At 63.6% G+C, this 163129-nt stretch carries 122 protein-coding genes, 2 tRNA genes, 1 other RNA gene and 1 pseudogene; 50 read left to right on the top strand and 76 right to left on the bottom strand.

The window, feature by feature from the left end:
- Positions 1–157: 157 nt before the first annotated feature.
- Positions 158–1783, bottom strand: coding sequence for a M28 family peptidase (locus GTP44_RS09780; RefSeq protein WP_161019283.1), 1626 nt, complete (start codon positions 1781–1783; stop codon positions 158–160).
- 121 nt (positions 1784–1904) lie between these two features.
- Between GTP44_RS09780 and gluQRS the strand changes: the two genes are divergently transcribed.
- Entirely contained in the window at positions 1905–2816 is a 912-nt protein-coding gene (gene gluQRS, locus GTP44_RS09775; protein WP_161019282.1) for a tRNA glutamyl-Q(34) synthetase GluQRS, read from the top strand.
- 42 nt (positions 2817–2858) lie between these two features.
- Positions 2859–4355: a CYTH and CHAD domain-containing protein gene (locus tag GTP44_RS09770; protein ID WP_161019281.1), complete on the top strand. Its 1497-nt coding sequence runs from the start codon at positions 2859–2861 to the stop codon at positions 4353–4355.
- Here the strand turns inward: GTP44_RS09770 and GTP44_RS09765 are convergent.
- The 3 genes from GTP44_RS09765 to GTP44_RS09755 all read right to left on the bottom strand — a co-directional run bounded on the left by GTP44_RS09765 (position 4352) and on the right by GTP44_RS09755 (position 6395).
- Positions 4352–4738 (bottom strand): hypothetical protein, encoded by a 387-nt coding sequence (locus GTP44_RS09765; RefSeq protein ID WP_161019280.1) that lies wholly within the window; start codon positions 4736–4738, stop codon positions 4352–4354. The genes GTP44_RS09770 and GTP44_RS09765 overlap by 4 nt on opposite strands.
- Positions 4739–4773: 35 nt before the next feature.
- On the bottom strand, positions 4774–5370 hold the full coding sequence (locus tag GTP44_RS09760) for a LysE family translocator (protein ID WP_161019279.1): 597 nt from the start codon (positions 5368–5370) through the stop codon (positions 4774–4776).
- A 101-nt stretch (positions 5371–5471) separates the two neighbouring features.
- Complete coding sequence (locus GTP44_RS09755) at positions 5472–6395, bottom strand: LysR family transcriptional regulator (RefSeq protein ID WP_161019278.1); 924 nt, start codon at positions 6393–6395, stop codon at positions 5472–5474.
- Between the two features lie 96 nt (positions 6396–6491).
- Between GTP44_RS09755 and GTP44_RS09750 the strand changes: the two genes are divergently transcribed.
- Genes GTP44_RS09750 through GTP44_RS09735 form a run of 4 tightly spaced genes read left to right on the top strand, consistent with a single transcriptional unit; the run spans position 6492 to position 11125 of the window.
- Positions 6492–7202: an HAD family hydrolase gene (locus GTP44_RS09750; protein WP_161019277.1), complete on the top strand. Its 711-nt coding sequence runs from the start codon at positions 6492–6494 to the stop codon at positions 7200–7202.
- A 25-nt stretch (positions 7203–7227) separates the two neighbouring features.
- Positions 7228–8766, top strand: a complete 1539-nt coding sequence (locus GTP44_RS09745) for a hypothetical protein (protein ID WP_161019276.1) — start codon at positions 7228–7230, stop codon at positions 8764–8766.
- Positions 8767–8772: 6 nt separating this feature from the next.
- Complete coding sequence (locus GTP44_RS09740) at positions 8773–9768, top strand: 2-hydroxyacid dehydrogenase (RefSeq protein WP_161019275.1); 996 nt, start codon at positions 8773–8775, stop codon at positions 9766–9768.
- A gap of 16 nt (positions 9769–9784) precedes the next feature.
- The gene (locus tag GTP44_RS09735; RefSeq protein ID WP_160991015.1) at positions 9785–11125 is read left to right on the top strand and encodes a DUF3422 family protein; all 1341 of its coding nucleotides are present in this window, start codon (positions 9785–9787) and stop codon (positions 11123–11125) included.
- On the opposite strand, the gene GTP44_RS09730 is transcribed toward GTP44_RS09735, so the two are convergent.
- A complete protein-coding gene (locus GTP44_RS09730; RefSeq protein WP_161019274.1) occupies positions 11115–11951 on the bottom strand; it encodes an alpha/beta hydrolase in 837 nt (278 codons plus the stop codon). The two genes, GTP44_RS09735 and GTP44_RS09730, sit on opposite strands and share 11 nt — an antisense overlap.
- A gap of 101 nt (positions 11952–12052) precedes the next feature.
- On the opposite strand from GTP44_RS09730, the gene GTP44_RS09725 reads away from it, so the two are divergent.
- A complete protein-coding gene (locus GTP44_RS09725; RefSeq protein ID WP_267875228.1) occupies positions 12053–12886 on the top strand; it encodes an alpha/beta fold hydrolase in 834 nt (277 codons plus the stop codon).
- On the opposite strand, the gene GTP44_RS09720 is transcribed toward GTP44_RS09725, so the two are convergent.
- The 5 genes from GTP44_RS09720 to GTP44_RS09700 form a co-directional block, all read right to left on the bottom strand.
- The gene (locus GTP44_RS09720; protein ID WP_161019272.1) at positions 12867–14423 is read right to left on the bottom strand and encodes a GH39 family glycosyl hydrolase; all 1557 of its coding nucleotides are present in this window, start codon (positions 14421–14423) and stop codon (positions 12867–12869) included. The genes GTP44_RS09725 and GTP44_RS09720 overlap by 20 nt on opposite strands.
- Positions 14424–14426: 3 nt before the next feature.
- The gene (locus GTP44_RS09715; protein ID WP_161019271.1) at positions 14427–17300 is read right to left on the bottom strand and encodes a glycoside hydrolase family 31 protein; all 2874 of its coding nucleotides are present in this window, start codon (positions 17298–17300) and stop codon (positions 14427–14429) included.
- A 21-nt stretch (positions 17301–17321) separates the two neighbouring features.
- Positions 17322–18968: a GH35 family beta-galactosidase gene (locus GTP44_RS09710; protein ID WP_161019270.1), complete on the bottom strand. Its 1647-nt coding sequence runs from the start codon at positions 18966–18968 to the stop codon at positions 17322–17324.
- Between the two features lie 68 nt (positions 18969–19036).
- Entirely contained in the window at positions 19037–20230 is a 1194-nt protein-coding gene (locus GTP44_RS09705; protein WP_160991009.1) for a XylR family transcriptional regulator, read from the bottom strand.
- A gap of 265 nt (positions 20231–20495) precedes the next feature.
- Positions 20496–21791, bottom strand: coding sequence for a GDSL-type esterase/lipase family protein (locus tag GTP44_RS09700; protein ID WP_161019269.1), 1296 nt, complete (start codon positions 21789–21791; stop codon positions 20496–20498).
- Positions 21792–22099: 308 nt separating this feature from the next.
- Here GTP44_RS09700 and GTP44_RS09695 point away from each other — a divergent pair, with 308 nt between their 5' ends.
- A complete protein-coding gene (locus tag GTP44_RS09695) occupies positions 22100–23824 on the top strand; it encodes a methyl-accepting chemotaxis protein (RefSeq protein WP_161019268.1) in 1725 nt (574 codons plus the stop codon).
- Here the strand turns inward: GTP44_RS09695 and GTP44_RS09690 are convergent.
- Both GTP44_RS09690 and GTP44_RS09685 read right to left on the bottom strand, forming a co-directional pair.
- Positions 23821–25449 (bottom strand): glycoside hydrolase family 43 protein, encoded by a 1629-nt coding sequence (locus GTP44_RS09690; protein WP_161019267.1) that lies wholly within the window; start codon positions 25447–25449, stop codon positions 23821–23823. The genes GTP44_RS09695 and GTP44_RS09690 overlap by 4 nt on opposite strands.
- A complete protein-coding gene (locus GTP44_RS09685; protein WP_161019266.1) occupies positions 25446–26696 on the bottom strand; it encodes an MFS transporter in 1251 nt (416 codons plus the stop codon). The genes GTP44_RS09690 and GTP44_RS09685 overlap by 4 nt, the downstream gene beginning before the upstream one ends.
- A gap of 173 nt (positions 26697–26869) precedes the next feature.
- Between GTP44_RS09685 and GTP44_RS09680 the strand changes: the two genes are divergently transcribed.
- Entirely contained in the window at positions 26870–27292 is a 423-nt protein-coding gene (locus tag GTP44_RS09680) for a CBS domain-containing protein (protein ID WP_161019265.1), read from the top strand.
- A 44-nt stretch (positions 27293–27336) separates the two neighbouring features.
- Here GTP44_RS09680 and GTP44_RS09675 read toward each other — a convergent pair whose 3' ends face one another.
- Positions 27337–27990 (bottom strand): hydrolase, encoded by a 654-nt coding sequence (locus GTP44_RS09675; RefSeq protein WP_161019264.1) that lies wholly within the window; start codon positions 27988–27990, stop codon positions 27337–27339.
- Between the two features lie 204 nt (positions 27991–28194).
- On the opposite strand from GTP44_RS09675, the gene udk reads away from it, so the two are divergent.
- Positions 28195–28836, top strand: a complete 642-nt coding sequence (gene udk, locus GTP44_RS09670; protein ID WP_160991002.1) for a uridine kinase — start codon at positions 28195–28197, stop codon at positions 28834–28836.
- A gap of 263 nt (positions 28837–29099) precedes the next feature.
- Here the strand turns inward: udk and GTP44_RS09665 are convergent, their stop codons facing one another.
- The 3 genes from GTP44_RS09665 to acs all read right to left on the bottom strand — a co-directional run bounded on the left by GTP44_RS09665 (position 29100) and on the right by acs (position 33578).
- The gene (locus GTP44_RS09665) at positions 29100–30827 is read right to left on the bottom strand and encodes a methyl-accepting chemotaxis protein (protein ID WP_161019263.1); all 1728 of its coding nucleotides are present in this window, start codon (positions 30825–30827) and stop codon (positions 29100–29102) included.
- Positions 30828–31357: 530 nt separating this feature from the next.
- A tRNA-Ser gene (locus tag GTP44_RS09660) sits at positions 31358–31447 on the bottom strand.
- Positions 31448–31592: 145 nt separating this feature from the next.
- Positions 31593–33578, bottom strand: coding sequence for an acetate--CoA ligase (acs, locus tag GTP44_RS09655; protein ID WP_161019262.1), 1986 nt, complete (start codon positions 33576–33578; stop codon positions 31593–31595).
- A gap of 205 nt (positions 33579–33783) precedes the next feature.
- Between acs and GTP44_RS09650 the strand changes: the two genes are divergently transcribed.
- The 5 genes from GTP44_RS09650 to GTP44_RS09630 all read left to right on the top strand — a co-directional run bounded on the left by GTP44_RS09650 (position 33784) and on the right by GTP44_RS09630 (position 37600).
- Entirely contained in the window at positions 33784–34380 is a 597-nt protein-coding gene (locus tag GTP44_RS09650; RefSeq protein ID WP_161019261.1) for a TIGR00645 family protein, read from the top strand.
- 23 nt (positions 34381–34403) lie between these two features.
- Complete coding sequence (locus tag GTP44_RS09645) at positions 34404–35933, top strand: fumarate hydratase (RefSeq protein ID WP_160990998.1); 1530 nt, start codon at positions 34404–34406, stop codon at positions 35931–35933.
- Positions 35933–36763, top strand: coding sequence for a glutamate racemase (murI, locus tag GTP44_RS09640; protein ID WP_161019260.1), 831 nt, complete (start codon positions 35933–35935; stop codon positions 36761–36763). The genes GTP44_RS09645 and murI overlap by 1 nt, the downstream gene beginning before the upstream one ends.
- A gap of 108 nt (positions 36764–36871) precedes the next feature.
- A tRNA-His gene (locus GTP44_RS09635) sits at positions 36872–36947 on the top strand.
- A 206-nt stretch (positions 36948–37153) separates the two neighbouring features.
- Positions 37154–37600 carry a hypothetical protein gene (locus GTP44_RS09630; RefSeq protein WP_161019259.1) on the top strand — a complete coding sequence of 149 codons (447 nt, stop codon included), beginning with the start codon at positions 37154–37156 and terminating at the stop codon, positions 37598–37600.
- Here GTP44_RS09630 and GTP44_RS09625 read toward each other — a convergent pair.
- On the bottom strand, positions 37597–38004 hold the full coding sequence (locus GTP44_RS09625) for a response regulator (protein WP_160990996.1): 408 nt from the start codon (positions 38002–38004) through the stop codon (positions 37597–37599). The genes GTP44_RS09630 and GTP44_RS09625 overlap by 4 nt on opposite strands.
- Before the next feature lie 199 nt (positions 38005–38203).
- Here GTP44_RS09625 and GTP44_RS09620 point away from each other — a divergent pair, with 199 nt between their 5' ends.
- Positions 38204–38653 (top strand): hypothetical protein, encoded by a 450-nt coding sequence (locus GTP44_RS09620; RefSeq protein ID WP_160990995.1) that lies wholly within the window; start codon positions 38204–38206, stop codon positions 38651–38653.
- Positions 38654–38996: 343 nt separating this feature from the next.
- Here GTP44_RS09620 and GTP44_RS09615 read toward each other — a convergent pair whose 3' ends face one another.
- The 5 genes from GTP44_RS09615 to dusA form a co-directional block, all read right to left on the bottom strand.
- Entirely contained in the window at positions 38997–39407 is a 411-nt protein-coding gene (locus GTP44_RS09615; RefSeq protein WP_161019258.1) for a hypothetical protein, read from the bottom strand.
- Between the two features lie 159 nt (positions 39408–39566).
- Positions 39567–39914 (bottom strand): energy transducer TonB, encoded by a 348-nt coding sequence (locus GTP44_RS09610; RefSeq protein ID WP_160990993.1) that lies wholly within the window; start codon positions 39912–39914, stop codon positions 39567–39569.
- A gap of 68 nt (positions 39915–39982) precedes the next feature.
- On the bottom strand, positions 39983–40312 hold the full coding sequence (locus GTP44_RS09605; protein ID WP_160990992.1) for an energy transducer TonB: 330 nt from the start codon (positions 40310–40312) through the stop codon (positions 39983–39985).
- Between the two features lie 100 nt (positions 40313–40412).
- On the bottom strand, positions 40413–42185 hold the full coding sequence (locus GTP44_RS09600) for a methyl-accepting chemotaxis protein (RefSeq protein ID WP_229256517.1): 1773 nt from the start codon (positions 42183–42185) through the stop codon (positions 40413–40415).
- A 338-nt stretch (positions 42186–42523) separates the two neighbouring features.
- On the bottom strand, positions 42524–43549 hold the full coding sequence (gene dusA / locus GTP44_RS09595) for a tRNA dihydrouridine(20/20a) synthase DusA (protein WP_161019257.1): 1026 nt from the start codon (positions 43547–43549) through the stop codon (positions 42524–42526).
- A 91-nt stretch (positions 43550–43640) separates the two neighbouring features.
- Here dusA and GTP44_RS09590 point away from each other — a divergent pair, with 91 nt between their 5' ends.
- Both GTP44_RS09590 and GTP44_RS09585 read left to right on the top strand, forming a co-directional pair.
- A complete protein-coding gene (locus GTP44_RS09590) occupies positions 43641–44102 on the top strand; it encodes a GNAT family N-acetyltransferase (protein WP_161019256.1) in 462 nt (153 codons plus the stop codon).
- 60 nt (positions 44103–44162) lie between these two features.
- Positions 44163–45287, top strand: a complete 1125-nt coding sequence (locus GTP44_RS09585; protein WP_161019255.1) for an alpha-hydroxy acid oxidase — start codon at positions 44163–44165, stop codon at positions 45285–45287.
- Positions 45288–45295: 8 nt separating this feature from the next.
- Here the strand turns inward: GTP44_RS09585 and GTP44_RS09580 are convergent, their stop codons facing one another.
- From GTP44_RS09580 to GTP44_RS09530, 11 genes are all read right to left on the bottom strand, one after another.
- On the bottom strand, positions 45296–47536 hold the full coding sequence (locus GTP44_RS09580) for a DUF3141 domain-containing protein (protein WP_161019254.1): 2241 nt from the start codon (positions 47534–47536) through the stop codon (positions 45296–45298).
- Positions 47537–47650: 114 nt separating this feature from the next.
- Entirely contained in the window at positions 47651–49480 is a 1830-nt protein-coding gene (gene typA / locus GTP44_RS09575; RefSeq protein WP_160990987.1) for a translational GTPase TypA, read from the bottom strand.
- An 89-nt stretch (positions 49481–49569) separates the two neighbouring features.
- Positions 49570–50496 (bottom strand): tRNA pseudouridine(55) synthase TruB, encoded by a 927-nt coding sequence (gene truB / locus GTP44_RS09570; protein WP_161019253.1) that lies wholly within the window; start codon positions 50494–50496, stop codon positions 49570–49572.
- Entirely contained in the window at positions 50496–50897 is a 402-nt protein-coding gene (gene rbfA / locus GTP44_RS09565; RefSeq protein ID WP_160990985.1) for a 30S ribosome-binding factor RbfA, read from the bottom strand. Before rbfA ends, truB begins: the two co-directional genes overlap by 1 nt.
- Positions 50898–50969: 72 nt before the next feature.
- A complete protein-coding gene (infB, locus tag GTP44_RS09560; RefSeq protein WP_161019252.1) occupies positions 50970–53852 on the bottom strand; it encodes a translation initiation factor IF-2 in 2883 nt (960 codons plus the stop codon).
- Between the two features lie 46 nt (positions 53853–53898).
- Positions 53899–55464, bottom strand: a complete 1566-nt coding sequence (gene nusA / locus GTP44_RS09555) for a transcription termination factor NusA (RefSeq protein WP_161019251.1) — start codon at positions 55462–55464, stop codon at positions 53899–53901.
- Complete coding sequence (gene rimP / locus GTP44_RS09550) at positions 55461–55949, bottom strand: ribosome maturation factor RimP (RefSeq protein ID WP_160991125.1); 489 nt, start codon at positions 55947–55949, stop codon at positions 55461–55463. Before rimP ends, nusA begins: the two co-directional genes overlap by 4 nt.
- A gap of 238 nt (positions 55950–56187) precedes the next feature.
- Positions 56188–58344 (bottom strand): 23S rRNA pseudouridine(2605) synthase RluB, encoded by a 2157-nt coding sequence (gene rluB, locus GTP44_RS09545; protein ID WP_161019250.1) that lies wholly within the window; start codon positions 58342–58344, stop codon positions 56188–56190.
- Entirely contained in the window at positions 58331–59047 is a 717-nt protein-coding gene (gene scpB / locus GTP44_RS09540) for an SMC-Scp complex subunit ScpB (RefSeq protein ID WP_160990982.1), read from the bottom strand. Before scpB ends, rluB begins: the two co-directional genes overlap by 14 nt.
- Before the next feature lie 243 nt (positions 59048–59290).
- Positions 59291–60316 (bottom strand): glucokinase, encoded by a 1026-nt coding sequence (locus GTP44_RS09535; protein WP_161019249.1) that lies wholly within the window; start codon positions 60314–60316, stop codon positions 59291–59293.
- Between the two features lie 213 nt (positions 60317–60529).
- The gene (locus tag GTP44_RS09530) at positions 60530–61480 is read right to left on the bottom strand and encodes a VTT domain-containing protein (RefSeq protein WP_160990980.1); all 951 of its coding nucleotides are present in this window, start codon (positions 61478–61480) and stop codon (positions 60530–60532) included.
- Positions 61481–61981: 501 nt separating this feature from the next.
- On the opposite strand from GTP44_RS09530, the gene GTP44_RS09525 reads away from it, so the two are divergent.
- The 3 genes from GTP44_RS09525 (at position 61982) to GTP44_RS09520 (ending at position 68053) form a co-directional block, all read left to right on the top strand.
- Positions 61982–64849, top strand: coding sequence for a TonB-dependent receptor domain-containing protein (locus GTP44_RS09525; protein ID WP_229256858.1), 2868 nt, complete (start codon positions 61982–61984; stop codon positions 64847–64849).
- A 191-nt stretch (positions 64850–65040) separates the two neighbouring features.
- A complete protein-coding gene (locus tag GTP44_RS27830; protein WP_267875227.1) occupies positions 65041–65172 on the top strand; it encodes a hypothetical protein in 132 nt (43 codons plus the stop codon).
- A gap of 214 nt (positions 65173–65386) precedes the next feature.
- Positions 65387–68053: a TonB-dependent receptor gene (locus tag GTP44_RS09520; protein WP_371867191.1), complete on the top strand. Its 2667-nt coding sequence runs from the start codon at positions 65387–65389 to the stop codon at positions 68051–68053.
- A gap of 41 nt (positions 68054–68094) precedes the next feature.
- Here the strand turns inward: GTP44_RS09520 and GTP44_RS09515 are convergent, their stop codons facing one another.
- Positions 68095–70989, bottom strand: coding sequence for a TonB-dependent receptor domain-containing protein (locus tag GTP44_RS09515; RefSeq protein WP_161019247.1), 2895 nt, complete (start codon positions 70987–70989; stop codon positions 68095–68097).
- A 242-nt stretch (positions 70990–71231) separates the two neighbouring features.
- The gene (gene aroG, locus GTP44_RS09510; RefSeq protein ID WP_161019246.1) at positions 71232–72311 is read right to left on the bottom strand and encodes a 3-deoxy-7-phosphoheptulonate synthase AroG; all 1080 of its coding nucleotides are present in this window, start codon (positions 72309–72311) and stop codon (positions 71232–71234) included.
- Positions 72312–72653: 342 nt separating this feature from the next.
- On the opposite strand from aroG, the gene GTP44_RS09505 reads away from it, so the two are divergent.
- Together GTP44_RS09505 and GTP44_RS09500 are read left to right on the top strand one after the other, a co-directional pair.
- Positions 72654–75308: a TonB-dependent receptor gene (locus GTP44_RS09505; RefSeq protein ID WP_229256857.1), complete on the top strand. Its 2655-nt coding sequence runs from the start codon at positions 72654–72656 to the stop codon at positions 75306–75308.
- A 265-nt stretch (positions 75309–75573) separates the two neighbouring features.
- On the top strand, positions 75574–78210 hold the full coding sequence (locus tag GTP44_RS09500; RefSeq protein ID WP_229256856.1) for a TonB-dependent receptor: 2637 nt from the start codon (positions 75574–75576) through the stop codon (positions 78208–78210).
- A 41-nt stretch (positions 78211–78251) separates the two neighbouring features.
- Here GTP44_RS09500 and tldD read toward each other — a convergent pair whose 3' ends face one another.
- The 3 genes from tldD to GTP44_RS09485 are packed head-to-tail and all read right to left on the bottom strand — an operon-like array spanning position 78252 to position 84739.
- Positions 78252–79712, bottom strand: a complete 1461-nt coding sequence (gene tldD / locus GTP44_RS09495) for a metalloprotease TldD (protein ID WP_161019245.1) — start codon at positions 79710–79712, stop codon at positions 78252–78254.
- Between the two features lie 42 nt (positions 79713–79754).
- A complete protein-coding gene (locus GTP44_RS09490; RefSeq protein WP_160990975.1) occupies positions 79755–80555 on the bottom strand; it encodes a carbon-nitrogen hydrolase family protein in 801 nt (266 codons plus the stop codon).
- Positions 80552–84739: a YhdP family protein gene (locus GTP44_RS09485; protein ID WP_161019244.1), complete on the bottom strand. Its 4188-nt coding sequence runs from the start codon at positions 84737–84739 to the stop codon at positions 80552–80554. The genes GTP44_RS09490 and GTP44_RS09485 overlap by 4 nt, the downstream gene beginning before the upstream one ends.
- Positions 84740–84817: 78 nt before the next feature.
- Here GTP44_RS09485 and glnE point away from each other — a divergent pair, with 78 nt between their 5' ends.
- The 3 genes from glnE (at position 84818) to GTP44_RS09470 (ending at position 91296) form a co-directional block, all read left to right on the top strand.
- Positions 84818–87559 carry a bifunctional [glutamate--ammonia ligase]-adenylyl-L-tyrosine phosphorylase/[glutamate--ammonia-ligase] adenylyltransferase gene (glnE, locus tag GTP44_RS09480; RefSeq protein WP_161019243.1) on the top strand — a complete coding sequence of 914 codons (2742 nt, stop codon included), beginning with the start codon at positions 84818–84820 and terminating at the stop codon, positions 87557–87559.
- 94 nt (positions 87560–87653) lie between these two features.
- Positions 87654–88109 (top strand): cache domain-containing protein, encoded by a 456-nt coding sequence (locus tag GTP44_RS09475; protein WP_161019242.1) that lies wholly within the window; start codon positions 87654–87656, stop codon positions 88107–88109.
- A gap of 289 nt (positions 88110–88398) precedes the next feature.
- Positions 88399–91296 (top strand): TonB-dependent receptor domain-containing protein, encoded by a 2898-nt coding sequence (locus GTP44_RS09470; RefSeq protein WP_161019241.1) that lies wholly within the window; start codon positions 88399–88401, stop codon positions 91294–91296.
- A gap of 70 nt (positions 91297–91366) precedes the next feature.
- On the opposite strand, the gene gap is transcribed toward GTP44_RS09470, so the two are convergent.
- Together gap and tkt are read right to left on the bottom strand one after the other, a co-directional pair.
- Complete coding sequence (gene gap / locus GTP44_RS09465; protein ID WP_160990970.1) at positions 91367–92377, bottom strand: type I glyceraldehyde-3-phosphate dehydrogenase; 1011 nt, start codon at positions 92375–92377, stop codon at positions 91367–91369.
- 48 nt (positions 92378–92425) lie between these two features.
- Positions 92426–94420, bottom strand: a complete 1995-nt coding sequence (gene tkt / locus GTP44_RS09460) for a transketolase (RefSeq protein ID WP_161019240.1) — start codon at positions 94418–94420, stop codon at positions 92426–92428.
- A gap of 130 nt (positions 94421–94550) precedes the next feature.
- On the opposite strand from tkt, the gene GTP44_RS09455 reads away from it, so the two are divergent.
- On the top strand, positions 94551–95276 hold the full coding sequence (locus tag GTP44_RS09455; RefSeq protein WP_161019239.1) for a 16S rRNA (uracil(1498)-N(3))-methyltransferase: 726 nt from the start codon (positions 94551–94553) through the stop codon (positions 95274–95276).
- Positions 95277–95441: 165 nt separating this feature from the next.
- Positions 95442–96737: an aspartyl/asparaginyl beta-hydroxylase domain-containing protein gene (locus GTP44_RS09450; RefSeq protein WP_161019238.1), complete on the top strand. Its 1296-nt coding sequence runs from the start codon at positions 95442–95444 to the stop codon at positions 96735–96737.
- A gap of 105 nt (positions 96738–96842) precedes the next feature.
- Here the strand turns inward: GTP44_RS09450 and GTP44_RS09445 are convergent, their stop codons facing one another.
- Both GTP44_RS09445 and GTP44_RS09440 read right to left on the bottom strand, forming a co-directional pair.
- Positions 96843–99779 (bottom strand): TonB-dependent receptor domain-containing protein, encoded by a 2937-nt coding sequence (locus GTP44_RS09445; protein WP_161019237.1) that lies wholly within the window; start codon positions 99777–99779, stop codon positions 96843–96845.
- Between the two features lie 419 nt (positions 99780–100198).
- Entirely contained in the window at positions 100199–100495 is a 297-nt protein-coding gene (locus GTP44_RS09440; protein WP_161019236.1) for a hypothetical protein, read from the bottom strand.
- Between the two features lie 421 nt (positions 100496–100916).
- Here GTP44_RS09440 and GTP44_RS09435 point away from each other — a divergent pair, with 421 nt between their 5' ends.
- Positions 100917–102554 carry an NAD(P)/FAD-dependent oxidoreductase gene (locus tag GTP44_RS09435; RefSeq protein ID WP_161019235.1) on the top strand — a complete coding sequence of 546 codons (1638 nt, stop codon included), beginning with the start codon at positions 100917–100919 and terminating at the stop codon, positions 102552–102554.
- An 87-nt stretch (positions 102555–102641) separates the two neighbouring features.
- Here the strand turns inward: GTP44_RS09435 and GTP44_RS09430 are convergent, their stop codons facing one another.
- The 7 genes from GTP44_RS09430 to GTP44_RS09400 form a co-directional block, all read right to left on the bottom strand.
- Positions 102642–103352 carry a BON domain-containing protein gene (locus GTP44_RS09430; RefSeq protein ID WP_160990964.1) on the bottom strand — a complete coding sequence of 237 codons (711 nt, stop codon included), beginning with the start codon at positions 103350–103352 and terminating at the stop codon, positions 102642–102644.
- An 86-nt stretch (positions 103353–103438) separates the two neighbouring features.
- Entirely contained in the window at positions 103439–104107 is a 669-nt protein-coding gene (locus GTP44_RS09425; protein ID WP_160990963.1) for a hypothetical protein, read from the bottom strand.
- Positions 104108–104187: 80 nt separating this feature from the next.
- Positions 104188–105900, bottom strand: coding sequence for a DUF8614 domain-containing protein (locus GTP44_RS09420; protein WP_161019234.1), 1713 nt, complete (start codon positions 105898–105900; stop codon positions 104188–104190).
- 43 nt (positions 105901–105943) lie between these two features.
- Complete coding sequence (locus GTP44_RS09415) at positions 105944–106444, bottom strand: hypothetical protein (RefSeq protein WP_161019233.1); 501 nt, start codon at positions 106442–106444, stop codon at positions 105944–105946.
- Between the two features lie 179 nt (positions 106445–106623).
- Positions 106624–108084, bottom strand: a complete 1461-nt coding sequence (locus GTP44_RS09410) for an efflux transporter outer membrane subunit (protein WP_161019232.1) — start codon at positions 108082–108084, stop codon at positions 106624–106626.
- 65 nt (positions 108085–108149) lie between these two features.
- Positions 108150–109760 carry a DHA2 family efflux MFS transporter permease subunit gene (locus GTP44_RS09405; protein ID WP_161019231.1) on the bottom strand — a complete coding sequence of 537 codons (1611 nt, stop codon included), beginning with the start codon at positions 109758–109760 and terminating at the stop codon, positions 108150–108152.
- A 10-nt stretch (positions 109761–109770) separates the two neighbouring features.
- Positions 109771–110898 carry an HlyD family secretion protein gene (locus GTP44_RS09400; RefSeq protein ID WP_161019230.1) on the bottom strand — a complete coding sequence of 376 codons (1128 nt, stop codon included), beginning with the start codon at positions 110896–110898 and terminating at the stop codon, positions 109771–109773.
- Between the two features lie 130 nt (positions 110899–111028).
- Between GTP44_RS09400 and GTP44_RS09395 the strand changes: the two genes are divergently transcribed.
- The 3 genes from GTP44_RS09395 (at position 111029) to GTP44_RS09390 (ending at position 112540) form a co-directional block, all read left to right on the top strand.
- On the top strand, positions 111029–111742 hold the full coding sequence (locus tag GTP44_RS09395) for a TetR/AcrR family transcriptional regulator (protein ID WP_161019229.1): 714 nt from the start codon (positions 111029–111031) through the stop codon (positions 111740–111742).
- Positions 111743–111828: 86 nt separating this feature from the next.
- Entirely contained in the window at positions 111829–112011 is a 183-nt protein-coding gene (locus GTP44_RS27190) for a hypothetical protein (protein ID WP_202412834.1), read from the top strand.
- Positions 112012–112027: 16 nt separating this feature from the next.
- On the top strand, positions 112028–112540 hold the full coding sequence (locus tag GTP44_RS09390) for a GNAT family N-acetyltransferase (protein WP_161019228.1): 513 nt from the start codon (positions 112028–112030) through the stop codon (positions 112538–112540).
- 1 nt (position 112541) lies between these two features.
- Here GTP44_RS09390 and GTP44_RS09385 read toward each other — a convergent pair whose 3' ends face one another.
- Both GTP44_RS09385 and GTP44_RS09380 read right to left on the bottom strand, forming a co-directional pair.
- The gene (locus GTP44_RS09385) at positions 112542–113207 is read right to left on the bottom strand and encodes a thiol:disulfide interchange protein DsbA/DsbL (protein WP_161019227.1); all 666 of its coding nucleotides are present in this window, start codon (positions 113205–113207) and stop codon (positions 112542–112544) included.
- A gap of 36 nt (positions 113208–113243) precedes the next feature.
- Entirely contained in the window at positions 113244–114155 is a 912-nt protein-coding gene (locus GTP44_RS09380; RefSeq protein ID WP_161019226.1) for a LysR family transcriptional regulator, read from the bottom strand.
- An 87-nt stretch (positions 114156–114242) separates the two neighbouring features.
- On the opposite strand from GTP44_RS09380, the gene GTP44_RS09375 reads away from it, so the two are divergent.
- From GTP44_RS09375 to GTP44_RS09365, 3 genes are all read left to right on the top strand, one after another.
- A complete protein-coding gene (locus tag GTP44_RS09375) occupies positions 114243–114671 on the top strand; it encodes a PACE efflux transporter (RefSeq protein WP_161019225.1) in 429 nt (142 codons plus the stop codon).
- 36 nt (positions 114672–114707) lie between these two features.
- Positions 114708–116006, top strand: coding sequence for a M20/M25/M40 family metallo-hydrolase (locus GTP44_RS09370; protein ID WP_161019224.1), 1299 nt, complete (start codon positions 114708–114710; stop codon positions 116004–116006).
- A 68-nt stretch (positions 116007–116074) separates the two neighbouring features.
- Positions 116075–116266 carry a PIN domain-containing protein gene (locus GTP44_RS09365; RefSeq protein WP_161019223.1) on the top strand — a complete coding sequence of 64 codons (192 nt, stop codon included), beginning with the start codon at positions 116075–116077 and terminating at the stop codon, positions 116264–116266.
- A 51-nt stretch (positions 116267–116317) separates the two neighbouring features.
- Here the strand turns inward: GTP44_RS09365 and lpdA are convergent, their stop codons facing one another.
- From lpdA to aceE, 3 genes are read right to left on the bottom strand one after another with little or no spacing between them, the layout of a single operon-like run.
- Complete coding sequence (gene lpdA / locus GTP44_RS09360; RefSeq protein ID WP_161019222.1) at positions 116318–118093, bottom strand: dihydrolipoyl dehydrogenase; 1776 nt, start codon at positions 118091–118093, stop codon at positions 116318–116320.
- Between the two features lie 9 nt (positions 118094–118102).
- Positions 118103–119746: a dihydrolipoyllysine-residue acetyltransferase gene (gene aceF, locus GTP44_RS09355; protein WP_161019221.1), complete on the bottom strand. Its 1644-nt coding sequence runs from the start codon at positions 119744–119746 to the stop codon at positions 118103–118105.
- 31 nt (positions 119747–119777) lie between these two features.
- Complete coding sequence (gene aceE, locus GTP44_RS09350) at positions 119778–122468, bottom strand: pyruvate dehydrogenase (acetyl-transferring), homodimeric type (protein ID WP_161019220.1); 2691 nt, start codon at positions 122466–122468, stop codon at positions 119778–119780.
- Between the two features lie 264 nt (positions 122469–122732).
- On the opposite strand from aceE, the gene folD reads away from it, so the two are divergent.
- From folD to GTP44_RS09325, 5 genes are all read left to right on the top strand, one after another.
- Positions 122733–123578, top strand: a complete 846-nt coding sequence (gene folD, locus GTP44_RS09345; protein ID WP_161019219.1) for a bifunctional methylenetetrahydrofolate dehydrogenase/methenyltetrahydrofolate cyclohydrolase FolD — start codon at positions 122733–122735, stop codon at positions 123576–123578.
- 92 nt (positions 123579–123670) lie between these two features.
- A complete protein-coding gene (locus GTP44_RS09340; RefSeq protein ID WP_160989355.1) occupies positions 123671–125758 on the top strand; it encodes a M3 family metallopeptidase in 2088 nt (695 codons plus the stop codon).
- A 90-nt stretch (positions 125759–125848) separates the two neighbouring features.
- Complete coding sequence (locus GTP44_RS09335) at positions 125849–126280, top strand: DNA polymerase III subunit chi (RefSeq protein WP_161019218.1); 432 nt, start codon at positions 125849–125851, stop codon at positions 126278–126280.
- Positions 126277–126651 carry a DUF2486 family protein gene (locus GTP44_RS09330; RefSeq protein ID WP_161019217.1) on the top strand — a complete coding sequence of 125 codons (375 nt, stop codon included), beginning with the start codon at positions 126277–126279 and terminating at the stop codon, positions 126649–126651. The genes GTP44_RS09335 and GTP44_RS09330 overlap by 4 nt, the downstream gene beginning before the upstream one ends.
- Positions 126652–126827: 176 nt before the next feature.
- Positions 126828–127964: a branched-chain amino acid ABC transporter substrate-binding protein gene (locus GTP44_RS09325; protein ID WP_371867190.1), complete on the top strand. Its 1137-nt coding sequence runs from the start codon at positions 126828–126830 to the stop codon at positions 127962–127964.
- Positions 127965–128043: 79 nt separating this feature from the next.
- Here the strand turns inward: GTP44_RS09325 and GTP44_RS09320 are convergent, their stop codons facing one another.
- Positions 128044–128364 carry a c-type cytochrome gene (locus tag GTP44_RS09320; protein ID WP_160989674.1) on the bottom strand — a complete coding sequence of 107 codons (321 nt, stop codon included), beginning with the start codon at positions 128362–128364 and terminating at the stop codon, positions 128044–128046.
- Positions 128365–128500: 136 nt separating this feature from the next.
- Between GTP44_RS09320 and GTP44_RS09315 the strand changes: the two genes are divergently transcribed.
- Positions 128501–128716 (top strand): TIGR04438 family Trp-rich protein, encoded by a 216-nt coding sequence (locus GTP44_RS09315; protein ID WP_308494329.1) that lies wholly within the window; start codon positions 128501–128503, stop codon positions 128714–128716.
- Positions 128717–128750: 34 nt separating this feature from the next.
- Here the strand turns inward: GTP44_RS09315 and ilvD are convergent, their stop codons facing one another.
- Positions 128751–130613, bottom strand: coding sequence for a dihydroxy-acid dehydratase (gene ilvD / locus GTP44_RS09310; RefSeq protein WP_161019215.1), 1863 nt, complete (start codon positions 130611–130613; stop codon positions 128751–128753).
- 147 nt (positions 130614–130760) lie between these two features.
- Between ilvD and GTP44_RS09305 the strand changes: the two genes are divergently transcribed.
- The gene (locus tag GTP44_RS09305) at positions 130761–131657 is read left to right on the top strand and encodes a LysR family transcriptional regulator (protein WP_161019214.1); all 897 of its coding nucleotides are present in this window, start codon (positions 130761–130763) and stop codon (positions 131655–131657) included.
- Complete coding sequence (gene lgt, locus GTP44_RS09300; RefSeq protein WP_161019213.1) at positions 131651–132511, top strand: prolipoprotein diacylglyceryl transferase; 861 nt, start codon at positions 131651–131653, stop codon at positions 132509–132511. The genes GTP44_RS09305 and lgt overlap by 7 nt, the downstream gene beginning before the upstream one ends.
- On the opposite strand, the gene GTP44_RS09295 is transcribed toward lgt, so the two are convergent.
- The 8 genes from GTP44_RS09295 to GTP44_RS09260 form a co-directional block, all read right to left on the bottom strand.
- The gene (locus GTP44_RS09295; RefSeq protein ID WP_161019212.1) at positions 132492–132953 is read right to left on the bottom strand and encodes an EVE domain-containing protein; all 462 of its coding nucleotides are present in this window, start codon (positions 132951–132953) and stop codon (positions 132492–132494) included. The genes lgt and GTP44_RS09295 overlap by 20 nt on opposite strands.
- Positions 132954–133016: 63 nt before the next feature.
- Positions 133017–133196: non-coding RNA, 6S RNA (gene ssrS, locus GTP44_RS09290), on the bottom strand.
- 55 nt (positions 133197–133251) lie between these two features.
- Positions 133252–133563 carry a cell division protein ZapA gene (locus tag GTP44_RS09285; RefSeq protein ID WP_161019211.1) on the bottom strand — a complete coding sequence of 104 codons (312 nt, stop codon included), beginning with the start codon at positions 133561–133563 and terminating at the stop codon, positions 133252–133254.
- Positions 133560–133814, bottom strand: a complete 255-nt coding sequence (locus GTP44_RS09280; RefSeq protein WP_161019210.1) for a hypothetical protein — start codon at positions 133812–133814, stop codon at positions 133560–133562. Before GTP44_RS09280 ends, GTP44_RS09285 begins: the two co-directional genes overlap by 4 nt.
- A gap of 116 nt (positions 133815–133930) precedes the next feature.
- Complete coding sequence (galA, locus tag GTP44_RS09275; RefSeq protein WP_229256855.1) at positions 133931–136738, bottom strand: beta-galactosidase GalA; 2808 nt, start codon at positions 136736–136738, stop codon at positions 133931–133933.
- A 79-nt stretch (positions 136739–136817) separates the two neighbouring features.
- Positions 136818–139442, bottom strand: coding sequence for a TonB-dependent receptor (locus GTP44_RS09270; protein ID WP_161019209.1), 2625 nt, complete (start codon positions 139440–139442; stop codon positions 136818–136820).
- 128 nt (positions 139443–139570) lie between these two features.
- A complete protein-coding gene (locus GTP44_RS09265; RefSeq protein WP_160989367.1) occupies positions 139571–140551 on the bottom strand; it encodes a LysR substrate-binding domain-containing protein in 981 nt (326 codons plus the stop codon).
- A gap of 48 nt (positions 140552–140599) precedes the next feature.
- The gene (locus GTP44_RS09260; RefSeq protein WP_161019208.1) at positions 140600–141529 is read right to left on the bottom strand and encodes an SMP-30/gluconolactonase/LRE family protein; all 930 of its coding nucleotides are present in this window, start codon (positions 141527–141529) and stop codon (positions 140600–140602) included.
- 219 nt (positions 141530–141748) lie between these two features.
- Between GTP44_RS09260 and dgoD the strand changes: the two genes are divergently transcribed.
- Together dgoD and GTP44_RS09250 are read left to right on the top strand one after the other, a co-directional pair.
- On the top strand, positions 141749–142897 hold the full coding sequence (dgoD, locus tag GTP44_RS09255) for a galactonate dehydratase (RefSeq protein ID WP_161019207.1): 1149 nt from the start codon (positions 141749–141751) through the stop codon (positions 142895–142897).
- A complete protein-coding gene (locus GTP44_RS09250) occupies positions 142897–145395 on the top strand; it encodes a beta-galactosidase (protein WP_161019206.1) in 2499 nt (832 codons plus the stop codon). Before dgoD ends, GTP44_RS09250 begins: the two co-directional genes overlap by 1 nt.
- Here the strand turns inward: GTP44_RS09250 and GTP44_RS09245 are convergent.
- Positions 145391–146560 (bottom strand): annotated as a pseudogene (locus GTP44_RS09245) (FAD-dependent monooxygenase); the annotation flags it as partial. The gene GTP44_RS09250 and the pseudogene GTP44_RS09245 sit on opposite strands and share 5 nt — an antisense overlap.
- Positions 146561–146612: 52 nt before the next feature.
- Positions 146613–147377 carry a helix-turn-helix domain-containing protein gene (locus tag GTP44_RS09240; RefSeq protein WP_161019204.1) on the bottom strand — a complete coding sequence of 255 codons (765 nt, stop codon included), beginning with the start codon at positions 147375–147377 and terminating at the stop codon, positions 146613–146615.
- Positions 147378–147564: 187 nt separating this feature from the next.
- Between GTP44_RS09240 and groES the strand changes: the two genes are divergently transcribed.
- The 3 genes from groES (at position 147565) to GTP44_RS09225 (ending at position 150792) form a co-directional block, all read left to right on the top strand.
- On the top strand, positions 147565–147855 hold the full coding sequence (gene groES, locus GTP44_RS09235; RefSeq protein WP_008451606.1) for a co-chaperone GroES: 291 nt from the start codon (positions 147565–147567) through the stop codon (positions 147853–147855).
- Between the two features lie 46 nt (positions 147856–147901).
- Entirely contained in the window at positions 147902–149551 is a 1650-nt protein-coding gene (gene groL / locus GTP44_RS09230; protein WP_160989373.1) for a chaperonin GroEL, read from the top strand.
- 83 nt (positions 149552–149634) lie between these two features.
- A complete protein-coding gene (locus tag GTP44_RS09225) occupies positions 149635–150792 on the top strand; it encodes an MFS transporter (RefSeq protein WP_161019203.1) in 1158 nt (385 codons plus the stop codon).
- Positions 150793–150851: 59 nt separating this feature from the next.
- On the opposite strand, the gene GTP44_RS09220 is transcribed toward GTP44_RS09225, so the two are convergent.
- The 7 genes from GTP44_RS09220 to GTP44_RS09190 form a co-directional block, all read right to left on the bottom strand.
- The gene (locus GTP44_RS09220) at positions 150852–151118 is read right to left on the bottom strand and encodes a PAAR domain-containing protein (RefSeq protein ID WP_160989375.1); all 267 of its coding nucleotides are present in this window, start codon (positions 151116–151118) and stop codon (positions 150852–150854) included.
- Between the two features lie 52 nt (positions 151119–151170).
- On the bottom strand, positions 151171–152112 hold the full coding sequence (locus GTP44_RS09215; protein WP_161019202.1) for a T6SS immunity protein Tli4 family protein: 942 nt from the start codon (positions 152110–152112) through the stop codon (positions 151171–151173).
- 139 nt (positions 152113–152251) lie between these two features.
- Complete coding sequence (locus tag GTP44_RS09210) at positions 152252–154192, bottom strand: type VI secretion system Vgr family protein (protein WP_371867189.1); 1941 nt, start codon at positions 154190–154192, stop codon at positions 152252–152254.
- 359 nt (positions 154193–154551) lie between these two features.
- Complete coding sequence (locus GTP44_RS09205; RefSeq protein ID WP_161019201.1) at positions 154552–154974, bottom strand: DUF7684 family protein; 423 nt, start codon at positions 154972–154974, stop codon at positions 154552–154554.
- 29 nt (positions 154975–155003) lie between these two features.
- On the bottom strand, positions 155004–155885 hold the full coding sequence (locus tag GTP44_RS09200) for an SMP-30/gluconolactonase/LRE family protein (protein WP_161019200.1): 882 nt from the start codon (positions 155883–155885) through the stop codon (positions 155004–155006).
- 31 nt (positions 155886–155916) lie between these two features.
- Positions 155917–156540: a 2-dehydro-3-deoxy-6-phosphogalactonate aldolase gene (locus GTP44_RS09195; RefSeq protein WP_160989379.1), complete on the bottom strand. Its 624-nt coding sequence runs from the start codon at positions 156538–156540 to the stop codon at positions 155917–155919.
- On the bottom strand, positions 156537–157436 hold the full coding sequence (locus GTP44_RS09190; protein WP_161019199.1) for a 2-dehydro-3-deoxygalactonokinase: 900 nt from the start codon (positions 157434–157436) through the stop codon (positions 156537–156539). Before GTP44_RS09190 ends, GTP44_RS09195 begins: the two co-directional genes overlap by 4 nt.
- A 215-nt stretch (positions 157437–157651) precedes the next feature.
- On the opposite strand from GTP44_RS09190, the gene GTP44_RS27470 reads away from it, so the two are divergent.
- On the top strand, positions 157652–158230 hold the full coding sequence (locus GTP44_RS27470; protein ID WP_229256853.1) for a hypothetical protein: 579 nt from the start codon (positions 157652–157654) through the stop codon (positions 158228–158230).
- Here the strand turns inward: GTP44_RS27470 and GTP44_RS09180 are convergent.
- The gene (locus GTP44_RS09180) at positions 158227–159465 is read right to left on the bottom strand and encodes an MFS transporter (RefSeq protein ID WP_161019198.1); all 1239 of its coding nucleotides are present in this window, start codon (positions 159463–159465) and stop codon (positions 158227–158229) included. The genes GTP44_RS27470 and GTP44_RS09180 overlap by 4 nt on opposite strands.
- Complete coding sequence (locus GTP44_RS09175) at positions 159462–159989, bottom strand: PadR family transcriptional regulator (protein WP_161019197.1); 528 nt, start codon at positions 159987–159989, stop codon at positions 159462–159464. The genes GTP44_RS09180 and GTP44_RS09175 overlap by 4 nt, the downstream gene beginning before the upstream one ends.
- A 155-nt stretch (positions 159990–160144) precedes the next feature.
- Here GTP44_RS09175 and GTP44_RS09170 point away from each other — a divergent pair, with 155 nt between their 5' ends.
- A complete protein-coding gene (locus tag GTP44_RS09170) occupies positions 160145–162268 on the top strand; it encodes a TonB-dependent receptor (protein ID WP_371867188.1) in 2124 nt (707 codons plus the stop codon).
- Between the two features lie 14 nt (positions 162269–162282).
- On the opposite strand, the gene GTP44_RS09165 is transcribed toward GTP44_RS09170, so the two are convergent.
- The coding region (locus GTP44_RS09165) for an IS110 family RNA-guided transposase (RefSeq protein ID WP_229256852.1) at positions 162283–163129 on the bottom strand (847 nt) is incomplete at its 5' end.

Raw genomic sequence — 163129 nt, 5'->3', positions numbered from 1 at the left:
TTCGGACTAATAAAATGAAACAGACAAGGGCGCCTATCTGACACACGGGTTCAACTACCCAAAGTCTGGTCGGCGTCACCCTGCCTGACCGTTGCCACCTCCACATTATCCGGCGATGGCGCGGTAGGTTCAATATACGAGGTCTGACACCAGTTTTTCAGTTACGCGGGACGGCGAAGGCGTCGCCTGCTTTCCATTCGGGCAGCTTGGCGCCGTTGGCGATCAGGCGGCCCAGGTTGAGCGTGTATTGCGCGGTCTGCACCATGCCCGACAAGTCCCAGCTCGGGTCGTATTCGTCGCTGACCTGGTGGTAGCGCTTGCCGTAGGCGGCGGCTTTGGCCTGCGCACCCTCGGGGTCTTTGACGTAGTCACGGCCCGACGTGATCGAGAACGCCGGCACGCCGTTCTTGGCAAAGCTGAAGTGGTCGCTGCGGAAGTAGCCGCCCGCCAGATCGGGCTTGGCCGCCGCGATTCGCAGCCCCATCTGTTTGGCCGCCACGTCGGCCAGCTTGCCCAGCTCGGTGCGCTCGCTGCCTTGCGCGCCGATGTCGCGCGTGACGCCGATGAAGTTCAGACTGTCCAGGTTGAGGTTGGCGGCGGTCTTTTTCAACGGCCACAGCGGTGAGGCGGCGTAGGCGCTGCTGCCCAGCAGGCCCTGCTCTTCGGCGGCGACCCACAGGAACATCTGGCTGCGCTTGGCCGGCGCGCGCTTGGCTTCGGCCGCCATCGCCAGCAGGGCGGCGCTGCCGGAGGCGTTGTCGACCGCGCCGTTGTAGATCACGTCGGCCTGGGCGTCGCCGCCATTCGACTGTATGCCCAGATGGTCCCAGTGGGCGCTGTAGATGACCACTTCATCTTTCAATTTGGGATCGGTGCCCGGCACCACCGCCGCCACGTTGGACTGCTCAATCTTGCGCACGGCCGCCCGCATCTCACCGTTCAGCTTGGCGGTCAGCGCCACCGGCTGGAAGTCTTGCTTCTCGGCCGCCGCGCGCAGCGTGTCCAGATCCTGGCCTGCCGCCGTGAACAGCGCGCGCGCCGTGTCGTCGGTGAGCCAGCCCTGCAACGGCGTGCCCAGCGTGCCGGCCGCCAGCTGGAACCGTTCGACGCCCGACCAGCTGTTCTGGATCACGCTCCAGCCATACGAGGCCGACGCCGTGGTGTGGATCAGCAGCACGCCGGCCGCGCCCTGGCGCTGCGCCTCTTCATACTTGTAGGTCCAGCGGCCGTAGTAGGTCAGGCCCTTGCCGTTGAACCGGTTCGGCTGCTCGGCCGTCGGCTGCGGATCGTTGACCAGCATGATCAGAATCTTGCCCTTCAGGTCGACACCCTTGTAGTCGTTCCACTGCTCATCCGGCGCGTTGATGCCGTAGCCGACAAACACCAGGCCGGCGTTGAAGCTGTGCGCGGCGGTGGCGTCGCCCGGCGAATACACCCAGTCCTTGCCAAAGGCAATGTCCAGCGGCTTGCCACCGGCTTCCAGCTTGAGCGTGCTGTCGGCCGGCAGCGTCTTCACGCCGGCGATGCGCACCGGTTGACGGTAGCTGTCGCCATTGCCCGGCTTCAGCCCCAGCGCCAGCGCCTGCGATTCCAGATAGGCCACCGTCAAGTCGCCGCCACGCTGACCGGTGCCGCGGCCTTCCAGCAGGTCGCTGGACAGAAACTGAAGGTGGGCGCGCAACGGCGCTTCTTGTACCACGGCGGTCTTGCCGGCGTCGGCGTGGGCCGGGAGTGCCAGCGCCAGGCTCATGGCCAGCGCCGATGCTGCGAAGGATGTCTTCATTGTTGTGATGTCCCTGAGACGTTCATAAGTGGTTGGGCGCGGTTTTGCCGCGCGCACATTGTAAGTGCGATTTGCCGACGCCGCCAGCAAGCCGCCGGCCCGTCGCGTTAAAATGCTGCGCATGACTGCACGCACTCCCTACATCGGCCGCTTCGCGCCCTCGCCTACCGGTCCTCTGCACTTCGGTTCGCTGGTGGCCGCCATGGCCAGTTATCTCGACGCCAGGGCCCACCACGGCCAGTGGCTGGTGCGCATCGAGGATGTCGATGGCGCCCGCAACGTGGCCGGCGCCGATCAGCACATCCTGGCCTCGCTGCAACGCTGCGGCATGCAGTGGGATGGCGGGGTCACCTGGCAAACCCAGCGTTATGCGCTGTACGAGCAGGCGCTGGCGCAACTGGGCGAGCTGATCTATCCCTGCGGCTGCACGCGGCGCGAGATCGCCGATTCGCAAGTCCAGCTGAGCGGCCGTCAGTTGCTCAATCTGGTCTATCCCGGCACCTGCCGCCACGGCCTGGCGCCGGGCAAGGTGGAACGCGCGCTGCGCCTCAAGGTGCCGCAGCAGCCGCACTGCGTGCTGTCGTTTGAGGACCGCTGGGCCGGCCACTACCGCCAGGACCTGACCGACGAGGTCGGCGACTTCATCATCCGCCGCGCCGACGGCTACTGGGCCTACCAGCTGGCCGTGGTGGTCGACGATGGCGCGCAGCACATCACCGACATCGTGCGCGGCGCCGACCTGCTCGATTCCACGCCGCGCCAGCTGTATCTGCAACAGGTGCTCGGCCTGCCGCGGCCGAGCTATCTGCATGTGCCGGTGGTGGTCAACGATGCCGGCGACAAGATGTCCAAGCAAACCGGCGCGCAAGCCTTCGACACCGGCGCCGATCCGCAAGTGCTGCTGCGCCAGGCCATGTTGCCGGCCGCCCGCTTCCTCGGCCTCGATATCCAGGCCGAAACGATCGACGCCTTCTGGCACGCCGCCACGCCTGCCTGGGCGCAACTTCTGCACACGCTGCCGCGCCGCGCGTAAAGCCGTGCGACGCCGGCCACCACTTTTCCCTACACTGAGCCCATGGAAGTCGAACTCAAACTGCTGCTGGCACCCGAACACAACGAGCAACTGCTGCATCATCCGCTGCTCGGCGCGCCGGCGCGGGTGCAGCAACTGGCCGCCCGTTACTTCGATACGCCGGACCTGCATCTGCTGCGTCACGGCGCCGGTCTGCGCGTGCGCAAGGTCGACGGCGTGTGGATACAAACGATGAAAGCCGGCGGCAGCGTGCAAAGCGGCCTGCACAGCCGCAACGAATGGGAAGGCCCGGTCGACCGCGCATGGCCGCGTCTCGGCAAGCTGCGCAAGCTGATCGGCGACGACGCGCAATGGCTGTCGGTGCTGGACACGCCCAACCTCAAGGACCGGCTGGAGCCGCTGTTCCTGGTGGATGTGCAGCGCCATCTGTGGGAGCTGGAATCCGAGGGCAACCGCATCGAGGTGGCGCTGGATGTTGGCCACATCGAGCGCAAGGGCCAGCAGGTGCCGGTCAATGAAATCGAACTGGAACTGAAGGACGACGATCCCGCCGGCCTGTACACCTTCGCGCTGCAACTGCTGGAAGATATTCCTGTGCGCATCAGCAACATCAACAAGGCGCAGCGCGGCTACATGCTGGTGCGCGAGACCGGCTACGCGCCGTTCTGCGCGCAGCCGCTGGCACTGGATGCCGATATCAGCCTCCGCGAGGCATTGCCTGCGGTGCTGGGCAACTGCCTGGAGCACATCCAGCGCAACGAAACCGCCGTGGTGGACGGCAACGATCCGGAAACGCTGCACCAGATGCGCGTCGGCGTGCGCCGCTTGCGCTCTGCGCTCAAGCTGTTCGACGCGGTGGCGCCCTGCCCGCCTGAGCTGCTGGAGGACGTGCGCTGGCTGGGCGAACAGTTGGGTGCGGCGCGCGACTGGGATGTGCTGCTGGCCTCGACGCTGTCGCGCATCGGCACGCAACCCGACGGCGGCAACGGCATGATGGCGGTGCAAGCGCTGCCGCTGGACACCGCGCAAGCCAAACGGCGCGAGGCGGCGCAAGCCGTGCTGTCGCCGCGCTACACCAAGCTGATGCTGACCATGGGCGCGTGGATGCTGCAAACCGCGCCGCTGCTGGACGGCACGGCCGCCGATTTTTCACGCCAGACCTTGCAGCAGTTGCACAAGTCCCTGCTCAAGCGCGCCCGGCGCATGCGCGAGGACGATCCGGCCAGCGCCCACCACACGCGCATCGCCGCCAAGCGTGACCGCTACGCGCTGGAGTTTTTCCATGGACTGCATCGCGCCAGAAGTGTGCGCGCGTATCTGAAAACGCTGGCCGAGGTGCAGGAAGAACTGGGCCAGCACAATGATCTGGCGGTGGCCGGCCATCTGCTACAGACGCTGGCGGAGCGGCATCCGGAATCGGCCGGCGCCATCCAGTTCGCACGCGGCTATCTGATGGCGCAGCAGGCCACCCAGTCCGCCGATCTGGACGACATCCGCGACCGCCTGCGGGCGTTGCGGCTGCCGCCCTCAAAACATTAGGGCCGCGCCGCCTTGGCGAAGACAGTCCAGCTCAAGGTGCCCGAGCACTTAGCCTGCTGCAACGCGGCCAGTGTGTCGTCCGCCTCGGTGCTGGCCTGCGCATAGGCCTTGTGGCCGACAATCTTGAAGTGCAGCGACGGCGCGGCGGTGGTGGCGGTCTTGGACAGCGTCGGCGCGAAGCCGCGCTCGGCGAGGATCTTGCGGCACGGTTCCATGCCATTCAATTCGTCCCCGGTCAGCTCGATGTTGAACACCCAGCTCTCCACGTAGCCGCGCGCGGCGCGCGCCGGTTCCGGCAGCATCAGGTTGGACGGCAAGGTGGCGGCACTGGCGACACAGGCCAGCAGCGAGGCGCTCAGCGCCAGCGCGATACGACGTAACATGGGCATTCCCTCAAATCCGGTAAAGCGCTATGGTATCAGGCCAGCAGCGGATACAGGGTGGCCACCAGTGCCAGCGCCATCACCACGTTGAAGATGCGCACCGAGCGCGGGTTCTGCAACACGCTGCGCATGGCCACACCGAACACCGCCCACGAGCCCACGCAGAAAATGCCGACCATCCCGAACAGTCCCGCCATCAACAGCACCTCGCTCACCGCGAAGCCCTGCGGCAGATAGGTCGTCAGCGCGCCCAGCGCCATCACCCACGCCTTCGGATTAATCCACTGGAAGGCCGCCGCGCCCCAAAAGCCCATCGGCTTGGACAACTCGGTCTGTCCGCTACTCATCGGCGCCGCGTGCGCCAGCTTCCATGCCAGCCACAGCAGGTAGATGGCGCCGGCGTATTTGAGGATGGTCTGCAGCATCGGCACCTGTTCGAACACGACGTGCAATCCCAGTCCGGTCGCAAAAATCAGGAAGGCAAAGCCGCAGCAGATACCCAGCAGATGCGGCACCGAGCGCTTGAGGCCGTAATTCAGACCGGACACCATCATCATGGTGTTGTTCGGCCCCGGCGTGATGGAACTGACGACGGCAAAGCCCAGCAGTGGCAGCAACAGTTCTGGTGACATGGCGATATCCGTTGGTGAGGTGTGCTTGTATTGTAAGGTAAAGTGTACTGGCTCAAACCAATACACTTACACAATCACCCGCCACCACTGTATAGGCAGTTTTACCGGTACGAGCTTTCCAGTTCGCGCCGCACCAGGTCCTGCCCGTTCTCGATGACGAAGTCCTGGAACGAGGCGGCCACCTTGGGAATCGGCTGATCGGTCAGGTGCATGATCTGCCAGTCCGCTTCCACCTTGTGCTTCAGCGGCAGTATGGCCAGCAGGCCGGCCTTAAACTCCAGCGCGCAGGCGTGCTCCGACAGGAAGCCCACGCCCAGCCCCGCCGACACCATGCGCTTGATCGCCTCATTGCTCGACACTTCGGAGCCGAATTCCGCCGCGTGTCCCTCATCGCGCAGCAGCTTCTCCACCGCCGTGCGCGTGCCCGAGCCGCGCTCGCGTACCAGCAGGTTGGCCGCCATGATGTCGTTGAGCGTGATCTTTTTCCTCTTCATCAGCGGATGCCGGGGGCTGGCCACAAACGCCATCGGGTGACGCGCGAAGCGGGCCGCGTTGGTGCGCAGCTCGCGCGGCGGCGTGCCCATGATGGCCAGCTCGATCTCGTGCCGCGCCAGCATGTTGATGACCTCCGTGCGGTTGCCCACCTGGAGCTTGAGGCGCACGTCCGGCCGTTTCAGCGTGAACGGCACCAGCAGCGGCGGCAGCAAGTGCTCCGCCGTGGTCACCGCGCCGATGCGCAAGGTACCGGAGGTAACGCCCTGCAGCGCCGCCAGTTCGTCGGTGGCCTGCTCCCACAGGCGCAGGATGCGCTCGGAGAATTCGGCCATCACCTCGCCCGCCGCCGTCAGCTGGATATTGCGGCCGGCCTTGCGCGTGAGGGCGATGCCGGTGATTTCCTCCAGCGTGCGGATTTGCAGCGAGACCGCCGGCTGCGTCAGGTGCATGGCGTCCGCCGCGCGCGAAATGCTCTCGTGCCGCGCGACCAGCACCAGCGACTGCAATTGGCGAAAACTGGCGTGATACATAAGGATTCCTTATCAATTATCCATAATCTTTAATTTTTCTTTTAGGCATTCTACCTCTATATTGATACCTATCTGACATCGTTGAGCGAGAATGACATGAGCATAGACGTGATCTTCCTGGGCCTGGACGGCGTACTTTTCGATACCGAGGCGCTGCATCTGGCAGCCTGCAACGCGGCGTTCGCCAACGCCGAACTGTCGATCCGCTGGACGCTGCCGGCGCTGCGCGCGGCCGCCGCCACCCACGGTTACGCCCGCGCCATCGGCTCCGCTGTCGCCGTGCCGCCGCTGTCGCGCGACAAGCGCCGCGTGGCCGAACTGTTCGAGGACAAGAACCGTCAGTTCCATCAAGCCATCCTGGCGCGCCCACCGCAGGCGCAAGCCGCCGCGCTGGCGCTGATTGAAGACGCCACCGCCGCCGGCTGCAAGATCTGCATTCTGACCGACCTGCCGGCGCCCGCCACCGGCGCCCTGCTGGAGCGCCATTTCGGCGCGGACGTCAACAGCATATTCGCGGTGGTGGCTGGCGGCGTCGGTTTCGACGCTCCCGCCGGCACCGGCCCTTACGCGCACGCGCTGCACGCCATGGGTGTGGCGCCGTCGGACGCGATCGCCATCGACACCGACGTGCCGGCCCTGCGCGCCGCCGCCGATGCCGGCCTGTGGACGGTTTCAGTCGCCGCTTACGGCAAGGACGTGGTGCGTCCACGCCAGTTCATCACCTTCGACGCCCTGCACGACCTGCACGCCAGCCCTTACACGCCGGACCAGCAACGCCCGGCGCCGAGGCAGCACCGTGTCGCATAAATCTTAACCGGCCTATAATGGGGTCATGACACCCATCACATCCCTGAACCGGACTACCCCATCCACCACCCCAGTGGGCGGCGGCCGTTACGCGCCCACATCGGGCACCGCCAGCGCTGCGGGCGCCGGCTCGTCCACCGTCGTCTCGCTGGGCGCGGGCGCGAACAACACCGGCGCCAAGGCGCTGGTGTGGGAAAACCGCACCCGCAGCACCGCCGCCAACATCATGGCGCAGAACTTCAGCGGCCAGCCCGTCGCCGGCCGTCTGAACGGTTTGGGCGCGGAGCTGCTGAAGCAGGTGGCTTACGATGGTGAGGACTTTTCGCAAACCGTGCAGCAGGCGCCCGGCGGCGTGCAAGCAGACACCTACGATATGCTGGTCATGCCGTCGCAGGTATCGCAGCACGGCATGGGCGACAACCAGATCGGCCTGACCATCACCACCCGCGGTGGCGTGAAGGTGGAGCTGAAGCTGGACGCCGGCGAAAACAGCATTGCCGTCGAAGCGCATGCCGATGGCGATTTGAGCGAGGTGGAACGCAAGGCGCTGGGCAAATTGGCCGAGGCCTTTCAACAGTCGATCGACGGCCTGACCGAAGACCCGCCGCGCATCGACCTCGGGGGTCTGACGCAGTTCGACAGCAACGTGCTGTCGTCGGTGGACCTGAAGGGCGAGATCAAGCTCAATCCCAAGGAAACGCAGCGGCTGGAATTCCACGCCGACAGTAAGCAGCGCACGGTGAGCTTCGCCGGCCCCGCAGGCAACGCCAAGATCGGCGTGGACCTGAGCCAGCCCGCCAGCTGGGGCAGCAAGGACCAGCAAGCCAAGGCCCTCAACAACTACCTGCGGGAAGTGGACGACGCCGGCCTGCGCGGCCAGGGCAACGCCACCATGATCAAGATGTTCAAGGACGCCTTCACCGGCATGAACGAGGACTACGGCGCACCGCCGCCAGTATCCCCAAGCGCCATTTCGCTGACCAAGCAGGATCGCGCGCTGACCACCGGCCTGGCCGACTTCAAGGCGTCGTTCTCGCAGACCGAGGTCGCGTCCAATCCCGCGCGGCTGACGGAGAAGGATACCTTCTCCTACGAGGTGTCGCAGAAGACCACCATCACCGGCACCTCGCAGCTGGACCGCGGCATCTCGCAACAGCAGCAATCGCGCCTGAAGGCCAACTATCACACCCCGGCCAAGGCGGGTTCGGTGCTGGCGCTGGACCTGTCGCCCAACTCGCAGAACTACCGTTACGTGACCATCGACGATTCGGCCAGCAGCACAACCAGCATCGGCTACGACAAGGGCGCGCTGGTCAAGGCATCGCTGGAGATGCAGGCCAACCAGTCCTCGCGCGTGCTCAAATACACACTGGCCAAGCTGCAAGAAGACCGCACCACACCGCACGGCAAGGCGATGTCGCGCGACCTGCTCTCCACGCTGGAACCAGAGCGCAACGGCGGCGACACACTGTCCGACGCCGAACGCGATCAAATGCTGGCCAAACTGAATGACCAGATCTTCCTGAAATCGAACCCGGACGCATTGCCGAATGAGCGCGATTGAGCATCTATGAAAATCGCCGTCTACAGCGCACAACCCTATGACCGCCGCTTCCTCGACGAAGCGCGCACCGCCATGCCCGGCGTGGACGCCACCTATTTCTCCGATCGGCTGGAACTGGATACGGTGCCGCTGGCGCAAGGCTGCACCGCCGTCTGCGTGTTCGTCAACGACATCCTCGACGCGCCGGTGCTGGAAGCCTTGCACGCGCTGGGCGTGCGCGCCGTGCTGCTGCGCTGCGCCGGCTTTAACAACGTCGACCTGCAGGCCGGCGTGCGCCTCGGCCTGTTCATGGCGCGCGTGCCAGCCTACGCGCCGGAAGCCGTGGCCGAACACGCGCTGGCGCTGGTGATGACGCTCAACCGCCGCACCCACCGCGCCTATGTGCGCGTCCGCGAAGGCAATTTCGCGCTGGACGGCCTGCTGGGCATGACGCTGCACGGCAAAACGGTGGGCATCGTCGGCGCCGGCCAGATCGGCGCGTGCGCCGCGCGCATCTTCCACGGCATGGGCTGCAAAGTGCTGGTCAGCGACCCGGCGCCCACACCGCAACTGGATGGCGTGGCCGAACGCGCCAGCCTGGACGCGCTGCTGGCGCGGTCGGACGTGGTCTCGCTGCATTGCCCGCTGCTGGACGCCACCCGCCACATGATCAACAGCGCCAGCGTGGCGCGCATGAAGCACGGCGCCATGCTGGTCAACACCTCGCGCGGCGGCTTGATCGACACCGCCGCCGTCATCGATGCGCTCAAGAGCGGCCAGCTGGGCGCGCTCGCCATCGATGTCTATGAACAGGAAAGCACCCTCTTTTTCCAGGACCACTCCAGCGACATCATCGCCGACGACGTGTTCCAGCGCCTGATGACCTTCCCGAATGTACTGGTGACCGGGCACCAGGGCTTCTTCACAATAGAAGCGATGCGCGAAATCGCCGCCGTCACCTTCGCCAATCTCGCCTGCCACATGCAGGGCTCCCCATGCGCCAACGCGCTACCACACACATAGTTTTTTAAGGAAGTTCATGTCGCTCGCCTATCGCGCCAACGCCGATTTCGCCAAGCTGAATCACCCGCTGCGGGTTCCGCTCTCCGCGGAGATCCATTCACGCCCGTTCCTGCAATTGCAGGCGCCGGAAAGCCTGACCCATTTCGCGCTGTACCTGCAACAGGATCAGCCCTCGCGCCAGAACCACCGCAGCAGCCAGCACCAGATCCTGGCGCAGCTGTGCATGCACTACGGCGTGGCCACGCCGCATCCACAGGCGCGCTACTTTTTCCATGACTTCGGCCGCTTCCGTCTGAAGTGGGAATGCCACACCGAATTCGCCACCTACACCTTCGTCGAACGCGGCGAACCAGGCCTGGATTGCGCCGCCTCCTTCGACCGCATGCCGCTGCAGCACGTGCCGCAGGAATGGCTGGCGGGCCTGAACGGCAAGATCATCGTCGCCGCCCACGTCCTGCTGTGCAAAGCCGATGCGGACGAAGCGTCATTCGCGCAAGGCATCCGCGATCTGTTCCAGGGCAAATCGCTGGTGGGCAGCAGCGCCGGCGGCAACGCCGAGGTGTGGACCGACTTCCTGATACAGCCGGATGGCTTCAGCCGTTTCGTGGTGCGCGACCAGCGCCTGCGCGAGTTCCAGTCCGGCCGCCTGGTCGGCCGCCTGCTGGAAATCGAAACCTACCGCATGATGGCGCTGCTAGGCCTGCCGCAAGCGGAAGCCACGCAGCCGGACCTGAACAGCATCGAGAGCGAACTGGCGACGCTGACCGCGAAGCTGGTCAAAGAGGATGGCAATGCGGATCAGGACCTGCTGAACCAGATCACCGCGCTGGCCGCGCGCGTGGAAAAAATCTCGGTCAGTAACAGCTACCGTTTCGCCGCCTCGCAGGCTTACTTCAATCTGGTGCAGTCACGCATTCAAGAACTGCGCGAAGTGCGTATCGAAGGCACGCCGACACTGGCCGAATTCATGGGCCGCCGCCTGGCGCCGGCGATGAACACCTGCGTGTCGGTGGCGCGGCGACAGGAAACGCTGGCCCAGCGTATCGGCCGCAGCAACGACTTGCTGCGCACGCGGGTCGGCATCGAACAGGAAAAGCAGAATCGCCTCATCCTGCAATCGCTGGACGCGCGGGCGGCGCAGCAACTGCGGCTGCAGCAGGCGGTGGAAGGCCTGTCGGTCGCAGCCATCTCCTACTACACCTTGGGATTGGTGGGCTACGTCGGCAAGGCGATGAAGGCCGGCAGCGTGCCGGTCAACCCTGACCTGATGACCGGCCTCGCCGTGCCGGTGGTGATCGGCGGCGTGTGGCTAGGCTTGCGCCGCCTGCACCACCAACTGGCCGGCGCTAAGCACTAAAGCGGCTGGACAGGAAATTGGCGATGCGCTCCTGCGTCGATTCCAGATAGGGGATATTGATATGGTCCGAGTCCGGAATGATTTCGTCCGCATGCAGTGTCCCCAGTTTTTCCACCAGCAGATCGGTGTGCGAGTGCGGCACGATGTCGTCCATCGCCGCGCGCAGCACGTAGGTGGGCGCCTTGATCTGGCCGACGTACTTCACCGATTCAAATTTGTGCTTCAGCACATACTCCACCGGAATCGCCTTGAACTTGCGTTTGGCGATGGCGAGAATGGAATCGTATGGGGTGATCAGCACAATGGAATTGGCATCGCGTTCCATCGCCACCTGCACCGCCACGCCGGAACCCAGGCTGCGGCCGACGACCGCGATGCGTTTCGGATCGACGTGATGGCGTTCGCTCAGCCAGTCGAACAGCATGCGGCCATCTTCGACAAAGTGTTCTTCCGCCGGATCGCCATGTGAATCGCCGTAGCCGCGGTAGTTCACCGCCAGCACCGCCATGCCAGGAAATAGCTTGCCGGCGTCGCGCGCCACCCAGGACACTTCCTCCGAGCGGCCGCCGAAATAGACCACGCCGGGATGCGTGCCCGCCATGCGTGGCGTCATCAGCCAGCCGGAAAGGCGCGTGCCGTCCTTGGACCGGATCACGACAGGACGCGTGCGATGGCCCGTGCTGTATGGTTTAAGCACTTCGCGCTTGCTTCCCAATGGATTGAACAGCAGCCGTTTCTGATTGGCCGCCACCGCCGCGGTGAGTCCCATCCACAGCACACTGACGATGCCCGCCAGGCCCGCGACTTTTTTCGAATGGTTGTTCATAGCTCCTACTCTACTCTTTTCCCGCCAGTGCCGCCTCCTGAAAAATGAAGACAGCGTGGTATGTAGCACACATGGGAACGATTACCTGTTTCTCAAGGCGGATGGCGCAACCCGGTATAATCTGCGCTTCGTTTTTTCATGATTTGCCGACAATGAAACCTGCCGTCGTCCTGCTGCACAGTTCCATGAGTTCCAAGTCCCAGTGGTCGTCCCTGAAAGCGCAGTTGGGCGATGCTTACCGCTGTATCCCGGTCGACCTGCAAGGCTATGGCGCTTCGCCCTTCCCCGCGGACGCCGGCGACGACTACACGCACACGCTGGCGCACGAGGTGGATGCGGTGGTGGCGTCCATCGCCGCGGAACTGGAGCCCGGTGAGGCGTTTCACCTGATCGGCCATTCCTTCGGCGGCGCGTGCGCGCTGCACATGGCGCGCCGCATGCCGCAACGTGTACTGTCGTTGACGCTGTTCGAGCCGGTGGCGTTTCACCTGCTGCCGGATGGGCATCCGGCCAAGGTGGAAATTGTCGACGTGGTGGGCGGCATCACGACCTGCGCCAGCGACCGTGACGCCACCCGCATCTTCATCGACTACTGGAACCGGGGCGGCGCCTTCGACGTGGCGACGGCCAGCGCGCAGGACAAGATGGTCTCGCAGATCGCCAAGGTCAAGCTGGACTTCCAGGCCCTGCTGGACGAACCGGCAACGCTGGATGATTTATCCATGCTGACCATGCCGACGCTGGTGATGGCCGGCGAACGCAGCCCCGCTTCCACCCGCCTGCTGGTGGAGCAATTGGGTGAATCGCTGCCCAACGCCACCCTGCTGAAGTTGCGCACCGCGCACATGGGGCCGATCACGCACGGCGCCATCGTCAATCCGGCCATCACCGGTTTCCTCAGCGGTCTTGAAGTCGTCACTGCGGGTGCAGCTTGATCAACACCACATCGTTGACGCGCATCCTCACTTTCACGCTGGCCGCGCCGGACGCCGGCACCTTCAAGGTGCTGGTCTGCGGAAGATCCGTCGTCAGCGCCAGCAAGCGCTCCAGTTGACGCGGCGACAACACCTTCGGCGAACCCAGTTTCAGATAAGCCGTCTGCGCGTCGTTCGCCTCGAATCCGGTGCGGTACATCTGCACTGAATACGTCCCCGGCTTCAATCCCTTGAGATCAATGCTCAGCGGCGTACCGTCGCGCGTGGGCTGCACCGTGGTGAAGAAACCGCGATTGCTGCGTCCCTGCTTCGGCGTTTGAAAATCCCACGCCAGCACCTGCACGCCACGGCCATCCTTCGCCGCATAACTCTGCGCATCGGCGGTTTTCAACGCCGTGTCGCCCAACTGATTCAGGTACTTGTAGGCGAACCACGCCGGCTTGCGCACACCCTGCGGATTCATCAAACCGAAGCCGCCCTCGAACGGCGCGGTCGGCGGTCCCGGTTCCTCAAACAGATCGCTGTAGGTCCAGTAGCTCATGCCCTGCACCAGACCTTCGGTGGCTTTCAGCTTGCTCAGGATATACGGCGCGCTGATATACGAATCGTGCACCGGATCGCGCGGCGTATAGCTGGTGCTCCACTCGGTGAAGTACAGCGGCATGTCCGGGTGGCCGGCGTCCACCATCTCCTTGCGCACCTTGCGCACATCGCCCACGATCGCATCCGGCGAAGGCGACAACTTGGTGTCGTCCTTGCCATTCTCGTCGAGGAAGCCGCCGTCCACGCCATAGGTATGCGTGCTTACGAAGTCCACCACCGAACCCGATTGCCTGGCATGCGCCAGGAACTCCGGCACCCACGCCGCGCCGGCCGTCGAGGGCCCGCCGACACGCAGCGCCGGATCAACCGCCTTGATGGTGCGCGAGGTGATGTCGAACAGATCGAAGTACGCCTTCTGGTCGGCCTTCTCCCAGAAGCCGTCCAGATTAGGCTCGTTCCACACCTCGAAGAACCAGCTGCGCACCTCCTCCTGACCGTAACGCTGCTGCATATGGCGCACAAACGCGTCCACCAGTCCGGCCCACTTCTTCGGGTCCGGATGCGAGGTGTTGCCCTTCCAGTAAAAGATGCTCTGGTCCGAGCTGCGCATCGCCAGCGGTGTAAAGCCCAGTTCAACGAAAGGCTTGATGCCCATCTTCAGCAAGCGGTCGTACAGGTAATCGATGCGGCTCCAATCGTAGACCGGCTTGCCGTCCACCTCCTTGTAGGTGCCCAATACGTCGTGGAAGATGGCGTGGAAGCGGATGTAGCGGAATCCCAGTTCATCCTTCGCCAGCTTGAGCTGCGCCAGGCTGTCGTCGCGTATCAGCGTGCCCGGATAGTCCGAGCCCACCGACAGATCGGCGAAGCGGTCGCGCGGCGTGCCGGCGGACGCCGCATCGACCGCGATATGGCGCTCAGCCGCCGACGCAGCCGCAGCCGCTGCGGCGGTGGCACTCAAGGCAAAACAAACGGCAACGGTCAGAGTCTTCATCGTTCAGCGCTTAACGGTAACAGTCTTGCCCTCGTAGCTGACCACCTTGTCCGCCACGTCGAAGTGATCGGTGCTCGAAACGCCAGGTTGGATGAAGCGCACCTTGAACTGGCGTTTTGCCACCATGCCCTTGTACTGGCCGGCGCGGTTGCCGATGGTAACCACGCCGGTCTTGTCATTGTAGCTGAACGGGATGCGGCTGGCCTGCCCGCGCAGATAGGCGTTGCTGACGCCATCGTCCTCATACAGGCTGGCCTTGCCGTCGGCGCCGGTGTAGACGTACAGCGTGATCGGCGCGTCCGGCTGTTCATCCACGTACTGCGTCACCGGGCCAACCGGCAGGATGGCGCCTGCCTTCACCAGCACCGGCATGCGGGTCTCCGGCGCCTGAATGGTGGCGGTGCTGCCGCCTTTATGCAGTTCGCCGGTATAGAAGTCATACCAGTCCGCGCCCTTCGGCATGTAGACGCTGCGTTCGCGCGCTCCGTACACATATACCGGCGCCACCAGCATGTCGCGGCCGAACAGGTACTGGTCCTTGATGTTCTTGACCGCGTCGTCATGCGGGAAGTCCATCACCAGGCCGCGCATGATGGTGCCCGAGTTGTAATGTGTCTCGGCGGCGGCGGTGTAAATGTAAGGCATCAGGCGGTAGCGCAGCTTGTCGTACCAGACCATCGATTCGCGCATCGGCGAACCGGCCGGCGAAATCTCGTTGATCTCGCGCTTCACCACTTCGCCGTGGGAACGGAACAGCGGCGAGAAGGCGCCGAACTGGAACCAGCGCAGATTGAGCTCGCGCCACTCCTTGAGGTCTTCCGGATTGCCCTGCTTGATGCCAGTGCTGCGGTTCTCCTGCGCCGAACCGACTTCGCCCACCTGGAAGCGGGTCTCCTGCGCGTAGCCGCCGATATCGTGCGTCCAGTTGGGAATGCCGGACATCGACAGGCTCACGCCGGCGGAAATCTGGTCATACAGATTGTTCCAGCGGCTGGCGGTGTCGCCGCTCCACAGCGCGGTGGCGTTACGCTGAATGCCGGCAAAGCCGGAGCGCGACAGAATGAACTGGCGCTTCTCCGGCTGGTCCTTCCTCAGGTGACCGTAGAAGCCTTCCGTATGCACCAGGCTGTACGGATTGAAGGTGATCTCGCCGCCACCATACACGGTGGGACCGATCAGTTTCTTGAAGTCGGCCGGGCGGGTGTTGGACAGCACGTCCGGTTCGGTGTTGTCCATCCACCAGGCGTCGAAGCCCAGGTCCACCAGCTTGCTCTTCATCTGACGATAGTAGATGTCGCGCGCTTCCGGGGCGTATGGATCGTAGTGGCTGTTCTTGTAGCCAGGGCCAACCCAATCCAGATCGCCGTTCTCGACGTTCTTGGTCCACATATGGCCCTTCGCCGCCAGCTCCTTGTAATTGTCGGTGTTGGCGTAGAACTTGCCCCAGATCGAAATCATGATACGGGCCTTGGCCTTGTGGACCTCATCCACCATCGCCTTGGCGTTCGGGAAGCGCGCCTTGTCGAAGTCGTGCGAGCCCCAGCCATTTTCCGGCCAGTAGAACCAGTCCTGCACGATGTTATCGACCGGCCAGCCCTGCTTGCGGTACTCGCGCAGTACGCCCAGCAGCTGCTCCTGCGTCTCGTAGCGCTGGCGCGATTGCCAGAAACCGTAGGCCCACTTCGGCATCATCGGCGCCTGGCCGGTCAGATGACGGTAGCCGGCGATGACGTTGTCGATATTCTCGCCGCTTACCACGTAGTAGTTGATGCTCTGCGCGACTTCCGACGAGAAGGTCAGCGAATGACGCTCGTCCTGCGGCAGCGGATCGTTGTGGGTGATGGCGACCATGCCGCCGCTCGGCTTCCACTCCAGCAGCAGCTTGACCGGCTTGTTGGCCTCGAACTTGACCTCGAAATTGTGATACCACGGATTCCAGCCCTGCCGCCATACGTCCATCACTTCCTTGCCGTCGATTGACAGCCTGGCGTAATCCGACGAATACAGCTGCATCTTGTGCACGCCCGGTTTGGCGGACGCCATCGTGCCCTCCCACACCACCTTCAGGTTGGGCGCCTTCGGATCGCCGGCTTCCTTCGGCCAGTTCTCCGCCACGTCCTTCAGGTACTGGTAGGCGATGTCTTTTTCCTGGCGCGTGAACACCAGCTTGTCGCCGACATAGTAGCGCGCCGTCAGGCCGCCTTCCTTGCCGTCGGCGTCGGTCAGTTTCAGGTCGCGGCTCAGCCACGCATACGGCTTGCTGTCGCCGAAGCGCGAGATCGCGTTGTTATCCCACAGGACGCCGTAGTTCTTGTCCGAGACCACGAACGGCACGGCGATCGCCATATTGTGCTGCATCAGCAGCACGTCTTCGCCGTTCAGGTTCATTTGATGGTTCTGGTGCTGGCCCAGGCCATAGAAGGCGTCTTTGGTGCCATAGTTGAAGCCCTGCTTCACCGCCAGGAACGGCTTGCCGTCGACATCGACCGGCGCCATGCTTTCGGCATTCTGCGTCAGGAAGGCTTTGCCGGCGGCGTTGAAGAACTGCACCTGGCCGGTGGCCAGCGATACCGCCACCGAAATCTTCTTCGCCTTCAGCGTGACCTGGTCCTTGCCCGCCGCCGCGACGCTGAAGTTACCGCTAACAGGAGCGGCCACGGTCATCAGCGAAGGATTCAGCGGCTTGCCCGCCTGGTCCAGCTTCACCACATGGATGATGTTATCGGCCATGACTTCCAGCCGCACCTCTTTGGCGGCGCCGCCATCCGGCTTGACCACCACACCGGTGGCGGTCTTTTCAAACGTGCCGGCCACGGACTGGCCGGCGGCAATCACGGCAAGGCAGGACGCCGCGTGAGCGATTGTTTTTATGCGCATAATGTCTCCGTATTCTCTTATTTAGTAAGTGCCAACCTTCACCTTCAACACGACCGGGTTGCCGGTCAGGTTGAGGCCATAATCTGTCTGGTCGCCATTCCAGTTGCGCTCCATGATCCATTTGCCGGCGGCGTCATAGCGGCCCTCTTCCACCCGCGCCCACATGGTCGGCTTGCCTTCGGCCTGATCGATTTTTACCCGCGCACGCTGGCCGATGATGATGAACTCATTGTCGCTGATCTGCGCGATGGCCACGCCACCGTTCGGCATCTCGGTCCCCGCCGGCAGGTCCTTGACGTTCTTGAAGTACTCTCGCTCGCCGAACTGCCACTCGCGGAACGAGATGGTGGCCTTCCAGCCCTTCATGTCCAGCGTCTGCGGCTGACGGTCATCACCCTCGGCAACGCCGTAGGTGCGGCCCTCAAAGGCCCACTTGGCCCACTGGCGTTCCATCGGACGGAAGGCGGCGTAGATTTTGCCGAACGGCTCCACCATGGTTTTGTCGGTGGCCTTGTGACCGAGCGGGAAATTGCTGTAGTCCGCATAGTCGATGCCGAACGGCGCGAAGCCGATGGCGCCCTTGCCCAGCACCAGATAGGTGTAGCGCACGTATTCGGCGGCGTTGCTCATCTCCGGCACCATCAGCGGATTGTCCGCGCGCTGGAAATGCTTGAGCGAGGCGTTGAACTTTTTCCAATCCGGGCCATAGATATCAGGGCCGGCGAAATCGATATGCGGCGCGGCGGCGCGGTAAATGTCGATCACGTCGTAGGTCGGGCCGCCGCTGGCGAAGTTGTCCCGCCACGGCTTGATCGGATCTTCGGTCGAATCGCGCTGCGAGTTATTCACGTACATCGGCAGGTTGTAGACCGCGCGGCCGGCCTTGGCGATTTCCTCGATATAGCTGGCGATGGAATACGCGTGGAAGTACTCATCGGCGTAGTCGCCGTAGACCTGCTTCCAGGTGCCGGTCTTCGCCAGCGGGACCGGCGACTTTTTATAGTCCAGCACCGCCTGCGGCACCGGCTGATTGAACTGCGCCTCGGCTTTCGGCGCGAAGTCGCGCACAAAGCCGTAGGTGCCGACTTCGTTCTCGACCTGCATCATGATCACGGTGCGCTGCGCCTCGTCGATCTTTTTGATGTGGCCCATCAGCGCCACAAACGCCTTCTTGTCGGCCTTCAGCGTCTCCTCGCCTTGCGGCGACAGGCAATAGGTGATCTTGCCGGCCTTGTCCACCATGCGCGGGAAGCGCGCGTTGTTGAACTTGACCCACTCCGGCGTGTAGCTTGGGCCAGTGTTCTTCCAGGTGCCGAACCACAGCAGCACCAGCTTGACCTTGTTCTTGCGGGCTTCCGCCACCAGCGTATCGACGTAGCTGAAATCGAACTTGCCTTCCACCGGCTCGATCTGCTCCCACGCAACCGGGATTTCAAGCGTGTTGGCATGCATGTCCTTGATCGCGGCCCATACTTTATCCAGCGCCTTGGGATAGTTGCTGGAATTTTGCGCCTGCCCGCCGAGAATGACAAAAGGCGCGCCGTCCACCATCAAGGCGAAACGGCCATCCTTCTTGACGATCTGCGGAATGTCCGTGGCGGCGGCCGCGCCAGTGGCGGCCATCATTAAACCGAGGGAGAAAACAAGCTGGCGGGCGGTTTGCTTCATCTGTTAAAACCTTTCATCAAGTTAGAAATCGTAACCCAGTTTTGCCACCGTGCGCGCGTCAACATCGCTTACGCCGCCAGCCCGTCGTTAATCAGTCCCGTCGCCGCGCGGTCCTGATAGGTGCGCGGCGTGCATCCGAGCTCGCGCTTGAAGACCGCGTGCATGTACTGCACCGAGGTGAAGCCGCAGCACAGCGCCACCTCGGCGATGCTGCGTTCCCCGCGCACCAGCATCGACGTCGCGGCATCGAGCTTGAAGCGCAGGATCACGTCATGCACGCTGCAATCGAGCTCCTGGCGGAAATACGATTCCAGCGACGAGCGCGAAATGCCCACATACTCCGCCACCTGGTGCGTCTTGATGCCCTGGCAGGCGTACTGTCGGATGAAGTGGCGCGCGCGCATCACATGCGGATGCTTGGGCGCTTCATGCTGGGTCGACGCCAGCACATTGATGCCGACCGGCGGCACCAGCACACGCGTGCCGCTCATGCGCACGCCGTTCAGCATCTGGTCCAGCAGATGGGCGGCGGTGCGGCCCATCTGCTGCGCGCCCTGAATCACCGAACTCAATGGAATCCGCGTCAACATGCGCGCCAACGGATCGTTGTCGATGCCGATCAGCGCCACCTGCTCCGGCACCGCGATGCCGGCCATGATACAAGCCTGCATCAGCTGCCGCGCGCGCGCGTCGGTGACGGCGATGATGCCGACCGGCTTCGGCAAACCATGCAGCCACTTGATCTGCTGGTCCACCGCCGCGTCCCAGGACGGCGCGCTGGTGCCAACGCCGCGATAGATGTCCGGCGCCATCTTGTCCTGCTCCATCAGCGTGCGGAACGCGTGTTCGCGCTCCTGCGCCCAGCGGTTCTCCTGCGCCGCCGGCAGCGAGAACATGGCGAAGTGGCGCAGGCCGGCCTCGATCAAATGATCGCGGGCCATCTTGATCAACTTGAAGTTGTCGGTGGCGACGTAAGGCACCTCGGCCGGATAGGCGGCCAGGTCTTCATACGAACCGCCCACCGCCACCACCGGCGTGCCGCTGTGCGCCAAGGCGGCGGCCACCGCCGGGTCGTCGAAGTCGGCGATGATGCCGTCGCCCTGCCAACGCTCGATGCCGGCCAGGCGCAGGCGGAAATCCTCTTCCAGGAACAAATCCCAGGCCGCGCGCGTGGAACTCAGATAGGCGGCGACGCCGGCAATCACTTCCCGGTCAAAGATCTTGTTTGCGTTGAATAGCAATGCGATCCGGTGTGACTTCATCTGCATTTCTACTGCTCCAATTCCAGACAAACGTGGCCTTCTTGATATTCTTACACGCTTGCCGGATGCGGCTGATATAACAAATTTCGTATTTTCCATAACGAAATTCACTAAATCAGCCTAAGAAAGTTGCGTTTTTCGACATTCTAGCCATGAAAACGTTGTCAAAGCGGTTCGCCGGCTGGCATGCCGCCTGGAGCGCCGGCTAACCGTGGAAATGTGGTTTATTCACAACGCGGCGACGCCGGACCACGGCCCCAGCCGGCTAGCGGTCCGCTGCCGACAGCAACTTCTTCAGCGCCGGCGCCATGGCCTCGGCCCAGATCTCGTAGCCGCGTTCGTTCGGATGCAGCAGGTCCGGCATAATGTCGGTCGACAGCGTGCCGTCCGCCTGCAGGAAGGCCTGATTGATGTTGGCGAAGAATACCGTGCGCTCATCGGCAAAGCCGGCGATGATGGCGTTGACCTGCTCGTTAATCCGGCGCAGCTTGTCATCCGGCTTCTCGCCGCGCGGGAAGATGGCCAGCAGCAGAATCCGGGTATGCGGCAGGCGCTTGCGCAGCTCGTCGATATTGCGCTGGATGCCGGCCGCCGTGGTCCGCGGATCTTCCTGGCGATGGCCGGTGTTGTTGGTGCCGAACATCAGCACCGCCACTTTCGGATCGAGGCCGTCGACCTCGCCGTGCAGCAGGCGCCACAGCACGTTCTCGGTGCGGTCGCCGCTGAAGCCCTGGTCCAGCGCGCCCAGCGGCTGGTAGACGCGCCGCCATACCGGCAGGCCCTCTTTTTCCCAAGCGTGGGTGATCGAGTCGCCGATGAAGACGATCTGCGCGTTCTTGCCCAGTTGTCTGGCTTCGGCCAGCTTGTCCTCATGGCGCTTGGTCCACCAGTTGATCGACCACGATTCGTTCAGCTTGTCCGGCGTGACGGCGACGGTTTTATAGTCGGGGCAGCTGGCGTTCGGCGCGCCGCGCATCTGGTACGTCACATTTGCGATCGACACCTGGCCGCTGCCGCTGCCGTCCACGGCAAACGGCCGCGTCACGGCGCTGAAGTCATCACCATCGCGGTAGAAGCAGCGCAGCGAAAACACCAGATGCCGCCAGCCTTTGCCGGCGAGCTCGCGGCCCGGCACCAGATACGGCACGCTGCGTTCGCAGTCATCGCCGCAACGCAGCTTGAACGCGATGCCGCCGGCGGACAGCGCCTGCACATTGACGTCGAACGCCAGCACGCCCTCGGCCAAGTACGGCCGCAGATCGACCGGCTGGCCGCTCTGCACGCTCAGCGTGGCTTGCCGGGCCTGGCGGAAGCGCAGCGTCAACGCGTCGTCGCCGCGCGACTTGCCCGACTTGCTGAGCGTGACCACGCTGTCCGGCGCCTTGGCTTGGCCCGCGATCTCGACCACGTCGCCGTCCAGTGTTTTGGGCGCCTCGACATCGGACACCTGAATGCGCCCGGCCGCCGGCGGCTTGCCGTCGTACACATGCAGTGCTTGCGGCGCGGCCGCGAAGGCAACGGAGGACCAGACGGCCAGGATGGCGGCAAGGCGGATAGGCATAGGGATGTCTCGCGTCTATTTTTATGCGCACCATTGTGCTGGCGCGCGCCGCGCACGGCAATTACGAAATTCACCAACCGGCGGAATGATATTCATAGCATCGGGCCAAAATATGCTGTGTGGAAACAACGGCGGTGAATCATTGATTGCTTTTCACGACAAAAATTGCATAAAATACACTCCCATAAAACGATTCCCAAATAATGGCGCCCCGCTCCCGCGCCACCCCTGGCCATACACCGCCATCCCCCCGCCCCTGGGATTAATCGTCATCGTGTCTTGGCCTGGCTTTTTCAAAGCGAGTAGAGATGAACATTTCCAACCTCAAGATCGGCACGCGCCTTGGCGCGGGCTTCGCCGTGGTGCTGGTGCTGATGGCGCTGATCGCCGTGACCGCCATTTCCCGCATTAACCGCATCAATGATGCGACCGCCAACATCATGGAAGACCGCTACGTCAAGGTCCGCCTGACCAAGGAGATCTACGACGAAGTCAACGTGCAGGCGCGCCTGCTGCGCAACGCCGTTATCGGCGCCAAGGACCCGGCCGAAGTGACATCGTCGCTGGGCAGGATGGAGGATTCTGTACAGAAGAACAGGGAGCGGCTGGACAAATTCAAAAGCCTGATCAGCACCTCTAAGGGGCAGGAAGTGTTCGCCAAGCTGATGGAGGCGCGCGCCGCCTACGCGGCGGCACGCGACAAGGCGGCGCAAATGCTGCGCGATGGCCGGGCCGAAGCCGCAGGCTCGTTTGTGTTGAAAGAATTGCGTCCACCGCAGAACGCCTTCCTGGCCGCACTGGCGGACATGATCAAGTTCCAGGAAAGCCTGATGCAGGAATCCGGCGCTCAGGCCGCCAGTGATGGCAAGACCGCGATTCTGTTCACCTTGGTGCTGTCGATGGTGGCGCTGATCGCGTCGGTGGTCATCGGCTGGCTGCTCACCCGCTCGATCACGCGGCCGGTCAACCAGGCCCTGCAACTGGCGCAGACCGTCGCCGCCGGCGACCTGACAGCCCAGGTGCCGACCGCCGCCAAAGACGAGATCGGGCAACTGCTGACCGCGCTCGCCGCGATGAACGACAGCCTCAAACAAATCGTCGGCGAGGTGCGGACCGGCACCAATGAAATCGCCACCGCCACCACCGAGGTGGCCAACGGCAATATGGACCTGTCAGCGCGCACCGAACAGCAAGCCAGCGCGCTGGAGGAAACCGCCTCGTCCATGGAGGAACTGACCTCCACCGTCCGCCAGAACGGCGACAACGCGCGCCAGGCCAACCAGCTGGCGCAGTCGGCCGCCGAGGTCGCGCTGAAGGGTGGCGACGTGGTGTCGCAGGTGGTGGTCACCATGGACTCGATCAACACCTCGGCCAGCAAGATCGTCGACATCATTTCCGTCATCGACGGCATCGCCTTCCAGACCAACATCCTGGCGCTGAACGCCGCCGTCGAAGCGGCCCGCGCCGGCGAACAGGGCCGCGGCTTCGCGGTGGTGGCCTCGGAAGTGCGCAACCTGGCACAGCGCTCGGCCAGCGCCGCCAAGGAAATCAAGGAGCTGATCAGCGACTCGGTCAACAAGGTCGAGGCCGGCAACGAGCTGGTCGGCAGCGCCGGCACCACCATGGGCGAGGTGGTCGACAGCGTGCAGCGCCTGGCCAGCCTGATCGGCGAGATCACGGCCGCCAGCCGCGAGCAGGAAGTCGGCATCGAACAGATCAACGAAGCGGTCACCTCGATGGACACCGTCACGCAGCAGAACGCCGCGCTGGTCGAAGAGGCGGCGGCGGCCACCGGCGCGCTGCAGGATCAGGCGGCGCGCCTGGCGCAGGTGGTCAGCGTGTTCAAGCTGGACAATGTGAGCGCGCCGGCGCCACGGCCGGTGTCCAAGCCAGCCGCAAGGCCGGTGCCGGCGGCCAAGGCCAAGCCGGCCGCAACCACGCCACGGCTGGCGCAGGACAGCGGCCGCCCTGCCGCGACGCCGGCGCGCGCCAGCGTCAAGCCAAAGGACGAAATGGAGTGGGAAGAGTTCTAACGCGGATCGGGGCGGTAGGCGCGCTCGCGGTAGTCGAAATAATCAAAGTCCGCGTGTAGCGCCGTGCCCGCCATGTCCTGGCAGGCCACACCCACAAACGCCCCGGTAAAGTTGGGTTGCCCCGGGGCGTTGGCCTCGTCCGACAGGATGCTGGCGTCGAACTGCTGCGGCAGCCACTGCCAGACGCCGCCGGCGACGCGATAGCCAAAGTACAAGCGTTCCTCGTCGACCTCCACGCGTAACTCCACCGGGCCGGACGGCAGCGCCACCGGGGCGGTGAAGGTGTCCGTCTGCACATGGTTCGGCAAACTGGTCATCACCCGCAGATGCTTGCCGAGCGCTTCATCGTGACTGATGTACAGATAGTGGAACTTCGACGCGTTGTAGTAGCACACCAGTCCGGCCTGCTGCTGATAATGCTCCGGTTCAAACTCCACCAGCGTCGACGCGCTGTAGCAATGCGCTTGCTGACGCCGCGCCACCAGCGACTGGCGGTAGCTGCTGCCCAGGCTCTCGCGGCCATACAGGCGCAGATAGCCCGGCCGGTCGGTCAGACTGAACAACGCCTCCGGCCACGGCGTGCGCAGCCACTGAAATGCGATCGGCAGCGTCGGCGTGTCGAACTCCTCGCGCTCCGGCGCGGGATCGAAGCGATGTTCCGGCAAGCCTGGCGCCGGCGCCTGCAGCGTCGGCGTGCCCTGCCCGTCCAGCGTGCGCAGCCAACCATCGGCGCCCCACACCACTGGCTGCAGCGCGGTCTCCCGTCCCAGCGTGCACACGCCGCGATTGCGCAGCGGCCGGCCGCACAGATAGGCCATATACGTCTGCCCATCCGGCGTCTCGACAATGTCCGCGTGGCCGGCGCGCTGCAACGCGGCGTCCGGTCGGTGGCGGGCGCTGAGCATCGTCTGCTCCGGGTGCAACTCATACGGGCCGTGCAGATCGCGCGCGCGCGCCATCGTCACGCCATGGTTCCATCCAGTGCCGCCCTCGGCGGTGAGCAGATAGTAATAGCCATTGCGCTGATACAGATGCGGCGCCTCGGTCAGGCCATGCGCCGTGCCCTTGAAGAGGTTGGTGCGCTTGCCGATCAGCTTTCCTTCGGCGACCGAATACTCCTGCGCCACGATGCCGTTGAAGCGGTTGCCGCCGGGACGGTGGTCCCACAGCTGATTGAGCAAATACTTGCGGCCGTCGGCGTCGTGGAACAGCGAGGGATCGAAGCCGCTGCTGTTGAGGTAGACCGGGTCCGACCATGGCCCCTCGATCGTCGGGCTGGTGACCAGATAATTATGGAAATCGCGCAAGGACGCGCTGCCGCTCGCGCCGCCGGTGGAGGTCCGGCCATAGCGCTTGACGTCGGTATAAATCAGCCAGAACAAGCCGTCCGCGTAGGTCAGGCAAGGCGCCCACACGCCGCAGGAATCCGGCGCGCCCAGCATATTGAGCTGGCTGGCGCGCGTCAGCGGACGCGTCAGCAGGCGCCAGTGGACCAGGTCGCGCGAATGGTGGATCTGCACGCCGGGGAACCACTCGAAGGTCGAGGTGGCGATGTAGTAATCCTCGCCCACGCGCACGATGGACGGGTCGGGATTGAATCCCTTCAGGATGGGGTTTTGAATCATGACGTTTTCTCTCGCACCAAAGTCCACAGCAGCAGCGCCGCCACCAAATCCAGCACCGCCAGGCTGATGAAGAACGGGGTATAGCCAACGCTCGCCATCAGGCCGCCGATCAGCAGCGAGAACAGCAGCAGGCCGAAATTGCCGAACGTGCCGCACATGCCGGCCACCGTCGCCACCTCGTTGCGGCGGAACAGGTCGGACGACATCGTGATGACCGTGACCGACAGCGTCTGGTGCGCGAAGCCTGCCAGGCTCAGCAAGGCGATCGCCGCATACGGGCTATCGACATAACCGACAAAAGCCACGCCCATCATCATGGTCGCGCCCAGCGTGAAGGCGCCGCGCCGGGCGTTGATCAGACGGACGCCGCGTTTCTGCAGCGCCAGCACCACCATCGGGCCGAACAGGCAGCCGAGGTCGGCGGCAAGGAACGGCAGCCAGGCGAACATGGCGATCTGCGCCAGATCGAAGTGGCGCACCGTGGTCAGGTACAGCGGCACCCAGAACGACAGCGTGCCCCAGGCGGGGTCGGCCAGGAAGCGCGGCAGCGCGATGCCCCAGAAATTGCGCATCTTCAGGATGCTGATGATCGATGGCCGCTTGCCGTCGCCTTCCAGATGCTGTTCCTGGCCGGCGGCGATATGCGCCTTCTCCTGCTGCGACAGCAGGCGATGGCGGGACGGCGCGTCATACAGCAGCAACCACATCGCCACCCAGATCAGGCCCAGCGCGCCGGTGATGACAAACGCCGACTGCCAGTTGTAATGCAGGATGGCCCACACCACCAGCGGCGGCGCCAGCATCGAACCGAACGAGGCGCCGATATTGAAAATGCCGCCCGCCATGCCGCGTTCCTTGGCCGGGAACCATTCGGACACGGCCTTCATGCCGGCCGGGTTGGCCGAGCCCTCGGCCAGGCCCAACAGCCCGCGCAGCACGGCCAGCGTCTGCCAGTTGGTGGCCATGCCGTGCAGCATGCAGATGATCGACCAGGCGGTCGCGAACATGGCGAAGCCGAACTTCAGGCCGATCACATCGAGCACATAGCCGGCCAGCGGCTGCAGCATGATGGCGCCCTGGAAGGCGGCGGTGATATAGGAGTATTCCTTGGTGGTGATGCTGAGTTCGGTCATCAGCGTGGCGGCCGCCACCGACAGCGTGCTGCGGGTCAGGTAGTTGAGCACCGCCCCCAACATGATCAGGCTGATCATCCACCAGCGAAGTCCCCGGATTTTTTTAGTGAGCATGGTTGCGCAAACATTTTTTAATGGCTGCCACCATAACACATTATCCGGGCAAAATGATTGCGCAAACCTTCAGTTTCCGTTGCGCGCTGCAGCATCGGCTGCCGCCGCGCAGGCTGGTATTGTCGACGGAATCCGTCTAGGATGCAGTCTTCGGAGACCACACACAAAACACTATGCTGGTTAAACACATTATGAGCCGCAACGTGGTGACGGTCGGGCTCGACGACACGCTGGCGCTGGTCAAGGAAATCTTTGATCACAGCAAGTTCCATCACCTGCTGGCGATGGAGCAAGGTGAATTGCTGGGCGTGGTGTCGGACCGCGACCTGTTCAAGGCACTCAGTCCGAACATCGGCACCAGCACCGAAACCTACAAGGACACGGCCACGCTGAACAAGCGGGTGCACCAGATCATGTCGCGCAAGCCAAAGTACCTGCGCGAGGACGCGACGGTGGATGCGGCGATCGCCATGTTCACCGAACACCCGATCTCCTGCATCCCCATCCTCAGCGACGACGACCGCCTGGTGGGCATCCTCAGCTGGCGCGACATCCTGCGCAGCCTGCACAGCCGCCACTCCGACGAAGAATCCTGAACTCCCCAGCCGGGCCGAGTTCAACGGCCCGGCCCTTGGTCGCCTTAATGACCTTCCGAAGCATTAAACATCGACTTCGCGTAGATCAAGCCCAGCCCATAGCCGCCGCCGTTGACAATCGCGGTCGCGACGGTTTCATCATACGTCTCGCCACGCGCCCAGTCGCGCTGCAGTTCCAGCAGATATTGCAGCGAGGTCATTGGACGAGCGCCAGCCTGCACCATGCGTTCAACGGCGCGCTCATGCGCCTCATCCGAGACATCGCCGCTGGCATCGGTGATGACGTAGACTTCAAACCCCTGGTCCAGGGCCGACAGCGCCGGGCCGACGATGCATACCGAGGTCCACAGGCCGGCCAGCACGATCTTGTCCTTGCCGATGGCGTTGACGCGCTCGGCGATACGCGGGTCTTCCCAGGTGTTCATGGTGGTGCGGTCGATCGCCGTTTCGTTCGGGAACACTTCCTTGATCTCGTTGAAGATCGGACCGGAGAACGATTTTTCCGCCACCGTGGTCAGGATGGTCGGCACCTTGAATTCTTTCGCCGCCTTCGATACCAGCGCGACGTTGTTACGCAGCTGGACCGGGTCGATGGACTTGGTGGCAAACGCCATCTGCGACTGGTGATCGATCATGATCAGGGTGTGGTTGCTTGGGTTCAGCAGCGTTTGACCTGGTTTAGCGATTGCGGTTGGCATACTATGTTCTCCTAAGATATTCAAAAATTTCGATTTTGTGTTTAGCGCAGTGTTTCGCGCTGATGGAGTCATTATGCTTGGGGCGTGGCGAAACAAAAAGCGGAAAAATTTATGGCTTATTATCGAAATTTTCGAATATCCGGTTTGGCGCTGAGAACGCCCCCGCTATCTGTCGGTTAGGGCGCGGTTCCGGTATCATTCGGCATGAACAAGATTTCCTCTCAACCGTTTATCATTGGTGTCGCAGGCGGTAGCGGCAGTGGCAAGTCCACCGTATCCCAACAAGTACTGGCCGCGTTTGGCGCGGACATGGTCTCTGTCGTCATGCAGGACGACTACTACTGCGACCAAACCCACCTCAGCCCGGAAGTACGCGCCCAGCAGAATTACGACCACCCGCAGGCATTCGAATGGCCGCTGCTGGTGCAGCACGTGCAGGCCTTGCGCAATGGCGAGGCGATCGAGATGCCCGAGTACGACTTCACGGTCCACAACCGCTCCAACCGCACTATTCCGGTCAAGCCCGCCCCGGTGATCGTGATCGAGGGCCTGTTTGCCTTGTATGACGAGGATTTGCGCGACATGATGTCGCTGAAGATTTTTGTCGATACCGCTTCCGACATCCGCTTCATCCGCCGCATGCAACGCGACATCACCGAACGCGGCCGCTCGGTCGAAAGCGTCGTCAGCCAGTATCTGGAAACCGTGCGCCCGATGCATAAGCAATTCATCGAACCGACCAAGCGCAACGCCGACGTCATCATTCCGCACGGCGCCAACGGCCCGGCGGTCGATATGATTACCACCAAGGTGGCGAGCGTGATCGGCCAGGTGAAGCGGTCCTGACTTTAGCCGTGAGGACTGGGCATGGGCATCACTACCCAGCCCTCGCGGCGGCAGTCAGACGACTCGAAGCGACCAGCCCGAACCTCACATCGTCATTCCCGCGAAGGCGGGAATCCATAGAACGCTTGCAGAGCAAATTAATCAGCGCATCGACTCGGACTTGATCCGCCCCGAATCGCCGAAAATCACTGCCCAGGCCCGCCCTCATGCCTCCCCATCAGTAGCGGCAAAATTCCGGCCGCGCTGATCTGTCATTGCTGGCGTTAAAACTGCTCCCACTCCTCCGCTTCCGCCTGCGCCACCTGTTTCACCGGGGTGGCAGCCACAGGTTTAGCCTTGGCGCTGCTGGCGATACGCCGTGCGGCCGGCTGCGTCACGGTCGGGCGGGCGGCGGGACGCGGTGCTGGCCGGCTGGCCGCCGCCTGCTGCCCCACCTTGAACACGCTGACGACCTCGGACAGCATGGCAGCCTGCTCCTGCATCGAATTGGCGGCAGCCGCCGCCTGTTCGACCAGCGCCGCGTTCTGCTGCGTCACCTCGTCCATTTGCGCGATGGCCGAATTGACTTGCTCGATGCCCATGGTTTGTTCCGCGCTGGCCGAGGAGATCTCGCTCATGATGTCGGTCACGCGGGTGATCGACTGCACGATGTCGGCCATGGTCACGCCGGCGTTATCGACCAGCTTGCTACCTGCGGCCACCTGACTCACGGAGTCTTCGATGAGCACCTTGATTTCCTTGGCCGCCGCCGCCGAGCGTTGCGCCAGGTTGCGCACTTCGGTGGCCACCACGGCAAAGCCCCGCCCTTGCTCGCCGGCACGCGCCGCTTCCACGGCGGCGTTGAGCGCCAGGATATTGGTCTGGAAGGCAATACCATCGATGACGCCGATGATGTCGACGATTTTCTGGGACGACTGGTTGATCGATGCCATCGTATCGACCACCTCGTTCACCACCGCGCCGCCCTTGACCGCCACTTCCGACGCCGACACGGCCAGCTGGTTGGCCTGGCGCGCATTGTCGGCGTTCTGCTTGACCGTGCTGGTCAGCTCTTCCATCGAGGAAGCCGTCTGTTCGAGGGAACTGGCCTGCTCCTCGGTCCGCGCGGACAGATCGAGGTTGCCCGCCGCGATTTGCGAGGAAGCCGTGGCGATGGTATCGGTCCCTCCCCGGACGCGCCCGACGATTTCGGCAAGCTGGTCGCGCATCTGTTTCATCGAGAAAATCAGGCTGCCGCGGTCGCCGGGGCGCAGCACGACGTCCGCCTCCAGGTCGCCATTGGCGATATTTTGCGCCACGGTCATGGCATAAACGGGCTCGCCGCCCAGCTGACCGAGGATGCTGCGGGTAATCAAGAAGCCGGCGACGATGGACGCCAGCACCCCCGCCAGCGAGACGGCGATAATCAACGCCCTGCTGCGCTCATAGCTTTCGTGCGCTTCCCGCGCGGTATCGTCGCTGATTTTGATTTCGTAATCGCGGAATTCGATCAGCGCGTTAATCCATTTATCGAGTGCGGGTCCAGTCTCTTCCATGAGCACATCGGGGCCTTGGGGGTCATTGGCAAACCCCAGCGCGGCTGCTTTTTTCACCAGCGGCAACGCCACCACCTTCAGTTGTGCGATCCGGACCAGGTGGTCGCGTTCCTCCTTGCTGGTGTCCGTATCCTTGTTAAACAGCACTTCAAGGTCGGCAATCGCCTTGTCGTAGGCCACCACGCTCTTGTCGAAGATGTCTTTCTGTACCGTCATCCGGGGCATGTCGCTCAGCACGATCAGGTTACGCATGGCGGATGACGACTTCTGGGCTTCGCCGATCGCCTTCGAAATCTGGTTCGACTCCTGGCCGTTGAAATCGACCGTCGCAATCAGCGAGTCGTTCAGCGAGGACAGCTTGGTGATGCCCATAGCCGCGATCACGACCGAGATGGTCAGCGCGATGCCGAAACCGAGCGCCAACCGGGTTCCGACCTTTAGTGTATGAAACGACATGATTTTCCCTGATTTGAGTAGGACAACAAAATTAATGATGATTTTTATTGACCATATGAAAATTAAAATGCATCGAGGAAATTATACTATTGGTGATAAAACCTGCAACGCCATCTTGTCGATCTGTTTTTACATTGCAACATTTCCACATGACAGTTTCTGATTGGGAACATTTGGCCATGCAGTGGCATGGTGTCACCCGCCCCGTTACTGCCCCGTTATATACAGGCCTTGATCCTTAAGGTTTTGGCCAGCCAAGTTCGGCATCATTGCTGCCCGGCGCAGCGGGCGGACAGTTAAGTGTTTGCGCGCATTAAAAACTGACACGATGGTGGGGAGAAATGGTGCTTTTGGGAATGTTTGCGGGCGCTGCGCGCTGCGCCTCCGGCGCGCCACCGCACTGCGGTGGCAGTTGGACGATTCGGAGCGGCTCGCCCCGGCAGGGGCGATGCCTTCGAATCCCCCTCTCTCCGCCAGGAACACAAATGCAAACAGGCCACCCGAGGGTGGCCTGTTTGCATTTGTGTTCCTGGCGGAGAGAGGGGGATTCGAACCCCCGATAGGTTTGACCCTATACACGCTTTCCAGGCGTGCGACTTCAACCACTCATCCACCTCTCCTGATGTTCCCAAACCTCGGGAAGCGCCGAATTATAGCAAAGATTCCGGACTGCACCAACATTATTTGCCCGTCCATCATCACCTCTGCACGGATTCCGGCTTGCGCCGGAATGACGGGCGGTTAAGACGCTGCCCGACGCGCGGGTTACGACGTCTCTTTCAACTGCTCCAGAATCGCCGGATTCTCCAGCGTCGATACGTCCTGCGTAATGCTTTCGCCTTTGGCCAGCACGCGCAGCAGACGACGCATGATCTTGCCCGAACGCGTCTTCGGCAAATTGTCACCGAAACGGATCTCTTTCGGCTTGGCGATCGGTCCGATCTCCTTTGCCACCCAGTTCCTTAACTCCAGCGCCAGCTTCTTGGCCTCGTCGCCAGTCGGCCGCGCTTGCTTGAGCACGACGAACGCGCAGATCGATTCGCCCGTCGTGTCGTCCGGCTTGCCTACCACCGCCGCCTCCGCCACCAGCGGATTTGCCACCAGCGCCGATTCGATTTCCATCGTGCCCATGCGGTGACCCGATACGTTCAGCACGTCGTCGATCCGGCCGGTGATGGTGAAATAACCCGTGTCCTTGTTGCGGATCGCGCCGTCGCCGGCCAGATACATCTTGCCGCCCAGCTCTTCGGGGAAGTAGGACGTCTTGAAGCGCTCCGGGTTGTTCCAGATGGTGCGGATCATCGATGGCCATGGCCGCTTGACCACCAGGATGCCGCCCTGCCCGTTCGGCACGTCCTGCCCCGACTCGTCCACAATCGCGGTCATGATGCCCGGCAGCGGCAAGGTGCATGAACCCGGTACCATCGGCGTCGCGCCCGGCAGCGGCGTGATCATGTGGCCGCCGGTTTCGGTCTGCCAGAAGGTGTCGACGATCGGGCATTTTTCGCCGCCCACTTGCGTGTAGTACCACATCCACGCTTCCGGATTGATCGGCTCGCCCACGCTGCCCAACAGGCGCAGCGACGACAGGTCGAAGTTCTTCGGGTGGACTTTCGGGTCCACATCGGAGGCCTTGATCAGCGAACGAATCGCCGTCGGCGCGGTGTAGAAGATGCTGACCTTGTGCTTGGCGACGGTTTCCCAGAAGCGCCCGGCGTGCGGGTAGGTCGGGATGCCTTCAAACACCACTTGCGTCGCGCCCACCGCGGTCGGGCCGTAGGCGATGTAGCTGTGACCGGTCACCCAGCCGATGTCGGCGGTGCACCAGTAGACGTCACTCGGCTTGATGTCGAACGACCATTTCATCGTCAGCGCCGCCCACAGCAGGTAGCCGCCGCTGGCGTGCTGCACGCCTTTCGGCGTGCCGGTCGAGCCGCTGGTGTAGAGGATGAACAGCGGGTGTTCCGCTTCCACCCACTCCGGCTCGCAGTCGGCCGACTGGCCGTCGACCAGCTCGTGCAGCCACAGGTCGCGGCCGGCCTTGAAGGCGATGTCGCCGCCGGTGCGCCGGTAGACGATGACGTCCTTGACCGAGTCGCAGCCGCCCAGGCCCAGCGCTTCGTCGACAATGGCTTTCAGCGGCAGGCGTTTGCCGCCGCGTAGTTGTTCGTCGGCGGTGATCACGGCCACGGCGCCGGCGTCGATGATGCGCTCTTGCAGCGATTTGGCCGAGAAGCCGCCAAACACCACCGAGTGGGTGGCGCCGATGCGCGCGCAGGCCTGCATCGCGGCCACGCCTTCCACCGACATCGACATGTAGATGATGACGCGGTCGCCCTTCTTGATGCCGCGCGCTTTCAGGCCGTTGGCGAATTTGCAGACTTTTTCGTGCAGTTGCCGGTAGCTGACATGGGTGGCCGTGCCGTCGTCCGCTTCAAAGATGATGGCGGTCTTGTCGGCGTTGCCGTTCTGTAGGTTGCGGTCGAGGCAGTTGTACGAGACGTTCAGCTTGCCGTCCTCGAACCATTGGTAGAACGGGGCGTTGTCTTCGTTGAGGGTGCGGGTGAAGGGCGTTTGCCAGTCCAGGTGTTCCTTGGCCAGGCGCGCCCAGAAGCCTTCGTAGTCGGCTGCCGCTTCGGCGCACAGCGCGTTGTAGGCGTCCATACCGGCCACCGCCGCCTGTGCCGCGAACGCCGCCGATGGCGCGAAGATACGGGTTTCCTGTGGTCCTTGGGTAGTTGTGCCGCTCATGTTGTCTCCAATGTAGTAATCGTTTGCCATCAACATAAACCTGATCGCTTACTGCGCCCTTACAGCCGGCCTATCCCGGCGGAGGATGGCCTGCCAATTGATTTTACCAATATTTCAATGCAGCCCACCGATGCGGTCGCCCGGCGGCGCGTGTAAAATGTCGGCAGTTTTCTAGTCTGCCTTATTTCCTGGAGTTTTGCCGATAATGACCGAGCCTAAACCTAAGCTGCGCCCTTTGCCCGCTTTTATCTTTATGACCCGCTGGCTGCAGTTGCCGCTGTATCTCGGCTTGATTCTGGCGCAATGCGTGTATGTATTCCATTTCTGGGTCGAGCTGAAAGACCTGATCGGCGCCGCCTTCGGCAACGACGCCGCGCTGCAGCACATCATCCAGGCCGTCGCCGTGCCAAACTCGCCGTTGCCGGAGAAACTCAACGAAACCACCATCATGCTGGTGGTGCTCGGCCTGATCGACGTGGTGATGATTTCCAACCTGCTGGTGATGGTCATCATCGGCGGCTATGAAACCTTCGTCTCGCGCATGAACCTCGACACCCATCCGGACCAACCGGAGTGGCTGTCGCACGTCAACGCCTCGGTGCTCAAGACCAAGCTGGCGATGGCGATCATCGGCATTTCGTCGATCCATCTGCTGAAGACCTTCATCAACGCCGCCTCGTACCCGTCGGAAGTCATCATCGCGCAGACCGCCATTCACGTGGTGTTCCTGCTGTCGGCCATGGCCATCGCCTATACCGACCGCCTGACGACCATCACGCACCACGATTCGAAACACCATTAAGCCCCCCCTCACGCGAGAACATCATGACCATCATAAAGCAAGAAGACCTGATTGAATCCGTTGCCGCCGCACTGCAGTACATCAGCTACTACCACCCGGCTGACTATATCGAGCACCTGGCCCGCGCCTACGAGCACGAGCAAAGCCCGGCGGCGAAAGACGCCATCGCGCAGATCCTGACCAACTCGCGCATGTGCGCCGAGGGCAAGCGTCCGATCTGCCAGGACACCGGCATCGTCAACGTCTTCCTGAAGATCGGCATGGGCGTGCGCTTCGAGGGCTTCACCGGCACCGTCACCGACGCCGTCAACGAGGGCGTGCGCCGCGCCTACAACTACGATGACAACAAGCTGCGCGCCTCGATCGTCGCCGACCCGCATTTCGACCGCAAGAACACCAAGGACAACACGCCGGCCGTGGTCCACATGGAGCTGGTCGAGGGCAACACGGTCGACGTCAAAGTGGCGGCCAAGGGCGGCGGCTCGGAAAACAAGTCGAAGATGATCATGATGAATCCGTCCGATTCGCTGATCGACTGGGTGCTGAAAACCGTGCCGACCATGGGCGCCGGCTGGTGCCCGCCGGGCATGCTGGGCATCGGCATCGGCGGCACCGCCGAGAAGGCCATGCTGATGGCCAAGGAAGTGCTGATGGAAGACATCGACATGTACGAGCTCAAACAGCGCGGTCCGCAGAACAAGCTGGAAGAACTGCGTATCGAACTGTGCGACAAGATCAATGCGCTGGGCATCGGCGCGCAGGGCCTGGGCGGCCTGACCACGGTGCTGGACGTCAAGATCATGATGCACCCGACCCATGCCGCCTCGAAGCCGGTCGCCATGATCCCGAACTGCGCCGCCACCCGCCACGGCCACTTCGTGCTGGACGGCTCGGGCCCGGCCTACATGACGCCGCCACCGCTGTCGACCTGGCCGGACGTGTCGTGGGCGCCGGACACCGAGAAGTCGCAACGCGTCAACCTGGACACGCTGACCAAGGAGGAAGTCGCCTCGTGGAAGCCTGGCCAGACGCTGCTGTTGAACGGCAAGATGCTGACCGGCCGCGACGCCGCGCACAAGCGCATTCAGGACATGCTGGCGCGCGGCGAAGAGCTGCCGGTGGACTTCAAGAACCGCGTCATCTACTACGTCGGCCCGGTCGATCCGGTGCGCGATGAAGTGGTCGGCCCGGCCGGTCCCACCACCGCCACCCGCATGGACAAGTTCACCGACATGATGCTGGAGAAAACCGGTCTGATCGCGATGATCGGCAAGGCCGAGCGCGGCCCGGCGGCGATCGAGTCGATCAAGAAGCACCAGTCGGCTTACCTGATGGCGGTGGGCGGCTCGGCCTACTTGGTGTCGAAAGCCATCAAGGAATCGAAAGTGCTGGGCTTTGCCGACATGGGCATGGAAGCGATCTACGAGTTCAACGTGGTCGATATGCCGGTGACGGTGGCGGTCGATTCGCAGGGCACCTCGGTGCACAACACCGGTCCGGCAGAATGGAAGACGCGCATCGAGCAACTGAACGTGCCTGTCGTGACCGCCTGATGCTCAACGTCCGCCCGCCCGCCGCCCCCATCGGCGTCTTCGATTCCGGCGTGGGCGGACTGTCGGTGCTGCGCCATATCCGCGCGCAGTACCCGAACGAGCATCTGATCTATGTGGCCGACTCCGGCCACGCGCCGTATGGCGACAAGACCGAGGAGTACGTCGTCGAGCGCGCGCTGGCGGTGACCGATTTTTTGCTGTCGCACGGCGCCAAGGCGCTGGTGGTGGCGTGCAATACCGCCACCGTCGCCGCCATCAAGGCGGTGCGCATGCGGTACACCGATCTGCCGGTGGTGGGCGTCGAGCCTGGCCTGAAGCCGGCGGCGGCGGCCTCGCGCAACGGCAAGGTCGGCGTGCTGGCGACGGCGCGCACGCTCAAGGGCGAAAAGTTCCTGCAACTGCGCACGCAGATCAGCGAGGCGACGCGGGCCGAGTTCCTGCTGCAGCCGGCGGTCGGTCTGGTCGATGAAATCGAAAAAGGCGACCTGCGGGCGCCGGCCATAGACGCCATGCTGGAAAAGTATGTAGCGCCGCTGCTGGACCAGGGCGCCGATACGCTGGTGCTCGGCTGCACCCACTACCCTTTCGTCACAGCCGGCATCGAACGCGTGCTGCACACGCACGGGCGCGACGCGGTGACGCTGATCGATACCGGCGACGCCGTGGCGCGCCAGCTGGGCCGCTTGCTGGAGGCGGCCGGCCTGTTGCGGCCGGAGCTGAAACCGGACGCCACGCTGCACGGCTACACCAGCGGCGACCCGGCGGCGTTGCGCCAAGCCTTCAACGATTTGCTCGGTTTGCAGCCCGCCGTGGAAAAGATGGCGGTTTAAGCCAGTGCTCGGGCATCGAAAAGATGCTGAAATTAAATTTGCAGGAATCGGAACAGGCTTGTATAATTCTGGCTCGTTGTTCAGCACTAGCTGGATAACAAAACAGCGGTGGCTGTAGCTCAGTTGGTAGAGTCCAGGATTGTGATTCCTGTTGTCGTGGGTTCGAGCCCCATCAGCCACCCCAAGAATTAAGTGAAAAGCCCAGTCTCCGGACTGGGCTTTTTGCGTTTCAGCCACCTTGTTGATGCACCTCCATCCAACCTGGCGCGACAGCCGTTACGCTGTCTCGATCATAATGAGGAGACCGCCATGCCACATAGGAGCTTGCTTGACAACGAATCAAAGCGGCCAGATGATGACCCAGTTCCGTCAAGAATAGAGGCTGTGACCATGAACCAGCTCATCACAGCGGTTGAGATCATCAAATCCAACTACGCCACCAAGGAAGATCTCGCCGGCATCAAGGAAGACCAGGCCGTGATCAAGAGTAATTACGCCACCAAGGAAGATCTCTCCAGCGTCAAGGAAGATCTGGCCGTGATCAAGAATAATTACACCACAAAAGAAGAACTCGCTACCGTCAAGGCAGACCTGGATATAATCAAGAGCAATTACGCTACGAAAGAAGAACTCGCCACCCTGAGTGGCAAGGTCGACGTCCTCGCCAGCAATCAGCAAGCCTTGCAAGCCAACTTGCTGGCCTTCCAGGCCCACGCCGTGGAGAACTTCGTCACCAAGGCAGAACTTTCCGACGCCGTGTACCAGCTCACGTGGCGCATGGCGGGCTTCGCTGTCGCCAGCGTCAGCGCCACTGCGGCATTTGTGCGTTATCTCTAAATCCTGGCGGCGGCACGCTGGGCTTTGACTTGGGCGCCGATTTTATTCAGCGCGTCCATCACGGTACCGGGATTGAAGGGTTTGACGATGTAGCCTTTGGCGCCGTTGCGCAGCGCGTGCTCCACGGTGCGGCGATCGGTGCTGGCCGTCACCATCAGTACCGACGTCTTCGGATACTTTTCGCTGATCCAGTTCAACAGTTCCAGGCCATCGCCACCGGGCATCACCACATCCAGACAGACGATGTCGACCTGCAGCGAACGTAGCCGGGTGCGCGCCGCCTCGGCGGTGCCGGCGTCGCCCACCACATCGTATGCATCGCCCTGAATGATCGCCCGCAACAGACCGCGAGTCATTTCATTGTCGTCGATGATGAAGACGCTCAATCCCTGATGCAATGACATACCCTCCTCCGCTAACTATCATCCTGGCAACTATACCGCAGTCTCCTTACAGTTATGTAAGTATGCAACATTTCGTCTACATTAATTGCCCATCGGAACTACATTACCGCTACAATAGAACGCTCGTTTGCATTCCAATGCAAAGCGTTCCAATGCAAAGCGTTCCAGCCCAGCTTATCCCCTAACCCCGCATAAGTCCATGTCACAAGAAAAACCGATTATTGAAGTCACCACGTATAGCAAAGATACGCCCATCGGCCGCCCGGACATCGATGGCCGTGCCGGCGTGTTCGTTCCCTCGGAGACGTTTGACGCCGGCGGCAACGCCACCATCCGCATGGGGGCGGGGATTGTCGGCTACGGCAACCCGGATGGCACGCTGACCATCTACTTTGAAAGCAACCGCTTCGATGAAAGCAGTCTGCACAAGTGGGAAAACAAGGCCCGCAAGGCCTATGACCGCATGGTGATGGGCGCGCCCACCGTGTCCAAAGCCAAGATGAACGCCAGCATGCTGGAGCAGGTCGGCATCATCGACGGCATGGGCATCCACCTGAAACAGCCGGATCGTTTGCAGCAATGGCTGGAACGCTCCAACGCGCTGGACACCGCGCCGGCCAACCCGGTCACGCTGTGGAAAACCAAGTAAAAGTTGGCGAAAAGATAGAGATGAGCTGTTGTCCTACATATCGGCGGACAGTTGGCTGATGCCGCAGGCACCGGGCCTGCATTATTCTGGACGCATCACATCTCTTTTCAGGAGGCCGTCATGGCACGCTATATCAACGTCGCAGTAGGCGCTTTGCTGATTATGCTGGCTGGCGCCTCGACCTATGAACTGTGTTCGGAGAACGTACTGAGCAAGGCTTCAATCTACACGCTGCGCTAACCTGCCGCAACGTCGTCCCGGCGCAGGCCGGGCCCCATACTGAAGTTGAGCGGCATGCGCTCTATGGATTCCCGCCTGCGCGGGAATGACGAAGTTTTCAGCCTTAACGGTGACGATAGCCGCCGCGTCCACCCCAACGGCCGCCGCCGCAGCACCAGCGGCTATAGGAAAATCCCAGGCTTAAAGACACCGGCGGGTAGTAATACGGCGAGTAATACACGGGCGCAGGCTGGTAGTAGACCGGAGCCGGCTGGTAATACACGGGCGCGCTGACGTAGGTGGTGGTCGAGGTGCTGTAAACCGGCTCGGTGCTATACACCACACGCGACTGCGACTGTGGCGGCAACTCCTCGGTCCAGGTACCGGACTGCACGGTCGATCCCGCCGGCAGCACCTCGACGGTATGCCATTGATAAGGGTCGTGCGCGCGTGGGGCGGCGGTGTAGTACGGCCGCTGCGTGGCGCAGCCGGTGAGTGCCGCCAGCGCGGCAATGGCGACAACGATAGTTTTCATGACGGTTCTCCTCATACGAGATCGTACTATATAAGGAAGCGCGGCGCCGTTCGCGCGCCATTACAGTTTATTACACTCGCAATACCCGCGAAAAATACACGCGAAAAAAAAGGAACCGCGACACGGTTCCTTTTTTTGTTCCGGCACGCGCGGACCAGATCAGTCCAGCTTCCAGGCGTAGTCCACTTTGGTCCAGGTTTCGGCCGGCGCGCCATCCTTGGTGCCCGGCTTGAATTTGCAGGCGCTCAGCGCCTTGATGGCGGCCTTGTCCAGATTCTTGAAGCCGCTGCTTTTATCGACTTTCGAATCGGCCACGCTGCCATCGACCTTCACCAGGAAGGACATCGAGACCGTGCCCTGCTCTTCATTCATCAGGGACGCTTTCGGATATTCGGCCTTGCAGGTTTTCGCATCAAACGCCGCTGGCACCTCGGCGGCAAACGCTACCGGCGCAGCCGACACCAACACCGCCGCCATCACACTCAACCAACGCTTATTTTTAGACATCTGATTTCCCCAAAGTGGTATGCATCACGCGTGCAGGCCATGCCCATGCATGGCCCGTTTGAGACGAATTACAGCTTCCAGCTATAGTCGACCTTGGTCCAGGTCTGGGCCACGGCGCCGTCCTTGGAGCCGGGCTTGAACTTGCAGGCGCTCAGCGCTTTCAGGGCTGCCTTGTCCAGGTTTTTGTAGCCACTCGATTTTTCCACTTTGGAGTCCACCACGCTGCCGTCGGTGCCGACCAGGAAGGCCATGGTCACGTCGCCTTGCTCTTCGTTCATCAGCGAGGCTTTCGGATATTCCGCCTTGCAGTTCTTGTCGTTCAGCGAGGCAGGCACTTCAGCGGCGAACGCCGAGGTGGCGGCGGACAGCAGGACAGCGGCGATTACAGATTTGTTCATTATGCGATTTCCCAACAATTTGTTTTTAGGTACTGGTTAAACGAACTCCACAGCGGGCCATGGGTCCACAAGGGCGGACGGCAGACTGCGGCAAAGATTTTTAGAACTCTTCCCACTCGTCGCTGGCGGCGGTGCTGGCTGCTGCCGTGGCGACTTTCTTCGGTTTGGCTGCGGGTGCGGGTGCTGGCGTGGCTTTCACCGCCAGTTTCTTCACCGGAGCGCGGGCGGCGGCGATCGGTTTGATCGGTTTGACCACTGCCACCTTGGCGGCTGGCGCCGGCGCGGCCACTACCGCGGCGCGCTCCTCACCTTCCACCAGCTTGAAGATGCTGACCACGCGAGCCAACTCGCCAGCCTGATCTTGCAAGCTTTGTGCTGCGGCGGCGGCTTCTTCCACCAGCGCGGCATTCTGTTGGGTCATGCTGTCCATCTCGATGATGGACTGGTTGACCTGGGCAATACCAGCGCTCTGTTCCTGGCTGGCGTTGGCGATTTCACTCATGATGTCGGTCACGCGGCGCACCGAGGTGACCACCTCGTCCATCGTCACACCGGCCTGGCCGACCAGCTTGGTGCCGGCGCCGACCTTCTCGACCGAGTCATCGATCAGGACCTTGATTTCCTTGGCCGCCGCGGCGCTGCGCTGCGCCAGGTTGCGCACTTCCGACGCCACCACCGCGAAACCGCGGCCTTGCTCACCGGCGCGGGCCGCTTCCACGGCGGCGTTCAGCGCCAGGATGTTGGTCTGGAAGGCGATCCCATCGATAACGCCGATGATGTCGACAATCTTCTTGGCCGACGCGTCGATCGAGCTCATGGTGTCGACCACTTCCGACACCACCTGGCCGCCCTTGACCGCCACATCCGATGCGACCGAGGCCAGCTGGTTGGCTTCACGGGCGTTGTCGGCGTTCTGTTTCACTGTCGAGGTCAGTTCGTCCATGGCCGACGCGGTTTTCTCCAGCGACGACGCCTGCATTTCGGTACGCGACGACAGATCGACGTTGCCGGCGGCGATTTCACGCGAGGCGGTGCCGATGGTCTCGGTGCCGGTGCGCACCTGGCTGACGATGTCACGCAGGCTGTTGCGCATCTCACGCATCTCGACCACCAGGCTGTTCTTGTCGGCGCCGGTGGTGTTGATCGAGATCGACAGGTCGCCGCCGGCGATCGCACCAGCGATCGAGGCGGTGTAGTCCGGTTCGCCGCCCAGCTGTTTCTGCAGGCTGCGGGTGATCACCAGGGCCGCGGCCACCGAAATAGCGACCGCCAGCAGCCCCATGGCAATCATGAAGGTGCGCGCGCTGGCGAAGCCGCTGGCGGCATCCACCTGCATCTGCGCGTTCATCTTGTCTTCCAGCTCGCCCAGTTGCTCCAGCGCGGCCATCCATTTTTTCTGCGCCGGGCGGATTTCCTTCACCAGCACGCGGGTGGCCTCTTCCGGCTTGGCCGCCAGCCACAGCTCCGATGCCTTGGCGATGGCCGGCATCGCCTGCGCCTCGCCTTCCTTGACGGCGGCCAGCAGCGTCTTCTCTTCGGGCGTGGCTTCGACCGCGAACTGCGCGCTCAACTTGTCCTGGAATTCAGCGTACTTGGTGGCCAGCTCCTTGTTGCGCTTCATGTCCGTTTCCATGTCGGCCGGATCGGCGATCAGGGTCAGCACGCGCAGCGAGTTGACGCGCTCGGAAACGTTGTTGCGCATGTCCACCACCAGGCGGGACACGACGTTGTTCACGCTGATCACGTGATCCAGACGATCCTGAATCTGCGCCATGCGCACGATGCCGACCGCGGTGACGGCAATCAGGAATAACAGCACCAGGGCGAATCCGAGGCCCAGACGCGTACCGACCTTCATTTTTGCTAAATTCATTTCGTCTTCTTCTTAAGTAACACCGTTAATAGAAGTTGCCTTGGACCGCGTCATTTTTTAGGATGCCGCCCAAACAAAACCCTTGCTGCAAAGTAATAAGTCATGACAGTAGCAAACAATGACTGCGAATGCAAAAGATGTCGCTCCACCGGCAACTTGCATGTAGCTTTTTTGACTCGCAATACACCACGAAAGTCGGTGGATATGTGTGTATATTCAGGAATTATAGATGTAAATTTTGCCTCAGAGCAAGCAATTACTGCCCGGAAAATACGCAAACGAACTTTCTGTGTGGAAATGCCACCACAGCCAATGAAAGTTAGCTAAGATAGGTATTTCTACGTAGTAACACGCAGTCGGGCGGCGGCTTCGAGAAGCAGCAAAGCGTCGCCGTTGGCGAGCTTTTTGGAGTCGGACAGGGTCTGGCGGAAGGCGCGCGCGCCGGGCAGGCCGGTCATGATGCCGAGCATATGGCGGGTGATGGAATTGAGCTTCAGGCCGAGCGGGCCGTACTGGGCCAGTTGGGCCTGGATGTAGGGCACCATGGCTTCCAGCACCTGTTCGCGGGTCTTCGGCGCGCGGCTGTCGCCGTAATAGCGCTGGTCGAAGGTGGCCATGACGAACGGATTGTGATAGGCCTCGCGGCCGAGCATCACACCGTCCAGGTGCCGCAGGTGTTCATCGATCTCGGCCTCGGTCTTGATGCCGCCGTTGATGATGATTTCGAAGTCAGGGAAGTCGCGCTTGAGCTGGTAAGCGTAGTCATACTTGAGCGGCGGGATCTCGCGGTTTTCCTTCGGCGACAGGCCCTTGAGGATGGCGTTGCGGGCGTGGACGATGAAGGTCTTGCAGCCGGCCTCGGCCACTTTGCCGACGAAGTCGCGGACGAAGTCATAGCTTTGCACATCATCGATGCCGATGCGGTGCTTGACGGTAACGTCGATCGACACCGCGTCGCGCATCGCTTTCACGCAGTCGGCCACCAGTTGCGGCTCGGCCATCAGACAGGCGCCGAAAGCGCCCTTCTGCACCCGCTCGGACGGGCAACCGCAGTTGAGGTTGATCTCGTCGTAGCCCCACTTCTCGCCCAGCTTGGCGCTGGTGGCCAGGTCGGCCGGATCGCTGCCGCCCAGTTGCAGCGCGACCGGGTGCTCCTCCTCGTTGAAGCGCAGATGACGCTCGACGTCGCCATAGACCAGCGCGCCGGTGGTCACCATCTCGGTGTACAGCCAGGTGTGCTTGCTGATGTGGCGGTGGAACACGCGGCAGTGGCGGTCGGTCCAATCCATCATCGGCGCGACGGACAGGCGGCGGCTCGGCACGACAGGTGCCTGGTCGGCGGTCGGCTGGTCGGTGATGGTCATGGGGGCCACTACGGGAATCGGAAAAGGGTCGACATTATAGCGCAAAAGCCGGCCTGGCCCGACTGGCCGGGCCAGGCCTATAATGCCTGCCATGATGATCACTTTTGAAACGCCAGACCAGCCCGACGTGCACACGCTGATCGCCGAGCTGGACGACTATCTGTACGCCCTCTACCCGGCCGAGTCGGTCTACGCGCTGGACATCCATTCGCTGCTGGCGCCCAACGTCCGCTTTGCCGTGGCGCGCGATGGCGACGGCGCCGCCATCGGCTGCGCCGCCGTGCTGCTGACGCCGGAGTATGGCGAGATTAAGCGCATGTACGTACGCCCCGCCGCGCGCGGCACCGGCGCCGCCGGCCGGCTGCTCCAGTTGCTGGAACAGGCCGCCGCCAGCGCCGGCTGCGCGGACATGGTGCTGGAGGCGGGGCCATCGCAGCCGGAAGCGCTGGCCTTTTACGCCCGCATCGGCTTCCGGCAATGCGGTCCTTACGGCGCTTATCCGGACGATCCGTACAGCGTGTTCATGCGCAAGCCGCTGGGGAAAATCGCTTAACGATGGAAAAACGGGGCGGCGGGCTATACTCAAAATCCCGCAGCCTTCCATTGATCGACTATGTCCGCCCCCACCCTCTCGCCGCCACTCAATGCCATCCCCGCCGACATCCGCAACGCCCAGGACTACGCCGCGCTGGCGCCGCATTTCCTGCCGCCATCGCACCTCGCCTACATCAGTGGCGGCAGCGGTTACGGACACAGCGTGGCGGCCAACGCGACGGCGTTCGGGCAGTGGGCCATCACCCCGCGCCTGCTGCGCGATGTCGGCCACGGCCACACGCGCATCACGCTGGCCGGCGAGGCGTATGCCCATCCGCTGTTCCTGGCGCCGGTCGGCTTTCACAAGCTGGCCCACGCCAACGGCGAGCTCGACTCCGCGTGCGCCGCCGACGCCACCGACACCTGCATGATCGCCAGCACCCAATCGACCTTCCCGCTGGAAGAAGCCGTCGCGCAACAACGCTGGTTCCAACTCTACCTGCTGCCGCGCCGCGACGACACGCTGCATCTGCTGCGCCGCGCCGAAGCGGCCGGCTACCGCGCCATCGTGCTGACGCTCGACGCGCCGATCCAGGTGGTCAACCGCCGCGCCCAGGCGGCGCAGTTCCAGATGCCGGCCGGCTGTGTCAACGTCAACCTGCGCGGCTACGACACCACACCGCGCTTCGCCGGCAACGGTCCCGGCGAAAGCCGCTTCTTCCAGGGCGCGATGCGCGGCGCGCCCAGCTGGGATGATATCCGCTGGATCATGCGCGAAACCAAACTGCCGGTGTGGGTCAAAGGCGTGCTGCACCCGGATGACGCGGTGGCGCTGCGCGACGCGGGTGTGAGCGGCATCGCCGTCTCCAACCACGGCGGCCGCAGCCTCGACGGCGCGCCTTCGGGACTGGATGTGCTGCCCGCCGTGCGCGCCGCCGTGGGCGCGGATTTTCCGCTGATGTATGACGGTGGCATCCTCTCCGGCAGCGATGCCTTCAAGGCGCTGGCCCTGGGCGCCAACGCGGTGGCAATCGGCCGCCTGCAACTGTATGCGCTGAGCGTGGCCGGCGCGCTGGGCGTGGCGCACATGCTCAAGCTGCTGCGCGAGGAACTGGAAATCTGCATGGCGATGGCCGGCTGCGCCACCGTCGGCGAGATCAACGGCGGCGCGCTGCTCCGGCAGACGCGCCGCGACGCCGCTTAAGCGTCTTCTTATGCGTCCTTCTTCTTGCGCACCACCGCCAGCTTCGGCGCCGGCGGTGCGAAGATGGCCGCCACGCGCTCCAGCCGCGTCGCCGCCTCGCCGCTCAGCGTGCCGGCGGCGCCCGCCACCTGGCGCACGATGCCCAGCGCGGCGGCGCGGCTTTCCGGCTCGTCCGGCAGCAGCAGCGGCAGATCGCTCAGCGCCGCCGCCTCGTTCACCTGCAGAATCAGATACTGCTCGCGCAGAATCTTCTTCAGCAGCGTCACGCTCATCTCCTGATCGTCCGAGGTGCGCAGACGCAGCTGACGCATCGCCGCGAAGGCGCGCTCATCGGCCGCGCTCATCTCCGGGCTGCGGAAGATGTACAGCAGCGCACGGATAATCCCCTCCGTCACGCCGCCCTCCTTGGTGCGCAGCGCCGCCGCCGCGCGGTTGGCGCTGGTCGCCGCCTCACGCGCGATATCGCGGCCGATGCGGCGCGGCTTGCCACCGTCCGTGCTCAAGCCCACCAGGGCCTGCAGCAACGGCGAACCGTACACGCCGAGGAAGAAATTCTCGGTGGCCTGGTCGCGCATGTCGCGATAGCGGTCGAGACCGTCAACGATCTGCTTGGCCCAGGCCTCCTGCATTTGCAGGAAGAGGTTGTCCTTGGCGACCGGCTTGCGCTGCGCGCGCACCTTCTCGGCCAGTGCAGGAATGCCGTTCAACAGCGGATTTTTGCTGGAGAACGCGGTGTACCGCAGGCGCAGCGGATGCGCCTCGCGCAGCTTCTCGGCGGTGGCGTCGGTCACCAGCGATTTGACCAGCGGGCTGGCGAAGGTCTGGTACAGGCCCTTGTTGATTTCCGACACCCGCGCCACCGTGGCGAAGCGGCGCTCGTCGGCGACATCGTTGCCGCCCAGCGCGCGCAGCGCGTCCAGGTTGCGACGCTCGAAGCGCATCACGTAGTCGCCGGCGGCGAGGTCGCCGGAAGCGATCTCGGCTTGCAGCATTTCCTCGTCCTTGTCGAGGAACACCGCTTCGTACAGGCCCGGCGGCATGATGTCGATCATGTCCATCGCCGCCGTGAATTCCTCGTGCTCCTTGTTGGCCACCGAGGCCGAGACAAAGATGCCCAGGTGGCCGATGCTCTGGTGCATGGAATAGATGATGGTCTGGCCGCCAGCCACCAGCGCCGCGTCGTCCTCGTACAGGTCGAGCACCCAGCCCAGCGCCTGCTGTGGCGGCGTGATGTCGTCGCCCCACGAGCAGAACACCACGATCGGCGACTTCACATTGCGCAGGTCGATGCGGTGGCCGTCGCTGTCGAGCAGCGCCGCGTCGCTCAGGCGGTTGCCGACGAACAGCGAATCGGCGATGTACTGCATCTCGCCGGCGTTCAGCAGCACCGGATTGCCCCACCATTTTTCAAAGTCGAGGAAGCGCTGCGCTTCGGTATCGATCTTCGAATAGACGTTGTAGTTCTTGGTGAACAGCGTATTCGACGGATTCATCTTTTCGAAATTTTCGACCAGCGAGGCGCCGTCGAAAATACCGTTGCCGAGGTCGCCCGCCAGCGCGGTCATCCAGGTGCCACCCAGCACGCCGCCGAGGTAGCGTAGCGGATTCTTGCCGCGCACGCCGGCCCAGTAAGACAACGGCGCGCCGGCCAGCACCAGCGGCCCCACCAGGTCCGGATTGAGCGCGCTGGTCATCATGATCTGCCAGCCGGCCTGGCAATTGCCAATCAGCGCCGGCTTGCCGTCGGCCTGCGGATGCAACTCGGCCACCTTGGCGATGAACCTGGCTTCGGCGCGGCACACGTCCTCGATGGTCTGGCCGGGTATCGGATGCGGCGTGAAGCCGACGAAATAACAGGGGTGGCCGGCCTTGAGCACCACGCCGATCTCGCTGTCGTGCTTCATGCCGCCGATGCCGGGCCCATGACCGGCGCGCGGATCGAACACGATGAACGGTCGCTTGGTCGGGTCCGGCTGTATGCCGTCCGGCTGCAGGATGTGCAGCAGGCCGTAGTTGACGGGACGGTCGAGGTGACGGCCATCCATCACCACCTCGAATTCAAACGTCAGCACGTGCGGCGCGGTCTGCTCAGCGCGATGGTTGCGCTCGTCGCCACGTTGGCGCAGCACGTCCATGAACAGGACGCTGCGCTGGACCGCATCGACCCAGTAATCGGTCGCCTGCTGGGCCAGGTTAAGGGGATGGCCGGGCCAGGTGTTCAGCCAGGAATGGTGCTTGTCGTCGCTCAAGGTCTGCCTCCATGCGGTTTTGCTGCCTCGCACCAAAGTAACCCACCAGCAGCGAAAACGCAAATGAAAAAAGCCGCCCGAAGGCGGCTTCTTGATCTGACGATCCGGCGTGAATTACGCTTCGCGCGAAGCTTTCTTACGCTCGTGCTCTTTCAGGTGACGCTTGCGCAGACGGATCGATTTCGGGGTGATTTCCACCAGTTCGTCGTCGTCGATGAATTCCACGGCGTATTCCAGCGACATCTGGATCGGCGGCACCAGGCGCACCGCTTCGTCGGTACCCGACGAACGCACGTTGGTCAGCTGCTTGCCCTTGATCGGGTTGACCACCAGATCGTTGTCGCGCGAGTGGATACCAATGATCATGCCTTCGTACACCGGGTCGTTGTGGACCACGAACATACGGCCGCGATCCTGCAGTTTCCAGATCGCGTAGGCCACGGCGGCGCCGTCGTCCTGCGAGATCAGCACGCCGTTGCGACGGCCGCCCAGTTCGCCTTTGGTGTTGTCGACTGGCGCGTAAGCGTCGAACACGTGCGACATCAGGCCGGTGCCGCGGGTCAGGGTCATGAATTCGCCCTGGAAGCCGATCAGGCCACGCGCAGGAATACGGTATTCCAGCCGCACACGGCCTTTGCCGTCCGACTCCATGTTTTGCAGGTCGCCACGACGACGGCCCAGCTCTTCCATGACGCCGCCCTGGTTGGCTTCTTCCACGTCGACCGACAGTTGCTCGAACGGCTCATGGCGTACGCCATCGACCATCTTGAACACCACGCGCGGACGCGACACGGCCAGCTCGAAACCTTCGCGACGCATGTTTTCGATCAGAATGGTCAGGTGCAGCTCGCCGCGACCCGATACTTCGAAGGTGGTGTCGTCGTCGGTGGCGGCAACGCGCAGCGCGACGTTGGCCTTCAGTTCTTTGTCCAGACGGTCGCGCAGCTGACGCGAGGTGACGAACTTGCCTTCGCGGCCAGCCAGCGGCGAGTTGTTGACCATGAAGTTCATGGTCAGGGTTGGCTCGTCGACGGTCAGCATCGGCAGCGGGTCCGGGGTGTCGGTCGCGCACAGCGTCGAGCCGATACCGATTTCATCGATACCGTTGATCAGGCAGATGTCGCCGGCAACCGCTTCGTCGACCAGTACGCGCTCCAGGCCCTTGAAGTTCAGCACCTGATTGATGCGGCCTTTGATCGGGGTGGCGCCTGGACCATTGATGACCAGAACGTCCTGGCCGACCTTGATGGTGCCGCGGTTGACGCGGCCAATGCCGATCTTGCCCACGTAGGACGAGTAGTCCAGCGAGGTGATTTGCATCTGCAGCGGGCCTTCCGGATTGTCGTCACGGACCGGCACGTGTTCCAGGATGGCGTCGAACAGCGGCTTCATATCGCCCGAGCGCACGTCTTCGGTCAGACCGGCGTAGCCGTTCAGGCCCGAGGCGTAGACGATCGGGAAGTCCAGCTGCTCATCGGTGGCGCCCAGTTTGTCGAACAGTTCGAAGGTCTGGTTGATGGCCCAGTCAGCGCGCGCGCCCGGACGGTCAACTTTGTTCACGACAACGATAGGCTTCAGGCCCAGGGCCAGTGCTTTACGGGTCACGAAACGGGTCTGTGGCATTGGGCCTTCTTGCGCGTCCACCAGCAGCAGCACCGAGTCCACCATCGACAGCACGCGCTCGACTTCGCCGCCGAAGTCGGCGTGGCCTGGGGTGTCGACGATGTTGATGTGGGTGCCTTCGTACTCAACCGCGCAATTCTTCGACAAAATCGTAATGCCGCGCTCTTTTTCGAGGTCGTTCGAGTCCATCACGCGGGTATCGACCGCCTGGTTTTCGCGGAAGGTGCCGGACTGGCGCAGCAGTTGGTCAACCAGCGTGGTTTTGCCGTGGTCAACGTGGGCGATGATTGCAATATTGCGAATTGCGCGTTTAGTAGTCATGGTAGTTATCTTGGGGAAAAACTGCGAGATGCGCACAAATCATGCGCTAAGCCCTCTAGTATAGCATGTTGCGATGCAACTCCATCGCTTTATTGCGGAGTAAATGCGATTAATCGCTCCGGCGCCAGGATGCTGTAGTCGCCGAGGATGGCGGTGCCCAGCAGTTTGTCGTCCAGATAGACGCGTACCCTGCCCTGCGTCGGCGGCACCACAATCGACGGCTCCTTGCCCAGCGGCAGGCGCTGGCCGTTGAGGAAGCGCTTGGCCAGTTCGGCATTCAACTGCACCGCCGGGAAGCTGGACAGCAAGGCGTCCACCGGCGACAACAAGCTCAGCGGCGCGGCGTGCGCGTTCAACGCTTCCAGCGTGATCATGTGCTCGGTGCTCAGTTCGCCGACCTGCGTGCGGCGCAGCGCGTTCAAATGCGCGCCGCAGCCCAGCGCCTTGCCGATGTCCTCGCCCAGCACGCGGATGTAGGTGCCCTTGCTGCAGGTGACCGACAGCTTGAGGAACGGCGCCTCGTAGCCGATCAGTTCCAGCTGGTGGATCACCACGTCACGCGCCTCGCGCTCCAGTGTGATGCCTTCGCGGGCGTACTCGTACAGCGGCTTGCCGTCGCGTTTCAGCGCCGAATACATTGGCGGCACTTGCTTGATCGGGCCGCGAAAGCCCACCAGCACGGCGCGGATCTGCTCCAGCGTGACGTTGACGTCGCGCGTTTCCAGCACCTGGCCTTCGGTGTCGCCGGTGTCGGTGGTCAGCCCCAGGTGGACGGTGGTGTCGTAGCTTTTATCGGCTTCCAGCAAGTCCTGCGAGAACTTGGTGGCCTCGCCGAAGCACAGCGGCAACAGGCCGGTGGCGAACGGGTCGAGGGTGCCGGTGTGGCCGGCCTTCTTGGCGTTGAGCACGCGCTTGGCCTTGATCAGCGCGTCGTTGCTGGACAGGCCGACAGGTTTGTCGAGCAGCAGCACGCCGTCCACCAGATCGCGGACGCGTTTGGTACGAGCTTGATTCATTACGCTTCGCCGTCTTCCTTGCCGTCATCGAGCGAGCGGGTGCTGTTGGCCTGATCGATCAGCGCCGACATCGCCATGCCACGCGCGGCCGAGGTGTCGTGCACGAAGTGCAGCTGCGGCAGCGTATGAATGTGCAGACGCTTGCCCAGCTGATTGCGCAGGAAGCCCGACGCGGCGTGCAGGCCGGCCAGCGTGTTCTTGACCGACTCGGCATCGTCCTTCAGCATGGTGAAGTAGATTTTCGCGTGCGCGTAGTCCGGCGTCAGCTGCACCTCGGCCAGCGTGATCATGCCGATCCGCGGGTCTTTCAATTCAAAGACGATCAGTTCGGACAGGTCTTTCTGGATCTGATCGGCCACGCGCAAGCCGCGCTGTGGAATGTTTTTGCTATGTTTTGCCATGATGATTCCCTAAACGGCAAGTGGACGGGAAGGCCCGTCCACTTTACCAGATACTGCTGTGCTACCCGTAAATTACAGGGTACGCGCGATTTCCTGCACTTCGAACACTTCCAGCGAGTCACCCACCTGGATGTCGTTGTAGTTCTTCAGCGACAGGCCGCACTCCAGACCGGCGCGCACTTCCTTGGCGTCGTCCTTGAAGCGTTTGAGCGAGTCGATTTCGCCAGTCCACACCACGATATTGTTGCGCAGCAGACGGACCGACGACGAACGCTTGACCACGCCATCGGTGACCAGGCAGCCGGCGATCGCGCCGACTTTGGACACCAGGATGACCTGACGCACTTCCAGCTGACCGGTGACGGTTTCGCGTTTCTCCGGCGCCAGCATGCCCGACAGCGCAGCTTTGACCTCTTCGATCGCATCGTAGATGATGTTGTAGTAACGAATATCCACGCCGTTCGATTCGGCCAGCTTGCGCGCCTGCGCATCGGCACGGGCGTTGAAGCCGATGATGACCGCTTTCGACGCGACCGCCAGATTGACGTCCGATTCGGTGATGCCGCCAACCGCCGCGTGCACCACCTGCACCCGTACTTCCGAGGTCGACAGTTTCTGCAGCGAGGCCACCAGCGCTTCTTGCGAACCCTGCACGTCGGTCTTGATGATCAGCGGCAGGTTCTTCACCTCGCCCTCGGCCATCTGGTCGAACATGTTTTCCAGTTTCGCGGCTTGCTGTTTCGCCAGTTTCACGTCGCGGAACTTACCTTGACGGAACAGACCAATTTCACGCGCCTTGCGCTCGTCGGCCATGACCATGACTTCTTCACCGGCTTGCGGCACTTCGGTCAGACCCTGGATTTCGACCGGGATCGATGGGCCGGCTTCGGAGATCGGCTTGCCGTTTTCGTCCAGCATCGCGCGCACGCGGCCGAAGGACGAACCAGCCAGAATCACGTCGCCGCGCTTCAGCGTACCGGACTGCACCAGCACGGTGGCCACAGGACCCTTGCCTTTATCCAGACGACCCTCGACCACCAGGCCGCGCGCTGGCGATTCCACCGGCGCTTTCAGTTCCAGCACCTCGGCTTGCAGCAGCACTTGCTCCAGCAGGGTGTCGATGCCGACGCCGGTTTTCGCCGACACTGGCACGAATGGCGAATCGCCACCGTATTCTTCCGGCACCACGCTCTCGGCCACCAGCTCCTGCGTCACACGGTCAACGTTGCCACCCGGTTTGTCGATCTTGTTGATCGCGACAACCAGAGGCACGCCGGCCGCTTTCGCGTGGGCGATCGCTTCCTTCGTTTGCGGCATCACGCCGTCGTCGGCCGCCACCACCAGAATCACGATGTCGGTGGCTTTCGCACCGCGGGCACGCATCGCCGTAAAGGCTTCGTGACCCGGCGTGTCCAGGAAGGTGATCATGCCGCGCGGGGTGTCCACGTGGTAGGCACCGATGTGCTGGGTAATGCCACCGGCTTCGCCCGAAGCCACTTTGGCGCGGCGGATGTAGTCCAGCAGCGAGGTTTTACCGTGGTCGACGTGACCCATGACGGTGACCACCGGCGCGCGCGGCGTCGCTTCGAAGTGCGCGTGCTCGCCCTGGTCGGCCAGGATCGCTTCCGGATCGTCCATCTCGGCGGCGTGGGCTTTATGGCCCATTTCCTCGACCACGATCATCGCGGTTTCCTGATCCAGCACCTGGTTGATGGTGCACATCTGGCCCAGCTTCATCAGCTGTTTAATGACTTCGGACGCCTTGACCGACATCTTGTGCGCCAGTTCGGCGACGGTGATGGTTTCCGGCACGTGCACGTCTTTGACGACGGCTTCGGTTGGGGCCTGGAAGTTGGTCTCGCGATCATCCGACTGGTGATGACGGCGACCGCCGCCCTTGCCACCGCGCCAGCTGTCGCGACCGTTACCGGCCGGCGCGCCACGACCTTTGTTGGCACCGCCTGGTGCGCCACGTTTCTTGGCGTCGTCCGACCAGGTCGACGACACATTGGCCGACTTGATCGATTTCTTGTCGGCGCCAACCGCCGGCTTTTTATCGCCCGGCTTGTCACCTGGCTTGGCGGTCGCGGCGGTCGCAGGCTTGTGCAGCGTGCCTTCCGCGACTTTCGGTTTGACCGGCGCCGGCGCGGGCTCAGGTGCCTTGATGGCGCGACGTGGCGCGTTCATCATGGCCTTGATCTGGGCCACTTCGTCGGCGACGGCCTGGCGTGCGCGCTCGGTGGCGGCGGCTTGTTCAGCGGCTTCCTTGGCGACAGCCGCAGCCTTCTTCTTGGCTTCTTCGGCGGCGGCTTTTTTCTTCGCCTCCTCGGCGGCGTTGTCGGCCGCGGGGGCGGCGACAGCGGCAGCGGCGGCAGGTGCGGCGGCGGCGGCCTTGGCGGCGGCGGCTTTCTTCGCCTCTTCCTTGGCTTCGGCTTCGGCTTCCTTCTTGGCGGCGGCTTCGGCTTCGGCGTTGGCTTTGTCCTGGGCGGCTTTATCCGCTTCCAGCTTGGCCAAACGCTCTTGCTTCTCGCGCAGATCGGCTTCCTGACGGGCGATCAGTTCCGCCTGTTTCTTGGCCTCTTCTTCGCGGCGCGCGACTTCCGCCGCGTCGATCACCGGCGCTGGCGCGGGGGCCGGCGTGGTGGTCAGCGGTTCGTCGCGCTGCACGAAGGTGCGCGTTTTCTTGACGGCGACCTGGATCGTGCGGGCCTTGCCATTGGCGTCGGCCTGCTTGATCTCGGTGGTTTCCTTGCGCGTCAGCGTGATTTTCTTCTTCTCTTCGGCACCGGCGCCGTGGGTACGACGCAGGTGATCGAGCAGCTTATCCTTATCATCTTTCGACAATGGATCTGACGTCGAACTTTTTTCGACGCCGGCAGAACGCAGCTGCGTCAGCAGCAGGTCTGCAGGCATCTTCAGTTCGGTGGCAAATTGGGCTACGTTGTTACTCGCCATTCAGTCCTCTTTTCTATGTGTCGCGGAGATGATAAAAATAATCAAATTAAGCCTTTGCAGATTCAGTCAGACTCCAGGCCTTGGCTTGCAGCGCCTTGGCACGGTCGTCGTACTTCGCATCAACCAACTTCATCTCATCGTCGGTCACATCTTCAAATTCACTCGTAATCAGTGCGCGTGCACGGTCAGACGACAGGGCCAGAATGGCGCCGAACTCGTCATAAGCCAGGCCGGCAAACGCTTCTACCGTTTTGATACCAGCCAGGCCCAGCTTGCCGGCGGTGATGCGGTCCATGCCTTCCAGACCGACCAGCGCCTCGTCCATGCCTTCCAGGCCTTCTTCCGAAGCGATGGCTTCGGTGACCAGGGCGTCACGGGCGCGGGTGCGCAGTTCGTTGACCGTATCTTCGTCAAACGATTCAATCTCCAGCATTTCCGAGATTGGCACGTAAGCGATTTCTTCCAGGCTGGCAAAGCCTTCTTCCACCAGAATGTCGGCCACTTCCTGGTCGACATCCAATTTTTCCATGAACAGCGCGCGGATCGCGGCGGTTTCCTGGGCTGCCTTGTCGGCCGATTCCTCGGCCGTCATGATATTGATCTTCCAGCCGGTCAGATCGGACGCCAGGCGCACGTTCTGGCCCGAGCGGCCGATGGCGATGGCCAGGTTTTCCTCGTCCACCACCACGTCCATCGCGTGCTTCTCTTCGTCCACGACGATCGACGACACATTGGCCGGCGCCAGCGCGCCGATGACGAACTGCGCCGGATCTTCCGACCACAGCACGATGTCGACGCGCTCGCCGCCCAGCTCGCCGGTCACGGCCTGCACGCGCGAACCGCGCATGCCGACGCAGGTGCCGATCGGGTCGATGCGCTTGTCGGCGGTGTAGACGGCGATCTTGGCGCGCACACCGGCGTCACGGGCGGCCGATTTAATTTCCAGCATGCCTTGTTCGATTTCCGGCACTTCCAGCTCGAACAGTTTGGCGATGAATTCCGGCGCGGTGCGCGACAGGATCACTTGCGGGCCGCGCATATTGCGGTCGACGCGCAGGATGTAGGCACGCACGCGGTCGCCGATCCGCAGATTCTCTTTCGGGATCATCTGGTCGCGTGGCAGGCGGGCTTCGATCTTGCCCGATTCAACGATGGCGTCGCCGCGCTCCATGCGCTTGATGGTGCCGGTGACCAGCGAGTCGCCGCGTTCCAGGAAGTCGGCCAGGATCTGTTCGCGCTCGGCGTCACGCACGCGCTGCAGCACCACTTGTTTGGTGTCTTGCGCGAAGCGGCGGCCGAATTCGACCGACTCGATCGGCTCTTCGATGTGGTCGTCCACCTCGATGTCGGCGATCTGCTCCTTGGCTTCGAAGTGCAGGATTTCCTGGTCCGGCAGTTGCAGGCCCGCTTCATCAGGCACCACGTGCCAGCGACGGAAGGATTCGAACTCACCCGACTCGCGGTCGATCGAAACGCGGATATCGACTTCACCCTCATAGCGTTTCTTCGTGGCTTGCGCCAACGCGAATTCCAGCGCGCCAAACACCACGTCCTTGTCGACGTTCTTTTCACGCGCCAGCGCGTCCACCAATAACAAAACTTCGCGACTCATGCTTTGCGTCCCTTAAAATCCACCTGCGGCACCAAGCGTGCCTTATCCACATCGGCGAGTGTGAAATCCAACTGCGCCGGACCTTCATTACTTTCAAATTCCAACGACAAATTCTCGCCCTCGGGTTCCAGCAGGACCCCCGTGAACGATTTCCGGTTGTTCGTACCCGGCATGGCCGCGCGCAGCTTGATGACCACCTCGCAGCCTGCGAAACGCGTGAAATCCGCGAGCTTGCGCAGCGGACGGTCCAGCCCCGGCGACGAAATTTCGAGACGTTCGTAAGGAATATTCTCGACCGTCAGCACGTGCGACAGCTGATGGCTGACCGTGGCGCAATCCTCCACGGTGATCGGACCTTTTTCTTCGGCGTCTTCGGCGCTGAAATCGATAAACACGCGCAGCAGTCCGCGCTCGGCCCGTTCGACATCAACCAGCTCGTAGCCCAGACCGGTAACGGTCGTTTCAATTAAATCCGCACGCTGCAAGAAATTCTCCAGTTCAAGACCTGTTAATTTGGTGCACAACAGGCCGTTCAAAACGGTTCAACAAAAAAAAAATGGGCATCTGCCCATCTTTCTAAAACACCTAGCCAGATGAAGAGTTCCGGAGCGGACTGCGCAATCTGGAACTTCTACTAGGCTGGATATTATAACCTTATATGAAGTCCGCTGCAATGCCGCACGGGCGGCATGGCAGACTTACAACAAGGCGAAAGCTGCCTGATCAGCCCTTGCGGCGACGCGGCATACCATGATCGGCGGCGCCGCCACGCGGCGGCTGACCACGCCGCGGCGCACCGCTGGCGGCGCCGAAACCGAACGTGGTTTGCAGCGGGTCCGGCTGACGCGGGCCACGACCCGGGCCTTTGGACTGCTGACCACGGGCTTGCCCCTGGCCTTGTCCTTGCCCCTGGCCTTGCCCACGACCACCCTGGCCCTGCGCGCGCGGCGCCGGCCCCTCACCCAGCGGACGGCCACCGGCATACGCGCCGATACCTTGCGGACGACCACCCGGACGGCTCGACGTCTGACCGCCACCCTGACCTTGGCCCTGACGGCCTTTGCCGCCACGGTTACCAGTACCGCCGCCGTTGCCACCAAAACCACCGCCCTGACCACGGCCGCCATTGCGTGGAACCTTGGCGAACGGCAGTGCGTTGGCGTTGCTCAGGTCGGCGCGATTGAAGTTCGGCTCATTATCGTCGTCTTCGTCGTCGTCATCGAAATCACGCTCGTCGCGACGCTCGGCGCGCTCAGCGTGCTGATCACGGTTGCCATTCGGATTACCATTGCGGCCACGTTTTTCCGGACCTTTGTTCTGCGCCGGCTTGGCTTGCTGCTGCGCTTTGGCGGCCGGCTGCGCGGGCGCAGCCTTCTTCTCGACGCTGTACGCCGCCATCAGGCCGCGCACCGCGTTCTCTTCCATCTCCTCCCAACGACCGCGCTTCAGGCTACTCGGCAGCGTCATGGCGCCGTAACGGGTACGGATCAGGCGCGAGACGGTCAGGCCGATCGCCTCGAACATGCGGCGCACCTCGCGGTTACGACCTTCGCCAATGATCACGCGATACCACTTGTTGATGCCCTCGCCACCGCCATCGGCGATTTTCGAGAACTGCGCCACGCCGTCTTCCAGCTCCACGCCGGCCAACAGCTTCTGGCGCATGCCTTCTTCCAGCACGCCCAGCGTGCGCACCGCGTATTCACGGTCGATACCGTAGCGCGGGTGCATCAGGCGGTTGGCCAGATCACCGGAGGTGGTGAACAGCAGCAGACCTTCGGTGTTGAAGTCCAGGCGACCAACGGCCAGCCACTTGCCGGCCTTCATGGTCGGCAGGCGGTCGAATACCGATGGGCGGCCTTCCGGATCGTCCATCGAGACGATTTCGCCGGCCGGCTTGTGGTAAATCAGCACGCGCGGCGGCTTTTTGCTCACGCGGCGCTGGATCAGCTTGCCGTTGATGCGCACCGCATCGGTCGGCAGAATGCGCTGGCCGATGTGGGCCGGCTCGCCGTTGACCGATACGCGGCCGGAAACGATCAATTCTTCCATGTCGCGGCGCGAACCCAGGCCGGCCTCGGCCAGCACTTTGTGCAGCTTCGGCGCGTCGTCGTCCGAGGTCAGGTCGCGGCGCACCGCCTTGGCTGGCTGGCGGCCTTTACCCTCGTCCGCGTCGAACGCGTCCGATGTGACGTAGGAAAAGGCGGCGTCGGCATCATTACCCTTGGCGACGCCGGCCTGCTGACCACCGCGCTGCTTGCCATTCTTGCCCTTGTTGTTCTTGCCAGTACGCTGACCGTTGCGCTGTTCATGGCGCGGCTTGGCTTCGCGTGCGGCAGCGGCCGGGCTCACGCCCTCTTCCGCCGAAATCACCGCTGGCGCCGCCTCGGCCACGACCACTGGCTCAGGGCGGGTTGCTTCACGCAGCGCGCGCTGTTCGCGCATCTGGCGCGGACCACGTGGACGCGGCTGACGTTCCACACCACCCTCTGCCACCACGGCGGCCGGGGCCGGTGCGGCCGCCGTCAGCGGCGCCTCGACCACCGCCGCTTCAGCGACCGGCGCAACCTTCCTGGCGCGCGGCTTGACCGGCTTGGCGGCTGGCGCCTCACCCTCCACGGCTGGGGCGGCTGACGCAGCTTCGGCATCGGCCTTCTTGGCGCGCGTTTTCTTCACTGGCGCCAGCGTGTTGGCGGCGACCGCCTCGCTGGTTTCAGCCTTGGCCTTCAGCTTGGCTTTGGGCTTGGCCACAGGCGCTTCGCCGGCGGCGGCAACAGCGGCATGATCAGCCTCAATCTGGGCTTTGGTACGGCGCTTAGGCTTGGCGACCACGTCGGCCGCGGCTGCGTCGTTCGTCTCAGGGGTATCAGGTTTGTTCATTATTCGTTTCTTGGTTGTGCTCTGCGTCAACCGTTAAATCTGGCGCGGGGCCTTGTTCTTGCACTATTTCTTCTTGCTCGCTAGCGCCGTCCTGCTGCGCAGCCTTCTCAAAGTTCTCTTGCAGAGCCGCTTCCAGGGTTTCCATAGCGTTCTGACCATCACTGATTTGCTGCAACGGCGGCAACTGGGACAGCGAATTCAAGCCCAAATCATCCAAAAACTGCTTGGTGGTGCCCAGCAAGGCCGGGCGCCCGACAACGTCTCGATGACCGATGGCATCCACCCAACCACGGTCTTCCAGCATCTTGATCGTCTGCGAATTAACGGCAACGCCGCGTATTTCCTCAATGTCGCCCCGGGTGACCGGCTGGCGGTAGGCGATGATCGCCAGTGTTTCCAGCGTCGCCCGCGAATATTTCGGCGGTTTTTCCGGGCTCAGCCGATCCAGGTACAGCTTCATCTCCGGACGGCTCTGGAAACGCCAGCCACTCGACAGGCTGACCACTTCCACCCCCTTGCCGGCCCAGTCCAGCCGCAGTTCTTCCAGCAATTCCTTGATCGTGTCGCTGCTGACACCGGGTCCGAGCGGCCGGTCCTGGTCATCCAGTTCGACAAACAGCTTCTTCAGACTGTGGATCGATAACGGCTCACGAGCGCATAGCAAGGCGGTTTCGAGGACTTTTTTAGCCTCAAGATTATCCATAAGCAAAATCGAAAGAAATCAATCACACTCAGTGAGGCTGGCGGGAGTACTCGCTGAAGCTGCTTTTCCGACGCCAAGGCCTATGCGCACCCGGCGGGAGAGAGGGACATGCCGGCAACGGCCAAGACCGTTGCTTTCTACGTGAAAAGTGGGCAGGAAGCCAGACGTTTCATCCAACACCGCGAATTGTACCTGATAAAACCACAAAACGCGCATTTCAACGTCATCGAAATGTAATTGAGCTTACGCGGAGGCAAGTCTCTCCGATAAAATCGCCGAAACACCAACAAACGCCGGATATTCCGCCGTGATCACCCAGGTCGGCACGGCGGACAAATAGTGCTGGAAGCGGCCCTTGGCCTCGAAGCGGGCGCGAAAACCGGAGCGGTCGAAGCGCTGCCCCAGCTTGGGCACGATGCCGCCGCCAATATAAACGCCACCCTGCGCGCCGAGCGTCACGGCGATATTGCCGGCGATGGTACCCAGCATGCAGCAGAATGCTTCCACCACGTCGTCGCACAACGCGCATTCGCCGGTCAGCGCGCGGCGCGAGATTTCCGCCGCGCTCAGCTTTTCGGCCGGCGCGCCGCTGAAATCGGCCAGGGCGCGATAGATCAGTTCAATGCCGGCGCCGGACATCAGCCGCTCGGCCGACACATGGTCGAATTCTTTCCAGGCAAATTGCAGGATCGCCACTTCGGTTGGATTGGCCGGCGAGAACGTCACATGACCGCCCTCACTCAGCAACGCGGTCCAGCCCTCCTTGCCCGGAATCAGGCCGGATACGCCGAGACCGGTGCCGGCGCCGATCAGGCCCAGTGGCGTGCCCGGCACGCCAACGCCGCCGCCCACCTGATGTTTCTGCGCCGCCGACAGTTGCGGCAACGAGCTGGCCAGCGCAGTGAAATCGTTGACCACCACCAGGGTGTCGAAGTTGACCTCGCGGCGCAGCGCCTCGATCGAGAATTCCCAGTGGTGATTGGTCATGCGCACCATGTCACCGGTGACCGGATTGGCAATGGCGATGGCGCCGTTGCGGATGCCGGTCACGCCCGTCTGGGCGACGATGGGTGAGGCCAGATACGCCACCAGGGCGGCGGCCAGGGTCGGGTAGTCGGCGCAGGCCAGCACGTCGATCGCGTCAATCTTGCCGGGCGCGGTTTCCAGCGCAAAGCGCGCGTTGGTGCCGCCCACATCCGCCAGCAGACGCGGGCCGCCAGGGAAAACGGTACTCAGGGAGGGAGGCGTTTGTACGGAGTGAGCAGTCATGATGGATCGAGAATAGTTGAGGCTTAAGCTTAAGGTATTTTTGCCATCACTAGCAAGCGGAAGTTTGTAGTTTTAGTACAGATTCACAGGAAAATTAGCGAATCAGGAGTTTTCTTACGTAGTATGACTACCAAACAGATAAAGCTCCAGGGCACACCAGCACGTCATTCCCGCGCAAGCGGGAATCCATGCTGAGCGGGAATGATGCAGGTTTCAGGCGGAGGCGGTGTTGTTTTCGCTCTGGCTCTCGCGGCGGAAGGCGGCGTTCCACGCCTCCAGCCCGCCATGCAGCGGACGAGCCAGATGGTAGCCCTGCCCGATCAGGCTCTTGGCCACATGTGCGGCGGTCACGTCGTTCGGGCAGCTGCAGTAGACGATGATGTGCCGCCCCTTGTCCAGTCCGACGATCTGGGCATTCAAGTCGCCGCCGTTGAACAGCACGGCGCCCGGCACGGCCGGGTCCAGCATCTGCGCGGTGGCGCTGCGGGCATCAACCAAAATCGGCTCATGGCCCTGCTCCATCATCTGCTTGAAATCGTCGATGGTGATCCGTTCGACATCCACCGACTGGCGGAACCGCTTGCGCTCGACATATTTAAAGGCGACGAACAGCGACAGCAGCACGGCCAGCACGATCAGCGCGGTGGTGCCCATGGTGCTCAGAATATCCAGCAACTGGTCGACACTGGTATGGAAGAAGGCGCCGATGCCGATGCCGGTGCCGGCCCACAGGGTCGAACCCATCACGCTGAAGCACAGGAAGGTGCCCGGCCGCGTGCCCATGGCGCCGGCCAGCGGCGGCGCGATCACGTTAAAACCAGGAATGAACTTGGCGACGATCATCGCCTTCGGGCCCCAGCGCTTGAAATTGTCCTCGGTCTGGCTGACGCAGTAATCGGGCGACAGCGAAATCTTGCACAGTAGCTTGAGGATGCGCTTGCCGTAGAAACGCCCGGCGCGATACCAGAAGGTGTCACTGATCAGGCAGGCCAGCATGGCCACCGCCAGCACGGCGCTCCAGTGCGTGTCGCCGTCGACCGACATGGCGCCGGCCACGATCAACAGCGGAAACGCGGGAATGGGCATGCCGAGTTGTTCGATCAGCACGATGCCGAACACGATCAGCACGCCATATTCTTGAAGCAGAAGGATTAAATTCGCCATCCGGATATCTTAACTTAAAAACCGATTAACCGTGGACCGGTGTCACTGAGCATCCACCCATTCATCCCCCACGCTAAGTCGGATTAAATTTGAACTCGGCGCATCCAAGTCGGGCACCACTTTCGGCCAGGCCGGGTCGTTTGTGGCATCAATGCAACGCGGTGTCTCAGTATGGCAGTAGATTCATTATCGTTATCAATCACCACATTGGTGCGTTGCAATAACTTGCTGCCATACTTTTGCCTCATTTTTACCCTCCGGACAATCTTTCCATCGTTCCCAAGAGAATACGCACCAAATTAGAGCGCTTGCTTGGGCAAAATTAGCGCAACATTTCAAAAAAACAATTCTTTGCCTCTGGGGCAGTCCCGTAAGGGTTTCCACATTGACAGCTATTCGCCGCAAATGATTTGATGAAAAGGCAGCAGCATCCACGCTCTGTAAAAAATATAAAGCCACACACGCGTTGTTCGTCGCTTCATTTTGGGAGAAGAAATAATGATGGTTGAAACAGTTATGGCCCGTTCGGTGCGCCTGGTTTGTGCTGGCGGCCTGCTGCTCGGCATGCACGCTGCGGCGCTGGCCCAGCAAGCGGAGGCGGACGTCGTCGCCCGCGTGGAAATTACCGGCTCGTCGATCAAGCGGATCGCCAAGGAAGGCTCGCTGCCGGTGCAGACGCTGAGCCGCGCCGACATCGAACAGAGCGGCGCGCAGAACGTGGCCGACCTGGTGGCCCAACTGCCGTCGATGCAGGGCTTCATCACCTCGTCGGCCTCGGTCAACGGCAACGGCGGCGGCGTGCAGACCGCGTCGATCCACGCCATCGGCACCGCGTACACGCTGGTGCTGCTGAACGGCCGCCGCATGGCGCCCTACGGCACCGGCAGCGCGGTCAACCTGGCCAGCATTCCGCTGGCGGCGGTCGAGCGTGTCGAGATCCTGACCGACGGCGCCTCGACGCTGTACGGCTCCGACGCGATCGCCGGCGTGATCAACTTCATCCTGAAGAAAAACCAGACCGCGCTGGTGGTCGAAGGCACCTACAACTCGCCGCAGAAATCCGGCGGCAAGAGCAGCAACTTCGCGATCAGCAAAGGCTGGGGCAACCTGGAGGACGACGGCTTCAACGTGCAACTGTCGTACAGCCACGACGAGCAGAAAGAGCTGAATGCCGCCGATCGCGACTTCGCCAAGTCCGGCGTGCACAAGTTCAGTCAAAACGGCAAACCATACGCCACCTGGCAGACCAGCATCAACTCCACCCCGGCCAACGTCGAGGTGCTGACCGCCAAGGACGACGTGGTGCTGAACACCGACCTGCTGACCAAGAACGGCTGCACCCAGGCCAACACCTTCTCGCGCGGCGGCGCCTGCCGCTTCGACTACGCCGCCACCGTGCAACTGCTGCCAGAACTCAAGCGCGACAGTGTGTTCGCCAACGGCAGCCTGAAACTGGGCAAGGACACCACCGCCTACAGCGAACTGGTGCTGTCGAAATTCACCAACACCGCGCGCTACGCGCCGGCCGCGCAACCGCTGACCGTGTTCAGCACCGACCCGGTCAGCAAAATCAAGACCGTCAACAACAGCTACATCGGCGCCTACAACAGTTCGGTCGCGCCGCTGCTGGCCAGCCAAGGCATCAACGCCGCCGACGTCACCGACGCCCTGCTGTACTACCGCGGCGCCGACGCCGGCGGCCGTACCGACGAATACCGCACCGACGCCGTCCACTTCGTGCTGGGCGTGGACAGCAACTACGCCGGCTGGGACCTCGGCGGCGCCTTCACCCACTCGCAGAACAAGCAGACCGACAAGGCGCTGGCCGGCTACATGAGCGGCGACAAGTTCGAAGAACTGGTCCGCACCGGCAAGTACAACCCGTTCGTGTCGAGCGCCGGCGCGGCTGCGGTGCTCGCCCCGGCGGTGCTGCATCAGGACCTGAGCCACACCAAATCGACGCTCGACATCGTCAGCGCGCACGCTTCGCGCGAAGCGTTCGCACTGCCCGGCGGCGCCGCCGCACTGGGGGTGGGCGCCGACTTCACCAAGCAGAAGTACGAAGACAATCCGTCGCGCATCGCCATGGGCCCCGGCCCCGGCAACCCGGGCTGGACCGACACCGAAATCGGCGGCGGCACCGGCTCGCAGGCGCTGGACGCCAGCCGCAACAACTGGGGCGCGTTTGCCGAATTGCTGATGCCGGTCACCAAGGAACTGGAAGCCACCACGGCGGTGCGCTACGACAGCTACGACGCGGTCGAGAAGCACAACACCAGCTACGACTCGTCCGGCAAGGCCGCGCAAGGCGGCAAACTGGGCGAAGACGTGGCCAAGGCCACCTATAAACTGGCGCTGCGCTACACGCCGACCCAGGCGCTGCTGCTGCGCGGCTCGTATGGCACCGGCTTCAAGGCGCCGACGCTGAACAACATCGCCGACCCGCTGAAGAACGCCGGCTCGTCCAACGCCTTCGCCTGCCCGGTCAAGTCGCCGGACCCGCGTGCGGTTTACTGCCGTCCCGGCTCGTCGGAGTATGGCCTGCTGGACAGCGGCAATCCGGCCACCGGCGACAAGGCGCTGAAAGCCGAGACTTCCAAGCAAGCCACGCTGGGATTCCGCCTGGAACCGACCACCGCGCTGTCGGTCGGCCTGGACTGGTGGGACGTCAAGCTGAAGAACCAGATCCGCACCTTCTCGCAAGATCAGCTGTTCGGCAATCCGACGCTGGCCAACCAGTGGATCGCCGTCTACGCCGATCCTATCCAGAAGAGCAACGTGCTGGTGGCGGTGCGCTCGCCGCTGAATCTGGCCGCCTCGCACTTCCAGGGCATCGACTGGGATACCACCTTCCGCACCGCGACCCCGGTCGGCAAGGCCAGCCTCAACTGGACCGGTACTTATATGACCAAGGCTGAGCAGGATACCCCGGGCGTCGGCACCGAGAAATCGATCGGCCGCTTCAACTCCTACGATGACGTGGTGTTCCGCGTGGTCAGCCGCATGATCTTCACGCTGAAGACCTCGGACAAGCTGAGCAACTCGCTGACCGTCAACTACCGTTCGGGCTATCACGACAAGCCGCTGACCGCGGACGACGCCGCAGTGCGCGTGGTCAACGCCGATGGCAGCATCGGCGGCGTGACCGACATGACGCGCGACGTCAGCTCGTACACCACGCTCGACTGGCAGACCAAGCTGAACTATGTCAACAACCTGACCGTGACCGCCGGCATCCGCAACCTGCTGGACCGCGATCCGCCGTTCTCTGTGCGTAACTCGGGCGGCGGCAACCAGGTCGGCTACGACGGCCGCTATGCCGATCCACTGGGCCGCACCTTCTATATCACCGCCCAGTACCGCTTCTAACCAGATCGGCTGATTGCTCCCCACGAGGGCCGGCCAATGCCGGCCCTCGGTTATTCACGCGACGCATTTCCCATATCCAGCCATCATGCGATTTACGTATGGCACATATCGAAACATGTGATTGTATTTATATCTCAGACTCCTGTAATCTCCCTACATCGACATTCACCGCAGTTCACAGGAGAACTTCCATGACCACCATCACCGCCCCACTGACCGCAAAACCAGTTCAGCCAGCCACCCGCCGCTCGTGGAAACAGCTCATCCGCCGCGCGTTCGAAACGCTGGGCAAGCACTACGCGCACGGCCCGTACATGCTGTAAACACGATGTTGCTGCACAACAAAAAAAGGACCATGTGGTCCTTTTTTTTTGCCGTTGTTTTTTATGAACAGACAACCTTTCTGAATTGACAGCTCCACGCTCTGTAATGAATTATCAAGCCTCCTGAACTCGCTCACCGAAGCTCAGGAGCAATGTCAACTTTACCAAAAGTTGGTTTATAAAAAAATTCAGATCGTTTTGGGAGTAGTGAGCAATGATGAAAGAAACCGTTTTGTCCCGTTCCGTGCGCCATATCTGCGCCGGCGGCCTGCTGGGCCTGGGGCTGATCGCGCCGCTGGCGCAAGCACAAACCGACGCGCCGATGCAGCGGGTGGAAGTGACCGGCTCGTCGATCAAGCGCCTGGTGTCGGAAACCGCCAATCCGCTGACCGTGATCAAGGCCGATGACTTCGTCAAGCAAGGCTTGACCACCGCGCAGGAAGTGCTGGACCGCATTCCTTCGAACAGCTCCAGCTTCAGCTCGGGCAACGTGGTCGGCGGCAATAGCTCCGGCCTGCCGACCGGCGGCCAGACCAGCGCCGACCTGCGCGGCCTCGGCGGCGACAAGACGCTGGTGCTGCTGAACGGCCGCCGCATCGCCAACCACCCCTACGACGGCGCCAGCGTCGACCTGAACATCATTCCGGTGTCGGCACTGGAACGCATCGAGGTGCTGCGCGACGGCGCCTCGGCCATCTACGGCACCGACGCCATCGGCGGCGTGATCAACTTCATCACCAAGCGCTCGGTGCAGACCACCACCATCACCGCCGAAGCGATCCTGCCACGCAAGGACGGCGCCGACGAAAAACGCGTCAACCTGTCGAGCGGCTTCGGCAACCTCGACCAGGACGGCTACAACGTCTTCGGCGTGTTCGACTATCACAAGCTCGACATCCTGACCTCGCAGCAGCGCGACTTCTCCAAGACCGGCGTGATTCCCAGCAAAGGCCTGAACCTGACCTCGGGCACCACCTTCCCCGGCAACTACTTCGACCCGACCTCGGGCGCCACCGGCAACCCGGGCTTCGCCGCCGGTTGCGACGCGCCGCTGTCGGTGCCGCGCGCCAGCAACGGCACCTGCCGCCAGGATTACACGCGCCAGATCGACGACCTGCCGGAACAAAAGCAGACCTCGTTCTTCGGCAAGGCCACCTTCAAGCTCAACGGCGACCACCTGGCGTCGATCGAATACCTGCACTCGGAAAACGATGTGGTGTCGCACACCGCGCCGCCGCCGCAGACCGGCCTGCTGCTGCCGAAGAGCAGCAAATACTATCCAGGCAATGCCGGCGGCGTGCCGGCCATGCCGGGCCTGTCGGGCGATCCGCTGTCGGTCAACTGGCGTCCAACCGAGGCCGGCCAGCGCGAGATCAACTCCAAGGGCGCGGCTGACCGCCTGGTGATCGCCGCCGAAGGCCTGTTCAAACAGTGGGACTACAAGGCCGGCTTCACGCTGTCGGAAAGCCGCTCGGCGGAATACTTCACCGGCGGCTACGTCAACGACGCCAAATTCGCCGCCGGCGTGGCCAACGGCATCCTCAATCCGTTCGGCAAGCAGGACGCCGCCGGCAAGACCTACCTGGACAGCACCGCGCTGCGCGGCCAGGTACAGAAAGGCAAGACCCGCAACACCGGCATCGACGCCAAAGCCAGCCGCGAGCTGATGGACCTGGCCGGCGGCAAGCTGGCGGTCGCCATCGGCGGCGAACTGCGCCGTGAAGAAGCCGACTTCTACGTCAACCGCGACATCGCCGGCCAGGCCGCCTCGTCCGGCCTGTCGGGTTCGCAGTCGACCGACGGCGCGCGCACCATCAAGGCGGTGTTCGGCGAGGTCAACCTGCCACTGCTGCAAGACCTGGAAGTCAATCTGGCGGCCCGCTACGATGATTACAGCGACGTCGGCAGCACCACCAATCCGAAGGCGTCGTTCCGCTACCAGCCAGCCAAGCAAGTGCTGTTCCGCGGTTCGGCCTCGACCGGTTTCCGCGCGCCGACGCTGTTCGAGAAGAACGCGCCGCAGTCGAAGAACGACACCAACAACTCGTACAACGACCCGGTCCTGTGCCCGGGCGGCGTGCTGTCGTCCAACCCGATCGCCAACCCGCTGCGCGACTGCGATCTGCAACAGTACAAGCTGCAAGGCGGCAATCAGAACCTGAGCCCGGAAAAATCGAAGACCTTCTCGGTCGGCGTGGTGCTGGAGCCGATTCCGCAAGCGACGCTGGCGATCGACTACTGGAACATCAAGCTGAAGGACAAGATCAACGCGCTGCCGGAAGAAGCCATCTACGGCGACTACGCGAAGTACAAGGCGCGCTTCCTGCGCAATCCTGACGGCTCGCCCTACGCCATCCTGGATCTGAAGGAAAACCTGGGCAAGGTCAACACCGACGGCCTCGACGTCGCGCTGACGCTGCGTTCGGGCACCACCCAGGCCGGCAACTTCACGCTGACCCTGGACGGCACCTATGTCCACAAGTATGAATACCAGGACGAGCGCGATGGACCGTACACCCAGAACGTCGGTCGCTACGCCGCCAACAATCCGGTATTCCGCTGGAAGCACAACCTGGCCCTGAACTGGCGCCTGGCCGACTGGAACGCCACGCTGGCGCAGTCGTTCAAGACCGGTTACACCGACCAGAACCTGGACATCGCGCCGCAGTACCTGAACCAGGTGCCGTCGTATCAGCTGTGGAACTTCTCGACCAGCTACACCGGCTTCAAGGGCGTAACCCTGACCGCCGGCGTCAAAAACCTGCTGGACAAGGAACCACCGTTCTCCAACCAGGGCACGCTGTTCCAGAAGGGCTACGATCCACGCTACACCGATCCGGTCGGCCGCTCGCTGTACCTGCGCGGCAGCTACAGCTTCTAAATGTCAGAACTCCCGGCTTGCCGGGAGTTTTTTTTTGCGGCTTAGAACTTGTAATTGCCGGTGATGTAGAACGAGCGTCCGGCCGGATCGGCATAGCGGCCGTCATAGCCGAGCTGGTTGCCGCCGCCGGCGTTCTGCAGCGTGAACGGCGGATCGCGGTCAAACAGGTTCTTGACACCGGCCGTCAGCGCGAACTGGCCGAAGTCGTACTTGGCCTGCCAGTCGAAGGTGGTGTACGACGGCACCTTCAAGCCGGCGAACGCCACCGAGTCGCCGACGCTGCCATCCGGATTGACCTCGAACACCGCCGTGTCGACCGGATAGGACTGATCGTGGTAGCCGGACTTATAGTGCGCGGTCAGCGTGTTGGTCAGCTTGCCGTTGGTCAGGCTCAGGCTCAGATTGCTCTGCACGCGGAACACCACGGCATTGTCCGGGCCGAAACGGCCGAGGTCGGATTGCACCTCACCGCCGGCGCTGGTGGTGTAGTCCTGCTTGATCATATACGTGCCGTTCCATGCCGCGCGCAGGTCGCCGATGGCGGTCTTGTTGCGGTAGCTGAAGTCCCAGTCGACGCCGCGATAATGCGCCACGCCGCCGTTGATCGGCGCCAGCAGATAGGCGATCGTCGTGAAGCCGGCCGGATCAGGATACGGATTGACGAACAGGCCGCTGTACTGCTGCGGATTGGCAAAGCCCTGCTGCTCCGGCACGCCGGCCGACAGCACCTGGTCGCGGATCGTGACATTCCACAGATCCAGCCCCAGCGACAGGCCGCGCAGCGGCTCGATCCGCCCGCCCAGCGTCCACTGCTTGGACTTCTCCGGCTGCAGGCCCTGGGCGCCGCTCTGCGCGTTTGGTCCGCTCAACAAGTCGTACTGCGCCAGCCCCACCTGGCAACCCGGCGAGCCGGGGAACGGGCAGGCATAGCTGCCGGCGGTGCTGCCGTTGAAGGTGTTGGCGCCGGCGATGTCGCTCAGGTTGGGCGCCTTGAAGCCGGTGCCGTAGGAGCCGCGCAGCAGCAGCGTGTCGAGCGGCGTCCATTTGAGGCTCAGCTTGTAGGTGCCGGCGTTCGAGCTGTTGCCGATGTCGCCGCTCGGCAGACGCGGAATCAGGCCGCTCGCATCGGGCACGCTGCCGAAGATGTAGTTGCTGTGCACCTTGTCGTAGCTGTCGTAGCGGCCGGACACGGTCGCTTCGAGGGTCTTGTGCATCGGCAGCAGCACCTCGGTGAACAAGCCCCAGTTGTCGCGGCGCGCGTCGAACGGCACCACGCCATAGCTGCCGCCGACCGGATAGTTGGCCGACGCCGGCTGCGTGGCGAAGCCGGAGTTGGCCAGGATCAGCGGATCGTAGTCGACCTGGTAGCGCGTCTTCGAATAGTCGCCGCCGATCGAAATGATCGAGGTGCCGCCCGGCAGTTCGAACAGGTCGTGCTGGGCGCCGGCGTGCACCGTGTTGAGTGTCGATTTGCCGCGCGAGAACACGGTGCCGTTCAGCAGCGCGCCCTTCAGCTGATCGGCGCCCTGGCCGGTGACCGGATCGTACTGGCCGGCCGCCACCAGGCTTTCCAGCTTATTGAAGTCCGAGTAGCCGCCGGCCGCCGTGTCTTTCAGCTTGCTCTGCGACAGGATCAGCGAGGCGTTGTAGGTCCAGCCCAGCGCGCTGCCGTCGATACCGCTGGCGAAGTGGGTCGCGGTGGTCTGGTACTCGTCGGCGCGGCCGCCGACCAGCACCGAGCGGTAATTCAGCGTGGCGTTGCCGCTCGGGTTTTCCAGGCCGTTGGCGTCCAGATACGGCTGCACGTATTTGGCGTACAGCGCCGGGAAGCGCGTGGTGGCGTTGACGCCCATCGGCTGCGCCGACGGCGCGTACTGCGCGGTCATCGCGTATTGCGACAGCACCAGTTCGGCCCAGGCGGTGGTGTCGTCATTGATTTTCAGCGTGCCTTTCAGCAGGCCGCTGTCGCGCCGGCTGCCCGGCACGTCCTCCACCGTGGAGGCGTAGTTGAAGCGGCACTGCGAACCCAGCGGCCCGGCCAGCGGGCTACCGCAACCGCCGTTGGCGGCCAGGTAGGGATTGATCGCGTAGCCGGTGGTATCGACATTGGCGGCCGAGCCGCGCGGGCGGGCGTTGAAGCTCAGGTTGGCCGGCTCGGTGTTGCCGGTGCGCTGATCGAAGTAATATTGCTTGCCGTTGGCGCCGAATTTGAAGAAGGCGCCGGGCGCCGAGAAGTCGCGCTGCAGCGCGGTGATGCGCTCCTGTTCCTCGTGGCTGTACGAGGCCAGGAGGTTCCAGCCGTTCTGCTGCAGGTCGCCCCAGCCCTTGGTGATGCCGGCGCTGCTCCAGCTGCCGCCGTTCTTTCTCGGCTGGCCGTAGGTGGCGTAGGCTTCGCCGGTGGTCAGATTCTTTTTCAGGATGAAGTTGACCACGCCGGCGATCGCGTCCGAACCGTACAGCGCCGAGGCGCCGTCGGTGAGGATCTCGACCCGCTCCACCGCCTCCAGCGGAATGCTGGACAGATTGACCGCGTAACCGCCGCCCTGGCCGGAACCGACCGCGCTCGGCGCCACGCGCTGGCCGTCGAGCAGCACCAGCGTGTACTTCGACGGCAGCGAGTGCAGCGACGCGGTGGTGACGCCGGCGCCGCCGCCGTTGACCGAGCTGGACGACGGCACGAAGCCCTGCATCGACGGCAGCATCTGGATCAGGTCGGTCGCCGAGGCGGCGCCGGTCTGCTTGATCTCGGCGGCGGTCAGCACCTGCACCGGCAAGGCGCCCTCTTTCTGGATGCGCTTGATCGACGAGCCGGTGATCTCGACGCGCTGGATCGGCTGCTCGGTCAGCGTCTCCTGCGCGAAGGCTGGCAGCGCCAGCAACACGCCGCCGGAAAACATCAGACGCAGGGAACGGGACAGCACTTTCTCTTGAAACATGACTAACCTCCTGAGGTATTTTTAGGGATGCAACGGTCCAACGCCCACGGCCGGAGCGACCGCGGGACGGCGAACAATGACGCACAGGTGTATTTCTCAGGAAGGTGTTCTATGACACCCGGCCTTGCTTTATATCAAAGCATGGCAGGAGATTAAATGTCAATCACGCCAACTCGGCGTTTGGTGCGCTTACAACAGGCGCGCCAAGGCGGCCCCCGCGACGGCGCGGGGGCCGGCGGGGCTTACTTGGCGGCGGCTTCGCGCGCCTGGGTGGCCAGGCGGCGCTGGCGCACGGCGGCGGCCAGGCCCTGCAGCACCTGCACGCTGCTGTCCCAGTCGATGCAGCCGTCGGTGACCGACTGGCCGTAGGTCAGCTCCTTGCCCGGCACCAGATCCTGGCGACCGGCCACCAGGTGCGACTCCACCATCACGCCGACGATGCGGCCATCGCCGCCGGCCACCTGGGCGGCGATGTCGGCGCACACCGGCACCTGGTTCTCCGGCTTCTTGGCGCTGTTGGCGTGCGAGGCGTCGATCATCAGGCGCGCCGCCAGGCCTTGGGCGGCGATCGCCTTGCAGGCATCGTCGACGCTGGCGGCGTCGTAGTTCGGCGCCTTGCCGCCGCGCAGGATGATGTGGCAATCCTCGTTGCCGTTGGTCGAGACGATGGCCGAGTGGCCGCCCTTGGTCACCGACAGGAAATGGTGCGGCTGCGAGGCGGCCTTGATGGCGTCGACGGCGATGCGCACATTGCCGTCGGTGCCGTTCTTGAAGCCGACCGGGCACGACAGGCCGGAGGCCAGCTCGCGGTGCACCTGCGACTCGGTGGTGCGGGCGCCGATCGCGCCCCACGAGATCAGGTCGGCGATGTACTGCGGCGAAATGACGTCGAGGAACTCGGTGCCGGCCGGCAGGCCCAGTTCGTTGATGTCGCGCAGCAGCTCGCGCGCCATGCGCAGGCCGTCGTTGATGCGGAAGCTGTTGTCCATGTACGGATCATTGATCAGGCCCTTCCAGCCGACCGTGGTGCGCGGCTTCTCGAAGTAGACGCGCATGACGATCTCCAGGTCGCCGGCCAGCTCCTTGCGCAGCGGCGCCAGGCGGCGCGCGTAGTCCATCGCCGCCTTGGTGTCGTGGATCGAGCACGGGCCGATCACCACCATCAGGCGGTCGTCCTGGCCGTGCAGGATGCGGTGCAGCGCCACCCGGGCATTGGCCGCGGTCTGCTCCGCCGCCTCGGTGCACGCAAACTCACGGATCAGGTGGGACGGTGGCGTCAATTCCTTCATCTCGCGGATGCGCAGATCATCGGTACGGGGCATGCTGTTCTCCAGTGGGTTTTGATTGAAATCAAGGGTAAAAAAAAACCGCCTCGGCAGGAGGCGGTTTTTCGGGAATTCGTGGGACTCGGTTTGCTTCTACGTGTGCACCGGCCGCTACTCCACCGCCTGAGGGGTTGGGAAGCTAAAGTAAAACCAGCCGGTAAAGAAGAAGTGGGTCATATAAGTCCGTAAGTGTCGGAAGACTATAACAACACTTTGCGCCATTTGGCAAGCACTTTGTCGCGCACCTCTGATGCAGATCAGGCGTGCCGCACTTGAACGCCGCAAGACTGGGTTGCCGCGCATGCAACCGCACCGCGCCCATTTCAAGGGAGAAACACGATGACAAAACGCCTCCTCATGCCCATGGCCGCCGCGTTGCTGGCGGCGCACGCCGCCGACGCTTTTGCCCAGGCTCAGGCCCAAGCGCCGGCGCCGGACCAGGAACCGCTGCAACGGGTGGAAATCACCGGCAGCTCGATCCGCCGCCTGGCGGCCGCGACCGCGCTGCCGCTGACCTCGATCCGCGCGGAGGATTTCGCGCGCCAGGGCCTGACCACCGCCCAGCAGGTGCTCAACAGCATTCCGATGAACCAGACCTCGGTGTCGAGCGCGCAGTCGGTCGGCGCCGGCACCGGCGGCCAGTCGCAGGCCGACCTGTGCGGGCTGGGCGGCCAGCGCACGCTGGTGCTGCTCAACGGCCGCCGCATTTCGGCCCACCCGATCATCGGCGACAGCGTCGACCTGAACGTGATTCCGCTGTCGGCGCTGGACCGGGTCGAGGTGCTGCGCGACGGCGCCTCGGCGGTGTACGGCAGCGACGCCATCGGCGGCGTGGTCAACTTCATCACACGGCGCCAGGTCCAGGGCGGCGCCGTCACGGTCGAGGCCTACCAGCCGCAGACGGCCGGCGGCGGCGCCGAGCGGCGGCTCAATCTGAGCGGCGGCTTTGGCGACCTGGCCACCGAACGCTTCAACGTTTTCGGCGTGCTCGACCTGCACCGGCAACTGCCCTTGGCGGCCACCGCGCGGCCGTTCTCGGCCACCGGCGTGATCCCCAGCCGCGGCGTCAGCCAGACCAGCGGCACGCCCTTCCCCGCCAACTTCTTTTCCGACCACGGCATCAGCGGCAATCCCAGCTTTGCCAGCGGCTGCCTGCCGCCGGCCTCGGTGCCCAATGTCGGCGGCTCGGCGACCTGCCGCTACGATTTCACGCGCGAGGTCGACGACATCCCGCGCACCAAACAGGAATCGTATCTGGGCCGCTTCACCTATCGCCTCGGCCAGGACCACACGCTGGCCGCCGAGGCGCTGCACGCGCGCAGCACCAACGAGGCGCGCGTGGCGCCGCCGCCGCTGGCCGGCATCGGCATGCTGCTGCACAGCACCAGCCCCTACTATCCGGGCGGCAGCGCCGGCGTGCCGGCGGTGGCCGGCCTCAGCGGCGAAGACCTCGACATCAGCTGGCGGCCGCTGGTGACCGGGCGCCGCGTCGACTATTCGACCAGCACCGCCGACCGGCTGGTGCTCAGCGCCGAGGGCGTGCTGTACGGCTGGGACTACAGCAGCGGCCTGAGTCACTCCGTCAGCAAGGCCGCCAGCGCCTTCGCCGGCGGCTATGTGATCGATCAGCGCATCGTCGACGGCGTCGGCAGCGGCCTGCTCAATCCCTTCGGCGAGCAGAGCGCCGAAGGGCTGGCTTACCTGAACAGCTCGCTGCTGCTGGGCGAATACCTGAACGCGCGCACGCGCGCCACCGCATTCGACGCGCGCGCCAGCCGCGAGCTCCACCAGTTGCCGGGCGGCCCGCTGGGCTTCGCGCTGGGCGGCGAGGCACGCAAGGAAAAGGCGGTCTACAAGATCAACCGCGCGCTGGCGTCGCAAGCGTCCAGCTCGGGCTTTGCCGACGCCCAGGACCAGACCGGCGAGCGCCGCATCTACGCCGTGTTCGCCGAACTGAACGCGCCGGTGATCAAGGATCTGGAACTGAACGCCGCCGCCCGCTACGACCACTACAGCGACGTCGGCCACAGCTTCACGCCGAAGCTCAGCGCCCGCTATCAGCCGGTGGCGCCGGTGCTGCTGCGCGCCTCGTGGAACCGCGGCTTCCGCGCGCCGACGCTGTTCGATATCCACGGCCCGCGGACGGTGACCAACTCGTCCGATCCATGGAACGATCCGCTGCTGTGTCCCGGCGGCGTGCCGGCGCCGGGCGCCAATCCCAACCTGTCGTGCGACCAGCAGCAGAACATTCGCCAGGGCGGCAATCCGGACGTGCGGGCGGAACGCTCCAAGACCTACAGCGCCGGCGTGGTGTTCGAGCCGACACGGGCGCTGACGCTGTCGCTGGACTACTGGAACATCGGCCTGCGCGACCAGATCAGCGCGCTGGCCGAGCAGACCGTGTTCAACGACTACGCCCGCTACCAGAACCTGTTCAGCTACAACGCCGCCGGCACGCGCCTCGATTACGTCTCGCTGATCACCAACAACCTGGGCGAGGTCAAGACCAGCGGCGTCGACGCCAGCGTGCTGTGGCGCGCGCCGCGCGGCCGCTACGGCACGCTGGCGTTGCAGATCGACGGCACCTGGGTGCGCAACTACGACTACCAGAACGAGCGCGGCGGCGCCTTCACCGAGAACCTCGGCCGCTACGCCGACGCCTCGCCGGTGTTCCGCTGGCGCCACAACGCCAGCCTGAATTGGAATCTCGGCCCGTGGGGCGCGACGCTGAGCAACCGCTATATGTCCGGCTATACCGACCAGAACGCCGTCGAGCCGCAGTTCTTCAACCAGGTCAAGGCGTACTCGACCTGGTCACTGTCGGGCAACTACAGCGGCGGGCACGGATTGGACCTGACACTGGGGGTGCGTAATCTGCTGGACGAGGACCCGCCGTACACCAACCAGAGCACCACCTTCCAGCAGGGTTACGACCCGCGCTACACCGATCCGCTGGGCCGCACCTGGTACGCGCGCGTGACCTACAAGTTTTGAACAAAAATTTACACTCCGCGGCCTGGCGTTAACTTCTTAGCGCCTGTATCCGGATGTAAGCGGCGCGACCCCGCGGCGGGCCGCACCGCCCCGGCCGCGCGGCGGCCGCGGACAGAAAACCGTCTTAACAGCTGTGATGGTTTGCATGCTGTCGCATTGTTGCACACTTAATCATGCGTCATTGTTTGATGGTCCCCGCGAATGGTCTGATCGCTGTTGCCCACAAGGCAAACACCCATTCCCATACCATGCAGGAGTTAAAACAATGATGATTGAAAGAGCCATGTCGCGCAGCTTGCGCGCGCTGTTCGCCGGCGGCCTTGCCGTCGGCATGCACGCCGCCAGCGCGCAAACCGACGACGCCCCGATCCAGCGGGTGGAAGTGACCGGGTCCAGCATCAAGCGTCTGGCCAGCGAGACGGCGCTGCCGATCACCAGCATCAAGGCGGCCGACTTTGAAAAGCAGGGCCTGACCACCGCCGCTGAAGTGATGAACACGCTGTCGATGAACCAGAGCGTGACCGGCAGCAGCCAGTCGGTCGGCTCCGGCACCGGTGGCATCGCCACCGCCGATCTGCGCGGCCTGGGCAGCAACAAGACGCTGGTACTGCTGAACGGCCGCCGTCTGGCCAACCACCCGTTCAACGGCTCCTCGGTCGACCTGAACATCATCCCGCTGTCGGCGCTGGAGCGGGTGGAAGTGCTGCGCGACGGCGCCTCGGCCATTTACGGCACCGACGCCATCGGCGGCGTGATCAACTTCATCACCAAGCGTTCGGTCACCGGCGTCACCGTCAGCGCCGAACGCTTCCAGCCGCAGGCCAGCGGCGCCGGCGCCGAATCGCGGCTCAACCTGTCGGGCGGCTATGGCGACCTGGACAAGGACGGCTGGAACGTCTTCGGCGTGATCGACCTGCACCAGCAGACCGCGCTGGACGCCGCCGCCCGCGATTTCTCCAGCACCAGCGTGCGCCCGGACCGCGGCGTCAACGGCAGCAGCGGCACCTCGCAGCCGGCCAACTTCTATTCGGCCAACGGCGTCACCGGCAATCCGTACTACAGCGGCGGCTGTGTCGGCAAAGGCCTGATCCAGAGCAGCACCGGCACCTGCCGCACCGACACCAGCACCTACATCCAGGCGATCCCGAAAACCAAACAGGAATCCTTCCTCGGCAAGGCCACGTTCAAGCTGAACCAGGACGACATCGCCACCATCGAATACCTGCACAGCCGCTCGACCAACAGCAGCGCCATCGCGCCGTCGCCGCTGACCGGCATCACCATGACCTCGGCCAGCCCCTACTATCCGGGCGGCAGCGCCGGGGTGCCGGCCGTGGCCGGTCTCAACGGTGAAGACCTGACGCTGAACTGGCGCACCGTCGCCGCCGGCAAGCGCGAGGGCTATGACACCTCGATCTCCGACCGCCTAGTCGTGGCCTCGGAAGGCCTGGTGGCCGGCTGGGATTACAACGTCGGCCTGACTTACGCGGTCAACCAGGCCAGCAGCGCCTTTGCCGGCGGCTACACCAACGACTCGCTGATGAAGGCGGGCGTGCTGAACGGCATCCTCAATCCGTTCGGCGAACAATCGGCGGCAGGCGCGGCCTACATCGACGCCGCCCAGTTGCGCGGCGAATACCTGGCGGCAAAAATGACCAGCGTCGGCATCGACGGCAAAGTCAGCCGCGAGCTGTTCCAGCTGCCGGCCGGCGCCGTCGGCTTCGCGGTGGGCAGCGAGTTTCGTCACGACAAGGCCACCTACAGCGTCAACCGCGAGCTGGCGTCGCAGGCGTCCAGCTCCGGCTACGCCGACGCCCAGGACCAGGCCGGCCAGCGCAATATCGCGGCCCTGTATTCGGAACTGAGCGTGCCGCTGGCCAAGCCGCTGGAACTGTCGATCGCGGCCCGCTATGACCACTACAACGACGTCGGCGGCAGCTTCAATCCGAAGGTCGGCCTGCGCTGGGAAGCCAGCAAGCAGGTGCTGTTCCGCACCTCGTACAACACCGGCTTCCGCGCGCCGACGCTGTACGACCTGCATGGCCCGGCCACGTCGACCTTCACCAGCAACGCCTATAATGATCCGGTGCTGTGCCCTGGCGGCACGGTGGCGGCCGGTGCCAATCCGAACGTCGCCTGCAACCAGCAGCAAACCATCCGCAGCGGCGGCAACGCCAACCTGAAGCCGGAGAAATCCAAGACCTTCGCGCTGGGCGTGGTGTTCGAGCCGTTGAACGCGGTCAGCGTGTCGTTCGACTACTTCAACATCAAGATCAAGGATTCGATCGGCACCGTGGCCGAGTCGACCATCTTCGACAACTATGAGAAGTACAAGGACTACTTCGTCTACTCGGCCGACGGCAAGACGCTGCAATACGTCAACGCCGTGTTGGACAATCTGGGAGAGGTGAAGACCTCGGGCATCGACACCAGCCTGCGCTGGAAGCTGCCGCGCACCGCAGCCGGCGATTTCGTGTTCCAGTTCGACGGCACCTGGGTGCACAGCTACCAGTACCAGAACGAAACCGGCGGCGAGTTTGTGGAGAATGTCGGCGTCTACGGCGACAATGCGCCGGTGTTCCGCTGGAAGCACAACGCCAGCATCAGCTGGAAGCGAGGTCCGTGGAGCGCGACGTTCGCCAACAAGTACCTGAGCGGTTACGAGGATCAGAACAATGTGGCGGCGCAGTACGAACACCGGGTGAAGGCGTACTCGACGTATTCGCTGTCGACCAGCTACAGCGGCATCCGCAACACCGATCTGACCGTGGGCATCAAGAACCTGCTGGATACGGCGCCGCCGTACACCAACCAGGGCACCACGTTCCAGAGCGGCTACGATCCCCGCTTCACCGATCCGCTGGGCCGTACCTTCTACGTGAAGGCCACGTACAAGTTCTAAGCACCTTCAGCGTCACTCCCGCGCAAGCGGGAGTGCGCTTATCAGGCGGTGCCGCCGACGGTGACACCGTCGATGCGCAGCGTCGGCTGGCCGACGCCGACCGGCACGCTCTGGCCGTCCTTGCCGCACACGCCCACGCCCGGGTCCAGCTTCATGTCGTTGCCGATCATGGAGACGCGGTTCAGCACTTCCGGACCATTGCCGATCAGCGTCGCGCCTTTGACCGGATAGCTGAGCTTGCCATTCTCGATCATGTAGGCCTCGCTGGCCGAGAACACGAACTTGCCGTTGGTGATGTCGACCTGGCCGCCGCCGAAGTTGACCGCGTAAAGGCCGTTCTTCACCGACGCCAGAATCTCGCCCGGGTCCTTGTCGCCACCCAGCATATAGGTGTTGGTCATGCGCGGCATCGGCAGGTGCGCGAACGATTCGCGGCGGGCGTTGCCGGTCACCGGCATCTTCATCAGGCGCGCGTTCATGGTGTCCTGGATGTAGCCTTTGAGGATGCCGTCCTCGATCAGCGTGGTGCACTGGGTCGGATTGCCCTCGTCGTCGATGTTGAGCGAGCCGCGACGGTCCGCCAGCGTGCCGTCATCGACCACGGTGACGCCCTTGGCCGCCACGCGGTCGCCAATGCGGCCGGCGAAGGTCGACGAGCCCTTGCGGTTGAAGTCGCCCTCCAGGCCGTGGCCGATCGCCTCGTGCAGCAGAATGCCCGGCCAGCCAGGCCCCAGCACCACGGTCATCGGACCGGCCGGCGCCGGCCGCGCGTCCAGATTGACGACCGCCGACTTCACGGCCTCATCCGCGTACTGCTCCAGCAGCGCGTCGCTGAAGTAGCCGTAATCGTAGCGGCCACCGCCGCCCGACGAGCCGACTTCGCGGCGGCCATTCTGCTCGACGATGACGGTCAGCGACACACGCACCAGCGGCCGGATGTCGGCCGCCAGCACGCCATCGCTGCGCACCACCAGCACCACGTCATATTCACCGGCCAGGCTGGCCATCACCTGCACCACGCGCGGGTCCTTGGCGCGCGCCATCTTTTCGATGCGCTCCAGCAGTTGCACCTTGGCGGTCGCGTCCAGCGACACCAGCGGGTCGTGCGGCAGATACAGCGCGCGGCCGCCGACGTGGTTCATCGCGCCGGCCACCTTGACCTTGCCGCTGCCGGCGCGGGCGATGGTGCGGGTGGCGGCGGCCGCGTCCAGCAGCGCCGCCTCGGAGATTTCGTCCGAGTACGAAAACGCGGTCTTGTCGCCCGACACGGCACGCACGCCGACGCCCTGGTCGATCGAGAAACTGCCGGTCTTGACGATGCCCTCTTCCAGGCTCCAGCCCTCGTTTTTGGTGAATTGGAAATACAAGTCGGCATAGTCGACTTTGTGGGTGAACATCGTGCCCAGCGTCTTGAGCAGCTTGGCCTCGTCCAGCCCGAACGGTGTCAGCAGGATATCGCGCGCCACGGCCAACGTGGACAGATTCGGTTCAAATGGCTTCATGGTGATGCTTTCTGTTAGGGATTACCGGCATTGTAGTGGATATCACATGGTCCGGTGTTTCAGGGCCGGCAAGCTGTCGCGCACGCCTTCCATATAGGTCAGATCGATGTCGCCGTGCACCACGCCCTCCCCCTCGGCCAGCACCGACTTCACCGTGCCCCATGGATCGATCAGCATGCTGTGGCCCCAGGTGCGGCGGCCGTTCGGATGGATGCCGCCTTGCGCCGCCGCCAGCACATAGCACTGGTTTTCGATGGCGCGCGCGCGCAGCAGGATTTCCCAATGCGCCATGCCGGTGGTGTAGGTGAAGGCGGCCGGCACCACGATCAGCGACACCGGCCCCATCGCGCGGAACAGTTCCGGGAAACGCAGGTCGTAGCACACCGACATGCCGACCTTGCCGAATGGCGCCTCGAACACGCCGACCTGCTTGCCCGGCACAATGGTCTTCGATTCGTTGTACGACTCAGCGCCCTTGGTGAAACCAAACAGGTGGATTTTGTCGTAGCGGCTGGCGTGCTCGCCGTCCGGGGTGTACACCAGCGTGGTGTTGATGACTTTATCGGCGTCATCGGAGGCCAGCGGCAAGGTGCCGCCGATCAGCCAGATCTTCAGCGTGCGCGCCAGGCCGGCCATGAAGTCCTGGATCGGTCCCTGCCCCAGCGGCTCGGCCACGGCCACCTTGTCGCTGTCGGTCAGGCCCATGATGGCCCAGTATTCCGGCAGCAGCACCAGCTTGGCGCCGTCGTGCGCGGCCTGTGTCACCAGGCGGCGCGCGGTGGCGATGTTGTCCGCCACCGAGGGCGAAGAGATCATTTGAATGGCGGCAACGGTATGGTTCATGGCGCTCCCTTGGTGGATTCTGGTTTCGTCGGATCGAGCTTGGTCACGACCGGCGCCTTCCACGGGCCGGACACCTGCATATGATAAGTCAGTGCCTTCATCACCGGCGCACTGAGGAACAGCTGCGCCAGGAAACTGCCGAGGCCGATGACCGGATTGACCGCCAGCGCATACACCAGCGGCGCCGTGCCCAGATTAACCTCGGGAATCACCACCACGCGCAGGTTGGTGGTTTCGTTGGCGATATCGGCGCTGCCTTCCATCAGCACAGTGGCGGCGACGCCGTGCATTTTCAAGTTGTCGGTGCGGACGATACCGCGCTCGATGGTGGCGTTGGCGGTGATGCCGTCAAACGCCAGTCCTTCCGAGAAGACGTCGTGGAAATCCAGCTTGAGCAGGCGCGGCAGCGCTTGCAGGCTCAGCACGCCCAGCAGCTTGGCCGCGCCCGGGTCCTGCTTGAGGAACTGGCCTTTTTCGACATTCAGCGCGATCTGCCCGGACAGGCTCGGCAGGTCGAGCGAATACGGCAGGCCCTTCCAGGCGATATCGCCCTTCAGCGAGCCCTTGCCGTTCTTCAGCGTGTCGACAAAGCCGAAGCGCTCCAGCAGCTTGCCGGCGTCGTTGATCGCCAGGTTGAAGTTGAGGCTGGTGTCATGCGCGCCGCCCTTGGTGACCCACTGGCCGGTGCCGTTCAGTTCGCCATCGGCGTTCGACAGCGACAGCTTGCTGATGCGCCATTCGCGCGCGTTCGGCAGTTGCGCGTTGTGGGCCTGCAGCTCCAGCCGGCCCAGCGGCTTGTTGAACAGTTCGAAGCGCTCGACCACCACGTCCAGCGCCGGAATGGTGGCGGCGGCGCTCTTGCCGTCCAGCAGTTCCTGCACGTCACCGGAGGCCGATTCCGGGATCACCAGCGACGACAGCCGCGCCGTCACCTTGCCCAGGCCGGCGCCGGTGGACGGCTCGGCCCAGGTCAGGTAGCCGTTGGCCTGGGTCGAATCGATGCTGGCCTGCCAGTTGCCCTTCTGATGGGTGGCGCCGACCACCACGTTTTCCAGCTTGCGGCCGCCGATGATCAGCTCGCTGGAGCGGGCGGCGATGGTATCCGGCAGGACGTAATGGGTGAAGTCGGTGGCGTCGGCGGCCGGCGCGGCGGCGCCGCTATCACCGCCGCTGCCGGCGATGGCGCCGCCAAAGTCCAGCCAGTGATCGACGTTCAACTCGTGCATGCTGAGGTTGAAGGCCATGCCGCTATCCGGCTCCGGCGCCGGCGTGTTGACGCCGATGCCGCCGCGCACCAGTTGCCAGTGCTGCCGGCCCTGCTTCTGGCGCTGATAGCGCGCCGCCACGCTAGTGCCCAGGCTGATGCGGATGTCGTCGTGCAGCAGGCCGGCCGCGTCCGGCGTCAGGCCCGAGCTCAGCAGGAAGCGCACCGGCATGCTGTCGGCGGCGGTTTTCTGCAGCGGCGCCGGCAGGTCGAGCGCCAGGCCGTTCAGGCTGGAATCGACCGCGATCTGCACCTGGTGGTCGCGCACCGTCACCGTGCCGCTGTAGCGCGTGGCGCCGGAGAAGTGGTCGGCCAGGCGCTGCATGGCCGGCATGGCGTAGGTCTGGCGGAAGCCGTCGGCGGTGACCGTCCCCCCCAGCCGCACGACGATGGCATTGTCCTTCTGCGTGCCGCCGGTGATCGACACCGGCCCGCCGAGGAAGTTGCCCGACAGCTGGTTCAAATTGACGCCGCGTTCGTTGAATTCAATCTTGCCCTGCGCCGACTGCACCACCGGCAGATCGTTCATCAGCGTGATGTCGTTGCCGGCCAGCGCCAGCGTGCCGTTGACCTTGGTGTCGATGGCGTGCGCCAGCGGAATGCGCAGGCTCAGCGCCAGCTTGGCGTTGCCGCTCGCCTGCGTTTCATCGGTGAAGTGCGAGATCCAGTCCAGCACCGGGCTGATCGTCACATACTTGAGGAACTCCTGCATCGGCCCGGCCGCGTTGCCGTCGATTTCCAGCATCGAATCGTGGATGCTGAGGTCGGGAATCACCGCCTTCACATTGCTCAGCGCGACGCCGCCGGTGGTGGCGGTGTCGCCGCGGATTTCCATGCGCGCGCGCTCGAACACAAAGCTGCCCTTGATGTGCTCGGCCTGCGGCCACAGCGGCAGCGGCTTGCCGTCCTTGCCCAGCTCCTTGCCGTCGTGCAGGTAATAGCCCGGCTCGTAGTTCAGCTTCGCATCGTTGAGCTTGCCGGCGACGCGGAACTCGCCGTGCGCCTTGTGCTCGCCGTGGAAGGGGAAATGCGCCAGATCGCCGCGCAGGCGGATGCTCACCTCGGTCGCCTCGCCGCCCTCCAGCGCGCCGCTCAGCCATTGGCTGAGGTCGTGCGGCGTCTGCATCGGCAGGTAGCGGCCGATACGGTTGATCTGGAAGCCGGTCAGCGTGCCGGTCAGGTCGACCTTGCCGGGTCCCTTACCGTCCAGCGACAGCAGATGCGAACCCTGCAACGCGCCCTGCAAGCCTTCCTGCGCGAAATCCATGCTGTCGATCTGGAACAGCAGATGGTTGTTGGCCTCGAACGACCAGCGCGCCTTCAGGTTCAGATGGTCGAACGGCATCGACGCCTCGGCGAAATAATCCGGCATCTGCAACACCAGTTGCCGCGAGTCGAGGTTGAAGCTGCCACCGTGCTCGGTGGCGTCGATCGAGCCGCTGAGGTTGTCGAAGCCGGGAATGGCCGGCAGGCCGGCGATGGCCGGCGTCTTGCCGGTCTTCGGCTGCGGCAGGCGCGGCGGCTGCGGCTTCAGGCCCAGTCCCACCAGGTCGCCCTTGACGCGGTAGGTCTGCAAGGCCGGGAACGTGCCCTGCCATTCGGCGGAGAAATTCTGCAGCAGACCGCGCGGCGCGAAACCGGCCACCAGCTTGTGCTGCTGCGCGGACAAGGGCAGGCGCTCGGCCAGGCCGGCCAGCGTTTGCAGGTCCAGCTGGCGCGCGCGCACCTCGACCTTCTCCGGCCGGGCGCCGGCCGCCGCCACATAGGTTTCCGACAGCGAGGTCGGCGCCATCACCAGGCCGTCGCGGGTGGTCAAGGTCAGGTCGCGCAGCGCCAGCGTGTGGCCCAGCGCGCCGAAACGCGGCGTGGCCGCGCCCGCGCCGTTATGCGCCAGCGGTGGACGGATGTCTTCGCGGAGGTCGATGCGCCCGCTCAGCTGCTGCAAGTCCAGCAGCGGCAATTCCTGGCCCAGCACGGCGGTGATATCGTTCAGGCCGACATCGGCGGTGACGCTGGTCAGGCGCGACTGGTCGACGCCAATCCAGGCGCGCAACGAACCGCCGCCCTTGCGCAGTTCAAACGGGTAGTCGATCCAGGTTTTCCACGCCAGCAGATCGGCCTGGCGCAGGTCGGCGTACAGCTCGCCCTTCCACATCGACACATTGGAAATGCGCGCGCCGAACGCCGGATGGGTGAAGTCGGCGCGCACGTCGAGCGGCGCGGCCAGCGCGGCCGGCGGCGTCGCGCGCAGCGAGAAGGCGTGGTGCAGCCAGTTGTTTTGCAGCGCCAGCGTCACATTGTCGAGCGTCAGCGGCGGCGCGGCGCGCGCCTGGTCGGTCCATTGCACGCGGCCCTCGTGGATCACAATCAGGCGCTGGCTCAGCAGCCAGTCCAGACCCTTGCCGTCACTCGGCTGGTCCGGATCGATGAAGATACCGGCCACGTACAGCTTGCCGTCGCGGTCGCGCAGAATGTTCAGGTCGGGACGGTTCAGCTCCAGCGCCTGGAAGCGCACCGTGCCGGTCATCACGGTCCACCACGACAGCGTGGCCGACACGCTCGGCAAGCTCAGCGCCGGCCGGCCCTGCTGGTCGTGCAGCACCACGTCGCCGAGGAACAGATGCGGACGGAAGCCGTGCCACGAGGCGTAGACGCGGGAAATGGTGACCTGGTTGCCGAGCGCGCCGCTGGCGGCGCGCTCAATATCGTCGCGGTAATGGTCGATATTCGGCAGCACCACATAGCGCAGCGTCAGGAACAGGATGGTGAAGGCGAAATACACCAGCAGCGCCAGCTTCAGCGTGAAGCCCAGCATATGGTGGGTGGCCTGGTTGCAGAACCGATAGGCGGCACGAAGCCGATGCCAGCGCGCGGCCAACGGGCCTTCGCCTGTCACGGTCTCCTCTTCTGTTTTTTGCATCAATACGCTAATAAATCAGGCCATACATCAAATAAATAGCTAAACTCGGTCTCTGGAGCAATTCTACCTTATCCCCTCATGAGTTCACCGTCCGTCTCAGCGTCCGTCTCCCGTTTCTACCAGCGCTGGCTCGCGGCCGCGCCCGACCGTGCCGCCAAGGCCGACGCGCTGTCGCAATTATCGCTTGCCGACATCGATCTGGCCCATTATTTACAAATAGAAGCAGAAAACAGCCTGCCGCTGCCGCGCGCCATGCGCCGCCTGCGCAATCTGCTGGTCTGCACGCTGATCCGGCGCGACCTGGCAGGCCAGGCCAATCTGGCCGAGGTGGTGGCAACCATGACCCGCTTCGCCGACTTCGCCATCCAGCGACATCTGGCGACGTTGCACGCCGAAATGGTGGCGCTGCACGGCCAGCCGATCGGTCACGATTCCGGCCAGCCGCAGGAAATGATGGTGTTGGCCATGGGCAAGCAAGGCGGCGGCGAACTGAATGTCTCGTCCGACATCGACCTGATCTTCGTCTACCCGGAGGATGGCGACACCGCCGCCGGGCCGGGCCAGCGCAGCCTGTCCAATCACGAGTTCTTCGTTCGCCTGGGCAAGAAGCTGATCGCCGCGCTGGCGGAGATCACCGAGGATGGCTACACGTTCCGCGTCGATATGGCCTTGCGGCCGAATGGCAACTCGGGGCCGCTGGCGGCCAGCCTGGGCATGGTGGAGAACTACCTGATCGTGCAGGGGCGCGAATGGGAACGCTACGCCTGGGTCAAGGCGCGCGCGGTCACCGGCCGCGCGGTCGACATCGCCGCGCTGGAGGCGATCGTCCGCCCGTTCTGCTTCCGCCGCTACCTGGACTTCGGCGTGATCGACGCCATCCGCAATATGCACGCGCAGATCCGCGCCGAGGTCAACCGCCAGGAGCGGCTGCACCCGGACCGCAGCAACAACGTCAAGCTGGGCCGCGGCGGCATCCGCGAAATCGAGTTCCTGGCCCAGGTGTTCCAGCTGATCCGCGGCGGCCGCGACGCCGCGCTGCGCGACCGCTCGACCCGCACCACCTTGCGCATCATCGCCGAGAAAGGCTTGCTGAGCCACGCCATCGTCTACCAACTGCTGGCGTCCTACACCTTCCTGCGCAATCTGGAGCACCGGCTGCAATACCTGGACGACGCCCAGACCCACACGCTGCCGGCCAACGACGAGGACCGCCAGGCTGTGGCCGCCATGATGGGCCTGCCCGACGTGGCCACCTTGCTGACGCAGCTCGACGCGCACCGCCAGTTCGTCGCCGGCCAGTTCGACGAGATGTTCTCGGACAAGACCGAAAGCGGCGAACATGATATCGAGCTGCAATCGAGCAACGAATGCGCCGATCCGGACAACCGCGAAGCGCTGGTCGCCCGCTTTGCCGCGCTGGGCTTCGACGCGCCGGAGGACGCCACGCGGCGCCTGATCGCCACCTGGCAGGCGCCGCGGCTGCAATCGCTGCCCGAGGCGAGCCGCAACCGGCTACAGGGACTGATCAACAGCGCGCTGCCGCTGATTATCCAGGCGGCGCGCGAGTCCAGCGGCGGCGACCAGCTGGCCACGCTGGGCCGGCTGCTGGACTTCCTCGAAGCCATCGCCCGCCGCGCCGCCTACCTGTCGCTGCTGACCGAGTACCCGCACACGCTGGCGCGGGTGATCCGCATGGTGCACGCCAGCGGCTGGGCCGCCAAATTCCTCAGCCAGCACCCGATCCTGCTCGACGAGTTGCTGGACGACCGCATCCGTACCGCCGTGTTCGACCCGGTGGCGCTGGCGGCCGACATCGACCTGCAACTGGGCGCCGCCCCCGGCGACACCGAGCGCCAGATGGACATCCTGCGCGAAATCCACCACGCCCAGCTGTTCCACCTGCTGGCGCAAGACCTGGCCGGCGACCTGACGGTGGAAAAACTGGCCGACCACCTGTCGGCGCTGGCCGACACCATCGTCGCCGCCACCATCAAGGCGGTGTGGCAGACGGTGGCCACGCGCCACCGCGAAGTGCCGCTGTTCACCGTCATCGCCTACGGCAAGCTGGGCGGCAAGGAGCTGGGCTATGTATCCGACCTCGACGTGATCTTCCTGTACGACGACCCGGACCAGGAGGCGCCGGCCCAGTACGCCAAGCTGGCGCAGCGCTTCATCACCTGGATGACCTCGCACACCTCGGCCGGCATCCTGTTCGACATCGACACCGCGCTGCGCCCGGACGGCGCCAGCGGCATGCTGGTGTCGTCGGTGTCGGCGTTCGAGAAATACCAGAGCGACGCCGCGTGGGTGTGGGAACACCAGGCGCTGACCCGCGCCCGCTACTGCGCCGGCGACGTCGCCATCGGCCAGCGCTTCGAGCAGATCCGCGAGGCGGTGCTGCGCAAGCGGCGGCCGGCCGACGGGCCGCTGAAGCCGGAAGTCATCGCGATGCGCAAGCGCATGGTGGACGCCAAGCCGAACACCAGCGCGCTGTTCGACCTCAAGCAAGACCCGGGCGGCATGATCGACATCGAGTTCATCGTCCAATACCTGGTGCTGCAGCACGCCCACGACTACCCGCAGCTGACCGCCAATTTCGGCAATATCGCCCTGTTGCGCATGTGCGCCGAGCTGGGCCTGATCGACGCCGGCCTGGCCGCCAGCGTGGCCGACGCCTACCGCCAGTATCGCAAGCTGCAGCACCAGTTGCGACTGCAGGGTCAGGACTTGGCGCGCATCGATCCGGCGCCGGTGGCGGCGCGGGCGGCGCAGGTGCGCGCGCTATGGGATAGTTTATTCGGCGATAACGTTGCCACTTAGCAACATCGACACTCTTCCGCCCGGCCGGCTGCGCTAATATGGACAGCCTATCCATGGGCGCGGCCGGCGCCGCCATTAACAGAGGAGAAATCGGATGAAGGCATGGGTGACGGCGGCGGCATTGACCCTGGCGCTATGTGGCATCGCGGCGGCGGCGGCACAAAAAGGCAGCCGGGCGGAGGCGGTCGCCATGGTCAAGCGGGCGGTGGCGATGGTCAAGGCCGAGGGCCGGGACAAAACCTTTGCCGCCATTTCCGATCCGGCCAATCGCCACTTCCATGACCGCGATCTGTATGTGTATGTGTATGACTTTCAAGGCACGGTATTAGCTCACGGTAATAATCCGCAAATGGTCGGCACGGCACGCATCGGCCTCAAAGATAATGAGGGCCGATTCATGATCAAGGAAATGATCGCCATCGCCAAAACACGCGGCAGTGGCTGGGTGACGTTTAAATGGCCGAATCCGGTCACCAAAACGGTGGAATTAAAAGAAGGTTATATCGAACGCGTCGATGATTTTCTGATCGGATCGGGCGCTTATAAATAACGTTCAATGCAGCCATCAAGCCGGGATATTCCCGGCTTTTTTTTACGTCTAAATCATGCCAATAATTGGCACGATCAGGCTAATACTTGGCTTTAATGCAGGCGATGGTTGCGTTTATACGACGCCTGTTGCCCTTGCGAGGCCTTACATTACCGATTGGATAGGCAATAGTGTTGTTTTTACACATGAACAGTAGTGCGCACGGCATTGCTGCTTATACTAATTTCACTCTGTACACACCCATTAACAGAGCAAGCCTTATTAAAACAAAATAGATTCGGGAGTTTAAATGAACAAGATCGCTTTAAAGACCGGCGTGATCGCGGTCGCCTTGACACTCGGTTCCTCTCAAGTGGTATTAGCACAGGACGACAGCGCCAAACCCATCGAAAAGGTCGTGATTACCGGCTCGAATATTAAACGTATCGATGCGGAAACCGCGACGCCGGTTAGTATCCTTCGTCGTGAGGATATTAATCGTCTCGGCGTCAATTCCGTGCGCGAGGTCATCGACACACTGACCTCCTCCACCGGCAGCCTGTCCGATATCGGCGGTTCAAACTCCTTCGCCGGCGGCGCCTCGTCGGCGTCGCTGCGCAACCTGGGCAAGCAATCGACGCTGATCCTGCTCAACTCCCGTCGCGTGGCGCCGTATGCGCTGGCCGACTACAACGAGGTGTTCACCAACCTCGACGCGTTGCCGCTGGACGCGATCGAGCGCATCGAAGTGCTGCGCAATGGCGGCTCCGCCATTTACGGCTCCGACGCCGTCGCCGGCGTCATCAACATCATCACCCGCGACGACTTCCAGGGGGTGCAGGCGCGCGGCAGCTATGAGCAGTCGGTCGCCAATGAACAATTCAAGACCAAGACCGCCAGCCTGACGGCCGGCTGGGGCGACTACAGCAAGGATGGCTACAATATTCTGGCCAACGTCGAGGTGTTCCACCGCGACAACGTGATCTGGCGCGACGTGCTGGACGACATCAACCCCGCGTATGGCCAGAAATTCTCGGCCGTGGCGCCGAAGAGCGGTCTGATGTTCGGCAATCGCGGGGCGCCGTCGACCTACAGCTATCCCGGCAACCTGATCGGCCAGGGTCCGGTGGCGGGCTGCGCCACCCTCAGCGCCGCCGGCCTGTGCGTATTCGATCGCTTTGCGCACTTCGAGGCGGTTCCCAAGGCCGACCGCGCCAACCTGCTGCTGTCCGGCAAGCTGAACGTGGGCAACGGCATCGAAAGTTATTCGGAACTGCTGTACTCCAAGACCAAGACCACCTACACCGGCGCCCCCGGCAACTACGGCTCGGCCAACACGGATGCCATCTGGGGCGATCCACGCACCGGTCTGGGCAAGACCTTCGGTTACCGTTTCCTGTCGCCGGACTCGCCGCTCAACACCACCGGCGCGCCGCTGGAACTGCGCTACCGTTACGCCGATGCGCCGGATCAGAGCCCGAACGACAGCGACCAATACCGTCTGCTGACCGGCCTGCGCGGCACGCTGGCCGGCAACTACGACTGGGACACCGCGGTCGGCGTGATGGGCAGCAAGACCAAGTCGCGCCACAACGGCTCGATCAGCGACAGCGGCTTCAAGGCGCTGGTGGGCGACTACACCAAGACGCTGGCCGGCGACCCCAACTGCGAGGCCAACTTCCCCGGCTATTGCCAGTACACCGCCGCCGACCCCAACTTCTTCAACCACGGCTACAAGCTGGGCCAGACCAACTCGCCGGACGTGCTGCGCCAGCTGTTCCCCGAGCAGGGCTATGACGGCAAGATCACGCAATACTTCATCGACGGCAAGATCTCCGGCGAACTGGGCAGGATCGGCGATCGCGCCATCGGCATCGCCGTCGGTGGCGAGGTGCGCCATGAGAAATTCAATATCACCCCGACCGAGAACCTGCGCGACGGCGACATCGTCGGCTATGGCGACGCCTCGGCCAACGCCAGCCGCACCAGCGAAGCGGTGTTTGCCGAAGTCAACCTGCCCGTCACCCAGAAACTGGAGCTGATCGGCGCCGCCCGCGTCGACAAATTCCCTGGCTTCGACGCCCACGTCTCGCCCAAGGTCGCGGCCCGCTTCGAGGCCACCCCGTCGCTGCTGCTGCGCGCCACCTTCGAGGGCGGCTTCCGCGCGCCGAACCTGACCGAAAGCGCCACCTCGACCAAGTTCGCGTTCGTCACCGCCCAGGATCCGAAACGTTGCAACCAGGCCAACGCGCTGGCCGACGATCTGCGCAAGGCCGCCAACGCCCTGCCAGGCTCGGACCCGAACCAGGCCCTGCTGCTGGCGCGCGCCGACACGGTCGCCCAGAACGAATGCTCGGCCGGCACCGCCAGCATCGTCAGCAACAACCCCAACCTGAAACCGGAAGTCACCCACAGCGCCACCGCCGGCTTCGTGCTGGAACCGGTCAAGGGCACCAGCCTGTCGCTGGACTACTGGCACATCGAGCGCAAGGATGAAATCGGCCTGAAGTCGGTGGACGATCTGCTGGCGGCCGAGGCCGACCAGGCGCCGGGCGTCATCAACCGCGCACCGCTGACGCAGGACAAGACGTTCACGGCGGCGGAACGGGCCAAATACGGCGTCAGTGACGGCCCGCTGGTCTCGACCACCGGCAAGTTCGAGAACGTGTCGCGCACCAAGACCAGCGGTGTGGACGTGAGCGGCAGCTCGCGCTTCGATACGCCTTACGGCCGTCTCGACCTGGGCGTCGACGCGACCTACCTGCTGAGCTTGAAGAACTTCAGCTCGACGCTGAACAACTATGGCGACAATCTGGCCGGCCGCTACGGCTACTCCAAACTGGTGGCCAACCTCAACGCCGCGTTGCGCACCGGCCAGTTCACCAACAGCCTGCGCCTGGTGTACAACAGCAAGACCTCGCTGAACACCGACTTCTTCGACAACAATTACACGCAGGAAGGTTGCAACAAGCTGGGCTGGAGCAGCGACGAATGCCGGATCAAGGCCTACGGGCGGCTGGACTACAACGTCAGCTACAGCGGCATCAAGGACCTGACGCTGTCGCTGAACCTGCGTAACGTCACCAACCGCCGGCCACCGGTCGACCTGCGTGAGTTCAACTTCGACGGCAGCGGCGTGATCCCGCAAAATTACGCCGACGTACAGGGCCGCATGGTGCGCGTGACGGCGGAATACAAGTTCCGCTAAGCACGGCGCCCAGCAAAAAGGCCTCCCGCGTGCGACACGCGGGAGGCCTTTTTTATTACGCCGCCAGAAATTACTTGGCGTTCATCAGCGCCACGGTGGTGTCCAGCATGCGGTTCGAGAAGCCCCACTCGTTGTCGTACCACGACGAGACTTTAACCAGACGGCCCGACACCTTGGTCAGCGTCGAATCGAAGTTCGACGAGGCCGGGTTGTGGTTGAAGTCGATCGATACCAGCGGTTCGGTCTGGTAGGTCAGCACTTCTTTCAGCGCGCCTTCGGAGGCGGCCTTCATCAGCGCGTTGACTTCTTCCACCGTGGTGTCGCGCTTGGCGATGAACGACAGGTCGACCAGCGACACGTTGATGGTCGGCACGCGGATCGCGAAACCGTCCAGCTTGCCATTCAGCTCCGGCAGCACCAGGCCGACCGCGGCGGCGGCGCCGGTCTTGGTCGGGATCATGCTCATCGTGGCCGAACGGGCGCGGCGCAGGTCTTCATGCATCACGTCCGACAGCACCTGGTCGTTGGTGTAGGCGTGCACGGTGGTCATCAGGCCGGTTTCGACGCCGATCGCGTCGTTCAGCGGCTTGACCAGCGGGGCCAGGCAGTTGGTGGTGCACGAGGCGTTCGAGATCACGGTGTCGGTGGCTTTCAGCACTTGCTGGTTGACGCCGTACACCACGGTCGCGTCGACATCCTTGCCGCCGGGGGCCGAGATGATGACTTTCTTGGCGCCGCCCTTCAGGTGGGCCGAGGCTTTTTCCTTGGTGGTGAAGAAGCCGGTGCACTCCAGCACCACGTCCACGCCCAGGTCGCCCCATGGAATTTCCGCCGGGTTGCGCTGCGCGAACACGCGGATCACGTCGCCATTCACGATCATGTTGTCGCCGTCGACTTCCACGGTGCCAGGGAACTTGCCGTGGGCGGTGTCGTAGCGGGTCAGGTGGGCGTTCGACTTGGCGTCGCCCAGATCATTAATCGCGACGATCTGGATATCCTGTTTCTTGCCGCCTTCGTAGAAAGCGCGCAGCACATTACGGCCGATACGGCCATAGCCATTGATTGCAACTTTGATCGTCATACTTTGCTCCTGATTAAAAATATTGTTAATGCAACCAGCAATTATAGATTAAGCAATGACCGCTTTGACTTTAGCGACGACATTTTCCACGGTGAAGCCGAAATGCTTGAACAGCACGCCCGCCGGGGCCGACTCGCCGAAGGTGTCGATGCCGACCACGGCGCCTTCCAGACCGACGTACTTGTACCAGAAATCGGTGACGCCGGCCTCGATCGCCACGCGTGGCACGCCCTTGGTCAGCACCGACGCCTTGTAGGCGGCGTCCTGACGGTCGAACACATCGGTCGACGGCATCGACACCACGCGCGCGGCGATGCCTTCGGCGGCCAGCGCCGAGGCGGCCGCCTGCGCCAGTTCGATTTCCGAGCCGGTGGCGATCAGCGTGATCCTGGCGTCGGCCGCTTCCTTCAGCACGTAGCCGCCGCGCGCGATGGCGGCGATCTGCGCGTCGCTGCGCTCCTGGTACGGCAGGTTCTGGCGCGAGAAGATCAGCGTCGACGGGCCGTCCTTGCGCTTGACCGCCGCGCCCCACGCCACCATCGATTCGGTGGTGTCGCACGGACGCCAGTTGTCCAGGTTGGGAATCAGGCGCAGCGACGATACGTGCTCGACCGACTGGTGGGTCGGGCCGTCCTCGCCCAGACCGATCGAATCATGGGTGAACACGAAGATCGAACGCTGCTTCATCAGCGCGGCCATGCGCAGCGCGTTGCGGCTGTAGTCGGCGAAGGTCAGGAAGGTGGCGCCGAACGGGATGTAGCCGCCGTGCAGGGCGACGCCGTTCATGATCGCCGACATGCCGAACTCGCGCACGCCGTAGTTGATGTGGTTGCCCGGCTGGCCGGAACGCACCGGCACGATCTCTTTCCAGTTGGTCAGGTTGGAACCGGTCAGGTCGGCCGAGCCGCCGAGGAACTCCGGCAGCACCGGCGCCAGCGCCTGGATCGCGTTCTGGCTGGCCTTGCGGGTGGCGATGTTTTCTTTCTTCTCGACGGTGGCGGCAATGCCGGCGGCCAGCGCGGCGTCGAAGTTGCCCGGCAGGTCGCCGGCCATGCGGCGCGTCAGTTCGGCGGCTTGTTGCGGGTATTTAGCGGTGTATTCGGCGAACTTGGCGCTCCACTCGGCTTCCAGCGCGGCGCCGGCGGCCTTGAAGTCCCAGGCGGCGTAGACGTCGGCCGGCACCTCGAATGGCGCGGCGCTCCAGCCGATGTATTCGCGCACGGCGGCGATTTCCTTGTCGCCCAGCGCGGCGCCGTGCACCTTGTCGCCGCCCTGCAGGTTCGGCGAGCCCTTGCCGATGATGGTCTTGCAGCAGATCAGCGTTGGCTGGTCGGCCAGCTTGGCGGCGGCGATGGCGGCGGCGACGGCATCGACGTCGTGGCCGTCGACGGCGCGGATCACGTTCCAGCCGTAGGCTTCAAAACGGGCCGGGGTGTCGTCGGTGAACCAGCCTTCGACCTTGCCGTCGATCGAGATGCCGTTGTCGTCATACAGCGCGATCAGTTTTTTCAGGCCCAGCGTGCCGGCCAGCGCGCACGCCTCGTGCGAGATGCCTTCCATCAGGCAGCCGTCGCCGACGAAGGCGTAGGTGTAGTGGTCGACCACGTCCAGGCCCGGCTGGTTGAATTCACTGGCCAGCAGCCACTCGGCCAGCGCCATGCCGACCGCGTTGGCGATGCCCTGGCCCAGCGGGCCGGTGGTGGTTTCCACGCCCGGCGTGTAACCGACTTCGGGGTGGCCCGGCGTCTTCGAGTGCATCTGGCGGAAGGCCTTGATGTCATCCATGCTCAGCGCGTAGCCGCTCAGGTGCAGCAGCGCGTAGTGCAGCATCGAGCCATGGCCGTTCGACAACAGGAAGCGGTCGCGGTTCACCCAGCCCGGATTGGCCGGGTTGTGGCGGTAATGGCCACTCCACAGCGCAACGGCGATCTCGGCCATGCCCATCGGCATGCCTGGGTGGCCGGAATTGGCCTTCTGGACGGCGTCCATGGCCAGCGCGCGGATCGCGTTAGCCTTTTGTGGGTGCGGGAGCGTAGAAGTCATCGTAGATATCACGGAAGGTTGGAAACTGTGAGCAAGGGCGGCGCTTGCAGAGCCCATTATTTTACCAGACGATGACCGCCACCGACCGCCACCCTTTAAAATTGCGCTTCTCACTTGACCGGACCCGCCTATGCCCCGCTTTTACGTCTCCCAGCCCCTGACCGTCGGCCAGCTTGTCGATCTGCCCGAGGCGGTGGCGCACCATGTGCAGGTGCTGCGCCTGGCCCAGGGCGAGCCGGTCACGCTGTTTAATGGCGACGGCGGCGAATACACCGCCCGCCTGAGCGCGATCGCCCGCCGCGGCGCCAGCGCCGAAATCACGGCGCACAGCGCGCGCGAGGCCGAGCTGCCGTTCGCCGTGACGCTGGCGCAGGCACTGCCGGAGGGCAGCAAGATGGACTGGATTATCGAAAAAGCCATCGAACTGGGGGTGTCCGGCGTGCAGCCGCTGGCGGCGCAGCGCTGCGTCGTCAAACTGTCGGCCGAACGGGCGGAAAAGAAACTGGAGCACTGGCGCGGCATCATCGTCGCCGCCGCCGAGCAGAGCGGGCGCAACCGGCTGGCGCGGCTGGCGCCGCCGCAAGACTATAAGAACTGGATCAGCCAGCAAGAGCCGCAACGGCGCATCATCCTGACGCCGCGCGCCGAGCAGTCGCTGGCCGACTGGGCGCGCCAAGAGCCGCCGCAGGCGGTGACGCTGGTGATCGGCCCCGAGGGTGGCCTCAGCGAGCAAGAGGAAGAGCTGGCGCTGCGCCACGGCGCGCTGCCGCTGGCCATGGGGCCGCGCATCCTGCGCACCGAAACCGCCGGCCTGGCGGCGCTGGCGATGCTGGCCGCCGCATGGGGCGGCATGTAAGCTGTCGCGGCGATGTCACAAAACCCGCCGCGGCGCCGAGATTCACCTGGTTTTACGCTTGCATGGATTTTGCTAAGGGAACCGCAGCGCTATAATTTTTTTGCATAGCCACGCGCGGCGTTCCGCCGTCGATCCCATCCCTCTGTAAGAAGTGAGACACCAACGATGCAAGCTATTAGCGCGGCGCAACCGGAGATCGCCATCCTGGAGGCCGCCGCCATCCAGGCCACCCAGACCGGCAAGGACGAAGACGCGGCCCGCCTCTGGGCCCACGTGCTTGAACTCCAACCACAGCACGCCGTCGCCCTCGGCGTATTGGGCAAGCGCGCCTTCCGCCACGGCGACCTCGCCACCGCGCAGCGCGCCTTCAGCCGCCAGAGCGCTGCGGCGCCGGCCGATCCGCAGAGCTGGATCAACCTGGCGCTGGCCTGCCAGGGCCTGAAGGACGAGGCCGGCGAAGAAGCCGCCCTGCATCAGGCGCTGGTGGCCGATCCCGCGCACATGGTGGCGCTGATCATGCGCGCCAACCTATTGGAGCGGCAAGGCAAAAACCACCTGTCGGCGTCGGTGTACGGCGCGGTGGCGGCGGTGGCGCCGCCGCTGGAACAGTTGGAGCCGGGACTGCGCGGCGCGGTCGAACATGCGATGCGCTATGTCGACGACTACCAGGCCGGCTATGGGCGCTTCCTCGACGAATTTCTGGAACAGCAATACCAGCAACACCGCGGCGACGATCTGCGCCGCTTCCGCGATTCGATCGACATCATGGTCGGCCGCAAGCGTCGCTATGATTCGCAATCGCTGGTGTACCACTATCCGGGGCTGGCGCCCTACGCCTTCTTGCCGCGCGAAAGCTTCCCCTGGCTGGACGCGATCGAGGCCGGCACCGAGGCCATACGCGACGAATTCCTGCAAGTGCTGGAGCGCCAGCAAGGCTTCACGCCCTACCTGACCTATCCGGACGACGTTCCGCACAACCAGTTCGCTGAGCTCAACAACTCGCCCGACTGGAGCGCCTTCCACCTGCTCAAGGATGGCGTGCCGGTGCCGGAAAATATCGCCCAGTGCCCGCGCACCATGGAATTGCTGGCCGGCGCGCCGCAGCCGGACCAGCCGGGCCGCACGCCGGTGGCGATGTTCTCGCTGCTCAAGCCCAAGACGCGCATCCCGGCCCATGTCGGCGCCAGCAACGCGCGCCTGCTGACCCACCTGCCGCTGATCATTCCCGCCGACTGCGGTTTCCGCGTCGGCAACGAGACGCGCGCCTGGGTGCCGGGCCAGGCCTGGGTATTCGACGACACCATCGAGCACGAGGCGTGGAACAACAGCGACAAGCTGCGCGTGATCATGATCTTCGACATCTGGCACCCGCACCTGTCGCCGGCCGAGCGCGAGATGATCACCGCGCTAACCGAGGGCATCAACCGCTTCCGCGGCCAGCGCGACGCTTACGGCGGCTGACCCACCCATGTTCCTTGACAACGGCGCCCGCGGGCGCCGTTGCTTATTGGTCCAGGCGAAAAAAAACGGCGCCCGAAGGCGCCGTCTGGACTGAGCTAGCTCAGCTTAGAAACGTGCGGTCACATTCATGTAGATGAAGCGGCCCAGCGAATCGTACACCTGTGGATAGGTGTTGCCGTTGGCGAAGCCGGCGGCGGCGGTCACATTGGTCGACACCAGCGGTGGATCTTTGTCGAACAGGTTGTTGATACCGGCGCTCAGCGTGATTTTCTTGGTCAGCGGATATTGCAGGTTCAGGTCGAAGTAGCTGCGCGAAGCCAGATGATCTTCGATCGATGCCGGCGCATCGCCCTTCAGCAGTGCATTGTCGCTCAGCAGTTCCGACTTGGTTTTGCCCATGTAGCGCCAGGTTGCGGCGATATCCAGTTTCCAAGGGGTCGACCAAGTGGCGCGGAACTTGTGACGCCATTTTGGCGTCGGCGTACCGCAGGTGGCGCCGAAGTAGCCCACGCAATCGTACTCACCGAGGCCTGGAACGTTTTCCGTGGTCGAGGTTTTCATCAGGGTACCGTTCAGGTTCAGACCCAGGTTACCCCATTGGCCCAGACGTTGGCTGTAGGCCGCGCCCAAATCGAAACCGGTGGTGCCGAGCGAACCGATGTTGGCGTTGGTAGCGACGATGTAACCCTTCTGAGTCAGCCACAACGAACCTTGCGAATCACGCTTGACCAGCGAGCAGAACACTGGGCTGCCGGTGCTCAAGCACTGGGTCAGCGCGACGGTTGGATCAACCGTCGAGATCGTATCTTCGATCTTGATGTTGAAATAGTCCAGCGTCAGCGTCAGGTTCTTGACTGGGTTCAGCACCAAGCCCAGGGTGTAGGTGGTGCCACGCTCTGGCGCCAGGTTCGGGTTACCACCGGTCTGGCTCTGATACTGGTTGGCGGTGTTGTTCTCGATATTGCCATACTGCGCGGCGGTAACACCGGTACGTGCGCACTCTGCCGCGGTCGCGGTCAGGGTTTTGCTGCCGATCGCGCCCGAGCAAGGGTCTTGTGCGGGACCGCCGTTACCGATCGATTGCGGATTGTACAGGTTGGCAATGGTCGGGGCGCGCACGGCGCGCTGGTAGCTGCCGCGCACGCTGAACTGGTCAACCACGGCCCAGTCCGCACCAGCACCGTAGGTGTTGGACTTGTTGTTGGTGCTGTAGTCCGAGTGGCGATACGAGCCGGTCAGGTTCAGCGCTTTGGCGAACGGCTGGTTTTCCAGCACCGGCAAGCGGAACTCGCCGAAGATTTCCTTGACCGAGTAGCCATTGGTCAGCGGAGGAGCAGCGCCGCTACCGCCCGACAGGTCGCCCGACAGCGAGGTTTCATCCGGATCGAACACCAGTTTTTCCGAACGGTGCTCAACGCCGAACGACACGCCGACGCCGTTGCTGGCCCACGGCGTCTTGATGCCGTAGTTGCCCAGGTCGGTACCGACGTTGCCGCCGTAGATGATCTGTTGCACATAGCCGCTGATCTGGCCCGATGCGCTCAGGTAGGACAGTTGCTCGGGCGTGATGGCGCCGCCAAACAGGTTGTACGGGACGCAGGTCGGGTCGTCGCCGCTCACGTTCGATGCGCACACCGCCTTGCCGTTGGCGTCAGGACGCACGTCCATCGCTTTGGCGATACGGGTGGCGGAGAAGTAGTTCTTGCTCTTTTCCGAGTGGTTGACGCGCGCGAACTGGCCGAACACATCGTAGCTCCAGTTGGCGATCTCGCCCTTCACGCCCAGCACTTCACGGAACGAGGTGTCGCTGATCGAGCTGATCCGCGGACCGCCTTCGACGTTACGCTTGCCGATGGTGGCCAATACGGTCGAGTTCGGGTCGCCCTTGGTCAGACCCAGCGCGTTCAGCCAGGCATCGCTGAGCAGCGGGTTGTCGCCGCGCAGCGTGGTCTGCACACCGTAGAAGATACCGCCGGCGGCGATCTGCGCGTCGGTCGAGTAGTTGTGGAAGCCGAACTCGCTGTAGACACGGGCTTTCTCGTTGATGTCGTAGTGGGCCTGCGCCGTAACGTTATAGTTCTTCGAAGGACGTTGCAGGTAATTCAGTGGGCCGAAGTTGTACGCGTCCGTGGCGGAGTTGTAAGCGCGCACCGTGCCATTGCCGCCGTTGGTGAACTGACCGCCTTTGTAGCCGGTGGCCTTGTTGGCGGCGGTGGTAACACGGCCGCTCGCCTGCGTGCCCGAACCGGAGCACAGGAAACCGCTGTCGGTGCCGGACAGCGCGCAGGAGGTGAAGTCGCGCTGCGATTGCAGGGCGGCGTCGGTATCCTTGTAGCTGAAGTAGACCGTGGCGTTACCTTTGCCATCGGCAAAGTTACCACCCATCAGGACGCTCAAATCCTTGGTCTTGCCATCAAACTTGGCATCGCCCGGCACAGGGAAGCCGCGCGCCTTGACCACCGAGGCCACGTCGTTGCCTTGCGAGTGGTTGTAGCCAGCCAGATTGGCCTGCACTTCCACGCCTTCGAAGTTGTCGCGCAGGATGAAGTTGACCACACCCGCGACCGCGCCCGCGCCGTAGACCGCGCCGGCGCCGCCGGTCAGCACCTCGACGCGCTTGATCAGGCCAGTGGGAATCTCGTTCAAGTCGGGCGCGGAGGTTTGCACGCTACCGGCCGGCAGACGCTTGCCGTTGACCAACACCAAGGTACGGTCGGCGCCCAGGTTACGCAGGTTGACGGTGGCGGTGCCGGTGGCGCCGTTCGACACGGCAGCACCCTGGCCAGCGAAGGCTTGTGGCAGATTGTTCAGCAGGTCTTCCGCGGTGCGCACACCGTCGGCCTTGATGTCCTTGCTGCTCAGCACGGTCACCGGGCTGGAGCCTTCGGTCACCAGGGTCGGGATACGCGAACCGGTCACTTCCACTTTTTGCATCGCCGGTTCCGCGGCCGCTTCCTGCGCGTTGGCAGCATGCATACCCAGCGCAATGCCGCCGACGAACATCACGCGGATCGAGCGAGACAGTACTGTTTCCTTGATCATTATATTCAATTCCCTATGGGTGTTGTTTATTAGACGTTTTCCAGCATCTTTTGAACGACGAGTAAAACGGCCTCATTTTCTACCGATGATTAACTTACCGGATAAAGTAACGCCATCAGCGAAATGCTCTTTCTGGTCTTTGAAACATCCGGAAATGAACCGTGGGTTAAAACTTCCGAATATTTCTGCTAATCATAGAAACATAGCAGCTCAAGCATTGTCAATAAATCTGAGGTCGCGGCGGACACCGCGCGGACACCCGGACAGCGGGCTTTTTTTAAGCGCACTATTCCGGTGCATCAGCCAACGACTGTCCCCGGCGCACGAATTTGGTGCCTTTTTAACAATTAGAATAACTGTGTCGGATATGCAACAGGCAGGCGGTGGAGCTTAAGAAAAATTGTTCTTTACGTATATTTTCACAATTTTCCACGGCTTAAAACTGTGTAATAAAAAATACACATGCGTGCGATCCGTGGGCAGACAGCGATATTTTTCTCAGTCAAGGGCCAACCGCAGAAAATCCGTAGCGATCCCCTAACAGCAAAACAAACGCACGGCGACGCGGCGGCAAAAAGCGGTAATTTGAGCGCGTATTGCGCCAGGCAAAATTCCGCGCCGTGGGCCGATGTGCGCCGCCGCTGGGCAAAATTGGCCGCTGCGCCAAAGTGGTGCAAGTCGCGTTTTAACAACAACCAGCTGCCTGGTGTGGTCATGTACACTTTCCCTGCGGGAACTTTTAAATACCGCCCCCACCACCCGGAACCGGTCACGCGACGGACCGCGCTAAATAATCCAATCCGACGCCGCGTTCGCGCGCGATCCATCACCATTTAATAACCGCACAAAGATTTGATTAAAAAGATTCAATCCGGTGCAGCGCATAATATTAAAAGATAAATACCTTGGCGCGGGCGTCGCATGCGCCGGCATCGGCGCGCGCGGCGCGGGCCGGACAAAATTAAATATTCCAAAACAAGGTGATGATCATTTAATATTTTCCCGCCTCCACTTAGACCGCATTTCAATAGGCAAGCCTATTGGGGCGGCGTGGCCGGCCGGCGAACAATGGTAAAATACCCGGCCTCGGCACTGTGCCCCATGGCGCCTAAACAGCGCCCTCCCAGGAAACTCATCATGTTGCGAATTAACGAACTCAAACTGCCCCTCGACCATAGCGAGGAGGCACTGCCGGCCGCCATCCTGGCGCGCCTGGCCATCCCCGCCGGCGACCTGCGCGGCTACACCATCCACAAGCGCAGCTACGACGCGCGCAAGAAATCGGCCATCGTGCTGATTTACTCGCTGGACGTCGACGTGGCCGACGAGGCCGCCGTGCTGCGGCGCCTGCAACACGACGTCCACCTGATGCCGTCGCCGGACATGGCCTACCAATTCGTCGCCGACGGCCGTGCGCTGGCCGCGCATCCGGATTTTCAACGCCCGGTGGTGATCGGCATCGGCCCGTGCGGGCTGCTGGCGGCGCTGATCCTGGCGCAGATGGGGCTGCGCCCCATCATCGTCGAGCGCGGCAAAGTCGTGCGCGAGCGCACCGTCGACACCTTCGGCTTCTGGCGCCAGCGCAAGCTCAATCCGGAGTCCAACGTGCAGTTCGGCGAGGGCGGCGCCGGCACCTTCTCCGACGGCAAGCTGTACAGCCAGATCAAGGACCCGAAACACTATGGCCGCAAGGTGCTGACCGAGTTCGTCAAGGCCGGCGCGCCCGAGGAAATTGTCTACGTCAGCAAGCCGCACATCGGCACCTTCCGCCTGGTCAAGATGGTCGAGGCGATGCGCGAGACCATCGAGGCGCTGGGCGGCGAATACCGCTTCGAGAGCAAGGTCACCGACCTCGACATCGAAGAGACGGCCGAGGGCCGGCAGGTGCGCGGCATCACGCTCGAAAGCGGCGAGCGGATCGCCACCCGGCATGTGGTGCTGGCGATCGGCCACAGCGCGCGCGACACGTTTGAGATGCTGCACGCGCGCGGCGTGTATATCGAGGCCAAGCCGTTCTCGATCGGCTTCCGCGTCGAACACCCGCAATCGCTGATCGACGCCTGCCGCTTCGGCCCCAACGCCGGCCACCCGATCCTGGGCGCGGCCGACTACAAGCTGGTGCACCACGCGTCGAATGGCCGCGCCGTCTACAGCTTCTGCATGTGCCCGGGCGGCACGGTGGTGGCGGCGGCGTCCGAGCCGGGCCGGGTGGTCACCAACGGCATGAGCCAGTACTCGCGCAACGAGCGCAACGCCAACAGCGCGATCGTGGTCAGCATCTCGCCGGAGGTCGACTATCCGGGCCACCCGCTGGCCGGCGTCGCCTTCCAGCGCGACCTGGAGGAGAAAGCCTTCAAGCTGGGCGGCGGCAGCTACAACGCGCCGGGCCAACTGATGGGCGACTTCGTCGCCGGTCGTGCCTCGACCGAGTTCGGCGCGGTGGTGCCGTCGTACAAGCCGGGCATCACACTGACCGATCTGGCGCAGATCCTGCCGGCGTTCGCGGTCACGGCGCTGCGCGAGGCCTTCCCGGCGTTCGACAAGCAGATCAAGGGCTACTTCAAGCACGACGCCGTGCTGACCGGGCTGGAGACGCGCACCTCGTCGCCGATCCGCATCAAGCGCCGCGACGACACGCTGCAAAGCCTCAACACCGGCGGCCTGTTCCCGGCCGGCGAAGGCGCCGGTTACGCCGGCGGCATCCTCTCGGCCGGCGTCGACGGCATCAAGGTGGCCGAGGCCGTGGCGCTGTCGCTGGCGGCCCAGCAAGCCTAAAAACGGTGTCAGGTCTGACAAAAGCACACGGCCTCAACTGCTACGCAGTTGAGGCCGTGTGCTTTTGTCAGACCTGACACCGGGGTTTTACTTGACCCGCAGCGCGCTTTGCACCTTGGTCACGCCCTTGACGTTGCGCGCCACGTCGACCGCTTTGTCCACCTCGGCCTGCGATGGCACGAAGCCGCTCAGCATCACCGTGCCGTTGGTGGTTTCCACGTGCACCTCCAGCGATTTGAGCGCCGGCTCGGCCATCAGCTCGGTCTTGACCTTGGTGGTGATGGCGGTGTCGGCCAGCGCGTCTTTGGCCAGCGCGGTTTTGGCGCGCGCCTCGCACGCGGCCTTGTCGGTGCCGCTCATGGCGCCGCAGTCGATGCCGGTCTGCGCCACGTCGGCCGCCTGCTTGCCGGCCTTGGCGTCGTTGACCCAGGCGGTGTGCTGCTGTTTCGCGCCGCTAAGGCAGCTGTCCTTGTCGGCGCCGCTACGGTCGTCGCACTGCTCCTTGGCCAGCGCGTAGTTGGCGTCGGCGACGTTGATCTGGGCTTTTTCGACCGACCGCTTATCGTTCTTGTACTGCAGCACGGCGGTCGATTCGGCGTTGGCGCGCGCCACCTTGGCCTGGGCCTGGCAGACGTCCTTGGCGTTGCCCGACTGGCCGTCGCAGGCGGCGTGGGCGGTTTTGTAGGCGGCGTCAGACTGCTTGAGCGCGGCCTTGTAGGCCACGGTGTCGTTGTTGGGGGTGGCGGCGAAGGCGGCGCTGGTGGCGCCGGCCAGCAGCAGGGCGAGGAATTTGTTCATGATCGTGTCCCTTTTGTGGTGGTTGATGGACACATTAAACGCCGACCCGCCGGCGCACTCCGTGCGCAAACGTACACTCGCCGGGTTTACTCGTCGTTTAACAAGCCTTGGCGCCACAGCAGCGTGGCCTGCTCGACGACCGGCAAGTCGGTGGTGAAGGCGGCGCCGGTCGGCGCCAGCCGCAGCCAGGTCAGCGTGCTGTGGCTGCCGACGGCGGGCGCGCCGAACCGCACCGTGTGCAGCCAGGCCGCCACGGTGGCGTAGTGCTGCGGCTGCCGTTGGTGGACCCAGGCCAGCGCCACCAGATCGGCAAAGCCCTCCTCGCGGCGCGTGTCGCGCAAGTCCGCCGCCGCGCCGGCGGCCGGCGGACGCTCGGCGAAGCCGGCCGGCAGCGCGTGCCAGTGGCCTTGCGCGTAGCGCCAGCAGTGACCGATCTCGTGCGCCACCATCGCCTCGATCATCCAGCCGCGTTGCGCGGCTGGGACACTGTCGAGCAGGTCTTCGGCGTGCGGATTGCCGCGCAGCGACAGCACCAGCTTGCAGCGCCCCTGGTCGTAGCCCAGCGCCAGCGGCACGTCGTTGGCGCGCGCCTGCGGCTGCACGGTGATGTCGAGCGGCAGCTGCAGCACCTGCTTGGCATAGTGCAGCACGTCGGCGCCGGCCTTGAGCCAGCGGATCTCCAGCTCGGTCAGCTCGGCGGCGGACGCGAGACCGGAGCTCAGCAACAGCAGGGAGAGGAAGGCGCGCTTGATCATGGTGATCAAACTGTAGCACGCACCGGGCAAGAATTATTGCCCGGTGACAGGTAAATTACTACGTAGAAAATCAGGAATGTTTACTGCGCCAACAAGCTGGTGGCCGTGGTGAACGCGGGGCGGATGTCGTTGGGGACCGCCTTCATCTTGTCCAAGGCCTTTTGCACGTCGGGACGAATGACCACGTACTTGCTCATCATGGCCTTGGCGCGCGCGTAGTCGCCGGTGGCCTCGATGGTCAGGAACTCGCGGTCCAGGTCGGTGACGGCCTGCTTGATCTTCTTGAAATCGACCGCGAAGGTGCCGTCGCCGTGCGACACGAAGCCGCCCTGGTCAAGAATGTAGTTGACCTGGATCGCCATGCCGCGCGCGTGCGAGTCGGTCAGCCCGAAGTGCAGCGTGCGGAAGGCCGACGCCAGGAAGGTGGTGTACAGCTTGCGCTCGGCCGCCTCGCCCTGCCCCAGCGTGCCTTGCAGCTGGCCCTTGTCCATCATATAGGCCAGCACGTACAGGCCGGTGATGTCGGCCTTGGCCTCCTCGATGGTGGCGTAGGTCTCCTTCAGGTCCTGGCGCGGCGTCGATGGCTGGCCGTCCTTGCGGGTACTGTGCGGGCCGAGGCCGTGCGTGATCTCGTGCGCCAGGATGTGGGTGAAGAAGGAATCGAAGTCGAGGTCCCGCTGGTCGGCCGGGCGCAGCACCAGCTTGGCGATCGGCGTCAGCGTCGATTTGAATTTGGCTTGCTGCACGTTCTTCAGCATCACGCGCTTGGAGCCGCGCTGGCTGATGATGCGCTCGTCGTTGGGCAGATTGTAGGCGGCGGTCTGCACGCCCATGTTGCCGTCGCCGGCGCCGTAGACCTGATTGACCACCACCATCGGCGCCAGCGCGCCGACCTTGGGGTTGCGGTACCGCGGGTCGAGCGGCAGATTGTCTTCCAGCTCCTGCATGTGCTGGGCGAAGAAGTCCAGCTTGCGGGTTTCCTGCTGGTCGCGGAGGTTGACGTAGGCCTCGAACGCCGCCTTGTAGCCGAACAGTTCGTCGTTGTAGGTCTCGTAGGGGCCGATGGTGACGTCGACCGGTGCGTCCAGATCCATCCAGGCGAAGTCGGAGGCCAGGTAGTCGTTGCTGAGGAAGGCGTCGGCGCGCAGCGTCAGGAATTTTTTCAGCGAGGCGTTGTCGGTGGCGGCGGCGGCCTGCTTCAGCAGCGCGGCGGCTTTTTGCAGATCGGCCTGGTATTCGTCGGCATATTTGACGATGGTGAACTGGCCGTCCTGGTTCTTGCGGATGGTGGTGAAGAACCATTGCGCCTGCTCGCGCTCGGCCGCCGGCAACGCGTTCATCCAGGTCTCCAGTTCGGCCTTGGTGGCGCCTTGCGGATAGAAGTTGCCACCCTCCGGTTTCTTGCCGGGCACCTTGATACCGGCCACTTCCGCCGGCAGGAAGGATTGGTGGTCGTCGAGAATCGACCACGGACCTTTGTTGAGCCAGAAGTAGTTCAGGCGCGCCTTGCCCAGCGGCGTGGTGTCTTTTTTCAGCGCCGCCCACAGCGCTTCGTTGCCGGACCAGCGCTGGCGCAGTTGCAGCACGTCGATGATCTTGGCCGCTTCGATCAGCTTCTTGATGGCTTGCCGGTCGCCAGCCGACAAGTGGCTGGTGTCGGCGGTCAGCGCGACCGGCGCGTAGCGCTGGCTCATCTTGTTGAGTTGATTGACGTCGGCCGGGGCGGCGGAAGCGGTGGCGGTGACACAGCTGGCGGCGACGGCCAGCGCCAGCGGGAGCAGGATTTTTTTCATGGGGTCCTCTTGTGGAGTGAGGCCCATATTGTAATCGAGCCAGTCAGCGCCGGCAGTCGGCGGCGCGCCGCCAGCGCGGGGCGCCGGGGAAGCGCAGCCAGACGGTGCGCCAGGCATTGCGCGTGCCGCAGCCGCGCAGGTTGGCCAGCCGCGATGGCGTGGTCGGTGCGCCGTCGCTGAGGATTTGTTCGTCTTCCACCTTGGCGTAGGTGGAGCGGCCAGCGTGGATGGCGCGCAGTTCGGTGCCGTTGGGCAGGAACACTTGTTTCCATTGGTAGCCGCGACTGACGGCGGTGGCAGTGACCGAGGTCGCGACCGCTGCCGGCGCCAATAGGGGTGGCTTGGTGAAAGTTCGCGCACCGTCGTCGCCGTCTGGCTCGTCGTCAGCCCACGGGCGGGGCGCGGCCTCGGTGGTGGCGATCCAGTTTCTGATGAGGTCGCACAGCGCGGCTTCCGCTTTCGGGCCGTAACCACCATCGCCGGCATGCGCGACCAGCGCGCAAAATACTTTGCTCGGCAGGTGCAGCGCGATAGGATGGTCCATGTCTTCTCCGGTCTAAAAATAGAGTGTTGCTCAGTCTATTTCGCTCTATTTTTTCTATTCCGTCTAAAAGCACTCTTTATTTAGAGCGAAATCTAACGAAATAGTTCGAAATCTAGCGAAATAGACTTTTTAGACCGCGTAAAAATAGAGACCGGGTATGCCGCCGCGCCTCTTCCGCATCACCGTGACTGCGCAACCTGCGCCAGTTGCGGCGAAGGCTGCCAGCCGGCGCCCAGCGCGCGCGCCACCGACACCGCCGCCAACAAGCGCTGGGTATTGATCTGCACCGCCGCGCGATCGGCCGTCAGCGCGCTGCGCTGCGCATCGGTCACATCGAGGTAGGTCGACACGCCGCGCTCGTAGCGCGCCCGCGCCACCAGGTAGCCGCGCGCCGCCGCCACCTGCGAGGCTTGCTGCGCCTCGCCCTGCAACTGGCGCTGCCGCACGTCCGACAGCGCATCCTCCACTTCGCGCAGCGCAGTCAGCAGCTTGGTCTGATGGTTGGCCAGCGCTTCCTCGTAGCGCGCCTTGGCGATCGCCAGATTGGCCTGGTTGCGCCCGCCGTCAAAGATCGGCAGCGACAAGGCCAGCGGGCCAATGCTGAACTGGCGCGAATCGCCCTGCGCCAGCTTGCTCAGGCTCTCTGATGCAAAACCGAAGTTGCCGGTCAGCGACAGCGAAGGATAGAACGCCCCTTCGGCCACGCCGATCTGCGCATTGGACGCGCGCAGCGTCGCCACGCTGCCGGCCAGGTCGGGGCGGTGCGACAACAGGCTGGCCGGCAGGCCGACCGGAATCGCCGGCGGTGACGGCAGCGTCGCCGCGTTGGCGGTCGCGGCGGTCAGCAGCGACGATGGCGACGCGCCCACCAGCGTGGCCAGGCTGTGTTCGAGCAGATTGCGCTGGCGTTGCACCTCGTGCAAATCGGCCTGGGCGTTGGCGCGCTCGATGCGGGCGCGCGACACGTCCAGCTCATTCGACAGGCCGGCGTCGAAGCGCGCGGTGACCAGTTCCTCGCTTTCGCGGCGGGTGTCCAGCGCGCCGTTCAGGATGGCGATTTCAGCGTCCAGACCGCGCAGCTGCCAGTAGGTGGTGGCCAGTTGCGACGACAGCAGCAACAGCACGCCATCACGGTCGGCCTCGGCCGCCAGCGCTTGCGCGTCCGACGCTTCGACCAGCCGGCGCACGCGGCCCAGCAAATCGACCTCGTAGGAGAAGCTGGAGCCAACCGCGTAGTTGTTGCCCTTGATCGAGCGCTCGCCCAGCGCCAGGCCTTGCGAGGTCTCGGCCGAGGTGCGCGTGTTGGAAACGCCGGCGTTGACGCTCAACTGCGGCTGCTGGCCGGCGCGGGTGACGCCGGCCTGCTCAAGCGCCTGCACCAGCCGCTGCGCGGCCGCTTTCACGCCCGGGTTGTCGCGCAGCGCGGTGTCTTCCAGCCGGTTCAGGGTCGGATCGTTAAACACGGTCCACCATTGCGCCGGCAGTTGGGCCGCGCCGTTGTCGGCGGGCGGCAGATGGCGGAACGCCGCGTCGGCGACATTGGCCGGGGCCTTGAAATCGCTACCCACGGTGGCGCAGCCGGTAACGGCCAGCGTGACGGAGACAGCGAGCGTCAGGCGCTTCAGCGCTGAATTCAACATGATTACCTCTTCATATAAACAGTGATCCCGTCGTTCCGGCGCGGACCGGAATGACGGCGTATTCTTTAGTGGGCGCCGCCGCCGCCACCGGACGGGGCTTTGACCTTGTCCGAGAACCACAGCACGCCGATGCAGGCGAACAGCACCATCGCCACCAGGAAGAAGCCGTCGTTGTAGGCCATGACGAACGACTCGCGGCGCACGATGCCGTCGACCGCCTTGAGCGCCATGTCCGACGCGGTGGCGCTGTCGAAGCCCTTACCGACGAACGACGCGCTCAGCACATCGAGGCGCTCCTGCGTCGCCAGCGCGAAGCTGCTGACCGATTCGCCGAGGCGCGCCGAGTGGAAGTGCTCGCGGTTGGTCAGCGCGGTGGCCAGCAGCGCGATGCCGATCGAGCCGCCCAGGTTGCGCGTCATGTTGATCAGGCTCGACGCCGACGGCATGTCCTTCGGCGCGATGCCGTTCATGGCGAAGTTCGACAGCGTCAGCATGACGAACGGCTGGCCCAGCGCGCGCACGATCTGCGACAGCAGCAGCTGGTCGTAGCCGGTGCTGGCGTCCATGTAGGCGTTCATCAGGCACGAGCCGCCGAACAGCAGCAGGCCGAAGGTGCACAGGATGCGGTTGTCGACCTTGGACGACAGCTTGGCCACGAACGGCATGATGAACAGCTGCGGCAGGCCGGCCCACATGATCACCTCGCCGATCTGCATCGGCGAGTAGCCCGGAATCTGCGCCAGGAACAGCGGCAGGATGAACGCCGAGCCGTACAGCCCCATGCCCATCGCCATCGACAGCGCGGTGGCGGCGGCGAAGTTGCGCTGGCCGTACAGGCCCAGATTGACGAAGGGCTGGCGGCGCGTGGCGCCGGTCACCACCCAGCCCAGCAAGCCGGCGATGGACAACGCGGCGAAGGTGTTGATGAAGGCCGAGTCGAACCAGTCCTTCGAGTTGCCTTCCTCAAGGAAGATGGTCAGGCTGCCCAAGCCCACCGCCATGCAGAAGATGCCCAGCCAGTCGGCGTTGTACAGCAGCGACAGATTGGTCTTCTCCTTGTCCAGGCCGACGGCGATGCCGCCGATCAGCAGCAGGCCCGGCACCCAGTTGATGTAGAAGATTGACGGCCAGCCATACAGCTCGCTCAGATAGCCGCCCAGCGTCGGCCCCATCGATGGCGCCAGCGTCGCCGTCAGGCCGAAGATGGCCATGCCGGTGGCGCGCCTGGACGGCGGCAGCTTGGCCATGACCAGCGTCATCGCCATCGGAATCAGGGCGCCGCCGGTGAAGCCCTGCAGCATGCGGAACACGATCATGCTCTCGAGGTTCCAGGCGAAGCCGCACAGCGTGGAGAAGCCGAGGAACAGCGCGGTGGTGCCCATCATGTAGCCGCGCATGCCGAACACGCGCACGAACAGGCCGGTCATCGGAATGACGATGATCTCGGCCACCAGGTAGGCGGTAGCGATCCACGAGCCCTCCTCCTGGGTGGCCGACAGCGCGCCGAGGATGTCCTTGAGCGAGGAGTTGGTGATCTGGATATCGAGCACCGCCATGAAGGCGCCCAGCATGCCGGCGGCCACCGCCAGCCAGGTGCGGCCGGAGACCTTTTCGCCCGGCACGGCCGGGACGCGCGACTGCCCGCCGCCCGGCGTATCGATTGTGGTGCGAGCCATGCGCGGATCCTTAGCGGGCGTCGGACTTGAGCGACACCTCGGCGATGGCCGACATGCCCGGCACCAGGCGACCACCCAGCGCCTGGACGTCGGCCGGCTTGAAGGTGATCTTGACCGGCACGCGCTGGACGATCTTGGTGAAGTTGCCGGTGGCGTTATCGGCCGGCAGCAGCGCGAACTGCGCGCCCGAGGCCGGCGCGAAGCTGTCGACGGTGCCGATCAATTCATGGCCCGGCAGCGCGTCGACGCTGACATGCACCGGCTGGCCTTGTTTCAGCCCGGCCAACTGGGTTTCCTTGAAGTTGGCGGTCAGCCAGACGTTGTCCTGCACGATGGCGGCCAGCGACTGGCCCGGCTGCACGCGCTGGCCGACCTCGATGCTGCGCTTGCCGACGCGGCCCGCCACCGGCGCCAGAATGCGATTGTAGGCGAGCTGCTGCCGGGCGTCCTTCAGCTGCACTTGCAGCACGCCGACCTGCGCGTTGAGCACATCACGGGCCGAGCGGGCGGCGGCGATCTGCGCCTTGGCGGCGGCGGCGCTGTCCTTGCGGGCGGCGACATCGGCGACGGCGCTGGCGCGGGCGGCGACGGCGGCGTCCAGCTCGGCCTTCGAGACCGCCTTCATCTGGCTGTTGTACAGCTGGCCGAAGCGCTCGGCGTCCTGGTTGGCGCGCACCAGTTGCGCCTGCGACTGCGCCACCTGGGCGGCGGCGGCGCTGGCCTGGGCCTGTACCTGGGCGATCTGGGCGTCGGCCTGGATCACCTGCTGCTGGGCAGAGGCGATCTGCGCCTGGATCTGTTCCACCTTGACGCCTTGGTCGAACGGGTCCAGCTCAGCGATGACATCGCCCTGTTTGACCAGCTGGTTATCGTCGATCAGCACCTTGGTCACGACACCGGCGATGCGCGACGACACCGGATGGACGTGGCCAGCCACATAGGCGTTGTCGGTCTCGACATAGTAATGGCCGCGATACCACATGCGGCCACCGACCGCCAGCGCGACCAGCGCGACGACGGCGGCCACCACCAGCACGCGCCGGTTCGGCGCCTGCGGCGGAGCGGACGCGGCGGCGGGGGTGGCTGGAGCGGCTGGAGCGGGCGGCACGGCACTGAGTTTTTGTTCTTGGGTGGACATGGGAAGCTCCAGAGAAAATGAAATGAGATGGGAGCATTATCGCTGGTTTGCGCCCAAAGTCAAGAAATGAAACGGTTGCATTTCATTTTTTGATAGACTACCATGGTGGCATTCGCTATCATTCCCGGCCATGACCGCTTCAGAACTCAACGACGCCACCCCGCTGGACGCGCAAGATTGTCCGGAAGACAACTACAGCCCCGACTCGCCCTGCTTCGGCAAGGCGGCCGGCCGCCCGCGCGCCGCCGACAAGGAAGCGCGCCGCGAGGCGCTGCTGGCCACCGCCGGCCGGCTGTTCCTCGCCAAGGGCTACAGCAAGGTCAGCCTGGAGATGATCGCGCGCGAGGCCCATGTGGCGGTGCGCACCATCTACGTCCAGTTCGGCGGCAAGGCCGGGCTGCTGAACGCCATCGTCGCCAACGGCCGCCAGCACCACATGGCCGGCATGGCCAGCATGGTCAGCGACCCGCGGCCGATGGCCGAGATCCTGCACGACTTCGCGCTGCGCTTCCTGACGCTGGTGTCGCTGCCGGCCTTCCACCACCTGCACCGCATGGTGGTGGCCGAGGCCAATAGCACGCCGGAGCTGGCCGAGACCTTCTTCCAGGCCGGCCCGCAACTGACCCGCGCCGAGCTGGGGCGCTTCTTCGCCCGCCCCGACATCCAGGCGCAGCTGCGCGACGGGCTGCGCCCGGAGATGCTGCCGGTGTTCCTGATCAACTGCCTGATGGGCGACTACATGACGCGCCTGCTGTTCCCCGGCGACGAGCCGCTGCGCGGCGAGGCGCTGCGGCGGCAGGCGGCCGAGGGGCTGGACCTGTTCCTGCACGCGGTGCGCCGCTAGCCCGACGGCGCGGCGTCGGCGCGGCGGAAAAGCCGCCACGGTTTTGCCATTTGTTCTATACTGGTTTTTTGCAAAGCGGAGCACACATGAGCAAAACCAATCGTCTGGACTGGAGCAAGCACATCACGCTGATGAACGAGCGCATCAAGCATTTCCAGGCCGATCCGGGGCCGGAACAGCTGGACGCCGTCATCGCCGAAATGCGCGCCTACGCCGAGGCGGCGCGCAGCGGCGGCATCGAAATCCCGGCCCGCTTCACCGTCAACTAACGCCCGCCCGACCGCCATGAATATCCGCACGCTGCAAGCCGATGACCTGCAACGCCTGCTAACGTTCGAGCTGGACAACCGCGACTGGTTCGAGCAGCACGTCGAGGCGCGCGCGCCGGCGTTTTACACGCCGGACGGCGTGGCGGCGCACATCGCCGACTACCTAAGCGAGCACGCGGCCGGCCGCGTCCACCCGTGCGTGCTGACCAGCGACGACGGCGCCGTCATCGTCGGCCGCGCCAACCTGCGCCGCATCGACCGCGCGGCCGGCAGCGGCGAAGTCGGCTACCGCATCGCCCATGACCACGCGCGCCAGGGGCTGGGCAGCCTGGCGCTGGCGCACTTGCTGGAACTGGCGCGCAGCCGCTACGGGCTACGCATGCTGAACGCGTGGATCTCGCCGCACAACCTCGGCTCGCGGCGCATCGTGGAGAAATACGGTTTTACCCGCGACGTCTTGGCGGCGCCGCATGTGGCGCAGGTGAACGGCGTCGCCCACGCCTCCCACCTGTACCAGTGTCACCTGTAGCTTACTTCTTACCGGCGCGCGCCTGCGCCACCAGCGCGTCGAGCACCTGCAGCGTGGCGGCGTTGAGCTGAGCGCGCGGCGTGCCCGGATTGGCGGCGTCCACCTGCGACGGCGTGGTCAGGTAGCGGCCATCGACGATGATGGTCGGGGTGCTGTTGACTTCATAGGTGGCGGCCACGCGGCCGGCGTTTTTCAGGCGCGTCATCACCGCGAACGAGTTGTAGGTGGCGGTGAACTTGTCCTTGTCGATGCCGTTCTTGACCGCCCAGTCGATGTTGTCGGCATCGCTCTTCAGACGCTTGCGCTCGACGTGCCAGGTCTGCAGCACCTTGGCGTGCAGCTGCTCTTCCAGCTTCATCGCCTCCAGCGTCAGGAACAGGTGCGCCTCCGGATCGTTCTCGCCGGTCAGCGGCAGGTGGATGCGGCGGAAGCTGATGTTGTCGCCCTGCTTCTTGACCCAGGCCACCATGTCCGCTTCCAGCGCGTAGCACGCCGGGCAGTGGTACATGAAGAACTCGATCACCTCGACCTTCTTACCCTGCGCCTGCACCGGCTGCGGGGTTTTCAGGGTGGTGTACTCGGCGCCGTTGCGCGGCGCGGTCGGCGAGGCAAACGCGGTGGCGGCGCACAGGCCGGCGACCACCAGGGCAATCTTGATCAAACGCATGTCGGAAACTCCAAAGGTACAAAAAACAGCAGCGTATCACTTCTGCGACCGATGCGCCTCCCAACCTTCGATATCCTGCATCAGCGCGATCAGCCGCTTGGCGCCCAGACCCAGCGGGCGGTCGTTGACCCACACCAGATCGACCCACAGCCGCAGCTCGCTGCTCATGTGTTCGAACAGGATGCCGAACAGCTCGCCGCTGTCCATCAGCGGCTGCGCCAGCCGGCGCGGCAGGTAGGCCCAGCCCAGGCCGGCGCGCACCAGCCCCAGCGTGGCCAGGTGGCTGTCGGTGCGCCACAGTTTGCGCGAGATCAGCACCCGCTGGTCGGCCTCGCGCGCGGTGCGGCTGACGATGGCGATCTGGCGCAGGTCGACCAGGTCCTCCAGCCGGAAGCTGCCGTTGCGCGCCAGCGCCAGCGGATGGTGCGGCGAGATCACCGGCACCAGCACCTCGCTGCCCAGCTCCTGAAAGCTCTCGTGCTCGTTGACGCCGGGGCGCTCGTAGAGCAGCGCCAGCTGGGCGGCGCCGTCGTGCAGCAAGCGCAGCGCGTCGTCCTGTGGCGCCGACAGCACCGCCACCTCCAGTGCCGGAAACGCGTCCGCCAGCCGCGCCAGCGGACCGCTCCACGGCGCCGACAACAGCTCGGGCGCCACCGCCAGCGTCAAGCGGCGCTCCAGGCCCTGGTGCAGCGACAGCGCGTGCGCGTGCAGGCGGCGCAGCTGGCCGGCCATCTGCCGCGCCTCGGCCTCCAGCGCGCGCGCCGACGCGGTCGGTCGCACCTCGCGCGAACTGCGTTCAAACAGCGCGATGCCCAGTTCGGCCTCCAGATGGGCGATGGTCATGCTGACGGCCGACGGCACCCGTCCCAGCGTCCGCGCGGCGGCCGAGAACGAGCCGTGATCGAGCACGGCCAGGAAGACCGCGATGTTGTCCGATGAAAAAGCCATATCCGCCAGCCTATCAGAAAAACTGACAGCAGCCGACTTTTCCCATCAGAAAAACTTTCATATGATGGCGAGCAGAAAGGACACATCATGCAAGGTTTAAAACGCAAAATCCTCTACGCCAGCCTGTTCGAACTGATCGCCGTCGGCCTGACCACCAGCCTGCTGGTGCTGGGCGCCGGCCACGACGCCGGCCATGCCGGTGTGGCGGCGGTGGTCTCGTCCACCGTCGCCTTCATCTGGAACCTGATCTTCAACCACGCGTTCGAGGCGTGGGAAGCGCGCCAGCCGAAGCACGGGCGCGGCCGCGGCTGGAAACGCCGCGCCGCCCATGCCCTCGGCTTCGAGGGCGGCCTGGTGGTGATGCTGGTGCCGCTGTTCGCCTGGTGGCTCAACATCTCGCTGTGGCAAGCGCTGCTGCTGGACATCGGCCTGCTGCTGTTCTTCATGGTCTACACCTATATTTTCAGCCTGACCTTCGACCGCCTCTTCGGCCTGCCCGTCTCGGCGCGGGGCTGAGCTACAATCGATGGCAGACTAATGACTGGAGCCCCTATGAAGTTGCAACCGTTTGCTTTCACAGTACTGGCTTTGGCGCTGGGCGCCGCGCATGCCGAGGGGCTGTCGGCCACCGAGCAGAAAATCGTCGCCGAGGTGAAGGCGCATTCGCCCCAGGGACTGGCGTTGCTGGAGCGCTCGGTCAACATCAACAGCGGCACCATGAATCATGAGGGCGTGCGCGCGGTCGGCAGCTTGTTTGGCGCGCAGTTCGAGCAGCTGGGCTTTGCCACGCGCTGGGCCGACATGCCGCCGGCGATGCGGCGCGCCGGCCACCTGATCGCCACGCGCGAGGGCAAGCGGGGCAAGCGTCTGCTGCTGATCGGCCATCTGGACACGGTGTTTGAAAAGGACAGCCCGGTGCAGCTGTGGCAACGCAACGGCGACCGCGTACGCGGCCAGGGCGTCAACGACATGAAGGGCGGCGACGTCATCATCATCGAAGCGCTGCGCGCGCTGCACCGCGTCGGCGCGCTGGACAACACCACCATCACCGTGATCTTCAGCGGCGACGAGGAGAACGCCGGCGAGCCGATCGCCATCTCGCGCGCCGATCTGGTCAACGCGGCCAAGCGCAGCGACATCGCCCTCGCCTTCGAGGCGAATATGCGCAATGCGGCAGGCCGCGACACCGGCACCATCGGCCGCCGCGCGGCGTCGTCATGGGAGCTCAAAGTCAGCGGCAAGCAGGGCCACTCCAGCGGCATCTTCAGCGAGCACGCCGGCTATGGCGCGATCTACGAGGCGGCGCGCATCATCGACGGCTTCCGCCAGCAGGTGATCGAGCCGGACCTGACCTTCAGCCCCGGCCTGATCGTCGGCGGCACCGAGGCCGGCGCCAACGCGCTGGGCACGGCCGGACAGGCGGCCGGCAAGAGCAACGTCATCGCGCGCACCGCGACGGTGGAGGGCGACCTGCGCTACCTGAGCTACGAGCAGCGCGACCGCGCGCACGCGAAGATGCAGGCCATCGTCGCGCAGAACCTGCCGGGCACCAGCGCCAGCATCACCTTCCGCGACGCCTATCCACCGATGTCGCCCACCGCCGGCAACCTGGCGGTGCTGCAGGTCTACTCGCAGGCCAGCAAGGATGCCGGGCTGGGCGAGATCCCGGCGCTGCCGCCGGGCCAGCGCGGCGCCGGCGACGTGCAATTCGTCGCCCCGCTGCTCGACAGCCTGGACGGCCTCGGCGCCACCGGCAACGGCGCCCACTCGCCCGACGAAGACCTGGAAATCGCCTCGATCGAACGCGCCACCATCCGCACCGCCATCCTGCTGTACCGCCTGACGCGCTAAGAGAGATAAATCAAACTCTGCAGGAATGCTGAGTGCTACCATGGCCGAATCACGCCACGGAGGACGCCATGGAAATCTCCGGCGCCGAGCGCGAAACGCCAGATCGGGCTATCCAGACAAACCGGCAGCCGGGCGTCGCCGATGCACTACATCATGCAGCGTATATCAACTGTGACAGCATGGCATCTTTTGATGATCGCAAGTTCGCGCGGCGGGTGGCGGCTTTGCGGCTGCAGCCGCCGGTGACGGTGCTGCGCTGAAGGCGTAAAAAAGCCGGGAACACGTCCCGGCTTTTTTTGCTGCCTGCCTGCTTAGCGCTTGCGCGGCGGTGGCAGGTCGGTGCAGGAGCCCTCGTAGACTTCCGCCGCCATGCCGATCGACTCGCCCAGCGTCGGGTGCGGGTGGATGGTCTTGCCGATGTCGGTGCCGTCGCAGCCCATCTCGATCGCCAGCGCGATCTCGCCGATCATGTCGCCGGCGTGCGTGCCGACGATGGTGCCGCCGATGATGCGGTGCGTTTCAGCGTCGAACAGCAGCTTGGTGAAGCCCTCGGCGCGGCCATTGGCCACGGCGCGGCCACTCGCGGCCCACGGGAAGTGGCCCTTCTCGACCTTGATGCCCTTGGCTTTCGCCTCGTCCTCGGTGATGCCGGCCCATGCCACTTCCGGATCGGTGTAGGCCACCGACGGAATCACCTTCACATCGAAGTGCGACTTCTGGCCCGCTGCGGCTTCCGCCGCCACGTGACCTTCGTGCACCGCCTTGTGCGCCAGCATCGGCTGGCCCACCAGGTCGCCAATGGCGAAGATGTTCGGCACGTTGGTGCGCATCTGGCTGTCGACCGGGATGAAGCCGCGATCGGTGACGATCACGCCGGCTTTCTCGGCGGCGATCTTCTTGCCGTTCGGGCTGCGGCCCACGGCCACCAGCACCAGGTCGTACACCTGCGGCGCCGGCGCGGTGGCGCCGGCTTCCGCCGCCTCGAACGTGACCTTGATCCCTTCCGGCAGCGCTTCAACGCCGACGGTTTTGGTCTTGGTCATGATGTTGTCGAAGCGGGCCTCGTTGTACTTCTGCCAGACCTTGACCGCGTCGCGGTCGGCGCCCTGCATCAAGCCGTCCATCATTTCGACCACGTCGATGCGCGCGCCGAAGGTGGAGTAGACGGTGGCCATTTCCAGGCCGATGATGCCGCCGCCGATGACCAGCATGCGTTTCGGGATCTGACGCAGTTCCAGCGCGCCGGTCGAGTCGACGATGCGCGGATCTTCCGGCACGAACGGCAGCTTCACCACCGCCGAACCGGCGGCGATGATGGCCTGCTTGAACTGCACCACTTTTTTCGCGCCATCCTTGGCGGTGACTTCGATGTGGTTAGCGCTGAGGAACTGGCCGACGCCCTGCACCACTTGCGTCTTGCGCGCCTTGGCCATGCCGGCCAGACCGCCGGTCATGTTCTTGATCACGCCTTCCTTGTACTTGCGTACCTGGTCGATGTCGATGGTCGGCTTGGCGAAGGTGACGCCGGTGTTGGACATGTGCGCGGTTTCATCGATCACCGACGCCACGTGCAGCAGCGCCTTCGATGGAATGCAGCCCACGTTCAGGCACACGCCGCCCAGCGTGTCGTAACGCTCGACGATGACCGTGTTCAGACCCAGGTCGGCGGCGCGGAAGGCGGCCGAGTAGCCGCCAGGGCCACCGCCAAGCACCATCATGTCGCAGTCGACATCGACCTGGCCGGTGTAGCTGCCACCGATCGGGGCGACCGCCGGCGCAGGAGCTGGAGCTGCGGCCGCCGCCGCGGGTGCCGGAGCCGGTGTTGCTGCGGCAGGTGCGGCGGCCGCGCCTTCCGACGCCTCCACCACCAGCAGCGCGACGCCTTCCTTGACCTTGTCGCCCACCCTGACCTTGACTTCCTTCACCACGCCGCTGTGCGACGATGGGATCTCCATGCTGGCCTTGTCCGATTCCACGGTGATCAGCGACTGATCGGTCTTGATCGTGTCGCCCACCTTGACCATCACCTCGATCACTTCAACTTCCGCGAAGTCGCCGATATTCGGCACTTTTACTTCTGTGCTCATAGTCGCTCCTTACAGCAGAATTTTGCGCATGTCGCCGAGCACTTCGCTCAGGTACACGGAGAAGCGAGCGCCCATCGCGCCATCGATCACGCGGTGATCGTAGGACAGCGAGGTACCCATCATCAGGCGTGGCTGGAAGGCCTTGCCATCCCACACCGGCTTGGTGCTGGCCTTGGACAGGCCCAGGATCGCCACTTCCGGCGCATTCACGATTGGCGTGAAGTGCGTGCCGCCGATGCCGCCCAGCGACGAGATGGTGAAGGTCGCGCCCTGCATGTCGGCCGGTTTCAGCTTGCCTTCGCGCGCTTGCAACGACAGCTCGGTCATTTCCCTGGCGATCTGCGTCACCGATTTCTGGTCGGCGTTTTTGATCACCGGAACCACCAGACCATTCGGCGTATCGGCGGCGAAGCCGATGTTGTAGTACTTCTTCAGAATCAGGTTCTCGCCCTTCGCGTCCAGCGACGAATTGAAGGTCGGGAATTTCTTCAGCGCGGCGACCGATGCCTTGATGACGAAGGCCAGCATGGTCAGCTTGGTCGCGTCCTTGTTCTTGGCGGTGGCGGCGTTGGATTCAACGCGGAAGGCTTCCAGATCGGTGATGTCGGCATCGTCGAACTGCGTGACGTGCGGGATCTGCACCCAGTTGCGGTGCAGGTTGGGACCGGAGATCTTCTTGATGCGCGACAGCGGCAGCAGTTCGGTTTCGCCGAATTTGCTGAAGTCCAGCGACGGCCATGGCAGCACGCTGAAGTTGCCACCGCCACCGACGGCGCCACCAGCGGCAGCCGGCGAAGCGACGGTGCCGGCGATCACACCCTTGACGTAATTCTGCACGTCGATCTGGGTGATGCGGCCTTTCGGACCGGAGCCTGGCACCTTGCCCAAATCGACACCCAGTTCGCGAGCGAACTTGCGGATCGATGGCGAGGCGTGCGCCAGTTTGCCGGTGCTGACCGAGCCTTGCGACGCGGCCGGCGCGGCGGCAGCCGGTGCCGGTGCCGCTGCTGGTGCAGGCGTTGGCGCGGCGGCAGGTCCCGGCGCCGCGGCGGCGGCCGGCGCCGGTGCTGGCGCGGCGGCAGCGCCGCCGGTGGCCTCGACCACGAACACGATCGAGCCCATGGCAACCTTGTCGCCAACCTTGACCTTGACCTCTTTCACCACACCGGCGTGCGACGATGGAATTTCCATCGAAGCCTTGTCCGATTCAACCGTCAACAGCGACTGGTCCACCTTGATGGTGTCGCCAACCTTGACCATCACCTCGATGACTTCCACTTCCTTGAAGTCACCGATGTCCGGCACTTTCACTTCGACCGGACCGGCCGAAGCGGCCGGCGCGGCGGCAGGAGCTGGCGCAGGCGCGGGGGCAGCTGCCGCAGGCGCCGGGGCAGGAGCCGGCGCGGCGGCGGCGCCATCAGCTTCCAGCAACAGCACCAGCGATCCCATGGCCACTTTCTCGCCAACCTTGACCTTGATCTCTTTCACCACGCCGGCGGCAGACGACGGGATCTCCATGCTGGCCTTATCCGATTCAACGGTAATCAGCGACTGGTCCACCTTGATGGTGTCGCCAACCTTGATCATCACTTCGATGATCTCAACTTCCTTGAAATCACCGATATCCGGGACTTTAACTTCCACAATGCTCATAGCGTTTGCTCCGTATTTTTTTCTAAGCGGATTATTGGGTCACCGGATTTGGTTTGTTCGGATCGAGGTTGTACTTGGCAATCGCTTGCTCAACCACTTTGACATCGACCTTGCCTTCTTCCGACAGCGACTTCAGTGCGGCGACCGTGATGTAGTAACGGTTCACCTCAAAGAACTCACGCAGCTTGGCGCGGCTGTCCGAACGGCCGAAACCATCGGTGCCCAGCACGCGGTAGGTGCGGTCTTTCGGAATAAAGGCACGGATTTGCTCAGCAAACGCGCGCATGTAGTCGGTGGTCGCCACGATCGGACCTTGCGTATCCTTCAGCAGTTGCGCCACGTATGGCACACGCTGTTCGGCGGCCGGGTTGACCAGGTTCCAGCGCTCGGCGTCCTGGCCATCGCGCGCCACCAGCGTCAGCGACGGGGCGGACCACACGTCGGCGGCGATGCCCCAGTCGTTCAGCAGCAGTTCCTGCGCGAAGATCGACTCGCGCAGAATGGTGCCGGAACCGATCAGCTGCACGCGCTGCTTGGCTTTCTCGTCGCCCTTCTGCAGCAGGTACATACCTTTCAGGATGCCCTCTTCCTGGCCCGGCTTGATGCCTGGGTGTGGATAGTTCTCGTTCATGATGGTGATGTAGTAGAACACGTCCTCCTGTTCTTCCACCATACGGCGCATACCGTCCTGGATGATGACCGCCAGCTCGTGACCAAAGGTCGGGTCATACGGCATGCAGTTCGGCACAGCGGCCGCGAACAGGTGGCTATGGCCGTCTTCGTGCTGCAGGCCTTCGCCGTTCAGCGTGGTACGGCCGGCGGTGCCGCCCATCAGGAAACCGCGGGCGCGCATGTCGGCGGCAGCCCACACCAAGTCGCCGATACGCTGCATACCAAACATCGAGTAGTAGGTATAGAACGGGATCATCACGCGGTTGTTGGTCGAGTACGAGGTCGCAGCAGCGATCCACGAGCTCATACCACCGGCTTCGTTGATACCCTCTTGCAGGATCTGGCCGGCCTTGTCTTCGCGGTAGTACATCACCTGGTCTTTATCGACCGGCTCGTACAACTGACCTTGCTGGTTGAAGATACCGACCTGACGGAACAGGCCTTCCATACCGAAGGTACGCGATTCATCGACCAGCACCGGCACGATGCGCGGGCCAACGCTCTGGTCTTTCAGCAGCGTGGTCAGGATACGCACGTAAGCCTGGGTCGACGACACTTCGCGGCCTTCGGCGGTGGCGTCCAGCACGTTCTGGAATGCCGACAGTGGCGGCACGGTCAGTTTTTCGTCGGCTTGCTGGCGACGGGCCGGCAGGTAGCCGCCCAGCGCGGCGCGGCGCTCGTGCAGGTACTTGATCTCCGGCGCGTCATCGGCCGGCTTGTAGAACGGGATGTCGGCCAGTTGATCGTCCGGAATCGGGATCGAGTAGCGGTCGCGCATTTCGCGCACGGCTTCGTCGGTCAGCTTCTTGGTGTTGTGCGCGGTGTTGCGCGCTTCGCCGTGTTTGCCCATGCCGAAGCCCTTGATGGTTTTCACCAGCAGCACGGTCGGTTGGCCCTTGTGTTCTTGCGCGACCTTGAAGGCGGCGTAGATCTTGTGCGGATCGTGACCGCCACGGGTCAGGCGCCAGATGTCGTCGTCGGTCATGTTGGCAACCATCTCCAGCAGCTTCGGATGCTTGCCGAAGAAGTGCTTGCGCACGTAGGCGCCGTCTTTGGCCTTGTAGTTCTGGTACTCGCCGTCGACGGTGTCCATCATCACCTTGCGCAGGATGCCTTCTTTATCCTTGGCCAGCAGCGCGTCCCAGCCAGGGCCCCAGATGACTTTGACCACGTTCCAGCCGGCGCCGCGGAATTCGCCTTCCAGCTCTTGAATGATCTTGCCATTGCCGCGCACCGGACCGTCCAGACGCTGCAGGTTGCAGTTGACCACGATGACCAGGTTGTCCAGCTTCTCGCGCGCGGCCATGCCGATCGCGCCCAGCGATTCCGGCTCGTCCATCTCGCCGTCGCCGCAGAATGCCCAGACTTTACGGTCGGTGGTGTCGGCGATCGAGCGCGCGTGCAGGTACTTCAGGAAGCGTGCCTGATAGATCGCCATCAGCGGGCCCAGGCCCATCGACACGGTCGGGAACTGCCAGAAGCTAGGCATCAGTTTCGGGTGCGGATACGACGACAGGCCGCCACCATCGACTTCGCGACGGAAGTGCAGCAGTTGGTCTTCGGTCAGACGGCCTTCCAGGAAGGCGCGCGCGTAGACGCCGGGCGACGAGTGGCCCTGGATGTACAGCAGGTCGCCGCCATGGTTGTCGCTTGGGGCTTTCCAGAAGTGGTTGAAGCCGATGCCCAGCATATTGGCCAGCGAGGCGAACGACGACAGGTGACCACCGAGGTCGCCGTCAACGCGGTTGGCCTTGACCACCATCGCCATGGCGTTCCAGCGCATCCACGAGCGCAGTTTTTCTTCGTATTCCAGATTGCCCGGGCAGTGCTGCTCCTGCGACAGTGGAATCGTGTTGACGTAAGCGGTGTTGGCCGAGAACGGGATGTCCGAGCCGCTTTGGCGGGCCAGGTCAATCAAGCGTTCCAGCAGGTAATGAGCACGATCAGGGCCCTCTTGTTCCAGCACGGAGGCCAGGGAATCCAACCATTCTTTAGTTTCTTGCGAATCCGGGTCGGTGTTTGCCGTTACCTGGTCATTCTGTACTGACATGTGAAGTCTCCTGAGTTGAGATTGTGCCCCGAACCATGCGGCTTCCGGGTTGAGAGTTTGCTGATTATTTACTATTACTTTGATGATGTGTGGGGATTCTAGCAGCCTATTTTCCCTTTTTCAAATTACGATAAGACATTTCATATTATGGAATTTCCCTATGAAAACCTTGTGCGGTGCAGCATGGCTGGACCACTGAAAACGCGGCGGGATGCGCCGTGCGGCCTTATAATGCTGTTCTCCCTCTACCACCCTGGTTAAATCATGTCTGCACAACTGATCGACGGAATCGCCCTCTCCCAAAAACTGCGCGCGGAAATTGCTGCACGTGCTGAAAAACTCACCGCCGCCGGCAAGCAGCCTGGCCTGGCCGTGATCATCGTCGGCGACGACCCGGCCAGTCATGTTTATGTGCGCAACAAGGTCAAGGCGTGCGAGGACGCCGGCTTCTATTCGCTGAAAGATCAATATCCGGCCGACCTCAGCGAAGCCGCGCTGCTGGCCCGCATCGCCGAGCTGAACGCCGATCCGGCCATTCACGGCATCCTGGTGCAAATGCCGCTGCCCAAGCACATTGATCCGCACAAGGTCATCGAAGCGATTTCGGTCAAGAAGGACGTGGACGGCTACGCGGTGCTGAGCGCCGGCGAACTGATGACCGGCCTGGAAGGTTTCCGTCCGTGCACGCCGTATGGCTGCATGAAGCTGATCGAAAGCACCGGCGTCGATCTGCGCGGCAAGCACGCGGTGGTGATCGGCCGTTCCAACACGGTCGGCAAGCCGATGGCGCTGCTGCTCTTGCAAGCCAACGCTAGCGTCACCATCTGCCATAGCGCGACCCCGGACATCGGCGTGTACACCCGCCAGGCGGACGTGGTCGTGGCAGCCACCGGCCGCCGCAATACCCTCACCGCTGACATGGTCAAGCCGGGCGCGATCGTGATCGACGTCGGCATCAACCGCAACGACGAGGGCAAGCTGTGCGGCGACGTCGATTTCGACGGCATCAAGGCAGTGGCATCGCACATCACGCCGGTTCCGGGCGGCGTGGGGCCGATGACCATCACCATGCTGCTGATGAACACGGTGGAAGCCGCCGAACGCACCTGACCGTCGCACCGGCGCAAGCCGGTGCCCATGCTGAGCCAGCGTTCCATAGGTTCCGGCTTCCGCCGGAACGACGCTGTAACAAAGGAATCAATATGACTGACGCAACCAATCCCCTGCTCGACTTCAGCGGCCTGCCGCGTTTTGACGCCATCCAACCGCAGCACGTCACCCCGGCCATCGACGACCTGCTGGCCAACAGCCGCGCCGTGGTCGAACAACTGCAAGCGCCGTCGGACCACGTCAGCTGGGACAGCTTCGTCACCCCGCTGGAAAACGCCACCGAGCTGCTGGGCCGCGCCTGGGGCATCGTCAGTCATCTGAACAACGTGGTGGACACGCCCGAACTGCGCGCCGTCTACAACGAGAACCAGCCGAAGGTCACCGAATTCTGGACCGAGCTGGGTCAGAACGAAGCGCTGTTCGCCAAATACAAGGCGCTGCGCGCCTCGGCAGAATTCGCCACGCTGTCGCCGGCACGCAAGCGCATCATCGACAACGCCATCCGCGACTTCCGCATGGGCGGCGCCGAGCTGCCGGAAGATAAAAAAGCCCGCTTCGCCGAGATTCAGGAAGAACACGCCAAAATCTCCACCCGCTTCTCCGAAAACGTGCTGGACGCCACCAACGACTACAAGCTGCTGGTGACCGACGAAGCCGACCTGGCCGGCCTGCCGGACGACGTGAAAGCCGCCGCCCGCGCCGCCGCCGAGAAAGCCGGCAAGCAAGGCTGGGAATTCTCGCTGCACTTCCCGTCCTACTACCCGATCCTGCAATTCGCCGACCAGCGCGAACTGCGCGAGACCATCTACCGCGCCAACGCCACCAAGGCCTCCGAACAGGGCGACGTCTTCAGCAAGAAGGACGAGTGGGACAACACCCAGAACATCGTCACCTTGTTGAAGCTGCGCGACGAAGAAGCCAAGCTGCTCGGCTACAACAACTTCGCCGAAGTCTCGCTGGTGCCGAAGATGGCCAAGTCGCCGGATGAAGTGATCGCCTTCCTGGAAGACCTGGCCAAGCGCGCGCGCCCGTTCGCCGAGCAAGACCTGGCCGAACTGCGTACCTTTGCCAAAGACGAACTGGGCATTGACGAGCTGAAAGCCTGGGACATCCCCTACGCCTCCGAAAAGCTGCAGGAAGCGCGCTACGCCTTCTCGGCGCAGGAAGTCAAACAGTACTTCCCTGAACACAAAGTGGTCGACGGCCTGTTCCGCCAGATCCAGAGCCTGTTCAACGTCCAGATCAAACCGGACCAGGCGCCGGTGTGGCACAAGGACGTGCGCTTCTTCCGCATCGAGCGCGACGGCAAGCTGATCGGCCAGTTCTATCTCGACCTGTACGCGCGCGCCGGCAAGTCCGGCGGCGCCTGGATGGACGACGCGCGCGGCCGCCGCGCCGACGCCAAGGGTGAGGCAACTGAGGTGCAGACGCCGGTCGCCTACCTGACCTGCAACTTCACCGAACCGGCGGTGGAGGACGGCGTGGCCAAGCCATCGCTGTTCACGCACGATGAAGTGATCACGCTGTTCCACGAATTCGGCCACGGCCTGCACCACATGCTGACCCAGGTGGACGAACTGGGCGTGTCGGGCATTTCCGGCGTCGAGTGGGACGCGGTCGAGCTGCCATCGCAGTTCATGGAAAACTTCTGCTGGGAATGGGACGTGCTGCAGCACATGACCGCGCACGCCGTCACCGGCGCGCCGCTGCCGCGCGCGCTGTACGACAAGATGCTGGCGGCGAAGAACTACCAGTCCGGCCTGCAAACGCTGCGCCAGGTCGAGTTCTCGCTGCTGGACATGCACCTGCACTACGACTACGACGCCAGCACCGGCCAGAGCGTGCAGCAATTGATCGACGACGTGCGCCGCCAGTTCTCGCTGGTGATCCCGCCGGCGTTCAACCGCTTCCAGAATTCGTTCAGCCACATCTTCGCCGGCGGTTACGCGGCCGGCTACTACAGCTACAAGTGGGCCGAGGTGCTGTCGGCCGACGCCTATGCCGCCTTCGAGGAGGCGCAGAAGCTGGGCCCGGCCGCCGTGTCGGAAACCGGCAAGCGCTACCTGGCGGAAATCCTGTCGGTCGGCGGTTCGCGGCCGGCGCTCGAATCGTTCACCGCCTTCCGTGGCCGCGAGCCGAGCATCGACGCGCTGCTGCGTCACAGCGGCATGGCCGCGTAACAATTCCTTGCACTTCTGTGCGCCGCAAGACGGCTGGTAGCAACATCGATGCCAGCGTTTTGCGGCGTTTTCGCCTACACTGGATTCATCATGACCCGCATCGACTTCCACACCAATGTTCCGGACAAAGTAGCCTACGCCTGCCGCCTGCTGCGCAAGGCCTGGGCCGCCAACCACCGCGTGGTGCTGATGGCCGACGATGCGGCGCAACTGGCGCAACTGGACGCGGCGATGTGGACCTTTTCCGCCACCGACTTCCTGCCGCACGTACTGGCGGACGACGCGCTGGCGGCGCACACGCCGATCCTGTTGACGGACAACGATGAGGCGGAATTACCACACACGCACAACGAATTATTGGTCAATTTGTCGCGCCGCGCGCCGCGCAATGTGACGCGGTTTGCGCGCATGATCGAAGTGATTTCTTCTGAAGAAGATGATGCGGCCGCCGGCCGCAAGCGTTACGTCGCATACAAGCAGCAAGACTATCCACTCACTCACTTTGTCGCAGGTAAATCATGAGCCAAGCATCGTTTGACGCCAGCATCCCTGTACTGACCGAAGTATTGAAGACGGAAGCGCCGGCGGAGGCGCACGCCGCGCCGCCGCCATCGGCCGCCGATTCACTCGAAGCGGCCGCCATCGACGGCTGGACCGACGCCGAATGGGCGGTCATGGAACACCGCCTGTCGGTGCGCATCATGCACCAGTTGCAATCGCGCGTGGACTTCGTGCTGGAGCAGCGCATCAAGGACAGCATGGCCGAGGTACTCAACCACGCGCTGCGCGACCTGACCAACGAAATCCGCATCGGTCTGCACGACACCATCGAGAAGATCGTCTCGCGGGCCGTCACGCAGGAACTCACCCATCTGCAGGCGCAGAAAAAGTAAGCCCTTCCCGCCGGTCCGCGCCCCCCTCGTGTGCACGGACCGCACCACCCCGAAGCAGCGTCGCATCAAATCGGGGAAACGCTCCAAAAAAGTTCAAAACCGCCCGATTGCCGCTTTGCGCGGCGATTTTTTTGTTGTACCTTGGTGGCCTTGCATACAACTATTGGAGATTGCACATGCGGTTCAAATTCATTCCTCTGGCCGTCGCGCTGGCATTCGCCGGCAGCGCCGCTGCCCAAGAAGTGATCAAGATCGGCCACGTCGGCCCCGTCTCCGGTCCATCGGCCCACCTTGGCAAGGACAATGAAAATGGCGCCAAGATGGCGGTGGAGGATTTGAACGCCAAGGGCTTCACCATCGACGGCAAGCCGGTCAAGTTTGTGCTGCAGCTGGAAGACGACGGCAGCGATCCGAAGCAAGGCACGGCGGTCGCGCAGAAGCTGGTCGACGCCAAGGTCAACGGCGTGATCGGCCACCTGAACTCCGGCACCTCCATCCCCGCCTCCAAGATCTACTACGACGCCGGCATCCCGCAAATCTCGCCAGCCACCACCCAGACCAAGTACACGCAGCAAGGCTTCAAGTCGGCCTTCCGCGTGGTCGCCAACGACGCCAAGCTGGGCGGCTCGCTGGGCAGCTATGCCATCACCAAGCTGGGCGCAAAGAACATCGCCGTGATTGACGACCGCACCGCCTACGGCCAGGGCGTCGCGGACGAATTCATCAAGGGCGCGAAGAAGGCCGCGCCGGGCGTGCAGATCGTCGCCAAGGAATTCACCAACGACAAGGCCACCGACTTCAACGCCATCCTTACCAAGATCAAGGCCAAGAATCCGGACCTGGTCTTCTTCGGCGGCATGGACTCGGTGGGCGGCCCGCTGCTGCGCCAGATGAAGGCGCTGGGCATCAACGCCAAGTACATGGGCGGCGACGGCATCTGCACCGAGTCGCTGCCGAAGCTGGCCGGCGCGGCCAACGCCAACGGCATTGTCACCTGCGCGGAAGCCGGCGGCGTGACCGCCGAACAGCAAAAAGGCATGGACGATTTCGTCGCCCGCTACAAGAAAAAGTACAACGCCGACGTACAGATTTACTCGCCGTATGTGTACGACGCCGTGATGACCATGGCCACCGCGATGCAGGAAGCCAAGTCCTCGCAGCCGGCCAAGTATCTGCCGTTCCTGCGCAAGATCAAATACCAGGGCGTGACCGGCCTGATCTCGTTTGACGACAAGGGCGACATCAAGGACGGCGCGCTGACGCTGTTCACCTACAAGGATGGCAAGAAGACCAAGATCGAAGTGATCCACTAAGGAAAAAAGCCCCGCCAGCCTGAACGCGCTCAAGATCGCGCTCAGTGCCGACGGGGCTTTTTTCAAGCCAGGGCACAGCTCATTTCTGCGACAGCACCCATTTCACCAGGGTCTTGGCTTCGGCCTCGTTCACCTGCGGGTTGGCTGGCATCGGGATCGCGCCCCAGGTGCCCGAGCCGCCCTTCATCACTTTGGTGACCAGTTTGGCTTCCGCGTCTTTTTGACCGGCGTATTTGGCGGCGACATCCTTGTAGGCAGGACCGACCAGTTTATTGGCAACAGCGTGGCAAGCCATGCAATTTTTTGCCTTGGCCAGATCCGAACCGGCGTCCGCCATGGCGGCCTGCGAGGCGAATGCCGAGGCCACAACTACACCAACCATCATCAAAGTACGTTTCATTGTCTGTTCTCCATTTAAATGCGACTCAGTGCTGCTGCCCATTCTACCGCGTTTTGCCCTTATGCATTTAACGCTTAAGTCAAGTTCAAGGTTGACGGCGTGAGGTAAGATAGGCGCAAAGGAGAACATCATGCCTATGATCCTATTGATCGTTGCTTTGCTTGCGCTGCGCTATTTTGAAGTGTGGAAGTTTGCCGAGTTATCGTGGTGGGCGATCGGCGCCCTGATGGTGTTGGCATTCCTGTGGTTCGAGTTCCTCGAACCGATGTTGGGCTTTGACAAGCGCAAAGCCCACAACGAAGACGAAAAACGCCGCAAGGAACGCGTTAAACAAACCTTCGATAAAAAATGAATCGTCATTCCGGCCCCGCCGGAATGACGCTACGTTAGCGCTTCAGTTGCGACAAGTCGCGCACCGCGCCGCGATCGGCGGAGGTGGTCAGCGCGGCATACGCCTGCAGCGCCTGCGACACGTAGCGCTCGCGGTTGACCGGCTGCCAGGCATCGGCGCCCCTGGCTTCCATCGCCGCACGGCGCGCCGCCAGTTCGGCGTCGCTGATCCGCAGGCCGATGGTGCGATTAGGGATGTCGATGTCGATCATGTCCCCTTCCACCACCAGCCCGATGGCGCCACCCTCCGCCGCTTCCGGCGACGCGTGGCCAATCACCAGCCCCGACGAGCCGCCCGAGAAGCGGCCATCGGTGAACAGCGCGCAGGCTTTGCCCAGGCCTTTCGATTTGATATACGAAGTCGGATACAGCATCTCCTGCATGCCCGGGCCGCCCTTCGGACCTTCATAGCGAATGATGACGACATCGCCGGCGTGCACGGTGTCGCCCAGGATGGCCTCGACCGCCGCGTCCTGCGATTCAAACACCCGCGCCTTGCCGCTGAACTTCAGGATGCTCTCATCCACGCCAGCGGTTTTCACGATGCAGCCCTTCTCCGCCAGATTGCCGTACAAAACAGCCAGACCGCCGTCCTGCGAGTACGCGTGTTCCTTGTCGCGGATGCAGCCGGCGGCGCGGTCCAGATCCAGCGTGGCGAAACGCTCCGATTGCGAAAACGCCACCTGGGTCGGCACACCGCCCGGCGCCGCGCTGAACAACTTATGCACGGCCGGATCGCTGGTGCGCTTGATGTCGTTGCGTTCGATCGCGTCAGCCAGCGTTGGCGCGTGGATGGTCGGACGCGAGGTGTCCAGCAGACCGGCGCGCGCCAACTCGCCCAGAATCGAAATGATGCCGCCGGCGCGGTGCACGTCCTCGATGTGGAACTTGTCGGTCATCGGCGCCACCTTGCACAGGCAAGGCACCTTGCGAGAGATGCGGTCGATGTCGGCCATGGTGAAGTCCACGCCGGCTTCGTGCGCGGCCGCCAGCAGGTGCAGCACGGTGTTGGTCGAGCCGCCCATCGACACGTCCAGCGCCATGGCGTTTTCCCAGGTCGCCTTGGTGGCGATGGTGCGCGGCAGGATCGAATAGTCGTCCTGCTCGTAGTGGCGCTTGGCCAGTTCGACGATCAAACGGCCGGCGCGCAGGAACAGCTGCTCGCGGTCGGCGTGGGTGGCGACGATGGTGCCGTTACCCGGCAGCGACAGGCCCAGCGCCTCGGTCAGGCAGTTCATCGAATTGGCGGTGAACATGCCCGAGCACGAACCGCAGGTCGGACAGGCCGAACGCTCGATCTCCGCCACATCGGCGTCGCTGACGGTGCTGTCGCCGGCCTTGATCATCGCATCCACCAGATCGAGCTTGATGACCTTCTGGCCGCCGTTGACCACCTTGACCACCTTGCCCGCTTCCATCGGACCGCCGGAGACGAAGATCACAGGAATGTTCAGGCGCATGGCGGCCATCAGCATGCCCGGCGTGATCTTGTCGCAGTTGGAGATGCACACCATCGCATCGGCGCAGTGGGCGTTGACCATGTACTCGACCGAGTCGGCGATCAGGTCGCGCGACGGCAGCGAATACAGCATGCCGCCGTGGCCCATGGCGATGCCGTCATCGACGGCGATGGTGTTGAATTCCTTCGCCACGCCACCGGCTTTTTCAATCTCGCGCGCGACCAGCTGGCCCAGGTCCTTCAGGTGCACGTGGCCGGGCACGAACTGGGTGAAGGAGTTGACCACGGCGACGATCGGCTTATCGAAATCGCCATCCTTCATGCCGGTGGCGCGCCAGAGGGCGCGGGCGCCGGCCATGTTGCGGCCATGGGTGGTGGTGCGGGAACGGTATTGCGGCATGATGGGTTTCTCCTGGTGTTGCTCGACGGCTAAGGCGAGCTTAAATCTGCTGGCTTAGTCTGACAGTGTGCGACCTCCCTACCCTGGTGTCAAATATATGATTCCCGTCTCCGTGATTCGTATAAAATATCACAGAGACCTCACCCTATGGAACTGCGACAACTACGCTACTTCGTCACCGTCGCCGAAGAACTGCACTTCGGCAAGGCCGCGCTGCGCCTGCACATGACGCAACCGCCGCTGTCGCAGACCATTCAGGCGCTGGAGCAGGAACTGGGCGCGCCGCTGTTCGACCGCAACCGCCGCGGCGTCGCGTTGACGCCGGCCGGCGCCGCGCTGCTGCCGGAAGCGCGGCGGATGCTGGCGCAGGCGCAGGCGCTGCCGCAACTGGTCCAGCGCGCCGCCAGCGGCGAAGTCGGCCGGTTGACACTGGCCTTCGTCTCCTCGGCCGATTACAGCGTGCTGCCGCCCTTCCTGCGCGCCTACCGCGCCGCCTACCCGCAAGTGCAGATCACGCTGCAGGAAGCCACTTCCGACCTGCAACTGGACGACCTGCTGCACAACCGCATCGATGCCGGCCTGCTGATCCCGCCGCTGCCGGACAAGGCGCGCGAAACGCTCGACTACCTGCCGGTGCTCAACGAGCCGCTGGTGCTGGCCCTGCCCTCCGGCCTGCCGGCGCTGAAGAAGAAAGGCAAGCTGCAATTGGCCGCGCTGCCGTCGCTGCCGCTGATCATCTTCCCGCGCGCGATCTCGCCGGCGCTGCACGACGCCATCCTGTCGGTGTTCCACGACGCCGGCGTCACGCCGCAAATCGGCCAGGAGGCGATCCAGATGCAAACCATCGTCAGCCTGGTGTCGGCCGGCATCGGCATGGCGCTGGTGCCGCAGTCCGTCTCCAACCTGATGCGGACCGGGGTAGAATACCGGGCGCTCAGCCACACCACGCCGCTGGTCGAAACCGGCCTGGCCTGGCGGCGCGACAACACCTCGCCGGTGCTGCACGGCTTTTTGGAATTACTACGAAAGAACGTCATATGCTGATACACCCGATGCCCGATCCGATCGCCCTGCAATTGGGTCCCGTCGCCATCCACTGGTATGGCCTGATGTATGTGCTGGCCTTCGCGCTATTCATCGCGCTGGGCCGGGTGCGCATCAAGCAGCCGCACATCGCCGCGCAGCGCTGGAAAAAGGAAGACCTGGACGACATGCTGTTCTACGGCATGATGGGCGTGATCATCGGCGGTCGCCTCGGCGAAGTGCTGTTCTACGAGCCGGTCAAATACTTCTCCGACCCGATTGAAATCTTCAAGGTATGGCATGGCGGCATGTCGTTCCACGGCGGCTTCATCGGCGTGCTGGTCGCCATGTCGCTGTGGGCGCGCAAGGCGGGCCGCAACATCCTCGACGTCTACGACTTTATCGCGCCGCTGGTGCCGCTGGGCTATGCCGCCGGCCGCATGGGCAACTTCATCAACGCCGAACTGCCGGGCCGCGTGGTGGGCGACCAGTCGCTGCCCTGGGCCATGCTGTGGCCGGACATCCGCTACCCGCTGCATCCGGACCCGGTGTTCCTGCAAGGGCTGCGCCATCCGTCGCCGATCTATCAGATGCTGATCGACGGCCTGCTGGTGTTTGTGCTGCTGTGGATCTTCTCGCGCAAGGAACGCCCGCGCCTGGCGGTGGGCGCCTTCTACACGCTGCTGTACGGCTGCGCGCGCTTCTTCACCGAATGGTTCCGCACGCCGGACTGGGAAACCACCGTGCTCGGCCTGCCGATCACCTCCGGCCAGGTGCTGTCGCTGCCGATGATCGTCGCCGCCATCGCCATGCTGGTGTGGGCGTACAAGGTAAAGCAGCGCGGCCGCGCGCCGATTATTCCTTCAAAAGCGTGACGATGGTTTTCCATTGCGCCGGCGTGACCGGCGTGATGGACAGGCGGCTGCCCTTCTGCAGCACCACCATCTCTTCCAGCGCGGAGATGGTGCGCATCTCCGCCAGCGACAGCAGACGCGTTTTCCGCGTGCCCTTCACATCGATCGAAATCCAGCGCGGCTGCTCCGGCGTCGCCTTGGCGTCGTAGTATTTGCTGTTGGCGTCGAACTGCGAAGCATCCGGATAAGGCGTGCTCACTATCTCCGCCAGCCCCGCGATGCCGGGCTGCGGGCAGCTCGAATGGTAAAACAGCACGCCGTCGCCGAGCTGCATCTGGTCGCGCATGAAATTGCGCGCCTGATAGTTACGCACGCCGAACCACGCCGTGGTTTGCCGCGGCGACGCCATCACGTCGTCGATACTTACTTCATCCGGCTCGGACTTCATCAACCAATACCGCATCGGAATCTCCAGACGAAAAAAAGCGGCTGCGCATTCACATGCTTGCAACCGCTTCTTGTTGAATAGGGCCCCACGTGTGCCGTCTTGCCGGCATCCCGAACCAAAAGGCTCAGGTGGTCACAGTTAGTTCAATTTCGGGTTCATCGGACTAGCGACGCTCTCGCCCATCGAACAAATTTCCGTAACCGGTGCAAAAAAATGGTTCAAGGAATATATGACAAGTCTCGAACACTGCAGGGTGAGGCTAGTTTACTCCGATGTGCGCGGCAAAGGAAGGGCTGATCCAATTAAAAACCAATTAAAACAGCGCTTCCTGTGGCGTCAGAGCGGCGTCCAGCACTTTGTGCATGGCGGCGATCTTGGTCTGCACTTCCAGCAGCGACATGTCGGACAACGGTCCTTGCGGCGCTTTCACCGTCAGGAATTCCGCCGCCACGGCCAGCGCCGCCATCACGGCGATGCGGTCGTTGCCTTTGACCTTGCCGGCGTCGCGGATCGCGCACATTTTCCTGTCGACGACCGACGCCGCCTTGCGCAGCGCCGCCTCCTCGTCTTCCTTGCAGGCCAGCTTGTAGCTGTTGCCCATGATGGTCACGTCCACCTGGATCATCGTGCGTCCTCGTTTTCAGGCTGCTTGGGTTCCTCGGTCGCGGCGGCGTCGCCGTTGTCGAGGGCAGGGATTTGCTCCAGCAAAGCCTCGACCCGCGCGGACGCCTCGCTCAGACGGCGCTGATAGCCCATGTTCTCCGCCACGAGGGCGGCATTGGCTTGGCGCAGTTGGGCATTTTCCCGGCGCAGCACGGTGGTCATCTCGGCCAACTGGTCGATTTTATCGGAGAGGTCTTGGAATTCTGAAATCATCCCGCCACTATAGGCAGCGCGCGGGATGCCGTCAACCGAATCGCGTGTTTGCGGTCAACAAGCACGCGATTTATTTACTCGCGATCAACTACTCACCATTAACTACTCACCATTAACTACTTCGATGGCTCGATGGTAACGTCGCCTTCGATTCCACTGCCCTGCCCCGCTTCCGCCTCGATCAGCACGTTGATTTCGCACTTGCCCGAGCCGGCCGGCAGCGTGACGTCCAGCGGCGCGGCGGCGTAGCTGTCCTTCTTGCCGATCAACTGGCCGTTGAGCCAGATCTCCGCCTTGCCCTTGATCGCGGCGAAGCGGATCAGGCCCGTGCCATCGGCCAGGTTCTTGCGCGGCGTGAAGCTGGCGCGGTACAAGTGATACTTGCCGCCGGCGGCCGCGCGCATCGGCGGCGAGCCCCAGCCCCAGGTATTCATGTCAAACGCGGCCAGCGTCTGGTTCGGATCCGGACGCGCATCGCCATCCGGCGCGATGCGCCAGCTGCGCACGAAGGTCAGCGGCGCATCGGCCGGTTCCACATACGGCACGGCGGCGACGCGCTTGACCGGAATGGTCACGCGCGCGGCCTTCAGACCGGCGGCGGTGGCGGTCACGGTGACGTCGTCGCCGGCTTCGTAGTTGGTCTGCACGATCAGCTGCGCCAGGCCGTTGAACAGGCGGCGGGTGGCGCCCTTCTCGTCCTCGTGCGAATTTGGATCGCCATTGCCATGGCCGATGGAGCGCCCGCCGCCGGTAACGGCGAACGTCACTTCATTCTGCGCCAGCGGCACGGCGCGGCCTTGCGCATCCAGCGCGCGTACGGTGATCGGCAACGCGTCCAGACCATCGCCGGTCAGTTGCGCGCGGTCCGGAATCAGTTCCAACGATACCGCCTCGCCGGTGGTCTCCACCGCCGTGCGCACCACTTCCTTGCCGCCCTTGTAACCGATGGCTTCCAGCTTGCCCGGCTCGAAGGCGACGTTGAAGTTATTCATGCGGTACGGATCGACCTTCTGCTCGCCCAACTCACGGCCGTTCAGCAGCAGCTTGATGGTTTCGACATTGGCCATCACCATCACGCGCACGTTCTCGCCCTTGGTCCAGTTCCAGTGCGGCGCGATGTGGATCAGCGGCTTGTCCTTGATCCACTGCACCTGGTGGATGTAGTACGCGGTCTTGGCGAAGCCGTTCATGTCCATGATGCCGAACACCGAGCTGACCGAAGGCCATTCGTTCGGCGTAGGCTCGCCGCGATAATCGAAACCGGTCCACACAAAGCCGCCGGCCACGAACGGACGGGTGTCGATGGCCTGCCAGGCGTCGCGGTGAGTGTTGCCCCACTTCGCTGCGTCATCGTCATAGCTGGAGATGAGATTCTTCTCTTTATCCGTCTTGTACTCGCCGCGCGTCATGAAGGCGGAAGTGTCTTCGGAGCTGGTGAACGGTTTGTTCGGATGGGCCTTGTGATAGCGGTCGTAGTCCTTCACCTGATAGTTGGAGCCCACCACGTCCACCGCGTGCGAGACATTCAGCTCGGTCAGGAAACCACCGTTCATCGCGGCGGTGACCGGACGGGTATCGTCCAGCGACTTCACGACTGCCGCCATGCGGCGCACCATCTCGTAACCCACTTCGGTGGCCTGCACCGGCTCCTCGTTAAACACCGACCACAGGATGATGCCCGGATGGTGACGGTCACGCTTGACCATCCACTCCAGCTGCTTCATGTAGTCCGGCGACGGATTGAAGTTGCGGTTCTCGTCCATGACGACGAAGCCCATGCGGTCCACCAGGTCCAGCACCTCGGACGCCACCGCGTTGTGCGAGAAGCGGATCGCGTTCACGCCCATCTCTTTCAAACGGCGCAGGCGATATTCCCAGATCGAGATCGGCACCGCCACGCCAACGCCGGCGTGGTCCTGATGGATGCACACGCCCTGCAGCTTGACGTGCACGCCGTTGAGGAAGAAGCCTTGGGCGGCGTCGAAATGGATGGTGCGGAAGCCGGTATGCAGCGACGTTTCATCCACCACCTTGCCGGCCTGCAGAACGCGCGTGGTCACGCGATACAGATTGGTCTTCTCGATCGACCACAGGGCCGGATCGTTGATCGTCACCGGCAGCTTGACGGCGCTGGTGGCCAGCACGTTGACGCTGGCGCGCTCGGTGCGCTTGGCCACCTGCTTGCCCGCCGGATCGAACACGGTGACTTCCACCGTCACATCGCCGGTGGTCTTGCCGCTGTTGTTCAGCGTGACCTCAACCGGAATGCTCCACTGCTTGCCTTTCACCTGCCGCGGCGTGGCGTGCACGCCGTCGGTGACCACATGCACCGGGCTGCGTTTCACCAGCCAGCTGTGACGATAGATGCCGGCGCCTTCATACCACCAGCCCTCCATCGCCTCGGCGTCGACGCGGATGGCGATGGTGTTCAGCGAATCGCCGTAGCGCAGATAAGGCGTGATGTCGATGTAGCTGGCGTTGTAGCCGGACCAGTTGCGGTTGACCACATTACCGTTGACCCAGACCGTGGCATGGGTGGCGATGGCGTCGAACTGCAACTCAAAATGCTTGCCACGATCCGCAGGATCGACTTTCAGGTAGCGGCGATACCAGCCGATGCCGCGCGGGCGGTAGCCCTGCGCCACATTGGCCTTCGGATCGAACGGCCCCTCGACCGCCCAGTCATGCGGCAGATTGAGACGGCGCCAGTCCGAGTCGTCGTATTCGTTGCCGGCCGCGCCGCCGGCGTTGCCGGCCTTGGCGTTGCTGTAGGATTCCTCATGGCCGACGATCGGCGGCTCGACCAGGTCGCCCTGGTGGAACAGCCAGCCGCGATCGAGCGACAGACGCTCGCGCGTGGCCGCATTGGCGTTAAGCGTGCAGGCCAGCATCAGCACGATGGTGGCGAATAATCTTATTTTCAAATCAGTCTCCCTGATAAAAAAAACGGAGCCATGCCATCACGCACCGCTCCGCAAAACCACGATAGAAACTATTTCGTTCTTACAGCTTGAACGACAGCCCCAGGTTATAGCGGCGACCGAATTCGGTCACTTCTTGCTGGTAAGGGATGTTACCGCTGGTGTAGACCGCCTTCTGGTTGGTCAGGTTGTCGATACCAAAGCGCAGTTGCAGGTTAGGCGTCAGTTGCTTGGCCAGGTTCAGCGTCACATAGGTTTCGGCATCGTTGACCAGCAACTTGCCGGCGTCCCAGCTTGGGTTGCGCACAAATTCGCTGTGGTAGTTGGCCGACAGGCGCGCTTCGTAACCGGCTTTCTCGTACCACAGCGTCACGCCGCCGTTGTGCTTCATCAAACCCTCAACCGGGAACGGATTGGTGGTTGGCACCTGTTCGCGGATCGAGCTGTTGGTGTAAGCGTAGTTGCTGGCAATGCCCAGGCCATCGAACGGCGCCGGCAGCGAGGTGAACGCCTGCTGGTAAGCCAGCTCCAGGCCGCGGATGTTGCCGCCCTCGCCGTTGACAGAACGGGTAACCGTGGCGACGCGGCCGTTGAAGGTTGCCTGCTCGGTGGTGATGGCGATGTAACGCTGCACCTGCTTGTAGAACACGCCGGCCGACAGCAGCGAACCCTTGGCAAAGTACCATTGGTAAGCCAGATCCAGCTGGTTGGCCATCATCGGCTTCAGTTGCGGATTGCCAGCGCTGCCAGTCAATGGCTGCGACGTATCGGTGTTCACGCTCAGGTTGCGCGAACCACGCATCTCGTCAATCGGCGCACGCGACATGGCACGCGCCACGCTGAAGCGGATCTGACGTTCCTGCGCCTCGTCCATGTTGAAGATCAGATTCATGCTCGGCAAAATCTCGGTGTACGAGGTGCCGTCCGACGTATCAGCCAAAACGTTATTGGCCTGCGGCTGTACGCCGTAGCCGGTCTGTTTGGTGTGCACCAGGCGCACGCCGACGTTGCCGCGATAGGTTTTACCGAAGGCTTCGCCGTCCAGGTCGCCCTGCACATAGGCCGAGGTGCTGCGCTCCTTGACCTTCCAGCCGGCGACGGCATCGCCCTGGACCTGCCAGCTCTCACGCGTCTGACCGTTTGGATTCAGTGCGTTCGCGCCGAACGCCGAAGAGACGGTACCGTCGAAATCTTTCAGCGCGAAGAATCCCGGGAAGCCACTGACGTTGACCGTCTCATAGGCGGAAGAAGGGATCGTGCTACCGGCTAATGGGCTCAGCGTCCACGTAGTCTGATGATAGCTCTTCTCACGGTCGCTCGCGCGAATGCCGATTTTCAGACGGCTGATAATGCTGTTTTCGATCGGACGCGCAGCGCTCACACTAACGGCATTCAACAGGTCCTTGACCTGGCCGTTCTTGTCGACATACAGGGTGGGCGCGACGAAGTTGGCAGGGTTGGTGCTATCGATGCCGTAGCTGTAGACCTGGCGCTCATCGCCGGTGAACGACCAGCTGACCGGCACGCCGCCATTGGCGTACTGACGGATGTCGCTCCACTGGCTGCCACGACGCGCGTGCGAAGTCGACAGGTCGGTTTCCACTTTCCAGTCGCCGGCAGTGAATTTTCCGTTCAGACCGGAAGCGGCGACGCTGGTGTCCTGGACATATTTGAAATCATTGTTGATCAGCGAGGCGTTGTTGATGGTCCCGCCAACGATATAGCCGTCGCGCACATCCAGATTGCTGAAGGCGGCCGAATTGGTGCCACCCCAGTTGCCCACGCCATCCACCCAGTGCTGCAGACCGCGTTCGTCAATCTTGGCTTGCGCATAGTAGGTATCGGCGGTGATCAGGACGTCGTTGTTTGGTTTGAATTCCACCTTGCCCAGCACACTGGAACGCTTGTCCTTGCCGTGGCGCGCTTCGTCCTGGAAGCCCCATGGCGCTTTGCCGGTCTTGCCGCCAGCGACCACCTGATCGGCGGTGTTCTCGTTAAAGCCCCAATGCTGGATGTTCTTTTGTACCGACGGCTGATCCTGATAGCTGAAGGCGATCGCCGCGCCGATGGTCTTGTTGGCGAATTGGTCGATGTAGACGCCACCGATACGCGGCGCGGTCTTGTCGGCGCCAGGAATCTCCTTGGCCAGCGGGTAGTACAGCGCATCGGCCTTCAGATTGATCTGGCGGCCGTTGTAGCGCAGTGGCGAAACCGTTTGCAGATCGATGGTGGTGGCAACGCCGCCTTCCACCAGATCGGCGCTCTGGGTTTTGTACACCGTCGCGCCGCTGATCGACTCCGACGGGAACTGCTCGAAACGCACGGCGCGGTTAGGCTCCGACGACGCCAGTTCGCGGCCGTTCAGGGTGGCGCCGATGAAGCGCGGGCCCATGCCGCGGGCGACGATCTGCGAGGCGTTGCCGCGGTCCAGACCCGACGACAGGCCGGGCAGGCGCGCCAGCGATTCGGCGATGGTGGTATCCGGCAGCTTGCCGATGTCTTCCGACGAGACGACTTCCACGATGCTGTTCGACGCTTCCTTCGCCGCCAGCGCGTTGCGCACGGAGGCGCGGATACCGGTCACATTCACTTGCTGGATGTCGCCGGTGGCGGCGGGTGCGGCGGCCTCCTGGGCGAAGGCTTGCTGGACGAGAAGTGGCGAGGTAAAGAGCGTGGCGATCAGCCAGCTCACTTTTTTTTGTTTCATTGTGCATCTCCAGTGCTTGTATAAATCGCGTCTCTATTGGGAATTTGGACGGATGCACCGGATGCTAAACGAAACGTTGATTACTTCACCAATAGATTATTTCATGCGGCCCATACCAAGTTCGTATATCAGTCAGCCGGCGACGGCGACGTTGGGGCGCGATAATGAGGGTAGATGCGGGCGGCGGCGTCGCGCAGCGCCAGCAGCATGGCCTCGGCGCCTGGCGAGAGCTGGTGTCGCTTGCGGGTCACAATGCCGAACGAATCCATGCTGACACCCAGTTCAAACGGCAGCGCCCGCAACAGGCCGGCGTCCAGGTACGGCTGCACCGCCTCGGCCGGCAGCGCGACCACCATGTCGTTGTTGAGCAGCAGGCTGGCCACCACCGGCATGTCCAGCGTTTCCACCGTTTCCGGCGGCTGCTCAAGGCCGTGCGACAGGAACAGCGCGGTCAGCCGGTCGCGCAGGATGGAGCCGGCCGGCGGCAGGATCCAGCACTGTTCCATCAGGTCTTCCAGCTTCAGGCCGGCGCGCGACATCAGCGGATGGCTGGCGCGCGCGATCAGCAGGTGCGGCTCGTCGGTCAGCGGTTCGAAATTCAGCTCATCGGCGGCCTCGGTGTCGAGGATGCGGCCGACCACCAGGTCCAGTTCGCCGCCGCGCAGGCGCTCGACCAGCACTTTACTGGTGGACATTTTCACCGCGACATGCACACGTGCATGCCTTTCTTTTAACAGATTAATCGCTTTCGGCACCAGACCGGTGGCCGGCGCCAGCACCGTGCCCACGCCCACGCGGCCGCGCAGGCCGGACAGCAACTCCATCACTTCCTGATGCGCCGCGTCCATTTCCGCCAGCGCCGCGCCGGCGCGGCGAATCAGCACCTTGCCGTACCAGGTCGGCGCCACCCCGCGCGACAGGCGCTCGAACAGTTGCACGCCGAGCGCGTGCTCCAGTTCACCCAATAATTTGGACGCGCCGGGCTGCGTCAGGTTGGCGGCCTGCGCCGCGTGGGCGATGGATCCATGCCGCCCCAGTTCAACCAACAGAACCAGGTGGCGGGTTTTCAGGTGGGAGCGAACGAAGCGGTCCGAGCGGGAATCAGTCATATTGTTGATTGGTTTGATTGCCCATAATAAAGGCGGGCCGATCCAGCGTCAATCAGACTGCGCATGTGTCACCGTAGTGGAAGCGCTTCCGCCGTCATCAAACAAGCCATCGGCCACGCCCGGCGCCAGCTTTCCGGCCCCATCCGGCGGCACGCCGTACAGGCCGCCCCGCGCGCCCAGCACCAGCAATTGGGCCAGGCCGTCGCCGCCAAAGGCGAGCGCGGACGCCGCCTCGGGCGTTGGCGCCAGCTGCCGCAGCACAGCGCCGGCGCGGTCGTAGTGCACCAGCAGGCCACCCTCGCCCTGCACGCTCCAGAGATTGCCCAGGCTGTCAGTGATGGCTGCGCCGGCGCCCGGCGCGACCAGCGCGGCAAACGCTTTCGTGTTGCCGACCTTGGCCCGTTCGGCATCGTAGTCGCATTGCATGAGGGCGCCGCGCGCCGCGTCGGCAAAGTACAGCGTGCCGCCGTCCGGGCTGACGGCGATGCTGCTGGCCTTGACCACCGCCGGCAGCGCCAGCCGGCGCAGGCCGTAACGCCGCGAATACTGGTAGAAGCTGCCGATCGGCCGCTGGTCCTGCGCGGTGTTGGCGGTGCCGAAGACGAAGTTGCCGTGGCGGTCGGCGCAGCCGTCGCTGATGCTGGTGCGCGGCTCGGCCGGATCGACGGTCAGCAGGACTTGCGCCTGCAGCGCGCGGCCCGGCTGGCCCGGCTGCGGCAACTCGACCATGCCCAGCCGCTTGCCCAGGCCGAGCAGCAGGCGTCCGGACTCGCAGCAGGCCATCACCTGGGCGCCTTCCGACATGCGCAGGCCGCCAGGCGCGGCTGGTGCTGCGGGCCACGCGTACAGGTGGCTACCCGCCGGATCCGGCCAGCGCCAGCATTGCCCGGCAGCGTCCCAGCGCAGCGCGCAACCGGCCTGCCCGGCCTGGGTCAGCAGGAGGCCGCGCGTGGCAGCGGCGGCGGTGGCTACATTCATGAAAGTCCCGGAACGGTTATTGACCGAAAAAGTCTAAGGGAATGTGCCGGCGCGCAGCTATGAATAAAGCGCCGTCAACCATGCCGATATCGGATAGCGGCCATGACGAGACAGCTATCTCATAATGATATGGCTACTTGCGAATTAATCATATTTCCAGTCTAGCGCCCGGCTTTAGACTGAGCGTTGTTCCCCGAACTCGACCCAGACCTGACTTCTATGAAAATCACAAAACTGACGACCTACCGTGTACCACCGCGCTGGATGCTGCTGAAAATCGAAACCGATGAAGGCGTCGTCGGCTGGGGTGAACCGGTCATCGAAGGCCGCGCCCGCACCGTGGAGACGGCGGTCCAGGAGATGGAGCCGTATCTGATCGGCCAGGACCCCGCCCGCATCAACGATCTGTGGCAGACCATGTACCGCGCCGGCTTCTATCGTGGCGGCGCCATCCTGATGAGCGCGATCGCCGGTATCGACCAGGCGCTGTGGGACATCAAGGGCAAAATGCTGGGCAAACCGGTCTACGAACTGCTGGGCGGCCTGGTGCGCAACCGCATGAAAATGTACAGCTGGGTCGGCGGCGACCGCCCATCGGACATCATCGAACAAATCCGCACGCTGCAAAAAGGCGGCTTCAACACCTTCAAGATGAACGGCACCGAGGAACTGGGCATGCTGGACACCTCGGCCAAGGTCGATGAAGCGGTGCGCCGCGTGGCCGAAATCCGCGACGCCTTCGGCACCACCATCGAATTCGGTCTGGACTTCCACGGCCGCGTGGCCGCGCCGATGGCCAAGACGCTGCTGCGCGAGCTGGAACAATTCCGCCCGCTGTTCGTCGAGGAGCCGGTCCTGGCCGAGCAGGCCGAATACTACCCGCGCCTGGCCGAGATGACCTCCATCCCGCTGGCCGCCGGTGAGCGCATGTACTCGCGCTTCGAATTCAAGAACGTGTTCGCGGCCGGCGGCCTGTCGATCGTGCAGCCTGACCTGTCGCACGCCGGCGGCATCACCGAATGCCTGAAGATCGCCTCGATGGCGGAAGCCTACGACATCACGCTGGCGCCGCACTGCCCTCTGGGCCCGGTCGCGCTGGCGGCCTGCCTGCAGGTGGACTTCGTGTCGTACAACGCCGTGCTGCAAGAGCAGAGCATGGGCATCCACTACAACAAGGGCGGCGAACTGCTGGACTACGTCATCAACAAGGAAGACTTCAAGATCATCGACGGCTACTGCAACCCGCTGCCGAAACCAGGCCTGGGCGTGGAAGTGGACGAAGCGCGCGTGATCGAAGCTTGCAAGAACGCGCCGGACTGGCGCAACCCGGTGTGGCGTCACGACGACGGCAGCGTCGCGGAATGGTAATGTCGTTCCGCCTGCGCGCTTGCGCGGCGGTGGTGGCGGGTGTGTTGGCGGCCACCGCTGCCAACGCCGATACCCTGTCCATCGACGCCAGCGCCGCCACACCCGCTCCTCTCGCCGCCGCGCTGCGTCTCGGCAGCGCCACCGCCCCGAATGGCGACACCCTCGGCGCCAACGCCCGCTACCTGACCCGCAACGGCGCCCCATGGCTGCCGATCATGGGCGAATTCCACTACAGCCGCACGCCAGCTTCGATGTGGGAAGCGGAACTGCGCAAGATGAAGGCGGCCGGCATCGACATCGTCGCCAGCTACGTCATGTGGAATCACCACGAGGAAGTGGAAGGAAAATTCGACTGGTCCGGCAACCGTGACCTGCGCCGCTTCGTGCAGCTGGCCACCGAGGCCGGCCTGGACGTCGTGGTGCGCGTCGGTCCGTGGGTGCACGCCGAAGTGCGCTACGGCGGCATTCCGGACTGGGTGATCAACGCCATGCCGTCGCGCCGCAACGACCCGCAATACATGGCCTTCGTCGATCGCCTGTATCAGCAGATCGGCCAGCAGATCAAGGGCCAGCTGTGGAAGGACGGCGGCCGCGTGATCGGCATCCAGCTGGAAAACGAATACAACCTCGATGGTCCGGACCAAGGCGCGGCGCATATCAGCGCGCTGAAAAAGCTGGCGCTGAAGGCCGGCATGGATGTGCCCTACTACACCGTCACCGGCTGGGACGGCACCATCTACCCGAGCGGCGAAGTGACGCCGGTCTTCGGCGGCTATCCCGACGAGCCCTGGGGCGTGAGCACCAAAGAGCTGCCGCCGAAGGAGACGTATGCCTTCCGCTTCGACACCCGCGTCAGCGGCGACCTGGGCGCGCAAACCGCCGCCCACGCGCCGGGCACTGCGGAAACCGACAAGGACGTGACGCCGTTCCTCGGCGCCGAATATGGCGGCGGCCTGCCGTTCATGTATCGCCGCCGCACCGTGGTGTCGGCGGACGATATCGCCTCCATGCTGCCGGTGCAACTGGGCTCCGGTGTCAATCTGATGGGCTACTACATGTTCCATGGCGGCCGCAATCCGCTGGGCATCGGCGGCACCGGCATGGAAGAAAGCACGCTCAGTGGCGGCTACAACGACACCACCATGATCAGCTACGACTTCCAGGCGCCGCTTGGCCCGGATGGCCAGCAGCGCAAGGTGCTGGAGAAGCTGCGTCCCTTCCACCTGTTCACGCAAGCCTTCGGCGCGAAGCTGGCGCCGATGACCGTGCGCAAGCCCGAGGTGTCGCCGACCAAGCCGGATGACCTGAAGACCGCGCGCTTCGCCGTTCGCAGCGAAGGGGATCGCGGCTTCCTGTTCGTGAACAACCACGTGCGCCAGTATCCGATGGCGGCGCAGAAGGCAACGCAGTTCGCCGTCAAGCTGCCCGGCCAGACCATCACGCTGCCAAGCCAACCGGTGGATATCGCCGATGGCGCGTACTTCATCTGGCCACTGAACCTGGACCTGGATGGCACCAATCTGCGCTACGCCACCGCGCAACCGGTCACGCTGCTGGACCAGGGCAAGGCCGGCTTGCTGGCGGTGTTCGCCGCCATTCCCGGCGTGCCGGTCGAGCTGTCGTTTGACGAGGGCACGCACGCCTCGGCGGACGGCGCGCAAATCACCACCGGTGGCAACCAGACCCTGATCACCGGCGTGCGGCCCGGCGCCGGCGTGGCGGTCACCGTGCACCGCGACGGCAAGCCTCCGCTGACCATCGTGGTGCTGACGCCGGAACAGTCGCAGCAACTGAGCGTGGTGCGGCTGGCTGGCCAGCGGCGCCTGCTGCTCAGCGCCGATCAGGCCTACGTCGATGACAACGCGCTGCAAATGCGTTCTGTCGGCGACAGCAAGTTCCGCTTCGCGCTCTACCCTGCGCTGCCGTCGGCGCCGAAGGCCACGACGACCGGCGCGGCATGGACCGGCAAGCCGGTAACGGCCACGGTCGCGGTGCAGGCGGCGGACAATGACGGCATCTTCCAGGTCTTTGAAGCCACGCTGCCGACGCATGATGTGAAGGTCAGCGTCACGCAGACGCGCAACGCCACGGACGCGGCGCCGGTCGCCATCGGCGGCAACGCCAAGGCGGCGATGCAACCGCTGCCGGAGAACTTCAAGGCCGCCGGCGGGTGGCAGATCAACGTCCCGCGCGAGCAACTGAGAGGGCTGGACGATGCGCTGCTGCAGATCGACTTCGTCGGCGACATCGGCCGTCTGTATTCCGGCACCCGCATGCTCGACGACTGGTACTACAGCGGCTATCAATGGCAGTTCGGCCTGAAACAACAGGCCGCGCTGCTCGACAAGCCGCTGACGGTATCGGTCCTGCCACTGCGCGCCGATGCGCCGATCTATCTGCCGAAGGAAGCACGTCCGGACTTCGGCGGCGCCAGGCAGATGGCCAAGGTGCGCGGCGTGACGGTCGTCCCGGTGTATCAGCTACGCGTCAATCCTTAGCCGCGATACCCCACACGCGACCGGCGATGTAAGTCGCGCCGTCGCGTGTCTTCAGCAAATCACCGAAGATCGCCCGCAGCGCCCGCGCCTCCGGCGTGGGGCGCATAATGGCCACCTGCGCGCGCGACCAGTCCAGCACTTGGGCGCCGATCGGATGCCGTTCGGCGTGATAGGTATCCAGCAGCCCTTCCGGCGCATCGCCGCGTAGCGTGACCGCCAGCTTCCAGCCCAGATCCACCGCATCCCCAATGCCGAGGTTTAACCCCTGCCCGCCCAGCGGCGAGTGGATATGCGCGGCGTCACCCGCCAGCAGAATGCGCCCGTTGCGATAGCTGGTCACCTGACGCGCGCGGTCGCTCCAAGTGGTGGCGGCATGCAGCGCGGTGATCGTCACCTCGGTCTGCGAGATACGCCGCAGCACCGCCTGCGCCTGCGCCAGCGTGACCGGCTGGCCGGTCTGATGAAACGCGCCGCCGTCAAAATCCTGCACGGCAAAGTAGCCCGGCTGCGACTGCACGTACATGCCGGCCGGCGTCATGACGCGCCCCGGCTGGAGCCGCTCGGCATCCGCTATGTCGACCTGCATCGTGTAGCCGGTGAACTCCGGCTCCGTGCCGGCGAATTCAAAGCCGCCCGCTTTGCGCACCACGCTGCGCGCACCGTCGCAGCCCACCAGCCAGCGGCTAGCAAAAGCACGCTCGCCGGCTTGCACCAGGACGCCGTGCGCATCCTGCTCAACGCCGCTTACGGCGACACCGCGCACTATCTCAACGCCGAGCGACAAGGCGCGGCGCGTCAGCACGGCCTCCGTCTCCGCCATCTCGGATAGCAGGCTGGCTGGCGAGGGCCATCCCGCGCTATCGATATCGCCATAAAAGAACGGAAGGCCGGCGAAGTGCCCCGCCTGCGCGGACGCCACATGACTCCCCGCCTGCTTGACGCGCTTCGACGTTTCCAACTGATCGAGCAGACCGCGCCGCTCAAAGGCCGCGATGGTCGGCGCCGACAAACCGCGCAGACCAAACGGCATTTGCTTCAACGGCGAATGCGGATCTTCCGCCTGCTCCAGCACCAGCACCGAACATTCAGCCGACGCCAGCTCGCAAGCCAGAAACAAGCCGACCGGGCCGGCGCCTGAAATAATCACATCATAAGTAGTATCCATGCCCGCCAGTCTATGGACGATGGCGCGGCGCGGCTTGTATAAACGCGACAAATTAAGGGCGACGCTTGCGCGCGAACGCCGCCGGCGTCATGCCGCTGTAGCGCTTGAACTCACGGCTCAAATGCGATTGGTCGGTGTAGCCCAGTGCTTGCGCCAGCGCGGCCAGGCTGGTTCGCGGTTCCGCCCACAAACGGTTGCGCGCCTGCTCGAAGCGCATCAGGCCGGCCACATCCTTCACCGTGTGGCCGGACGACTGTTTGAACTTGCGCTCCAGCGTGCGCACGGTCGCATGCGCGGCGGCGGCCACCGCGCTGACAGCCAGCGCGCCGCGCGCCTCCAGCATCGCCACGCCGGCTTTGAAGACCGTGCCGTCCACCGCCGCCGGTCGCGCATGCAGAAAATATCGCGCCAACAGCGCCACCGCATCCTCGATGCGCCCGGCCGCCACGCAAGCCTGCAAAGCGCCCTGCAGCCGCGCCACCGGATGCTCGAACACGCGCAGGCCGTCCCTGCCCGGCGGCAATCCGAGCACGTCAAACACCGTCCACGGATAGCAGCGCACGCCGATCACCTCCAGCGGTCCGGCGGTGGTCAGCGCCAGCGGCTGGTTGAGCTGCCCCATCAAAAACGGCGACGGCAGCGGCTTACCATCCAGACAACATCCGCCGAAGTGGAAGACAATCTCCGCATAACCGTCCGGAATGATCTCAAAGCGTGTTCCGTCACATTCCCGGCGCGTGTGCCCGAAACACCGGATGGCGCCGCGCAACGCCTCAGGTGGGTCAAATTCCCGGTGCGGAACAGGCGTTGTAGTCATATCGATACTATTTTCTGGCTTTTTTGATGATACTCAAGCTCGCACGCCTTGAAATGGACCAAGGTCGTCCCTATAATTAGCACTCGATGCGATGGAGTGCTAACAATCCATCGGTTAAATTTCCGTCGAAGCAATCTGATTGCTTCGACAACCAACTGTACCATTGTTAAAAATTAAGGAGTTTTGAATGAACCTTCGCCCTTTGAACGATCGCGTAATCGTCAAACGCCTCGACCAGGAAACCAAAACTGCGTCCGGCCTGATCATCCCTGATGCGGCCGCTGAAAAACCAGACCAAGGCGAAGTCCTGGCGGTTGGCAATGGCAAGATCCTGGAAGACGGCAAAGTGCGTCCCCTGGATGTCAAAGTAGGCGACCGCGTCCTGTTCGGCAAATACGCCGGCCAGACCGTCAAGGTCGATGGCCAGGAACTGATGGTCATGCGCGAAGAAGACATCATGGCGATCGTCGTCAAGTAATACTTGGCTGAACTGATCCCACTTAACACCTCAAGGAGTAATAAACATGGCAGCTAAAGAAGTAATCTTCGGCGACGCAGCGCGCGCCAAAATGGTTGAAGGCGTCAATGTACTGGCCAACGCCGTTAAAGTCACCCTGGGCCCGAAAGGCCGCAACGTGGTGCTGGAACGTTCGTTCGGCGCCCCAACCGTCACCAAGGACGGCGTATCCGTTGCCAAGGAAGTCGAACTGAAAGACAAGCTGCAGAACATGGGCGCGCAAATGGTCAAGGAAGTTGCTTCCCGCACCAGCGACAACGCCGGCGACGGCACCACCACCGCCACCGTGCTGGCCCAGGCCATCGTGCGCGAAGGCATGAAGTTCGTTGCCGCCGGCATGAACCCAATGGACCTGAAACGCGGCATCGACAAAGCCGTCGCCGCCACCGTTGAGCAGATCGCCGCCATCGCCCGTCCATGCACCACCACCAAAGAAATCGCCCAGGTTGGCTCGATTTCGGCCAACTCGGATTCGTCGATCGGCGAGCGCATCGCTGAAGCGATGGAAAAAGTCGGCAAGGAAGGCGTGATCACCGTGGAAGACGGCAAATCGCTGAACGACGAGCTGGACATCGTTGAAGGTATGCAGTTCGACCGCGGCTACCTGTCGCCATACTTCATCAACAACCAGGACAAACAAGTTGCCGCTCTGGACAACCCATTCGTCCTGCTGTGCGACAAGAAAATCTCGAACATCCGCGACCTGCTGCCTATCCTGGAACAGATCGCCAAATCCGGCCGTCCACTGCTGATCATCGCTGAAGACATCGAAGGCGAAGCGCTGGCGACCCTGGTGGTCAACAACATCCGCGGCATCCTGAAAACCGTTGCGGTGAAAGCCCCAGGCTTCGGCGACCGTCGTAAAGCCATGCTGGAAGACATCGCCATCCTGACCGGCGGTCAAGTGGTGGCTGAAGAAGTCGGCCTGACGCTGGAAAAAGTGACTCTGGAAGAACTGGGCCAAGCCAAGCGTATCGAAGTCGGCAAAGAAAACACCATCGTCATCGACGGTGCCGGCCAAGCCGCAGCCATCGAAGCCCGCGTTAAGCAAATCCGCGTGCAGATCGAAGAAGCGACCTCGGACTACGACCGCGAAAAACTGCAAGAACGCGTGGCCAAGCTGGCCGGCGGCGTTGCCGTGATCAAAGTCGGTGCTGCCACCGAAGTTGAAATGAAAGAGAAAAAAGCCCGCGTTGAAGATGCGCTGCACGCGACCCGCGCTGCCGTGGAAGAAGGCATCGTGCCAGGCGGCGGCGTTGCCCTGCTGCGCGCCCGCGCTCAAATCCAAGGCCTGAAAGGCGACAACCCGGACCAGGACGCAGGTATCAAGATCGTGCTGCGCGCCATGGAAGAGCCACTGCGCATGATCGTGCAAAACGCCGGCGAAGAATCGTCGGTGGTGGTTGCCGCCGTTCTGGCTGGCTCGGGTAACTACGGTTACAACGCGGCCAACGGCACCTACGGCGACATGGTCGAAATGGGCGTGCTGGACCCAGCCAAAGTAACCCGTTCGGCGCTGCAAAACGCCGCGTCGATCGCTGGCCTGATGCTGACCACCGACTGCATGGTTGCCGAAGTCACCGAAGACAAACCAGCCGGCGGCATGGGCGGTATGGGTGGCATGGGCGGTATGGGTGGCATGGACGGCATGATGTAATTCTGCCGGCCGGCCAACCTGGCCTGCTATCAAAGCCCGCAGCCGCTTCGGCGACGCGGGCTTTTTTCTTGTACACTCGACGGATGACTACTTCAGCTCGTCGACGTGCCCTCTTCGCCGCCAGCGGTGCGCATGCCGTGCATGACGGCCTCACCGATCTCATTTATGTTTTGCTACCGATCTGGCAGACGCAATTCGCCATCAGCTACGCGATGATCGGCCTGCTGCGCGCGTCGTATTCCGGCGTGATGGCCAGCTTCCAGCTGCTGGCCAGCCGGCTGGCGCGGCGCTGGGGACGCGAGCGCATGCTGATCGGCGGCACGGCGCTGGCCGGCGTCGCCTACCTGATCGCCGGCATGGCCGGCGGCTTGCCGATGCTGCTGGTCGCGCTGATGCTGGGCGGCCTGGGCGCCAGCACGCAACACCCGCTGGCGTCGTCGCTGGTGACGGATGCGTATGCGGCCGGCGGCGGCGTCAAGGAAGCGCTGTCGCAGTACAACTTTGCCGGCGATATCGGCAAGACTTTGATCCCCGGCGCGGTGGGCTTGTTGCTGGTGGGGGTCAGCTGGCAGACCAGCGTGATGCTGATTGGTGTGCTGGGGCTGGCGGCGGCCGCATTGCTGTGGTGGCTGCTGCCGTCGCATGCCACGGCCGGACGCGCGAAGGCCAAGCCGGTGTCGCATGGCGAAGGCTCCGTCGGCGGCCTGCGCGCGCTGCTGGCAACCGGCACGCTGGACAGCGCGGTGCGCATGGGTTTCCTGACCTTCCTGCCCTTCTTGTTGCGAAACAAGGGCGCCGGCACGGCCGGCATCGGCATCGCCTTGTCGCTGCTGTTTGTCGGCGGCGCGTTTGGCAAACTGTTCTGCGGCTATCTGGGTGCGCGCATCGGCATGATGAAGACCGTGTGGGCGACCGAGTCGCTGACGTCGCTGTGCATCCTGCTGGCGGTGTGGTTGCCGTTGAGCGGCGTGATGATCATGCTGCCTTTGCTGGGGCTGGCGTTGAACGGCACCTCATCGGTGCTGTATGGCGTGGTGCCGGAGTTGGCGGCGGCCGGCAAGCATGAACAGGCGTTTGCGTGGTTTTACACCGGCACCATCGGCGCGGGCGCGCTGTCGCCGGTGCTGTTCGGACGGCTCGGCGATGTGATGGGCGTGTCGGTGGCGTTGTGCGCGCTGGCGGGGTTGCTGCTGTTGACACTGCCGCTATCGTGGCGCGTGCAAAAGGCGCTGGTGCGCTAGCATCCGCATGGAAACTCAAGAATTGCATCACCACAAACGAAGGACTGGATGGCCTTGGGCTATGACGATGAGAACGTGCCAATCGTCGAGATCAAGTCGGCACCACAGCTGGTCTTGTCCCCATCATAGGCTACCGCCTTGCCGTTGATCTGATGCTTGGCGTTGCCGCTGGCGATCGTGCAGTTCTGATGCCCGGTCATCGGGCAAATACACTTGTCGCCGATCAAGGCGACAGGCTTTCCGCTGACGGTGAAATGCGGGGCGCCGCTTTCAACAACCTTACCGCCGTGTGAGGTTGGGTCGCCGATCCTGATGACATTCTTCATTTGTATTCCTCTTTTGGACAGTTCACGGCAGCGGCACCATAGTTCGTATGAATTAACGCACTGGGCGACGACGCAAACTTGACGATATCTGGTCCCACAAGGCCAGCGCCTCCGCATCGGACAAACTCGAATTCACCGGTTTCCCCGGCTTACCAAAGCCAGTGGTCAGCTCTAAAGTTAGCTTGGGCAGGAAAACATCTCCTTCATCAGTAATTGATTCCCATCTAAAGTCCTGTAGCTTCACACCATTGAGTTCATCCACTCGTTGAAGAATCTCTTCACCAGGAAGGCCATTGATCACTCGCGAGCCGATGCGTAGATCATGAAAATGTGACGCATACTCCTGCAGTATGTCGTTGGAAGCATGTCGCTGTAACAGCGTTCTACCCGCATTAGCGCCGGCAAAACTGCTTAACGAGGCGGCCAGATCAGGCTGCTCTAACGTCCCCCAGAAAAGCGAAACGTGTTCATGATCATTGATCGTTATCGGGTCCCGAAGAATCCCTCGATCAAAGCAAAAACCAGCACTCGTGGGAACTTCTCCTTCATGCACTGGTTGAAGCTGCTGCAGCAATTTTTCCAATCGTTGGATCTCTTCTGGTTCCCGTAGTTCCGCCGTAAAATCATAGGAGACGCCACCGGCTCTGACCAAGGCATCAATCGATACCGACTCCGTCATCACCTCTTTTCCTCCTCTCATCAGACCGATCCATGTTCGGCCATAAAGAAATATTTTCCCTATTAAGTGATCAGTCTTGACCTTGTGCGCCAACTCAAGTGAAACACCATCGCGCTGGTTTCGCTTGGAAGCAAGCAGCTCTTCCTTCTGACGAATTCTTGCCTCGAATTCCTCATTAGTTTCTACCGTAGTTGCAATCGCCCAGCCAGCCACATTGGCTCGACGGTAGGTCACCACCGCTTGCGTAGGCACCTCCAGAACAAATCGCCCAAGGCAGACAGGTTTCAAGGGCACAGTTTTGATTTGCTCTTCCATGTTGAACACCTTAGTCTGTAAATTCATGCCGAGAGCGGCCCACACACATGCGCCGAGAACGGCGAGGCAAATTATCGTTAGTTGAAGAATTTTCATATAACTGACTGAAGAAGCTTTACGATGAGATGCTGAGTCAGCGCTAACATTGCTTCGCTTTGATATCGATCCAACCCTTGCCGTTTCGCGCTCTGACTGCGATCGACTCTGCCGTAATTAGCTCGCCACCCTCTCCTCTCGCGGCAGCTACATCGCCTCTTCTTGGATCGGTTATAAAGCCGAGGTTCAGCTGGGTACTGGCGTGATCGCTCGATAGCTGTGCGCTAATCTGCCCGTTTGTATCATCAAGCCTTAACTGGTTGGTGCGACTGCCATTTATTTCACGACTTTTGATTCCCGATAGATAGCGGTTTTCTGGCAGAGCTCCCCGATGACTTAAAGCAGCTGGATGCGCCTGCAGGTTATAGAGTTGTCCAACAATCACAGGTTTGTCAGGATCTCCACCCAGAAAATTTATCAGGACTTCGGTGCCGATACGAGGCAGGCCGATGGTGCCGCATTGTTGAAATGCGCCGGGACCGTTGCCGGCCCAGTTCGAGGCAACACGCACCCAAGCGGAGTCGGTTTCTGTATCGGATGCGCCGGAGCCGGCGGCTTCTTCGTGGTCCTCCGGGCGAGTGCCGGGGAAGCGGATTTTCACGCGCCCCAGTCGGTCACAGTGGACTTCTTCGCCTTTCGGTCCGACGACGACCGCGCTTTGCATCTGCGCCTGCGGCACATCTACGCGCGGATCGAAGGCGGGGACAATTTTTACGCCGCGGCGCACGGCGGTGAACTGGATGTGCATACGCAGCGGCCCGCTGGCCACCTTGTCCGTCACCTCGCGCTGCATCTGCTGCTCGGCGGCGCCTTGCATCCAGCGGCTGCGGGCGAACAGGCCATCCACGCGCGCGGCCAGCGCCTTGGGCAGGTTATTCTGCGCCATTACCTGCAAAGCGGTGACGACGAAGTCGCGCTCCTCCGGCGGATGCTGGTCTACTTCCGGGTGCTCGGCCAGCGTGAAGTATTCGCCGGCGCACAGGTCGCGCCCGCTGCCTTCGCCATGGAAGCATTTCGATTCGTAGTCGTGCCGGCTCATGCGCAACTGTCCGAAGCGGAACAAGTCTTCGTGGTCGTCGCCGGCGTGCGGCGGCAGGATCTGGTAGTCGTCCAGCGTGGCGGCCAGCTCGTTGCCATTGACGCCCTGGTTAATGCCGCTGCGGGCGTCCACCAGCATGAAGTCCCGGCCCTGCGGGTTCATGTAGTCCCAGCTGTGGCGCGTTACCGTTCCGGGCTGCAGGCTGCGCACCGCGCTCCAGGCGGTGATGGTGTCGCGCTCCTCCGTCGCGCTATCGCGGTGATAGCGGATGGTGCCGGCGGCGTTCCGGCGCAGGCTGTCGGCGTTGTTGAACAGCACCAGCGTGTGGGCATCGCCGTCGGCGCGAATGTACCAGCCGATGCCGCGCCGCTTCAGCAGGCGGCGGATGAAGGCGGCGTCCGATTCGTTGTGCTGCATGGTGAATTCGCGCTTGGGGTAAGTGCGCACGTGAAAGGCGTCGTCGGTCTCGTGCTTGAAGCAGATGCCGAGCACCGGGCTTTTATGCCGCCATTCGTTGAGGATGCGCTGGACGATTTCGATTTCGTCCATGTTGCGGAACACGCGCGTGTTGCTGCGCTTTTCCAGGATCGCCAGCGCGTCGCGCAGCACCAGCTGATAGCTGGCCAGGCCGCCGTCACTGTCGCCCGAGCTGGCTTCGGTGACGATACCGCACACGCTGCGCAAGTCTCCCTGGTCGGTAACGAATTCCAGCACCGCCGACACGGCGATCAGTTGCTTCAGCGGTAGCTGGGCGTTGCCGGACACGCACAGCACGCGGTATTCAATACCGCCGCAGATCGTCTCGGCGCCGTAGACGCGCTGCGGCAGCAGCATGTCGTCGTTGGCGCCGCCGGCCAGGTCGAGCCGCAGCCGCAGCGGGCGGTTGTCGGTCACCAGTTCCTTGGCCAGAGTCATAAAGCTGAAAAAGTCGCTGTCGCTTTCCACAATCGCTCCTTAGCATCGTGATCCGCGTGGCAGGGCGCTTTGCAGCCGGGCGCTAATGCCCAGGCAACTGCCGGCGAGCTTGGGATAGCGTCCCGCACACGCGGCGTCGGTGCGCCGCAGCATCCTTCACTCGCACTCGTGGGAGAGCAGCCGTTTTGCCATCGTGACGTCCATCGCAAGACGGGCATCCGACCATCGGGCTGCACAGGTTTACGATGGTGTCACGGACGGAAATGCTTCTCTTTGAGAAATAACAAGCCGGCTGACGGCTCATCATTAAAACGCCGCCCTTCAACTGCGCGTGGAAAGGATCGCTGCTTCCGCTACACCCCAGCGCGCAGCATCGGCGATGATCGGTATCAAGCGTCGCGGTACTGAGCTTCGATTTCTTCGCGACGCTGGGTGGCGGCGATGTGGAGGATGAGGGTTTGTTGGAGCTCGGCTGGATGCGAGGCCCGGTGCCGGGCGAACCAGAAGACTTCTTCCAGGTCGTCTTCGTCGTGGGCGGTGACGTGGACGCGACGCTCGTCGGGCAGGTCTTCGTAGTTGACGGCTTCCAGCGCGGCGTCTTCCAGTGCCTCACGCCACTGCTCGCAATCCTTGCCCCACGCCAGCGCGTACAGGCAACCGGATTCGATCAGCCAGCGGCTGACCTCCCACATCATCGTCTGCTGCACATCGGCATCGGCGACGAGGATGGTTTTGAACTGGCGCAGCCCTTCCAATGCGGGAAGGTCTGCGTCCGGGCCGAGGTGGAGATATTTAGGCGCTGGGCTTTGCATGGCGTGACACGATTGCTAAAGCCCGCATTTTAGCCGAAGCGCGCCGCCGGCAGGCCTGGCACGTCGACGCGGACCGCGAACACGGCGCCGGTCAGCGGGTGGGCCGCCAGTTGTTCCGGCGTGTTGTCTTCGCTGGCGGTGGTGATGAACAAGGTTTTCAGGTCGGCGCCGCCGAAGGTGCACGAGGCGGGATTGCGGACCGGCACCGGAATCGTGTCCAGCAACTCGCCCGACGCCGCATAACGGCAGACGCGGCCACCGCCCCATTGCGCGATCCACACGCAGCCTTCGCTGTCAACCGTCATGCCGTCCGGCGAACCTTCGCCTTCGCCGAACTGGCGCCACACGCGCGGCTCGCCCAGCGTGCCGTCCGCCGACAGCGGATAGGCATAGGTGCGGCCTTCGAAACTGTCGGTGTGGTACATGGTGGCGCCGTCCAGGCTGAAGGTCGGGCCGTTGCAGATGTGGTAGCCCTCGTCGGCCACGTGCAGCGTGTGATCCGTCTCCAGACGGAACAGCTTGCCCACCGCCTGGGCGTAATCGGTGTTGTGCATGGAACCGGCCCAGAGGCGGCCTGTGCTGTCGACCTTGGCGTCGTTCATGCGCAGCCCGCTGCCTTCGGCGAACGGACGGTGCAGATACTCGATGCGCAGCTCCGGCTCCAGCCACACGCGGGCGATGCCGTCGCGCAGGCCGGCCATGAAACCGTCGCCGTCGCGGCGCGCGATCAGCCAGCAGATGAAGTCCGGCATCGCCCAGCTGCGGCGCGCGCCGCTGTCGACTTCGATCGCGTGCAGCGTCTGGTTCTTCAGGTCGACAAAGTACAGACGATGCTGTTCCGCCACCCACAACGGGCCTTCGCCCAGTTGCGCGCCCGCTTCCCACAGGCAGCGCACATCATGCTTGCTCATCAGTTCGATTCCGTAAAGTAGACCACCGCCATCATACGGCCAAAGCGCGCCAGGTATTGACGAACGCTTCAGCACGTTCCTTCAGCTGCGCCAGCGTGACGCCCGGCGTGTACAGCGCGCCGCCGATGCCGAAGCCGGTCGCGCCCGCTTTGACCCAGTCGGCCATCGTTTCCGGCGTCACGCCGCCCACCGGCCACACCGGGGTGCCGGCCGGCAGTACGCTCTTGAGCGCCTTGACGCCGCCATGGCCGACCGACTCGGCCGGGAAAATCTTCAGCGCGTGGGCGCCGGCGTCGAGCGCGGCGAACGCCTCGGACGGCGTGGCCACGCCCGGCGAGCAGTACATGCCCAGCTCGGCCGCGCGGCGGATCACCGCCGGCACGCAGTTCGGCGACACCAGCAGACGGCCGCCGGCGGCGTACACCGCCTCGACATGCTCAACGGTGAGCATGGTGCCGCCGCCGACCAGCGTGTCCGGCAGGTTCAGCGCGACGATGGCGGCGATCGCCTCCAGCGCGCCCGGACGGTTCAGCGGCACTTCCAGCGCGCGGAAGCCGGCGGTGTGCAGCACCTGGGCGACATCGACCGCTTCGGCGGGATTCAGACCGCGCAGAATGGCGACCAGCGGGGTGGTGGGATGGGATACAGTAGTCATGAGCTAGCCTTAAGGAATTGGGAAACGGCGGTGCAATACACCTGATGTGGGTCGAGCACCGCGCACGTCAAGCCGAAATGTTGGGCGGCCACGGCGTAACGGGCGGCCAGCGCCGGCGAACCGATGACGGTGATGCCCAGCCCGTCGGCGGCGCGCGCGGCGGCGGCGAATTCGGCGCCGATCAGCAGGCCGCTGATGGTAGCCGCCGCCTGCTCGGCCGGCGCCGACCGCGACACCACGCCGGCGCGCACGCGGAACAGCGAATTGGTCAGCGGCGCATGCGTGGCCGCCTGCGTGAGGCCGGTGGCAAAGCCGTCGGCGTTGGCGCTGTCGCCGCTCAGCATGGCGGACAGCGTGCCGCCCTTGGACAGCATGGCGAAGAACTCGCCGGTCATGTAGGTGGCGATCGATTGAATCACGCCATCGCGCAGCAACACCCATTTGCTGTGCGTGCCCGGCAGCACGATCCAACCGTCGCGATGGCCCAGCGCGACCGCGCCCAGCAGCTGGGTTTCCTCGCCGCGCATGACGTCGGCGGCGCCGCCGTCGCGGTAGACATAGCCGGGAACGATGGTGGCGCGGCCGGCCCAGGCCGGATCGGTGACGGCCGCCAGATGGCTGGGCAACCGCGCCAGTGGCACCGAGGCGTCGAGATAATCCACTTCCTGCCAGCCGGAGGCGCTGCCGACCATGCCGGACATGATCACCGGCACATCCGATGGCAGTCGCATCGCCGCCAGCAAGCCGGCCAGCGAGGCGCCGAACCGGTCGCGGCCGCCGACGGCCAGCATGCCCTGATCGTCCGCATGCTCGGCCAGGCAAGCGCCGGATTGATCTATCAGATAGGCGCGCCGGTTACTGGTGCCCCAATCGATCCCCACAATATTCTTGTTCACAGGCGTATCCTTTACTCGTGCTGGACGATGGTACGAAAAACCGCCCTCAACAGCCAATGAATTATTGCTCCGGACGAATACCAAAATAGTATAGGATAGCCACGATTTAATACCATAGAAACAATGAAAAGCGCGTAAAAAAGGAGCAGAAGTTGCCCCTCACATGCCTTTAGTTTAGTATGGCCGACAATAAAATAGTCTCAGCGCCCCTCCTCATGGAATTAAGCAAGCAGTCCTCCCGCAAACTGGTCATCGCCGGCGTGGCTTCGACCGTCGTCGCGCTGGGTTTGGCAGCCTGGTTCACCCGCTCGCCAGCCGTTGAAAAGCAGGTGACGGTCCAGGCGCCGCCCGCGCCGCCCGCCAGCGCCAGCAGCACGGCCCAGGTCAAGAAGCCGGCACCGGCCGTGGTGCCGCAGCGCCCGCCGGAGATCAAAGACCCGGCGCCGCCGAGCGAACCGCCGGCCATCCGCACCAAGGACCAGGGCGCGGCCGCGCTGATGGCGCTGCCGGAACTGCAAGCCTGGTCGGCGGCGATTGAAAAGAACTCGGGCGGCAAGGCCCACGGCGGCCTGCTGGAATACGATCCGGCGCCGCGCAAGCTCAACGGCAAAAGCTACTGGCAGTTCAGCTTTGTCGAAAACAGCGCCGACGCGGCGTTGCGCTGGGAAAGCTTCCTGGTCTCGTCCAGCGACGATGAAATCCTGGTCGAAGACGCCAGCAGCGACGAAGCCATCAGCCTGGGCCGCTGGCGCCGCGAGAAACATCCCGGCAAGCGCACCGCCATCGACAACTAAGCCGCCTTCTCCACCGGCGCCGCCTTCCCCTGTGCGGCGCCGCGCACCTGCCCTACCCACCACACCGTCAGCATGGCCAGCGCGGCCGCGATCCAGCCGTTCAGGCCGTAGCCATCGATATGGCCGGACGCCTGCGTCTGCAAGGTCAACCCGCCCAGCAACGCGCCGAGCCCGGTACCGACTTGCTGGATGGCCGCGTTGGCGCTGAGGAAAGCGCCACGGCGCGACGGCTCGGGCACCGTGGTCATCAGCGCCTGCATCGGAATATTGCGGCCCGACGCCAGCACCATGAAGAATGGGAAGAACAGCACCACGCCCAGCAACGGCAGCGCCGGCAGATGCGTCAGGAACAGCACCGGCAGCACAAACAGCGCCGAGACGATGCGGTACACCTTGTGCGCGCCGACCCGGTCCGACCAGGCGCCGATCTTGCGCGCGGTGAAGAACGTCGCCACACCGCCGGCCAGATAAACGTAGCTGACCTCCTCCGGCCGCAGGCCGACGTTACTCACCAGCACCGGCGAAATGAAGGGGATCACCAGCATGCCGGTCAGCATGCTGACCGCCGACAGCAGGAACGCTCTCAGATGCATCGGCTCCTGGTACAACGCGACCAGCTCGGGCAGCATGGCGGACAGCGGCGTGCGGTTGGGCAGATGGCTGTCCAGCGGCGGCAGCACGCGCGCGGCCAGTAGCAGGATCGGCAGCGAGCACAGCACCAGAATGTAGAACGGCGAGGCCCAACCGTAGTGCGCGGCCAGCATCACGCCGGCCGGCACGCCGGCCACCGAGGCCATGCTGAACGAGGTCATCACGATGCCGGTGGCGGCGCCCCGCCGGTTGGCCGGGATCAGGTCGCCGATGATGGCCATGACGATGGCGCCGAGAATGCCGCCGGTCAGGCCGGCGAAGGCGCGCGACAGCACCAGCACCTGGAAGCTGGGCGCGGCGGCGCACGCCAGGTTGGACAGCGTGAACAGCGCGAACACCGTCAGCAGCAGCTTGCGGCGGTCGAAGCGGTCGATGTACATGGCGGCGGCCAGGCCGGACAGGCCGGCGCACCAGGCATAGACCGACACCGCGCCGGACACCGCCGCCGGCGTGATGGCGAAGGCGCTCATCAGCTGCGGCGCCAGCGGCATCATCACCATGAAATCCATGATGACGGTGAACTGCGTCAGCGCCAGCAACCACAACACAAGGCGCTCGCGCGCCGGCGTCAACGGGACACTCATAAGGCGTTGATGTCCTCGACCGCCCGGCGCAGGATCGCGCGGATCTGCTCGATGCGTTCGGGCTGATGGTTGGCGGCGCGCGCCTGCTCGATGGCCGCGTGCTTCAGTTCGTGCATGGCGCTGCGCAGGCCGTCGCGGTGCTCGTCGCCTTCCGCCATGCGCGCCAGGATGGCGTCGACAAACTGGCGGTTCTCGGCCAGGAACGCCTCGCCTTCCGGCGTGATGGTGTGCAGCTTCTTGTTGCCGTCCGCCGAGGCCACGACGTGGCCCATGTCCAGCAGCATCGACAGCAGCGGATAGATGGCGCCCGGGCTCGGCGAATAGCCGCCGCCGGAACGCTGCTCCAGCTCCTTGATGATTTCGTAGCCATGGCGTGGCTTCTCGGCGATCAGTTGCAGCACGACGTAGCGCATGGCGCCGGCGTCAAACATTTTCGGACCGCGGCCGCGCGGGCCGTGGCCGCCGCCATGGTGCGGATGGCCGTGCGGGCCATGTGGGTGATGATGGGAATGACGGTGAAACATGGTGAACTCCTTAAGATATAACTTATTACGATATATCTTAAACCTTCTCACACAGACCGCAAGCGCTGATTTGCAACATTTTATTGCGACTGATTCTCATTATCGATTAGAATGACGCTTTACGTTTTGCAATCGAGGATGAAATGAGTGTAAGCATGAAGGCTGTCAGCGCAGCGGTGATGTCGGCGTTCGCGCTGGCGCCGGTGGCGCACGCGCAAGACCAGCAGTTGCCGGTGGTGCAAGTGACCGGCGCCAAGGAGGACACCCACAGCTACGTGCCGCGCGACTCGTGCGGCGCCACCAAGACCGACATGGAACTGCGGGACGTGCCGCAGACCGTCAACGTCATCCCGGCCGCCGTCATCAAGGACATGCACGCCACCTCGCTGCAAGACGTGCTCAAGACCGTGCCGGGCGTCGGCCTGTCCACCGGCGATGGCCAGCGCGACCAGGTCTTCATTCGCGGCTTCACCGCCATCGGCGACCAGTTCGTCGACGGCTTCCGCGACGACGCGCTGTACTTCCGCGACCTGTCCAATATCGACCGGCTGGAAGTGGTCAAGGGACCGGCGGCGGTGCTGTACGGACGCGGCTCCTCGGGCGGCCTGGTCAACCGGGTGACCAAGAAACCGGGCGCCGACATCAACGACCTCAGCGTCAGTCTGAGCGACCATGCCGGCCGTCGCGGCGAGATCGACTTCGGCCGCGCCGGCGAAACCGTGTCGTGGCGCCTGACCGGCGCGCGCGAAAAAGCCGACAGCTACCGCGACCAGCAATTCCTCGACCGCAGCGCGATCGCGCCATCGGTGGCGCTGCGCGTATCGGCCGACACCAAGGTGCTGCTGCAGGCCGACTACCTGGAAGACCGCCGCCTGACCGACTTCGGCATTCCATCGTACCAGGGCCGTCCGGTCAACGTCGACGCCAGCCAGTACTACGGCGCCGCCAACGCCAGCCTGGCCGACACCAGCCAGTCGCGCGTGACCTCATATGCCGCCACGCTGACCCACAAGTTCAGCCCGACGCTGTCGCTGCGCAACGGCTTGCGCTTCTACGACTACAAGCTGGACCGCAACAACACCAACATCTCCGGCAACGTCAACGAAGTGGCGGGCACCATGTCGCTGGGCCACGCCAAGCTGGTGCGCAAGGAACACGGCTGGACCAACCAGACCGAGCTGACGCAACAACTGAGCACCGGCGGCGTCCGTCACGAAGTGCTGTACGGCGTCGAATACGGCGAGCAAAGCAAGGACGCCTTCACCAACGCCGCCGTGGTGGTCGCCAGCAACGTCTCGATCTTCAACCCGGTGCTGCCGGTGGTCGATCCGGCGCGTCTGGGCGCGCGCACCGACACCTACGGCACCTACAAGACCGCGGCCGGCTACGTGCAGGACGCGCTGGTGTTCAACGAACAATGGAAAGCCCTGCTCGGCGCGCGCTACGACCGCTTCGAACAGCAATCGCGGCTGCAGACCGCCGCCGGCGTCACCACGGCCAACCTCGGCCGCACCGACACCGCCTGGAGCCCGCGCGCCGGACTGGTGTGGCAGCCGGACCAGCAGCAATCGTACTACGCCTCGTGGAGCCGGTCGTTCCAGCCGAGCGGCGAAAACTTCGCGCTGGCCGCCAACAACGCCGACCTGGCGCCGGAAACCACCCGCAACGCCGAGGTGGGCGGCAAGTACGACCTGTGGAACGGCCGCGCCAGCGCGACGGTATCGCTGTACCGCCTGGAGCGCGACAACATCAAGGTGACCGATCCGCTGACCAACCGCATCATCCCGATCGGCAAGCAGCGCTCGGACGGGCTGGAGCTGACCTTCAACGCCGACCTCGGCAACGCCTGGAACGTGATGGCCGGCTACGCCTACACCGACGCCAAGATCACCGAATCGGTGGCGCTCGACACCAGCGTCAACCAGGCCGGCACGACCACCGCCGCGCGCGTGCGGGTGCAAGGCAAGCGCGCCACGCTCACCGCGCGCAACAGCGGCAACCTGTGGCTGACGAAAGCGTTGGGCGCCGGCTGGCGCGTCGGCGGCGGCGTCAACGCGGTGGGCAGCCGCTTCGCCAATCCCGGCAACACGGTCACGCTGCCGGGCTACGTGACGGCCGACGCCATGCTGGCCTACCAGGCGACGAAATATGAAGTGCAACTGAACCTGAACAACCTCGGCGACACCGGCTACATCATCTCCGGCCACGGCTCCAGCCCCAACCTGAGCCAGCCAGGCGCCCCGCGCAGCATCGCCCTGACACTGCGCTACAAGCTGTAAGGCAAAAACCGGTGTCAGATACCGTCTTGAATGGCAAGCTTTTTCGATAAGTATTTGGGGTCGAAAGGCTTGCCAGTACGGATGACACCGTAAATCAGATGCGTCAGTTTGTGAACGACAGCACTGATCACCGCTTTGTTTGACATGCCATTTTTAGTCAGCCGCTCTGCGAAGGTGTTGAGCAAGGGGTTGTGGCGCTTGGCCACCAGTCCCGGCATGTAAAGCGCCGCGCGCATTGAGGTACTGCCACTTCGGCTGATGATGGTGCGCCCTTTCAAGGAGGTGCCGGAGCTGCGTTGCATGGGCGTGACGCCGAGGAATGCGGCGAACGCCTTGGCACTGGTGAAGCGCCGTATGTCGCCGAACTGGCCCAGCAGCCTGGCCGCCGTGGTGGTGCCGATGCCGGTGATGCTGGTCATGAGTTCGGCGTCGCGTTTGAGTTGCGGGTGGCCATCAATATGGTCGTCGATGGTCTGCTCGAGACGCTTGATCTCCTTGTCGAGCCACTCAATCAGCGTTTGCGCATGCGCTGCCACGTCCGTCATGCCGCTGACGGTATAGCTTTCCAGCCGGTTATGTTCCTGCTGACGCATATCCTTGAGTGCCTGAAGTCGCTGCGACCAGGCTCGTAACTGTCGCTGCTCCCGGGGGGGCGGCGACCAGGCGGCCGGCTTTATCAAGGCGCAATAGCGCGCGATCAGCGCCGCATCGGCGGTATCGGTTTTATTGCGCACGTTTTCGCTCTGGCCAAAGCCTTTGACGCAACTCGGATTGGCGACCGACACCATGAAGCCGGCGTCATGCAGCGCCGTCGCGACGGCCTCGTAATACACGCCGGTCGCTTCCATGCACACCTGCAAA

Origin of the sequence: Duganella lactea (genome assembly GCF_009857505.1) — a bacterium.
GTDB lineage: Bacteria > Pseudomonadota > Gammaproteobacteria > Burkholderiales > Burkholderiaceae_D > Rugamonas > Rugamonas lactea.
Note: the sequence above shows the minus strand (reverse complement) of the source record. Positions and strands in the feature narration are given on the sequence as shown.

Bases quoted from the DNA above. Each gene is read 5' to 3' on its own strand.
- GTP44_RS09780 (WP_161019283.1), bottom strand. From the start codon at position 1,783: ATGAAGACATCCTTCGCAGCATCGGCGCTGGCCATGAGCCTGGCGCTG.
- gluQRS (WP_161019282.1), top strand. From the start codon at position 1,905: ATGACTGCACGCACTCCCTACATCGGCCGCTTCGCGCCCTCGCCTACC.
- GTP44_RS09770 (WP_161019281.1), top strand. From the start codon at position 2,859: ATGGAAGTCGAACTCAAACTGCTGCTGGCACCCGAACACAACGAGCAA.
- GTP44_RS09765 (WP_161019280.1), bottom strand. From the start codon at position 4,738: ATGTTACGTCGTATCGCGCTGGCGCTGAGCGCCTCGCTGCTGGCCTGT.
- GTP44_RS09760 (WP_161019279.1), bottom strand. From the start codon at position 5,370: ATGTCACCAGAACTGTTGCTGCCACTGCTGGGCTTTGCCGTCGTCAGT.
- GTP44_RS09755 (WP_161019278.1), bottom strand. From the start codon at position 6,395: ATGTATCACGCCAGTTTTCGCCAATTGCAGTCGCTGGTGCTGGTCGCG.
- GTP44_RS09750 (WP_161019277.1), top strand. From the start codon at position 6,492: ATGAGCATAGACGTGATCTTCCTGGGCCTGGACGGCGTACTTTTCGAT.
- GTP44_RS09745 (WP_161019276.1), top strand. From the start codon at position 7,228: ATGACACCCATCACATCCCTGAACCGGACTACCCCATCCACCACCCCA.
- GTP44_RS09740 (WP_161019275.1), top strand. From the start codon at position 8,773: ATGAAAATCGCCGTCTACAGCGCACAACCCTATGACCGCCGCTTCCTC.
- GTP44_RS09735 (WP_160991015.1), top strand. From the start codon at position 9,785: ATGTCGCTCGCCTATCGCGCCAACGCCGATTTCGCCAAGCTGAATCAC.
- GTP44_RS09730 (WP_161019274.1), bottom strand. From the start codon at position 11,951: ATGAACAACCATTCGAAAAAAGTCGCGGGCCTGGCGGGCATCGTCAGT.
- GTP44_RS09725 (WP_267875228.1), top strand. From the start codon at position 12,053: ATGGCGCAACCCGGTATAATCTGCGCTTCGTTTTTTCATGATTTGCCG.
- GTP44_RS09720 (WP_161019272.1), bottom strand. From the start codon at position 14,423: ATGAAGACTCTGACCGTTGCCGTTTGTTTTGCCTTGAGTGCCACCGCC.
- GTP44_RS09715 (WP_161019271.1), bottom strand. From the start codon at position 17,300: ATGCGCATAAAAACAATCGCTCACGCGGCGTCCTGCCTTGCCGTGATT.
- GTP44_RS09710 (WP_161019270.1), bottom strand. From the start codon at position 18,968: ATGAAGCAAACCGCCCGCCAGCTTGTTTTCTCCCTCGGTTTAATGATG.
- GTP44_RS09705 (WP_160991009.1), bottom strand. From the start codon at position 20,230: ATGAAGTCACACCGGATCGCATTGCTATTCAACGCAAACAAGATCTTT.
- GTP44_RS09700 (WP_161019269.1), bottom strand. From the start codon at position 21,791: ATGCCTATCCGCCTTGCCGCCATCCTGGCCGTCTGGTCCTCCGTTGCC.
- GTP44_RS09695 (WP_161019268.1), top strand. From the start codon at position 22,100: ATGAACATTTCCAACCTCAAGATCGGCACGCGCCTTGGCGCGGGCTTC.
- GTP44_RS09690 (WP_161019267.1), bottom strand. From the start codon at position 25,449: ATGATTCAAAACCCCATCCTGAAGGGATTCAATCCCGACCCGTCCATC.
- GTP44_RS09685 (WP_161019266.1), bottom strand. From the start codon at position 26,696: ATGCTCACTAAAAAAATCCGGGGACTTCGCTGGTGGATGATCAGCCTG.
- GTP44_RS09680 (WP_161019265.1), top strand. From the start codon at position 26,870: ATGCTGGTTAAACACATTATGAGCCGCAACGTGGTGACGGTCGGGCTC.
- GTP44_RS09675 (WP_161019264.1), bottom strand. From the start codon at position 27,990: ATGCCAACCGCAATCGCTAAACCAGGTCAAACGCTGCTGAACCCAAGC.
- udk (WP_160991002.1), top strand. From the start codon at position 28,195: ATGAACAAGATTTCCTCTCAACCGTTTATCATTGGTGTCGCAGGCGGT.
- GTP44_RS09665 (WP_161019263.1), bottom strand. From the start codon at position 30,827: ATGTCGTTTCATACACTAAAGGTCGGAACCCGGTTGGCGCTCGGTTTC.
- acs (WP_161019262.1), bottom strand. From the start codon at position 33,578: ATGAGCGGCACAACTACCCAAGGACCACAGGAAACCCGTATCTTCGCG.
- GTP44_RS09650 (WP_161019261.1), top strand. From the start codon at position 33,784: ATGACCGAGCCTAAACCTAAGCTGCGCCCTTTGCCCGCTTTTATCTTT.
- GTP44_RS09645 (WP_160990998.1), top strand. From the start codon at position 34,404: ATGACCATCATAAAGCAAGAAGACCTGATTGAATCCGTTGCCGCCGCA.
- murI (WP_161019260.1), top strand. From the start codon at position 35,933: ATGCTCAACGTCCGCCCGCCCGCCGCCCCCATCGGCGTCTTCGATTCC.
- GTP44_RS09630 (WP_161019259.1), top strand. From the start codon at position 37,154: ATGAACCAGCTCATCACAGCGGTTGAGATCATCAAATCCAACTACGCC.
- GTP44_RS09625 (WP_160990996.1), bottom strand. From the start codon at position 38,004: ATGTCATTGCATCAGGGATTGAGCGTCTTCATCATCGACGACAATGAA.
- GTP44_RS09620 (WP_160990995.1), top strand. From the start codon at position 38,204: ATGTCACAAGAAAAACCGATTATTGAAGTCACCACGTATAGCAAAGAT.
- GTP44_RS09615 (WP_161019258.1), bottom strand. From the start codon at position 39,407: ATGAAAACTATCGTTGTCGCCATTGCCGCGCTGGCGGCACTCACCGGC.
- GTP44_RS09610 (WP_160990993.1), bottom strand. From the start codon at position 39,914: ATGTCTAAAAATAAGCGTTGGTTGAGTGTGATGGCGGCGGTGTTGGTG.
- GTP44_RS09605 (WP_160990992.1), bottom strand. From the start codon at position 40,312: ATGAACAAATCTGTAATCGCCGCTGTCCTGCTGTCCGCCGCCACCTCG.
- GTP44_RS09600 (WP_229256517.1), bottom strand. From the start codon at position 42,185: ATGAATTTAGCAAAAATGAAGGTCGGTACGCGTCTGGGCCTCGGATTC.
- dusA (WP_161019257.1), bottom strand. From the start codon at position 43,549: ATGACCATCACCGACCAGCCGACCGCCGACCAGGCACCTGTCGTGCCG.
- GTP44_RS09590 (WP_161019256.1), top strand. From the start codon at position 43,641: ATGATGATCACTTTTGAAACGCCAGACCAGCCCGACGTGCACACGCTG.
- GTP44_RS09585 (WP_161019255.1), top strand. From the start codon at position 44,163: ATGTCCGCCCCCACCCTCTCGCCGCCACTCAATGCCATCCCCGCCGAC.
- typA (WP_160990987.1), bottom strand. From the start codon at position 49,480: ATGACTACTAAACGCGCAATTCGCAATATTGCAATCATCGCCCACGTT.
- truB (WP_161019253.1), bottom strand. From the start codon at position 50,496: ATGAATCAAGCTCGTACCAAACGCGTCCGCGATCTGGTGGACGGCGTG.
- rbfA (WP_160990985.1), bottom strand. From the start codon at position 50,897: ATGGCAAAACATAGCAAAAACATTCCACAGCGCGGCTTGCGCGTGGCC.
- infB (WP_161019252.1), bottom strand. From the start codon at position 53,852: ATGGCGAGTAACAACGTAGCCCAATTTGCCACCGAACTGAAGATGCCT.
- nusA (WP_161019251.1), bottom strand. From the start codon at position 55,464: ATGAGTCGCGAAGTTTTGTTATTGGTGGACGCGCTGGCGCGTGAAAAG.
- rluB (WP_161019250.1), bottom strand. From the start codon at position 58,344: ATGAACAAACCTGATACCCCTGAGACGAACGACGCAGCCGCGGCCGAC.
- scpB (WP_160990982.1), bottom strand. From the start codon at position 59,047: ATGGATAATCTTGAGGCTAAAAAAGTCCTCGAAACCGCCTTGCTATGC.
- GTP44_RS09535 (WP_161019249.1), bottom strand. From the start codon at position 60,316: ATGACTGCTCACTCCGTACAAACGCCTCCCTCCCTGAGTACCGTTTTC.
- GTP44_RS09530 (WP_160990980.1), bottom strand. From the start codon at position 61,480: ATGGCGAATTTAATCCTTCTGCTTCAAGAATATGGCGTGCTGATCGTG.
- GTP44_RS09525 (WP_229256858.1), top strand. From the start codon at position 61,982: ATGGTTGAAACAGTTATGGCCCGTTCGGTGCGCCTGGTTTGTGCTGGC.
- GTP44_RS27830 (WP_267875227.1), top strand. From the start codon at position 65,041: ATGACCACCATCACCGCCCCACTGACCGCAAAACCAGTTCAGCCAGCC.
- GTP44_RS09520 (WP_371867191.1), top strand. From the start codon at position 65,387: ATGATGAAAGAAACCGTTTTGTCCCGTTCCGTGCGCCATATCTGCGCC.
- GTP44_RS09515 (WP_161019247.1), bottom strand. From the start codon at position 70,989: ATGTTTCAAGAGAAAGTGCTGTCCCGTTCCCTGCGTCTGATGTTTTCC.
- aroG (WP_161019246.1), bottom strand. From the start codon at position 72,311: ATGCCCCGTACCGATGATCTGCGCATCCGCGAGATGAAGGAATTGACG.
- GTP44_RS09505 (WP_229256857.1), top strand. From the start codon at position 72,654: ATGACAAAACGCCTCCTCATGCCCATGGCCGCCGCGTTGCTGGCGGCG.
- GTP44_RS09500 (WP_229256856.1), top strand. From the start codon at position 75,574: ATGATGATTGAAAGAGCCATGTCGCGCAGCTTGCGCGCGCTGTTCGCC.
- tldD (WP_161019245.1), bottom strand. From the start codon at position 79,712: ATGAAGCCATTTGAACCGAATCTGTCCACGTTGGCCGTGGCGCGCGAT.
- GTP44_RS09490 (WP_160990975.1), bottom strand. From the start codon at position 80,555: ATGAACCATACCGTTGCCGCCATTCAAATGATCTCTTCGCCCTCGGTG.
- GTP44_RS09485 (WP_161019244.1), bottom strand. From the start codon at position 84,739: ATGCAAAAAACAGAAGAGGAGACCGTGACAGGCGAAGGCCCGTTGGCC.
- glnE (WP_161019243.1), top strand. From the start codon at position 84,818: ATGAGTTCACCGTCCGTCTCAGCGTCCGTCTCCCGTTTCTACCAGCGC.
- GTP44_RS09475 (WP_161019242.1), top strand. From the start codon at position 87,654: ATGAAGGCATGGGTGACGGCGGCGGCATTGACCCTGGCGCTATGTGGC.
- GTP44_RS09470 (WP_161019241.1), top strand. From the start codon at position 88,399: ATGAACAAGATCGCTTTAAAGACCGGCGTGATCGCGGTCGCCTTGACA.
- gap (WP_160990970.1), bottom strand. From the start codon at position 92,377: ATGACGATCAAAGTTGCAATCAATGGCTATGGCCGTATCGGCCGTAAT.
- tkt (WP_161019240.1), bottom strand. From the start codon at position 94,420: ATGACTTCTACGCTCCCGCACCCACAAAAGGCTAACGCGATCCGCGCG.
- GTP44_RS09455 (WP_161019239.1), top strand. From the start codon at position 94,551: ATGCCCCGCTTTTACGTCTCCCAGCCCCTGACCGTCGGCCAGCTTGTC.
- GTP44_RS09450 (WP_161019238.1), top strand. From the start codon at position 95,442: ATGCAAGCTATTAGCGCGGCGCAACCGGAGATCGCCATCCTGGAGGCC.
- GTP44_RS09445 (WP_161019237.1), bottom strand. From the start codon at position 99,779: ATGATCAAGGAAACAGTACTGTCTCGCTCGATCCGCGTGATGTTCGTC.
- GTP44_RS09440 (WP_161019236.1), bottom strand. From the start codon at position 100,495: ATGACCACACCAGGCAGCTGGTTGTTGTTAAAACGCGACTTGCACCAC.
- GTP44_RS09435 (WP_161019235.1), top strand. From the start codon at position 100,917: ATGTTGCGAATTAACGAACTCAAACTGCCCCTCGACCATAGCGAGGAG.
- GTP44_RS09430 (WP_160990964.1), bottom strand. From the start codon at position 103,352: ATGAACAAATTCCTCGCCCTGCTGCTGGCCGGCGCCACCAGCGCCGCC.
- GTP44_RS09425 (WP_160990963.1), bottom strand. From the start codon at position 104,107: ATGATCAAGCGCGCCTTCCTCTCCCTGCTGTTGCTGAGCTCCGGTCTC.
- GTP44_RS09420 (WP_161019234.1), bottom strand. From the start codon at position 105,900: ATGAAAAAAATCCTGCTCCCGCTGGCGCTGGCCGTCGCCGCCAGCTGT.
- GTP44_RS09415 (WP_161019233.1), bottom strand. From the start codon at position 106,444: ATGGACCATCCTATCGCGCTGCACCTGCCGAGCAAAGTATTTTGCGCG.
- GTP44_RS09410 (WP_161019232.1), bottom strand. From the start codon at position 108,084: ATGTTGAATTCAGCGCTGAAGCGCCTGACGCTCGCTGTCTCCGTCACG.
- GTP44_RS09405 (WP_161019231.1), bottom strand. From the start codon at position 109,760: ATGGCTCGCACCACAATCGATACGCCGGGCGGCGGGCAGTCGCGCGTC.
- GTP44_RS09400 (WP_161019230.1), bottom strand. From the start codon at position 110,898: ATGTCCACCCAAGAACAAAAACTCAGTGCCGTGCCGCCCGCTCCAGCC.
- GTP44_RS09395 (WP_161019229.1), top strand. From the start codon at position 111,029: ATGACCGCTTCAGAACTCAACGACGCCACCCCGCTGGACGCGCAAGAT.
- GTP44_RS27190 (WP_202412834.1), top strand. From the start codon at position 111,829: ATGAGCAAAACCAATCGTCTGGACTGGAGCAAGCACATCACGCTGATG.
- GTP44_RS09390 (WP_161019228.1), top strand. From the start codon at position 112,028: ATGAATATCCGCACGCTGCAAGCCGATGACCTGCAACGCCTGCTAACG.
- GTP44_RS09385 (WP_161019227.1), bottom strand. From the start codon at position 113,207: ATGCGTTTGATCAAGATTGCCCTGGTGGTCGCCGGCCTGTGCGCCGCC.
- GTP44_RS09380 (WP_161019226.1), bottom strand. From the start codon at position 114,155: ATGGCTTTTTCATCGGACAACATCGCGGTCTTCCTGGCCGTGCTCGAT.
- GTP44_RS09375 (WP_161019225.1), top strand. From the start codon at position 114,243: ATGCAAGGTTTAAAACGCAAAATCCTCTACGCCAGCCTGTTCGAACTG.
- GTP44_RS09370 (WP_161019224.1), top strand. From the start codon at position 114,708: ATGAAGTTGCAACCGTTTGCTTTCACAGTACTGGCTTTGGCGCTGGGC.
- GTP44_RS09365 (WP_161019223.1), top strand. From the start codon at position 116,075: ATGGAAATCTCCGGCGCCGAGCGCGAAACGCCAGATCGGGCTATCCAG.
- lpdA (WP_161019222.1), bottom strand. From the start codon at position 118,093: ATGAGCACAGAAGTAAAAGTGCCGAATATCGGCGACTTCGCGGAAGTT.
- aceF (WP_161019221.1), bottom strand. From the start codon at position 119,746: ATGAGCATTGTGGAAGTTAAAGTCCCGGATATCGGTGATTTCAAGGAA.
- aceE (WP_161019220.1), bottom strand. From the start codon at position 122,468: ATGTCAGTACAGAATGACCAGGTAACGGCAAACACCGACCCGGATTCG.
- folD (WP_161019219.1), top strand. From the start codon at position 122,733: ATGTCTGCACAACTGATCGACGGAATCGCCCTCTCCCAAAAACTGCGC.
- GTP44_RS09340 (WP_160989355.1), top strand. From the start codon at position 123,671: ATGACTGACGCAACCAATCCCCTGCTCGACTTCAGCGGCCTGCCGCGT.
- GTP44_RS09335 (WP_161019218.1), top strand. From the start codon at position 125,849: ATGACCCGCATCGACTTCCACACCAATGTTCCGGACAAAGTAGCCTAC.
- GTP44_RS09330 (WP_161019217.1), top strand. From the start codon at position 126,277: ATGAGCCAAGCATCGTTTGACGCCAGCATCCCTGTACTGACCGAAGTA.
- GTP44_RS09325 (WP_371867190.1), top strand. From the start codon at position 126,828: ATGCGGTTCAAATTCATTCCTCTGGCCGTCGCGCTGGCATTCGCCGGC.
- GTP44_RS09320 (WP_160989674.1), bottom strand. From the start codon at position 128,364: ATGAAACGTACTTTGATGATGGTTGGTGTAGTTGTGGCCTCGGCATTC.
- GTP44_RS09315 (WP_308494329.1), top strand. From the start codon at position 128,501: ATGATCCTATTGATCGTTGCTTTGCTTGCGCTGCGCTATTTTGAAGTG.
- ilvD (WP_161019215.1), bottom strand. From the start codon at position 130,613: ATGCCGCAATACCGTTCCCGCACCACCACCCATGGCCGCAACATGGCC.
- GTP44_RS09305 (WP_161019214.1), top strand. From the start codon at position 130,761: ATGGAACTGCGACAACTACGCTACTTCGTCACCGTCGCCGAAGAACTG.
- lgt (WP_161019213.1), top strand. From the start codon at position 131,651: ATGCTGATACACCCGATGCCCGATCCGATCGCCCTGCAATTGGGTCCC.
- GTP44_RS09295 (WP_161019212.1), bottom strand. From the start codon at position 132,953: ATGCGGTATTGGTTGATGAAGTCCGAGCCGGATGAAGTAAGTATCGAC.
- GTP44_RS09285 (WP_161019211.1), bottom strand. From the start codon at position 133,563: ATGATCCAGGTGGACGTGACCATCATGGGCAACAGCTACAAGCTGGCC.
- GTP44_RS09280 (WP_161019210.1), bottom strand. From the start codon at position 133,814: ATGATTTCAGAATTCCAAGACCTCTCCGATAAAATCGACCAGTTGGCC.
- GTP44_RS09270 (WP_161019209.1), bottom strand. From the start codon at position 139,442: ATGAAACAAAAAAAAGTGAGCTGGCTGATCGCCACGCTCTTTACCTCG.
- GTP44_RS09265 (WP_160989367.1), bottom strand. From the start codon at position 140,551: ATGACTGATTCCCGCTCGGACCGCTTCGTTCGCTCCCACCTGAAAACC.
- GTP44_RS09260 (WP_161019208.1), bottom strand. From the start codon at position 141,529: ATGAATGTAGCCACCGCCGCCGCTGCCACGCGCGGCCTCCTGCTGACC.
- dgoD (WP_161019207.1), top strand. From the start codon at position 141,749: ATGAAAATCACAAAACTGACGACCTACCGTGTACCACCGCGCTGGATG.
- GTP44_RS09250 (WP_161019206.1), top strand. From the start codon at position 142,897: ATGTCGTTCCGCCTGCGCGCTTGCGCGGCGGTGGTGGCGGGTGTGTTG.
- GTP44_RS09240 (WP_161019204.1), bottom strand. From the start codon at position 147,377: ATGACTACAACGCCTGTTCCGCACCGGGAATTTGACCCACCTGAGGCG.
- groES (WP_008451606.1), top strand. From the start codon at position 147,565: ATGAACCTTCGCCCTTTGAACGATCGCGTAATCGTCAAACGCCTCGAC.
- groL (WP_160989373.1), top strand. From the start codon at position 147,902: ATGGCAGCTAAAGAAGTAATCTTCGGCGACGCAGCGCGCGCCAAAATG.
- GTP44_RS09225 (WP_161019203.1), top strand. From the start codon at position 149,635: ATGACTACTTCAGCTCGTCGACGTGCCCTCTTCGCCGCCAGCGGTGCG.
- GTP44_RS09220 (WP_160989375.1), bottom strand. From the start codon at position 151,118: ATGAAGAATGTCATCAGGATCGGCGACCCAACCTCACACGGCGGTAAG.
- GTP44_RS09215 (WP_161019202.1), bottom strand. From the start codon at position 152,112: ATGGAAGAGCAAATCAAAACTGTGCCCTTGAAACCTGTCTGCCTTGGG.
- GTP44_RS09205 (WP_161019201.1), bottom strand. From the start codon at position 154,974: ATGCAAAGCCCAGCGCCTAAATATCTCCACCTCGGCCCGGACGCAGAC.
- GTP44_RS09200 (WP_161019200.1), bottom strand. From the start codon at position 155,885: ATGAGCAAGCATGATGTGCGCTGCCTGTGGGAAGCGGGCGCGCAACTG.
- GTP44_RS09195 (WP_160989379.1), bottom strand. From the start codon at position 156,540: ATGACTACTGTATCCCATCCCACCACCCCGCTGGTCGCCATTCTGCGC.
- GTP44_RS27470 (WP_229256853.1), top strand. From the start codon at position 157,652: ATGGAATTAAGCAAGCAGTCCTCCCGCAAACTGGTCATCGCCGGCGTG.
- GTP44_RS09180 (WP_161019198.1), bottom strand. From the start codon at position 159,465: ATGAGTGTCCCGTTGACGCCGGCGCGCGAGCGCCTTGTGTTGTGGTTG.
- GTP44_RS09175 (WP_161019197.1), bottom strand. From the start codon at position 159,989: ATGTTTCACCGTCATTCCCATCATCACCCACATGGCCCGCACGGCCAT.
- GTP44_RS09170 (WP_371867188.1), top strand. From the start codon at position 160,145: ATGAAGGCTGTCAGCGCAGCGGTGATGTCGGCGTTCGCGCTGGCGCCG.